This is a genomic window from Enterococcus sp. DIV0240d, from assembly GCF_051711245.1.
Lineage (GTDB): Bacteria > Bacillota > Bacilli > Lactobacillales > Enterococcaceae > Enterococcus_D > Enterococcus_D casseliflavus.
The window spans coordinates 2,165,172-2,395,857 of sequence record NZ_JBIOMG010000001.1 but is presented as its reverse complement, the minus strand read 5'-3'; the positions used below and the strand labels follow the sequence as shown (position 1 = coordinate 2,395,857).

The 230,686-nt window shown below is 42.2% G+C and carries 226 protein-coding genes, 1 tRNA gene, 2 pseudogenes, 3 riboswitches and 3 other annotated features (2 of these 235 only partly in view); of the genes and pseudogenes, 183 read left to right on the top strand and 46 right to left on the bottom strand.

Going from position 1 to position 230,686, the window contains the following annotated elements; genetic code table 11:
- A protein-coding gene (pepF, locus tag IGJ25_RS11330) for an oligoendopeptidase F (protein ID WP_225001030.1) crosses the window boundary here: on the top strand, window positions 1-1,321 show its 3' portion. The gene continues 497 nt to the left of window position 1, outside the view; only the last 1,321 of its 1,818 coding nucleotides appear in the window; the start codon falls outside the window, past its left edge; the stop codon is at window positions 1,319-1,321.
- 130 nt (window positions 1,322-1,451) lie between these two features.
- Here the strand turns inward: pepF and IGJ25_RS11325 are convergent, their stop codons facing one another.
- Complete coding sequence (locus tag IGJ25_RS11325) at window positions 1,452-2,108, bottom strand: ClpXP adapter SpxH family protein (protein WP_074932949.1); 657 nt, start codon at window positions 2,106-2,108, stop codon at window positions 1,452-1,454.
- 108 nt (window positions 2,109-2,216) lie between these two features.
- The gene (locus IGJ25_RS11320; protein WP_156235818.1) at window positions 2,217-2,792 is read right to left on the bottom strand and encodes a CYTH domain-containing protein; all 576 of its coding nucleotides are present in this window, start codon (window positions 2,790-2,792) and stop codon (window positions 2,217-2,219) included.
- Window positions 2,793-2,988: 196 nt separating this feature from the next.
- Between IGJ25_RS11320 and IGJ25_RS11315 the strand changes: the two genes are divergently transcribed.
- From IGJ25_RS11315 to mgtE, 4 genes are read left to right on the top strand one after another with little or no spacing between them, the layout of a single operon-like run.
- Entirely contained in the window at window positions 2,989-3,657 is a 669-nt protein-coding gene (locus IGJ25_RS11315; RefSeq protein WP_225001029.1) for a GTP pyrophosphokinase, read from the top strand.
- A 5-nt stretch (window positions 3,658-3,662) separates the two neighbouring features.
- Entirely contained in the window at window positions 3,663-4,460 is a 798-nt protein-coding gene (locus IGJ25_RS11310; protein WP_026008090.1) for an NAD kinase, read from the top strand.
- Window positions 4,461-4,464: 4 nt separating this feature from the next.
- Window positions 4,465-5,364, top strand: a complete 900-nt coding sequence (locus IGJ25_RS11305; RefSeq protein ID WP_225001028.1) for an RluA family pseudouridine synthase — start codon at window positions 4,465-4,467, stop codon at window positions 5,362-5,364.
- A gap of 17 nt (window positions 5,365-5,381) precedes the next feature.
- Window positions 5,382-6,746, top strand: a complete 1,365-nt coding sequence (gene mgtE / locus IGJ25_RS11300) for a magnesium transporter (RefSeq protein WP_225001027.1) — start codon at window positions 5,382-5,384, stop codon at window positions 6,744-6,746.
- Window positions 6,747-6,802: 56 nt separating this feature from the next.
- Here mgtE and IGJ25_RS11295 read toward each other — a convergent pair whose 3' ends face one another.
- A complete protein-coding gene (locus IGJ25_RS11295) occupies window positions 6,803-7,639 on the bottom strand; it encodes an AraC family transcriptional regulator (protein WP_128489306.1) in 837 nt (278 codons plus the stop codon).
- Window positions 7,640-7,783: 144 nt separating this feature from the next.
- Here IGJ25_RS11295 and IGJ25_RS11290 point away from each other — a divergent pair, with 144 nt between their 5' ends.
- Both IGJ25_RS11290 and IGJ25_RS11285 read left to right on the top strand, forming a co-directional pair.
- Complete coding sequence (locus tag IGJ25_RS11290) at window positions 7,784-9,535, top strand: ABC transporter ATP-binding protein (protein ID WP_010749432.1); 1,752 nt, start codon at window positions 7,784-7,786, stop codon at window positions 9,533-9,535.
- Window positions 9,522-11,303, top strand: coding sequence for an ABC transporter ATP-binding protein (locus IGJ25_RS11285; RefSeq protein WP_225001026.1), 1,782 nt, complete (start codon window positions 9,522-9,524; stop codon window positions 11,301-11,303). The genes IGJ25_RS11290 and IGJ25_RS11285 overlap by 14 nt, the downstream gene beginning before the upstream one ends.
- Before the next feature lie 61 nt (window positions 11,304-11,364).
- Here IGJ25_RS11285 and IGJ25_RS11280 read toward each other — a convergent pair whose 3' ends face one another.
- Window positions 11,365-12,006, bottom strand: a complete 642-nt coding sequence (locus IGJ25_RS11280) for a copper homeostasis protein CutC (protein WP_225001025.1) — start codon at window positions 12,004-12,006, stop codon at window positions 11,365-11,367.
- A gap of 102 nt (window positions 12,007-12,108) precedes the next feature.
- On the opposite strand from IGJ25_RS11280, the gene IGJ25_RS11275 reads away from it, so the two are divergent.
- The 5 genes from IGJ25_RS11275 to IGJ25_RS11255 all read left to right on the top strand — a co-directional run bounded on the left by IGJ25_RS11275 (window position 12,109) and on the right by IGJ25_RS11255 (window position 17,484).
- Window positions 12,109-12,951: a methyltransferase domain-containing protein gene (locus IGJ25_RS11275; RefSeq protein ID WP_438779320.1), complete on the top strand. Its 843-nt coding sequence runs from the start codon at window positions 12,109-12,111 to the stop codon at window positions 12,949-12,951.
- Between the two features lie 354 nt (window positions 12,952-13,305).
- On the top strand, window positions 13,306-13,809 hold the full coding sequence (gene trmL, locus IGJ25_RS11270) for a tRNA (uridine(34)/cytosine(34)/5-carboxymethylaminomethyluridine(34)-2'-O)-methyltransferase TrmL (protein WP_225001023.1): 504 nt from the start codon (window positions 13,306-13,308) through the stop codon (window positions 13,807-13,809).
- Between the two features lie 17 nt (window positions 13,810-13,826).
- Window positions 13,827-14,480, top strand: coding sequence for a histidine phosphatase family protein (locus IGJ25_RS11265; RefSeq protein WP_005229730.1), 654 nt, complete (start codon window positions 13,827-13,829; stop codon window positions 14,478-14,480).
- A gap of 20 nt (window positions 14,481-14,500) precedes the next feature.
- Window positions 14,501-17,155, top strand: a complete 2,655-nt coding sequence (recD2, locus tag IGJ25_RS11260; protein ID WP_225001022.1) for an SF1B family DNA helicase RecD2 — start codon at window positions 14,501-14,503, stop codon at window positions 17,153-17,155.
- A gap of 101 nt (window positions 17,156-17,256) precedes the next feature.
- Window positions 17,257-17,484: a cold-shock protein gene (locus IGJ25_RS11255; RefSeq protein WP_225001021.1), complete on the top strand. Its 228-nt coding sequence runs from the start codon at window positions 17,257-17,259 to the stop codon at window positions 17,482-17,484.
- A gap of 103 nt (window positions 17,485-17,587) precedes the next feature.
- Here the strand turns inward: IGJ25_RS11255 and IGJ25_RS11250 are convergent, their stop codons facing one another.
- Both IGJ25_RS11250 and IGJ25_RS11245 read right to left on the bottom strand, forming a co-directional pair.
- The gene (locus IGJ25_RS11250) at window positions 17,588-18,211 is read right to left on the bottom strand and encodes a response regulator transcription factor (RefSeq protein ID WP_010749438.1); all 624 of its coding nucleotides are present in this window, start codon (window positions 18,209-18,211) and stop codon (window positions 17,588-17,590) included.
- Window positions 18,208-19,317: a sensor histidine kinase gene (locus tag IGJ25_RS11245; RefSeq protein ID WP_375360087.1), complete on the bottom strand. Its 1,110-nt coding sequence runs from the start codon at window positions 19,315-19,317 to the stop codon at window positions 18,208-18,210. The genes IGJ25_RS11250 and IGJ25_RS11245 overlap by 4 nt, the downstream gene beginning before the upstream one ends.
- 86 nt (window positions 19,318-19,403) lie before the next feature.
- Between IGJ25_RS11245 and IGJ25_RS11240 the strand changes: the two genes are divergently transcribed.
- From IGJ25_RS11240 to IGJ25_RS11230, 3 genes are read left to right on the top strand one after another with little or no spacing between them, the layout of a single operon-like run.
- Entirely contained in the window at window positions 19,404-20,336 is a 933-nt protein-coding gene (locus IGJ25_RS11240) for an ABC transporter ATP-binding protein (protein ID WP_015509966.1), read from the top strand.
- Between the two features lie 14 nt (window positions 20,337-20,350).
- On the top strand, window positions 20,351-21,496 hold the full coding sequence (locus tag IGJ25_RS11235) for an ABC transporter permease (RefSeq protein ID WP_225001019.1): 1,146 nt from the start codon (window positions 20,351-20,353) through the stop codon (window positions 21,494-21,496).
- A complete protein-coding gene (locus IGJ25_RS11230; RefSeq protein ID WP_225001018.1) occupies window positions 21,483-22,655 on the top strand; it encodes an ABC transporter permease in 1,173 nt (390 codons plus the stop codon). Before IGJ25_RS11235 ends, IGJ25_RS11230 begins: the two co-directional genes overlap by 14 nt.
- Window positions 22,656-22,708: 53 nt before the next feature.
- Here IGJ25_RS11230 and IGJ25_RS11225 read toward each other — a convergent pair whose 3' ends face one another.
- Entirely contained in the window at window positions 22,709-23,680 is a 972-nt protein-coding gene (locus IGJ25_RS11225; RefSeq protein ID WP_225001017.1) for a diacylglycerol/lipid kinase family protein, read from the bottom strand.
- A 644-nt stretch (window positions 23,681-24,324) separates the two neighbouring features.
- Here IGJ25_RS11225 and bsh point away from each other — a divergent pair.
- Entirely contained in the window at window positions 24,325-25,299 is a 975-nt protein-coding gene (bsh, locus tag IGJ25_RS11220) for a choloylglycine hydrolase (RefSeq protein WP_225001016.1), read from the top strand.
- 60 nt (window positions 25,300-25,359) lie between these two features.
- Here the strand turns inward: bsh and IGJ25_RS11215 are convergent, their stop codons facing one another.
- Window positions 25,360-25,887 carry an FUSC family protein gene (locus IGJ25_RS11215; RefSeq protein ID WP_225001015.1) on the bottom strand — a complete coding sequence of 176 codons (528 nt, stop codon included), beginning with the start codon at window positions 25,885-25,887 and terminating at the stop codon, window positions 25,360-25,362.
- A gap of 118 nt (window positions 25,888-26,005) precedes the next feature.
- Here IGJ25_RS11215 and IGJ25_RS11210 point away from each other — a divergent pair, with 118 nt between their 5' ends.
- Window positions 26,006-26,356 carry a sunset domain-containing protein gene (locus IGJ25_RS11210; protein ID WP_375360086.1) on the top strand — a complete coding sequence of 117 codons (351 nt, stop codon included), beginning with the start codon at window positions 26,006-26,008 and terminating at the stop codon, window positions 26,354-26,356.
- A gap of 174 nt (window positions 26,357-26,530) precedes the next feature.
- Here the strand turns inward: IGJ25_RS11210 and IGJ25_RS11205 are convergent, their stop codons facing one another.
- Window positions 26,531-26,986 carry a hypothetical protein gene (locus tag IGJ25_RS11205; protein ID WP_231472600.1) on the bottom strand — a complete coding sequence of 152 codons (456 nt, stop codon included), beginning with the start codon at window positions 26,984-26,986 and terminating at the stop codon, window positions 26,531-26,533.
- Window positions 26,987-27,491: 505 nt separating this feature from the next.
- On the opposite strand from IGJ25_RS11205, the gene IGJ25_RS11200 reads away from it, so the two are divergent.
- Window positions 27,492-28,001 (top strand): QueT transporter family protein, encoded by a 510-nt coding sequence (locus IGJ25_RS11200; protein WP_005229760.1) that lies wholly within the window; start codon window positions 27,492-27,494, stop codon window positions 27,999-28,001.
- Between the two features lie 85 nt (window positions 28,002-28,086).
- Here IGJ25_RS11200 and cbpA read toward each other — a convergent pair whose 3' ends face one another.
- Window positions 28,087-28,725 carry a cyclic di-AMP binding protein CbpA gene (cbpA, locus tag IGJ25_RS11195; protein WP_005229762.1) on the bottom strand — a complete coding sequence of 213 codons (639 nt, stop codon included), beginning with the start codon at window positions 28,723-28,725 and terminating at the stop codon, window positions 28,087-28,089.
- Between the two features lie 155 nt (window positions 28,726-28,880).
- Here cbpA and rpmG point away from each other — a divergent pair, with 155 nt between their 5' ends.
- The 4 genes from rpmG (at window position 28,881) to IGJ25_RS11175 (ending at window position 31,496) form a co-directional block, all read left to right on the top strand.
- Entirely contained in the window at window positions 28,881-29,033 is a 153-nt protein-coding gene (rpmG, locus tag IGJ25_RS11190) for a 50S ribosomal protein L33 (RefSeq protein WP_005229764.1), read from the top strand.
- Between the two features lie 12 nt (window positions 29,034-29,045).
- Entirely contained in the window at window positions 29,046-29,216 is a 171-nt protein-coding gene (gene secE, locus IGJ25_RS11185) for a preprotein translocase subunit SecE (protein WP_005229766.1), read from the top strand.
- Between the two features lie 118 nt (window positions 29,217-29,334).
- Window positions 29,335-29,877, top strand: a complete 543-nt coding sequence (gene nusG / locus IGJ25_RS11180; protein WP_005229769.1) for a transcription termination/antitermination protein NusG — start codon at window positions 29,335-29,337, stop codon at window positions 29,875-29,877.
- Window positions 29,878-30,005: 128 nt separating this feature from the next.
- The gene (locus IGJ25_RS11175) at window positions 30,006-31,496 is read left to right on the top strand and encodes a DUF1576 domain-containing protein (RefSeq protein WP_005229777.1); all 1,491 of its coding nucleotides are present in this window, start codon (window positions 30,006-30,008) and stop codon (window positions 31,494-31,496) included.
- Between the two features lie 163 nt (window positions 31,497-31,659).
- Here IGJ25_RS11175 and sdaAA read toward each other — a convergent pair whose 3' ends face one another.
- Both sdaAA and sdaAB read right to left on the bottom strand, forming a co-directional pair.
- Entirely contained in the window at window positions 31,660-32,520 is an 861-nt protein-coding gene (sdaAA, locus tag IGJ25_RS11170) for an L-serine ammonia-lyase, iron-sulfur-dependent, subunit alpha (protein WP_225001013.1), read from the bottom strand.
- Window positions 32,521-32,534: 14 nt separating this feature from the next.
- Window positions 32,535-33,200 carry an L-serine ammonia-lyase, iron-sulfur-dependent subunit beta gene (sdaAB, locus tag IGJ25_RS11165; protein ID WP_005229781.1) on the bottom strand — a complete coding sequence of 222 codons (666 nt, stop codon included), beginning with the start codon at window positions 33,198-33,200 and terminating at the stop codon, window positions 32,535-32,537.
- A 318-nt stretch (window positions 33,201-33,518) separates the two neighbouring features.
- On the opposite strand from sdaAB, the gene rplK reads away from it, so the two are divergent.
- From rplK to rplL, 4 genes are all read left to right on the top strand, one after another.
- Window positions 33,519-33,941 (top strand): 50S ribosomal protein L11, encoded by a 423-nt coding sequence (rplK, locus tag IGJ25_RS11160; RefSeq protein ID WP_005229787.1) that lies wholly within the window; start codon window positions 33,519-33,521, stop codon window positions 33,939-33,941.
- 100 nt (window positions 33,942-34,041) lie between these two features.
- The gene (rplA, locus tag IGJ25_RS11155; RefSeq protein ID WP_005229790.1) at window positions 34,042-34,731 is read left to right on the top strand and encodes a 50S ribosomal protein L1; all 690 of its coding nucleotides are present in this window, start codon (window positions 34,042-34,044) and stop codon (window positions 34,729-34,731) included.
- Between the two features lie 63 nt (window positions 34,732-34,794).
- Window positions 34,795-34,921: a sequence feature (ribosomal protein L10 leader region), on the top strand.
- Window positions 34,922-34,968: 47 nt separating this feature from the next.
- Entirely contained in the window at window positions 34,969-35,469 is a 501-nt protein-coding gene (gene rplJ, locus IGJ25_RS11150; protein WP_005236672.1) for a 50S ribosomal protein L10, read from the top strand.
- A 61-nt stretch (window positions 35,470-35,530) separates the two neighbouring features.
- On the top strand, window positions 35,531-35,902 hold the full coding sequence (gene rplL / locus IGJ25_RS11145) for a 50S ribosomal protein L7/L12 (protein WP_003127081.1): 372 nt from the start codon (window positions 35,531-35,533) through the stop codon (window positions 35,900-35,902).
- 117 nt (window positions 35,903-36,019) lie between these two features.
- Here rplL and IGJ25_RS11140 read toward each other — a convergent pair whose 3' ends face one another.
- Window positions 36,020-36,193, bottom strand: coding sequence for a hypothetical protein (locus IGJ25_RS11140; RefSeq protein WP_005231922.1), 174 nt, complete (start codon window positions 36,191-36,193; stop codon window positions 36,020-36,022).
- A gap of 148 nt (window positions 36,194-36,341) precedes the next feature.
- Complete coding sequence (locus tag IGJ25_RS11135; RefSeq protein ID WP_005229799.1) at window positions 36,342-37,361, bottom strand: branched-chain amino acid aminotransferase; 1,020 nt, start codon at window positions 37,359-37,361, stop codon at window positions 36,342-36,344.
- A gap of 210 nt (window positions 37,362-37,571) precedes the next feature.
- Between IGJ25_RS11135 and IGJ25_RS11130 the strand changes: the two genes are divergently transcribed.
- The gene (locus tag IGJ25_RS11130) at window positions 37,572-38,540 is read left to right on the top strand and encodes a pyridoxal-phosphate dependent enzyme (protein WP_225001012.1); all 969 of its coding nucleotides are present in this window, start codon (window positions 37,572-37,574) and stop codon (window positions 38,538-38,540) included.
- Window positions 38,541-38,739: 199 nt separating this feature from the next.
- On the opposite strand, the gene IGJ25_RS11125 is transcribed toward IGJ25_RS11130, so the two are convergent.
- Genes IGJ25_RS11125 through IGJ25_RS11115 form a run of 3 tightly spaced genes read right to left on the bottom strand, consistent with a single transcriptional unit; the run spans window position 38,740 to window position 41,925 of the window.
- Window positions 38,740-39,561, bottom strand: a complete 822-nt coding sequence (locus IGJ25_RS11125; protein ID WP_225001011.1) for a TPM domain-containing protein — start codon at window positions 39,559-39,561, stop codon at window positions 38,740-38,742.
- Window positions 39,558-40,679 (bottom strand): TFIIB-type zinc ribbon-containing protein, encoded by a 1,122-nt coding sequence (locus IGJ25_RS11120; protein WP_225001010.1) that lies wholly within the window; start codon window positions 40,677-40,679, stop codon window positions 39,558-39,560. The genes IGJ25_RS11125 and IGJ25_RS11120 overlap by 4 nt, the downstream gene beginning before the upstream one ends.
- Before the next feature lie 16 nt (window positions 40,680-40,695).
- Complete coding sequence (locus IGJ25_RS11115) at window positions 40,696-41,925, bottom strand: SPFH domain-containing protein (RefSeq protein WP_074535172.1); 1,230 nt, start codon at window positions 41,923-41,925, stop codon at window positions 40,696-40,698.
- 283 nt (window positions 41,926-42,208) lie between these two features.
- Here IGJ25_RS11115 and dnaX point away from each other — a divergent pair, with 283 nt between their 5' ends.
- The 13 genes from dnaX (at window position 42,209) to IGJ25_RS11050 (ending at window position 52,679) form a co-directional block, all read left to right on the top strand.
- Window positions 42,209-43,930: a DNA polymerase III subunit gamma/tau gene (gene dnaX, locus IGJ25_RS11110; RefSeq protein WP_231472596.1), complete on the top strand. Its 1,722-nt coding sequence runs from the start codon at window positions 42,209-42,211 to the stop codon at window positions 43,928-43,930.
- Between the two features lie 20 nt (window positions 43,931-43,950).
- Complete coding sequence (locus IGJ25_RS11105) at window positions 43,951-44,265, top strand: YbaB/EbfC family nucleoid-associated protein (protein WP_005229811.1); 315 nt, start codon at window positions 43,951-43,953, stop codon at window positions 44,263-44,265.
- A gap of 14 nt (window positions 44,266-44,279) precedes the next feature.
- The gene (gene recR / locus IGJ25_RS11100; protein ID WP_005229813.1) at window positions 44,280-44,876 is read left to right on the top strand and encodes a recombination mediator RecR; all 597 of its coding nucleotides are present in this window, start codon (window positions 44,280-44,282) and stop codon (window positions 44,874-44,876) included.
- Window positions 44,877-44,896: 20 nt separating this feature from the next.
- Complete coding sequence (gene tmk, locus IGJ25_RS11095) at window positions 44,897-45,544, top strand: dTMP kinase (RefSeq protein WP_005229815.1); 648 nt, start codon at window positions 44,897-44,899, stop codon at window positions 45,542-45,544.
- 32 nt (window positions 45,545-45,576) lie between these two features.
- Entirely contained in the window at window positions 45,577-45,906 is a 330-nt protein-coding gene (locus IGJ25_RS11090) for a cyclic-di-AMP receptor (protein ID WP_005229817.1), read from the top strand.
- A gap of 14 nt (window positions 45,907-45,920) precedes the next feature.
- Window positions 45,921-46,853 (top strand): DNA polymerase III subunit delta', encoded by a 933-nt coding sequence (holB, locus tag IGJ25_RS11085; protein WP_015509950.1) that lies wholly within the window; start codon window positions 45,921-45,923, stop codon window positions 46,851-46,853.
- A gap of 29 nt (window positions 46,854-46,882) precedes the next feature.
- Complete coding sequence (locus IGJ25_RS11080; RefSeq protein ID WP_005229821.1) at window positions 46,883-47,683, top strand: PSP1 domain-containing protein; 801 nt, start codon at window positions 46,883-46,885, stop codon at window positions 47,681-47,683.
- Between the two features lie 19 nt (window positions 47,684-47,702).
- Entirely contained in the window at window positions 47,703-48,050 is a 348-nt protein-coding gene (locus IGJ25_RS11075; protein ID WP_026008088.1) for a DNA replication initiation control protein YabA, read from the top strand.
- A 70-nt stretch (window positions 48,051-48,120) separates the two neighbouring features.
- Window positions 48,121-48,981 carry a 16S rRNA (cytidine(1402)-2'-O)-methyltransferase gene (rsmI, locus tag IGJ25_RS11070; RefSeq protein ID WP_231472595.1) on the top strand — a complete coding sequence of 287 codons (861 nt, stop codon included), beginning with the start codon at window positions 48,121-48,123 and terminating at the stop codon, window positions 48,979-48,981.
- Between the two features lie 171 nt (window positions 48,982-49,152).
- A complete protein-coding gene (locus IGJ25_RS11065; RefSeq protein WP_005229828.1) occupies window positions 49,153-50,370 on the top strand; it encodes an ammonium transporter in 1,218 nt (405 codons plus the stop codon).
- Window positions 50,371-50,386: 16 nt separating this feature from the next.
- Window positions 50,387-50,728, top strand: a complete 342-nt coding sequence (locus IGJ25_RS11060; RefSeq protein ID WP_005229830.1) for a P-II family nitrogen regulator — start codon at window positions 50,387-50,389, stop codon at window positions 50,726-50,728.
- Window positions 50,729-50,878: 150 nt separating this feature from the next.
- On the top strand, window positions 50,879-52,003 hold the full coding sequence (dinB, locus tag IGJ25_RS11055) for a DNA polymerase IV (RefSeq protein WP_005229832.1): 1,125 nt from the start codon (window positions 50,879-50,881) through the stop codon (window positions 52,001-52,003).
- 19 nt (window positions 52,004-52,022) lie between these two features.
- Window positions 52,023-52,679: a DNA alkylation repair protein gene (locus IGJ25_RS11050; protein WP_225001007.1), complete on the top strand. Its 657-nt coding sequence runs from the start codon at window positions 52,023-52,025 to the stop codon at window positions 52,677-52,679.
- Between the two features lie 137 nt (window positions 52,680-52,816).
- Here IGJ25_RS11050 and nrdG read toward each other — a convergent pair whose 3' ends face one another.
- Both nrdG and nrdD read right to left on the bottom strand, forming a co-directional pair.
- Window positions 52,817-53,413, bottom strand: coding sequence for an anaerobic ribonucleoside-triphosphate reductase activating protein (nrdG, locus tag IGJ25_RS11045; protein WP_005229836.1), 597 nt, complete (start codon window positions 53,411-53,413; stop codon window positions 52,817-52,819).
- Window positions 53,414-53,496: 83 nt separating this feature from the next.
- Window positions 53,497-55,692, bottom strand: a complete 2,196-nt coding sequence (gene nrdD / locus IGJ25_RS11040; RefSeq protein ID WP_034869343.1) for an anaerobic ribonucleoside-triphosphate reductase — start codon at window positions 55,690-55,692, stop codon at window positions 53,497-53,499.
- Between the two features lie 287 nt (window positions 55,693-55,979).
- Here nrdD and IGJ25_RS11035 point away from each other — a divergent pair, with 287 nt between their 5' ends.
- The 6 genes from IGJ25_RS11035 (at window position 55,980) to IGJ25_RS11010 (ending at window position 62,824) form a co-directional block, all read left to right on the top strand.
- Entirely contained in the window at window positions 55,980-56,744 is a 765-nt protein-coding gene (locus tag IGJ25_RS11035) for an ABC transporter ATP-binding protein (RefSeq protein ID WP_005229848.1), read from the top strand.
- Entirely contained in the window at window positions 56,734-58,788 is a 2,055-nt protein-coding gene (locus IGJ25_RS11030; RefSeq protein ID WP_225001006.1) for an FtsX-like permease family protein, read from the top strand. The genes IGJ25_RS11035 and IGJ25_RS11030 overlap by 11 nt, the downstream gene beginning before the upstream one ends.
- Before the next feature lie 188 nt (window positions 58,789-58,976).
- On the top strand, window positions 58,977-60,059 hold the full coding sequence (locus tag IGJ25_RS11025) for a M42 family metallopeptidase (protein WP_010749523.1): 1,083 nt from the start codon (window positions 58,977-58,979) through the stop codon (window positions 60,057-60,059).
- A 9-nt stretch (window positions 60,060-60,068) separates the two neighbouring features.
- Entirely contained in the window at window positions 60,069-60,854 is a 786-nt protein-coding gene (locus IGJ25_RS11020) for a DUF975 family protein (protein WP_225001005.1), read from the top strand.
- A gap of 206 nt (window positions 60,855-61,060) precedes the next feature.
- A complete protein-coding gene (locus IGJ25_RS11015) occupies window positions 61,061-61,801 on the top strand; it encodes an MBL fold metallo-hydrolase (protein WP_005229857.1) in 741 nt (246 codons plus the stop codon).
- 18 nt (window positions 61,802-61,819) lie between these two features.
- Window positions 61,820-62,824, top strand: a complete 1,005-nt coding sequence (locus IGJ25_RS11010; protein WP_015509943.1) for a lipoate--protein ligase — start codon at window positions 61,820-61,822, stop codon at window positions 62,822-62,824.
- Window positions 62,825-62,869: 45 nt separating this feature from the next.
- Here IGJ25_RS11010 and proS read toward each other — a convergent pair whose 3' ends face one another.
- Together proS and IGJ25_RS11000 are read right to left on the bottom strand one after the other, a co-directional pair.
- Complete coding sequence (gene proS, locus IGJ25_RS11005) at window positions 62,870-64,303, bottom strand: proline--tRNA ligase (protein ID WP_225001004.1); 1,434 nt, start codon at window positions 64,301-64,303, stop codon at window positions 62,870-62,872.
- Window positions 64,304-64,344: 41 nt separating this feature from the next.
- Window positions 64,345-64,549 (bottom strand) — a binding site (T-box leader).
- 96 nt (window positions 64,550-64,645) lie between these two features.
- Window positions 64,646-66,247 carry an SNG1 family protein gene (locus tag IGJ25_RS11000; protein ID WP_225001003.1) on the bottom strand — a complete coding sequence of 534 codons (1,602 nt, stop codon included), beginning with the start codon at window positions 66,245-66,247 and terminating at the stop codon, window positions 64,646-64,648.
- Between the two features lie 419 nt (window positions 66,248-66,666).
- Between IGJ25_RS11000 and IGJ25_RS10995 the strand changes: the two genes are divergently transcribed.
- Entirely contained in the window at window positions 66,667-67,185 is a 519-nt protein-coding gene (locus IGJ25_RS10995) for a S24/S26 family peptidase (RefSeq protein ID WP_225001002.1), read from the top strand.
- 62 nt (window positions 67,186-67,247) lie between these two features.
- On the opposite strand, the gene IGJ25_RS10990 is transcribed toward IGJ25_RS10995, so the two are convergent.
- From IGJ25_RS10990 to IGJ25_RS10975, 4 genes are read right to left on the bottom strand one after another with little or no spacing between them, the layout of a single operon-like run.
- On the bottom strand, window positions 67,248-67,928 hold the full coding sequence (locus IGJ25_RS10990; protein ID WP_051095383.1) for an energy-coupling factor transporter transmembrane component T: 681 nt from the start codon (window positions 67,926-67,928) through the stop codon (window positions 67,248-67,250).
- Window positions 67,855-69,267: an ABC transporter ATP-binding protein gene (locus tag IGJ25_RS10985; protein ID WP_249850246.1), complete on the bottom strand. Its 1,413-nt coding sequence runs from the start codon at window positions 69,265-69,267 to the stop codon at window positions 67,855-67,857. The genes IGJ25_RS10990 and IGJ25_RS10985 overlap by 74 nt, the downstream gene beginning before the upstream one ends.
- A complete protein-coding gene (locus IGJ25_RS10980) occupies window positions 69,264-69,866 on the bottom strand; it encodes an ECF transporter S component (RefSeq protein WP_010749530.1) in 603 nt (200 codons plus the stop codon). The genes IGJ25_RS10985 and IGJ25_RS10980 overlap by 4 nt, the downstream gene beginning before the upstream one ends.
- The gene (locus IGJ25_RS10975) at window positions 69,859-70,482 is read right to left on the bottom strand and encodes a Ykof family thiamine-binding protein (protein WP_225050518.1); all 624 of its coding nucleotides are present in this window, start codon (window positions 70,480-70,482) and stop codon (window positions 69,859-69,861) included. Before IGJ25_RS10975 ends, IGJ25_RS10980 begins: the two co-directional genes overlap by 8 nt.
- A 93-nt stretch (window positions 70,483-70,575) precedes the next feature.
- Window positions 70,576-70,675, bottom strand: a riboswitch (TPP riboswitch).
- Window positions 70,676-70,996: 321 nt separating this feature from the next.
- On the opposite strand from IGJ25_RS10975, the gene IGJ25_RS10970 reads away from it, so the two are divergent.
- Complete coding sequence (locus IGJ25_RS10970; RefSeq protein ID WP_231472591.1) at window positions 70,997-72,535, top strand: zinc ABC transporter substrate-binding protein AdcA; 1,539 nt, start codon at window positions 70,997-70,999, stop codon at window positions 72,533-72,535.
- 66 nt (window positions 72,536-72,601) lie between these two features.
- The gene (locus IGJ25_RS10965) at window positions 72,602-73,612 is read left to right on the top strand and encodes a plasmid pRiA4b ORF-3 family protein (protein WP_015509935.1); all 1,011 of its coding nucleotides are present in this window, start codon (window positions 72,602-72,604) and stop codon (window positions 73,610-73,612) included.
- Between the two features lie 90 nt (window positions 73,613-73,702).
- Here the strand turns inward: IGJ25_RS10965 and IGJ25_RS10960 are convergent, their stop codons facing one another.
- Window positions 73,703-74,818, bottom strand: a complete 1,116-nt coding sequence (locus IGJ25_RS10960; RefSeq protein WP_225000998.1) for an NAD(P)/FAD-dependent oxidoreductase — start codon at window positions 74,816-74,818, stop codon at window positions 73,703-73,705.
- A 118-nt stretch (window positions 74,819-74,936) separates the two neighbouring features.
- Between IGJ25_RS10960 and recQ the strand changes: the two genes are divergently transcribed.
- The 15 genes from recQ to IGJ25_RS10885 all read left to right on the top strand — a co-directional run bounded on the left by recQ (window position 74,937) and on the right by IGJ25_RS10885 (window position 94,756).
- The gene (gene recQ, locus IGJ25_RS10955) at window positions 74,937-76,703 is read left to right on the top strand and encodes a DNA helicase RecQ (RefSeq protein WP_010749536.1); all 1,767 of its coding nucleotides are present in this window, start codon (window positions 74,937-74,939) and stop codon (window positions 76,701-76,703) included.
- Between the two features lie 57 nt (window positions 76,704-76,760).
- The gene (locus IGJ25_RS10950) at window positions 76,761-77,180 is read left to right on the top strand and encodes a GNAT family N-acetyltransferase (protein WP_081116619.1); all 420 of its coding nucleotides are present in this window, start codon (window positions 76,761-76,763) and stop codon (window positions 77,178-77,180) included.
- 57 nt (window positions 77,181-77,237) lie between these two features.
- Window positions 77,238-77,981 (top strand): MurR/RpiR family transcriptional regulator, encoded by a 744-nt coding sequence (locus tag IGJ25_RS10945; protein WP_015509932.1) that lies wholly within the window; start codon window positions 77,238-77,240, stop codon window positions 77,979-77,981.
- Window positions 77,982-78,532: 551 nt separating this feature from the next.
- The gene (locus tag IGJ25_RS10940) at window positions 78,533-78,898 is read left to right on the top strand and encodes a hypothetical protein (protein ID WP_225001066.1); all 366 of its coding nucleotides are present in this window, start codon (window positions 78,533-78,535) and stop codon (window positions 78,896-78,898) included.
- A gap of 44 nt (window positions 78,899-78,942) precedes the next feature.
- Complete coding sequence (locus IGJ25_RS10935) at window positions 78,943-81,291, top strand: lectin-like domain-containing protein (RefSeq protein ID WP_249850244.1); 2,349 nt, start codon at window positions 78,943-78,945, stop codon at window positions 81,289-81,291.
- A gap of 302 nt (window positions 81,292-81,593) precedes the next feature.
- On the top strand, window positions 81,594-83,738 hold the full coding sequence (locus IGJ25_RS10930) for a glycoside hydrolase family 3 N-terminal domain-containing protein (RefSeq protein ID WP_438779319.1): 2,145 nt from the start codon (window positions 81,594-81,596) through the stop codon (window positions 83,736-83,738).
- Between the two features lie 222 nt (window positions 83,739-83,960).
- Window positions 83,961-84,962 carry a LacI family DNA-binding transcriptional regulator gene (locus IGJ25_RS10925; RefSeq protein WP_225001069.1) on the top strand — a complete coding sequence of 334 codons (1,002 nt, stop codon included), beginning with the start codon at window positions 83,961-83,963 and terminating at the stop codon, window positions 84,960-84,962.
- A gap of 13 nt (window positions 84,963-84,975) precedes the next feature.
- Window positions 84,976-85,902 carry an ROK family protein gene (locus IGJ25_RS10920; protein ID WP_181409206.1) on the top strand — a complete coding sequence of 309 codons (927 nt, stop codon included), beginning with the start codon at window positions 84,976-84,978 and terminating at the stop codon, window positions 85,900-85,902.
- A 48-nt stretch (window positions 85,903-85,950) separates the two neighbouring features.
- Entirely contained in the window at window positions 85,951-86,898 is a 948-nt protein-coding gene (locus IGJ25_RS10915; RefSeq protein WP_016610970.1) for an ABC transporter permease, read from the top strand.
- A gap of 12 nt (window positions 86,899-86,910) precedes the next feature.
- Window positions 86,911-87,786 (top strand): carbohydrate ABC transporter permease, encoded by an 876-nt coding sequence (locus IGJ25_RS10910; RefSeq protein WP_005236529.1) that lies wholly within the window; start codon window positions 86,911-86,913, stop codon window positions 87,784-87,786.
- 18 nt (window positions 87,787-87,804) lie between these two features.
- On the top strand, window positions 87,805-89,448 hold the full coding sequence (locus IGJ25_RS10905) for a hypothetical protein (protein WP_016610972.1): 1,644 nt from the start codon (window positions 87,805-87,807) through the stop codon (window positions 89,446-89,448).
- 13 nt (window positions 89,449-89,461) lie between these two features.
- Window positions 89,462-90,040 carry a hypothetical protein gene (locus IGJ25_RS10900; RefSeq protein ID WP_225001070.1) on the top strand — a complete coding sequence of 193 codons (579 nt, stop codon included), beginning with the start codon at window positions 89,462-89,464 and terminating at the stop codon, window positions 90,038-90,040.
- A gap of 162 nt (window positions 90,041-90,202) precedes the next feature.
- Complete coding sequence (locus IGJ25_RS10895) at window positions 90,203-91,831, top strand: PTS transporter subunit EIIC (RefSeq protein ID WP_115232480.1); 1,629 nt, start codon at window positions 90,203-90,205, stop codon at window positions 91,829-91,831.
- Window positions 91,831-93,162: a 6-phospho-alpha-glucosidase gene (locus tag IGJ25_RS10890; protein ID WP_060792192.1), complete on the top strand. Its 1,332-nt coding sequence runs from the start codon at window positions 91,831-91,833 to the stop codon at window positions 93,160-93,162. The genes IGJ25_RS10895 and IGJ25_RS10890 overlap by 1 nt, the downstream gene beginning before the upstream one ends.
- A 220-nt stretch (window positions 93,163-93,382) precedes the next feature.
- Window positions 93,383-94,756 (top strand): gluconokinase, encoded by a 1,374-nt coding sequence (locus IGJ25_RS10885; protein WP_225001071.1) that lies wholly within the window; start codon window positions 93,383-93,385, stop codon window positions 94,754-94,756.
- Window positions 94,757-94,774: 18 nt separating this feature from the next.
- Here the strand turns inward: IGJ25_RS10885 and IGJ25_RS10880 are convergent, their stop codons facing one another.
- A complete protein-coding gene (locus IGJ25_RS10880; protein ID WP_074932736.1) occupies window positions 94,775-95,515 on the bottom strand; it encodes a MurR/RpiR family transcriptional regulator in 741 nt (246 codons plus the stop codon).
- 151 nt (window positions 95,516-95,666) lie between these two features.
- Between IGJ25_RS10880 and IGJ25_RS10875 the strand changes: the two genes are divergently transcribed.
- The 5 genes from IGJ25_RS10875 (at window position 95,667) to IGJ25_RS10855 (ending at window position 99,861) form a co-directional block, all read left to right on the top strand.
- Window positions 95,667-96,419 (top strand): IclR family transcriptional regulator, encoded by a 753-nt coding sequence (locus IGJ25_RS10875; RefSeq protein WP_026008086.1) that lies wholly within the window; start codon window positions 95,667-95,669, stop codon window positions 96,417-96,419.
- Between the two features lie 110 nt (window positions 96,420-96,529).
- On the top strand, window positions 96,530-97,177 hold the full coding sequence (locus tag IGJ25_RS10870) for a bifunctional 4-hydroxy-2-oxoglutarate aldolase/2-dehydro-3-deoxy-phosphogluconate aldolase (RefSeq protein ID WP_005229908.1): 648 nt from the start codon (window positions 96,530-96,532) through the stop codon (window positions 97,175-97,177).
- Window position 97,178: 1 nt separating this feature from the next.
- Entirely contained in the window at window positions 97,179-98,177 is a 999-nt protein-coding gene (locus IGJ25_RS10865; RefSeq protein WP_225001072.1) for a sugar kinase, read from the top strand.
- A gap of 12 nt (window positions 98,178-98,189) precedes the next feature.
- Complete coding sequence (gene kduI, locus IGJ25_RS10860) at window positions 98,190-99,032, top strand: 5-dehydro-4-deoxy-D-glucuronate isomerase (protein ID WP_005229915.1); 843 nt, start codon at window positions 98,190-98,192, stop codon at window positions 99,030-99,032.
- A gap of 22 nt (window positions 99,033-99,054) precedes the next feature.
- The gene (locus IGJ25_RS10855; protein WP_005229917.1) at window positions 99,055-99,861 is read left to right on the top strand and encodes a gluconate 5-dehydrogenase; all 807 of its coding nucleotides are present in this window, start codon (window positions 99,055-99,057) and stop codon (window positions 99,859-99,861) included.
- 245 nt (window positions 99,862-100,106) lie between these two features.
- On the opposite strand, the gene IGJ25_RS10850 is transcribed toward IGJ25_RS10855, so the two are convergent.
- From IGJ25_RS10850 to IGJ25_RS10830, 5 genes are all read right to left on the bottom strand, one after another.
- Window positions 100,107-100,778 (bottom strand): rhamnogalacturonan acetylesterase, encoded by a 672-nt coding sequence (locus IGJ25_RS10850; RefSeq protein WP_060792117.1) that lies wholly within the window; start codon window positions 100,776-100,778, stop codon window positions 100,107-100,109.
- A gap of 10 nt (window positions 100,779-100,788) precedes the next feature.
- Window positions 100,789-102,177 (bottom strand): glucuronate isomerase, encoded by a 1,389-nt coding sequence (uxaC, locus tag IGJ25_RS10845; protein ID WP_086295511.1) that lies wholly within the window; start codon window positions 102,175-102,177, stop codon window positions 100,789-100,791.
- Window positions 102,178-102,197: 20 nt separating this feature from the next.
- A complete protein-coding gene (locus tag IGJ25_RS10840) occupies window positions 102,198-103,709 on the bottom strand; it encodes a UxaA family hydrolase (protein WP_016610984.1) in 1,512 nt (503 codons plus the stop codon).
- A gap of 12 nt (window positions 103,710-103,721) precedes the next feature.
- Window positions 103,722-105,125 (bottom strand): tagaturonate reductase, encoded by a 1,404-nt coding sequence (locus tag IGJ25_RS10835; RefSeq protein WP_225001073.1) that lies wholly within the window; start codon window positions 105,123-105,125, stop codon window positions 103,722-103,724.
- Window positions 105,126-105,196: 71 nt separating this feature from the next.
- Window positions 105,197-106,177, bottom strand: coding sequence for a LacI family DNA-binding transcriptional regulator (locus IGJ25_RS10830; protein ID WP_225001074.1), 981 nt, complete (start codon window positions 106,175-106,177; stop codon window positions 105,197-105,199).
- Between the two features lie 162 nt (window positions 106,178-106,339).
- On the opposite strand from IGJ25_RS10830, the gene IGJ25_RS10825 reads away from it, so the two are divergent.
- The gene (locus IGJ25_RS10825; protein ID WP_438779318.1) at window positions 106,340-108,553 is read left to right on the top strand and encodes an AraC family transcriptional regulator; all 2,214 of its coding nucleotides are present in this window, start codon (window positions 106,340-106,342) and stop codon (window positions 108,551-108,553) included.
- Between the two features lie 60 nt (window positions 108,554-108,613).
- Here IGJ25_RS10825 and IGJ25_RS10820 read toward each other — a convergent pair whose 3' ends face one another.
- A complete protein-coding gene (locus IGJ25_RS10820; protein ID WP_015509917.1) occupies window positions 108,614-109,501 on the bottom strand; it encodes a carbohydrate ABC transporter permease in 888 nt (295 codons plus the stop codon).
- Window positions 109,502-109,760: 259 nt separating this feature from the next.
- Here IGJ25_RS10820 and IGJ25_RS10815 point away from each other — a divergent pair, with 259 nt between their 5' ends.
- The 12 genes from IGJ25_RS10815 (at window position 109,761) to IGJ25_RS10760 (ending at window position 121,629) form a co-directional block, all read left to right on the top strand.
- Window positions 109,761-110,729 (top strand): ABC transporter permease, encoded by a 969-nt coding sequence (locus tag IGJ25_RS10815; RefSeq protein ID WP_005229934.1) that lies wholly within the window; start codon window positions 109,761-109,763, stop codon window positions 110,727-110,729.
- A 15-nt stretch (window positions 110,730-110,744) separates the two neighbouring features.
- Window positions 110,745-111,422: a YesL family protein gene (locus tag IGJ25_RS10810; RefSeq protein ID WP_118215161.1), complete on the top strand. Its 678-nt coding sequence runs from the start codon at window positions 110,745-110,747 to the stop codon at window positions 111,420-111,422.
- Window positions 111,423-111,587: 165 nt separating this feature from the next.
- Window positions 111,588-112,709, top strand: coding sequence for a glycoside hydrolase family 88/105 protein (locus IGJ25_RS10805; protein ID WP_225001076.1), 1,122 nt, complete (start codon window positions 111,588-111,590; stop codon window positions 112,707-112,709).
- The gene (locus tag IGJ25_RS10800) at window positions 112,706-114,022 is read left to right on the top strand and encodes a glycoside hydrolase family 28 protein (RefSeq protein WP_249850238.1); all 1,317 of its coding nucleotides are present in this window, start codon (window positions 112,706-112,708) and stop codon (window positions 114,020-114,022) included. The genes IGJ25_RS10805 and IGJ25_RS10800 overlap by 4 nt, the downstream gene beginning before the upstream one ends.
- Entirely contained in the window at window positions 114,019-114,909 is an 891-nt protein-coding gene (locus IGJ25_RS10795) for a dienelactone hydrolase family protein (RefSeq protein WP_438779317.1), read from the top strand. Before IGJ25_RS10800 ends, IGJ25_RS10795 begins: the two co-directional genes overlap by 4 nt.
- On the top strand, window positions 114,870-115,787 hold the full coding sequence (locus IGJ25_RS10790; protein ID WP_225001078.1) for a pectinesterase family protein: 918 nt from the start codon (window positions 114,870-114,872) through the stop codon (window positions 115,785-115,787). Before IGJ25_RS10795 ends, IGJ25_RS10790 begins: the two co-directional genes overlap by 40 nt.
- The gene (locus IGJ25_RS10785) at window positions 115,784-116,230 is read left to right on the top strand and encodes a DUF4064 domain-containing protein (protein WP_225001079.1); all 447 of its coding nucleotides are present in this window, start codon (window positions 115,784-115,786) and stop codon (window positions 116,228-116,230) included. The genes IGJ25_RS10790 and IGJ25_RS10785 overlap by 4 nt, the downstream gene beginning before the upstream one ends.
- On the top strand, window positions 116,227-117,819 hold the full coding sequence (locus IGJ25_RS10780; RefSeq protein WP_142973245.1) for a glycoside hydrolase family 43 protein: 1,593 nt from the start codon (window positions 116,227-116,229) through the stop codon (window positions 117,817-117,819). The genes IGJ25_RS10785 and IGJ25_RS10780 overlap by 4 nt, the downstream gene beginning before the upstream one ends.
- Window positions 117,820-117,822: 3 nt before the next feature.
- Window positions 117,823-119,316: an extracellular solute-binding protein gene (locus tag IGJ25_RS10775; protein WP_438779316.1), complete on the top strand. Its 1,494-nt coding sequence runs from the start codon at window positions 117,823-117,825 to the stop codon at window positions 119,314-119,316.
- Between the two features lie 149 nt (window positions 119,317-119,465).
- Entirely contained in the window at window positions 119,466-120,299 is an 834-nt protein-coding gene (locus IGJ25_RS10770; RefSeq protein WP_225001080.1) for a sugar phosphate isomerase/epimerase family protein, read from the top strand.
- Between the two features lie 165 nt (window positions 120,300-120,464).
- Window positions 120,465-121,337 carry a VOC family protein gene (locus IGJ25_RS10765; RefSeq protein ID WP_225001081.1) on the top strand — a complete coding sequence of 291 codons (873 nt, stop codon included), beginning with the start codon at window positions 120,465-120,467 and terminating at the stop codon, window positions 121,335-121,337.
- Window positions 121,338-121,401: 64 nt separating this feature from the next.
- Window positions 121,402-121,629, top strand: coding sequence for a hypothetical protein (locus tag IGJ25_RS10760; RefSeq protein ID WP_005229963.1), 228 nt, complete (start codon window positions 121,402-121,404; stop codon window positions 121,627-121,629).
- An 88-nt stretch (window positions 121,630-121,717) separates the two neighbouring features.
- Here the strand turns inward: IGJ25_RS10760 and IGJ25_RS10755 are convergent, their stop codons facing one another.
- From IGJ25_RS10755 to IGJ25_RS10745, 3 genes are all read right to left on the bottom strand, one after another.
- On the bottom strand, window positions 121,718-122,989 hold the full coding sequence (locus IGJ25_RS10755) for a hypothetical protein (RefSeq protein WP_225001082.1): 1,272 nt from the start codon (window positions 122,987-122,989) through the stop codon (window positions 121,718-121,720).
- Between the two features lie 196 nt (window positions 122,990-123,185).
- Window positions 123,186-124,412: an Ltp family lipoprotein gene (locus IGJ25_RS10750; protein ID WP_225001083.1), complete on the bottom strand. Its 1,227-nt coding sequence runs from the start codon at window positions 124,410-124,412 to the stop codon at window positions 123,186-123,188.
- A gap of 406 nt (window positions 124,413-124,818) precedes the next feature.
- Window positions 124,819-124,901 (bottom strand) — tRNA-Leu (locus IGJ25_RS10745).
- A gap of 194 nt (window positions 124,902-125,095) precedes the next feature.
- Here IGJ25_RS10745 and IGJ25_RS10740 point away from each other — a divergent pair.
- From IGJ25_RS10740 to IGJ25_RS10725, 4 genes are all read left to right on the top strand, one after another.
- Window positions 125,096-126,208, top strand: a complete 1,113-nt coding sequence (locus IGJ25_RS10740) for a hypothetical protein (RefSeq protein ID WP_225001084.1) — start codon at window positions 125,096-125,098, stop codon at window positions 126,206-126,208.
- The gene (locus IGJ25_RS10735; RefSeq protein WP_115232460.1) at window positions 126,205-127,419 is read left to right on the top strand and encodes an ABC transporter permease subunit; all 1,215 of its coding nucleotides are present in this window, start codon (window positions 126,205-126,207) and stop codon (window positions 127,417-127,419) included. Before IGJ25_RS10740 ends, IGJ25_RS10735 begins: the two co-directional genes overlap by 4 nt.
- 10 nt (window positions 127,420-127,429) lie before the next feature.
- Window positions 127,430-128,305, top strand: coding sequence for an ABC transporter ATP-binding protein (locus IGJ25_RS10730; RefSeq protein ID WP_225001085.1), 876 nt, complete (start codon window positions 127,430-127,432; stop codon window positions 128,303-128,305).
- Between the two features lie 167 nt (window positions 128,306-128,472).
- The gene (locus tag IGJ25_RS10725; RefSeq protein WP_438779315.1) at window positions 128,473-129,690 is read left to right on the top strand and encodes a pyridoxal phosphate-dependent aminotransferase; all 1,218 of its coding nucleotides are present in this window, start codon (window positions 128,473-128,475) and stop codon (window positions 129,688-129,690) included.
- Window positions 129,691-129,745: 55 nt separating this feature from the next.
- On the opposite strand, the gene IGJ25_RS10720 is transcribed toward IGJ25_RS10725, so the two are convergent.
- On the bottom strand, window positions 129,746-129,925 hold the full coding sequence (locus IGJ25_RS10720; protein WP_005229977.1) for a hypothetical protein: 180 nt from the start codon (window positions 129,923-129,925) through the stop codon (window positions 129,746-129,748).
- A gap of 159 nt (window positions 129,926-130,084) precedes the next feature.
- Between IGJ25_RS10720 and IGJ25_RS10715 the strand changes: the two genes are divergently transcribed.
- The 5 genes from IGJ25_RS10715 to IGJ25_RS10695 all read left to right on the top strand — a co-directional run bounded on the left by IGJ25_RS10715 (window position 130,085) and on the right by IGJ25_RS10695 (window position 137,426).
- Complete coding sequence (locus tag IGJ25_RS10715; protein ID WP_015509901.1) at window positions 130,085-130,930, top strand: helix-turn-helix domain-containing protein; 846 nt, start codon at window positions 130,085-130,087, stop codon at window positions 130,928-130,930.
- A gap of 68 nt (window positions 130,931-130,998) precedes the next feature.
- Window positions 130,999-132,144: an N-acetylglucosamine-6-phosphate deacetylase gene (nagA, locus tag IGJ25_RS10710; protein ID WP_225001086.1), complete on the top strand. Its 1,146-nt coding sequence runs from the start codon at window positions 130,999-131,001 to the stop codon at window positions 132,142-132,144.
- 122 nt (window positions 132,145-132,266) lie between these two features.
- Complete coding sequence (locus tag IGJ25_RS10705; RefSeq protein WP_225001087.1) at window positions 132,267-133,106, top strand: SDR family oxidoreductase; 840 nt, start codon at window positions 132,267-132,269, stop codon at window positions 133,104-133,106.
- Between the two features lie 195 nt (window positions 133,107-133,301).
- A complete protein-coding gene (locus IGJ25_RS10700) occupies window positions 133,302-134,003 on the top strand; it encodes an ABC transporter ATP-binding protein (protein WP_015509898.1) in 702 nt (233 codons plus the stop codon).
- Entirely contained in the window at window positions 134,004-137,426 is a 3,423-nt protein-coding gene (locus IGJ25_RS10695) for an FtsX-like permease family protein (protein ID WP_318248579.1), read from the top strand.
- 44 nt (window positions 137,427-137,470) lie between these two features.
- On the opposite strand, the gene IGJ25_RS10690 is transcribed toward IGJ25_RS10695, so the two are convergent.
- Window positions 137,471-138,070 carry an FUSC family protein gene (locus IGJ25_RS10690; RefSeq protein WP_005231932.1) on the bottom strand — a complete coding sequence of 200 codons (600 nt, stop codon included), beginning with the start codon at window positions 138,068-138,070 and terminating at the stop codon, window positions 137,471-137,473.
- Window positions 138,071-138,168: 98 nt separating this feature from the next.
- Here IGJ25_RS10690 and IGJ25_RS10685 point away from each other — a divergent pair, with 98 nt between their 5' ends.
- The 3 genes from IGJ25_RS10685 to IGJ25_RS10675 all read left to right on the top strand — a co-directional run bounded on the left by IGJ25_RS10685 (window position 138,169) and on the right by IGJ25_RS10675 (window position 141,530).
- Window positions 138,169-139,131 (top strand): aromatic acid exporter family protein, encoded by a 963-nt coding sequence (locus IGJ25_RS10685; protein ID WP_225001089.1) that lies wholly within the window; start codon window positions 138,169-138,171, stop codon window positions 139,129-139,131.
- Window positions 139,132-140,075: 944 nt separating this feature from the next.
- On the top strand, window positions 140,076-140,708 hold the full coding sequence (locus IGJ25_RS10680) for a TetR/AcrR family transcriptional regulator (protein ID WP_074932683.1): 633 nt from the start codon (window positions 140,076-140,078) through the stop codon (window positions 140,706-140,708).
- Window positions 140,709-140,723: 15 nt separating this feature from the next.
- Window positions 140,724-141,530: an alpha/beta fold hydrolase gene (locus tag IGJ25_RS10675; protein WP_225001090.1), complete on the top strand. Its 807-nt coding sequence runs from the start codon at window positions 140,724-140,726 to the stop codon at window positions 141,528-141,530.
- A 686-nt stretch (window positions 141,531-142,216) separates the two neighbouring features.
- Here the strand turns inward: IGJ25_RS10675 and IGJ25_RS10670 are convergent.
- On the bottom strand, window positions 142,217-143,173 hold the full coding sequence (locus IGJ25_RS10670; RefSeq protein WP_005229991.1) for a Gfo/Idh/MocA family protein: 957 nt from the start codon (window positions 143,171-143,173) through the stop codon (window positions 142,217-142,219).
- A 123-nt stretch (window positions 143,174-143,296) separates the two neighbouring features.
- Here IGJ25_RS10670 and IGJ25_RS10665 point away from each other — a divergent pair, with 123 nt between their 5' ends.
- The 9 genes from IGJ25_RS10665 (at window position 143,297) to purB (ending at window position 151,527) form a co-directional block, all read left to right on the top strand.
- Window positions 143,297-143,800 (top strand): hypothetical protein, encoded by a 504-nt coding sequence (locus IGJ25_RS10665; protein WP_225001091.1) that lies wholly within the window; start codon window positions 143,297-143,299, stop codon window positions 143,798-143,800.
- 32 nt (window positions 143,801-143,832) lie between these two features.
- Window positions 143,833-144,843, top strand: coding sequence for a M15 family metallopeptidase (locus IGJ25_RS10660; protein WP_311947541.1), 1,011 nt, complete (start codon window positions 143,833-143,835; stop codon window positions 144,841-144,843).
- Window positions 144,840-145,445, top strand: a complete 606-nt coding sequence (locus tag IGJ25_RS10655) for a glycoside hydrolase family 73 protein (protein WP_005229997.1) — start codon at window positions 144,840-144,842, stop codon at window positions 145,443-145,445. Before IGJ25_RS10660 ends, IGJ25_RS10655 begins: the two co-directional genes overlap by 4 nt.
- A 20-nt stretch (window positions 145,446-145,465) precedes the next feature.
- Window positions 145,466-146,143, top strand: coding sequence for a hypothetical protein (locus IGJ25_RS10650; RefSeq protein ID WP_010749577.1), 678 nt, complete (start codon window positions 145,466-145,468; stop codon window positions 146,141-146,143).
- Between the two features lie 82 nt (window positions 146,144-146,225).
- A riboswitch (purine riboswitch) is annotated at window positions 146,226-146,323 on the top strand.
- 76 nt (window positions 146,324-146,399) lie between these two features.
- Window positions 146,400-146,981, top strand: coding sequence for a xanthine phosphoribosyltransferase (locus IGJ25_RS10645; RefSeq protein ID WP_010749578.1), 582 nt, complete (start codon window positions 146,400-146,402; stop codon window positions 146,979-146,981).
- On the top strand, window positions 146,981-148,285 hold the full coding sequence (locus IGJ25_RS10640; protein ID WP_225001094.1) for a nucleobase:cation symporter-2 family protein: 1,305 nt from the start codon (window positions 146,981-146,983) through the stop codon (window positions 148,283-148,285). The genes IGJ25_RS10645 and IGJ25_RS10640 overlap by 1 nt, the downstream gene beginning before the upstream one ends.
- A gap of 330 nt (window positions 148,286-148,615) precedes the next feature.
- A complete protein-coding gene (purE, locus tag IGJ25_RS10635; protein ID WP_010749580.1) occupies window positions 148,616-149,104 on the top strand; it encodes a 5-(carboxyamino)imidazole ribonucleotide mutase in 489 nt (162 codons plus the stop codon).
- Window positions 149,088-150,215: a 5-(carboxyamino)imidazole ribonucleotide synthase gene (purK, locus tag IGJ25_RS10630; RefSeq protein ID WP_438779314.1), complete on the top strand. Its 1,128-nt coding sequence runs from the start codon at window positions 149,088-149,090 to the stop codon at window positions 150,213-150,215. Before purE ends, purK begins: the two co-directional genes overlap by 17 nt.
- 13 nt (window positions 150,216-150,228) lie before the next feature.
- The gene (gene purB, locus IGJ25_RS10625; protein ID WP_005231933.1) at window positions 150,229-151,527 is read left to right on the top strand and encodes an adenylosuccinate lyase; all 1,299 of its coding nucleotides are present in this window, start codon (window positions 150,229-150,231) and stop codon (window positions 151,525-151,527) included.
- Window positions 151,528-151,577: 50 nt separating this feature from the next.
- On the opposite strand, the gene pbp4 is transcribed toward purB, so the two are convergent.
- The 3 genes from pbp4 to IGJ25_RS10610 all read right to left on the bottom strand — a co-directional run bounded on the left by pbp4 (window position 151,578) and on the right by IGJ25_RS10610 (window position 154,768).
- Window positions 151,578-153,626 carry a penicillin-binding protein PBP4(5) gene (pbp4, locus tag IGJ25_RS10620; protein ID WP_225001095.1) on the bottom strand — a complete coding sequence of 683 codons (2,049 nt, stop codon included), beginning with the start codon at window positions 153,624-153,626 and terminating at the stop codon, window positions 151,578-151,580.
- Between the two features lies 1 nt (window position 153,627).
- Window positions 153,628-154,233, bottom strand: coding sequence for a DUF1054 domain-containing protein (locus tag IGJ25_RS10615; protein ID WP_015509891.1), 606 nt, complete (start codon window positions 154,231-154,233; stop codon window positions 153,628-153,630).
- 100 nt (window positions 154,234-154,333) lie between these two features.
- The gene (locus tag IGJ25_RS10610; RefSeq protein WP_016611022.1) at window positions 154,334-154,768 is read right to left on the bottom strand and encodes a hypothetical protein; all 435 of its coding nucleotides are present in this window, start codon (window positions 154,766-154,768) and stop codon (window positions 154,334-154,336) included.
- Between the two features lie 214 nt (window positions 154,769-154,982).
- Between IGJ25_RS10610 and purC the strand changes: the two genes are divergently transcribed.
- The 10 genes and pseudogenes from purC to IGJ25_RS10560 all read left to right on the top strand — a co-directional run.
- Entirely contained in the window at window positions 154,983-155,708 is a 726-nt protein-coding gene (purC, locus tag IGJ25_RS10605) for a phosphoribosylaminoimidazolesuccinocarboxamide synthase (RefSeq protein ID WP_225001096.1), read from the top strand.
- On the top strand, window positions 155,699-155,971 hold the full coding sequence (purS, locus tag IGJ25_RS10600) for a phosphoribosylformylglycinamidine synthase subunit PurS (RefSeq protein WP_010749587.1): 273 nt from the start codon (window positions 155,699-155,701) through the stop codon (window positions 155,969-155,971). The genes purC and purS overlap by 10 nt, the downstream gene beginning before the upstream one ends.
- Entirely contained in the window at window positions 155,968-156,645 is a 678-nt protein-coding gene (gene purQ, locus IGJ25_RS10595; RefSeq protein WP_010749588.1) for a phosphoribosylformylglycinamidine synthase subunit PurQ, read from the top strand. Before purS ends, purQ begins: the two co-directional genes overlap by 4 nt.
- Entirely contained in the window at window positions 156,638-158,866 is a 2,229-nt protein-coding gene (gene purL / locus IGJ25_RS10590) for a phosphoribosylformylglycinamidine synthase subunit PurL (protein WP_225001097.1), read from the top strand. Before purQ ends, purL begins: the two co-directional genes overlap by 8 nt.
- Window positions 158,851-160,275 (top strand): amidophosphoribosyltransferase, encoded by a 1,425-nt coding sequence (gene purF, locus IGJ25_RS10585; RefSeq protein ID WP_010749590.1) that lies wholly within the window; start codon window positions 158,851-158,853, stop codon window positions 160,273-160,275. The genes purL and purF overlap by 16 nt, the downstream gene beginning before the upstream one ends.
- Before the next feature lie 115 nt (window positions 160,276-160,390).
- Complete coding sequence (gene purM / locus IGJ25_RS10580) at window positions 160,391-161,437, top strand: phosphoribosylformylglycinamidine cyclo-ligase (protein WP_015509886.1); 1,047 nt, start codon at window positions 160,391-160,393, stop codon at window positions 161,435-161,437.
- The gene (purN, locus tag IGJ25_RS10575; protein ID WP_010749592.1) at window positions 161,434-162,018 is read left to right on the top strand and encodes a phosphoribosylglycinamide formyltransferase; all 585 of its coding nucleotides are present in this window, start codon (window positions 161,434-161,436) and stop codon (window positions 162,016-162,018) included. Before purM ends, purN begins: the two co-directional genes overlap by 4 nt.
- A complete protein-coding gene (gene purH / locus IGJ25_RS10570) occupies window positions 162,011-163,546 on the top strand; it encodes a bifunctional phosphoribosylaminoimidazolecarboxamide formyltransferase/IMP cyclohydrolase (RefSeq protein WP_015509884.1) in 1,536 nt (511 codons plus the stop codon). The genes purN and purH overlap by 8 nt, the downstream gene beginning before the upstream one ends.
- 16 nt (window positions 163,547-163,562) lie before the next feature.
- Window positions 163,563-164,849, top strand: a complete 1,287-nt coding sequence (purD, locus tag IGJ25_RS10565; RefSeq protein WP_225001098.1) for a phosphoribosylamine--glycine ligase — start codon at window positions 163,563-163,565, stop codon at window positions 164,847-164,849.
- A 169-nt stretch (window positions 164,850-165,018) separates the two neighbouring features.
- A pseudogene (locus IGJ25_RS10560) lies at window positions 165,019-165,822 on the top strand (aldo/keto reductase); the annotation flags it as partial.
- Here IGJ25_RS10560 and IGJ25_RS10555 read toward each other — a convergent pair.
- The 3 genes from IGJ25_RS10555 to IGJ25_RS10545 all read right to left on the bottom strand — a co-directional run bounded on the left by IGJ25_RS10555 (window position 165,822) and on the right by IGJ25_RS10545 (window position 168,561).
- On the bottom strand, window positions 165,822-167,222 hold the full coding sequence (locus IGJ25_RS10555; RefSeq protein ID WP_438779313.1) for a recombinase family protein: 1,401 nt from the start codon (window positions 167,220-167,222) through the stop codon (window positions 165,822-165,824). The pseudogene IGJ25_RS10560 and the gene IGJ25_RS10555 overlap by 1 nt on opposite strands.
- Window positions 167,223-167,319: 97 nt before the next feature.
- Window positions 167,320-167,826 carry a PH domain-containing protein gene (locus tag IGJ25_RS10550; RefSeq protein ID WP_113849830.1) on the bottom strand — a complete coding sequence of 169 codons (507 nt, stop codon included), beginning with the start codon at window positions 167,824-167,826 and terminating at the stop codon, window positions 167,320-167,322.
- 84 nt (window positions 167,827-167,910) lie between these two features.
- The gene (locus tag IGJ25_RS10545) at window positions 167,911-168,561 is read right to left on the bottom strand and encodes a helix-turn-helix domain-containing protein (RefSeq protein ID WP_438779312.1); all 651 of its coding nucleotides are present in this window, start codon (window positions 168,559-168,561) and stop codon (window positions 167,911-167,913) included.
- A 157-nt stretch (window positions 168,562-168,718) separates the two neighbouring features.
- Here IGJ25_RS10545 and IGJ25_RS10540 point away from each other — a divergent pair, with 157 nt between their 5' ends.
- The 60 genes and pseudogenes from IGJ25_RS10540 (at window position 168,719) to IGJ25_RS10245 (ending at window position 219,468) form a co-directional block, all read left to right on the top strand.
- The gene (locus IGJ25_RS10540; protein WP_067625986.1) at window positions 168,719-168,961 is read left to right on the top strand and encodes a phage repressor protein; all 243 of its coding nucleotides are present in this window, start codon (window positions 168,719-168,721) and stop codon (window positions 168,959-168,961) included.
- 18 nt (window positions 168,962-168,979) lie between these two features.
- Entirely contained in the window at window positions 168,980-169,126 is a 147-nt protein-coding gene (locus tag IGJ25_RS10535) for a hypothetical protein (RefSeq protein WP_162787479.1), read from the top strand.
- 300 nt (window positions 169,127-169,426) lie between these two features.
- Window positions 169,427-169,858: a hypothetical protein gene (locus IGJ25_RS10530; RefSeq protein WP_428217540.1), complete on the top strand. Its 432-nt coding sequence runs from the start codon at window positions 169,427-169,429 to the stop codon at window positions 169,856-169,858.
- Window positions 169,858-170,079 carry a hypothetical protein gene (locus IGJ25_RS10525; RefSeq protein WP_429960406.1) on the top strand — a complete coding sequence of 74 codons (222 nt, stop codon included), beginning with the start codon at window positions 169,858-169,860 and terminating at the stop codon, window positions 170,077-170,079. Before IGJ25_RS10530 ends, IGJ25_RS10525 begins: the two co-directional genes overlap by 1 nt.
- A 125-nt stretch (window positions 170,080-170,204) precedes the next feature.
- Complete coding sequence (locus IGJ25_RS10520) at window positions 170,205-170,387, top strand: hypothetical protein (RefSeq protein ID WP_195493374.1); 183 nt, start codon at window positions 170,205-170,207, stop codon at window positions 170,385-170,387.
- Between the two features lie 144 nt (window positions 170,388-170,531).
- Window positions 170,532-170,768, top strand: coding sequence for a hypothetical protein (locus IGJ25_RS10515; RefSeq protein WP_438779311.1), 237 nt, complete (start codon window positions 170,532-170,534; stop codon window positions 170,766-170,768).
- Window positions 170,769-171,239: a siphovirus Gp157 family protein gene (locus IGJ25_RS10510; RefSeq protein ID WP_438779310.1), complete on the top strand. Its 471-nt coding sequence runs from the start codon at window positions 170,769-170,771 to the stop codon at window positions 171,237-171,239.
- On the top strand, window positions 171,239-171,919 hold the full coding sequence (locus tag IGJ25_RS10505) for an AAA family ATPase (RefSeq protein WP_438779309.1): 681 nt from the start codon (window positions 171,239-171,241) through the stop codon (window positions 171,917-171,919). The genes IGJ25_RS10510 and IGJ25_RS10505 overlap by 1 nt, the downstream gene beginning before the upstream one ends.
- Complete coding sequence (locus IGJ25_RS10500; protein WP_438779308.1) at window positions 171,916-173,256, top strand: DEAD/DEAH box helicase; 1,341 nt, start codon at window positions 171,916-171,918, stop codon at window positions 173,254-173,256. Before IGJ25_RS10505 ends, IGJ25_RS10500 begins: the two co-directional genes overlap by 4 nt.
- On the top strand, window positions 173,257-173,925 hold the full coding sequence (locus tag IGJ25_RS10495; protein WP_438779307.1) for a hypothetical protein: 669 nt from the start codon (window positions 173,257-173,259) through the stop codon (window positions 173,923-173,925).
- A gap of 2 nt (window positions 173,926-173,927) precedes the next feature.
- Window positions 173,928-174,431: a DUF669 domain-containing protein gene (locus IGJ25_RS10490; RefSeq protein WP_438779306.1), complete on the top strand. Its 504-nt coding sequence runs from the start codon at window positions 173,928-173,930 to the stop codon at window positions 174,429-174,431.
- A 20-nt stretch (window positions 174,432-174,451) separates the two neighbouring features.
- Window positions 174,452-176,779, top strand: a complete 2,328-nt coding sequence (locus IGJ25_RS10485; RefSeq protein ID WP_438779305.1) for a phage/plasmid primase, P4 family — start codon at window positions 174,452-174,454, stop codon at window positions 176,777-176,779.
- 313 nt (window positions 176,780-177,092) lie between these two features.
- Window positions 177,093-177,425 carry a VRR-NUC domain-containing protein gene (locus IGJ25_RS10480; protein ID WP_438779304.1) on the top strand — a complete coding sequence of 111 codons (333 nt, stop codon included), beginning with the start codon at window positions 177,093-177,095 and terminating at the stop codon, window positions 177,423-177,425.
- On the top strand, window positions 177,425-177,586 hold the full coding sequence (locus IGJ25_RS10475; RefSeq protein WP_438779303.1) for a hypothetical protein: 162 nt from the start codon (window positions 177,425-177,427) through the stop codon (window positions 177,584-177,586). Before IGJ25_RS10480 ends, IGJ25_RS10475 begins: the two co-directional genes overlap by 1 nt.
- Window positions 177,564-178,136, top strand: a complete 573-nt coding sequence (locus tag IGJ25_RS10470; protein ID WP_438779302.1) for a DUF1642 domain-containing protein — start codon at window positions 177,564-177,566, stop codon at window positions 178,134-178,136. The genes IGJ25_RS10475 and IGJ25_RS10470 overlap by 23 nt, the downstream gene beginning before the upstream one ends.
- Complete coding sequence (locus IGJ25_RS10465; protein ID WP_438779301.1) at window positions 178,133-178,366, top strand: hypothetical protein; 234 nt, start codon at window positions 178,133-178,135, stop codon at window positions 178,364-178,366. Before IGJ25_RS10470 ends, IGJ25_RS10465 begins: the two co-directional genes overlap by 4 nt.
- Window positions 178,366-178,677 carry a hypothetical protein gene (locus tag IGJ25_RS10460; protein WP_228074069.1) on the top strand — a complete coding sequence of 104 codons (312 nt, stop codon included), beginning with the start codon at window positions 178,366-178,368 and terminating at the stop codon, window positions 178,675-178,677. The genes IGJ25_RS10465 and IGJ25_RS10460 overlap by 1 nt, the downstream gene beginning before the upstream one ends.
- Window positions 178,678-178,710: 33 nt before the next feature.
- Window positions 178,711-179,139 (top strand): hypothetical protein, encoded by a 429-nt coding sequence (locus IGJ25_RS10455; RefSeq protein WP_121261453.1) that lies wholly within the window; start codon window positions 178,711-178,713, stop codon window positions 179,137-179,139.
- A gap of 42 nt (window positions 179,140-179,181) precedes the next feature.
- Window positions 179,182-179,943 (top strand): DNA methyltransferase, encoded by a 762-nt coding sequence (locus IGJ25_RS10450; RefSeq protein WP_438779300.1) that lies wholly within the window; start codon window positions 179,182-179,184, stop codon window positions 179,941-179,943.
- A 19-nt stretch (window positions 179,944-179,962) separates the two neighbouring features.
- The gene (locus IGJ25_RS10445; RefSeq protein WP_438779299.1) at window positions 179,963-180,379 is read left to right on the top strand and encodes a hypothetical protein; all 417 of its coding nucleotides are present in this window, start codon (window positions 179,963-179,965) and stop codon (window positions 180,377-180,379) included.
- Window positions 180,379-180,570, top strand: a complete 192-nt coding sequence (locus IGJ25_RS10440; protein WP_438779298.1) for a hypothetical protein — start codon at window positions 180,379-180,381, stop codon at window positions 180,568-180,570. Before IGJ25_RS10445 ends, IGJ25_RS10440 begins: the two co-directional genes overlap by 1 nt.
- Before the next feature lie 42 nt (window positions 180,571-180,612).
- Window positions 180,613-180,936 carry a hypothetical protein gene (locus IGJ25_RS10435; protein ID WP_438779297.1) on the top strand — a complete coding sequence of 108 codons (324 nt, stop codon included), beginning with the start codon at window positions 180,613-180,615 and terminating at the stop codon, window positions 180,934-180,936.
- Complete coding sequence (locus IGJ25_RS10430) at window positions 180,926-181,114, top strand: hypothetical protein (RefSeq protein ID WP_438779296.1); 189 nt, start codon at window positions 180,926-180,928, stop codon at window positions 181,112-181,114. The genes IGJ25_RS10435 and IGJ25_RS10430 overlap by 11 nt, the downstream gene beginning before the upstream one ends.
- A 2-nt stretch (window positions 181,115-181,116) precedes the next feature.
- Window positions 181,117-181,311 (top strand): hypothetical protein, encoded by a 195-nt coding sequence (locus tag IGJ25_RS10425; RefSeq protein ID WP_438779295.1) that lies wholly within the window; start codon window positions 181,117-181,119, stop codon window positions 181,309-181,311.
- Between the two features lie 89 nt (window positions 181,312-181,400).
- Window positions 181,401-181,814 carry an integrase gene (locus IGJ25_RS10420; RefSeq protein WP_438779294.1) on the top strand — a complete coding sequence of 138 codons (414 nt, stop codon included), beginning with the start codon at window positions 181,401-181,403 and terminating at the stop codon, window positions 181,812-181,814.
- A 660-nt stretch (window positions 181,815-182,474) separates the two neighbouring features.
- Window positions 182,475-183,671: a helix-turn-helix domain-containing protein gene (locus IGJ25_RS10415; protein WP_438779293.1), complete on the top strand. Its 1,197-nt coding sequence runs from the start codon at window positions 182,475-182,477 to the stop codon at window positions 183,669-183,671.
- Window positions 183,661-183,885 (top strand): hypothetical protein, encoded by a 225-nt coding sequence (locus IGJ25_RS10410; RefSeq protein ID WP_413132704.1) that lies wholly within the window; start codon window positions 183,661-183,663, stop codon window positions 183,883-183,885. The genes IGJ25_RS10415 and IGJ25_RS10410 overlap by 11 nt, the downstream gene beginning before the upstream one ends.
- A 208-nt stretch (window positions 183,886-184,093) precedes the next feature.
- Window positions 184,094-184,693 (top strand): hypothetical protein, encoded by a 600-nt coding sequence (locus IGJ25_RS10405; protein WP_438779292.1) that lies wholly within the window; start codon window positions 184,094-184,096, stop codon window positions 184,691-184,693.
- A gap of 1 nt (window position 184,694) precedes the next feature.
- Entirely contained in the window at window positions 184,695-185,021 is a 327-nt protein-coding gene (locus tag IGJ25_RS10400) for an HNH endonuclease (RefSeq protein ID WP_438779291.1), read from the top strand.
- An 85-nt stretch (window positions 185,022-185,106) separates the two neighbouring features.
- A complete protein-coding gene (locus tag IGJ25_RS10395) occupies window positions 185,107-185,469 on the top strand; it encodes a hypothetical protein (protein ID WP_257601796.1) in 363 nt (120 codons plus the stop codon).
- Window position 185,470: 1 nt separating this feature from the next.
- Window positions 185,471-187,162, top strand: a complete 1,692-nt coding sequence (locus tag IGJ25_RS10390) for a terminase large subunit (protein WP_438779290.1) — start codon at window positions 185,471-185,473, stop codon at window positions 187,160-187,162.
- Window positions 187,163-187,177: 15 nt separating this feature from the next.
- Window positions 187,178-187,366, top strand: coding sequence for a hypothetical protein (locus IGJ25_RS10385; RefSeq protein WP_272017498.1), 189 nt, complete (start codon window positions 187,178-187,180; stop codon window positions 187,364-187,366).
- A 35-nt stretch (window positions 187,367-187,401) separates the two neighbouring features.
- Complete coding sequence (locus IGJ25_RS10380) at window positions 187,402-187,575, top strand: hypothetical protein (RefSeq protein ID WP_272017499.1); 174 nt, start codon at window positions 187,402-187,404, stop codon at window positions 187,573-187,575.
- A 30-nt stretch (window positions 187,576-187,605) separates the two neighbouring features.
- Complete coding sequence (locus IGJ25_RS10375) at window positions 187,606-188,787, top strand: phage portal protein (protein WP_438779289.1); 1,182 nt, start codon at window positions 187,606-187,608, stop codon at window positions 188,785-188,787.
- Window positions 188,768-189,442, top strand: coding sequence for a head maturation protease, ClpP-related (locus IGJ25_RS10370; protein ID WP_438779288.1), 675 nt, complete (start codon window positions 188,768-188,770; stop codon window positions 189,440-189,442). The genes IGJ25_RS10375 and IGJ25_RS10370 overlap by 20 nt, the downstream gene beginning before the upstream one ends.
- Window positions 189,439-190,599: a phage major capsid protein gene (locus IGJ25_RS10365; protein ID WP_438779287.1), complete on the top strand. Its 1,161-nt coding sequence runs from the start codon at window positions 189,439-189,441 to the stop codon at window positions 190,597-190,599. Before IGJ25_RS10370 ends, IGJ25_RS10365 begins: the two co-directional genes overlap by 4 nt.
- Window positions 190,600-190,740: 141 nt before the next feature.
- The gene (locus IGJ25_RS10360; RefSeq protein WP_438779286.1) at window positions 190,741-191,007 is read left to right on the top strand and encodes a head-tail connector protein; all 267 of its coding nucleotides are present in this window, start codon (window positions 190,741-190,743) and stop codon (window positions 191,005-191,007) included.
- Window positions 190,994-191,314, top strand: a complete 321-nt coding sequence (locus tag IGJ25_RS10355) for a phage head closure protein (RefSeq protein WP_438779285.1) — start codon at window positions 190,994-190,996, stop codon at window positions 191,312-191,314. The genes IGJ25_RS10360 and IGJ25_RS10355 overlap by 14 nt, the downstream gene beginning before the upstream one ends.
- Window positions 191,304-191,639 (top strand): hypothetical protein, encoded by a 336-nt coding sequence (locus IGJ25_RS10350; RefSeq protein WP_428244995.1) that lies wholly within the window; start codon window positions 191,304-191,306, stop codon window positions 191,637-191,639. The genes IGJ25_RS10355 and IGJ25_RS10350 overlap by 11 nt, the downstream gene beginning before the upstream one ends.
- On the top strand, window positions 191,632-191,994 hold the full coding sequence (locus tag IGJ25_RS10345) for an HK97-gp10 family putative phage morphogenesis protein (protein WP_438779284.1): 363 nt from the start codon (window positions 191,632-191,634) through the stop codon (window positions 191,992-191,994). The genes IGJ25_RS10350 and IGJ25_RS10345 overlap by 8 nt, the downstream gene beginning before the upstream one ends.
- Window positions 191,991-192,632: a major tail protein gene (locus IGJ25_RS10340; RefSeq protein ID WP_438779283.1), complete on the top strand. Its 642-nt coding sequence runs from the start codon at window positions 191,991-191,993 to the stop codon at window positions 192,630-192,632. The genes IGJ25_RS10345 and IGJ25_RS10340 overlap by 4 nt, the downstream gene beginning before the upstream one ends.
- On the top strand, window positions 192,632-193,096 hold the full coding sequence (locus tag IGJ25_RS10335; RefSeq protein WP_218212543.1) for a hypothetical protein: 465 nt from the start codon (window positions 192,632-192,634) through the stop codon (window positions 193,094-193,096). The genes IGJ25_RS10340 and IGJ25_RS10335 overlap by 1 nt, the downstream gene beginning before the upstream one ends.
- A 192-nt stretch (window positions 193,097-193,288) precedes the next feature.
- On the top strand, window positions 193,289-195,661 hold the full coding sequence (locus tag IGJ25_RS10330) for a phage tail tape measure protein (protein WP_438779282.1): 2,373 nt from the start codon (window positions 193,289-193,291) through the stop codon (window positions 195,659-195,661).
- A gap of 11 nt (window positions 195,662-195,672) precedes the next feature.
- Window positions 195,673-196,371, top strand: coding sequence for a phage tail protein (locus IGJ25_RS10325; RefSeq protein WP_438779446.1), 699 nt, complete (start codon window positions 195,673-195,675; stop codon window positions 196,369-196,371).
- A complete protein-coding gene (locus IGJ25_RS10320) occupies window positions 196,368-199,109 on the top strand; it encodes a phage tail tip lysozyme (RefSeq protein WP_438779281.1) in 2,742 nt (913 codons plus the stop codon). Before IGJ25_RS10325 ends, IGJ25_RS10320 begins: the two co-directional genes overlap by 4 nt.
- 12 nt (window positions 199,110-199,121) lie before the next feature.
- Complete coding sequence (locus IGJ25_RS10315) at window positions 199,122-201,503, top strand: metallophosphoesterase family protein (protein WP_438779280.1); 2,382 nt, start codon at window positions 199,122-199,124, stop codon at window positions 201,501-201,503.
- A 451-nt stretch (window positions 201,504-201,954) separates the two neighbouring features.
- Complete coding sequence (locus IGJ25_RS10310; RefSeq protein ID WP_438779279.1) at window positions 201,955-202,371, top strand: hypothetical protein; 417 nt, start codon at window positions 201,955-201,957, stop codon at window positions 202,369-202,371.
- Window positions 202,372-202,707, top strand: a complete 336-nt coding sequence (locus IGJ25_RS10305; RefSeq protein WP_438779278.1) for a phage holin, LLH family — start codon at window positions 202,372-202,374, stop codon at window positions 202,705-202,707. It begins immediately after the preceding gene.
- Window positions 202,708-202,742: 35 nt separating this feature from the next.
- The gene (locus IGJ25_RS10300; RefSeq protein WP_438779277.1) at window positions 202,743-203,687 is read left to right on the top strand and encodes a peptidoglycan recognition protein family protein; all 945 of its coding nucleotides are present in this window, start codon (window positions 202,743-202,745) and stop codon (window positions 203,685-203,687) included.
- 53 nt (window positions 203,688-203,740) lie between these two features.
- Window positions 203,741-203,872, top strand: a pseudogene (locus IGJ25_RS10295) (aldo/keto reductase); the annotation flags it as partial.
- A 210-nt stretch (window positions 203,873-204,082) separates the two neighbouring features.
- On the top strand, window positions 204,083-205,060 hold the full coding sequence (gene guaC / locus IGJ25_RS10290; protein ID WP_005230038.1) for a GMP reductase: 978 nt from the start codon (window positions 204,083-204,085) through the stop codon (window positions 205,058-205,060).
- 121 nt (window positions 205,061-205,181) lie between these two features.
- Window positions 205,182-206,282 carry a non-hydrolyzing UDP-N-acetylglucosamine 2-epimerase gene (gene wecB / locus IGJ25_RS10285; protein ID WP_225001100.1) on the top strand — a complete coding sequence of 367 codons (1,101 nt, stop codon included), beginning with the start codon at window positions 205,182-205,184 and terminating at the stop codon, window positions 206,280-206,282.
- A 605-nt stretch (window positions 206,283-206,887) separates the two neighbouring features.
- Window positions 206,888-207,448 (top strand): hypothetical protein, encoded by a 561-nt coding sequence (locus tag IGJ25_RS10280; RefSeq protein WP_225001101.1) that lies wholly within the window; start codon window positions 206,888-206,890, stop codon window positions 207,446-207,448.
- Between the two features lie 412 nt (window positions 207,449-207,860).
- Window positions 207,861-208,032, top strand: a riboswitch (M-box (ykoK) riboswitch).
- Window positions 208,033-208,219: 187 nt separating this feature from the next.
- On the top strand, window positions 208,220-210,811 hold the full coding sequence (gene mgtA / locus IGJ25_RS10275; protein WP_142973262.1) for a magnesium-translocating P-type ATPase: 2,592 nt from the start codon (window positions 208,220-208,222) through the stop codon (window positions 210,809-210,811).
- Window positions 210,812-211,244: 433 nt separating this feature from the next.
- Window positions 211,245-212,354 carry a pyruvate dehydrogenase (acetyl-transferring) E1 component subunit alpha gene (gene pdhA, locus IGJ25_RS10270; protein ID WP_005231936.1) on the top strand — a complete coding sequence of 370 codons (1,110 nt, stop codon included), beginning with the start codon at window positions 211,245-211,247 and terminating at the stop codon, window positions 212,352-212,354.
- A 2-nt stretch (window positions 212,355-212,356) separates the two neighbouring features.
- Entirely contained in the window at window positions 212,357-213,334 is a 978-nt protein-coding gene (locus tag IGJ25_RS10265) for an alpha-ketoacid dehydrogenase subunit beta (RefSeq protein WP_225001102.1), read from the top strand.
- Window positions 213,335-213,359: 25 nt separating this feature from the next.
- Window positions 213,360-215,006 carry a dihydrolipoyllysine-residue acetyltransferase gene (locus IGJ25_RS10260; RefSeq protein WP_005230050.1) on the top strand — a complete coding sequence of 549 codons (1,647 nt, stop codon included), beginning with the start codon at window positions 213,360-213,362 and terminating at the stop codon, window positions 215,004-215,006.
- A 7-nt stretch (window positions 215,007-215,013) separates the two neighbouring features.
- Complete coding sequence (gene lpdA / locus IGJ25_RS10255; protein ID WP_005230052.1) at window positions 215,014-216,420, top strand: dihydrolipoyl dehydrogenase; 1,407 nt, start codon at window positions 215,014-215,016, stop codon at window positions 216,418-216,420.
- Between the two features lie 110 nt (window positions 216,421-216,530).
- Window positions 216,531-216,784 (top strand) — a binding site (T-box leader).
- Between the two features lie 50 nt (window positions 216,785-216,834).
- Window positions 216,835-218,106, top strand: a complete 1,272-nt coding sequence (locus tag IGJ25_RS10250; protein WP_225001103.1) for an O-acetylhomoserine aminocarboxypropyltransferase/cysteine synthase family protein — start codon at window positions 216,835-216,837, stop codon at window positions 218,104-218,106.
- A 162-nt stretch (window positions 218,107-218,268) separates the two neighbouring features.
- Window positions 218,269-219,468 (top strand): MFS transporter, encoded by a 1,200-nt coding sequence (locus IGJ25_RS10245; RefSeq protein WP_438779276.1) that lies wholly within the window; start codon window positions 218,269-218,271, stop codon window positions 219,466-219,468.
- A 72-nt stretch (window positions 219,469-219,540) separates the two neighbouring features.
- On the opposite strand, the gene IGJ25_RS10240 is transcribed toward IGJ25_RS10245, so the two are convergent.
- Window positions 219,541-220,065 (bottom strand): type 1 glutamine amidotransferase domain-containing protein, encoded by a 525-nt coding sequence (locus tag IGJ25_RS10240; protein WP_087627613.1) that lies wholly within the window; start codon window positions 220,063-220,065, stop codon window positions 219,541-219,543.
- Window positions 220,066-220,283: 218 nt separating this feature from the next.
- Between IGJ25_RS10240 and IGJ25_RS10235 the strand changes: the two genes are divergently transcribed.
- From IGJ25_RS10235 to IGJ25_RS10190, 10 genes are all read left to right on the top strand, one after another.
- A complete protein-coding gene (locus IGJ25_RS10235; protein WP_008381425.1) occupies window positions 220,284-220,556 on the top strand; it encodes a UPF0223 family protein in 273 nt (90 codons plus the stop codon).
- A gap of 8 nt (window positions 220,557-220,564) precedes the next feature.
- On the top strand, window positions 220,565-221,332 hold the full coding sequence (locus IGJ25_RS10230) for an inositol monophosphatase family protein (protein WP_225001105.1): 768 nt from the start codon (window positions 220,565-220,567) through the stop codon (window positions 221,330-221,332).
- Window positions 221,333-221,461: 129 nt separating this feature from the next.
- Window positions 221,462-223,300, top strand: a complete 1,839-nt coding sequence (typA, locus tag IGJ25_RS10225) for a translational GTPase TypA (RefSeq protein WP_005230064.1) — start codon at window positions 221,462-221,464, stop codon at window positions 223,298-223,300.
- Between the two features lie 240 nt (window positions 223,301-223,540).
- A complete protein-coding gene (gene rlmD / locus IGJ25_RS10220) occupies window positions 223,541-224,908 on the top strand; it encodes a 23S rRNA (uracil(1939)-C(5))-methyltransferase RlmD (RefSeq protein WP_225001106.1) in 1,368 nt (455 codons plus the stop codon).
- A gap of 424 nt (window positions 224,909-225,332) precedes the next feature.
- Window positions 225,333-226,994, top strand: coding sequence for a phosphoenolpyruvate carboxykinase (ATP) (locus IGJ25_RS10215; protein ID WP_438779275.1), 1,662 nt, complete (start codon window positions 225,333-225,335; stop codon window positions 226,992-226,994).
- 177 nt (window positions 226,995-227,171) lie between these two features.
- Complete coding sequence (locus IGJ25_RS10210; protein ID WP_438779274.1) at window positions 227,172-227,858, top strand: hypothetical protein; 687 nt, start codon at window positions 227,172-227,174, stop codon at window positions 227,856-227,858.
- Between the two features lie 146 nt (window positions 227,859-228,004).
- Entirely contained in the window at window positions 228,005-228,433 is a 429-nt protein-coding gene (locus tag IGJ25_RS10205; protein WP_225001109.1) for a VOC family protein, read from the top strand.
- A 335-nt stretch (window positions 228,434-228,768) separates the two neighbouring features.
- Window positions 228,769-229,599 carry a prenyltransferase gene (locus tag IGJ25_RS10200; RefSeq protein WP_225001110.1) on the top strand — a complete coding sequence of 277 codons (831 nt, stop codon included), beginning with the start codon at window positions 228,769-228,771 and terminating at the stop codon, window positions 229,597-229,599.
- A gap of 109 nt (window positions 229,600-229,708) precedes the next feature.
- Window positions 229,709-230,401 carry a response regulator transcription factor gene (locus tag IGJ25_RS10195; RefSeq protein WP_225001111.1) on the top strand — a complete coding sequence of 231 codons (693 nt, stop codon included), beginning with the start codon at window positions 229,709-229,711 and terminating at the stop codon, window positions 230,399-230,401.
- A protein-coding gene (locus IGJ25_RS10190; protein WP_225001112.1) for a sensor histidine kinase crosses the window boundary here: on the top strand, window positions 230,394-230,686 show its 5' portion. The gene runs 691 nt beyond the window's last position; 293 of the gene's 984 nt are visible here — the first part of the coding sequence; its start codon is at window positions 230,394-230,396; its stop codon lies off the right edge, out of view. Before IGJ25_RS10195 ends, IGJ25_RS10190 begins: the two co-directional genes overlap by 8 nt.

Sequence of the window (230,686 nt, the reverse complement as noted above, 5' to 3'; positions counted from 1 at the left end):
CGAAATTTTTGGGGCACCCGGCAACATTTTTTCTGTTTTAAACAATGCTGATTTGGATTTTCCAGTAGTTGAAGACGAAAACGGGGAAAAAGTACAGTTATCTCATGGTGTATACGGTGAGTTGATGGAAAGCACGGATCGATCTGTCCGTGAAGCAGCCTTTAAAGGTCTTTATGGTGTCTATGAGCAATTCCGCAATACCTTTGCCCAAACCTTAAGCACCAATATCAAAGCTCATAACTTTAAAGCAAAAGCCCGCAAATTTGATTCGGCACGGCAAGCCGCTTTGAGTGCCAACCATATTCCTGAAAGTGTCTATGATACCTTAGTGGACGTCGTCAATCAGCACCTGCCATTGTTGCATCGTTATATGGCATTAAGAAAACGCCTGTTGGCTGTCGATACGTTGCATATGTATGATGTTTATACGCCAATTTTAGGGGAAGCGCCTATTCGTTATACTTATGAAGAAGCGGTCGAAAAAGCGAAAGAAGCGTTAAAACCATTAGGTGAAGAATACCTTGCAGTGGTTGAAGAAGCCTTCAGCAATCGGTGGATCGATGTCGTTGAAAACAAAGGCAAACGCAGTGGCGCGTATTCTTCTGGTGCCTATGACACGCTGCCATATATCCTGATGAACTGGAATGATCGATTGGATCAACTCTTTACTCTTGTTCATGAAATGGGACACAGTGTGCATAGTTACTTTACACGTAATAACCAGCCTTATGCCTATGGGGATTATTCGATTTTCTTAGCAGAAATCGCTTCGACGACGAACGAAAATATATTAACGGAATACATGCTTCAGACTGAAACAGATCCACGGGTCAAAGCCTATGTCTTGAATCATTTTCTCGATGGCTTCAAAGGAACGATTTTCCGTCAAACGCAATTTGCTGAGTTTGAACACTTCATGCACGTGGAAGATGCGAAAGGAACGCCGTTGACCAGTGAGTTCTTAAGCGAGAACTATGCCGAGTTAAATGCAAAATATTACGGACCTTCTGTTGAAAAAGATCCTGAGATTCGTCTTGAGTGGTCACGCATTCCGCATTTCTATTACAATTACTATGTTTACCAGTATTCAACTGGATTTTCGGCAGCTTCTGCTTTAGCGAAGAAAATCTTAGCAGGTGAACCAGATGCCTTAACAAACTATTTGAACTATTTGAAAGCTGGACGCAGTGATTATCCAATCGAAGTCATGAAAAAAGCGGGCGTCGATATGACAAAAGCAGATTATATTGAAGACGCGATGAAAGTATTTGAGCAACGCTTGAATGAATTGGAAGAACTCGTCAAAGAAATTGAAGCATAATTGAAAAGCGAACCAATCCGTAAAGGATTGGTTTGTTTTTTTGTTTGTCCACAATAAAAAACGCTGCGCAGCGAGCCAAACACAAGATCATCGTTTGGCTCGCTGCGCAGCGTCGCTATTGAATAGGGTTTCATAAAAGAATCAACCCGCGATCAATTTCATGAATAGTGGAAAGTTTTGGTGCTTTCAAAGACTGAGCTTTTTGCAAAAATGTATCGAGTTCTGTTGCTGTACCACAGACGAGCGGAAGACTTCTCAGTTCCTCTGAACCTTCTAAAAGGACCCCATATTCTTCTTCACTTGAAAAATCATACACCACAGCAGAGGGTGTGATCGTGATACCCATATCTTTGGCTACACGCTGATCGGTGGCAAAGTTCTTTTTCACTAGCTCAGAGGATCGATCTTCTAGGAACATCTCTAAATCACCATTCGTTTCAGAAAATAATTCTTTCACTAAGGCATCGCTATATTCTTGTCTTTCGATCCCTATCCGTTGTTGCAGTTTCAACAAGAAATCCCGAGCAATTTTTTTTCCTTGCAACTGAGCTGCCTTATAGTCCAGTGATGCAGCATAGATTTGGTTGGTCTGTTCATTTCGCAAGACCAAATCCGCCTTATTCATGGACAAATAGTCCATTGAGACACCTACGGAAAACAAGTTAACGAAAGGTAGAATCTGCAAATGGATTTTTTTGCGGCTGGTGTTTAATTTATTGAGAATCTCTTTTTCGATATCATAACAAATAGGCCCAATCGGATTAATAAATAAAAACAGTTCGATCATTTGAATCTCTCCCCAATTAAGATTCTTTTGTACCTTGAAAAACAAAATAAGTATGTTTTATTAAATATAGCAAAAAAACGCGAAAAAAGTAAGCAAAAGGACAGCTTACTATGATTTTTCTTCAACGGCTCGGATGATCTTGTTTTTCGCTGGTCGGTAAGGAACGTCAAAGAAACGTAACAAGGAGTGAAAGGCATCTTTCCCTTTAATCGGCTCGTTGACTTCTAACTCCAACTCATAATCATGCTGTTGACCATACCAGCTTTCATCTAACGCGAGCAATCCTTCTTCAATCGGAAATTCCGCCCGTTTCGTTTTTAATGCTGCGATCATACGTAACGTGTCAGGCTCGATACCTGCCGCTCTTAGGCGCTGAGCAACGATACCCGTAGGTAGAATTTTTTCTGAAGCAATCAATGAAGCTGCGGACGTTTTCGTTAAAGGATCAGTCGTCTCTAATAACCCGTGCTCAATGGGGGTTTTTAGCGTTAATTCCGCATTGGTAGCAGTCGTGCGAATACGCAAGCCAAAGTGCTTTTCCCGCAGCTTATGATCTACCGTATCAAAATAGTAATTGGTTTGTATCTTAAATGCTTCTTCTGACAAATTGTAATAAGCAAGCAGCTGGTGGTATTCTTTTTCCGTCAACATCGTCTTGTATTCGATCTCTACTTGTTCGCCCATCGTTTCTCACTCTCTTTCTATTGCAACCATAGTGTACGCTGTTTCAGCTATTCCGTCAAAGAAACCAAACAAAGAAAAGCAGAGATGTTGGGGGAGAGACAAAAAATCTTTTGTTTCTGCTCTTCTGTTCATTCAGTTTTATTCCAAGAGTATGGTAGAATAAGAGGTATGTTATGAACAGAATCGAGGGAGAAGAATGATTCGAGATTGGGAAGAATTCTTAGCGCCTTATGAACAGGCGGTTTCAGAATTAAAAGTAAAATTAAGAGACATACGAAAACAATATCGGGAACAAAACAAGCATGTTCCCATTGAATTTGTCACTGGGCGGGTCAAGCCAGTGGATAGCATTTTAACGAAAAGTAAATTACGTGGGATTGCTTTGGATCGGCTTGAAGAAGAGATGTCTGATATCGCTGGCTTGCGAATCATGTGTCAATTTGTGGAAGACATTCACCAAGTCGTTGAACTCTTACGAACACGCAAAGACATGAAAGTGATCATTGAACGGGACTATATCACCAATAAAAAAGCCAGTGGCTACCGTTCGTATCATCTAGTGATCGAATATCCCGTTCAACTGATCGACGGGGAAAAAATTATTTTAGCTGAGATTCAAATCCGGACACTAGCGATGAATTTTTGGGCAACGATCGAACATTCACTAAACTACAAATACCAAGGGGAATTTCCCGCTGAAATCAGTGAACGACTGCGTCGGTCGGCAGAAGCCGCCTATCAGCTAGATGAAGAAATGTCCAATATCCGTGAAGAGATCCAAGAGGCACAACGGTTATTTTCACATGGGAAAGGCAAGCGAGGCGGACATGATCAGAACCCGTTGCCAAAGGGGGAAACGGAATGAAAGGTATCCGCGTGGCAATCGTCCATAATCAAGAAAGCAAGTCGGTAGAAGTGACAAAGCGTTTAACTACGCTTTTAGAACAATCTGAAAATAAGATCGATCAAGACAATCCTGAATTAGTGATTTCTGTTGGGGGAGATGGCACGCTCCTTTCTGCTTTTCACTTGTACAATCATAAGTTGGACCAAGTACAGTTTTTAGGCGTCCATACGGGTCATCTCGGCTTTTACACGGACTGGCGAGATTATGAATTGGAAGAACTAGTCGAGTCATTATGCAATGACCATCAAAAAAGCGTCAGCTATCCGTTATTAGATGTCCGTATCACGTATGCGAATGGAAAATCAGACAAGCATTTCCTAGCATTAAATGAATCAACGATCAAGCGCGGCAATCGAACGATGGTTGCCGATATTTCTATTAAAGAAGACCTCTTTGAAAAGTTTCGCGGCGATGGCTTATCGATCTCAACGCCCACCGGCTCCACTGCTTATAACAAGAGTGTTGGTGGGGCAGTCTTGCACCCAAGTATCAATGCCTTTCAATTGGCAGAGATTGCTTCGTTGAACAATCGTGTCTTTCGGACCCTTGGTTCGCCGATCGTCGTGGGTCACCATGAATGGGTCAAAGTACAACTGCAGCAAAGTACCGACTATTTAGTGACGATCGATCAGTTTACCATCGAACAAGAAGAAATCGATGCTATCTATTACCGGATTGCCGATGAACGGATTCATTTTGCGTCTTATCGGCATATGCATTTTTGGAATCGGGTCAAAGATTCCTTTATTGGAGAAGAATAAACCCATGGAATTTACGTATCACTATACTGGACAAGGACAGCAAGTCAAATACTTTTTGAAGGAACAAGGGGTGTCCAAAGGACTGTTAGCAAAAATCAAATTTCAAGGCGGAAAGATATTTGTCAACGATCACGAGCAAAACGTCTTGTTTTCTTTGGCGCAAAATGATAGGGTAACTATTGTAATTCCTCCTGAAGGGGAACATGAGACGATGCTGGCTGATCCGACACCGATTGAGATCGTGTATGAAGATGCCCATCTGTTAGTCGTGAATAAGCCAGCTGGCATCTCATCGATCCCTGCGCAATATCATCCGACTGGCACGATGGCCAATCGCGTCAAGGCCTACTATCAAGCGCAGCAATATGAAGACCAAGTGATTCATGTAGTCACGCGGTTAGACCGTGACACATCAGGATTGATGCTTTTTGCAAAACATGGGTTTGCCCATGCGAAGCTGGATAGCCAGTTGAGAAAGAAGCAGGTCGTAAAAAAATATCAAGCCCTCATTGCGGGAGATCTTTCCGCATTATCCGCCCATAGCGAGATCGATTTGCCTATAGCTCGGGACTTGACCTCGCTTTTGAAACGCAAGGTCAGTGTAGAAGGAAAAGAGGCACGTACAGAGTATTGGCTAAAACAGCGCAATTCAGATTGCGCATTAGTCGACATTCAACTACACACAGGCCGGACACATCAAATAAGGGTCCATTTTTCTGCGATCGGTTGTCCCTTATTAGGAGACGAGATGTATGGGGGATCAATGGCTTTTGGGATCAAACGACAGGCATTACACTGCTGTCAGCTGCAATTTCAGCATCCCTTTACGAATGAACCGTTGGCTTTTAAGCTGCCCTTACCAGCAGACATGGCCGCTGTTTGCTCAGCCATGGATAGGCAATAACAAATGAGGTGAAAAGATTGGATGAAAATCAAGAATTAACCGAACGGTTTGATCAACTGAATCAAGCATTAAAAGTCAATGATATCCAGGGATTTCGCGAGGCATTCTTGGATCTGCATATCTACGAGCAGGGTCAGTTCTACCAATCTCTAGAAGCAGCCGATCGACAAATCGTCTATACGTATCTATCGCCGAAAGAATTAGCAGACATGTTTGACGTCATTGAAGAAGATGATGAACACATGGTGGACTATCTTTCAGAGATGCGCCCCGCCTATGCGGCTGATATGTTGGCGCAAATGTATACCGATAATGCCGTCGACCTGCTGAATACTCTGGATAAAAAACAAACAGCAAAATATTTGAGTTTGATGACCGCTGAAGCTGCTAGCGAAATCAAAGAGCTGTTGCACTATGAAGATGAAACTGCTGGATCGCTGATGACTACCGAGTTTGTTTCCATTGTTGCCAATCAAACGGTTCGTTCAGCGATGTATGTCTTAAAAAATGCCGCAGATGTTGCCGAGACGATTTACTATATTTACGTCGTGGATACTGATAATAAGCTTGTGGGCGTTATTTCTTTAAGAGACTTGATCATCAATGATGAAGATACCATGATCGCTGATATTTTGAACGAGCGGGTGATGTCGGTCCATGTTGGAGATGACCAAGAGGATGTCGCTCAGACCTTCCGAGATTATGACTTTCTCGCATTGCCAGTCACCGATTATGACGATCACCTATTAGGGATCGTGACCGTCGATGATATCATCGACGTTATCGATGATGAAGCAGCCAGTGACTACTCTGGTTTGGCAGGGGTCAATGTGGAAGAAGTCAGTGAGAACCCGATCAAAGCGTCTTCGAGACGCTTGCCTTGGCTTATCACCTTACTCTTTCTCGGAATGGCCACCGCCAGTCTGATCAGTCATTATGAAGAGTTGGTCAGCGAAGCAAGTATTCTCGCTGTTTTTATCTCACTGATCACTGGGACCGCCGGTAATGCTGGTACCCAATCCTTAGCCGTAGCCGTTCGTCGTCTGGCGATCAATGACGACAAAGAAAACAGCTTTATGAAGACGGTGGTCGGTGAAGTGCTGACGGGACTGTTCACAGGTGCCATCACGGGATTGACGATTTTTGCTATCGTAGCTGTCTGGAAACAAAATCCGATTCTAGGGTTTGTGATTGGGATGGCGATGATGTGTGCCATCACAGTAGCCAACTTAGCGGGAAGTTTGATCCCGATGCTGATGGACAAGCTGGGTTTTGATCCAGCAGTGGCAAGTGGTCCGTTTATCACGACCCTTAGCGATTTGACCAGTGTTTTGATCTACTTCAACATTGCCAGTCTTTTTATGAACTATTTTATTCAATGAACAAAAAAGAGCAAGCCGATGATTCTTCATTCGAAGGAAGGTCATCGGCTTGCTCTTTAATTTTTTGGTTTTGGCAATACCCCAGAAGGAGAGACACCATAAAGTTTTTTAAAAGACTTGCTAAAGTGATAAGCATCCTGATAGCCCACAGCAGAGGCGACTTCTTTGATCGTGAGGTTTTCATTTTTTAACATGTCTTTGGCACGCTTTAAGCGAATCTCAATCAAGTAGTTGATGGGACTGACACCTGTCGCCTCTTTAAAAATCTTTGAAAGGTACGTCGGACTGAGAAATTGATCTTGTGCGAGCTTCTCTAACGTGATTTCTTCTTTATAATGATTTTCCAAGTAATAGACCGTATAGTTGACGATTTGTTGTTGTCGTCGTTGGCTTTTGGAAAGGTAAGGCACGACATTGATGTGGTCTTCATTTAGCCCGCGTAAAATGTAGACGAGCATCTCCATCAAAACAGCTTTTTGCATCAATTGAAACTCATCCCGCTCTTCACTGCTTTCTCTCACCAACTGCCAGGCTTTTTCCAAAACTTGATGATGGTATTTGCCTAGCTCCAACAAGGGGTGTTTGTTCGGGAAAAAATTCCGTTTAAAGCCTTCCAAAGAAATATTTTTCAAACCAATATGCAGCTGATGGGAGCGAGTGCCCTTAGGCTGCAATTCGCAGTGATCGATGCCAGGATTGAAAAGCATGACGCTGCCAGCACGGATTTTTTTCGCTGGTTCTTTTTCAAAATAATAGGTACTTTCTCCTTCTAACAAGACGCTGATTTCTAAAAAGTCATGATGGTGCATTTCGCCATGACTTTCTGATTGTGTCCATGGGTCAAAGAGATAGATGATTTCTGGATTAAACGTGCGAGGGTTAACTAAATTCATGGCTGATTCACTCCAATTGGGTGCTTATTTCCTGTAAAAAAAGGGAATGGTACTTCTTACTAATATTTTACATCAAAATGAGTAAGAAAAACCATTCAAATCGCTTTTCAAAACGCTAAGCTTAACAACGAGAGGGGGAATTAGATGAGTAATACACAATGGATCTGGCGCTATGCCAAAAAGAACCGGGGAAAAATCATATTGGCAGTCCTGTTTTTAGTGATCAATGCAGCGCTGATCATTGTTAATCCGTACTTGGGAGGAATGGTGATCGATGATGTCATCAATCAGCAAAAAACGCACTTATTGATTCCATTATTGTTGATCATGATCGCAACGACCGTCATTCGTACCATTGTCCGCTACAGTTATCAAATTTTATTTGAACGGGTCGGGCAAAATACGCTATACGATTTACGGGAAGATTTGTATCAGAAGCTGCAAGAATTGGATTTCGACTTTTTCAATCACACTCGTGTGGGAGATATTATGGCACGGATGACTGGTGATACCGATGCCATTCGCCACTTTGTTTCTTGGGTGACCTACAATATCGCTGAATGTATCTTGTGGTTCTTTTCAGCGGTGGTGGTTATGAGCTTTATTGATTGGAAATTGATGTTGGCGCTGGTGGCTGTCACACCGATCATATTTCTGTTGACCAATCGCATGTCTAAGAAAGCACACCCGTTGTTTTTTGACATTCGTGAGAGCTTTTCGCGCTTGAATTCAATGGTGGAAGAAAATATCGGCGGCAATCGAGTGGTGAAAGCTTTTGCTCGTGAAAATTTTGAGATTGAAAAATTTCGCTCTTACAACGAAGATTTTAAGACCCGCAATATGGCATCTGCCAAAGTATCCCGTACCTATCTGCCATGGCTTGATGGCTTAGCAGGAAGTTTGTCAGTCATTGCCTTGATTTTGGGTGGGATCTTCGTTATCAACGGCGAGATGACATTAGGGGATCTTGTTGCGTTTAATGGCTATCTTTGGATGTTGAATAATCCTATGCGCATGAGTGGTTGGTTGATCAACGATGTTCAGCGATTTTCTGCAGCCTGTATCAAAATTCGGCAAATGTTGGCGCAAGAATCGAAAATTCCTGTTCATCAACAAGAAAAATTAGAGCCAATCAAAGGATTTGTAGAGTTTAAAGATGTTTCCTTCCACTTTTCGGATGATCCGAATCAAAATGTGTTGGAAAACATCAACTTCAAAATTGGCCCTGGCCAAACGTTAGGGATCTTAGGGGAAACCGGTTCAGGGAAAACGACGTTAGTGAATTTAGTTGGACGCTTTTATGATCCGACTGAAGGGGAAGTATTGATTGATGGAAAAAACGCCAAAGAGTATCCCGTGCGTCAAATGCGGGAAAACATTTCAATGGTGATGCAAGATGTCTTCTTGTTTTCCAATACTATCTCCGACAACATTGCTTTTGGAAATCCTTTAGCGGATGAAGGCTTTATTCGGCAAATGGCGGTAGTCGCTGATGCAGACACCTTTATTTCTCGGATGCCTCAAGGCTATGAAACGATCGTGGGCGAGCGAGGTGTAGGGCTTTCTGGCGGACAAAAACAACGGATCTCCCTAGCACGGGCCTTAGCCAAAGATCCATCGATCTTGATTTTGGATGATACGACGTCTGCCGTCGATATGGAGACAGAATCGAAGATCCAACAGGAGCTGACAAAATTAACAGGAGAGAAAACGACGTTTATCATTGCGCATCGGATCTCCTCTGTTCGAGAAGCCGATCAGATTCTGATGATGGAAAAAGGACGAGTCGTTGAACAAGGGACCCATGAAGAACTTGTCAGTCTGCGGGGCAAATACTACGAAGTGTATCAAAAACAATTAGGCTTGTCAGGAGGTGAAGACGATGGCGAGAAATAAATTTGATGTGGATGAGGAATTAGACCAGGAGTTTAGCTGGAAGGATTTCAAACGCTTGTCACAATATGTCGTTCCTTATAAAAGAAGTATTGCGAAAGTCCTATTTACGATCATTCTGGCAAACTTAGCAGGAATGTTGGCGCCCGTGTTTACAAAGATCGCGATCGATTCATCGATTCCTGAGAAAAATGTCAACCAATTGCTGCTTCTGGGAGCTGCCTTTCTAGCGACCTTGATCGTTATCGGCGTCTGCATGCGTTACCGTATCTACCATATCACGAATATTGGTCAAGACGTATTGAAGGATATGCGCTTTGATATTTTTGAACATCTGCAGCGACTGCCTTTTTCTTATTTTGATACAAGGCCCCACGGCAAGATCTTGATTCGCATCGTAAACTATATCAATACACTGAGTGACCTATTGAGCAACGGCCTGATCAATTTGATCTCGGATGTTTTCAACGTCATCATCACCTTGATCTTTATGTTTGCGATCGACTTCAAATTGACCTTGTATTCCCTTGCGCTGCTGCCAATTTTGTTCATCATGGTGATGGTGATCAAGAATAACCAGCGCAAAGCCTATCAGGTGTTGAGTAATAAACAATCCAATCTAAATGCTTACATTCATGAAAGTATTGCTGGTATCAAGATTACCCAATCCTTTGCGCGAGAAGAAGAAAATGCTGAGATCTTCCAAGAAGTCAGCAATGATTACCGGACTTCATGGATGAAAGCTGTCAAAATTCAGTTTCTGATGTGGCCAGGGGTGCAAAACATTTCAGTCATTACGACTTGTTTGATTTATTTTGTCGGCATTCGTCAGATCGGTGTCGATGTCAGCACAGGTACTCTGATCGCTTTTATCAGTTATATCAATAATTTCTGGAATCCAGTCATCAATATCGGGAATTTTTATAATTCTTTGATTACAGCAACAGCCTATCTTGAACGGATTTTTGAAACGATGGATGAAGTCCCAGATATCGAAGACAAACCTGATGCAAAAGTATTGCCGACGATGAAAGGGACCGTTGATTTTGAACACGTGACCTTCCGATACGAAGAAGGCAAAAACATTCTTTCTGATGTTAACTTCCACATTGAACCTGGGGAAAGTATTGCTTTGGTTGGTCCTACTGGTGCAGGGAAAACCACGATCATCAACTTGCTGAGCCGCTTTTATGATGTCAATGAAGGCAGTGTTAAAGTGGATGGGATGGACGTTCGTGACGTGACGCTGGAATCGCTGCGCTCACAAATGGGTGTCATGCTGCAAGATACCTTTATTTTCTCAGGAACGATCATAGAGAATATTCGCTATGGAAAATTAGATGCGACAGAAGAAGAGATCATCGAAGCAGCGAAGATCGTCCGTGCCCACGACTTTATCACGGAGTTGAAAGACGGCTATCAAACCGTCGTCGAAGAACGAGGAAGTACTTTATCTGCAGGGCAACGGCAACTGATTTCCTTTGCCCGAGCGTTGTTGGCTGATCCAAAAATTTTGATCTTAGATGAAGCGACCTCAAGTATCGATACGAAGACAGAAGAATTGCTGCAAGAAGGATTGTTGAAGCTGTTAGAAGGCAGAACCTCATTTATCATCGCTCACCGACTGTCCACGATCAAAAATTCTGATCGAATCTTTTACGTGGCAGGGGGGACAATCGCTGAATCGGGTAACCATGATCAGCTAATGGCACAAAAAGGCTTGTATCACCATTTGTATCAATCACAATACGACTTATTGCAAGCGATCTAAAAGAATCCCCACAAACGATAGAAACACATCGTTTGTGGGGATTTCTTTGTGTCCTTCAAGCTCAATCGTTAAGGTCAACGATTCTGGTTCCATGAACTTCTTTTACACCTAGTGTGTCGGCAACTTCTTGGGCATTTTCAAAGGAAATGCCACCGCCAGGTAAAATCGTTAAACGCTCACCAGCATAGGCGATCAATTCTTTCAGACGATCGAAATTTGCTTCGATTGGAGTGCCTGCAGCACCACCATGGGTCAAAATCCGCTGTACCCCATGCTCAGCTAACCAATCGATCGCCTTGAATTGGCGCGCTGCAGGAATCGCGTCGAACGCCATGTGAAAAGTAACCTGCAAGCCTTCTGCGGTTTCTAACAGTAGCTCCAATGCTTCTTCGTCCAACCAGCCGCTAGGTGTTAAGCAACCTAGAACAACGCCGTCTGTTCCTATTTTTTTTGCTTCGATCAAGTCGGTATGCATGATTTTCAATTCTGTATCATTGTAAACAAAATCACCGCCCCGAGGTCGAATGATCGTCATAACGGGTATTCCTTTTTCGCCAGCATATTGCAGAACTTCTTCTTGCACGCCGGTACTTGGTGTTGTTCCGCCGACTGCTAAATTATCACAGAGTTCGATGCGCTTTGCACCTCGGGCGATTGCTAAGGGAATATTGGTATAGTTTTCTGCACAAAATTCTTTTAACATGATTTACCTCCATTTGATGGGTGTTCAATTGATTTGTTATTCTATCCACTAGCATTCTACCACAAGAATATGCTAAAGTAGAGCAGAGATGAGGGAAGTTGAATGTTAAAAAAAATCGATCGCGGGCGCCTATTTTTAAACGCCCATTATCACTTGTTTGAATGTCCATTGTGCCGCCAAGCATTTTTCCCGACCGAAAATGGCTTGGTTTGTCCAAATCGTCATCGATTTGACTTATCAAAGAAAGGCACACTTTTCTTTTTGGATCATCAAGTCAAAGCAGATTATGATCAAGCACTGTTTTTGCCGCGTCAACGTATGATCGCTAGCGGCATGTATGCACCAGTCGTTGAATGCATCAAAGCAGCTTTGGGGGATGCTAAGCATCTTTTAGATGTTGGCTGCGGGGAAGGCAGTTTTCTGGCTCAGCTGGTCAATGAAAAGACTCAGGCGGCTGTCGGCTTTGATATTGCCAAGGACGGAGTCTATCTAGCAACCAATCAAAACGTACCAGCTTTTTGGTGTGTGGCGGATCTGACCAACCTGCCGTTTGCTGAAGCGAACTTTGATACGATTTTCAATCTATTTTCGCCGTCAAATTATGGGGAGTTTAACCGCATTTTAAGAAAAGGCGGACAGCTGATCAAAGTGGTCCCTGCGGCGGATTATTTAAAAGAACTACGAGCCGCTTTTTATCCTGATGATGAAACAAAACAACAGTATTCGAATGAACGGGTCGTTAGCAAATTTTTTGAACACTATCCCAACGCATCCCGTCAAAGAGTGACGCATGTTTTTGCGATCCCTGAAGAAAATCGTCAAGATTTACTTGCCATGTCCCCGTTAGAGTGGGGGGCTTCGGAGGAACGCAAAGAAAAGCTGCGGCAAACCCCTTTGACACAGATTACGGTTGATGTTGAGGTGTTGATTGCGAAAATTTCCTGAAAATATTTTGAACTTTTTTGTTATTTACTCTTGCAATCATGCCATGGGAGTGATATATTGTTCTCAAGTCATTTTTCATTGGTTTTTATCAGGTTCCTGTTCTGATAAAAGTTAGTGAAAAGAGCTTCACTAACGTAACGACTCGCAGTGATCGACACCGAGTTGGTACGTTTTTTTTATGCCCAAAAAAGCGCCCAAAAAAATGTTGTTTCTAGAAAAACAAGCGTGCCAAAATATGGTACTATAGAAGTTATTGAAGTAGTTACTGAGCATGCAATGGAAAACGTAACGTTTAACGACACAAATCAATGCGAGAACCGATCGGCAGTAACCGATCGAAAGGAGTTTTTATCTATGAATCACATCGTTCTTTTTGAACCTCAGATCCCAGCCAATACGGGGAATATTGCACGGACGTGTGCAGCAACAAATACTCATTTACACTTAATCGAGCCTTTAGGCTTTTCAACGGATGACAAGCAATTGAAGCGTGCTGGGCTTGATTATTGGCACGATGTCAATATTACCTATCATAAAGATTTAGCTGCTTTTATGGACTTTTTAGGAACGCGTCCGTTGTACCTGATCTCGAAATTTGCCAATCGCGTGTATTCTGATGTCGATTACACCGCAGATGACGATCAGTTCTTCATTTTTGGGAAAGAAACGACGGGGCTTCCAGAAAGTTTTATGCGTGAGCATGCCGAAAAATGCTTGCGGATCCCTATGAATGATGAGCACGTTCGTTCCCTAAATCTATCAAATACGGCTGCGTTGATCATTTATGAAGTTTTGCGGCAGCAAGGCTTCCCAGAGTTGGAATTGACGCATCATTACGAGAACGACAAATTAGACTAAGAAGCGAGGCTTTTTCGATGCAATTATACTTTACCCGTCACGGAAAAACAGAGTGGAACCAAGCACGCCGCTTTCAAGGAATGCTGGGGGATTCGCCGCTATTGCCAGAAAGTTATGACGAGATCAAATTACTCGGTGATTATCTGGCAGCTATTCCTTTTGAGAAGATTTACTCAAGTACATCTTTGCGAGCAAAAGTGACTGCCCAAGAGATCCAAGCCAGACTCCAACACCCTGTTGAAATCATTTATAATGAGAACCTGCGAGAAATCGGACTCGGTGAATTGGAAGGTCGGTCCATCGATGAAATGCATGAGAAGTATCCCCAACAACTGACTGATCTGCGTAATCACCTGGATCGTTACGATCCCAGTGCCTTTAAAGGTGAGCCGATCCAAGAAACATTGAGCCGAATCGAGACCGTCGTCATGGATGCGGTGATGCAGCATGAAGGCCCATTATTGTTCGTCGGTCATGGCGCATCCTTTACGGCTGCTATACAGTGGCTTGCAGGCAAACCATTAGCCGAATTAAGAGAGCAAGGTGGATTAGTCAATAACAGCGTTAGCTTATTAGAGACGAATGAACAAAAAGTATTGCCTTTTGAACTAAAACTTTGGAATGAAGCAAGCTTTTTAAGCAATCAGGCAGGATTAGACGCTTTATTGTAAACCATGAAAGGAGCGGCACCATGATTCCAGAAAGAACGTTTTTTGTCGGCCATGTTGCCGCCATCTTTTTCCAGAATCCCAGCAATTTTTATAAAGTACTATTAGTTAAAGTCACTGAGAATAATGCCGACTACAAAGACTCGGAGATCGTCGTTACTGGTAGTTTCGGCGAAATCCAAGAAGAGGAAAAGTATCGGTTTTTTGGTGAGCTGGTCAATCATCCCAAGTATGGCGTCCAGTTGAAGGCTGAAAGCTACCAACAAGAACAACCAACCTCTGAACAAGGGTTGATCGCCTATCTTTCTGGAGAAAAATTTCCTGGGATCGGCAAGAAGACCGCTGAAAAAATCGTTGATCTTTTAGGAGAAGAAGCGATCGACCGGATGCTGGAAGAACCAACATTGTTGGAGCAGATTCCAGGATTGAATGAAAGTAAGCAAAAAATGATTTTAGATACCGTTCGACAAAATCATGGGATGGATCAAGTGATCGTTGGCTTGAGCCGTTATGGTTTTGGTAGTCAGCTTTCTTTTGCAATCTATCAAGCCTACAAAAATGAAGCATTAGCAATTATCGAAGAAAATCCTTACCAGCTGGTGGAAGACATTGAAGGCATTGGCTTTAAACGCGCAGATGGCATCGCTGAGCAGCTAGGGATCGTAGCTTCGTCACCGCAACGGTTTCGAGCCGCAGTCTTGCATCAGATCTTTGCCCAATCCTTGCAGACGGGTAATACCTTTATCCACGCCCAGGACTTGTTAGAGCAGACACTGCGTTTATTAGAGACGAGTCGTCCTATTGAGATCGCGCCAGACGACCTGGCATCAACGATCATTCAATTAGTGGAGGAAGGAAAAATCCAGCAAGAAGAAACTCGTTTATATGAAAACAGTTTGTACTTTTCTGAGTGGGGAATCGCTAGTTCCATCGAACGCTTGCTTTCCCGCAAAAAAGAGATCGTGTATCCTGAGAAAAAAATCAGCAAAACGCTGCGAAAAATTGAGAAGCATTTAGGCATCACCTATGGGTCTTCGCAAGAAGAAGCAATCAAAGAAGCCATTCGTTCGCCATTGTTTATTTTGACAGGAGGACCTGGTACTGGGAAAACGACGGTGATCAATGGGATCGTACAATTGTTTGCTGAATTGAACGATTTGGACTTAGAACCATCAAAATACAGCGACGAAACCTTTCCGATTCTCTTGGCAGCACCGACTGGTCGAGCCGCCAAACGAATGAACGAAACGACTGGCTTGCCAAGTGGTACGATCCATCGTTTGTTAGGCTTGAACGGACGTGAAAAAGCGCCATCGATCAGTCCAAAAGAATTAGAAGGCGGTTTACTGATCGTCGATGAGATGTCTATGGTAGATACTTGGCTGGCGAATACCCTCTTTAAGTCGATTCCTACGAACATGCAAGTGATTTTTGTGGGGGATAAAGATCAGCTTCCTTCTGTGGGGCCAGGACAAGTCCTTCATGACTTGCTAGCGATCGATGCGATCCCGAAACAAGAATTGACGGAGATCTACCGCCAAGGCGATGGGTCAAGTATTATTCCACTCGCCCATGCCATAAAAAACGGGCAGCTGCCTGCTGATTTTACACAAAACCAAAAAGATCGTTCTTTCTTTGCGTGTGATGCTTACAAAATCGAACCGTTGATCGCTCAAATCGTGAAACGGGCAAAAGACAAAGGCTATACGCCGCAAGATATTCAAGTGTTGGCACCAATGTATCGTGGGGCAGCGGGTATCGATGCCCTTAATAAAATGATGCAAGAGATTTTTAACCCCAATGATGGGACCAAAAAAGAGGTGACCTTCAATGATACGGTGTATCGTATCGGCGATAAGGTCTTGCAGTTGGTAAACTCTCCTGAAGATAATGTGTTTAATGGCGATATGGGGCAAATCGTTGGGATCACTCTAGCCAAACAGTCGGAAGACAAGATCGACGAGCTGGTCATTCAATTTGATGCCAACGAAGTAACCTATAAGCGGAATGAATGGAACAAGATCACGTTATCCTACTGTTGTTCGATCCATAAATCTCAAGGCAGTGAATTTCAAATGGTTATTTTGCCGATGGTTCATCAATACCAACGTATGCTGCAGCGCAATTTGCTATATACTGCTGTGACCCGTAGCAAAGAGATGCTGATTTTACTTGGTGAACCACAAGCGTACCAAACTTGTGTCAACCACGAATCTGCGACTCGTTTAACGACGCTGAAAGAACGCATCAATGGCACAGAAAAAATGACGCCGTTACAACGAGCAAAATTGGCCCAATTTGAAGAAGCGGATGATCCATTTTATGAGGATTCCTCTGTTGACACGAAAGTAAAAACGTCATCGACGAAGATAAAGGAGCAATCCAGCACTAAAGTTACTGCTAACAAGCAAGCGGCAGAAAAGCCTTCAGATAGTGGGCTTGATTTGTTTGTTTTTGCCGAGACGGAGCCGTCAGCATCAAATCAGACACAAATGGCAAAGCCTCTTTCAGGGGATAAGGTTCTAAGTGAAGGGACTACGGGGGAAGAAGCACTCATCGAAGAAACGCCAAACGATGGTGTATTGACCTTAACGATGGTCAAAAAGCATTTAGTGGATCCAATGATTGGCATGAAGGATTGTTCTCCATACGACTTTATGCCCGCAAAAAATGGTTGATTCAAAGATGAGAAAATACTAAAAAAGGGTCGTTAGTGAGCGCTTTCTTTTGGTTTTTTGGCTTCTTATGCTAAGCTAAAATCAAAAGGAGGCGTTACGTTATGGCGAAAGAAACCGAAGATAAATTAGCAGAATTAGCAAAAGAATCTGGCAACGACTTTAAAAAATTAGATGAGATGGAAAAAGAATTTAAATTGGATGAAAGTCCTGAGTCAGAACGAGGCGATCGGGAAGAATCTGGGTTAGAAAAAACGTTAGATAAGGCGCCGATTTTTCCGCCTAACACACCGAATAACCCAACGAATCCTGGCAGTCCTGGAAATCCATAGCTTGTCCACAAAAATACTATGACAGTCGGATAATCGAGTAGAAAACAAAAAGCCTGAAGAATGCAGCTTCGCATTCTTCAGGCTTTTTTGCAATCGATGAGGTTTACTTTAAATGCTGATAATAATAGATCGCTAATTGCGTGCGATCCCGCAACTCCAGCTTTTCTAGTAATTGACTGATGTAATTACGAATGGTTCCATCACTCAAATACAAGGCATCAGCGATTTCTTTATTATTTTTACCCGCTGCTACTTCTTTGATGATCGCAAGTTCACGTTCGCTAAAAGATGCTTGATTATCTATCGCTGGTTGGTTCTTCATCATTTGCGTGAAGGTCTCGACGATCTCATTCCCAAACACGACTTGCCCATTGTATGCGGCTTTGACAGAAGGGATGATCGCTTGCAGGTTCTGTTTGATCAAATATCCTTTGACACCGATAGAAAAGGCTTCACGAATGTATTCTTGATCTTTGAAGGTGGTCAAAAGCAAGAGGATCGCTTGCGGAAATTTAGCCAGTATTTCTTTGGCAGCAGCGATCCCAGTTTGTTCCGGCATACGGATGTCGGTCAACAAAACATCTGGACGATGCGCTTCGTAAAGAGCAATGGCGTCTTTGGCACAATGACCGATACCCAACACCTGAATCTCTTCTGTGCTTTCAAGTATGGTTTGCAACGAGGTCGTCACAAACGGGTCATCATCAATAATGACTACAGTAATCATTGGTGTTCCTCCTTTGGTAAAATGATCGTCAACTGAAAGCGTTGGTTTTCTTGCAAAATATGAACTTGACCTTGTAGCTCCTGGACCCGTTGACGCATCGTTTTCAGACCGATTCCGCTGTTTGCAGTTTGGGTTGAATTGACGTCCTCGTTGGTGATTTGCAAACGGTAAAAGGCGGGCAGCGTGCGAAAATGCACGACAACGGTTTTGGCATGACTGTGTTTGATGCTGTTGGTCAAGGCTTCTTTGATGACCATTAAGAAACAGTTTTGCTGTGCTTCGCTCAATCCTTCAAACAAGTTTCCTTCAATCGTTATGGAAGAGGGGAAATCAGCAATCAGAAACTCTATGGCTTGCGGAAAAGAAATCGATGTTTCATGGAGATCATGAACGCTTTGCCGAATGCGATCCATCCCAGTGTGAACCGTTGCACTCAAATTTGCTAACGGCACATTTAATTTCGGCTCTTGATTGATCATTTCAAGCGCACCAATTTGTAAAATGGCACTCGAAAGTAGATGGCCGACATTGTCATGGATATCTCGCGCGATTCGATTTCGTTCTTCCGCGATTTGTAAGGCTAATTTTGTCTCTTGTGACAGGGCTAATGCTTTGTTTTGTTCCGATAACTGCTGCTGCTTTTCCCAATGGGTATCTTTTGAAGCAATATATTTTTTCTCAAGATCGATCATTCGCTGCTCTTTTTTTCGTAAATAAAAAGCGAAAAGCAGTAGCAGGATGATAAAGGCGAGCTCAGTGGGTGAATGGTTGCCAACCGTCGAAATCAACAAAAAACCTAATAGGAATAAACCATCATCTTGTCTTTCTTTTGGAGCGATCACCCGCATCATTGCGGGCAAAAAGAGGGCAAGCGCTGGCCAAAAGGCACATAGCAGCAACAGAATAACTTGAAAAAACCAGCTTGGTTTCTTAGGCAGCAAATAACTGACGCCAGTAAATAAAACAGCGATCAGCAGATAGATGACTTGCACAGCAACAAATCCTTGGTTTACCAATAAGAACAATGAGATAGCGAGGAAAAAGCCCGCTTCGGTGAGTGGTCGATAGTTCGTCATAGGAGACTCCTTCATTGTGACAAATGTCATGGTTGGTTTAGCCAATCGTCACTAGTTTCTTTCCTTGAACTTTATTATAGTCAGATTAACAAGAAATTTGGAAGGAGTTTTTCATCATGATTATCGAAATTGATAAATTAGTAAAACGCTATGGTGATTTTGTGGCATTGAACCATTTTGATCTGCAAGTTCAAGAAGGAGAAGTTTTAGGTTTATTGGGACCAAACGGGAGCGGAAAATCCACCGCCATCAACTGTATGCTCTCTTTGTTAAATTATGATAAAGGGACCATTAAACTGTTTGGATCAATCATGACGCCGGAAAATTATGCCGTCAAGGCAATGATTGGCGTCGTTCCTCAAGATGTTGCCGTCTTTGAAGAACTTAGTGTGCAAGAAAATATCGATTACTTTTGCGGTTTATATGTTGCTGACAAACAGAAACGCCAAGCCTTGATCGAAGAAGTGATTCAATTAGTGGGATTGGAAAATTTTGTGACGTTTCACCCAGGCGAGCTCAGCGGTGGGTTGAAGCGACGATTAAATATCGCCTGCGGGATCGCTCATAAGCCGCGCTTGATCTTTTTAGATGAACCCACGGTAGCGGTCGATCCTCAAAGTCGGAACAAAATTTTAGAAAGTATCAAAGAACTGAATCGTCAAGGAGCGACGATTGTTTATACGACCCATTACATGGAAGAGGTGGAGATTCTTTGTGACCAGATCGTGATTATGGATCAAGGACAGGTGATTGCTAAAGGAACCAAGGAATCTCTAAAAGATATGGTACGGACAGCGGATCGTTTGACCATCGATATCCCCTTACTGCCTGAGCCTGTATTGACAACAATTCAGCAAACCATTGCTTCTGATGGGATCGCCTATAAAAACGGTCAGCTTGAAGTAACAACGACGGAGCTGAATACAGTTTTATTACCGATTCTGACGCTCTTACAAGCAGAGCATATTACTTATGGAAAAATCGCAACCAAAGAAGCCACCTTGAATGATGTCTTTTTAGAGATCACGGGCAAGGAATTGAGAGATTAAAGGAGGGAATCACAATGTTTTGGCATTTTTATAAATACCGCACAAAAGTGTTGCTGCGAAATAAATCCATGCTGTTTTGGACGTTGGCGTTTCCTATCCTCTTAGGTCTAATGTTTATGGCTGCCTTCGGGGAGATCGATCAAGCGGGCAATCTAGAAACGATCACAACGGGGATCGTAAAGACTGGAGATCAAACAGCGCTTTCGGAAAACTTTTGCACCGTCCTTGAACAAGTAAAAATCAATGAAAAACCATTATTTGAACTCGAGGAATTACAAGAGGCAGAGGCAGCTGAGAAGCTGACTGCCGGTGATTTAGCTGGGTATTATCTGATTGATGATGAAACCATTTCTCTGCATGTGGGCCAAGCGGGCATGAGCCAGTCGTTGATGAAAAATGTAATGGATCAATTTTTACAACGCACAGCAATCATTGCTAGTAAAGCGGCAGAACTTGAGAGCCTTGATCTGGCACCAATTCTATCGGCTTTTGAGCAGGAAGCGACTTTTCAAGAAGTGAATGCTGATCGTGACATGAGTTTCAAAAGTTTCTATTTCTTTACGTTGATCGGGATGGCGATCCTCTACGGGACGATGTGGGGTGTCCGCAATGTCCAGGATCAGCAAGCCAATCAATCCGCGAATGGTATTCGGCTTTCCTTGATACCAAGGAAACGGACATTGGTTTCAAGTGCGAATTTAGCGGCAAGTTTTACGATTGTGTTAGTCGAAATCTATCTTATCTTAGCCGTCTTTCGTTTTTTCTATCAAGTAGACTTCGGACAACGTTGGCAGTGGTTACTGCTGGTTGCCGCATTAGGATCATTGTGTGCGATTTTGCTAGGGACATTGATTGGGAATCTGACACCAAAAATGAATTTGGTACAAAAGGATGGTATTTTGGTCTCCGTGACAATGGCAATGAGCTTTTTTGCCGGGATGATGGGCTCGGAACAAATCAAGTATTGGCTTGATCTGCATGTGCCACTGTTGGGGCAAGTGAATCTCGTCAATTTGATCAGTGAAAGCCTGTATCAATTGTACTACTATACAGATTTGACTAGCTTTTATACCAATCTTCTATGGCTGACTGGCTTTATCGTCCTATTTGCCATCGGGAATGCTTGGATCGAAAGTGGGGTGCGCTATGACGCTTTATAAAACGATTTGGACTTTGCTTAAAGCAAATAAGTCGAACTTACTGATTGGGGTATTGATCACTGTTGTTGTCACATTCTTTTATGCACAAAGCATCGATGTCGAAAACACTTCTTTGCAAGAGGCAAAAATTGCTTTGATCAGTGAGGAGGAGTCGCCTGTCGTGGATGGTCTCCGAGCCTACTTAAAAGAAAAGCAAACCTTGGTCACTTTGGATGGCACCTCGCAAAAAGAAATTGATGATGCGCTTTATTTTAATCGTGTAAACATCGTCTTGCATGTGCCAGCAGATTTCACTCAACAAGTTGAGGCAGGCAAGATGCCGACGATCGAGATTCAAAGTCGACCAGATGCCTTTTCTAAAACAGTCGTCACTCAGCAAGTGAACACTTTTTTACAAACAGTCCTTTTGTTTCAGGAGGAAGGCAAAACCGTCGGATCGGCGATAGAACAAGCGCAATCTGCACTGGCGGTTACAGGGGATGTGAAGCTGAGTGCAGAGTATGGGCAGCGAATGAAAAAACTGTTGACTGGCATGACCTTTAATTTATTGTCTTATGGGCTCTTTCTCTCGGTATTTAGCGGGTTTGGTGTGATCAACTTGGCATTCAATCGCAAAGAAATCAGCAAGCGAAACCAGAGTGCACCACTTCCGAAGCGTGTATTGCAGCGGAAAATCCTTCTAAGTTTGATCAGCTACTCGCTACTTTTGACCTTCGGCTTTCTACTACTGATGGTGCTATTAGTGATTCGCACCTCGTGGGATACAGCAGCCTGGTACCACATTTTGAATACGTTCTTATTTTTATTGCCAGTTATCAGCTTTTCAGCTTGTGTCACTTCCCTGGTGAAAAACTCAGAAGCGATCGGTGGGATCAGCAATATCTTCATAACAGGAAGTTGTTTTGTCGGTGGCGTCTTTGTATCCGCGAATTTCCTGCCAGATATCGTCAATAAAATTGCAGCGTTTACGCCAACCTATTGGTTTGTACAAAACAATACATTGATCAGTGAAACCCTCACTTATAATCAAGCGTTCACAGAATCCTTTTGGTTCAATGGCTTCGTACTAGTTGCTTTTGCTGCCGTGTTTTCAATGCTCCAATTTATTTTGGGAAGAGAAGGAAGCCGTCGTTGGCAATACCACTCGGCGAAAAATTAATGATCGAACGTATAGAAAAACGATACAAATCAGCAGCGATTTGTATCGTTTTTTTATGGGCACCAGAATAGTTGTGAAGCCGTGGTAAAGGTAATATCAAAGGGGCGTTGCCCCATTTCCTCGCCATCTTCTTGTCCATGTTGAGGAACGGTGGAGATGATTCGCAGCTTCGAAGTGGAAAGATGGTGAAAGTAACGTGAATTCATGTGTTTCTTTTGCATCAGTAAGCCGATCAGCCAAAAAATCTTAAAAATCGCCACACGTTCGACAAGAACGAAATCAAACTTTTTCTCTTTGACTGAAGCAGTTGGGGCAATCGCCACACCGCCGCCAAAGTAAGGATGATTGGTCGTGGTACATAAAAAAGCTTTTTTGTAACTGAACTGCTGCCCATTGCACTCAACTAAGATCGGGAAGCCTTTTTGGCGAAACAAAACCCGAATAATCGCAGCGATATAGGAAAAGGAGCCAAGATTAAACTTATTTAGATTGCTTTTTGCCACAGAGTGATTGGTGGTATAGACGATTGCCGCATCAAGACCAATTCCGACATTATTCAGAGCAATGCCATTTTCTTCTTGGATCTGCTCCTCATAACGGATAATGGTCAATTCTTGAGGCTTAGTAGTACCAGCAATTTTCCAAAATGCTTTTTCTGGTTCCCGCGGCAACTCGATACTCCGAGCAAAATCATTTCCTGAACCAGCAGGGATATAGGCAACGGGGATTTGTTGTTGTTCAAGTTGTAACTCTGATACTACTTGGTGCAACGTTCCATCACCGCCGATAACCACCAATAATGGATAAAGCATCTCGCCATTTTCTAAATAGACCTCATCCCAAGGAATGAGGCGTTCTTTTAAGAGTTTTCGTGTGATCGTTCGTTCATCACCTGGAGACTTTGTTAAATAGACTTGATGGGGGAAACGATGTTTTTTTACAATTTTTTGCACACGTTCCACCGCTTTTTTTCCTCGTCCACTGCCTGAGGCAGGGTTCACGAGGAAGTGATAATAATAGTTCATTTTATGAATAGCTCCATATCGTTTTTTCGTTCAATGCGATTAATTATAGCATGTTTCGACAGAAGGAGGGGGGACGATGCCTGAAAAAAAGAGCAAAAAAATAGATTCGACGATTGTGCTTTCTAGGTTCTCAAAGGTTCTTATGTCCACTTTGATCCTCAGGTAACGATGCCCATCGCCGAATCCTATTCAATTAGTAAGGAGTAACTCAAATTCCCACATCCTTTGTCTTTTATTCTAAGTTGACAACAATTCTTTTCTTGCAGAACCTGCTTCGTCTGCTTTACTGGGAATCTTTGCTCCTTACACTTACAGTATAGCAGGTTTTCCTATTTCAGCAATCGCTTACAATGTTTGCTTCGTGCTTTTTAGAAAATTTTAAACTTTCTAAAGGAAAGGTAAAAATAATAGCAACTTCCTCTTTTCGCACCAAACTCGGAAGCTGTCGTCCAAGTGTTCCCGAAGTGAGCAAGCTGTGAGAAGGCAGGCATTTAAGCTGAAATTTTTTTAAAATTTTAGTTCATATTAAAATAATTATAAGCTGTCTAATTATCTTTTTATTAATATTTCTTCCGTTTTACTTGTTAAAAAAATGCGATAGGAGTAAATTAAAGGTGTAAAAACTTATTTTAGGAGGAATTAGGATGTGTACTGCGCTAACGTATGTAACGAAGGATCATTATTTTGGCAGAAATTTTGATTACGATGTTTCTTATAAAGAAGTGGTGACCATTACTCCGAGAAATTACCAATTGAAATTTCTTAAAGTAAGTGAAATAGATCACCATTATGCGATGATCGGGATTGCTGCTGGAGTCGCTGAATACCCACTCTATTATGATGCGGTCAACGAAAAAGGCTTAGGTATCGCTGGTTTGAATTTTCCAGAAAATGCTGTATACAATGAGTTTCAAGAAGGGAAAGAAAACGTCACACCTTTTGAATTCATCCCATGGTTACTAGGACAATGCGCTACCGTGGAAGAGGCAAAAGCCCTGTTGGCAAAGGTTAATCTGGTAAAGATCAATTTTAGTGAAGAACTACCATTATCGCCATTGCATTGGATGATTGCTGATAAAAAGAGTGCCATCGTTGTTGAGAGTATGAGTGATGGTCTTCATATTCATGAAAATCCGGTAGGGGTCTTAACGAATAATCCGCCATTTGACTACCAGTTATTCAATTTGAATAACTACCGTGTGTTATCATCGAAAACACCAGAAACGCATTTTTCTGACAAGCTGGATTTTGATGAGTATAGTCGTGGAATGGGGGGCTTAGGTCTGCCAGGAGATCTTTCTTCGATGTCTCGTTTTGTCAAAGCGGCATTTACCCGAATGAATTCCGTTTCTGGAGAATCTGAATCCGAAAGCATTAGTCAGTTTTTCCATATTCTAGGTTCTGTCGAACAGCAAAAGGGACTATGTGATACTGGAAACGAAAACTATGAATACACGATTTATACTTCTTGCTGCAATACAGACAAAGGGATCTATTACTATCGTACGTATGAAAATAGTCAAATCGTTGCAGTCGATATGAATAAAGAAGATTTGGAAGGGGATGTACCGATCTCTTATCCATTAGTTGAAGACCAACAAGTATTTTTCAGTAACTGATCCATTTTTAAAACCCCATCTCAATGCCGTTTTGAGATGGGGTTCTTTTTCTGCTTTGTTTCAAACCGAATCGCTCTGACTCGGTGTTGCCTTCTTTTGTGCAGTGCGTTTATTTGGGAATGGGAAAAAGCGATTCACCAGTATGGCGATCGTCATGCCTATGAAGCTGTCAATAATACGATTAAAGGCATACAAGTATGATTCAGTTTGAGGAATCATAAACAAAATCGTCAATAGCGTGGCACAGGCGCCAACCGTTCCCTCAGAATAATCAAATTTGACCAATAAAGCGATCATCAACATGATCACTAAAGGGATCGCAATGATTTGTATAACGGACGAATATCCGAAAAAGTTAAATATCGCAATACAAAACACGGAAGCGATCGCGCCAAAGCTGTTGCCAGCAATCCGATGTTTCCCGTATTTGATGGTGTTTTCATGGTCTTCTCGTAGTGTGAAAACAGCTGTGATCGTCGATACAACATACGTTTCACGATTCAAAAGAAAACTAATCAAAATACACAGAAATACACTAATGCCGGTTTTTACATTTCTTAAACCAAAGGTCAATCCAAATAATTTCAATCATGCCATCCTCTCAAAACAAATTTCAACGAAATAGATTATACCATATCGCAAGCACTCATATTTTAGATTTTCAGAAAAATGAACAACGATTCTTTCATCGTGCGTTGAGAGGTAAATTCTACCAGTAGTCGAAAAGCTAGTTTTATCCTATGCACAGCAATTTGGCTTGATGGGTTGGGCAAAAAACGGGCAGTCCTCAGGAACTTCTGGCTTTGGCTTTCAATTGGAAGCAATTCAGATTAAGCTGGTAAAAAAAGGTGGGAAAGCACCTGGAACGACGAATAATGGCTTTCGAGATGGACTGAAAAAATATGTAGATAAACGGGGCAAAGGGTTGATCAAAGGGTCAAAACAAAAGATTTATCACCTGCCGGGTAGTCAATACTATAAGAAAACGACCAGTCCGATTCGTATGTTCAAGACAGAGGTGGAAGCTTACAAAGCGGGCTTTCGACCAACTAAATAGAGAAGGACTCAGTCAATGTGTACACAATCGGGCACTTGAAACTGGTTCGATCACTATAAACAATTCCTTCCCCTCAGCGGGAAAGGAGTTTTTTATTCCATAGTATTTTTTGCTAGATATGAGGATTCACAAAGTAAGTTTACTGGCTGCCCGCTTTATAGGCTGATCCTTTTTTTAGCGAGGTTTCAGCACAAAGCTACCATCTTCATCGTTCATTCCTTCAATAAATGTAAAAATAATATTTTTACCATCTCTTTCAAGGAAGAAGTAGGACATCTCAGTTTCATATTCTGGATCTTGCATCACTAGCTGATTGTCTTCAAGGGTATAGTTGTAGGTATACTCGAATTCTTCCCAGATTACCCCATCAAAAGCTACTCCAAGCTCTTCCAGTTCATCATCTTCTTCTGATTGTAGCGAGCTATTATCGGTACCAATAGTAAGATTCGTTTCACTAAATGTGGCTGTCATCACTGCATACTCACCATCATCATCATCATCTATCTCAATAAGCCAGTCATTTTTTTGTAAGTCTTCTTTTGTGATATTTTCATTACCATTACCATTTCCACAACCAACAGCTATGACCATCAGAAGGAGAGTTATTAATTTTATCGCTATTTTTTTCATTATTACACCTTTTCATCCTTTTGTTTTTGTTTATATGATTATATTGTAACATATTTATTGCGTACCTCGTTAAAGTAAAAAAATATGATTATCCATCACGTGATTTGCGACATCGATTACAAGTGCTTCTCTCCCTTCTTTTTTTAGTTTTGCTATTTGAAAGATCAGCATGATTAGCGGTACTTTTTTATTAGTAAGCGTAGGCTTTGCAAGAGTATTTCTCATTGAGTTTGCTTTCCAAAAGTATGCTTTTATTGGAAGCCAAAAAGAAAAGCTACCCCATGAGCCGTGACTAGCTTGTTTAAGTAGAATAAAGAAGCACTGAATGAATGGCAATCGGTGAGAAACTTGACTTAGAAAAAGCTTTTAAGGTGATTTCGAAAAGGATTTGGCTGGTTTAACATTGATATATGGCTATTAATGTGTATAATAAGTACTTGTGCGAAGCGCACCGCGGTTCATCAACCATCCCGCGTAATCAAAACTCGGAGAAAGTAGGGATCAAATGGAAAAATCAACAAATCTAACCAATCAACGTTTGCGTGTCGTCGCAGCCAATGGGATCATTATGGCACTTTATGTTGCTGTAACGGTTCTGGTCGCACCAGTCGCCTCAGGAGCGATTCAATTCAGAATATCTGAAGGGTTGAATCACTTAGTCGTTTTCAACAGAAAATTGATGTGGGGTGTCGTCGGTGGGGTCGTTGTGTATAACTTGTTCTTTGGAATGGGGATCTTGGATGTCGTATTCGGCGGTTTCGGAAGCTTTTTAGCCTTAGGAGCAACTGCCTTGGTACATAAGAAGATTCCAAATGTTTTCTTAAGACTCGCATTTAATACAATTGTTTTTTCATTAAGCATGTTCCTGATTGCGATTATGCTAAACATCACCTTAGCATTACCTTTCTGGCCAACCTTTGCAACAACGGCATTGAGTGAATTTATCGTGATGACGATCACTGCACCTGTGATGTATATCATCAATCGTGCCGTTCGTTTCGATAAGCGCGTTTAAAAAAAAATCTTGTTTTTTGCTTTGATGGTTCTCAAAAAACAAGAAAAAAGATCATTCCTTTCTTTTTTAGGAATGATCTTTTGTTTTATTCTGCTTTTAGGTCTTCGATCTCCACAACTTTGAAATTTTTTGCTTCCAGTTGAGAAACGATCTTGTCGCATAATTCTTTTGATGTGTTCGCTGGTAAAGTGATCATCGTACGACGGATAAATTCATCTTTACCGATATCCAGTGTGATACAGCTGGCAATACTGCTGTATTTTGCGATTATTTTTGCGATGACTGCTAAGTCGCCTTGTTGACCAGTTGATGCGATCGTCAACACATAGCTTCCTTGCTCAACACTCCATGACTGTGACAACATGTTCAACAAAGAACTGTGTGTCAAGATGCCATAAAATTGATTGTTTTCATCTAATACAGCAATATAAGGCAATTCTTTGATCGTGAAGAAAACGTTAAAGAAAGAAGAATTGACATAAATAAATTTGGTCGCATTTTTTAGTAGATAAGTGACTGGCAAAGTCATGTCGCCGCCGTTTGCTTTGTGGCGATAAATGTGCATTTTATAAATATTTCCTCTGAAAATCTTGCCTGATTCATCTAGGATAGGCACACAACGATAACCAGATTCTTCCAAAATTGCCAGCGCTTCTTCTAAAGTAGCTGTTTCTTTTACCGTTGTTAAATCGCGTTTTTTGTAAACCATTGTTTTTAATAACATAATTTTCCCTCCCAAATACCCATTTAACACCATTATCATACCACAAAATTAGAAGAAACTATATTTTTACGACAGAAAATCAAAAATTGACACATTCTTAAATAAATGGTATTTTTAGTGTTGGAAAACTTTATAAAAAGGGGGAGGACACTAAGATGGCAACAAAAAAAGCTGCTTTGGCTTGTTCTGTCTGCGGATCCCGCAACTATTCAAAATCAGTCAGTGAAGGTAAAAAAGGCGAACGCCTTGAAATCAACAAATTTTGCAAGTATTGTAATCAATATACGTTGCATCGTGAAACGAAGTAAGGAGGGAATCAAATGAAATTTTTGAAAAATGTTGTTGAAGAAATGAAAAACGTTTCTTGGCCATCAAAAAAGCAATTACGTAAAGATACCTTTGTGGTGATTCAAACAACCATTATTTTTGCATTGATGTTCTTTGTGATGGACACACTGATTCAAACAGTCTTCAATTGGATCCTAAAGTAAGACTTCTTACTGATAGCGCTAGTCATTTATCGCAAATCATGCTATAATCGCTTTGAGGAAAAACTTCGGTGCAGCTGAGGTTTTTTTATTTTACAAAAAGATGGGGAGTCCGAAAAAAATGGAATCTTTTGAAAAAAATTGGTATGTACTGCATACGTATTCTGGTTATGAAAACAAAGTAAAAGCGAACCTAGAGTCACGTGCACAAAGCATGGGTATGGGTGATTATATTTTCCGTGTCGTCGTTCCCGAAGAAGTAGAAACAGAAGAAAAAAACGGCAAAACCAAAGAAATCGTTCATAAAACATTTCCTGGCTATGTATTAGTTGAAATGGTCATGACGGATGAATCTTGGTACGTTGTACGTAATACTCCTGGGGTAACAGGTTTCGTTGGTTCCCATGGTGCAGGAAGCAAGCCAGCGCCTTTATTACAAGAAGAAATCAATTCAATTTTACGTTCGATCGGTATGAGCACTCGGACAGTTGAACTGGAAGTAGAAATTGGCGAAACCGTCAAAATCATCGAAGGTGCGTTTTCTGGTCTAGAAGGACAAGTAGCAGAAATCGATGAAGAAAAACAAAAACTAAAAGTGAACATCGATATGTTCGGTCGTGAAACGAGTACAGAACTTGATTTTGAGCAAGTAGATAAGATTTAACTACTGGATTCACTAGCAAGAATGACTCTTTTACGGTAAAATAACAGTAATGAGAATAAAGTGGACCAATTCGTTGGCCCACTTTTTTTCTCAAAATCAGTAAGCGCTTTATAAGAGGAAGGGGTCCTATGTCAAAACTAGTCACTTTTTTTAGAGTAAAGTTTCACAATGATTTTCATCCCCATGGTAAAGGGATGATCTCTGTACATAATGGATATAGCTTGTTATTTCTTTTCAATTTGCTGCTATTTTTCTTTGCTATGTTGTTTTTTGATCCAATGGTGGCAATCGAAGAGCTCAAGTTGATTTTGTTTTCGGAAAGTCATTTAGTCACCGATTATATTGCCATGACCTCGGTAGGGACGGCTTTGTTAAATAGCAGTCTGATGACCTTTGTAGCGATCTCGATTTGCTATCACTATCGGGTACCGATCACGGGCGGTGCCGTCTCTGCGATCTTCATGGTGACTGGCTATGGCTTTTTTGGGAAAAATCTCCTGAATTTTATCCCAATATTTTTAGGCGTTCGACTGTATTCGTATTTTATGAACGAACCATTGAAAAAATTTTTGTTGATCGCCCTCTATGGGTCATCGGTTTCCCCAATCGTCAGCTATTTTGCTTTCAATGATTCCTTGCCACCATATTTTAGTCTTGTGATGGGGTATGGCATTGGGATCTTCACCGGTTTTTTGATGGTTCCTATGGCTTTATACTTTCAAGCGCTGTTTCAAAGTGTCAGTCTATACAGTGCGGGATTTACTTCAGGGATGCTATGCACACTGGTCGCTGCCATCTGCCGAATGTTTGGCTTAACGATCGAGCTAAGAACATTAGTATCTCAAGAACAGCAACCTCGATTGATTTTTATGATGCTGGTTTTAGGAGGGGTATTCGTCGGCTATGGTTTGTTGATGGCGATTAAGAAAAAACGATTGAATATGCGAGCGATTTGGTCGCATAGTGGCAAAATCGAGCGCGATATTTTAAGGGATACCGGCGTTTACAATACCATGATCAATATGGGGTTAATGACATTCTTGTTAGTGGCTTACGTAGTCAGTATTGGTGCGGTTTTAAATGGACCAGTTATCGGTGCGATCTTTTGCGTCATCGGCTTTTCTGCTTGTGGCTCTCATGTGTTTAACTCGCTGCCTTTATTGGCAGGGGTGACGATCGCCAATCTATTGAGCGTATACACCATCAATGAGACGGTTACAGTCACGTCAGCGATTTTTGCGATGATGCTCTGTGCAGTAACGAATGCCTATGGCTGGAAAGGCGGCTTGGTGGTTGGTTTTGTCCACGCCTCAATGGTACTGAATATTGATTTCTTACATGGCGGGTTGAATCTGTATAACAATGGTTTTTCTGGCGGGCTAGTCGCCATGATGATCATTCCCTTATTGGATCTCAGCAAACAGCTCTGGCAAAAATCAGCCGATCAGGCACAAGCTACCGAGGAAGAAAAACCACAAATGGACTTGAAGGCACAAGAAAGCGAGCAGCCATTGGTCCCATTGGATCAAACAGAAGGAAAAACTAAATTTTCCGAGCCTGTAAAGGTATTAAAACCCGTTGCCCAAAAGAAACACTATGGAGTAGGTGATTGGGAGTAGAGACATTGTCAGTGCTGTTTGTTACTTGTTTAACAAGCATAGGTTGCATGTCTTTCGTCGCTGGAAATCATGGGAAAATGAAAACCAACCAAGAACAAGCAACGATTGGTTGTTCTTGGTTGGTTTTTATTCGTGTTCGTTTCTAAAAAAATCAACGATTGGCTTATAAGATTTCTGCCTGCAAGCGTTGGGCAGTCGGTGTCATGGCTAGACCGCCTTCAGCCGTTTCCTTGAAAATGCTAGGCATTTGGCGACCGACTTGATACATCGCTAAGACCACTTCATCAGGTGGGATAACACTTTCGATTCCTGCCAGTGCCATGTCGGCAGAGATAAAGGCTTGGGAAGATCCCAGGGCATTGCGCTTCACGCAGGGGACTTCGACTAAGCCCGCGACAGGGTCACAAATCAAGCCCATCATATTTTTGAGGGTGATCGCCACCGCTTGAGCCGCTTGGTGAGGGGTGCCACCTTTTGCACAAACCAAAGCTGCTGCTGCCATTGCGCTAGCAGAACCGATCTCCGCTTGACAACCGCCTTCGGCTCCAGAAATCGAGGCATTGTTAGCAATCACCAGACCAAAGGCGCCGGCTGTAAACAAAAAGTCGACTTGTTGCGCTCGAGTCAGTGCTAAACGTTCACGTACGGCCATCAAGACACCAGAAACAACACCCGCACTACCGGCAGTCGGTGTTGCACAGATCAAGCCCATTTTCGCATTGACTTCGTTGACTGCAATGGCATTTTGGACCGCTTGTAGAATGGTTTCTCCGCTTAAAAAATCACCGGCAGCAAGGTAGTCGTTCATGCGTGTCGCATCGCCGCCGGTCAATCCCGTCACCGATTTTACACCAGCGACACCTTCAGCGACTGATTGTTCCATAACAACTAAATTCTTTTCCATGATTGCAAGGATCTGTTCGCGACTACGGCCAGTATTTTCAGCTTCGATCGCAATCATCATCTCTGCAACGGAAGGATAATTTTTACTCTCTGTTACTAATTCTTCTATTGTATAGAACATGTGCCTTTTCTCCTTTAATCAAAATACGCAGCGCTGTAAACGTGTGGCAAAACTTTGATTTGTTGCGCCAGCTGATCATTGCGCTGATCGACTTCGATGATCATGATTGCTTTATCACCGACAGCTTCTCTTGTTACGGTCATCGTACCGATATTGATTTGAGCCTCTGATAGTAAATTGGTTACTTTTGCAATCATTCCTGGAACATCTTGATGAACGATCACATAAGTTGGCGTACCCAGCGTCAGAGAAATTTTGAAGCCGTTAAGCTCTGAAATTTGAATATTACCACCACCGATCGAGATACCAGTGACAGAAAGTTTGTGGCTACCTTTTGTCAAAATCATCTTGACCATATTTGGATGTTCCGCTTTTTCTTTTTTAGGAACGAATAGGACTTCGATCCCTTTCTCATAAGCGATTTTTAAAGAGTCTGCTAGGCGAGCATCATCTGGCTCCATGCCTAAAAGACCGCCAACTAACGCAATATCGGTTCCATGACCGCGATAGGTTTTGGCAAACGATTCATACAAAAGGATATCAACACTGTCTGGCTGTTCACCAAAAATACTGCGAACGATTTTTCCGATCCGAGCCGCACCGGCTGTATGAGAACTGCTGGGACCCACCATGATGGGACCGATTATATCAAATACACTGCGGTATTTTAATTGTTCCATTTTTTTCACCTCGATAGTAGTAAACGAATAGGGAAGAATTCCAGTAGTAGTGTAGCATAAAAAAATGAGAGAATGAAAAAAGCAGACCAAAAGCAAGGGATTTTTATTTATTTTTTTATCAAAGGAATGACGAAAAGCGATGGTGAGTATTTTTTCAAAAAAATCAGCTGAAAAACCTTGAATTATTCCTTAAAGATGCTATAATATTCCAGTGTGCTTTCGTCACACGTTTTTTGTGTGTGCACATGAATCACCAAAGTGGGAGGAGAAATTTGGATCTCCAATTAACCACATCACGGACTCAAGGAGGTATGTCTCGTGGCAAAAAAAGTAGAAAAAATCGTTAAATTGCAAATTCCTGCAGGTAAAGCAACACCAGCTCCACCGGTAGGTCCTGCGCTAGGTCAAGCGGGTATCAACATCATGGGATTCACTAAAGAATTCAATGCTCGTACAGCTGATCAAGCAGGTTTGATCATTCCAGTAGTGATCTCTGTATACGAAGACCGCTCATTTACTTTCGTTACAAAAACACCACCAGCAGCAGTATTGTTGAAAAAAGCAGCAAACGTTGAAAAAGGTTCAGGCGAACCAAACAAAACAAAAGTTGCAAAAGTTTCACGTGATCAAGTAAAAGAAATCGCTGAATTGAAAATGGAAGACCTAAACGCAGCTGACGTTGAAGCAGCAATGCGCATGGTTGAAGGAACTGCACGAAGCATGGGGATCACTGTAGAATAATTACAGCCCTAAGGAAGTAGCTTCTCAGTCGGCTTCATATTGAAAAATATGGGACACGTGGGAGGTTCTACCGTTATAACCACATCAAGGAGGAAACAAAATGGCTAAAAAAAGCAAAAAAATGCAAGAAGCATTGAAAAAAGTTGATGCTACAAAAGCTTATTCAGTTGAAGAAGCAGTAGCTTTGGCAAAAGAAACAAATATTGCAAAATTCGACGCAACGGTTGAAGTTGCTTACAAATTAAACGTAGACCCTAAAAAAGCGGATCAACAAATCCGTGGCGCGGTTGTATTACCAAACGGTACTGGTAAAACACAAACAGTTTTAGTTTTTGCTAAAGGCGATAAAGCCAAAGAAGCAGAAGCAGCTGGTGCTGATTTCGTTGGTGACGACGATATGGTTCAAAAAATCCAAGGTGGCTGGTTCGATTTTGACGTTGTTGTTGCAACGCCTGACATGATGGCTACTGTTGGTAAATTAGGTCGTGTGTTAGGCCCTAAAGGTTTGATGCCTAACCCTAAAACTGGTACAGTAACAATGGACGTAACAAAAGCAGTTAACGAAGTAAAAGCTGGTAAAGTTACTTACCGTGTTGACAAAGCTGGAAACATCCACGTACCAATCGGAAAAGTTTCATTTGAAGATGACAAATTAATCGAAAACTTCAAAACGATCCATGAAACATTGTTGAAAGCTAAACCTTCAGCAGCAAAAGGTCAATACATGAAAAATATCTCAGTTACAACAACATTTGGGCCTGGGATCCATGTAGAACAAGCTTCTTTCTAATTTAATACAAAAATTCAAAACTTTTATTGACTTGACTACCTTATCTATGGTAAGGTAGTCAAGGTTAAAAGTTTAACTGTACCGAAGACAGTAGGTGGCGTTTGCCTTAATTTCCTACCGAGGACGTTTATTGAGAATCTTCAATAGTCCCTCTATGTCTACGGTGGCATAGAGTTTTTTTATTGTCCTTTATAGGACGAAGAAATTCTTCCATCAAAATCAGGAGGTGAAATATAAATGAGTGAAGCAGCTATCGCTAAAAAATCCGCGATCGTTGATGAAGTGAGTGCAAAATTCTCTGCAGCCGCATCTGTAGTCGTTGTTGACTACCGTGGTCTAACTGTTGATGAAGTAACTCGCTTACGTAAACAATTGCGTGATGCAAACGTTGAGATGAAAGTTATCAAAAACTCAATTCTTTCTCGTGCTGCTGAAAAAGCTGGTCTAGAAGGTTTAGGTGAAGTATTCACTGGCCCTACTGCCGTAGCATTCAGTAACGAAGACGTTGTTGCACCTGCAAAAATCATTAACGATTTCGCAAAAGACGCAAAAGCTTTAGAAATCAAAGGCGGTATCATCGAAGGCAAAGTTTCTTCATTGGAAGAAATTACTGCATTGGCGAAATTGCCAAACCGCGAAGGACTTCTTTCTATGTTGCTATCTGTGCTACAAGCACCTATCCGCAACGTGGCTTACGCTGTCAAAGCAGTGGCAGAAAAAGAAGAAGATGCAGCATAATTGCCGCATGATTTTTCAGTATTAAAAAACTAAACTACTTACTTAAATGGAGGAAAACAAAATGGCATTGAACATTGAAAACATTGTCGAAGAGCTAAAAGGCGCGACAATCTTAGAATTAAACGATTTAATTAAAGCTATCGAAGAAGAATTTGGCGTATCTGCTGCAGCTCCTGTAGCTGTAGCTGGTGGAGCTGGCGATGCTGGTGCTGCTGAAGAACAAACTGAATTCACTGTAGAATTGACTGCAGCTGGCGATCAAAAAGTTAAAGTTATCAAAGCAGTTCGTGAAGCAACTGGCTTAGGCTTGAAAGAAGCGAAAGCAGTCGTTGACGGAGCTCCTTCAGCAGTTAAAGAAGGCATCTCTAAAGACGAAGCTGAAGCATTGAAAGCAGCTTTAGAAGAAGTTGGCGCTTCAGTAACTGTAAAATAATTTTTCTTAGTGTCAAATCCTTTTGTATGAAGGGATTTGGCGCTTTTTTTTAGTAAATGAAATTCCTGAAAAAGGAATAAGCAGCGATCCTCGTTTCTTACTAGCGAGGATCACTGCTTATTTTTTTCGAAATTGTTGGAATAAGAACACAAAAATAAAAAAGAAAAATGCTTCCCACAATGTTGTGGTCCAGCTAAAGCTGCGGTTGATACCAAAAACGAGATTACCGATATTGGAAACCACCAAATACAATGCTGTTGCTAGCAAAGAATAGCCGAGTCGTTTGCCCATCATTACGCCTCCCTTTGCTATGATTGTAACAAGTCAAAAGAGTTGTGGCAATCAATTCTCTCCTGATGGAAAGGAATTGGTTGGCGGAAAGAGAATAAAACGAACGATCACAGTGGACCGTTCGTTTTATGATGGTCTATGGGTGTGGCTATTTCAATGGGACATCAAAGATCCAACCTGTTGGGGCCGCAATATCTCCAAATTGAATGCCGGTCAATTGATCATACAATGCTTTTGTTTGTGGACCAACTTCCGTTTCACTATAGAACACATGAAAATCCTCACCGTTTTGGATCCCGCCGATTGGGGAGATAACAGCAGCTGTTCCGCAGGCACCCGCTTCGACAAACCGATCCAGCTCATTGAGATAAACATCGCCTTCAACAGGGGTCAATCCTAATGAGTGCTGCGCTAGATGCAGCAATGAATATTTTGTGATACTTGGCAAAATAGAAGGAGATTTTGGTGTCACAAATTCATTGTCAGCCGTGATTCCAAAAAAGTTAGCAGAACCGACTTCTTCGATTTTGGTATGCGTTTCTGGATCCAGATAGATGCAGTCGGAAAATTTCCGCTGATGGGCTTCGTATCCAGGCAACAAACTCGCAGCATAATTTCCACCAACTTTGGCTGCGCCAGTACCATTTGGTGCCGCGCGATCATAATCAGAAACAATGAAATTGGTCGGTGTCAATCCGCCCTTAAAGTAAGGACCGACAGGCATACAAAAAACCGTAAAAATATACTCTGGTGCTGGACTGACACCGATGTTTTCTCCGACCCCAATCAATAGAGGACGAATATACAAGGTGGCGCCGCTGCCATAAGGTGGAACATATTCCTGATTTGCTTTTACTACTTGTTTTACCGCATCTAAGAAAAAGTCCTCAGGAACCTCTGGCATGCGCAGGCGATAGGCACTGCGATTCATCCGTTTGCTATTTTCGTCTGGACGGAACAAATTGATGCCGCCATCTTTTCTTCGGTAGGCTTTTAGTCCTTCAAAACATTGCTGTCCATAATGAAGAGCGGTTGATCCCTCGTGGATATGCAGATAATTATCCTCGGTAAGTTCGCCTTCATTCCAAGAACCGTCTTTCCATGTTGCCAAAAAACGCCATGGCGTCTTGATATAAGAAAACCCTAAATTTGACCAATCGATTGTCATTCGTTCACACCCTTTTTTAATTTTTCTAAGTATAGCACTTCAGAAAAGAAATGTCATTATTTTCTGAAAATTCTTCTGTAAGAATATTTGGTGACATTGACGTGTAAAGGATAGGGAAGTGCTCTTCGCTTGTACGAGTTCCCCAGTTTGTTTTTCTACAAGTTCTATGCTTCAATGAGAGTATAAAAAAACAAAAAAGGGGGAACGTTTGTGATTGAGGAAGTGTTGACGGACAGTCTGGGGATCGCTGCTGCGTATCGACGATTGAAACCAATCATGATCCATACACCACTTGCACCAAGTAATATTTTAGGCAAAGAAAAAGAGGGCACGATATTTTTGAAATTAGAAAATCTACAGCGTACCGGCTCCTTTAAAGCGCGGGGGGCGTATAACAAGCTCGCTTCATTGACTGATGCAGAAAAACTTCGCGGTGTCATCGCCTGTTCTGCAGGAAATCATGCGCAAGGTGTTGCTCTCGCAGGATCGTTACTGGGGATCAATGTCCGAATCTTTATGCCATTAACGGCTGCTAAAACAAAAATAGAGGCGACAAGAAGCTATGGCGCACAAGTCATTTTAGCAGGAGAGACGTTTGATGAAACCAAACAACTGACAGTAGACGCCATGAAAGACAGTGGCGAAGTTTTTGTCTCTCCCTTTGATGATCGTGCAGTAATGGAGGGGCAAGGAACGATTGCGATCGAACTGTTGGAGGATCTTCCAGATGTTGATAATGTCATTATTCCCATCGGCGGTGGTGGGTTGATCGCTGGGATGGCTTTAGCCTTAAAAGAACTTCGTCCAGAAGTCAAAATCATCGGCGTTCAATCCTATGGCGTTTATGGTATGATCGCATCGATCTGGCAGCAAAAGCTGGTAGCCAATCGCCGCAGTAGAACGATCGCCGATGGCTGTGATGTTGCTTTAGCAGGAGAGCTGACCTATGATGTTTTAAAGACCCGTATCGATGAAACGGTCTTAGTTGAAGAATCCGACATCGAACAAGCGATCCATTACTTGGCTTTGAAGGAAAAAGTCATTGCAGAAGGTGCTGGTGCATTAAGTACAGCGGCGATTTTAAGCGGACAGATCGATCATTTACTTCGAGGAAAGAAAACTGTGGCTTTGGTCTCCGGCGGCAATATTGATTTCTCTGTGTTTAAGGAAATGATTTGAATAAAAAGCATACTCAAGTAAAATCGATGAGGTGCATTTGAAATTATCAAAAGGATCTCTATATCTTTACCTGCGATAGGGTCAAAATCATTGTGACGATAGCTAAAGGATCTTCTAGATTCATGGTATGAATAGCAGCAAAAAAAAGAGTTCCCGTTTGAAGGAACTCTTTTTTACATTCAAAACAACTATTTAACGATTAGAAACTGCGTCCGCCGCCGCCGAAAGTACCGCCGCCAGAAGAGTGAGTCGTACTGCCGCCGCCACCGCCAGAAAAACCACCACCGCCGCCTCCGCCATTATTCGAAGGACGGGGGATGCGTCTGGTTGTGACAAAGGAGTTGACTAAGCGATCTTCTTTTTGGGTCAGATCAATACTTGATTTTTCTAGATAGTTAAATTTGTAGCCGCCCATTTTTAATTGGTAACGGGATTTAACAATGATGAAAAAGGCGATACTGATCACTGCTGCGATTGCTAAGCAAATAGCAATTTCTAGTGGCGTCATCACTTTGTAATAAGTAATTTTTCCAGTATCACGATCGATACGATAGTGATCGGCAGGAACACCTGCTTCCACAAAACCAGCCGCTTTTTGCAGATAGACCAATGCCGCTTGGTAATAATTTCCCTCTGCCATCTGGTCAAATACCGCATCAAGTAGCTTGTCTAGACGTGAGTCAGTGAGGTAATCAATCATATTTCCAGAAGTCGAAACGTGAAATTTACGTTGCGACATATCGATCACCAAAGCGGATCCGTTGTTGTCGTTGCCGATCCGTCTTGAAAGATATCGATTAGTATACAACTCGATATCTCCCGTGTTGCTGTTCGTTGTTTGAATAAACACTTCGCCTTTGATTTTCGCATTCAGCGCTTCTGCTTCTTCATTCAACTTCTGGATTTCTTGTTCGGTAAAAAGTCCAGCGTGGTCTGCGACTGTCTCTTCGGCTGCGAAGGCGGGCAGGGTGGTGAAGAAAAAGCCAACCAGCAGAAGCAACAAATAAGATAGTTTTTTCATAAGAAATACGCTCCAATCAATGCGAGGATGGTCGTTGCCGCGAAAATTGCACCACTGACGATTCCCAAGCGTTTGTAACTGATTGGTAAAACACCGCTGACTTTTCCTGTTTGCCCATTCATCGCATAATAAAAGGCACTCTTGTTTTCATCATCGGCTCGATAGGTCACTAGCCATACAGGAAGCAAAACGTAATTGTTTTCTTCTTTTGTTAGATTGATGGATCGATTGTTGCGTTTAAAACTAGTATAGCCATTGACGGTACCTGCTAGCAGGTTTTCAGCATAACCCGATAATTCGTTTTTGACTTCGTCGGAAAGATCAATGTATTCAATGTCTCTTTTTTCTGCTTGGAAGCCGGCTAAATACTGACTGCGAAACGCAACAGCTTTTTCAAGGGGAAACGGCTGAACGCCAGTTACCATTTTTTGTTGGACGTTTTTTGACAGCGCATGCTTGAGCAATTCATTCACCTTGATTTTGCCTCGTCGCAAGACATCGTATTGTTTGTGTTCAGTATATTCAATATCACCAACGCGCCAAATACGCAAGGAGGTACCCATTCCTGAGAGGGAGCCGTTCATCTCGGCATCGACGACCCAATAAGGGAAGTATACGCCAGTCAATTTCTCTACTTGTGCTTGGTCGAAGAAATCCCGTGGGACGAATTTTTTCTTTTGCGCCCATTCTAAAAACTTTTGCGTTGCTTCTTCTTTTTCGATCGCAAAGGGAAGGACTTTGTTTGGCAAAAATTCTCCCGAAAGCCGTCCAGATAAAACGACCGGGTTATGGCAAAAGTAGCAATAGGTTGCAGCTGTAGTCGCATCCGTCACGATTTCAGCACCGCAGCTGGGGCAGGTGAAAAGGTCCATCTGTCCCGCTTGTGCATTGGCTTGTTGCTGCACTTCTTCTTCAAGGCTCGGCTCCGTCACTGAGGTAGCCGTGGCATCTACAGAAGAATCAGCGGCCATTTGCGCTTCTTTTTGCTTTTCTTCAAAGGCAGTGACTTCGTCTTCAGTAAAAATACTCAGACAAAATGGACAATGAAATTTTTGATCGCCAGGTTCAAAGGTTAAAGCGCCCCCACAATTGGGGCACTTATGTGTGATAACATCCATCAGCAATCCTCCTCAATTAGTCTACTGGGACACCTTTGAAAGGTTTGCCGCAATTCGGACAGAATTTTGGAATGCCGTTGGCTAAATCGATCACTTCACCACAATCGCTACATTTCATTTTCAGGCTTGGTCCATCGCTCGTTGGTTTAGGCGTGCCGCAATTGCTGCAGAATTTACCAGTATTGGAGGTGCCGCATTGTGGGCAGTCCCAATGATCTGCGTTGTTTTGTGCAGGTGCTTGTTGCTGCTGCATCTGCTGTTGGTTGTTTTGTGACGCTTGGTTCAAATAACCGCCACCAGCGTTCATCCCCATGCCCATGCCAACAAACCCAGTCGTAGCGCCAGCGGCATTGCTACCGGCAGATTCCATACCACGAGCAACCGAACCTTGAACATAGCCTTCACGAATCGAAGGGTCGCCTAACATTGCCCCTTGGTTCCGCATGTTGATCAATTTTACGGAATCATCCGTATAAGAGATGCTTGCGACGGCAACCGAAACGATTTCCATTCCTCGGAGTTCTCGCCAGCTGTCATCAAGAACTGTTCCCATATATTTGCTTAATTCCATGCTCTTAGATGGAACGTAAGAAATTCGTTCGCCATCAGCGGACATTTTGTTGATCGCTGTTTGTAGGGCGGTCAAAAATTCAGCTAAGTACTGCTCGTTGATGTCGTTGATATCGACTTGACTTTTGTTTTTTGGGATCGCATTCGTATAGAACAAAATTGGATCGGTAATTCGTAAGGAATAGTTTCCGTGCGCCCGCAAGAAAAGTTCTGCGTTGTAAAAGTTGTCAAAATAATTCAAAGGCGATGAAGTACCGAAGCGAATCCCTTTGATTTCTTGTAGATTGATATAAAAAACTTGTTGTTTTTGCGGTGTAACGCCACCAAACTTAAAGCGGTCAAACGTTTCTGAAATCGCATCTTTCAATGAACCGTTTAACATTGAAGGCGCTAATTCGTTTTTCACTGTATAGTAGCCTTCTTCGGCGGTATAATCGATGATTCGCCCGCCATCAACCAATAACATCATCATATTCGGATAGACATGGATCACTGAGCCATCAGTGATGACATCTTCCGTGCCTTTTCTGTTGGAACCGCGTTTGTCATTACGCCGCACTTTGACACCTTTTGTCATTACTGTCGAATCGCTCATATTGTCAGGCTCGATCACCTCTAGCCATTGATCTGCTAATCCGCCGCCAATTGCGCTTGTTGCCGCTTTGATAATACCCATTTTCAGTCCTCCTTTAAATTGTTTTCATCACAATAGATGAACATAGATTCATTATACCATAGGAGGTGAGATTTACGTTATCAGTCTAAAGTTGGAGAGGAGTTTTTCGCAAAATCCATCAATAAACGGTTCGTTCGCAGGTGGATTTGAATAAAAGAGACAAATTGGAGGTTGCGGATTAAATTTCCATTTCTTTTGAGATTCCCCCACGCAAACGGTGGTTTTTTTGGCTGATATTACGTATAATAGAAGGTAGCGAATTTTGAAATGAGTGTGGAAAACTATGGCTTATCAAGCATTATATCGTGTTTGGCGTTCTCAGCGTTTTGATGATGTTGTCGGACAAAAAGCAATTACCCAAACCTTAAAAAATGCAATCGATCAAAACCAGATCTCGCATGCCTATTTATTTACGGGTCCTCGAGGAACCGGGAAAACAAGTGCAGCGAAAATTTTTGCCAAAGCCATCAATTGTCCGAACCAGGTCAACGGTGAGCCTTGCAATGAGTGCGACATGTGTCGCTCAATCACAGCAGGGACGCAAGAAGACGTGATCGAAATCGATGCGGCAAGCAACAACGGTGTAGAAGAAATTCGCTTTATTCGTGATCGTGCGAACTATGCACCGACCCAAGCTGAATACAAAGTTTATATCATTGATGAAGTGCACATGCTGTCAACAGGCGCATTCAACGCTTTACTAAAAACATTGGAAGAACCGCGGAAAAATGTTGTCTTTATTTTGGCAACAACAGAGCCCCATAAGATTCCAGCAACGATCATTTCCCGAACCCAACGCTTTGATTTCAAACGGATCAATACGCAAGATATCGTGGGTCATTTAGAAACGGTCCTTACTACTAGTGAGATCAATTACGAAGCAGAAGCTTTACAGATCATTGCGCGAGCCGCAGAAGGCGGTATGCGGGATGCCTTGAGTATCACCGACCAGGCGATCGCTTTTAGTGATGGAACCGTAACGACCCAAGATGCTCTTGAAGTGACGGGCAGCTTGTCCTATGAAATGATGGACCGTCTGATGCAAGCTTGCGGGGAAAAAGAAGTTGCCGATGCGTTAGCGACCTTGCGGGAGTTATTAGCCTCTGGTAAAGAAGCCCGACGTTTATTGGAAAACTTGTTGGTTTATTGTCGAGACTTGCTGATGTATCAACAAGCGCCGCAGCTGCTATCTGAAAAGTCGCTGCAGTTGACTGAAGCGTTTCAAACGCTGGCAAAAAATACCCCGCCAGCAAAAATCTATCACTGGATCACGGTCTTAAACGATACGCAAAATGAAGTACGATTTACGAACAATCCTACGATTTATTTGGAAGTGGCTGTGGTCAAATTAGCCAATGATCCAGAAAGTGCTGCTGTTGCTAGCAATTCAGCTGATAATAGTCAAGAAGTGGCGCAGTTACGTCAAGCATTGCAAAAACTTCAGGCAGAGGTGCAACGACTGCAGGAGAATCGACCGGCAGGTGCCGTTGCGGAAACCACTGCGCCAGTGAAGAAAGCCAAGACGACCACTACGTTCCGTTTACCAAAGGAACGCGTGTTCCAAGTACTGAAAAGTGCAACGAAGAAAGACTTGGCAAACGTTCGCAATGTTTGGGACGATCTTTTGATGTCTGTTTCCGTGACGCAAAGAGCGATGCTGCATTCCAGTGAAGCAAAAGCTGCCAGCGAATCTGGCGTCGTGATCGCTTTTGACTATGAGATCTTATGCCAGCGAGCAAGTAACGACCAAGAGTTTCAATTGATGATCCATAATCAATTGTCTCGCATGATCAAAGACTACGCCCCACAGGCTGTCTTTATCACAAAAGAAAGTTGGCCGGCACTACGGCAAGAGTTTTTGGCCGGCGGTCAAGCAGCGGCAGATTCGGAAATTGAAGTAGACCAAGAAGAGACCGAAGCCGCTCCTGTCGAACCAGAAAATGACGACTTAGTGACAAAAGCGCAAGAGTTATTTGGTGAATTAACCAGCATTGAAGAAAATTAATGAAAATGGAGTGATTGATAATGATGCGAGGCATGGGAAATATGCAAGGCATGATGAAACAAATGCAAAAAATGCAAAAAGAAATGATGAAAGAACAAGAAGCGCTGAACAGCAAACAATTTATCGGCGAATCGACAAATGGCTATGTCAAAGCGACCTTTACTGGCGATAAGACGTTACAAGACATTACTATCAATGAAGCGATCGTTGATGCTGACGATGTGGAAATGCTGCAAGATATGATCATTTTAGCTGTCAATGACGGATTGAAGAAAATTGAAAAAGAATCGGAACAAACGATGGGCAAATACACAAGAAACATTCCGGGTCTATAAAAGGAGAAATGACGGTGCAATATCCTGAACCGATCGCCCGATTGATCGACAGTTACATGAAACTGCCGGGAATCGGACAAAAAACCGCGACACGTTTGGCATTTTATACGATCGATATGAAAGAAGAAGTCGTCAATGAGTTTGCCAAATCGTTGCTTAGTGTCAAACGAGATTTGCACTTTTGCAGTATTTGCGGAAATATAACTGAAGAAGATCCTTGTGAGATCTGTAGTGATCCAACAAGAGACAAAGAAACGATTTTAGTGGTTGAAGAGCCTAAAGATGTCATGGCACTAGAAAAAGTCCGGGAGTATCATGGACTTTATCATGTGCTGCATGGCGTGTTATCCCCGATGGAAGGGACAGGTCCAGAAGATATCAACATTGCATCGCTGATACAGCGGCTGCATGATGATCAGGTCAAAGAAGTGATTATTGCGACCAATGCGACCACGGAAGGTGAAGCAACGGCGATGTATATGTCACGTTTGATCAAGCCTGCTGGTATTAAAGTCACGCGTTTGGCTCATGGCTTATCTGTGGGCAGCGATATTGAATACGCGGATGAAGTGACCTTGCTAAAAGCAGTAGAAGGTCGCCGAGAATTATAAAGATATTGGAGGCAATTAGGGTGAATGGATTGTTTATAACCATCGAAGGACCGGATGGTGCTGGAAAAACCAGTGTGATCGAAGAGTTGTATCCTCGGTTACAGCTTGAAGCAACAAGAAAAATCGTGAAAACAAGAGAACCTGGCGGAGTTAAAATCGCTGAAAAGATTCGTAAAATTATTTTAGATCCGCGAAATGAAGAAATGGATGAGCGGACGGAAGCCTTACTTTATGCAGCGGCCCGCCGCCAACACTTGATTGAGGTTGTCCTGCCGGCATTAAACGCTGGACACATTGTGATCTGTGACCGCTTTGTTGACAGTTCGCTTGCCTATCAAGGAGCTGGACGCCGCATCGGGATTCCTGAGATCGCACGGATCAACGAGTTTGCGACGGAAGGAACGACGCCTGATTTTACCTTGTATCTAGATGTTGACTCTGATACTGGCTTGCGTCGCATCCAAGAAAACCGCGCACATCAATATGACCGCTTAGATTCGGAAGGATTGGAGTTTCATCAACGGGTTCGTCATGCGTATCTTAAGCTGGCGGAAGAAAATCCTGTACGCATTCATAAGATTGATGCTAGAATGGGGTTACAAGAAGTTGTTGAATCCAGCTATTCAGCAATCGTTGAATCGTATCCTGCTTACTTCAAGTCAATCTAGAGTAGGTTGGATAACACAAAGGAGATGGTCCCATGAAATTAATTATGGCAATCGTACAAGACAAAGACAGTAATCGTTTGGCAAATGAGTTTATTGATGCCAATATCCGTGCTACAAAATTGTCCTCAACGGGTGGGTTTTTAAAGGCTGGCAACAGTACGTTTATCATTGGTATTGAAGACGATCGGGTACAAGATGCATTAGAATTGATCAAAAAAACCTGTCAATCAAGAAAACAATATGTCTCGACACCGATGTCTTTAGACATTTCCTTAGACGGTCAAGTTCCTTATCCAGTCGAAGTCGAAGTCGGCGGAGCAACTGTGTTCGTGCTACCGGTTGACGGATTCCATCAATATTAAAAAAGGAGCTTTTCATGGAGGAGTTATTTCTACAAGAATATCAGCCTCTTGTTTTTGCCCAACTAAAAAAAAGTATCAAGCATGGGCGCATTGCTCATGCTTATCTTTTTGAAGGGGACAAGGGGACTGGCAAGCACGAATTAAGTCTGTGGCTCGCAAAACGCCTTTTTTGTACCAATGTGCAAGAAGAAGCCCCGTGCGGCACATGCAGCAATTGTCTGCGGATCGCCCAAGGAGAGCATCCTGACGTCATCCAAATCGAGCCGGATGGGCAGATGATCAAAGTCGACCAGATTCGGCAGCTGCAAGAGGAGTTCTCAAAAAGCGGCTTTGAAAGTCGTCTGAAAATCTTTATTTTGTCTCAAGCTGACAAAATGAACAACAGCGCTGCCAACAGCCTATTAAAGTTTTTGGAAGAACCGGTGGGAAACTTTTTGGCGATTTTAGAAACTGAGAGTTTAGGACGTATTTTGCCGACGATTCAGTCTCGCTGTCAGATCATTCATTTTTCGCAGCTGTCAAAAGAAAAACTACAGGAGAAGCTCCAAGAAGAAGGACTTTCCAAAGAGACGAGTCGACTTCTGAGCCACTTGACGAATAGTTATCATAAAGCAGTTGAAATCTCGCAGAATGAATGGTTTAATGAAACTAAGGATGCTGTTAAGCGTTGGGTGAATTACCTTTTGAAGAAAGACCCGCAAGCATTTATTTTTGTTCAGAAAAAATTATTGGGTCTAGCAAAAGAAAAAAATCAGCAATCAGAAATCTTTTTGCTCTTGTTATTTTACTTTCAAGAGGAACGAGATCGATTGTTGGCACAAGGTTTATGGGGAAAAGAGATCAATCGTGCCATTGAAGCCGCATTGCAAGCACAAAAAAAATTGCAAGCCAATGTGTCTTTCCAAGGAGTGGCAGAACAATTTTCCGTGAAAATCATCTATGGATAAAACGCAGCAGCCGGAAAAGGAGACCAGAGATGATCGAAGTTGTCGGAGTGCGTTATCATGACGTGGGCCAGATTTATTTTTACACACCAAAAAAACAGACCTATACCATAAATGAACAAGTCATCGTGGAATCACAAGATGCCAAATGTCTTGCCACGGTGGTTACAAAAAGCAGAAAAATGAATGAGAGCGATTTGCCTCAAGCAGTCAAACCGATCCTGCGTCGAGCGACGAAAAAAGATTTAGAGCAAGCTGCCGCCAATCAAAAAGCAGCAGACGAAGCGTTGAAAATCGGGAAAGAAAAAATTCGAGCACACCAGCTGCCAATGAAGCTGATTCGGGTGGCATATACCTTTGAGCGCACAAAACTGATTTTTTCGTTCACGGCAGAAAGCCGCGTTGATTTTCGTGAGTTGGTCAAAGACTTGGCAAGTGAATTTCATACACGGATCGAACTGCGCCAAATTGGTGTCAGGGATGAAGCAAAGGCGCTAGGCGGAGTTGGACCCTGCGGTCGCAAACTATGCTGTGCGACGTTTTTAGGCGATTTTATCCCAGTGTCCATCAAGATGGCTAAGGATCAAGGACTCTCCTTAAATCCTGCAAAAATTTCAGGGTTATGTGGTCGTTTGATGTGTTGTCTTAAGTACGAAAGTGAAGAGTATGAGCGTGCAAAAAAAGAATTGCCGGATCGCGGCAAGGAAGTTGAAACGCCAGATGGCAAAGGACGTGTGGTCGGGCTGGATCTGTTGAGCCGAGTGATCAAAGTCCGTTTGCATGATCGGCAAACACCAATCGAGTATGATTATGAAGAACTAGTGACAAAATAAGTAGGTGACCATAATGAGCATGGACAAACGATCAATATATGACGGATTGAATCAGTTAGAAGTGGAGTTGCAAAATTCCTTGAATAATCTAGCGGAAATGAAGCAGTCTTTGCAAGAAATCGTCGAAAAAAATACGACATTAGAATTGGAAAATCAACGCTTACGTGAACACATTCGTGAGTTGAACCAAGTGGCAGATGCACCCGCTGAATCGGTCAAACAAGAGCTTTCTAAATCACGGATGAATTTAGAAAAGATTTACGAAGAAGGATTTCATGTTTGTTATGACTTATACGGTTCTCGCAGAGAACATGACGAACCTTGTGCGTTTTGTCTAGAAGTGATCTATCGTGAAAGCGGCAAATAGCTGACAGACGAAGCGGTTCGTTAGAAAAAAGATCAGTTACTGCTGGTCTTTTTTTCGAAAGGAGCAGTACATGCAAAAGCAGCAAAGTTATAAACAAGACACTGGAAAACTGTATCTTGTTCCAACACCGATCGGTAACTTGGAAGATATGACGTTCCGATGTGTCAAAATTTTAAAAGAAGCGGACCTGATCGCAAGTGAAGATACTCGAAATACCCAGAAATTGTTGAATCATTTTGAGATTGCGACACCGCAAAAAAGCTTACATGAACACAATTATAAAGAACGGGTGCCACAGCTGATAGAACAGCTGCAAATGGGCAAGACTATTGCCCAATGCAGTGATGCTGGTATGCCCTCCATTAGTGATCCAGGTCATGAATTAGTCAAGGCGTGCTTGGTCGAAGGAATCGCAGTGATTGCGCTCCCAGGACCTACGGCTGGTTTGACCGCGCTGATCGCTTCTGGCTTATCACCGCAGCCGAATCTTTTTTATGGCTTTTTACCTCGTAAGAAAAAAGAACAAAAGCAAGCGTTAAGTGAATTGGCAAGCCAAAAAGCTACGATGATTTTTTATGAGTCACCGTATCGAATCGCAGCGACGATCGAAACGATGAAAGAGATATTGGGAGAACGTCAAGCAGTTATCTGCCGTGAATTGACAAAAATCCACGAAGAATATTTGCGAGGGACCTTTTCAGAATTGATTGAATACCTCGACCAACAACCAATCAAAGGGGAATGCTGTCTATTAGTGGAAGGCGCTTCTGAAATCCCTGAAGTCGTTTATGAAGGAAGCTATGCTGAACAGGTGGCAGCCTTGATGGAAGAGGCTGGCTTGTCTTCGAAAGAAGCCATCAAAGAAGTGGCTAAACGCAATCAAGTGAAGAAACAGCTTGTTTATCAAGCCTACCATCAATTAGAAACGTAATCATACCGAGAATTCTCTCGGTATTTTTTTGTCTTTTTTCGGACTTGTGTTAAATTATCTGACATCAATAGTTAGCTATTTTCAGAAAATTCACGGTTTTCTCAGAAAAATCTAGATTATTTGAAAATATGATGTTAGGATAGCTGACATAAAGAAAAGGAGGCGTCAAAAATGAACACAGGGAATATTGCATTTATTTTAATTTGTAGCGGCATGGTTTTTCTTATGACTCCAGCATTGGCATTTTTTTACGGAGGATTGGAACGTCGCAAAAACATCCTCAATACCATGATGATGGTGATTTGTACGATGGGCTTGGCGTCTGTGCTATGGGTCGCTTTAGGGTATACCTTATCTTTTAGCGGCACAGGCTCATTTATTGGGAATTTAGATAAAGTCTTTTTCAATCATGTCTCGATGACAGAAGGAGAAGGGATTCCTGAAGGGTTATTTGCGGCCTTTCAAATGATGTTTGCCTTGATCACAACAGCGATCATTACTGGATCTGTCGTGGGCAGAATGCGTTTCTCAGCTATTTTCCTATTTATCGGCTTCTGGCTAGTTCTCGTGTATTTTCCAATGGCACATATGGTATGGGGCGGCGGTTTCTTAGATGCGATCGGCTCGATCGATTTTGCAGGAGGCAATGTCGTTCATATCAGTTCGGGTATCAGTGGGTTAGTCTTAGCGATCGTTGTCGGTAAGCGGCGAGAATTTCATCAAACCGAATATCGTCCTCATAATATTCCATTTGTTGTACTAGGTGCTGGCCTTTTATGGTTTGGCTGGTTTGGCTTTAATGCTGGCTCTGCGTTAGCAGCTGATGGTCTAGCGATCCACGCCCTAATGACCACGAATACGGCTGCAGCCAGTGCGATGCTTTCTTGGATGCTGATCGAAAAAATCGTGTTGGGCAAACCGACGATCGTTGGTGCGTGTACTGGAGCCGTCGTGGGCTTAGTTGCCATCACACCAGGTGCGGGATTTGTCTCGCTTTGGTCTTCCTTTATCATTGGCGCTTTAGTCAGTCCGTTTTGCTACTTCTTTATTTCTGTCATCAAACATCGTCTAGGATTAGATGATGCGCTGGATGCCTTTGGCTGCCATGGCGTAGGCGGGATCTTTGGCGGTTTGATGACGGGGATCTTTGCGGATCCAGCAGTGGGTGGACGGTCAGGATTGCTCTATGGCGGCGTTGATCTTTTTCTCGCACAAGCCGAAAGTATCGTATTTACGATTCTATTTGCAGGTATCTTATCCTTTGTCATTATCACTTTGATCAAATGGGTAATGCCGATTCGCGTATCGCAACAAGAAGAAGCAGTGGGGATGGATCGGATCGAACATGACGAAACGGCCTATCCTACCTTTATGGGGTTAGATTCTTAAGAGTGGAGGAGCAGTCATGAAAAAAGTTGAAGCGATTATTCGCCAAGAAAAATTAGAAGAACTAAAGGCCGCTTTGGATCAGTCTGATTTGATCAGCGGCATGACAGTCAGTCAAGTGCTGGGCTGTGGCAATCAAAAAGGCCTCAAAGAGTTTATTCGTGGCCAAGAAGTGATCACAACTCTTTTACCAAAAGTAAATGTCCGTTTTGTTTTAGCAGATGAAAAAGTCGATGCGGTGATTGAGCTGATTGTATCGATCTGTCGGACAGATGAAGTCGGTGACGGCAAAATATTCGTCTACCCGTTGGAAGAAGCGATTCGGATTCGCACTAATGAACGAGGGGAAGCTGCCTTATAGTAGAAATTCTTGAACCATGAAGAGGGCCGCAAAAGCAGTGAATGTAGAAGAAAGGACCAATGAAGATTGGTCCTTTTTGCGTGCTTCCCTCGATTCCTTGCTTGATAGGGAACCTCTGTTCGTTTATAATAAGAAGTGAGGTGAACAACGATGTCGGAACTGCAATTTCCCTTAAAAAATGATACGAGCCGCAAAATTATTCATATTGATATGGATGCTTTTTTTGCTTCGGTGGAAGAACGGGATGATCCAGAGCTTGCCAAGCATCCCCTCGTCATTGCCCGTCACCCAAGTGATACTGGCGGACGAGGAGTGGTAACGACCGCCAATTATCTGGCACGACAATATGGCATCCACTCGGCAATGAGTGCGCAAAAAGCCTATGAGCTTTGTCCGCAAGCGATTTTTAAACCGGGAAATCATCAAAAGTATCGTGAAGTGTCCCAGCAAGTCAGAGAAATTTTTCATCGGTACACCGACATCATCGAACCAGTTTCTATTGATGAAGCGTATCTAGATGTCACAGTCAACAAGATCAATTGTCCTTCAGCAATTAAGATCGCTCGTTTGATTCAACGAGACATCTGGCAAGAGACTCATCTGACCTGTTCGGCAGGAGTCAGTTACAACAAATTCTTGGCAAAACTGTCTTCGGATTATCATAAACCACGAGGATTGACGGTGGTGATGCCAGATGAGGCAGTGGCATTTTTGCAACAATTACCCATTGATAAATTTCACGGGATCGGGAAGAAAACTGTTCCGCGGATGCATGAGTTAGGTATTTTTACAGGAGCTGATCTGTATGGCTGGAGTGAGATGGCACTGATTCGTGAATTTGGCAAAATGGGGTATTCCTTGTATCGGAAAGTTAGAGGGATCCATGATTCCCCAGTTAGTGTGACGAGAGAACGGAAATCAGTTGGAAAAGAGCATACATACGGCAATCCATTAACCAGTGAAGAACAAGTATTGAGCCAGTTACGGGCTATCGCAGAAGAAGTCGAAAGATCACTGAAGCGCACACAAAAACATGGCAAGACGGTCGTGTTGAAAGTTCGTTACAGTGATTACTCTACGATCACCAAGCGAGTGACCTTGCCAACCTATGTTCATAAAAAAGAACAGCTATTTTCCGAAGCAAGTCTGATTTGGGAAGAAATTTTAGGTCTGGAAAAAGGCATCCGTCTTTTGGGGATCACCGTCACAAATCTTGATCCACTGACCTATGAAAATATCGTACTGCCCTTATGGCAACTATCTGACGAGCAGTAGTCAGAAGAGGAGGAGCAAAATGACACTCTATCAAGTATATGACACGATGGTGGGGTTGGCTGATCAGGAGCGAAGTGAAAAAATGGCCGCCTACATGCGGCATCAGTTTGATTTTTTAGGCATTCCTACGCCGTTGCGCCGCCAGCAGGAGAAAGCGACCTTCAAAGCAGCAAAACAAACGAAAACGGTTGATTGGGACTTTATCGATCATTGTTGGCAAAGCAGCTATCGGGAACACCAATACCTTGCGATTGATTATTTAGTGGTGATGGAGCCGTTTCTAGCGGCCATCGATCTGGCAAAAATTGAACAGCTAGTCATAACAAAAGCTTGGTGGGATAGCGTGGATGCCCTAAGTGAGGTTGTCAGAAAACTAGTTCGCCGACTGCCAGCGTTAAAAGCTGAAATGCTTCGCTGGAGTCTTGAGGAAAATCTTTGGCTGCGGCGAGTGGCAATACTCCATCAACTGCTGCAAAAAGAACAGATGGATCGACCACTGCTTGAAGAGGTCATCGTCAATAATTTGGGGAGTTCTGAATTCTTTATCAACAAAGCCATTGGTTGGAGCTTACGAGATTATGCCAAGACGAATCCTCAGTGGGTCCAAGACTTTCTGCTTCGCTATCAAACAAGTCTGGCGCCTTTGACGATTCGTGAAGCAAGTAAGTACCTGTAAAAAGCTTGGTCACTGAGTTGATATAACATAAAAAAACACCGTGCATCATCTTTGAAGGAAGAGGAGGTGACCGTCAAAAGTTCGATTTTTTGGTCTAACTTTTGGGGTCACCTCAAGATGCACGGTGTTTTTAGTTTTTAAATTTGTTTTTTGATTTGTTCGTAGCTTGCTTCAGCATCTTTGCACTTTGCCCAGATAACCGCTTTTCCTTGTTCCCGAGATGCAGCAAGATCAATGATTCGTTGATTGCTGCTGCCGCGAAACTGCAAGTTTAAATTTCGTTTGCTCAGTTCAAAACGACCGTCGACTAAAATATCGATTTTGGATAAAAGTTCCAATTTATCGGGTGTTTCCAAAAGCAATTCTTCATAGGTGTAGCCTGACCAGCTCCAAATATCTTTGCTGTGCCCAAATTCAGCACGAACCCGATCAACGACTTTCAGACAGACTGTTGTGTTCAAGAAAGGTTCGCCGCCCAGGAGGGTCAGCCCTTGGACATAATCATGCCGCAGATCTTCGATGATTCGATCCTCTAGTTCTTGCGTAAAAGGTGTACCATAGCGAAAGTTTTGGACCGCTTTGTTGAAACAGCCTTCACAAGCAAAGAGACAGCCGCTCACGTATAAACTATTTCGAATGCCTTCACCATCAACAAAGTTGAAGGCTTTGTAATCAGCAATATAATTTTGGCTATATTCTTTGGCTTGCCATTCTTTAGGTTTCGGATTTCTCATAAGAAAACTTCTTTCTATCATGAATTACAGGGATTGGTCTTCAAGAAAAGGAGTGTAGAAGAATTCTAGCACTCCTTTTTCGTTTATTCTTGCAAATGTTTGACCCGGGCAGAAATTTCTTTGTGCCGTCCATTGACCATTGGACGAGCTTGAGGATTTCCAAGATACCCACAGGTTCTTTTGACGACGTCACAACTTTTGGGGTCATGATTGCCGCATTGCGGGCATTCGAAGCCCCGTTCGGTTGGATTGAAATCTCCTTCATACCCACACTCATAACAGTGATCGATAGGGGTATTTGTTCCAAGATAGGCGACCCGATCATAAGCGTAATCCCAAACCGCTTCTAACGCTTTTGGATTTTGCTGCAAGACTGGGTATTCACAGTAATGAATAAACCCGCCAGAACAGTATTTTGGATATTCTTTTTCAAAATCAAGTTTTTCAAATGGTGTCGGATTTTTCCGCACATCATAGTGGAAGCTGTTGGTGTAGTATTCTTTGTCGGTAATGTTTTCAACTTCACCGAATTTTTCGGTATCCAAGCGGCAGAAACGATCAGTCAGGCTTTCACTAGGCGTCGAATACACGCTGAAATGATAGCCGTATTCATCGCCCCAAGCATCTGCATGAGCTTTCAATTCTTTCACGATCGCTAGGGTAAAGGCTTTTGCTTCTGGATCTTGTTCCCATGTTCCACCATAAAAAGCCGAAGCAGCTTCATACAAACCGATATATCCAAGAGAAACAGTAGCACGTTTGTTTTTGAATAGTTCATTCACATTGTCTTTGCGATCCAAACGTTCACCGAAAGCCCCATACATATAAAGGATCGGCGCATTCGCAGGGCTGGCTTCTTTACAGCGCTCCACCCGATAGACAAGAGCATCCTTGACGATTTGCAGACGGTCTTCCAGCAGCGTCCAGAATTTTTCTTGATCACCATTTGCTTCTAAGGCGATCCGAGGAATATTCAATGTTACGACGCCTAGATTCATCCGACCGACATTGACTTCTTCGCCACGTTCGTTTTTCCAGCCTTGCAAGAAAGAACGACAGCCCATCGGCACTTTAAAGCTGCCGGTCAATTCAACCAATTTATCATAATTCAAAATATCAGGATACATCCGTTTGGTGGCACACTCTAAAGCCAGTTCTTTAATATCATAGTTCGGATCGGTAGGGGCCAAGTTGACGCCACGGCGAATACTAAAGATCAATTTTGGAAAAATAGCGGTACGCTTTTCACTGCCTAACCCGTTGATGCGAATTTGGAGAATCGCTCGTTGGATTTCCCGTTCGAACCAGTTGGTTCCTAAACCAAAGCCAAGGGAAGTAAACGGCGTTTGTCCGTTTGAGGTGAATAACGTATTGATTTCGTATTCTAGACTTTGCATTGCATCGTAGATATCTTTGCGCGTTTTGCTCTTCGCATAAGCTTCCCGACGTTCAGGCGACTCGATCCATTCTTCGGCATCTTTTAGATGCTTTTGATAATTCAACTCAGCAAAAGGAGCCAATAATTCATCTGTTCGATCAGCAGAACAGCCGCCATATTGACTCGATGCTACGTTTGCAATGATTTGTGAGATTTGAGCGGTGGCCGTTTGGATCGATTTTGGCGATTCCACTTCGGCGTTCCCAATTTTAAACCCATTATTCAGCATGCCTTTAAAATCGATCAAGCAGCAGTTGGTCATTGGGGTGTAAGGATGATAATCCAAGTCATGGTAATGAATGTCGCCTTTTTGGTGAGCATTTGCCACGTGAGGAGGGAGCATTTTCAAACCGATCGATTTTCCTACGATCCCAGCGGTCAAATCACGTTGTGTATTGAACACATTGCTATCTTTATTGGCATTCTCATTGACGACCGATTGATCTTTATTCATCAATTTGTTGATCGTAAAGTTGATGTCTGTGGCTTTGCTGCGCTCGAAATCACGATGGGTCCGATAGTTGATATATTCTTCAGCCAAGGCATACTCGTTTTTTGCTAATAAGATATGCTCGACGATATTTTGGATCTCATAGATTTTTACATTCGTACGAAAACGTTCCGCGATCTCGTGATCGACACTGTCAACGATCTCGGTGATTTTTTCGTGGTCGATGGGAGAAAGCTCGCCGTTGATTTTTCTTAGGGCTTTCACTAACGCATCGTAAATTTTTTGATCATCAAAATCGACAAGCCGTCCATCACGTTTTACGATTTTTAACTGACGCAAAGCGGACTGTCTTTCCAACCCTTGCTCAGGATTTCTCTTAATGTTCATCATTTCTACCACTCCTTATCTTCCTCAATATAATAAAACAAATTGTAGAAATGAGCAACTATATATAGTGGTGAATAAGGGTTGATAAATTGGATATACACAATATATGGTGTATATTCATTGGGGTGTTTTCTGAGAAAACTGATAAGATTAAGGATTTGGTTGTTCCATGTTTCACATAATGAATAAAAAACTTTTTTAAATTTATTTTTTCTCTGTTTTGAAGCAGAAGTATTCAATGAAAAAGTATGCTACCATAAGGAGAGAATTTTATTAAAGGAGGGTTCTATGTGAAAAATATGATTGATGTGAAGCATCTGACCAAAAGTTACGGCACTCGTTTCAATCAAACCAAAGTATTAGATAACCTTTCTTTTGCAGTGGATCAAGGAGAATTTGTCGGGGTCATGGGGCCCAGCGGCGCTGGGAAAACGACCTTGATGAATCTGTTGTCTTCAATCATGCGACCTAGCTTAGGCTCGATCTATATCGATGGCAAAGACATTACCCGAATGTCGGAAAAAGCCCTCAGTGATTTTCGTCGTCAGCAGATCGGTTTTATCTTTCAAGACTTTAATCTTTTAGAGACGTTGACTGCCAGAGACAATATCTTGCTTCCCCTTGCCATTGATCGTTTGCCCGTGAGTGAAACCCAAGAGCGCATTGAACAAACGGCCAATTTGTTAGGAATCGAGCACTTGTTAGATCGCTACCCAGAAGAATTGTCTGTAGGGCAAAAACAGCGGGTCGCTGCTGCTCGAGCAATCATTAGTCGTCCGGCGGTCCTTTTTGCTGATGAACCCACTGGCGCCCTTGATTCAAAAGCGGCGACAGAATTGTTACGGTATTTAGCACAAATCAATCAACAAGAGAAAACAACGATCTTGATGGTCACCCATGATCCTTTCACCGCCAGCTACTGCAACCGAATTTTATTCATCCGAGACGGTGTCTTCTTTGCAGAAGTCGTCAAAAAAGGCGGGCGTCAGGAATTTTTTGAAAAAATCATCGATATGCAGGCAACGATTGGAGGCGGTCCGCGCCATGTTGTTTAAAATCGGCTGGCGGAGTTTTTTACGGCAGTTTCGCAACTATATGGTGTACTTTATTTGTATGATGACCGCTGTGATGATTTTTTATTCCTTTAACGCCTTGATGAATGATCGTCTGCTGAATCAACGGGTCCAGCAAGATATCCGCATTGAAGGGGTTTTAGGATTCGGCAGCAGTGTGGTTGCCTTTGTCGTCTTGTTTTTTATGCTGAGTGCCAATCATTTTTTTCTTAGTCAGCGGCAAAAAGAAATCAGTGTTTACCAGCTTTTGGGGCTGCGGCAAGGTCGTCTGGCTTGGCTGTTGCTGCGGGAAACGTTTCTATTGAACTTTTTCTCTTTAGTGACCGGCATCTTTATGGGGATTATTTTTTCGAAATTTTTTTCTATGATTTTGATTCGAGCGATGGGCTTGAATTTAACGAGTCATTTCTTTAATTCGCCCCAATCGATTTTTTCAACGGTTTTTGTCTTTATCGCGGCGATGATTATTTTGAGTATTCAAGTGATCCTTTTTGTATGGCGTACCCCAATGAGTGAGCTGATCAAGACTGAATACCGCTTACCGATCAAGAAAATGAAAATGACCCCGTTTCGTTCATTAATGGGGGTTCTAGGTCTGATTCTACTGGGGGTAGGCTACTATTTGTCTTTGACCCTGCGGGAAACGTGGACCAACTATATCACGTACACACAAGATTTTTCAGCAATTTTATGGATTCCTTTATTGATTCTGTTTTGTTGTGTGACGGCAACCTATCTTTTTTTTGATTGCTCGTTGCCGGCATTGTTATATTTTTTGAGTAAGCCGAAAAAACGTCTTATCAAAGGGGCGAAACTGATTGCTTACAATAACGTGCGGGCTTACTTGCAAAGAACGTGGAAAAGCTATGCGCTTTTGACGATCATCACAGCGATCGCAATCTCCCTGATCGGGGGAACGATGGGGGTCATCTCATTAAACTATCAAGCAACGAACCGCATTTATCCAACGTCCTTTCAAGTGTCAGAAGAGCAGGCAGATACCTTGCGGGACCTTTTAGAAAAAGCCGATACACCGATTATTGCCGAACAATCGATTCCCTATAAAATGACCAATATGACGGTTCAAACCCGTTACCTTGGAGAGTTGCAAGACGAAAATATTGAAAATATCATGGTGAATCTGGTCGCTTTTTCTGATTATCAGCGTCTGCGAAAACTGGTTCCCGATGCCCCGGAGATTCAACTGAGTACCGATAAACAAGCGGTGCTTTTTGACAGTCAATACGATGTGACTCGTTCGTTTATCACCTATCGCGATGAGGTCAAAATCGGCAGTCAACATACGTTCAAACTCATTCAAGCAGAACAGGATTATTTTGGGGATTCTGCCTTGCGCTATTCCTTGCCGAATGTCCTTGTCATCCAAGATGATGCGTACCAACAAGTTGAGGGCTTCACCTATAGCGTTGCTTATTTACAAACAGACAAGGTGCAAACGGAGAGCTTGACTCAGCTGCTAGATGAAGAGCTGCCGATTGAGTGGACGCATCCTTTGACCTATGAGTTTAGCGATGACCAAAAAAGCGTGCGTTTTTATCCAGAGACTGCCCGAGATTCCACCAGTGAGAATAACCAGATGACCGCATATCGACTGACCTTAGCGAATCGTTTTACAACGATGCGCGGCGTGCGGCGGCAAGTAGGAATCGTTTTGTTTGTGTCATTATTTGTAGGTGTGATCGTTTTGATCACGACATCCAGCAGTTTGATCGTTCGGCAATTTTCAAATACCGAGCGGGAGAAACACAATTACCGATTATTGACCAAACTAGGTTACACCCGAAAAGAAGTACGCAAACTCGTTTACTGGCAAAACATCTGGATTTTTATGCCAGGTACGCTACTGGCGATCTTGCATGCCGTCTTTGCCATCAATACTTTCACCCAAATCATCGACAGTCCTGGGTATTGGGTGGCTCATTTGTTTGCGGCAGTTGCAGCAGTCGTCTATCTATTTGCCTATTTGATTACCGTCAAGCTGTGTCTGCGAATAATTGAAACTTGATTGAATTCTTGATAAAACGATCCTTAGAATTGAAGCGAACCTTACAAGTTAGACCAAAAAATCTAACCTTGAGGATCACTACAAAACGAGGATCGTTTTTTCATTTAACCAATCTTTTTGTATTTCCCTCTGGCACCAGATTAAGAGAATGGTATAATCATAATCAATGAGACAAAGGAGGAAGCAAGATGGAGAAAAAAGAAGAACAGCTTTTAATAGACCTAACGACTGCACGTGGGGTTCCTGGGAATGAGGAGGAAGTGCGTGAAGTCTTTAAAGAATATGCCAAAGACTTTGCTGAAGATATCTTTTTTGATGGTTTAGGAAGTGTCATTGCCAAACATGTTGGTGATGGCGGTGGACCGAAAATTTTTATATCGGGACATATGGATGAAGTCGGCTTTATGGTAACTAAAATCACAGAAAAAGGCTTTATTGAATTCCAGACCCTTGGTGGTTGGTGGGGGCAAGTGATGCTGGCACAGCAAGTCGAGATCAAAACCAATGAAGGCAAATTGATCCACGGTGTCGTCGGTTCAAAACCACCCCATGTCTTGAGTCCAGAGACTCGAAATAAACCGTATGATATCAAAGATATGTTCATTGATATCGGCGCTTCAAGTGAAGAAGAAGCCAAAGGCTGGGGGATCCGTCCGGGAGATATGATCACCCCTTATATCCAATACAAACGGATGAACGACAGCAAATTTTTATTAGCCAAAGCATGGGACAATCGAATCGGTACGGCGGTATCACTGCGGGTATTAGAAACCTTGGCAGCAGAAGGACATCCCAACTGCTTGTTTGCTGGCAGTGACGTGATGGAAGAAGTTGGCCTAAGAGGGGCGCGAACAAGCACTCACTTAGTGAATCCCGATATCGCGATCGCACTAGATACTGGTACCGCTGGGGACACGCCTGGAATGACACCAAAAGAAGCGGATTCTGTGTTAGGCAAAGGCCCACAAGTCCTGATTTTTGATGCTTCCATGATTCCTCACAAGAAATTATTGAATTTTGTGATCGATGTCGCAGAAGAAATGGAAATTCCTTTCCAATATACCGTGATCACTGGTGGAGGAACCGATGCTGGTCAAATGCATTTGACTCGTGATGGGGTCCCTTCGATCGCTATTACCGTGCCAGTTCGTTACCTGCATTCTCATACTTCTGTCATTCATGAGGATGACTACTTCAATACAGTCAAGCTTGTAACGGAAGTGGTTCGCCGCTTAGACGATAAGACCGTTAAAGCATTGCGCAGTTATTAAGGTGAGTCTATGAGATCAAATACAATGATTCGAGAGACCGCCAAAAACTCCTTGCGCGGATTCTGGGGAACGTTCGTCTTAAGTATTTTAGCGACGGTTGCGGTACAAGCGGTGGTCAGCTCGCTTTTTAGTAGTATTGGGACTTCTTTTGGTGCAAACAATGCAGGGAGCTGGATCGATCTGATCTTGGACAATTTTGTCTTCTTTGCGTTTTCGGTAGCGTTGAGTATCATGGCACTCTATCTGGTTCGTGGCAGAGGAATCAAGGTGGGGGATATTTTTCTAGTCTTTGATAAACGTCTGTATGTACCGTTTTTGCTACTAAATTTAGTGAGCGCGCTTTTAAATTATCTTTTGAGTTTTGCGATTTTCTTGCCGCAGTTTGTCTTATCAGGGCTCAATCAATATTTGGACTTGGTATTCAATTTTAATCGGGGAATCTCTATTGATTTGGCGATGTTTAATGGCTCCCTGGCTTTTGTACTCGGGACTTTTCTCGCCATCATTTTGTTCTTCTTTTTGTCACAAGTCGTTACTGGTGTGATCCAATTAGCGATCTATCTGCGCTATGATCAACCGGAATTAGGGGTTCTTCAGTCAATTAAAGTGGCCTTTGCGCTCTTGCGTCCACATCTGGGTCAATACATTTGGCTACAGTTATCATTGATTGGTTGGTTTATTCTCGGCTTTTTGGCACTGATGATCGGGATGCTATGGGCAAACGCCTACGCTTATGCGGTTAATGCAGTATTTTATGAGGAATTGATCAATGAACAACGAGCGATGATCAGATAAACAAAAAAGACGATGGCCCATTGGTCTGGCTCCCTGCAGATAGAGTAAAAAACTCATTCATAGGGTTCTACCAATAGACGTCGTTTTTTTCTCGTTTTCTCGATCTTTTTTTGCAAAAAAATGGTCGGATTTTAGTCAAATCAGCTGAGATGTGATAGCATAAAAGAAGTAGAAAATCAGCTTGAGCCAAAGAGGAGGAAACACAAGTGAAAATAACTGTCTTAGGTTGTTTAGGTGCCTATCCGTATAATGGTGAAGGGACTACTGGCTATTTAATTGAGTCGGAAGGCTTTCATTTGCTGCTTGATGCGGGAAGCACCACCTTGGTCCAACTAGAAAAAATCCTTGATCCCTTAGACTTAGATGCAGTGATTCTGACGCATTACCATCACGATCATATTGCGGATCTAGGGGTATTGCAATACTATTGGCAATTATATCCAGGAAACGAAGAACGCCAGGTTTTGCCGATCTACGGACATGGGGAGGACACTGTTCATTTTGAAAGCCTGACGATGCCTGGAGTGACTCAAGGAATTGATTACCTCCAAACGGAGTCATTGGAATTGGGCCCGTTTACCATTACCTTTATGAAAACGATCCATCCAGTCACTTGCTATGCCATGCGATTTGTTGAGAAAAGCACAGGCAAGGTTTTTGTTTTTACAGGCGATTCTGGCTACTTAGAATCTTTTGTTCCGTTTGCACAAGGAGCTGACCTGTTTTTGGCAGATACCTATCTTTTTGCAGGCAATGAGCGGCACAAGGCTCATTTTACGTCAAAAGAAGCAGGCGAGATCGCCCATGCGGCGCAGGTAAAAAAATTAATGTTGACGCATTTGCCGCAACACGGTGATTTAGAACAGTTACGAGAAGAGGCTGCACTAGCTGCCAACGGGATCCCCGTTGAATTGGCGGCTGTTCAAAAAATAATTGAAATCATCTAATTAGGAGGAACGAATAGTATGCTTTTTGTACCGAACGAACTGAATGACCCACGCATCAATTTAGCCATCGAGATTTTTCTTCTTCAAGAAATGAAAGTGGATGAACCCATCTTACTTTTTTACATTAATGAACCATCGATTATCATTGGACGCAATCAAAATACGATCGAAGAGATCAATAAGGAATATGTGGATGAACATGGGATCCATGTCGTTCGTCGTTTCAGCGGCGGCGGTGCAGTCTATCATGATTTCGGAAACTTGAATTTCAGCTTTATTATGCCTGACGATGGGAATTCTTTCAGAGATTTTGAAAAACTGACCAAACCAATCGTCCAAGCTTTACATGAGATGGGGGTTGAAGGGGCGCAACTAAAAGGCCGCAACGACCTTGTGATCAATGACATGAAGTTTTCTGGGAATGCGATGTACGCAACAAATGGCCGGATGTTTGCTCATGGCACGATCATGTTTGACAGTGATATCAATGAAGTAGTTAACGCCTTGAAAGTCCGTAAAGACAAAATCGAATCAAAAGGCATCAAATCGATCCGTTCAAGAGTGACCAACATCAAACCATTCTTGCCAAAAGAGAAGCAAGACATGACGACTGAAGAGTTCCGTCAAGAAATCTTATTGAAGATTTTTGGTGTCGATTCCGTGGAAGACGTCAAAACCTATGAACTAACAGAAGAGGATTGGGTCAAGATCAATGAGATTTCCGATAAGTATTATCGTAACTGGGATTGGAATTACGGCAAATCACCAGCCTTTGATATAGAACGTCGTCATCGATTCCCGATCGGTTCCATCGAAGTTCGTTTAAATGTGGCAGAAGGAAAAATCACAGATGCCAAAATCTTTGGCGACTTTTTCGGCCTAGGGGACATTGCAGATGTAGAACAAGCACTGATCGGTACTCGTTATGCCAAAGAAGATTTGGCACAAGTCATTGCCAACATTGATGTCAAAAAATATTTTGGCAACATCACGCCTGAAGATTTTCTTTCATTGATTTATTAATCAAAAAACGAAGCAGCCTTTTCCATCTGGCTGCTTCGTTTTTTATTAGTATGCGCGGGCGATCCAAACGGTGTGTTTGGCAGGTTTCCCGCTGACGATATCGACCGTTTTTTCCATTGGCGCTTCAAACGGAATGTTCCGAGTAGTAAAGCCAGTTTCTTCTTTGATTTTGGCTTCGGTTTCTTCCGAGCCGTCCCAACCGATCAAAACAAAACCAGTCACTTTGTCTTCTTGTTTGCACGTTTCGATATGGGCTTTTAGTTCATCCAATGTATCGATGTCGGTGTACTCATTATCTTTGTTACGTTCCTTCGCAGCTGCTAATAAACGTGGAGTCATTGCTTGTAATTCTTGGTCAACAAACGCTTCTAATTCCTCAAGCACCACCGTTTGCTTGTCAGGTAGGTCACGGACTTTGACCATGACCTTGCCAGCTTCTAAATCTCTTGGGCCACATTCGATTCGCAAGCAAGCGCCTTTTAGTTCCCATTCATTGAATTTATAGCCAGGTGAGTTATCAGAATCATCCAAACGAACACGAATGCCCTTGGCTTTAAAGTTGGCATACAGTTCTTCTAATTTTTCTAAGATGGCTGGATTCTTTTTCCAAGGACCGACTGGTAACAACACAACTTGGGTTGGTGCAATGGTTGGTGGGAAAACTAAACCATTTTCATCGCCATGGGTCATGATCAAGGCACCTAACAAGCGGGTAGAGACACCCCAAGAGGTTGTGTGGGCATGGGTATGCTTGTTTTCTTTCGTTAAATACGTAATATCAAATGCTTCAGCAAATTTTGTCCCCATGTAGTGGCTGGTTCCTGCTTGGACTGCTTTGCCGTCTTTCATCATCGCTTCGATCGAATACGTATCTACTGCCCCGGCAAAGCGCTCAGATGGGGTTTTTTGTCCACGATAAACAGGGATCGCTAGAAATTCTTCGCAAAGGCGGGCATATTCATCTAAGACTTTCATGGTGCGTTGACGAGCATCTTCTTCATTTTCATGAGCGGTATGACCTTCTTGCCATAAAAACTCTGAGGTACGCAAGAAAGGCAATGTTTTCTTTTCCCAACGAAAGACGTTTGCCCATTGATTGATTTCATAAGGCAGGTCACGGTAGGAGTTGATCCAATCAGAAAAGGCAGAGCCGATCATGGTTTCTGAGGTTGGACGCAAGGCCAAAGGTTCTTCCAGTTTTTCGTTGCCGACTTCTGTGACCCAAGGTAATTCAGGGGCAAAGCCTTCGATATGATCCGCTTCCTTCATAAAGAAATTTTGCGGAATCAGCATTGGGAAGTATGCATTGCGAATGCCTTCTTTTTTCAAGAAACGATTGAACTCCTCTTGAATATGTTCCCAAAGTTCGAAGCCGTCAGGACGGAAAATAATGGAACCTTTCACTGGGGAGTAAGCCATCAATTCGGCTTTTTGGATCGTTTGTATATACCATTCTGTAAAATCATTTTTTTGTGTCATTGTTTTTCCTCCTTAAAAAAATAAAAAAGCATCTCGTCCTAAAAAAGGACGAAATGCTTGGATTTCGCGGTACCACCTTTGTTGATTATCGATAGGGATAATCCAACTCGTAAAGGATAAGGCCTTTCCACCGACCGTTTTGCGGTCATTGCCATTGGGTAGGTTCATTTTATCAGCGGGTGTCGATTTTTCAGCTGCCATCGACTCTCTAAGACCATCATAAAATTACTATTCCAATGCTTGTTGCTGTTCTTTATCATGCTAAAGCGAAAAAGCGAAAAAAGCAAGAGTTTTTTCGCTTTTTCTTAAAATAGACCGTTTAACGTATCGGAGAAAAGGCAGTCAGTCAAAAGACAGCAGATCCGCTTTAGCGGCAAGTGTCAAACGCAAAAAATGAAAACCATCTGAATCCTCGATACGCATACTTCCTTGATAGACAAGACAAATTTGTTCCAGCATTTGCACATCGGTATGGATCGCCTGTCGTTTTGCTTCGTCAGTTTGCAGTTTTTCTGCCTCATCCTCTGTCAAAAGCGGCATTTGACAGTCGATATGTAGCTGTTCTTTTGTGTCAGTCACTTTCAACGAAAGCCTGCGATTTTGAGGATCTGTGACCGAACAGGTGTAGCGGATGGCGTACTCTAAGCAATGGGCGATCAAGGACAGACGATCATTTTCTTCCAATCGTTCCAGTGGTTCCGTGAGGTCATCGCAGGTAAGCGTGATTCTTTTTTGAGCGGCAGTGTGTTGATAATCAGCAAGCAGCATCGTCGTGATCGATTCTTTTTCAACCGCAGGGATCGTTAGCTGCTGCTTGATTTCTTCTTCAATCTCGCAAAGACCTTCATACGCAGCCGCTAGTTGTTCGTCTTCTAACATGTCTTTAATGGTATGGGTTCTCTTTTTGATGGTTTGTAGAACTTGCTGCCATTGTGCCGTTTGATCTGGACCGATCGCCTGCTGATTTTCATACAATCGCACTTTGATGTCTGCTGTGTCGATCTGCTTATTTTTGCCTTCACTGGCAAAAAAGAGTTCGAGGAACCCATAACAAGTAAAAATAAGTATCAGTAAGAAAAAGATGATCGAGCGCCAATTGATGTCAGATTGCGGGAGGACTAAAATATCTTGGATATACAAGAACCCATGACCGATTGCCGCGACAACGATCCAAGGTGCACAAAGGACATAAAATTGATTCTTTTTTAACGCCTCATAAATCGCCGCAAATGAAGTCACAAAGGTGCTGGTGATATTTAATAAAAACAGATAGTTCATGACGACTGGCAAACTTTGTTTTTGAAAAAGTGCCAAAAACATGGCAAAGATCCCAAAGGAGTAGTGAACAAACAACCATTTCTGATAATACTTACGTACGAAGTGCATGTTTGTGTAGTAAAACCCAATCAAAAACATGGGCGTAATAATCGAAAGAAAATTTAACATAAATGAATTCACGATGGGAGAAAAAAGCAGTCCACCCAGCAGATCCCCGAAGCCTGCTTCTAAACCTGCACTTAAGGCAAAGCCACTGAATAAAATGGAAGATACTTTCAGCTTTCTTTGGTTGATAAAAGAAACGAAGAGATAAAATAAATTAAGGATACAAATAAATCCGGTAAATAGGAGGATATAGATATTCAAAATTGATAGACTAAAAACATAACCGATCAATGCATTGGCAGGACCGAAAAAGACTTCGGCTGGAAAGCCAGAATAGGTGTCGAAAGGACTAGTCACGTAGATCTTCAACGTCTTTCCAACGTAATCCTCTGGCAATGTGATAAAAGATAAGGTTTTGCCAGGATGGTTGAAGGTCAATGAATGTTCGGCAGCTTCATTGGTATAAATTTCTTGATCATCCAAATAGACGGTCATGTGTTGATGATCGCCAATCAGCAGCATCGTTGGATATTTGTATTCATTGGTCATTTTTCGCTGCATGACAAATCGCTCATTGGCTTTTACGCTAGGTAAATATTTCACATAACGGCTAATAAAAGTAGAATCAGGATTGTCTTCCGCATAAAAAAATCCAATCTTCCTTCTTCTCCACGGTATGGTTATCAGAAGTAGGAGATAGGAAGAGTATAAGAAAAAAACCGATGCTTCCTAGCAAAAATAGAACGAGTAGGATAAAGGGAATCCAACGTTTAAAAAAGAACTTGTTATTTAAAAAAAGCATACTTTTTCTCCTATGTTTTTTAATCGCCTTTAGCATAATATAAATAGTAAAATAAAGTCAAATAATAATGAGAAAAAATACGCATAAAAATTCAATGAATCGTTTTTAAATATTTGAAAAAAATTTAAATATGTTATAGAATCGAAAAAGAAACTGAGCCTTAGAAGGAGAAAAGAAAATGAAACTTTTGCCAAAACAAAGTATCATGCTCTCACTTTTTGTATTGTTGTTTATGCTGATTTCTGTTTTATCGGTCGTGATTCCTCATGCGTTTGGTTTCACAATGGCCATCGTTAACAGCGATGCAATGGAACCTACATATTCCGAAGGGACATTACTTTTTGTTAAAAAGGCTTCAGAAGACAATTTGGTCGTTGGTAATGAAGTGACCTATTATGTCGATCACGGCAGACAGATGCGCACACGGCGAATCGTTGCAGTGGGAGAAAACCAATCGGTGCTTTATACGATCGGTGATAACCAAAGCCAGATGGAACCAAAAGAAATCCAAAAAAGCCAATTGATTGGGCAACCCATTTTTTATATCCCTAAAGTAGGGGCTTGGCTCAATCAAACGACGATCCAGCTTTTTAAAAACATGTATTTCCTTTTCGCAATGTATATTTTAGTGACCACCTTGTTTGTAACGCTCTATCAAATCAAATCTGGATCCATAAAAAAATCAATCATCTCTTAGCCATAAGAAGGAAAAAGCCAAAGAAACGGCAGTGTTTCTTTGGCTTTTTCTCTTTTTCCCCTTTATAAGAGCAGTGTTCCAGCGAGGCCGATTATCAGACAAAAAGATAGAAAGAGCATATCGGCGAAAGTGATGCGAAATGACTTGGCGTAGGTTCGCTTTGCCTCGCTGTCAAATCCTCTTGAAAGCATCGCAGTCGCCAAGAGCTCAGACCAACGAATCGATTTGACCAGTAAAGGGATCAGCATCTTGAATGAAAATAGATTGACGGGGATTCCTCTAGAACGCATGCTATTACGGATATTCTGATACTCGGCTGGAATGATGGGCGCAATTTGAAACGCAGCGAGCAGACCATAGGCAAAAACGGCGGGGAGTCGCAGCTGTTGCTGCAGCGAATAAATCAGCTCATTGATCGTGGTCGATACACTGAAAGAACTACCCAACATACCAAAGCAATAGATACGGCTTGCCATGTCAAGTCCATAGCGCATAGCTGCTGCTGAGGAGGAGCCACCTTGGTTGTCCTGGTAGTAAAGGAGTCCGGTGAAAAAGACCCCCACAGCTGCCAAGGTCAATGCAGAAACAAGCAAAAGGCTTTTTTTCAAAGAGCGTTCGTTTACAGAAACAGCAAAGAACAGGACACAGAGTAGCAGATTCAATCTGAAATTATTTTGAAAAGAAACCAGTAAGGCGAGTCCTAAAATGGCGAATAACTTGACTGTCGGGTTGAGGGTGCGCATCTATGTCCTCCTTTTCATAATGATTAAAATCAATGATTTGTGAACAAAATGCTTCCAATAATAAGACATCGTGACTAACGATCAAAACCAAGGTGCCGCTTGCGGCTTTTTCGGCTAACAGCTGCATGACCTGCCAAGCTTGCTTGACATCTTGGCCATAGGTCGGTTCATCCACCAACAGTAATTTGACTGGTCGCTGCAATAAAGCTGCTACTGCCAAGCGTCTTTGCTGGCCTTGGCTGAGTAGAAAAGGGGACTGAGTGCTCTTGTTTTGTAGTCGCAATTTTTCCAGCAGTTTGTCACTCTCGGTCGCTGCACGTCCTTGACTAAGCTCCTGTGCCACTGTAGCAGCCAAAAACTGGTCCTGCGGATTTTGCATGATCCAGCTGATGGACCGAAAAGGGGAGGGATGCTTCTTGATTGGATCCCCGCACAGGCGAATGGTTCCTGAGTACGCCTGCTGCTGCAAGATCGCTTTTAAAAACGAAGATTTGCCGCTGCCGCTACGTCCGGTAAGCCCAATCATTGTCCCACTATCAAAGGTAAGATTCGGAAAAACAATCGCTTGGTTACGGATCGGCAGGCGAAAATCTTGAAAAGATAGCCGCCCTTTTGCAGAAAGTTTCTTAATCTCAACAGGCGGTAGTGACCTGCGCAGCTCCTGATCGAGTGTGCGCATCTTTTCTTGATCGACGGATCTGAATCCTTCTTCAATCAGCAGCCACTCAGCAACCCAGTCAGCAGTTTCTTTGATTTGATGGTCGATCAGTAAGATGCCAATGGCATGTTGCTTTTGGAGCTGTCTCAGTTTTCGAATGATTTTTTGACTTGTGTCGGCGTCCAAATTGGCAAATGGTTCATCCAAAAGCAAGTAGCGACTCTTTAAAATCAGACAACAAGCCAATGCTACTAACTGTTTCTCACCGCCAGACAAGGTCGTAAAGGGCTGATCGGCAAGATGGCTGATCTCGCAAAACGTCAAGGCTTCCGCTACTTTTTTTGGCATGTCGGCTTGGGGAATACATTGATTTTCAAGACAAAACAGTAGTTCTTCTCGAGGCGTGGCCATACAAAATTGCATATCTGGATTTTGAAACAGTAAGCTGATCGACGTGCTTCTTTCTCGAATGGAAAGCTGATTTAGCGTTCGGTCATCAATCGTATAGGTTCCTTCTTCAAACCCTTTCTCGTTAAGCCCCGCTAAGAGGTGGAAAAGAGTGCTTTTTCCTGTTCCTGAAGCACCATAGATTCCTTTTGTTTCTCCGGGGGCTAAAGACAGTGTCAGATCAAGCCGTTTTTGATCCACGAAAAAGCAGCCGTTTTTCACGAGCAGGCTCATGCCGCTTCTCGTTTGGCGCTAATGGTTTGGTCTTCAGCAATCGGGTAACTGTTGAGAACGCCCATGCGTGTCAGATGGTCACAGACGATCTTGACCAAAAAGGCGGAAAAGAATAAAGAAGAAAGCAAGCGAATAATAAAAATCACCACCAACAACTGCCATTGCAAGTCAACGAAATTTGACCGAATGATCCCCCAAAGAAAACTCGTGATCGTGGCGCCAATGGCACCAGTGATCAAAGGGAACCAGCCATAGCGACGGTAGCCACCTAATGCAAAGCCAGCTTCTGTTCCAATCCCTTGTACAAACCCGCTGATAAAAATAATCGGTCCATAAAAATTCCCCATAAACACTTCTAAAAGTGCGGCGATCATCTCAGTGATCGTCGCTGCGCCCGGTTTGCGCAGCACATAGCCAGCAAAAGCCGCTGCCATGAACCAAACCCCGAAAATAAACTCATTCGCTAAAACAGACAAACCAAAGGGTGTTAAAAGCGTACCTAACAACAGCCCAAAATGAACAGCGCCCAAATAGATCACGCCAAAAATCAACGAAGCGATCCCCACCATAATGACATCTTTTAAGACCCATTTAGTCATGCGACACCGCCTTCTTTTTGGAAGGACTGTTGACTGAGACCGTTGCTTCTAACACATAATGGGGAAGATGGTCATGGGCATACGCTAATGCCGCTTCAAAATACCCAAAGAGTTGGCTGGCCGTTCCCGTCAGCATCGTGACATAATGGGCGGAGCGAGGCGCCAAACCATAGGTTTCTGCCAGTTGGACGATGGAGGCGATCTCTTCCATATAATTGTTTTCCCCAAATACATAAAACGAGTATTTACAATCCACGTCAAACGTACCATTCACAAGATTGCTTACTTTATTGGGTTGTGCCTGTTCTCCATTCAAAAACGCGTCACCTGCAGAATCGCCAGGACAGCCCTTAGAAAAAGTAAACTCACCCACGAGGTGTGTCTTGGATTCGTAAGCGTTGATAAATAGCCCAGCTGCCGCATCGACAACACTTGGGGCTTCCCCTCGGAAAAGGGTGCTGAACAGATCGGTTTGCTGCCAAACAGCTGTTGTATCCGTCCGCTCAATGCTCGTTACGATTTGTTGCGCAAAGTGGTCTTTCATGGGGTACAAACTTACTCGGCACCCAGTGATATCGATCCCGCCTGCGGCACAGGCGATTGGTTCATTTGTCATTTTCTCTTCTCCTCTCGATGGTTTTTCTGTCTACAAAAAAAGCGTTCCTCCTTTTTCTATCCACACGTAGACAGAAAAAATGGGAACGCGAAAAATCATGCGCTGCCACTTCCCTACGTTGGTACTAACCAAATCAGGTTCTAAGGGACCAGACTTACGTCTATCTCAGCATAAAGCGCCCCTAGTGGATAATCTTCTATTCAATTACCCCTCGAGTGTAGCACAGGACCCAGTAAAGGACAATAAAAAGAGATGTTCGACGATTGAAAAAAATCAGCAGAGCAAGTCTTTCAAGGAAATTTCTTCACTGATATCTGTGGTGGTACATATGAAGGTTTTTACATATAAAAAAACAAGTGAAAAAGCGGTTGACAGGTTACAAATAGTTGTGTAAAGTATAAAACCGATGGTAAAACGTAAACGTTACGTTTTGTTTTTGTAAATCGTAATTGATTTATCAGTATTTTACCAAGGGAAAGAAAAAGAGGAAAAATAAAAGGAGTGTAGTTAGAAAATGAAGAAGTTTTTTAAAATAACGATGTTATCAGCAGTAGCCCTCGCATTGACTGCCTGTGGTCAAGGTGGATCTGACGCTACGGAGCAGTCAGGAAACGCCTCTTCTGAGAATGAACAAATTCAGGTCATGGCCACGTTTTATCCGATGTATGATTTTACACGCCAAGTCGTAGGGGAGGAAGGGCAGGTCGAATTATTGATGCCCGCAGGCACTGATTCCCACGACTACGAACCTTCTGCAAAGGACATGGCAAAGATCCAAGATGCGGATGTCTTTGTCTACAACAATGAAAACATGGAAATGTGGGTTCCTTCGATTGAAGCTACGTTAAATGATGGCGATGTGACAGTGGTCAAAGCCACAGAAGGAATGGTCTTACTTCCAGGAGACGAGGATCATGATCATGACCACGATCATGGCGACGATGGTCATTCCCATGAATTGGATCCCCATGTTTGGTTAGCACCAAGCTTAGCCATGAAACAAGTAGAGGCGATCCGTGACCAACTAAGTGAGGCTTATCCAGCGAAAGCAACAGCCTTTGCAGAAAATGCTGCGAATTATTTAGCGAAGTTACAAGAGCTTCATGCGTCTTATGAAGAAGCGTTTAGCAATCCAGCGCAAAATCACTTCGTGACCCAGCACGCAGCTTTTGGTTATTTGGCATTGGAATACGGGTTGACCCAAGTACCGATCTCTGGTCTTTCACCAAGCGAGGAACCTTCCGCTTCACGAATCGCAGAACTAAAAGAGTTCGTTCAAGAAACAGGTATCCAAACGATTTACTTTGAAGAAAATGCCAAAGACAGCATTGCACGAACGTTAGCTTCAGAAGCAGGTGTCGAACTGGCTGTCTTGAATCCATTAGAAGGGTTGACCCAAGAACAAATGGATAACGGGGAAGACTATATTTCGATCATGGAACAAAACCGTGATGCCTTGAGAAAAACGACCGATGTAGCAAATGACAAAGAAATAGCGGAAGCCGAAAAAGAAAAAACGGTTTATAACGGCTATTTCGAAGATGCAGATGTTCAAGATCGTCCCTTATCTGATTGGGCAGGAGAATGGCAATCCGTGTATCCATTTTTACAAGACGGAACATTAGACCAAGTGTTTGATTATAAAGCAAAAATGGACAAGAAAATGACGGCTGACGAATACAAAGAGTATTATACGACCGGTTATCAAACAGATGTTGCTCAGATCAAGATCACAGACAATACAATGACGTTTATCTTCGATGATGGTACGAAGAAAGAAGCAAATTATGTGTATACTGGCAAAGAGATTTTGAACTATTCCGCTGGTAATCGGGGCGTACGTTTCTTGTTTGAAAGCACTGACGAAGATGCGGCATTCAAATACATCCAATTCAGCGACCATATGATCGCACCAAGTGCGTCCCATCATTTCCATATCTACTTCGGCAATGATAGTCATGAAGCCTTATTAGAAGAAATGGATCATTGGCCAACCTATTATCCAACTGGGATGAGCGGATTAGAAATTGCACAGGAAATGCTTTCCCATTAAAAAAAAGATTGACAATCCTCGCTCTTTTCGTCAAAGTAAACTTGATAGGAAGGAGCGAGAATTTTTTTGGAAAAAACATTGAAGAAATTAGCGAAAGTGATTGACCGTATGATGGATCACGTTGATTTGTATGGCGGACCAAGTGTGGTTAGTGACGACGATCTTGAACACTACTTAGATCCTGTTTTTTACTTGATCTTTTGCGCGGAAACAGATGGTGGCATGACTAAATTAAAAGACAAAGTCTTTGTCGAATCGGTGTATACCGAAATGCTGCCTCAAGAAGTACCGTACAGTTTAAATTTTCTTCCGTTTGCCAAAACAGCCATTGAAGACTTTTATTACTGCATGTATAAAGAAAAGCATATCACCAAATCACAATACCAAGAAATCGCCTTTGTATTGGCTGAAAAACAACCTATCTTTTTCGCACGGATGTCCAAACCCCAGTTTTGGTCAGCTGAAAAGAAAGAAGCGATGTTAGCGATGATTCAAGACACCGATCCTGAAGAACATGAACTATTGCCCGTTGATGACCCGCGTATTGCTGCAATCTCGCCAAAAATCGTCCCATTTCCAACGAAACATACGGCCTTTGATGAAGCGGCGAATAGACCAGTCGCCTATCAGATCCGTATTGATTTAGAAGGATACCGTCCGCCAATTTGGCGTCGTTTGATCATTCCTGCAGGGCTGACTTATGAGCAGCTGCATATTTTGATCCAGATTGCCTTTGAGTGGATGAATCAACATTTGTACTTGTTTATTGCCGGTTCGAAATCGATCGGCTTAGGCAATTCCGTACCAACGGATGCTTCCGGTATTGACCAAGATTTTCAGTATTGCAAGTCCATGACCTACATTTATGATATGGGGGCAGATTGGACACATAAGATCAAAATTGAAAAAGTGTTGACGACAGAAGATCACCCAGATCCCGTCGTTCCAGTTTGTATCAAAGCTGTTGGCGATGTTCCAATTGAAGATGCCTTTGATGACGATTTCCGAGAACCACTGGATCGCGAGATCATCAATGAAATGTTACTCGATTATTGGGAAACAGGAGAATATGTTTAGCGATCAGCTAGAAGACTGTATCGTAACTCTGCAAGACTATCAATGACAACCACCAGACCCTAGCGGTTCTGGTGGTTTTTTAGTCTTCTGTCAAAGACGCTTCTTGATATATTCTGTCATCGGTTTTGTGTAGCTCAAGAAATTTTCTGGTTGAGATCGTCCATCATTGATCCGATTGGCTAGGAGATAACCGATATAAGGCCCGGTCGTTAACCCAGAAGAACCAAGTCCACTGGCGGCGAACAAATTCGTTTCATCAGGCACTTCCCCAAAGAACGGCGCAAAATCAGAAGTATAGGCACGTGTGCCAACGCGCATGTTCACAGGCGTGGCAAAGAGTGCTTCGGGATCTTCAAGAAAAGCACCGATTCCTGTCATCAATTGCTGCTTGGCAGCTTCCGTAGGCGTCAGATCCCTACCAGCATCATTTTCATGCGTAGCGCCTAATAAAATTTGACCATTTGAGAAGGGGATCAAGTCGCCTTCACCCTCTAGCATGGCGACTGGCCAATTACCTGTCGGCAAGTTGGCAGCAAAGGAAAGCAATTGGCCTTTTTGCGGACGAATATCAACGTGATACCCCAAAGGTGATAACAAGTCTAACAATCCAGGTCCAGCTGTCAGACAAAGAACCTCTGCCTCAAGGAGTTGATCCTTTGCTTTGATTTGCCAATGGCTGTCCTTTCTTAAAATCTCGGCTTTTTCTTCGATAAAAGTCACTTGCTGCTGTAAGGCAACTCCTTTTACGTGCGCAAGATAAGCACGACCATCTAAACGACCACCCCCTGAGATCCGTAATGAGGGCATTTCCTTCAATAATGGCAGTGCCTCTTTGGTTTGTGGTCCTGTCAGTAACTCGATCTCGCCGATTTCTGGCGCTTCTTTGCGGCGACTTACAGCCAGATCTGCCAGCTCCTGAAGCGCGTTTTCGGGACGCACCACCAACGTGCCACAGGGGGCATAGATGGATTCATCTAATGCAAAATCCCGCACCAATTGTGGGAAAAACGCGGCACCGTCTTGTGCAAGCTGGTACCATTTTTTATTGCGGCGTTTGGAGAGCCAAGGGGAGATGATGCCAGCACTAGCAGACGTTGCTTGTCCGATAAGGGAATCAACGACAGTCACGTCAAATTTGGTTTTATCAAGATAATTGGCGAGGGTCAATCCAACGATCCCACCGCCGATAATCACAACTTTTTTCATAGTAGAAGACTCCTTTGGTTGATTTCAATGAAAAGCGAATAAAAAGCGAAAGTTCTCTTAATGCCGTTTTCTTTGCGTACTTAATTGCGTATAATAAGGAAATGGAAAAGAGGGTATTATGCAAACTATTCAAACAGTCTTAAAAGAACATTTTGGCTATTCACAGTTTCGTGAAGGTCAAGAGACGATTATTCAATCTATTTTAACACAACAAAATGTTTTGGGAATCATGCCTACTGGTGGCGGGAAATCGATTTGTTATCAGTTGCCAGCGCTCTTGCTGGATGGGGTCACCTTGGTGATTTCCCCTTTGATTTCTTTAATGAAAGATCAAGTAGACAGCCTCGTTGATATGGGGATCCCTGCTGCTTACATCAATTCTTCCTTGACCGGAGCACAGATCAATCAACGCTTGCAAGAAGCTCGCCAAGGACGAATCAAGCTGCTGTACGTTTCTCCAGAACGTCTGGACTCAGAAGCTTTTCGCTATTCGCTGCGGCAGATGCCGATCGCTTTGTTAGCCGTCGATGAGGCCCACTGTATTTCCCAATGGGGGCACGATTTTCGCCCGAGCTATCTGCGGCTCGCCGAAACGATCGACAATTGGGAACAAAAGCCAACGATCGTAGCCCTTACCGCAACAGCTACGCCCAAAGTTGCCGAAGATATCGAAAATTTACTTTCGATTCCAGCTGAAAATCAAGTCAAGACCGGCTTTGCGCGGGAAAATTTGGCTTTTCAAGTCGTCAAGGATCAAAAAGATACCTACATAACGACGTATTTGAAAATGAACCAAGGACAATCAGGTATTATTTACGCCAGCACCCGTAAAGAAGTGGAACGAATCTATCACCTGTTGAAGCATGAACACGTGTCAGTCGGATATTACCATGGCGGGCTTTCAGAAGAAGAGCGCTCCTTTTTCCAAGAAGAATTTCTCTATGACCGCCTACAAGTGATGGTAGCCACCAATGCATTCGGAATGGGAATCAACAAAAGCAACGTCCGCTTCGTGATCCATGCCCAGATACCAGGTAATTTGGAGTCTTATTATCAAGAAGCAGGACGTGCTGGACGAGATGGGGAACCTAGTGATGCGATCTTGCTTTATGCGCCGCAAGACATGCAGATCCAGCAATTCTTTATCGATCAATCCGAATCAGACATTCTTTATCGCCAAAACGAATACTTGAAGTTGCGGGAGATGAGCCAATACGGACATACCCAACTGTGTTTGCAGCGCTATATTTTGCGTTATTTCGGAGAAGATGGTCCCGATTGCGGTCGTTGCAGCAATTGTCTTGATGAAAGAGAACAAGTGGATATCACAGTGGATACACAAAAAGTGTTGTCATGTGTGAAACGAATGGGCGAACGCTTTGGGAAAGCCCTGGTGGGGAAAGTGCTAACTGGCTCAGGCGATCAAAAAGTCAAACAGTGGGGCTTTGAAAAGTTACCAACTTATGGATTAATGAAAGATTGGTCCCAAAAGGAAGTCAATCAGCTGATCGATTATTTAACAGCATCAGGGTATCTTTTGCCGTCTGAAGGGCAATACCCGTTGTTAAGTGTGACCAATGCGGGGATTGATGTGTTGCTTGGAAAAGCAAAAGTTTATAGAAAACAAACCAAAGTCAAACAGTTAGTGGTGGACGATGAGCTATTCGATCAACTGCGCACCTTACGATTGAATCTCGCACAAGAACAAAATTTGCCGCCGTATGTGGTTTTTTCTGATAAAACACTACGAGAATTGGCGGAAGTTCAGCCAAAAACGCCGATCGAGTTTTTACAGATCAAAGGAGTTGGCCAAAACAAGTTGGATAAGTATGGCGACGCCTTTTTAGCATTGCTTTCTGAATACGAAAAGACGGAAAGTGACTAAAATAGACCATTTTTCAAAGATAAGACAAAAAAGACAGCAGGAAGGGACGAAACATCAGTGATTACGATTCGACCGGCAGTAGCTGCAGATCAAGCATTTTGGTTTTCTTTGGATACTCACTTACCAACGGAAGTCTTCGCCAAAAAGATAATGGAAAAAACTGCTTATGTTGTAGTTGCAGACGACCAGCCAGTAGGGTTGCTACGCTACAATTTTTTCTGGGACACGATTCCTTTTTGTACCATGTTAGTGATCGCAGAAGCGCATCAAGGCAAGGGACTCGGTAAACGGTTGGTTACTTATTGGGAACAACAGCAAAAAGCAGCTGGCCACGCTCTTTGCTTGACTTCTACACAAGTCGACGAGCAGGCACAGCATTTCTATCGCAAACTCGGTTACCAAGATGCCGGTGGGTTACTTTTGACAAGTCCTGGATTTGAACAGCCGATGGAATTGTTCCTTGTCAAACAGTTGTGATGTTTCTGCCTGCTTATGGTACATTGATAGGAGAACAAAAAAATAGGAGCGTTTAACATGTCTTTTTTTGGAAAAATCGATTTCAATGAGTTATCAGAGACCGATCGTGCAATCTATCATTACATGTCCAGCCAAAGTGATAAAATTCCTTACATGCGTGTCCGGGAGATCGCGCTTGAATCCCACACTTCAGCTTCTTCGGTCATGCGCTTTATCCGTAAATTAGGGTACGAAAGCTTTACGGAGTTTCGTACCCAGTTTAAAGTCCCTGAATTAGATGCCGTTAGTTTTTATAGCAGCATGAATGTCCTGAATGCTGAACATTTTCCGCGAGATATTGAAGGAAAGATTCGTCGGATCGCAGAAAGAATGTTGGAATGCGACAACATCATTTTTTATGGCATCGGTGCCTCTGGTTCCATGTGTGAATACGCTGCCCGCCGTTTTGCTACGATTGGGTTTAATAGCTATGCATTAGTGGATAATACGTACCCCATTTTTGCTAAGCTGAAGCATACTTCGGATAATATGATCGTCGTCCTTTCCATCACGGGAACGACTACCGAGATCATTGAAGTCGTCAATGGGTTTCGTAACAATCCAGACTTCACCACGGTAGCGATCACCAGTGACGCCAATAGCACTCTGGGACGAATGTCCGATTATGTCTTGGACTATTCAGTTGATGTAAAACGCATCAACAAGTATGAAGATTTGACGACGCAAATTCCTTGTCTTTTCTTAGTGGAAGCTTTATCAGAGACGGTTCGTCAGTTTTCGTTAACAGCAGAAGAATTGTAAACGGATTTTTCTCTTTATTCACATGTAAATCAACAAACAGCTTCATTCCATCAAAAGGGATTCCTTTGATGGAATGATTCGGCTGTTTGTTTTTTTTATTAGGAAAAAGAGAAAAAAATAGGTTTAGGTATCGTTAAAAGTCGACTTGAAAAGTTTGCTGTATGAAAAAAAGTAAAGTGACAAGCAAGGGGAAATGAGGGTTGAGATAAAGTGTGCAGTAAAAAATGACTTGGATTCGTGTCATTTTCACTAGATTTTTATAGAATGACGAGTATTTTGGAAGGAATGAGCCACGAAAGATAACGAAGATTCACAATATTCACCATTCGATGAAGAATGTGAATTTTATCAAAAGTCAAACAACGATATAATAAATAGAACATGTTTGAAAACCATCGTTTTTGGGATTATAAAAGGATTTGCAAGAAATACAGGAGAAAACCATTTTAAAGCATGGTTTACCAGCCTTATTAAAAATATCGCTCAAAATAAAATAACACGTCTCAAAAACGATGGTTTTTGAAGTGAATTCTATAAAAGGAGGAGGGAGAATGAACATCAAAGGTGCGCCTTTTCGAGCAAAACTTCTAAAAGGCTTTCTCGTCTTATGGGTCGCATGCAGCTTTCCAATAACAAGCTTCAGCAATGAGCTGCGATCAACCGAAACAGATGGGACCGTACAGTTTACAGGAGTATATGAACCGCTAGATCCCCCAGTACCGTCACCGCCAACAGGACCAGTCCCACGTCCGCCGCAAGACACGGTGAAGCCGGGGGGACAACTGCCTCAGACCAACACCGTTCAGCGATTGGATTGGGTGATCCTAGGCGGTCTTTTGCTAATTATCGCGCTTGACTTATATATGTTAAAACAAATCATTCGAAAAGGAAAAGTTGCATCCCCTGACTGGGGATAGCGTCCATTAAACAAACAAGAGAATGACATTTAGGAGTGAATGGGATGAACTCATTTTTTCGTAAAAAACATAAAGGATTGCTGGTTTTGCTTGTCTTACTCCCACTGATTACGACGTTCACGATCATGAATGCCGAGACGATTTTTTCGTGGACCCCAGAGAATGAGCAAGAGGAAAAATCAGCTGAAGACGTAATCGGAGAAATTTCTTTTCCAGAAGAAATGATCCAAGGAGAAGTCGATCATGTACTAGATTTTATCTTCTACTCAGAAGATGCCCTTGAAACGGTGGACCTCGCTTTGCCTGAACAAGTAATCATCGATCAGGAATCATTGATTGAGGGGCTAACTGCTGTAGAAACAGAAAACGAAGGTGTGTGGCAGCTGACCAGCGAGACCCCACAAACCACCTTTGTCTTACCGATTATTGTGGATACGATCGGAGAATATGAGATCATCGTTGCCGATTCTGCGTCACAACGGCTTCTGATAGTTGAAAACACGGTGATTGAAGATATTGATCAAGACGAAGATGAAAATGATTCTGCGGAAGCTGCACCAGAGGAAGAAGTAGACGAGGCTTCGGATGAGGCAGCGAAAGAGGCGGAAGTGGATGATAGAAGTGATCCTACAGCTAAAATCCGAATTGAGCGAGCAGATTTCTTAGATCATTTTGATTTGCAAGGAGAACCTATCAAAGCTACTTATAACGAGCAAACAGGAGTAGTGCTGTTAACGCCCGATCTACCAAATCACGTTGGTAATGTTACTTTAAAAGAAAGGCTCAGTTTGGATCATCCATTTATGCTAAAAGGCAAAGCAAATATCGGAACGAGATTAGACGGAGCCGATGGCATTGCTTTTGGCTTTCACAATTCGGCTACAGATGAAGTCGGGTATCCAGGAAATGCGTTTGGTATTGGCGGTTTGATCGATGGCTTTGGGTTTAAATTGGACAATAACTATAACACGACACCTAGTGTTTTTGATGAATTCACGAATCGATTTGAGGTGATTAGGGATCCAATATCTGTTGGCGGTGCGCCATTCGCTGGATTTATCTATCATACAGGTCCGCGAACGATGGCGACTTATACGGGCAATGATGCATTACCGCAAAGAGCTGGAAATCGCTTGGGACATGATTTGGATGTACTTATTCAATATCAGCCGGATGAAAATGGGAGATGGTTTCAAGTCGATTATGACAATCGGACATGGCGTAGAGATATTAGTGATTGGCAACCTGAGGATGTTTCTGCGATGGCTTTTCTTATTACTGGAAGTACAGGTGCCAGAAGTGATCGCCATACCTTTACTTTTGATTGGATGGAATATCACATTGGTACTGGAACCGTCCATGTAAACTATCTGGATCGAGAGACAGGGGAGCATATTCTTCCTGCTGAAACACTGGATCTGCCTTTACGCACTCTTCATACACTGGACCCCAAGAACCGAGAGAGCGATGAACCCTATCAGTTAGGGTATGACTATTATGGTGTTGAATATGAAGCAGAATACTTTGACCCAGATACATTTGACATTATGCCGCAGCCTTTCCATCAGGATGTGACTTTTTTATTTGAGCGCGTGCCATCGAACATCAAGATCAATCACATAGATGAAGAAGGGGTAGCACTGTGGGAACCCACCTATCAAGGAGAATTTGTAAATGAATCGGTTGATATCCTGCCTTTGCCAATTCCTTATTATCAATATCTTTACGAGCGGGACGGTCAGCCGCTGGAAACAAGAGTCACCCGAGATGAACAAGAATACTGGCTGGTGTATGGTTTAGAAAGTACTCCGCAACCAGTAGATCCTCTTGACCCGGATACGCAAGTAAACCCTGAGAATCCGCCTGAGATTGATGAAGAACAAGGGTTTGTCAGCTTGGATTTTGTTTCCCAATTCCAGTTTGGGACAGTTGGCATTCGGTCAGAAACGACGACCTATGATGCCTTACCGCAAAAACTGCTTCATCCGGCTGATCCAAATGATAATCTACGCCCTAATTATGTGCAAGTTTCGGATCGGAGGCGGGAAAATTCTGGTTGGACCCTCCGTGCAACCTTACGAACCCCTTTTGAAAGTGATGAAGGGCATCAACTGAATGGTGCTAGAATTTTGTTAAACAATATCGATGTAGCAACGACTCGAGAAAATGCGTCTGATCCCCCTACGTATAAACCGCAAGCAACCCTGACTGTTGGACAGGCTGAAGTGATTGCGCAAGCAAATGCCAACGAAGGTAGAGGCACTTGGGTCCAGCGCTTTGGCGATCGAGAAACAATGGATCAAAGTGTGAAACTTGAGGTGCCAGTGAGTGCAGCACCTCAAGCCACGCGATATACAGCAACGATCCTCTGGGAACTTTCATTTGTTCCTTAACAATAAAGTAAAAAGAAGCTGCAACTAGCTGCAGCTTCTTTTTATTAGAATCATGGAAGAGAAAATGTCGGATGTATCAGGGGATTCGGTGCGATCGATTTTTTGTGGTACACCTTGTACCATGATGAAGATTTTTCCTTTTTCCCATGAGTTGCACCAAAGTAGGAACACTATCTTTTTTTGAAAACGTTTTTAATTATACTGGATGAAAGGAATAGATACTTTTTTGCTTCTGCTAAGAAGGCGCAAATAGGGCTTTTTTTAAGCAAAAGAAGAGAACCGAATGATTGGAGAGAATAATAGTGGAGACCGTAAAACTAAAAGAACTGATTGACCAAATGACCGTAGCTGAAAAAGTGGGCCAGTTAGTCCAACTGACGCCAGATTTTTTTGCACAAGGAGGAGAAATCACGGGTCCGATGCAGCAATGGCAAATGAGTGAAGACCAATTATTTACGATTGGTTCTGTGTTGGGCACTCATACTGCTGAACAAGTATATGCCATCCAAACGTCTTATCTTGAGAAAAGTCGTTTAAAAATTCCCCTTGTTTTTATGGCAGATGTTATCCATGGGTATGAAACGATTTTCCCAATTCCGCTTGCCTTAGCCTCTTCCTTTGATGCACAGTTAGTGGAAGAGGTTGCTAAAGCTTCAGCGAAAGAAGCGGCAGAAGCTGGTGTCCATGTCACGTTTTCACCGATGGCGGATCATGTCAAAGACGCGCGCTGGGGAAGGGTCTTGGAAAGTAATGGGGAAGATCCCACCTTATCTTCTGTATTGACGGCTGCTTATGTACGAGGGTATCAAGGAACTGCTTCCCTTGCAGAAAATAAACAGCGAATTGCCGCTTGTGTCAAACACTTTATCGGCTATGGCGCTGCAGAAGGTGGACGGGACTACCATACCGTTGATTTGTCCGATCTGGAGCTCTATCAGAATTATTTGCCCGCGTTTCAGGCTGCGATTGAAGCAGGGGCACAATTAGTAATGACCTCCTTTAATACGATCCACGGTGTTCCTGCCACCGCAAATCAACCCTTATTGCAGGAAGTATTACGACAAAAGCTGGGATTCGACGGCTTGATCATCTCAGATTGGGCAGCGGTAGCGGAATTGATGGCGCATCGTGTCGCTGCTGATCGAAAGGAAGCCGTAAAGAAAGCTTTTACTGCTGGCGTGGAAATGGATATGATGAGTGATTGCTATCTGAATGCATTGGAACAAATCATTCATGCAGAACCTGAAATGAACGAGCAGCTAAATAAGGCTGTCTTTCATGTGTTAAGCTTAAAAAATAAGTTGGGTCTTTTTGAAGACCCTTTTAGAGGATTAGTGCAGGGCAACTTAGCACCAAAATTAGCGCAGGAAACACGCCACCTTTCACGAGAAGCAGCAAAGAAAACAACGGTTCTTCTGAAAAACCAAGCACTGTTACCGTTGCAGAAAAAGCAAAAGGTCGCGTTGATCGGCCCCAAAGCAGCTTCGAAGGATCTTTTGGGGGCTTGGTCGTGGATCGGCAAACCGGAGGCTGCGGTCTCCTTAGCGGAGGGTCTTTCTCAAAAAGAAATTGACTTAACTGTCTTATCGTATCCTGATGGGGAAATGCTGACGAGTACCTTTATTGATGAGGCGTGTAAAGTTGCTAAAGAAGCTGAGGTTGTTTTATTGGCTCTGGGGGAAACTAGCGAGGAAGCGGGAGAAGCGGCAAGTCTGACCAAACTTTCTTTATCAAGAGAGCAAGAAGCATTGATTGAAGCAGTAAGTCAGGTCAATCCTAGGATCGCAACGATTCTTTTCTGTGGCAGACCACTGGTTTTGACCGCCATCGAGCCTCTTTGCCAAGCCATCATGATTGCTTGGTTCCCTGGATCAGAAGGAGGCAATGCGTTGGCAGATTTATTGATGGGCGAGTCTGAACCGCAAGGACGTTTAGCTATGAGTTTTCCTCGAGCAGAAGGCCAATTACCGATGACCTATGCGCAACTCTCTACAGGGCGTCCACTGACTGAAGAGAATAGTGATCAAAAATATATTTCGCGTTATATGGATGAAAAAAATGAGCCATTGTTTTCTTTTGGCTCGGGAATGGGCTATGGTCGATGCACGATCACCCACACCCAAATCATTAATCCTCAGGAAAAGGATGCACCATTTGAGATCAGCTGCACGCTGAAAAATAAGGGAGATGTGCCGCATACGACGACACTGCAACTCTATAGCAGAGACGATGTTACAGAAGTAGCGCGACCGATGCGGGAATTAAAACAATGGCAAAAAATCCATCTTGCTGCAGCCGAAGAAAGGCAGCATTCATTCTATGTTATACCAGAGGATTTTGCTTATGTTCATTCCGATTTCTCGACAAAAAGTGATCCTGGTACGATTTCTTTATACCTTGGCTTTGCTGCTGCCTCAGCGAAGTTGATTGGTACGCTCACGATTTAAAAGCCTTTCGAGGCTTTTTTTTGTAGGTACAACTTGTACCATGATGGCACAGGTTTCAAGTTGCTGGTACAAACGCCAATCAGCCCTAGAATCATTGTGGATGAAAACGTTTTTATATATAGTTGGATTATCAGATGACCAGTGAGGAAGCGGTCGTTCATTTTTCCGATAAAATAAAAACGTTTTTATTTTTGTGGGATCAGTTTAGGAGGTGAGGGTCATTTGGCAAATCGAATCACGATCCGAGAAGTGGCGAAAGAAGCAAATGTGTCGATTGCGACGGTTTCTAAAGCACTCAACGGTGTCGATGTTGTTCGTCCAGCTACGAAAGAACGCGTGATGGCGGCAGCACAACGTTTGCATTATGTTCCCAATTTAATGGGCAAACAATTGAAAAACACGAAAACGAAAATGCTCGGTTTCTACACTACCAGCATGAAAGGGCCTTACTTTAGCGTATTAGTTGAAGCGATTGCCAGAGAGGCAGAAAAACATGGTTATGCGGTCAATGTCTTCTTATCCACGGATAAACGAGTGGTTCTCAATAGTATATTAGGCGGTGTTGTTGATGGCATTATTGGCTTTGAAGATTTTTTAACGAAGCAGGATTTGGCTGCAATGGAACGAGAACAAATCAAAGCCGTCTTTATCGATCGAAACATCCAAGAGAAGAACTTCGGCAGTGTAGTCTTTGATTCTTTCGAAAAAGGAAAAGCAGCCACCGAGTATCTTTTGTCACTTGGCCACAAAAAAATTGCCTTTATCAGTGGTATCACTGGTGTTTATGATAGTGATGAGCGCTTAAGAGGGTATTTAGAAGCATTAAACGAGGCAGGGGTTTCTAAACGGTCGGACTATCAATTACAGGGGTTCTTTGAAGAAGAACGAACGAGAGTCCGTGTGCAACAGTTTTTGTTAGAGCAGAAAGATTTACCCACAGCGTTTCTGGCGGGAAATGATCTTAGTGCGATCGGAACGGTCAAGGCGATCCATGAGACCAAGTGGCGGGTGCCAGATGATTTCAGCGTAATTGGTTTTGATGGCATCGATCTTTTGGACTATTTCATGCCTCGGTTGACGACTGTGAAAAATCCAATCCAATTGCAAGGGGTCACGGCAGTCAAACACTTGATCGAAATGATTGAGGAAAATGCCATTGGGATCTCCTACGTTTTATCAGGGGAATTGTGCATCAATCAATCGACAAAACAAGTAAATGAATAATGAGGGTGAAGCAATGTTTATTGGAATCGATGTTGGAGGAACCACCATCAAATATGGTGTGATCTTGAAAAACGGTGAAATTGTCAAAAAAGGACAGATGCCGACGATCCATGAAAAGGAGGGATTTTTGCAATCCATCACAGCATTGATCAAATCATTGCAGCAAGAAGCAATAGTCGATGGTGTCGGGATTAGCGCACCGGGCATCATCCAAAAAGATGGCACGATGATTACAGCAGGATCAATCAAATCCCTTTATGGAATCAATTTAAAGCAAGAAATAGAAGAACGTGTCAAGCTACCGGTCATGGTTGAAAATGATGCCAATGCAGCGGCGATCGCTGAAAAATGGCTTGGGCACGCACAGAACTGTGAGAACTATCTATGCCTTGTCGTCGGTACAGGCATTGGCGGTGGGATCATTGTTAATGATCAGCTCTATCGCGGCAGCCATGGCATGGCAGGTGAATTCGGATGGATGCTGATCGATAGCTTACCTGACCAAGGAAATTTAGAAACTGTTTCCTTGAACCAAAGAGCTGCTGTCGTGGGTGGTCTTTTCCATCAGTACCAGTTGGCACTTCAACAGCTTGGTCGGAGTGATTTCCCTCAAGATGCGGTGGAGATCTTTCAGCGAGGAGCGCAAGGAGAAGTGGTAGCGAACCAAGTGCTTGCACAGTTTTTTCAAGATTTATCGGTGGGCTTGCTCAATTTGATCAGTACATTTGATCCCGAGCTGATTTTGATTGGTGGTGGGATCAGTGAAAATGATGGGTTTATGGCAAGGCTTGAAGAGAACCTCTGTCAGCTAAAAGCTCGCCATGAAAGTATTGGTTACTTAGAAGGACGCACGATTGCACCGATTCGACGTGCAAAATTAAAAAACGATGCAGGTATGATTGGTGCGGTCTATCAGTTGATGAACCAACGAAGGAAGTAACTCATTTCCTTCAGATGAAAAAGTAAGCGTTTTAGAAAGGGTGGAACAATGGAATCTAAAGGAGTCGTACTTAAAGCAACCCCAAAGAAAAGAACCTTTTTGCAGAAACTAAAAGGCCAAAGTTTTTATCAAGCAATGGTTTGGCCAGGGATTATCCTGATGATTATTTTTAATTTTATCCCACTATACGGGATCGTCATCGCATTTAAAGATTACTCAGTACTTGATTCGATCGCGAATGCAGAGTGGGTCGGTACCCAATATTTCCAAGAATTTTTTAGTGATTCAATGTTTTGGACAGTGATGAGTAATACGTTAGGCATCAGCTTTTTTAAACTACTGATTGGTTTTCCAGCAGCGATTGGCTTAGCGGTATTGATCAATGAAATCGTTCATGTGCGCTTGAAGAAGGTCGTTCAAACGGTGTCTTATTTGCCGCATTTTCTTTCTTGGGTCATCTTAGGAGGCATGTTTATTACGTGGTTGTCTGATACCGGTTTGGTCAATAATTTACTGTTAGGTGTTGGGTTGATCGATGAACCGATTCGCTTCTTGACTGATCCCGAAAAATATTGGGCGATTGCAGTCATTTCCGATATTTGGAAAGAAGTTGGATGGAATACGATTTTATACATTGCTGCTATGACAGGGATCAATCCAGCTCTTTATGAAGCAGCGAGAATGGATGGCGCCACGAAGTTTCAACAGATCACTCGGATCACGATCCCTTCGATCCGTCATATTATCGCCTTGACATTTGTTTTGTCAGTCGGTGGGTTATTGGGTTCAAACCTCGATCAAACACTCGTCTTACAAAACCCTGTCAATTATCAGTCCAGTGAAGTCATTAATTCATTCGTCTATAAAATGGGGATTCAACAAGGAGACTTCTCCTATGCGACCGCCGTTGGTCTATTTGTGTCGGTTGTTTCATTGATCCTTGTGGTCGGTAGTCATCTTTTGACAAAAAAAATCAGTGATGAATCAGTCTTTTAGAGGAGGGAAAGTATGAAACAAACATTTTCAAAAGATGAGAAGATCTTCAATACTGCCAATGTGATTTTCATGGTGTTCTTCTTAGCCATCATTGCGTTGCCACTATGGAATATCGTCGCCTTGTCTTTCAATGATGCAACCGATGCCGCAAGAGGGGGGATCTATTTCTGGCCACGGGAATTTTCACTAGAAAGTTACTACACCGTTTTTGAAGATTCTGCGATCTATAAAGCCTTTGTCATCTCAGTTGCAAAAACAGTGATTGGTGTTGTTTTGCATACGGCACTGACGGCGATGGTTGCTTACGGGATGAGTCGTAGAAACTTAATGGGGCGGAAAATCTATATGAACATGGGGATTTTAACGATGTTCGTTTCTGGAGGGATGATTCCTACCTTTCTCTTATTTAAAGAACTCGGCTTGTTAAATAATTTTTGGGTTTACATCATACCTGTTTTATTTTCTTTTTACGACATGGTGATTTTGATGAATTTTTTCCGGAGCATTCCATTTTCGCTGGAAGAATCTGCCATGATGGATGGCGCCAATCCTTTTATTATTTTCGTAAAAATCATTTTGCCATTGTCCCTTCCAGTTTTGGCAACCATCGCATTATTCCACGGCGTCTTTCAGTGGAACGACTACATGACCGCCAATATCTATGTTGATGATCGTAGTTTATATCCTTTACAAATGCTACTATTTCGGATCGTTTCGGAAAATCTATCGCCTGCAGTAGCAACAGGCACCAATGTGGTCAGAAATACGACTTCTCAGTCACTGCAATTAGCAACTATGGTGGTAACGACGGTTCCTGTCGTCGTGATCTATCCATTTTTACAAAAGTACTTTATTCAAGGGATGACTCTTGGATCAGTAAAAGAATAGACAAAAGGAGAGAAAAAAATGAAAGCAAGCAAATTATTCTTAGGAATCGGTCTCGTATGTACATCAGTCGTGGTATTAGGCGCCTGTGGTAATTCCAACAGCGAGTCAAAAGGGGCTGCTGTAGTAGAAGATCTGCCAGAAGCTCGCTTTGAAGCAGACAAAGATACCCCAAGCTGGCAAAAAGACACTGACCATGAAGCGACCTTGAAGTGGTATGTCAACTTTGATTGGTATGCTCAGCCAGGTTGGGGAAAAGATACTGTGACGCGAAAAATCAAAGAAGATATGAATATCAATGTCGAATTTATTTCAGGGAATGATGAGAACCTTAACACGATGTTAGCTGGAGGCGATCTGCCAGATATCATGACCTTCGATAAAAATCTATCTGCTGCAAACGAAGCGACGAAATTTGCTTTACCACTGAATCTTTTGGCAGAAAAATACGATCCTTATTTCCTAGAACATGCAGCGAAGCCTGAATCTGTTCAATGGTTTACTTTAGAAGATGGCAATATCTATGGATACCCAAGCTTTTCAACGACTGCGCAAGATTATGAGGACGGCAATGTAGTGGGAGATCAAGTCTTCATTGTCCGCAAAGATATTTACGAAGCATTGGGTGAACCTGATATGTCGACGCCCGAAGGATTTTTAGATGCGTTAAAACGGGCAAAAGAAGCATTTCCGACAGCAGATGATGGTGCTGCATTAGTCCCATTTGCTTCGACTGCATTAGATATTTCCAATGGCGGGGATGGCGCTTATGGTGGTACTTTGCAAGATTTTCTAAGCATTGCACCAAGTGTTGATGGGCAATTCAATGATCGAGACGCTGATGAGGAGTATATCACGTGGATCGAGACTTTTAGAAAAGCTTACAATGAAGGATACATCACCAACGACCAATTTTCAGACAATGACAACACGATGAAAGAAAAACTAGGGCAGGGCCGTTACTTTGCTTACTTGCATACAAACACGAAAGGACTCAATGAGTTCATGTCAGACAATAATGCCCGTAATCCTGAACAAACCTATATTGCCGTCGATGGGCCGAAGAATTCGAATGGCGATGATTCCACTTTTACTGGCGGAAATATTGGTGGATGGACACAAACCTTTATCACGACGTCGACAAAAGAACCCCAAAAAGCCATGGAGCTTTTGACCTATTTGGCAAGTGAATATGGCACGATGGTCACGACCTTTGGGATTGAAGGGGAAACATACAACCTCGTAGATGGCGTGGTTGAATACTCAGAGGAAACAGAGGCCTTACGAAATTCGGACATAGCTCGTTTTGACAAGGAAGTTGGGCTAGGTTCTTATTGGTTTGTTGGGAATGACAATTATGCTATCCAAATGGGACAAAAACCAGCTACATCGATTCGTCAGATGGTGGAATGGTCTCAAGATAAGTTAGCACCACGTTTTGAGATCGAAGACATTGATCCTCGCACCGGTTCTGAAGCAAGAAACCTCACTTCCATCAACACAGCAAGAGTGCAAGCGTTGGTCAACTTTATTCAAGCAGACTCTGAAGAAGCGGGACGTCAGATTTGGGAAGACTACTTACAAGAACGAGAAAACAATGGGTGGTCAGCAATCGTTGATTACCGAAATGAGAAAATCGCTGAAAATATTGAAAAACTAAACTAAAGGTGTGTGTGTGATGTTTGCTTTAGAGAGTCGTTTTTATCGTCTTTGCGAAGTTATTTTTCGTATGCTGGTTTTGAATCTCTTGTTTTTGGTGGTGTCGTTTCCGATCATCACGTTTCCTGCAGCTATGCGAGCGGTCGTAGATGCTTATGAACATCCTGAAGCAAAACTGCTACGCCCCTTCTTGAAAAACAGCAAAAACGCATTGTTGAAGACCCTACCATTAGGGGTCTTCAATCTCTTCTCATTTTTATGCGGACTCAGCTTGTGGCGTTCTGCTGCTTTGACGAATTCATTGTTTTTCTCTTTTTTGACCATCATTTTTCTTACATTTTTGTTGTCCTACAACATTAACCTGTATGTGATGCAATCAAAATTGCAAGATCGGCAAAACCTGTTTGACCTTTTTCGTAGTAGTTTTTTCTTTACGATGATGCACTACCATAAAGGGATCGGAATTTTAGTCCTAGCAGAGATCGGCTATTTCTTCACATGGCAATCAGCACCAAGTATCTTCTATCTGTTTTGTCTGTCTGGGCCCTTGTATTTTTATCAAAAAGTGTTGCATCTAAACAGAGTGGATCAATCTTGATTCACTCTGTTTTTTGCTTGTATTCGCCACTAGCAAGGAAGTAGACAGGATGAAACATGTTCCAATCTTTGAAACGCATTGAATTGAAAACGTTTGCTATTCTATTAGTAACAAATGTTTCCTATAATGAACCTACAAATCAACTACAAAGGAGTTTTCTCAATGAAAGAAAAAGTGATGGATGCGATGCAGAAATTCTCCAAGGCAATGTTTGTGCCCGTTTTGATTTTGCCGATCGCAGGGATATTGATTGCCGTTGGGAATGTGTTTACAAATGTCCGCTTGCTTGAGCAGTTTCCTTTTTTGGATAATCCGATAACCACCGGTTTTGGTAGTATCTTATCCGCTTCCTTATTACCGATTTTAACCAATTTAGGCATTATTTTTTGTGTTGGGATCGCTCTAGGGCTAGCCAATAAGAAAAAGGCTGAAGCGGGATTTACCGCGTTGTTGGGATATTTCGTCTTCTTAAATGCCATGAACAAATTCATGGAGCTTCGGGGGATGTTGGTTCCAGCCGATGCACTTCAAGGTTCAGGGCAAGCGATCGTTTTAGGGATCCAAGTGCTGGATATGGGGGTCTTTCTTGGCATCATTTTAGGAATCGTCGTGGCATTGGTCCACAATCGTTTCATCGATACGAGCTTTAACAATGCCTTTCAAGTTTATGGTGGCGCGCGCTTCGTCTTTATTGTCTTGATTCCGGTCGTCGTGTTGCTAGCCATCGTTTCCACGTTTGTATGGCCAGTAATACAAACTGGCATTGACGGTTTAGGCGGCATCATTCAACAAACGGGCAACTTTGGTATCTTCTTGTATGGTACGCTAGAACGCTTATTGATTCCAACTGGCTTGCATCACTTGATCTACACGCCGTTTTTGTATACTTCATTAGGCGGTGTCGCAGAAGTTGGCGGTCAAGTCTTTGAAGGGGCACGGAATATTTATTTTGCGGAAATTGCTGACCCAGCAGTCCGCGTATTATCGCAAAGTGTCATTTGGGACGCTCGTGGGATCTCAAAAATGTTTGGACTGATCGGTGCCTGTTTGGCGATGTATCAAACGGCAAAACCAGAAAATAAAGTCAAAGTCAAAGCCATTTTGATTCCCGCAGTTGTGACTTCCTTTATTGCAGGTGTGACTGAACCGATCGAATTTTCTTTTATGTTCGTGGCACCTGTTTTGTTCGTCATTCATTCTGCCCTTAGCGGCTTGAGCATGGTGGCGTTAAATCTCTTTGGTTCTCGCGCCATCGGACCGAATGGCTTCATTGACTTTCTTTTGTACAACTTGCCATTAGGGATCGAGAAAACTCGCTGGCCAGTGTACTTGATCGTCGGGGTCGTCTTCTTCTTTCTTTATTACTTCTTGTTCCGCTTTTTGATCACGAAACTGAATTTGAAAACGGTCGGTCGTGAAGAAGAAGGGGCAGAGACCAAACTGTATTCGAAGAAAGAGTACAAAGAAAAACAACTTGCTGGAGCAGGTGTCGGGGTCATGGCGAGTGACCAAGCCGCCCCTAGTCCAACTAGTGAAACAAGTATCTCAGCAATCATCACCAAAGCGCTAGGTGGCGATGACAATATCAAAACCATCGACAACTGCTATACCCGCTTACGTTTAAAACTAAAGGATCCTGAACTCGTGGATGAAGCACTGCTAAAAGACGAAACACAAGCCAAAGGCGTGATCAAAAACGGTGAAAATGTCCATGTCGTCTATGGGTTGACCGTGCCGAAAGTGCGGGAAGAGTTAGAAAATTATCTTGGAAGAGAAGGAGAGATTGAATGATGAAAAATTTTTCAGTAGTGATCGCAGGGGGCGGCAGTACTTTTACCCCGGGAATCGTTATGATGCTGCTTGACAATCAAGAACGCTTTCCTTTAAGAAAGCTGAAACTATACGACAATGATGAAGCACGCCAAGCGATCCTTGGTGAAGCCCTAGCGATTTTATTAAAAGAACAAGCACCGCAAATCGAATTTTCGTTTACGACGGATCCTGAAGAAGCCTTCAGCGATGTCGATTTCTGTATGGCGCATATCCGAGTAGGAAAGTATGACATGCGGGAAAAAGATGAAAAAGTCCCCTTGCGTCATGGCGTATTTGGCCAAGAAACCTGTGGACCAGGAGGGATCGCTTATGGGATGCGCAGCATCACTGGTATGCTGGAGATCATTGATTACATGGAAAAATATTCCCCCGATTGTTGGATGCTGAATTATTCCAATCCAGCTGCAATCGTAGCTGAAGCGTGTCGGGTCTTGCGTCCGAAATCAAAGGTTCTGAATATCTGTGACATGCCCGTGGGCACGTTGCGTCGCATGTCGCAAATCATTGGCAAACAGCCAGAGGAACTAGAAGTTCGCTACTTTGGCTTGAATCATTTTGGCTGGTGGACCAGCGTCAAAGACAAAGAAGGCACGGAGTACATTCAAACCATTCGTGACTACGTTGCAAAACACGGCTATTTGACGCAGATCGAAGTGGATACCCAACATACTGACCCAAGTTGGCAAGACACCCACAAAAAAGCCAAAGACCTCTTGGCGCTCACACCAGAATATCTGCCAAATACGTACTTGAAGTATTATTTATACCCAGATTACGTCTACGAACACATGAAAGAACATCCAGAGTATACGCGTTCCAATGAAGTGATGGAAGGACGGGAAAAACGAGTGTTCGATCATGCCAAAAAGATCACTGCCCAAGGATCTGCTGAAGGGATCGCCTTTGAGATTGATGCCCATGCAACCTTTATCGTTGATTTGGCACGCGCCATCGCTTTTAATACGCATGAGCGAATGGTCATGATTGTGGAAAACAACGGCGCGATTGCGAACTTCCCAGATGATGCCATGGTGGAAGTGCCATGTATCGTTGGTTCTGATGGACCAGAAGCCCTCGCTCAAGGAAAAATTCCTGCCTTCCAACAAGCGCTGATGTTCCAACAGGTGACTGTGGAAAAATTAGTGGTCGAAGCATATGTGGAAAAGAGCTATCAAAAAATGTGGCAAGCGTTAAGCCTTTCCAAAACGATTCCTAGCGCAAAAGTAGCCAAAGAGTTACTCGATGATTTGGTCTCGGAAAATGGTGATTACTGGCCAGGATTGTCTTGATTTGTTTCACATTTGCGAAACATTCGCTGGTTGGATAACTGAAAGAGGAAGATTCTCCAAGAATCTTTCTCTTTTTTGATTTTTGTTGTGGAAGGATAATTCTCTGAAGAAAATCACCACGAAACGTCTTATCAACAAAACGATCAGACAGGTATACTAGAATATGCCACTAACTATGGTAGAATAAAGCTAATTGAATCAGATGAGAGGGAGCAATGCGATGTTTTTAGGGATTGATATCGGCACGACAGCCATAAAATTTGGGGTCATTGAAGATCGGAAAATCATTTACTCACAGTCATTACCAATCAAAACCCATAGCCACGGGTTAAAACAGACCCAATCAGCGACCCAGATCAGTAGCCAATTGATCAGTGGTGTCACAACGATTCCCGATCAATTAAAAGCGGCAATCACAGTGATCGGGTTCAGTACCGCCATGCACAGTTTGATGCCAGTGAATGGTGAGACAGCAGAAGAGATTTACATTTGGTCAGACAATCAAGCGAGTCAAACGATGACGGCCTTTCGTCAAACGGATCTGGCGGCAACGTTTTATGAAGAGACAGGGACACCGATCCATGCGATGTCTCCCTTTGCGAAACTGGCTTATTTTCAAACAAATGGTTCATATTCCAAAGAGACGAAATGGTTTGGCTTAAAAGAACTAGCAATGGCGTTGTTTACCGGACAAGCACGGATCGATTATAGTACCGCATCAGCGACCGGTCTTTTTTCTTTGAAAGAAAAGCAATGGAGTCAAAAGATTCTCAACTATTTATCCCTTTCAAAAGCCCAGTTAGCGCCTTTATGTGCACCGACTGATCGTTTTTTGATTACCGAGGAGATGGCGCAGCGGTGTGGCTTGAAACCTGAGGTAGAAGTGATGTGTGGGGCTAGCGATGGGTGTTTAGCAGCATATGCTGGCTATATTTCTACAGGGATCCGCAACAGCTTGACGATCGGAACCAGTGCGGCGGTTCGTAAAGTAAGTGAGACCACCGTCTTTGATCGCCAAAAACAAAATTTTTGCTACTATCTGCAAGATGACCTCTATGTCGTAGGGGCACCTTCAAACAATGGTGGCTGTGTCCTTGCTTGGGCAAAAGAGACCTTATCAGAAGATCCTGATGCGTTTTATCGTTTTCTGCCTCAAGTCATGGAGGAGTCGCCGATCGGCAGTAACGGCTTACGTTTTTTCCCCTATTTAAACGGGGAGCGGGCACCTTTTTGGACAAATGAGATCACAGGCGGCTTTTCTGGCTTGACCCTGAAACACAATCGCTCAGACATGTTGCGGGCAGTCATCGAAGGCATGCTGATGAACATCGATTTATTAAAGCAAATGGCGCAGTTGGAAGGGGCAGTCACTGTAAGTGGTGGTTTCTTTCAAACAAAACTTTTAGGTCAAATGACCGCGGATGTGTTGGGGCTGACCTGTTATCTTTCCGATGAAAACGAACCGATATTCGGCTTGTATGATTTATACAAAAGCTCTGTTGTGCGGCAAGATCAGCCAGATGAAAAATTTGTTCCTGATCCGCAGAACCAAGCGCTCTATCAAGACCTGGCAAAAACCTATTTTCAAGCATAAGCAAAAACCAGCAATCCACTAGGGTTGCTGGTTTTCTTTTTCAACATGGGTAAAAGCGTCGACGATATATTCCATCAATAAGAGCAGCTTACCAAAGAAGCTAGTGTACTGGATGTTTTGGGTGTCGTAGGGACGTTCATCGGTCACTTCAAAGGAAAAGGTCGCTAGTTGATTAGCGCGATGATCACCGTTCCCGCAAAACAAAACAGTTGGTATGTGATGTTCATTGGCTAATGTCATCTTCTCCAGTACTTTTTGTGTTTCGCCAGATTTAGAGATGGTGATCAGCATACTGATGTTCTCGATGTTGTTACTAATGATCCCACCTGAGTCAGAAGCACTGACTAATAAGGTTTTGATGCCGTTGACAAGCATTTTTTTGTGGAGGTATTCTGCCACGATCCCAGAAAAACCTGTTGCATAAATCGTAATAAACTTGTCCTTGTTTCGTTCATAGATTTCTTTGATCGCGTCGATCGTATCTGCAATACTGGCAGCGTCAATTTGGTAATCGATGGCGGCTTCAGTGATCGTCTGATTTTTCAAGCGATTCTTTAAGAAGTAAAGTAGCTCTAGATAGCCAGAAAAACCTAATTTTTGCGCAAGCCGCACGATGGTTGCGGGAGAAGTGTAGATCGCTTTAGCGATTTCTCTTAAGGGCAATCCATCGATCGCAGCGGTATTTGCCAGCAAATAATCAAGGATTTGCAGCTCATTGTCAGTCAATTTTTTTCCTTTGATCAATACATTTAAGTCCATTGTTCGGCACTCCTTTGTCTTGTCTTCATCATACAATGAATAACGATAGAAAGTAAAATGGGAATCGCGTCATGCTGATATATAGGAAAAAAGATTGTGCATTTCCTAAAAAGATATTATAATTTCTTATATAGAAAATAAAGGTGGAGAAATGATGACGCAAAAACCATATGGAACCGTACTACTAAAAGCAGCAACCATTTTAGATTATCTCGCAGAAGCGCCAAGTAAACCATTGCAAGAAATTTCAGAAGCAACGAAACTGACCCCATCCACAGCTTTGAAAATATTAGAAACGCTGCAAATGATCGGCTATGTCAAACGCGACAAAGAGAAGAATTATCGCTTAGGGTCTAAGCTGATCAAGTATGCCAATCAAAACATTCAAGAGCTTGATTTAGTGGAAATCAGCTTGCCTTACTTGGAAGCATTGCAGAAAACGGCGGATGAAACGATCCACTTAGGGGTCTTGACTGCCAATGAGATTCTTTATGTCAATAAATTGGAGCCCCACAATCAAACGATCCGCATGTCTTCAAAAGTAGGGATCACAAGACCGTTGTATAGCTCTGCCATGGGGAAAGCCGTTTTAGCGGAGTTTGATGCCCCTCAAGTGGAAGAATATTTGGCAGCAACGCCTTTAACCGCTTATACAGAAAACACCATTACGAATCAGTTGAAGTTGAAGAAAGAATTGGAACAGGCAAAAGAAAACCAAGTAGCGTTTGATGATGAAGAAATGGAACAAGAAATCTATTGCATCGGCGCCTCACTGATAAAGGATCAGGAGATCGTTGGGGCGTTTTCTATCAGCCTACCGAAATACCGCTTGACCCCAGAATACAAATCGACATTGATCGATGCGATTATTGCGACAAAACAACAAATTGAACAAGCATTATAAACTTTTTAGTGGAAAGCCCTTGTAAATAAAAACGAGAACGGTATAATAAACGTGTAAGTTTCTTTATAATAAATACCATTTTCCGAATAGGAAATAAATGGAGGGTCTCAATGAAAAAAGTAGCGAATTTAATGAAACTAAAAGAAAGCGGCGTGATCGCTGTTGTACGTGGCGCTTCTAAAGAAGAAGCACTACAAGCAAGTAAAGCGATCGTTGCAGGGGGGATCACTGGCATTGAGTTGACTTTTACAGTGCCTCAAGCGGCGGATGTAATCGCTGAATTAGTAGCAACCTTCAAAGATAATCCAGAGGTAGTCGTTGGTGCGGGGACCGTTCTTGATGCAGTGACCGCTCGCTTAGCGATCATGGCAGGAGCACAATATGTGGTAAGCCCAACCTTTGATCAAGAAACAGCTGAATTATGTAATTTATATCAAATCCCGTATCTGCCTGGTTGCATGACCATTTCAGAAATGAAGGACGCCTTAAAAGCAGGCGCAGATATCATTAAACTATTCCCGGGTAGTGCGTATGGACCAAGTATCATCTCGGCCTTCAAAGCGCCATTGCCACAATTAAACATTATGCCGACCGGTGGTGTCAGCTTAGACAACATGCAAGAATGGTTTGCGGCGGGTGTCGTAGCCGTTGGTGTAGGGGGCAATTTGTTAGCGCCAGCAGCAAGTGGGGATTTTGACAAAGTAACAGAAGTAGCGAAACAATATGCGGCAAAATTAAAAGAGATTCGAGGAAAGTAAGATGGCAAACATTCTGACACTAGGAGAAATCATGTTGCGTCTATCGACAACGTTAGGCGACCGAATCGCCCATAGTTCGATGTTTGCTGCCCATTATGGCGGTGGAGAAGCCAATGTTGCGATCTCCTTAGCGAATTTTGGTCATCGCGTTTCTTTTGCTAGTAAAGTGCCTGAGAATGCTTTAGGAGATGCCGTTTTTCATCATTTACGAAGCTATGGCGTCGATTGTCGCCACGTGCTTCGTGGCGGTTCCCGACTAGGTACTTACTATATTGAAACCGGTATCGGGGAACGAGCAGCGCGAGTGGTTTATGATCGCGCAGGCTCTAGCTTTGCTCAAATGAAAGAAAATGAGTGGCAATCTGACCTTTTTGATGGGGTTGATATTGTTCACCTTTCAGGGATCACGCCCGCTCTTTCAACGACTTGGCAGACACTTTTGCTGACGTTGATCAAAGAAGCGAAAGCAGCTGGTTGTAAAATCAGTTTCGATATCAATTATCGTGGAAAGCTGTGGACGACCGCTGAAGCACGCGTCTTTTTGCAAGAAGTGCTCCCCTATGTCGATTATTGCTCGGCAGGACAGTTAGATGCCCAAGTCTTTATGGATGTATCAGCTCCAACAGAGGAAGTCGAAGATGACTACTATTATCAAGAAATGCATCGGAAATACCCAAATATCCAGCTCTTTTATTCAACTAGTCGTCAGGTGCTCTCAGCAAGTCACAATCAATTGACAGGAAGCCTATGGCACAACGGCAATTATGTCGTTTCTGCTACCCATGAGATCAATCCAATCGTTGATCGCGTCGGCGGCGGCGATGCCTTTTCAGCTGGTATCCTACATGGTCTTGTCACGAAGAAACAAGACCAAGAAATCATTGATTTTGCCACTGAAGCATCTGCTTTGAAACATACGATCCATGGCGACTGTAATCAGTTTAGCGCCAATGAGATACAAGAATTTATTGCAACAGGTTCAGGAAAAATTATCCGATAGGAGGAATAAAGCATGCAACACATGGAAACACGCTATACCCATAGTCCACTTGATATTCGTCACTATAGTACCGAGGAATTACGCAGAGAATTTTTGGTAGAGAAAATTTTCACACCAGGACAAATCATGCTGACCTATACCCACAATGATCGGATGATCTTTGGCGGAGTGACACCGACAGAAGAAGCGTTAGAAGTGCAATTAAGCAGCGAATTAGGGGTGGAATACTTCTTAGAACGTCGCGAATTAGGTGTCATCAATATTGGAGGACCTGGTGCGATCACGATCGATGGCCAAAAAGAACCAATGAAAAAACAAGACGGTTACTATATCGGCAAGGAAACCAAACAAGTCTTGTTCCACTCAGATGATCCAGCAAATCCAGCGAAATTCTATCTATCTTGCGTGCCAGCACATAAGAAATACCCAAATGTAAAAATCAGTATCGATCAAGTCACACCAATGGAGACAGGCGAGGGCTTGACATTAAATGAACGGAAAATTTATCAATACATTCACCCAAATGTTTGTGAAAGCTGTCAATTACAAATGGGGTACACGATCTTAGAACCAGGCAGTGCTTGGAATACGATGCCGAGTCATACCCATGAACGTCGGATGGAAGCATATGTGTATTTTGATTTTGCCAACGAAGACACAAAAGTGTTCCATATGATGGGCAAACCAGATGAAACGAAGCATTTAGTCGTTAGTGAAGAACAGGCAGTTATTTCTCCAAGCTGGTCGATCCATTCGGGTGTTGGAACCAGTAATTACTCCTTTATCTGGGCAATGTGTGGCGAAAATATCACCTATACCGACATGGATATGGTGGCAATGGACGACTTAAAATAAAAAGAAAGAGGGTTTATCAATTATGGATTTTTCAATGGATCAATTTCGTTTAGATGGTAAGATCGCATTAGTGACAGGCGCTGTCTATGGGATCGGTTTTACGATCGCTCGTTCACTAGCAGCAGCAGGAGCAACGATCGTTTTTAACAACTTGGATCAAGAATCAGTGGATAAAGGATTAGCAAACTATCGTGAAGCAGGGATCGAAGCCCACGGCTATGTCTGTGATGTAACGGATGAAAAAGCAGTCAACGAAATGGTCAAGCAGATCGAAGAAGAAGTTGGCGTGATCGATATCTTAGTCAATAATGCTGGGATCATCAAACGAATCCCGATGTTGGAGATGTCTGCTGAAGACTTCCGCCAAGTCGTTGACGTGGACTTGAACGCTCCATTTATCGTTTCAAAAGCAGTCTTACCGTCAATGATCAAAAAAGGACATGGAAAAATCATCAACATTTGCTCAATGATGAGTGAATTGGGAAGAGAAACGGTGGCTGGTTACGCAGCGGCTAAAGGCGGCTTGAAAATGTTGACGAAAAACATTTGTGCTGAATTTGGTTCAGCTAACATTCAATGTAATGGGATCGGACCTGGTTATATTGCAACACCGCAAACCGCACCATTACGAGAGATCCAACCAGACGGTTCTCGTCACCCATTTGATCAATTTATCGTAGCGAAAACACCTGCTGCCCGTTGGGGTGAGCCAGAAGATTTAGCAGGACCAACTGTTTTCTTAGCTTCTGAGGCATCCAACTTTGTCAATGGCCATGTCTTATATGTAGACGGCGGTATCTTGGCGTATATCGGGAAACAACCTGAATAAAACAATCAGTAGTAAGGATGGGGACGATTGCAATCGTTCCCATTTTTATGGTCCAACACCCAAGAAATGCAGGGCTTTAAAAATAAATGGGTTGAAGCAAAGGAATGGCAAACAAATCTTTTAAAAAGAATCAAAAGCAAAACGCTGTGAAGGAAAATGTTCTTCGCAGCGTTTTGCTTGAGTAGCTCTTTTTCAAATCAGGTAGCGTATTTATGTTAGGGGAAGTTCAACACGAACAATGAGTTTCAATCTAACAAAACTTGTTGTGCAAGCGGTAATGGAGCATTTGTCAAACATTTGGCAACTAATTTGGCGACGGCTGTAGCACCTTGGTCATTCAAATGCGTGTTATCCGTAATGCCGGCTGGATAATTGGGGTGCTGGTTTTTTTCTAAATGAAGAAAATAGGTTTTCGCCTGTTGTGGTTCCAGTGCTGAAAAGAACCGTTGTGTTGCGACAAAAAGATCCAGACAGACCACATCCAAGGAGGTAGCCAAAGCACGCATTGCTTCTGGGTAAGGACCGACTGCCAAAGGATCAAGTTGCTGTTGGTCCACGTAATGCAAACGAGTGATCGAGGTCAATAGGATCGGTGTCGCTTGCTGCTGGCGTGCCGTTTGCACGAAGGTTGCTAAATTATGCTGATATTCTACAGGTGTCGTACCACGACTATCTGTTTTTTGATCGTTGTGTCCAAATTGAATCAAGAGATAATCACCAGCATATAGTTCTTTTTTTGCCTGCAACAAGCGTCCTTCTTCAATGAAGCTTTTGGAGGAACGCCCATTTTTTGCTAAGTTGACGATTTGATGCTGGGGGAGATAGCGTGAGATCTTTTCACCCCAGCCCGTTTCTGGACGAGCGCTAGGCTCTTTGATCGATGCGGTGGAATCACCGACGATGACGATTTTTTCCATTGTCTTTCTCCTAAAATTTGAAGTAGTTGTTGGCGTTTTGATAACAGACATTTTCTACTAATGGTTTTAGCTGACGAAGATCAGCAGGTGCTTCACCACGTACAACGATCTCAGCAAGCCATTCACAAAAGACGCGTCGGAAATATTCATGACGGGTGTAAGACAAAAAGCTTCTTGAATCCGTCAGCATGCCGACAAAGTTAAAGATCACACTGCCGTCTGCGAATTTCGTCAATTGGTGACGCATGCCTGCGCGGGTGTCGTTATACCACCAGCCAGATCCTAACTGCAATTTATTATTGCCTTCTTGCTGGAAGCACCCCATCAAAGCGACGAGTGCATCATAGTCATTGGGATTTAAGGAGTAGAGAATCGTTTGAGGCAAATGGTCCTGCGCATCAGCAGCGTTCAATAATTTCTGCAAGCTTTGAGTCAGTGGTTGATCATTGATGCCATCGTAGCCCGTATCTGGTCCCAAGCGCTCAAACATTCGTTGATTGCAGTTACGGTACGCATGGACATGCAGTTGCATCGTCCAACCATGTTCGTGATACAGCTTCATCAGTTCAACTAGAACATTGGTTTTGAAGAACGAGACTTCGTTTTCCTCCAAAGATTCTCCAGCTAATGCTTTGGCAAAAATTGCTTCAAGGGATAACTGTTCGTCTGCAGCATACACTAAAGTATCCAGTGCATGGTCAGACAAGCGGCAGTGATGCTGGTGAAAGTAGGTTACACGGTCCCGCAAGGCTCTCAAGAAAGCATCGTAGGTAGTGATCGCGTTTTCGACACTCTTTTCGAGTTTGGTAACATAGGTAAGAAAATTCGGATGGTCGATTTGTAACGCTTTGTCAGGTCGAAAGGTCGGCAAGACCCGAAAACGTTGTTCTGTTTGGCTTAATTGGTGATGATAGTGAAGATCATCGACTGGATCATCTGTGGTGCAAACGATCTCGACGTTACTGCGAGCAATCAAAGCTCTTCGGGTAAAGTCTTTTTGCTGCAATTTTTCGTTGCATAGCCTCCACAAAGTTTCGGCGTTTTCTTCAGTAACGGGAAGATCAATCTCAAAAAATCGCTTTAATTCTAAATGGGTCCAACTGTAAAGGGGATTTCCCACCAATTTTGGCACTGTTTGACACCATGCCAAAAATTTTTCATAATCACTGGCATTGCCCGTAATCGCTTCTTCGGGTACGCCACAAGCGCGCATCAATCGCCATTTGTAATGATCACCACTTAGCCATGCCTCGGTGATAGTTTTAAACGGCCGATCCTCATAGATTTCTTTCGGGTCTAGGTGGCAGTGGTAATCAATAATCGGCAGCTCTTTGGCATAGTCATGGTATAGTGTTTGAGCAATTTCATTTGGCAATAAATAGTTTTCATTTAAAAACATGTCGGACCTCTTTTCTTTGATTATAGTGTCACGCCATTTTTAAAGATGGCGATCTCACGAACGTTGTTGGCTTCATTACGCGTCGGTTTTCCACTGGCAGTATCGATGATCGCTTGAATAAAATCTTCCAGCACGACCTCCATCGGCTCTTCCAACAAGCGACCAGCGTTGAAATCCATCCAGTGGGGTTTCTTATGATAAATCTCTTGATTTGTGGCAACTTTCATGGTCGGCACATAGGCACCAAATGGCGTGCCGCGACCAGTGGTAAATAAGACGAGTTGGCAATCGGCAGAAGCCAGTGCAGAAGCGGCAACAAGGTCGTTTCCTGGACCTTCCAGCAGGCTCAAGCCTGGCTTACGGAGTTTTTCCCCATATTTTAAGACATCGACGACAGCGGAAGTCCCAGATTTTTGGGTACAGCCTAATGACTTATCTTCTAGCGTAGTGATGCCGCCTGCCTTATTGCCAGGAGAAGGATTTTCATAGACCGGTTCACCGTATGCAAGGAAATAATCTTTAAAGTCGTTGATTAGATGGAGAATTTTTTCAAAGGTTGCTTCATCTTGTGCACGCGCCATCAAGACTTGTTCAGCGCCAAACATTTCGGGTACTTCCGTCAAGACTGTACTGCCACCTTGAGAAACTAAAAAGTCAGAAAATGCCCCCAACAAAGGGTTGGCGGTGATCCCAGAAAACCCGTCGGAACCCCCACATTTCAACCCGATCTTTAGCTCACTCAAGGGAACGGCTTCTCGTTGATCCTCTTTTGCTGCTTCCAGTAATTCTTCTAATAAGCTTTCGCCGACCGCAATTTCATCGTCGCTTTCCTGTGCCACCATAAATTTGACGCGCTTTGGATCGTAGTCACCCAGGTTTTTCTTAAACTCGGGAACGGTGTTGTTCTCACAACCTAAGCCAAAGACCAAGACGCCACCGGCATTTGGATGATGCACCGCATCAATTAAAATTTGACGGGTATTTTGATGATCTTGGCCTAACTGAGAGCAGCCGTAGGGATGTTTAAGGATCGTAATATGATCAAAAGTGCCAAGATCCGGATGATTCTTCTTGAAGTTTTCAACAATAATCTCTGCGATGCCATTGATACAACCAACTGTTGGCACGATCAGTAAATCATTACGAATTCCAACTTTGCCGTTTGCCCTACGGTACCCTTGGAACGTCGCAGCCCTTTTTGGATAACGGACGGGATGCAAATCGGGAGCATAGGTGTATGTTAAGGTACCAGAAAGGTTGGTTTTGACATTGTGGGTATGCAACCATTGGCCAGTTTTCACGTCAGCTAAGAGATGTCCAATGGGATAGCCATATTTGATCACGTCTTGTGATTGTGCTAGGTCTTTGAGGGCGATTTTGTGTCCTTGTGGAATATCCTCAAAAAGGGTGATCGTTTTGCCTTCAAATGCAAGGGTCGTTTTAGCAGCTAGTGGTTTTAATGCGACTGCGACATTGTCTTTAGGGTGCAATTTCAATAGTTGCGCGGGTGTTTCTGTTAATGTGCTGGACATAAAGATTCTCCTTTATTTCAAACTTGGCTCAGGGGTGTCAATCGACGCAAGTAACTGGCGGGGTCCGTCTTGTTTTAGACATGCGCACATTTCATTGATTGTCTCTGTAATAAAGCTCAGGTCTGCATGCCAAAGTTGCTCATTTTTTAATAGAGCTGCGATCTGTTCTTCTGCTGGTAATTGTTTCACTTGCTGAAATATGGTTGTCACTAGCTCATCATCTTGAAAGGGTCGTGTGAGATAGAAAGTCAGCAATCCTGCCAGTGCGGCAGTGATTCGTTTTGGTACCTGCTGGTTTTGTTGGACATAACGACTTAAGACTGGTTGAAGACGCGCACGGAATTTTGAGACGCTGTTTAAAGCGATCGATTGCAGCTGATGCTTCACATAAGGATTTCTGAAGCGCTCTTTGATTTGGTCCGCATAATCTGCAAGCTGTGCTTTAGGCAAATCAAGCATTGGAATCAACTCTTCCTGAAAAAGACCATCCAAAAAGGCTGCAAATTCACGGTCGTTCATTACTTCTTCAACGGTTTTTAAACCCGCTAAAAGAGCGAGGGGAACCATCGCCGTATGAGGACCATTTAATAAATGTACTTTTTGTTCACGGTAAGGAGTCATATCTTCTGTCACGATCACATTCAACCCAGCTTCTTGCAAAGGGAGCTTTTCGGCTACGCCGTTTCCTTCGATCACCCATAGCATAAAGGGTTCCGCAGTGACCATTACGGCATCCTCATAGCCAAGAACCTCTTGGTATTGTGCCACTTTGTCGCGAGGATATCCTGGAACGATCCGATCGACTAAGCTGCAGCAGAAGGTGTTTTCTTTTTCTAACCAGTTGACGAAGTCTGATTCCAAAGACCATAATGCGGCATATTGTAAGACGATCTCTTTTAGTTTTTCCCCATTCCGATCGATCAATTCACAAGGAATGATCAAAAATCCCTTTTTTCGTAATTGAAAACGACGATACAAAAGAGCGGTCAGTTTTGCGGGAAAACTTTGGGGAGGGGTATCGTGTAAGGTATCCTCTGGGTGAAACGCAATACCTGCTTCCGTCGTATTAGAAACGATAATCTCAAGTTGCTCGTCTTCGGCTAAAGCAAGATAGTCTTCCCATTGCTGATAAGGATTCAGCACTTGATCAATGGTGGAGACGACTTCAAATGTTTGAGATAAAGCGCCATCGACAAGTCCTTCTAAGATAACGGTGTAGAGATTTTCTTGTTGTACCAACAGCTCTTTCAAGCCGTGATCAATCGGCTGTACCACAACGGCACTGCCGTTAAAAAGACCGTTCTTGTTCATTTGCTGCAGCTGCCAGTTAAAAAAGCCCCGCATAAAATTGCCTTCCCCGAATTGAATCACTCGGGCTGGATAGGTTTGATGGGGTTGTTCGGTAATTTTTTTCATAGAATCCTCCTTAAAAAATAGTTATGCACACGTTAACATTTTTTGCGTAAGCGCTCTTGAAAACAAGAGGCTTACAACGATTGACGAATGATTAACGAGGTATCAAAGAAATGTTGTTTCTCAACTACTTGATTGGCAAATGCTTGCAACAGCAGGGTTGCTGCCAATTGACTCATTTCATAGACTGGTTTGCGGATCGTTGTTAATGGGGGATACGTATAGGGAGAAAAAGAACTATCATCAAAACCGATGATACCGATCTCCTCAGGGATCTTTCGTCCTGCTTGAAGACAGGCATTGATCGCACCGATCGCCATGTCATCATTGGCGCAAAAAATCACTTCAGGTGGTTCAGGTAAAGCGAGTAGTTGCTGGGCACCCAGCTGACCGCTTTCCAACGAGTAGTCGCCAGCTACGAAGTATTCTTTCGGGCAGACAAGCTGCTTTTCTTGAATCGCTTTCATAAATCCTTTGCGGCGCTCTCTAGCGGAACCAAAGGAAGCGATCCCTTCGATCATGGCGATCTTTCGAAAGCCTTGTTCAAGCACATAGGTGATCATTTGATAGACCCCTTGGGCATCATTACTAGTGACATTCATCAAGGTTGCATCCTGTAATTGACGATTCAAAACGACGATGGGAATGTTTTTCTTTGAAAGAGCAGCGATAAAGCCGTCATCACGATCGCTTTGACTCATCACGATCGCTCCATCTAGGCGATTCGGCTCTTCATCAAATGTATCGGATTGCAATAATTCATGAACCGCCAAAGTATATTCGGATGGTAGGGTATCACTGATTCCTTTGATCACTTCGACTAAAAAGCTATCGGAAGTACCAATGGATAGATGAGAAAAATAAAGACCAATGATATAGGATTTTTGATTCACCAGACTTTTGGCATTGACATTGGGCACATAGTGTAAAGATTCAGCGATGGCTGCGATCTTCTTTTTTGTTTCTGGCTTAATTAATGGGCTATCGTTTAGCGCACGAGAAACAGTTGTATGTGAAACACCAGCGACTTTGGCGATATCTTTGATCGTGACCATAGAAAACCTTCTTCCTTTTTGCTTGATTCAAGCATAGCTTGTTCCCACGAGAATGTCAATACACCAAGGATGCACACGTGAAACATTTTTCAAAATAACATAGGAACTTTTTCTGGGATGTGCTAGTATAAAAGAAGATAGTTAGGTAATGGGAGGGAGTCTATGAAATTCTTTTTAAGCTATCATCAAACGTCCAACTTGTTTTATAAAATATTTATTTTGATTTTTCTAATTGGTAGCGCTTTAATCATTGGGTTTAGTGGGGTCATTTATCATCGAACGTATCAAAACATTCAAGAAACATTTTTGCAAAGTCAACATAATTTGGTCAACCAAGTCAAAGAAAATCTGGATCAAAAAATTCAGATGGTGGAGTATGCCTTTTCTACATACAGTAGCACACAAAGCTTTTCCGATACGATGGAACAGCCGTTTTCTGTGACGAATTATCGACAAGTACGAGAGATCAATTCACAACTGGCTTACATTGGTGTGATGGGGATCGAAAACGCCAGTTACCAATTGGTGAATTTGAACCAGCATTGGAAAATCGAAGAAGGCTCCTTAAAACAGATCGATGATACTGAATTCGCTGCTTTTCAAGCGTTGATCGACAACCAACGCTACTTGTATTGGTTGCCAGAAGATGGCTATTTAAAAATGGTGATGACGCTGCCTGTGTTTCGACAGGAAACCACTGCTTTGGGGATCGCTGAAATCCAAGACCATACCATTGCGCAGTTGGTGGCAGATCATGACGATTCCTTTTTGAATATTTTTCATGCAGACGGACAACTGCTTTTCGATAATGGTGAAGTGATCGATTCTGCCTTACAAGAAACAATGATTGCAGCTGCCCACGGCGATGGCATCTTCACTGACAAAGAAAACAATAAGTATGTGGTCACACAATCGGATTACAATCAGTGGTATCATGTGATCCGCCTGGCGCCTGCTAGCGTTTCACAAGCAATCCGTGAATTAAGAAGCGGTTTGATCGTGATTGGCAGTCTTTTGATCATCCTCTTTTTATTAGTATCCTATCGCATTGCGATCGTGGCTACCTCACCCATCAATCGGATCGGTGAGCTTTTAAAGCCCAAAAAACAAGGTCAGAAATTAGAAGTCAATCAGTTGATTTCCGATATCGACCAGGTCTTACATCAAAACCACGATCTCGCCGTCAAAGTCGAGCATCAAAAGCCCGAATTAGAATCCTTGTTTCTATTAAACTTGTTTCGCGGCTGTATCTCAGAAGAAGATATTCACTTAAAACTGTCACAATTTGGGTATGAAGTATCCAAAACAGAACACTTTGCCGTATTACTGATTCAAATCGATGATTTGTGTGGACGAGAAACAGCGACTATTGATATTTTCTTGCTTGCCATCGAGAATCTCGTTTCTGAGATCATTCCAGAAAATTTGCGTTTTCAACCAATCATCTCCAGTCAAGAAACCCAAGGAACGATTTTAAAGCTTCCTGAATCAGTTGACCAAAAACAAGTATTGACCTATTGTCAAAAGATCCATCAAGCGGCAAAAGATTACTTGAAAATCAAAATAAGTTGTGGGGTCTCACAATCCTACGACCGCCTCGTAGAAACCAAATTAGCGGTTGATAACGCCAAAGAAGCCTTGCACTATCGAATGAATTTAGGGGAAGAAGTCATTATCTTTTTTGACGACATTGCAGCACAATTAGACAATAATGCGATCGTTCAATACCCTAGAGAAGCAGAAAGCACCTTTTTGGATGCGATGCGTAGTGGGGAACTAGCGACCATCAAAGCGAGTTACACGGAAGTCGTACGGGAAATCATTCATGAAAACAAAAATCCGTTGACGATTGAAAGTGCCTTGTTTAAGTTGATCAACAGTATCGTTCAGCTAGGGCAACTCTTAGGAGCGGATCATACCAGCTTGCAGAATAGTCGTAAAGTTTATCAATCCGTGCTCAACCAAACCAGTTTGTTCAAAGTTGAGCAAATCATCTATCATGAGTTAGTTTTACCTATCGTTGAAACGACACAAGCCAAAACAGATCTAGAAATTCGCTCCTTGTCTGAAAAGATGGTCTTGATCGTACACCAACAATACAATCAAGATCTCTCTTTAGATAGCATTGCTGAACAGCTGCATTATAATGCCAATTACTTAAGTAATGTGTTTAAAAAGGAATTATCCATCAATTTTGCCGATTACTTACAAAACTATCGGTTACAAATCGCCAAAAAATGGTTGCGGGAAACGGATATGACGATCAAGGAAATCGCAGCCAACCTTCAATATACCAACTCTCAAAACTTCATCCGCTTTTTCAAAAAGAAAGAACAGATGACCCCTGGAGAGTATCGCAAACGATCCAGAGACTAAAAGAAAAAAAGCGCTTTTTGATCGTTGATCAAAAGCGCTTTTTTCTTTGCTGCCTGTTGGTTACCCTTTGACGGAACCAACCATTGCACCTTTCACGAAATACTTCTGGACAAATGGATAGGCGATCAACATTGGCAGAGTCGCAACGACGATCACGGCCATTTTTACGGATTGTGCTGGGGGGACAACATCGACACTAGCGGCATCAGCGTTCATCCCGCTGGAGACGATCACGATTTGTCGAAGGAGCACTTGGATCGGCCATTTCGCTGAATCATTGATGTACAAGATCGCTGATTGATAAGTATTCCAATAACTAACAGCGTAGAACAAAGAGATCGTCGCAATCGATGGTAAGGAAAGGGGTAAGATGATACGGAAAAAGACGCCCCAATCAGAGCAACCATCCATTTTTGCGGATTCCTCTAAACTATCAGGAATCCCTTGGAAAAAGTTTCTCATAATGATCATATTATATGCACTGATGGCGCTCGGTAAGATCAATGCCCAGAGAGAATCGATCAAGCCGAGGCTTTGTACCAAAATAAAACTTGGGATCATCCCACCGCTAAACAACATGGTAAATACGACAATAAAGTTGAAGATGCCGCGTCCATGCAAATATTTTCTCGAAAGAGCATAGGCCATAAAAGAGGTCAAGATCATTGAAAGAACCGTTCCGACGATGGTCACGAAAAGGGAAACACCAATACTCGTAAAGATCGTGGGTGTCGAGAGAATATACCGGTAAGCATTTAAGCTAAATTCACGTGGGATAATGATAAATGTTCGTGTCGCGATCTCAGAAGAAGAAGCAAAGGAGCTTCCGAGAATGTTTAGAAAAGGTAAGAGACACGTTAAGGTGAAGAGTAGTAGAAAGCCAATAATAAATCCTTGAACGACCCGTTCACTTTTCGGGCGGTTCGTTTTTTTCAGGGTTTGTTGCATAGAAAAAACCTCCATCTTTTTTTACTTAAATAGGTACTTCCAACGTATCATGAGGCGGGGACAACGTATATAATCACTTTTACATGTTAAAAAATTCACAATAGTGATAAACGTTGATAAATCAAGGGTTTTCCAATTCGATTGAGAAATAATCCTAAAAAATGTATGCCTTTTCAAAGCTGAGAAAATGATTATATACGTTATCTTTTTTTCACGCTACCATGGGACTATCAAATCAAAAAAATTCGGAGGAACAAGTATGGAAACAAAAGTTGATAATTACTTCTCACCACTTAATGAAGAAGAACAGCGGCTGCGGCTGAAAAAGAAAAAATGGGCGCAAATCAGAAAAAATCGTGCCCTCTATATTATGGTATTGCCGGGGATTTTATATTTTCTTATTTTCCGTTACATACCGATGGGCGGTTTGGTCATCGCTTTTCAAGACTACCAACCATTCTTGGGGATCCTAGGAAGCCCCTTTGTTGGCTTCACTCATTTTATTCGGCTCTTTACTGAAGATACCTTCGTGATGTTGATGCGCAATACACTGATCATGTTTTTCTTAAATATCACGATTTCTTTCCCTTTTCCTATATTATTGGCACTTATGCTAAATGAAGTAAACAATCGCCGTTTGAAAAAAGGGATTCAAACCATCATTTATTTGCCTCATTTTATGTCGTGGGTCATCGTTGTTTCCATCTTCTATGTTTTATTAACGACAGAAGGTGGTGTAATCAATAACATGATCGAAAGTCTTGGTGGCGAACGTATCCCGTTTCTAACAAGCCGCACGTGGTTGCGTCCAATGTACATTTTCCAAGATCTTTGGAAAGGTGCCGGTTGGGGGACGATCGTCTATCTAGCCGCTATTACCAATGTTGATGAACAGCTTTATGAAGCTGCGGATATGGATGGGGCTGGCAAGCTACGAAAAATGTGGCATATCACATTGCCTTGTATTCGTCCAACGATCGTAACCTTATTGATTTTAAAGATCGGTTCGATCTTAGATATGGGCTTTGAGCATATGTTCTTGTTGATGAACTCAATGAACCGTGAAGTTGCCCAAATCTTTGATACCTTTGTCTATACCGCCGGGATTCAAAATGGTCAATTGAGTTACTCGACAGCTGTTGGGCTGTTTAAAGGACTTGTTGGCTTGATCCTCGTTATCTTTGCGAATCGTTTGGCGAAAAAAATTGGCGAAGACGGGATTTATTAAGAAAGAAGGGATCACATGACGATCGAAAAGATCACGAAAATCAACGAAGGATTACTCGCATTTTTGACGCTGATCGCACTTCACTTTCTTTGGCTCAGTGTGACTCTCCTGGGAGGGGTCCTCTTTGGCATTGGCCCTGCGTCGTATGCCATGATGAAATATTATGATCGCTGGCTTCGTCTTCATGAACGACCACCTTTGATCAAAAGTTTTTTCTACTATAGTAAAGAACGGTTCCGACAATCGGTGCTGATCAGTTGGTTGTTTCTGATCATTGCAGCGATCGTGATCACCAACATATTTGCGCCATTTCCATGGTTTATCCAAGTAGCGAATGTCCTCTTTTTGATTGCGTTTCTCTTTTTATTCATGCACGTGTATACCGTCATGGCAGCCACCAACTTTGTGACCGTGTTTGAGATCCTGCGGGGGAGTGCGTTGTTAGGTTTAGGCTATCTGCATTATTCGATCATAAGTTGGACGATTTTGATCGTTGGCTATTTAGTCCTGGGCAGTTATTTCTTGATCGGCCTCTTTTTGATGGGTAGCAGCTTAGTTGGTGGTGTTTTTGCCATTGCTGGTAAAAAAATTCTTCAAGATATCCACCCAATTGAAACAGATCAGGTGGTTTCAAAAACGGCATCGACTACGGAGCAAACCGTTGCCAGCAAAGGAGATGAGGTCATTATCTAAAGAAAACGGCTCAAAGACTTTTACTGGTCCGCAAACAAAAAGGTCACTAGAGAACACCTGAAAATAGCAAGACAAGCTGAACCCTCATGAAATACAGCCGGTAAAACGGATTCATTCAAATAGCTCTATGAATTGAGGAGACTACAATAAAAGGAAGTATCGTACATGAAGAACTATTCGGAAATTGCTTTGAACACATTATTTGAGCGCTATGACTACTTATGCAAAGAAAAAATTTATCACGGAAAATGGTCCTATGACATCGGGGTCGTTTTACAAGGCGTGAAAGAAGCCTATGAGCAAACTGGTGACAAACGCTATTTCGACTATATCCAAAACACGATGGATTTTTATATTGACGAAGACGGTTGTATCAAAAACTATCAGATGGATGCGATGAATATCGATTACATCAATAATGGCAAATGTTTATTCTTACTATACAAAGAAACAGGTGCTTCAAAATACAAGATCGCCTTGGACACGTTGTATCAACAATTACAGCAGATGCCAAGAACAAGCGAAGGCGGGTTCTGGCATAAAAAAATCTATCCTTATCAAATGTGGTTAGATGGCTTATATATGGGGGCCCCATTTCTAACAGAATACGCACTGACATTTGAGAAAGAAGAAGTATTGGAAGATGTAATCAAGCAATTCACCTTAAGCTTTACTCATACCCTAGATCCAAAAACGGGTCTTTTGTATCACGCGTGGGATGAACAAAAAGTCCAGCCGTGGGCAGATCCTGAGACCGGTTGTTCAAAAAATTTCTGGGGACGATCAATGGGATGGTTCATGATGGCTCTCGCAGATACGATGGTGCTATTAGGGGAATCAGAGCAGAAGAATCCATTAGAAAAAATGTTTGTCTCCTGTCTAGAAGCTCTTGCTAAAGTAAGAGATCCCCAGAAAAAAGTGTGGTATCAAGTCTTAGATAAAGGCAGTGAGCGTGGGAATTATTTAGAAGCATCCGCTTCTTCAATGATTTGTTACGCAACAGCGAAAGCAGTCAAAGCAGGGATCATCGATCAAAAATGGCAAGTGTTTGCCCAAGAGACCTATCAAGGATTGCTTGATGAGTTTGTCTTTTTAACAAAAGAAGGCTGGTTGAATCTGATCAGAAACTGTGAAGTTGCTGGTCTTGGTGGCCCAGATGATCGGGATGGTACGTTTGTTTACTATATCAGTGAACCCGTTATCACAAATGATTTCAAAGGATACGGTGCCTTTTTACAAGCGAGTTTACTGCTGCAACCACTAATGGAGGAAGGAAGCAAGAAATGAATATCCAATTGACTACAGCTGATTTACAAGAAAAAGAAGGTCTGTTGACAGAAGCGATTCAAGAAAAAATTGATGAATTGCATCAACAAGGAGGAGGCAGAATCACTTTTTCCGCAGGACGCTATCCGACAGGAGCGCTCTTTTTAAAAAGTAATGTTGAACTGCACCTACTATTGGGGGCGACCCTAGTATTTTCTGATGATCCCAAAGACTATCCCGTCGTTGTGTCTCGCTGGGAAGGGGTCAAACGGGAAGTTTATGCCTCTTGTTTATATGCCGAGAATGCGGAAAATATCGCTGTCACAGGACTAGGAATGCTTGATGGACAAGGGCAAAGATGGTGGAAGACCTTTCGGGAAAACCGTGAACAGCTTGCTTATCCACGACCAAAATTAATCAGTTTTGACTCTTGCCAGCAAATTACGTTGAAAGATATCCGTCTTGTCGATTCACCAAGTTGGACCGTCAATCCGATTCTTTGCCAAGATCTAACGATCGATAATCTTCGCATCAAAAATCCAGCGGATTCGCCAAATACGGATGGGATCGATCCTGAATCTTGTAAAAATGTCCGCATCAGTAACTGTCATATCGATGTTGGCGATGATTGTATCGCCATCAAATCAGGAACGGAGGACACCAAAGAACGGGTCGCTTGTGAGAATATCACGATCGTAAATTGCCATATGCTTCATGGGCATGGGGCAGTCGTTCTAGGTAGTGAGATGAGCGGCGATATTCGTAATGTCACCATCAGTAACTGTATTTTTCAAGATACTGATCGTGGGATTCGGTTGAAATCCCGTCGGGGACGTGGCGGAACGATCGAAGATATTCGAGTGAATAACATTGTGATGGATAATGTTATCTGTCCATTCACTTTAAATCTTTACTATTTCTGTGGACCGAAAGGCAAAGAAAAGTATGTTTGGGATAAAAATCCGTACCCGATCACCGAGGAAACCCCTCATTTTCGGAGAATACATTTTGCAAATATCTCGGCTCGGAATGTTCATGCGGCCGCTGGGTTTGTTTATGGCTTGGCTGAACAATTTATTTCAGATATCACTTTCCAAGATATTGCTGTCTCTATGGCTGAACACCCAATTCCAGGAAAGCCTGCAATGATGACAGGTATCGAAGAGATGACAAAACAAGGCTTTTATATTGGCTGTGGACGGAATATTCAGTTTGATCGTATCAATTTGGAAGGCGTAACTGAAGCGTTCCATATCGAGAATAGTCGGGAAATCACCGTCACACAATCATTTGAGAATCGTCAGCCTCTGGCATTTCAAGGAGATTTTTTGTGAGGGATCCTCAGTTACTACAGCTGCTAGGTCCTGATATGAAAGTTGCACCACAAGTGGTTCAGCAAACAAAAGAGCAAGTGCAAAATTATACCTTGGAACATTTACTTCTACGATTAAATCAAGAAGAGGATGTCCCTGCATACTTTGCTTATCCTAGCTCTCAGCAACCTGTTCCACTCGTTTTGTTCAATCATTCTCATGGCGGCGACTTCACGATGGGGAAAGAAGAACTACGACAAAGTCCGTGTTATATGCAAAAAGAAAGCCTATTCGCGACATTTATGAAGTTGGGCGTCGCCGTTGGGGTGATCGACATGTGGGGCTTTGGCGAACGAAAAAACGGTGAGAATGATAGCTACAAGCGGTTTCTGTTGCAAGGCAAAACATTATGGGGACAACGAATCTATGACAATCAACAGTTTTTGACCTATCTTGCTTCCCGCAAAGAAGTGAAACATTCCGCTATCGCCACATTGGGACTTTCTATGGGCGGCTTGATGAGCTGGTGGTTGGCAGCGCTAGATGAACGGATATCAGTGGTGGTGGACATGGCAGCACAAGTGGACTATCAATCATTGATCGAAGAGGACCGTCTAAGCAAACATGGGTTTTACTATTATGTTCCTAATGTGTTGAAAGACTTTACGACTGTGGCGATCCAAAAACAGATCGCACCACGCCCGCGTTTGAGTTTGGTTGGCAAAGAGGATCGTGGCTGCCCCTCAAGCGGCGTCGCTCGTTTGGATCAGCAGCTCGGACAGCATTATGAAGCAATAGGCTATAAGGAGCATTGGCAGGCGTGTTGCTTGCCAGGCGGTCATGAAGAAACCAAGGAGATGAGAGCGCAGTGGATCGAATTTTTAAAACAGCACCTCCTATCAAGCTAAAGGTTAGTAAAGAGCCGCAAAAGGGTGATTTTACGAGTATCCAAGCAGCCGTGCTGGCTGCTGAAGCCTTAAAAGCACCTTGTGAAATCACGATCGCCTCTGGCGTGTATCAAGAACAGGTGAAAATTTATAAAAACCAGCTTACGTTGATCGCGGAACCTAACACGTTCTTATGCTACCACTTGGCTGCCGAGCAAACCGATGAAAAAGGGCAAAAAAGAGGAACGTTTCAAACAGCGACGCTCTTTATCAATAGCCGAGAAGTCTTTGTAAAAAACCTGACCATCATCAATGACGCAGGGTATGGGCAAGCAGTCGGGCAAGCAGTTGCCGTCTATATCGAAGGGGATGACATTCGCTTCGAACGCTGTCATCTCGATGCTTTTCAAGATACCTTGTGCCTGGGTCCATTGCCAAAATATACCAAAGAAGGCGAACCAATGATCAGTCCTTGGCGAAAGACAATCTTTGACCAACAACAGAGTTTGTTTTTGCATTGCAGGATCAGTGGAACAGTCGATTTTATTTTTGGCGGTGGTTCCGCCACCTTTGAAGAGTGTCGCTTGCATTGTAAAAATACACCACAAACGAACTACGTTACTGCTGTCTCAACTAGCAAACAAGCAAGCGGGTTAACCTTCGATCGGTGCCGAGTGACAGGGGACAAAGCCTATTATTTAGGCCGTCCTTGGCGTAATGACGCCAAAGTCACCTTTTTATCCTGCTGCTTTGATCAACAGCTCGCCCCTTGCGGATGGTCTGATTGGGGAAAAACAGCAAGCCACCAAACGGTCACATTCACGGAGCGAATGTGTTGTTACCAAAGAAGTCCCCAACGTCCTGAATGGGTGACTCTTGAAGGAGTGATAGAAAAATGAGCAAGGCAAAATGGTCTGGCTGGATCGGGATGGTTCTCGCTCTGGTGTTTATGGGCGGCTTTTCCTTGGCGATCAATCAAATGACTGTCCAGCAGTTCGAAGAGGTCTTTCAACGTGCGTTTCCCACTATACTGAATCAAATGACGGAAGAAGCAGCATTGGCGCAATTTCAAACACTCGGCGCTTGGTTTGGCTTCACGCTGTTGGCACTCCTGATATTGGTTTCAGTGGCGACGATGCTTGTTCGCTATCGTAATTATCGAAAGCAATCTTGTGCTATTTATTTTTTGACTGGTGTCGTGACATTGATTGGTAGTCAAATGATCGCTTTTCCGATTGCCTTTTGTTTCTTTTTAGCGGCGGGTTTTTGTTTTCTCCATCGCGATGACGGACACAAGAAAAAAACAGCGGACGCAGTCAGCAAACAAGGAGGGGTTGCATGAAGGCAATAATCAATAATCCGATTTTAAGAGGGTTTCATCCTGATCCGAGTATTTTAAAAGTCGAGGATACTTATTATTTAGCGGTTTCTTCCTTTGAGTGGTTGCCAGGAATTCGGGTCTACTGTTCTCAAGATCTAGTCAATTGGTCCCATGAAACAGATATTCTGACCAATCAAGTGGATTTATTAGGCAACGCAGCAAATTGCAGCATTTGGGCACCGCAAATCAGCTACGCAAACGGACAATACTATTGTGTCTATACAAATGTTCGCAACACGACACGCCCCTTCAAAGACTGTCGAAACTATCTCATCACGGCTCCTACGATTCATGGGCCATGGTGTGAGCCCATTTACTTAAATGGTAGTGGCTTTGATCCGTCCTTGTTTCATGATCAAGAGGGGCGTATCTGGTTATTGAATGCGCTTTGGGATTATCGTAAGGATACACCAAATAAATCGGTGGGGATCGTGCTCCAAGAATACTCTGAAGCACAAGGGTGCTTGATCGGTGACAGAGTGCCAATTTTTTCTGGAACCCAGCTGGCGAAGACTGAAGCACCGCATCTTTATTACCACAATGAGTGTTATTACTTACTGACGGCAGAAGGAGGAACGGGTGCAGGTCATGCGGTAACAGTTTGTCGTAGTAAAACCATCACTGGACCTTATGAAGTAGATCCGCATTTTCCCATGATGCGTGCCTATCAGCGCGAAGATTCCCCTTTTCAATGTACAGGTCATGGCAGTTTGACGATTGCGCCATCAGGAGAATGGGTCATGAGCTATTTGATGACTCGGCCAGTAGAAGGGGCAGCGATCCTTGGACGAGAGACAGCACTCCAAACTGTCTATTGGGATCACGAAGGATGGCTGCGTCTTAGCAATAACGATACGATCCCAGATCAAACCATCAGGCTCGCTAGCGACGCTCAGAAGCAAAGGGCATCACCTGCTGTTTTTATTGATGACTTTAAAGGATCGTTGCAAAAAGCATGGAACGGTAGACGATTGCTGCCCAATGAAGAGTGGTGCAATCTGAGTGAGCGACCAGGGTATTTGCGATTGATCGGCGGAGAATCGATGCAATCGAACTTTCATAAGCACTTATTGGCGATTCGTCAACAAGACTTTTGTTTTGAAGCTGAAACAGTGATGGAATACCACCCCCAATCGTTCAATCAGATGGCTGGATTGTCGCTTTTCTTAAATGAAGAAAACTATTTGTTTTTCTACGTAACCTATGATGAAAAAGAAGACAAGGTCCTTCGGTTGCTGCGGTGTTGTGAAGGAGAATTTCACTTGTTCCCAGATAAATTGCCCCTCGCTGCTGCAAGTGAGCCGATTGGATTGAAAGTAGTCGGTTCTTATCTAGAAGCCCAATGGTTCTATCGGCAATCACAAACGTGGCATCCCTTTAAAAAGCAAAACATCCAGTTCTTGTCTGGTGGTTTTACGGGGAATTTCATTGGAATCAGTGCCCATGATTTAGATCACTTTGGCAAAAGCTATGCCGATTTTGAATATTTTACGTATCAAGGGAAAGATCCGCTCGATGATGGCTCCCTAAAAATAGAGAAAGAAGGTTAACAAATGAAAAAGTTGAAAGTTGCAAGTTTATTATTATGTGCTGGACTGTTTTTAGCAGGCTGCGGCGATGGTGGAGGTTCACCTGAAGGACCAGAAAGCGAAGGGAAATCAAGTATTTCGTGGATGGCGATGCTACATACTGCTTCCCCACCATCTGGAGATGTCACGCAAAAGTTAGAAGAATACACAGGGGTCGAGATCGACTTTACGTGGGTGCCAGATGCTTCAAAAACAGAACGCTTGAATGCAGCATTGGCGTCGAATTCTTTAGCAGATATCGTTAGTCTGACAGAAATCAATAACACAACCGTCCGCAGCTCACTCGCATCTGGAATGTTCTGGGATGTGGAACCCTATTTAGAAGAGTTCCCGAATTTGGCAGAAATTTCCGAAGATCGGTTAGAGTCTTCTCGAATTGATGGTCGAATCTATGGTGTTCCGTTTTTAAAACCGATCGCTCGTTATGGCGTCCTTGTCAGAAAAGATTGGTTGGATAATTTAGGCTTGGACGTGCCATCGACATTAGAAGAATTAGCTGCTGTCGCCCAAGCCTTTACGGAAGATGATCCAGATGGAAACGGTGCGGATGATACGGTTGGTTTCGTAGAGCGTGATGAGTCCTTTAACGTTGGGTTCCGTTCGCTTTCAGGTTACTTTGGTGCAGACAATTGGTTTACGATCACGGATGATGATGAAGTGATGCCATCCTTTATGCAACCAGAATACAAAGAAGCAATGGAATGGTTCCGTAATATCTATGATAACGGCTGGATGAATTCTGATTTTGCGGTAATGGCGAAAAATGATCAGAAGAACTATATCGTTCAAGGTCGTGGTGGGATCGTGTTGAGTGGTTTGCAAGAAGTACGTAACTACATTGATGATGCAGCTGGTACTGATGAAGAGCATATGGAATGGGTCTTGATCAATGATATCGTCCATGAAAACGTGGAACGTCGTATCCTTTCTGATACCAATGGTGGAATGGGCGGCTGGTTAGCCATTCCGAAAAACAATGTTGAAACCGAAGAAGACTTACGTGTTGTTTTGAAATTTATCAATGATTTGATGGACGAAGAGCCGTTTACGTTGATGACGCAAGGGATCGAAGGGGTCCATTATGAAATTGATGATGAGGGTGTCTATGTCCGTTTAGATGATACGAAGTGGCAACAAGAAGTACAACCATTTTCTTCGTCTCGTCCATCCGAATTAGTAACAGTTTTCCCTTCAAGCAACCCATATGTCAACTTAGCCAATGAAAAGATTCGCGAAAATGAAGAGTTTGCGGTGATCAATCCTGCACAATCGCTGACCTCTGAAACCTATGATCGTTCATGGTCAAGCTTGATTGAAGGAATCTCAGACGCTTACTACCAATATATGACTGGGGAAATCGAGATCGATGGGTTTGATACAGCGATCAAAACCTTCTTAAGAAATGGTGGACAGCAAATCATTGACGAGTTCACGGAAGACTATCGTTCACAACAATAAAGGTCACAAAAGGTTCTGATCATCTATTGAGAAGAAATGGATGAAGTGAGGAGCCGCTACTGCTGAAAGATTTGAAGACCAAGACCAGTTGAAGTGATTGGCTGCTTGGTCTTCTTTTTGCTTCAAAAGCAGTGAAGAAAGGAGAAGCTATGTTTCAACTAACTGTTCGGGGGCATGATTTAAAGAATTATGGGTCCCCAGAAGAATTAGCGCAAAAAATTGCCGCCCAATACATTCATAACATTCAATTTGCATTAAATAAATCCTTCCCACAATGGGCAGAGCCAGAGCAATTAAGCCCTGGTTTAGGCCGCTTTTTCAAACGAGTTTTTGGTCAATCTCACGTTCAGGTCGCTTTATTAAGTTGTTATTGTAATCTGATCCATCCTGATCTGGAAAAACGGGAAGCGATTTTATCCAGATTCGAGACCTATCTCGCACATGCCAAATATTTTGATGCAGCTATGGTCGCAAGTGAAACTGGTTCGGTTTTGCCAAATATGGGGTATACCGAGGAAAATTTTAGTGACGTCGTTTTCGATGATTTGGTTCAGGTGATCAAGCGTTTGGTCCAAGTGGCTAAGAGACATCAAGTGATGCTAGGAATTGAAGCGGGCTTGAATCATCCACTATCATCGATCGACCGAATCGAAGAATTGCTGGAACGGGTACCCTCTGACTATTTAGGGATCATCTTTGATCCAACCAATCTGATTACTGCGAAGAACTATCAAGAGCAAGTCGCTTTGACAAGGGAAGCTTTTTCTCGCTTTGGCGATGCCATCGTTTGCTTGCACTTGAAAGACTATCAAGTAATCGATGGGAAAATCAAGGTAGTCCCATTGGGAGAAGGAATGATTGATTATCAACAACTATTGGCCATCACCGCTGAATACAAGCCTTATTGTTATGTTGTGTTAGAAGGGACGACCGAAGAAGCGATGCAGCCAGCCATTTCACTGATTGAAGCATTGAAAAAGTGAGGCAGATGTCTTTGATTGTGACTGATGTGGAAATGCTTTATTTCAAGGAATCACGGGAGATCACGGAATCCTTTCCTCAACAAGCAGATTTATTTACTTACTAAAAGTTAGTGCTATACTTAAAGGTACAAGTGAATTTAACTGTTTAGAAAAGAGGAAATAGCGATGAAAATGATTCAATCCACCTATCAAATCGATGCAGCAGCCGCAATTGGCAAAGTCGTTTTAAAAGTAGCAAACATAGAAAAAATGAGCCAGTTTTATTCGGACGTGATCGGCCTGACTTTATTGGAGCAAAGTGTAGATCACGCGCGATTAGGCGTGGGAGCGCAAGCGCTTTTAGTTCTAGAGAAGGTGAGTGATCCGTTGCCTTTGACACGGAAAACAGGCCTTTTCCATACGGCGTTTCTTTTGCCTAGCCGTAAAGACCTAGGAAATATGCTGATTCATTATTTGGAAGCCAAAGCTCCCCTGGATGGTGCCAGCGATCATGGATATAGTGAAGCGTTATACCTGAGCGATCCAGAAGGAAATGGGATCGAAGTGTATCGTGACAAACCGATGAGTGAATGGGATATTCGAGCAGATGGTGAGATCGTAGGCGTTACTATCGAAATGGACGCGCAAGGCGTGCTGGGAGCCGCTGACCGATCTCAAACGACCTTTCCAGTTGGCACCACGGTGGGGCATGTCCATTTGAAAGTGGCGGACTTGGCAAAAACAGAAGAATTCTACACAGAAGTTTTAGGCATGCGTTTGACCTCAGATTTTGGTAGCCAAGCAAAGTTTTTTGCTGCTGGTGCGTATCATCACCATATCGGATCGAATATTTGGATGGGAAGAAATGTTCCAGCTATGGAAGAACAGGATCTAGGCTTAGCGTACTTTACGATCGTTTTGCCAGCTTTGGCTTTTTCTACGTTACGAAGTCATCTCAAGGCAAGAGGCGTTTCGTATGAGTTAGAAACAGACAGCCGCTTGCATTTGACTGATCCGAATGGGATCAATCTGATCATCGAAAGAAAGAATCAGCCTTAAGATGGAGGTTTTTTCATTCATTAAATGAGAGAATAACCTATAATCAAGTAAAAGGAGAGCAAGCATGAAAAAAAACGGGGCGGGACAATCACTATTTCTAGCATTATTGATCAGCATGGGCTTATTTTTCTTTGTCCAAGGGAAACAATTAATAGAAAGTGGGGCGTCTCCTGTGATTTTTATTGCTTTTTCGGCTTTTGCAGGAATTATCGGAGTTGGTGTCTATGGTCTTCAAGCAATAATGAAGCAGCATCGGCGCAAAGCCATGGTACCAATCAAAACCAAAAAATAAAGAAACCGACCAATCTTAAACAGGAAGATTGGTCGTTTTTTTGTTTAAGCTAAGACAAAATGGGAAATGGGGTCTCGTCCCCTACATATTAATTTTCCATGTTTTCAATCGCAAATTCGATCTCATCAGGTGAGAAGCCGTTCCCTTCAAGATGAGCAGCCATATTTCTTTGACGGATCCCTAACACCCGACGGGATTGATTGGCGCGTCCTAAAGCATGGCGATACCAATCTACATCTAGGGTTTCTAGTGCCCATTGTGTTTCCTCCGCAGTAAAACCTTCTGTTTCTAACAGTTCTGCCATCTCTTGTTTTGAATAAAAGCGACGATTTCCTTGCGCTCTAACGAGGAAAAAGGCTTCAAGTTCTCGTTCTGTCGCATTGTTTTCGCGCTCATAGCGTGCTGCTACAGTCGGGGCGAGATGAAACCCTGCTAAAATCGTTTCCTCGGTCACTTCGTTATCAAACACGTAGGTTCTGAACTGAAAACGATTGTCGTTTTCCAGTTCAAGCCATAGTGATTCAACCAGAAATCGATAACCGTATGGAATCGTTTCATAAACAGCATCGGCAATTTCGTAAAAATAAGCGGAAACGGCTTCGTAAGGAGTCATTATCTCGGGAACGATTTCCGTCGTTTGTCCATTAAACAAAGTGATTGCGGAAGGGGAGGTCTCACCAGCATTCGTAAATGTGAGAATCCCCACTGGCTCATGTTTTGTTGAAAAGACATTCATGGTCACACCGTTCGCCAAATCAATCGCACTCTGCCACTCGATTTCTTGGTCTTCGCTTTGTTGGTGTAAGTGCTCAAGTGTATCAGGTGTCAAACCAAGCTTTTCTCGTGTATCTTCATTGATTCCTTCTTCATCGGCAAGAGGATTGTTTGCTCCAGCGGTCACTAGTGCCAAATCCTCTTCGTATTCGTTGAATAATTCTTGCAATTTTGCTCGTCTACTGACGATGATCGGGCTCTCTTCATGGATGGCAAGTAAGGCTTCGATACGGCCATTGCGAGCGGCAACCCAACTGGGCATATCCAGATAGCGAGCTTCGATCGCTTCTTGAGCGAGTGCGATCATTGTTTCCGTGTTTTCAATGAATGCCGCCTTGTGTTTTGAGTTGCTATTGACCTGGTCTAGAAAGGCCAATTCTGCTTCTTTGCCTCGAATCATCAGTTCGAGATTTTCAATACTTAAATCATAAGTAAGATTTTCTGCATGATAGGTATGTTCCCAACCAGCATCTAAAGCTGCACCGATGCGTTCAGAAAGTTCCTCAGGGCTTGCTGAATTTATCGTCCCACATCCTGAAATCAGGGACAGTATTAGTAATAAAGGCAACAAAACTTGTTTTTTCATTTTTCTCCTCCTCGTGAGACTCTAGTAAACCTCGCCAATTTGTACGAATGAACGCATCAGAGCACTTTCTTGGGTATAAACATAGCCACAATATAAGGGACATCAACTGACCCCCAAAGTTAGACCAAAAAACCTAACTTTTTGGGGTCACTACAACAGCATATGGGCATCGCGATGCCCTTTTCTTCGCTAGCTTTTAGTTACCTATGTTTGTCATCGCGTAGTCGATTTGTTCTTCTGAAAAGTCTTCAAAAGTCAATAACCGGCGAATGTTGTCAGGAGGAAGACTCATCAAGGAATGGTAACTATTTGCTTTCTTCAACGCCTGCTCGTTCCAATCAATCGTGAGCTGATCAACTGCCCATTGTGCATCATTATGGGTAAACCCTTCAAATTCTAATTGTTGTATCAATCGTGCACGTGAGAAAGCCATGAGGTTCGTATAGGATTCGGCACGAGCGATCGCTCGTCTTTGTTCTGAAGATCCTTCATTCTCGGTCTGAGTTTGTTCGTCATTGTTTTGCTCTTGCTGCAAAGCCGAAGCTGCGTCTTGTTTGGCGTTTGCTTCTTGAAGCTGTTGATACACGGTAGTGACCATGTCTTGATCAATGTCATGATCAAAGCCATAGGTCATCACCGCCAGCTGATGTTCATCAGAAGATTGATCGAATCGATTCATAAACATCAACGATTCACGAGGAATATTTACGGCGAGCGCTCGTAAAATCGTTTCATAGAAAGCAGCTTTTTGCTCGTCGGCAGTTTCCCGATTCAGAACAGTAAACCCAGATGCGTACTCCTCATCGGGCATCGCAAAAACGAAGACGTCAACATTTGTTTCGCTTGTGTGGTAAACGGTGGCAGTGAGTCCATCGTCAAGTTCGATTGTGCGATGAAGAGTAAGCGCATCTTCTGTGAGCTGCTGAAGCTGCTCGATATCGTCTGCCAAAAGCCCCAGCTTTTCCCGCGGATCGGCTTCAGGAATCGTTTCGTTTGCTACCTCTAGTAGACTGTTGAGGTTGTCTTGATTACTGAGGATGATCGGACTTTTTTCATGGATTGCAGCAAGGGCTTGGCTGCGACCAATGCGAGCGGCAAACCAAGCAGGGACATCGATCCGACGCTCCACTAACGCTCGTTCAGCGGTTGCCATCAAATCAATCGTGTGGCTGATCAATTGCTGAAGGTTTTCGTCGGAAGAATCAAGTTCTTCCAAAATAGCCAGTTCGGCTTGGCTGCCGGCAATCAGCAATTCTAAGGTTGCTGGTTGATAATAGGCCCAACCCGTTCCAGACTGGTTTGTATATTCCAGTCGTGCGTCGATGCCAAGCGCAACGGTCTCTGACAGTTCTTCATCTGCCTTCGTGCAGCCGATAAGCAAAATAACGAATGACAATAGGGTGATCAGTATTCTTTTTTTCATTAGACTCCTTCTTTCTATCGAAAGTAACTGAGAAAACGGTCGGCAGAGGTTGGTTCATCTGGGGGAAGGAGGAGGGCAGGTGAATGGAAAAAATGTTGAAAAGATTTCCATCACAAGTTCATTCAAGCAATTGTTTCTGATACGCTAATAAGAAAAGACGGAACATTGAACTAAATTTTATGAATAATCGTTATATTATTCATTTTATATGAAAAATATCACTAAATGAAACGATAAAAGGATTTTTATTGGATTGTTTATCTTTGGGGAAAGGAAGGTTACTCTCAACTTTTGAGGAGTAGGTACTCAAGATCAAAGCGATCGAGGGAATTCATTGAAGGATCACCAAGGGGGGATCTTTTGTGCAAACAAAAAAAAGCTTCCCACAATGGGGAAGCTGTAAGGATGCGGAAAATGGGATTTGAACCCACACGAGCGATTGCTCACAAGACCCTCAATCTTGCACGTCTGCCATTCCGTCATTTCCGCAAATACTATAGAAGGAAACGCAGGCTGAGGTAGTTCTGTCACGCCGCGTCTAGAAAATATCTTACCTGATTTTCAGCAGGTTTGTCAATAACTTTTCCAAATGCTATTTGAAAGAATTTTCAGACTTTAGATTGCATTTTTTTCCATAAAAGGTATGCTAAAAGAATGAATAATTTTTTTTGAGAGGAGAGCAAATGAACTATTTTAAAAACCAACTGGCAAAAGCTGTTAAGCAGAAAACATTCATCTTCCTACTCATTGGAGCCTTTAGTTTAGGCTGTTGTTTTTCCATTTATTTGAAACTAATGGAACCTGTCAACTTGCCTGCTACCATTACCGCAGAAAAAGCGGAGGCTTCACGGCTTGTTGATCGCTACCAAGCCAATCAATCTGGTTCACCGGATGAGCAAGAGGTATATCAGCTATTACTTGATAACAATACTCTGACCTCACGGCAGCTGTCCAACTTGATTATGGAGGAATATGAACGATTTAATCAAACGAGTATTCAAATGGCGGAGCTAAAAAAGCAGATTTGGGCGTCTTCAGTTGATGACAAAGCCTTTTTACCGCCGATGTGGTCGATCGAACAAGAGCAAACGGTCTATCAAGCCTTAGTCGAGCAACAAAAAGATCCGGTTCTCACGGCTGCCAATACCCAGACGGCTGTCGCTTTGGCAATAACGTTTTTACTGAATTTTGGGTTCTTCTTCTGGGCTTTTTTTGCTAGTGACAATTTATTAGAAGAAAGAGAACACTTCTCCTTGATCCGCTCATACCCACAGATTTTCCCGATTCGGATGGTCAGTAAGGTTTTTGTCAAAACGATCACCAGTTTAGGAATCTTGCTCGTGTTTTTCTTAGGCGTCTTTCTTTCAATGAGCCTTCTGGGGGAGTTCGGGGATTGGCAGTATCCAGTAGCCGTCTATCTCAGTGGGGATTGGGTAGCCTTACCTTTTTGGCAGAGTGTTTTATCTAGTATGGTTTCTTTTGCCTTGCTGATTGGTTTGATCGAATGCTTAGGTTTTGTCATGAACATGGTCGCAGCCAATCGATACGTCTCTTTCTTTTTACTGGTGCTTTTTTATGGATTCGGCTTGATTCCGATGCTGCAAAAGATCCCTATATTACCAGTTCATCTAGCTGCTATGGATAAATTTTATTCGGGTGCCTTTGCTTTGGGCTCTGGCACTTCTTGGGGCGTCTATGCCAGTTGGCTGCTGACGCTAGTGTGGATCTTCCTTTGTTTAAGCATCATGCTTGTTGCGGATAAACAGAATCGCTTGTTGAGAGGAGGTAAAGAATGAAAGACTATTTTTTCTTTGAATTACGCCAGCTGTTAAAAAGCAAGAAAACCATTGGCCTTTTTTGCTTGCTGCTGATCTACAGCGGCGTTTACAGTTTTTGGCAAAGAGACTTTCGCCCGATTGAACGAGTAGATAAAACAGAAATGCAACAACGCTATACCGTGCGACAAGATTTTCTTGATCAACAAGCAGCCAATCCCTCTGACCATTGGTCGGCATTCATGGCAGTCGAAATGTTTACCCCATGGAATGAAGCAGAAAAACAACGGCTCGACGCGCTAGCCGAGAAAGACTGGCAAGCATACGCACAAAGCACAAGTACTTGGTACCATCTCGCTTTGCAATTTACCGATGAACGAAATATATTTTATACCCCTGATTATTACACGTTTCGAAATTACTATGCTGGGTATGACGGGCGCTTCGGCTATGCATCAACCGCAAAACTGATGGAGGCTTTTAGCCAGCTGCCCAATAGCAAACTCTCTCAAGCAGTCATGGAGCAAAAAACGGGGGTGCAAGCATTACAGCGAAGCTTTACTGAATATTTACCGATTCTATTAATTGCTGTTTCTTTATTTTTGGCGATCGATTGTCTACCAAAAGAACGAAGACATAAATCTCTGTTTCTTTCACTGCCATTATCGACAGAAGAGATCCTTTGGAGCAAAACGGCAGCGTTGATGGTTGGTTCTGCAATCGCAACGCTAGGAACCATGTTCTTTATCTGGTTTGGCTCTGGTATTCAATTCGGCTTTGGCTCCTTGGAACTGCCAGTCACGATTTTATCATCGTCCTTTGATGCCCGCTACCCGATCACCGATTTCAATGCTTTTGAAACACAAGCCATCGGTCTTTTTTTAAGTCAATGTTTTCTTGCAACGCTTTTCTTGCAGTTTCTTTATTGTCGCGGCATCTTGCTGTTCAGTGCCCTGTTTCGCTCAGAGCTGATTAATCTGCTTGTGGCTGGTTTTTGTTTGCTTTCGCCCTTTCTTTTCCAACGGCGCTGGTTTAGTGCCTACCTTGATAAAACGCTGTATGTCTATCTGTATCAAAATGTGGGACAAGTCCTTTCAGGCTGGACACGCTTTTACTTTGGTTCTGCAGGATTTACGATGGAAAAAGGCTTACTTTTATTAGGCGGGGTTTGGCTTCTGATCGAATTGTGTTTCTTTTTGACGATCCAACGCAAAAAATTTCATTTGGCATAGGAGGAACGATATGTTAGAACTGAAAAATGTGACTGTCACGTATACGAGAAAAGTATTGGATCAACTTTCCGTTGCTTTTTCTCCCGGGGAGATCGTCGGGTTAGTCGCCCCTAACGGCACTGGGAAATCCACGCTACTGAATGTGGCGATGAATTTCATCCAGCCGAATGAAGGCGCAGTATTTTTAAACGGCAGTCAAGTATATGTGACCAAAAAATCAGAAGTGGCAGCGCATCAACAAATTTCATTTTTTCCTGACCAAAATGATTTGTACAATGATTTAAGCGGACTCGAGCATCTGAAACTGTATCAGCGAATGTGGCGTTCAGAGGAACGCTTGGTGGAAGAAACGATTGCTCGTTTGCGAATGAGCGATTATATCAAACGCCCAGTGAGAACCTATTCGCTGGGGATGCGGCAACGTCTGTGTTTTGCGATGCAGATCGTGACAGATACGCCATACATGCTGATGGATGAGGTGATGAATGGCTTAGATCCGACAAATGTCGAATTGATCTCTAACGTGTTGAAAGCCTTGCGGGAGCAAAAGAAAGCGATCGTGATCGCTTCGCATATTCTGACGAATTTAGATTCTTACGCGGATCGGGTCTTGTTTTTAAAAGACGGTAAGATCATTCACGAATACCTTGGCCGCAAGTCATTGGTCAATGAACCCTTGTATGTAAAGACGGACTCGGCGGATTTCTTGGTGGCTTTTCCAGAGTTAACGACAGTGACTATCGATCTGCAAGGGCGGATCTATCTAGTAGAAATCAACGATCCGCAGTTGCCGCAACGTTTTATCGCAGCAGGAATCACTGATTTTTCGGTGGGGCATTTGGCGTTAAATGAATTGTACTTGAAGTATTTTCCTGAAAATTTCTGAATGAACCAAATTCAGTGGATGAACGCAGGGCAAGCCCTCTCGACCGAGAGGTGAAAAATTTTCGCCACAGTTAAAATTTTTTTGCTATAATAGGTTCAATCTGAAAAGAGATCAACGACGAGAACCAATAACCTGACGTTGACCTATGGTTAAAGGAGAAATGGAATATGAAGAAATTTTCAAAGTCGTCAAAACTTGAAGGGGTCAGTTATGATGTACGCGGCCCTGTTTTAGAAGAAGCTGATCGGATGCAAGAAGAAGGCATCAGTATCTTAAAATTAAATACTGGGAATCCCGCGCCCTTTGGCTTTGAAGCCCCAAATGAAATCGTTAGAGATTTAATCATGAATGTGCGAGAGTCGGAAGGCTATTCTGATTCAAAAGGGATTTTCTCGGCCCGTAAAGCGATCGAGCAATATTATCAATTACAAAAATTTCCTGATGTGACCATCAATGATATTTACACAGGTAATGGTGTTTCCGAGCTGATCACGATGTGTATGCAAGGGTTATGTAACAATGGGGACGAAGTGCTCGTGCCGATGCCAGACTATCCTTTGTGGACTGCTTCGATCTCATTAGCTGGCGGAAAACCCGTCCATTATATTTGTGATGAACAAGCAGATTGGAATCCTGATATAGAGGATATCAAAGCCAAAGTAACCAGCAAGACGAAGGCCATCGTCATTATTAATCCAAATAATCCCACTGGCGCCGTTTATCCGAAAGAAGTTTTGCAACAAATCGTCGAGGTTGCTCGTGAGCATGACTTGATCATTTTCTCCGATGAGATCTATGACCGTTTAGTCATGGATGATTATGTCCATGTACCGATTGCTAAACTAGCACCAGATCGCTTCGTTGTGACGCTAGGCGGTTTGTCTAAGTCTCACCGAGTGGCAGGCTTCCGCGTTGGCTGGATGGTTCTCAGCGGGGATAAGTCCAATGTCAAAGACTATATCGAAGGCTTGAATATGTTGTCATCGATGCGGCTGTGTTCCAATGTTTTATCGCAACAAATCGTCCAGACTGCATTAGGCGGCTATCAAAGCTCCGATGAGCTGCTGCTGCCAGGTGGTCGAATCTATGAACAAAGAGAGTTTATCTACAAGGCAATCAATGATATTCCTGGATTGTCAGCAGTGAAACCGAAAGCAGCCTTTTATATTTTTCCTAAAATTGATATTCAGCGCTTTAACATTACCAATGATGAACAATTTGTTCTCGACTTTTTACATGAACACCATATTTTGTTGGTGCACGGCGGTGGGTTCAATTGGCAACAGCCCGATCATTTCCGTATCGTCTACCTTCCTAATATGGAAGATTTAAAAACGACTGCTGAAAAAATGACAGAATTCTTGGCAGCGTATCGCCAGAAGTAAGTACATGAAAAAGCACCGCTCCTTCAGCGATCGTGAGGGAGCGGTGCTTATGTTTTTATTCGGTAACTGGTTGACAAATTTTTTTGCTGACAATCATCCGATTGGTAAACTTATCCAGCATTTCAGCACTAGGATCGGTCACTTGAACGAGGACCGAATTTTCATATTCCCGTTCGATGATCCCTTGGTATTTTTTGCCTTCCCATGTAAAAAAGATCGTACTGTCGATCGTCATCTTAACACCTCATTTGAAATTGTGGAAAAATAACAAGACATTCTTGAAATTGCTTTCCTTTTTGTCATTATGTGCTAAAATAAAGAAAATTAAAAATGCGAATTCGCATTTTTGACAAGAAACGTTCGATTTTTTTAGAATTCCCCCTGGAGGACGATTATGAAAAAAAGAGATGAATCTTTTGGTCAAAATATCCGTTCAATTCGGTTGAAACGAAAGATGACCCAGAAGATGTTAGCGGAAGATATTTGTTCGCAAAGTGTGTTAAGTCGTATCGAAAACAACGAAGAGCTGCCCAATGTCTGGGTGATGTATCAAATTTGCCAACGCTTAGGCGTCACCTTAGATCAAGTAATGATGCTTCATTCGGAAGAGATCAACAAAACCAATCAAATCTTTGCCGAAATCGAATCACATTTTGTCCATAAACAATTTCAAGAAATGCGGGAAAAAATGGAAGACAAGGCGATCAAGGATTATCTGTATCTGGATTCAGATATGCAAATGTATTACTACTATCTAGGCAGCTGTGATTATTTCCTCGATCAAAACTATGATGCCGCCCTTGAGGCGCTGAAAAAAGGACTGGCCTATTCCTATCAACAGGATAAGACCAATGTTTCGGTGATGGAAATTCGTATCCTGAGCTGCATGGGTCGTGTCTATAGTGATTTGCTGCAACTGGGTGAGGCGCGTTTTTACTTAGAAAAAGCCTACGATGCCATGCATGCCTTGCCGCCAGAGCGACTGTCCACAGCGCTGACCAAAATTTATTACAACTATGCGGTCTTTTTAAAAGAGCAACAAGAAGACTGTCGCGCGCTAAAAGTAACCAACGAAGGCATTGCTCTAGCGAGAGAGAAAAATAGCTTATATTTTCTAGAAGAATTGTTTGAACTAAAAGGACAATTGCTTCAAAGACTAAAAGAAGAAAAAGCAGCTGAAAAAAGTTTTCAACTGTATCGTGCCGTCATGGATATTCGCCAATCTGACAAAGTGGTGTAGACCTTTCTTGACTTCTGCTGCAAATAAGAGTACTTTTAAGGAAGAAAAGAAATAGAGGAGCGATCAAGATGAATAAATATATTTACGCAGACAAATTCTTTCTGAAATCAGCGGTTCATGGCCCTGGTTACTTGGAGGTCAAGGAGGGAAAATTCGGCGCGATCGTCGATGAAGTCCCTGCTGGTGCAGACGTAGAAGATTATTCAGGCAAATGGGTAGCACCGGGTCTTGTGGATACTCATATCCACGGGTTTATGAACCATGATGTGATGGATAACGATGCAGAAGGCATCAAAGCCATGTCAGAAGGTCTTTTGTCTTGTGGTGTGACATCGTTCTTACCGACAACCTTAACATCTAGCAAAGAACGATTGCGGGATGTTGCTGAAACCGTTGGGAAAGTCAAAGACGAAGTTACAGGAGCGAAGATCCAAGGGATCTACTTTGAAGGACCGTTCTTTACTGAAGAACATAAAGGGGCACAAAATCCGATCTATTTTGGTGATCCTGATATTGATACCTTCCATGAATGGCAAGAAGCTTCTGGTGGAATTATCAAGAAAATCGCCTTGGCTCCTGAGCGCGAAGGTGTGAAGGAATTTGTTTCGCAAGTGACGGAAGAAGGCGTAGTGGTTGCACTAGGGCATAGTAACGGAACGTTACAAGAAGCGCAAACAGCAGTAGAAGCTGGTGCCAGTGTCTTTGTTCATGCCTTCAACGGAATGCGCGGATTAAACCATCGTGAACCTGGAATGGTTGGTGCCTTACTTTCATTAAAAGAAGTTTTTTCTGAGTTGATTTGTGATGGCCACCATGTACATCCTCAAGCAGCTGAGATTTTGATGGAAAAAGCTGGTCACGACCATGTGGCCTTGATCACCGACTGTATGATGGCTGGCGGTATGCCAGACGGTGATTACATTTTAGGTGAATTTCCAGTAGTTGTAAAAGATGGCACGGCTCGAATGGAAACAGGCAATCTTGCTGGCAGCATCTTGAAACTAAAAGAAGCCGTGAAAAATGTTGTAGAGTGGGGAATTGCTACTCCTCAAGAAGCGGTCATGATGGCCAGCTTGATCCCAGCGATCAGCTGCAAGATCGACCACGCTTGCGGTATGATCAAGCAAGGTCGTCCAGCTGACTTCATTGTTTTGGATCAAGAAATGAATTTAGCAGCCACTTATTTAGATGGTCTTTGCCGTTACCAAGCATAAAATGAAACAATCTGCTTCAAGAAACAAGAAGAGAGCTTCTCTTGATCTGTTTTTTGAGCAGATTTTTTTGTTTTCAGTTATGATGATAGAAAACGGTATTCTTAGAAGGGGAAGGTGGCAAATTGAAGACGATTTTAGTTACGGGTGCCAACGCTGGCATGGGCTTTGCAACAGCCAAACAATTGGCAGAATTGGGGATGCATGTGATTTTGTATTGCCGTTCTGCCGAACGAGGGCAAGCAGCACAGCAACGTTTGAAGGAAGAGACAGGCAATCCAAGCATCGATCTAGTGATCGGTGATTTGGGGTCGTTGGCTAGCGTATGCAAGTCAGCCGCTGAAATCAACGCCCGCTTTGAGAAATTGGATGTACTGATCAATAATGCGGGCATCGTCAATTTAAAAAAAGAGCGAACAGCCGATGGATTTGAACAAATGCTGGGCGTAAACTACGTGGGGCATTTTGAACTGACCCGTCAGTTATTGCCGTTAATAAAACGTGCGGATGCTGGTAGGATCGTTAATGTTGCTTCTGGTGCTTACAAATTTGTAAAGAAAAAGGATCAGCGCTTTTTCGATGTGGCGAATTTTTTGCCTTGGCGGGAATATGGCCGCTCAAAAAAAGCCCTGATTTTATTTACAGATGCGCTTGCGTTTCAACTGCGCAATACGACCGTTACTGCCAATGCATTGCATCCAGGAGCTGTGGCGACGAGCTTAGGGGTCAGCCGACAGACAGGATTTGGTCAATCTGTCTACAAAATGCTCACGCCTTTTTTCAAAACACCTGAGGAAGGGTCTGATACAGCGATATATTTGGCACTAAGCCCCGAGGTGGCTGGCATTAGCGGGCGCTACTTTGTCGATCGTCAGGCAGTGCCGACGGAGATCCTTGATGAGCGGCAGCAAGCGCAAAAACTTTGGGAAGAAACCCAGCGAAGAATTGCCGACCAAGCACAATGATTGGTTTTTGTTCTTTGTCAATCAAATTAGATGGAAGTGTAAAATCGATTCTGGGACAGAATGAGCATCATTTTGTCTCAGATTTTTTAATTTGATAAAATAAGCTGCTTTTTTGCTGTTTCTTTCGCAGGAATAAGTATGATACACTATTAAGCGAGAAAGCGCATGCGGCGCTGGAATTCTTGGAGGAACATAATGAGTTATATCGAAGTTGTGAAAGAAGTGAAGAAATACACAATGGGCGACACGGTTATTGCTGCTAATGATGGTGTTTCGTTTTCCGTAGAAAAAGGAGAGATCGCACTTATCCTTGGTCCAAGTGGCGCTGGTAAGTCCACCGTTTTGAACATATTAGGCGGAATGGATCAATGTGATAGTGGCAAAGTGATCGTTGATGGAACAGATATTGCTGGCTTTGATGCCAAACAATTGACGACCTATCGCCGCAAAGATGTCGGTTTTGTCTTTCAGTTTTATAATTTGGTCCCTAATTTGACAGCCAGAGAAAACGTTGAACTCTCAGCACAAATCGTGCCAGAGGCACTTGATGCAGCTGAGATCTTGACCCAAGTTGGGCTTGGTGATCGCTTGGATCACTTTCCAGCGCAATTGTCTGGTGGCGAGCAGCAGCGAGTCACGATCGCTCGTGCTATTGCGAAGAAGCCCAAATTGCTGCTTTGTGATGAACCAACTGGGGCACTTGACTATGAAACGGGGAAACAGATTCTAGCAATTCTAGAAAAAACGGCTCGCGAGACTGGGACGACCGTTTTGATCATTACACATAACAGCGCATTGGCTCCCATGGCTGATCGTGTGATCCATATCAATGATGCAAAGGTCCGCAAGATGGAAAAAAATACTCATCCGATTCCAATTGCCTCTATTTCTTGGTAAATGCCTATGAAAAAAACATTATTACGTTCCAGTTTACGTGAAATCAGGCAAGCACCCGGGCGGTTTTTGTCCATATTAGGCATTATCTTTTTAGGGGTCGCTTTTTTTGTGGGGATCAGTGCAACTGGTCCGAATATGGAACAAGCAGCTGAAGATTATTTTGCTCGCCAGAAATTAGCTGACTTTACGATTGCGTCAACTTTAGGGTTGTCGACTGCCGATCGGGAAATCATTGAAGAAATGCCTGGTGTCACGTCTGTTGAAGCAGAGCAGATCGCCGATATCAATGCCGAAAATCACCGTGCCGTGATCCGTGTCTTTTCCCTTTCGAAGGAGCGGCAAGTCAATCAATATCAGGTGACTTCTGGTCGATTGCCGCAAAAGTCAGGGGAAATTGCTTTGGATCAAGCGGCACAAAGCAGCGGTGGGTTTGCACTAGATGAAACTTTTGAACTGCCAGAAAGCGGTGAAAACCAGCTAGAAACGCACACTTACACGATCGTTGGCTTTGTCAATAGTCCCGAATTTATTGAGAATTTTCATCGAGGCAATAGTACCGTTGGGAATGGGACGGTCGATTACTTTGCAGTAATTCCAGAAGAAGATTTTAAAGAAACTGCGTATGCTAGATTGTTAGTTCGTTTTGATGAGCTATCGCAAGTGGCTAGCTATTCAGAAGCATATCAGACAAAAAGGGATCAAGTAAGTGATGAAGTAGAAGAACGGTTGGCTCCGCGGGCACAAGGACGGCGGCAAGAGTTGATCGATGAAGCGCAACCAGCCATTGATGAGGCCAAAGAACAGATCCGTGATGGCGAAGAAGCATTGCAGCAAGCGCAAGCGGAACTTGACGACGCAACAGAGAAATTGGCGCAGGCGCATCAGGAGTTGACGGAACAAGAAGCAGCTTTTCAGACAGAGATTCAAACTGCCCAAGAGCAATTGAATGGAGAAGCGCAAAAATTAGCTGAGGGGAAACAGGCATTGATCGAAAATCAACGCCTGCTAGATCAAAATGAACAAGCATTGATTCAGCAAGAAGCCCAAGTACAGTCAGCCCAAGCTCAGTTGGCACCCGTTTTGGCACAAAGACCTGAACTACAAAAGGGCATCCAGCAGGTAGAGGAGCAACTGGCGCTGGCATACCAAGGCATGGATCAAATCAGAAGTGTGGGTCAACTTTCTGCAGAGGAGCAAATGGCCCAGCTGCCTACCGTCTATGCACAAGTAACCGCCGCTCTGGCACAGTTGAACCTGCCGACAGATATCCTTGGTCCGATTCCTGATCTGGAGGAAATCGATGAAACGATGATTGCTACTATGCTGACGGCAGCTGAAGATACATTGCGTCCACTCATTGCCGAAGGTGAGCAACAACGTGCGCAATTACTTGGGCAAATGGCTGCGATCAATGACCAAGAAGCGCAACTTCAGCAGGCACAACAGCAAGTCAATGCTGGCTGGAGCCAAATCAGAGCTGGGCGCCAAGAATTGGCACAAGCGCAGACCCAGATCACCCAAGGAGAGACGCAGCTGAGCGACGCTCGTGAGACCTTAGCTTCTGAAAAAGCCAAGGGTCAGTCTTTATTAGCTGCTGGTTGGCAAGAATATCGAGAAAACGAAGCAACCCTTCAAGAAAAGCTTGACGAATTTAAAGAAAAAGCACCAAAAGAACGCGAAAAACTTGAAGATGCCAAAAAAGAAGTTGCTGAAAAAGAGCAGGAATTGTTGGATCTAAAACCGGCAGTTTATCGTGTCGCAAACCGCGATGCGAATCCTGGTTATTCAGAGTACCAAGACAATGCGGAACGGGTTTCTTCGTTAGCGACGATTTTCCCAGTTATCTTCTTTTTGATTGCAGCGTTAGTCAGTCTAACCACCATGACGCGGATGATCGATGAAAAACGCAGTGAGATTGGTACATTGAAAGCATTAGGCTATCGTAACTGGGAGATTGGACAGAAATTTTTGCTTTATTCCTCTGCAGCAGGCATCACAGGTGCTGTATTGGGTCTAGCAGTCGGCTTTTCCTTTTTTCCAGCAATCATCATTCAAGCTTATGGACCGCTTTACAATCTCACGGAGTATGACACCCCATGGTATTTGCGGCTTTCATTGATTGCTGTGGGAGTCAGCTTGCTTTGCACCATCGGTATCGCGCTGCTGGTTTTACGTTTTGATTTAAGACAGTCATCGGCTTCATTGTTACGACCAAAAGCACCTAAAACAGGAAAACGAATTCTCTTAGAAAGAATCACCGTTATATGGCGGCACTTAAGTTTTATTCAAAAAGTTACAATGCGAAACCTGTTTCGCTACAAGTCCAGAATGCTCATGACCATCTTAGGGATCGCGGGATGTACCTCCATGATCTTGACTGGATTTGGCCTAAGAGATTCCATCAGCAATATCATTCCTTTACAGTTTGAGAAAATCTGGCAGTATCAGGCGGTGATCACCTTTGATGATGAGGATTCTGAAGCAATGAGTGAAACAAAAGCCGCCTCAGAAGATATTGAAGGCTTTGAAGCAGGGTTATTCTTGCATACGGAAAGTCTGACGTTGGCTCAATCGGGGGTCACGCAGCAAGAAGTAACCGTCACCGTGCCAGAAGATCCTGCGGCTTTATCGAGATTTGTCCACTTGAATGATCGGGTTTCAGGAGAAGCTTACGAGCTAGAAGGAGAGGGCGCCATCATCAATGAAAAGCTTGCTAAGTTGTTTGGATTATCGGTGGGTGATACGATAACGTTGACGAATGAAAGCGGCGAAGCATTTGAACTGAATGTGGCTGCAATCGCAGAAAACTACACAGGGCATTTTGCTTATTTGACCCCAGAAGCGTATCAAAAGATCTTTGAGGCCGCCCCTTCTTACAACAGTGAGTTATTGAAATTCAGTCAGCGTTTGACGAAATCGGAGGAAGAAGCGATCGCGGCTGATTTGATGGCACAAGACAATGTCATCAATGTTTCCTTCCTCTCAGCTTCAGCGGATGCCTTAGATGACACGACCGCAACCTTGAACATCGTCATCTGGATCTTGATCTCGTCTGCGGGGGCATTAGCCTTTATCGTGTTGTACAACTTGAACAACATCAATATAGCGGAACGCATTCGCGAGTTGTCGACCATCAAAGTATTGGGCTTTTATGATCGAGAAGTGACCATGTACGTCTTTCGTGAAAATATCTTTCTGACGATCTTCGGCATTGCATTTGGTTTATTATTAGGGGTGCTTCAGCATCAATTTGTCTTACAGACCATCGAAGTCGATATCGCCATGTTTTCACCGACAGTCGAACCAATGAGCTATGTGTATGCCGCTGGATTGACCTGCTTATTTTCAAGCGTGGTAGGGATCGCAATGTATTTCAAACTGAAACATGTCAATATGATCGATGCACTGAAAGCCAATGAGTAACAAAAACAGCCTTTTCTCAGAATGATTCTGGAAAAAGGCTGTTTTTATTTTTCTTGTTTTTCTTGTTCGGAAATCTCGCCTTGGACTTCTTCTAGCATGGCTTTTAGTTCAAGCTCTTTTTGCCTCAGCACCACCAGATCTTCTTGGATTTCATCCTTTTTCTCTTCCTCAGGTGGTCGAATGACGAAATTGATCGATAGGGCAACTAACGTGCCGATAAAGGTGTCCAATACACGGTCTAAGGCGAAGATGATCGATTCCCCTTGAGGGACACTGGAAGTGATCAAAAGCATCGTCGCAATAGCAGAGATAATGCCAGAATTGTTATTGATGCCATCTGAAAAAACGATGACAAAAATGACTAGCGCTGGCAAGACAAACAATTCGATCAGAAAGTCATTTTGAAAATATTGCTTCGTCAAAAAGTAAAAAATGGCTGTACCACCACCGATCGTATTTCCTAATACCCGTGACTTACCAAAAGAGATCGTTGTGGTCAGGTCTTGTCGCAAAGAAAAGACAGCCGACAAGGCAGCAATCAATGGTTGGCCACGATCAAGAAAATGAAAGAGCAGAATACAAAGCATGACAGCGATGGCTGTTTTTATCGTTCGCATACCTAAGCGAAAACGCCCCAGTTTCATGGTCAAATGCCCCCTTTACTTAATCATACCCAAAGCAGTTGAGAAATTCTAGTCTTATTCCTCACAATTTAGTATACTTTTCACAGGAGGTGACAAAAATGAAAATCGGAATGAGGACCGTGAAAACGGCGATTGCTGCTGGTTTATCAATGTTTCTGGCACAACAGATCGGTCTTTTGTATGCGCCAGCCGCAGGGATCATCGCCATTTTAAGCGTCGGTAATACAAAGAAAACGTCACTTTTTACGGGAATCGGGCGTTTGATCTCTTTGGCGATCGCAACGCTCTTAGCTTTTGTCAGCTTCCATTTATTAGGCTTTGGGTCGATAGGATTTGTTCTTTTTCTCTTTCTCTTTATCCCAACCGCTGTCTATTTCAATTTGACCGATGGGATCGTCGTCAATTCTGTCTTGGTGACCCATTATATGATGGAACGTTCGTTTGCTTGGCCACTGATTGGGAATGCTTTTTTATTGATGAGTATTGGCATTGGCTTTGCACTTTTGTTCAATTTATATATGCCAGATGACGAACGAGCATTGAAAGAAAGACAGCAATTAGTGGAAGAAACGTTTAAAAGTCTTTTAAAAGACATGTCGATTGCGTTAACTGAAAAAGAAAAGGCGACGCTTCCCCAGGTCTGCCAAACGCTTTTGGGGGATATCAAGCAAGGCAAACAACAAGCAATGGTGCATAGTGAAAATCAATGGCGAGGAGAAGCCTCCTATTATGAAGAGTACTTTACCATGCGCCAAAGTCAAGCACGCTTACTCTTAGAAATGGTTGACTTATTGCAGTTGTTTTGGGTAGAAGAAGCCTATACAAATGCGTTTCAAGAGTTGCTATCCTTTACTGCCGAGTCCTTTCACGAAAATAACGATGGGAAAGAGATCTTGGCAAAAATTGCTGCGCTTTATGAAGATTATCGACAAAAGCCATTGCCCCAAACAAGAGCAGAGTTTGAAAATCGCGCTCAGCTGTTTCAGTTTCTGCAAACCTTTAAAAGTTTTATTGAAATCAAAGCCGACTTTTCTGATCAAATGCAAACAATGGCACGCTAAAAAAGACTCCCAAAAAGGCAGCTGTAATATACCAATATAGGAAGCAGAACTTGAGCGCTTCATTGGCGGTAATATCCCGACAAGAGCATAGCAATGCGAAGAATCTACCTGCTCTTTTCGGTGCTTCTACAACCATCTTGCTAACAACATGGTTGAGAAGAGCAGGCATCAATTCGCCCCGTTCAGAATACTGCTTATACTTAGAGATAAATTCCTTCACCTGTATAGTCTGTTATTCCTGTTGATCTATTTCTTTTTCCAGCCTTGTAATCAGTTTTAGACATTCTTTTTGTTGAGTATCATACCCATTCGATAGCTGTAGGAAAAGTTTCTCAGTCAGCGAGCTAGTCACATGGTTTTCATACACCCATTGGAAAAGTAGCTACAATTTTTCGTTCAGCTTTATCGTGTGGTCACCCCAAAAGTTTGACTTTTATGGATTGAAGAAATTTGGAGTTGTCAATAAAAACTTGACACTTAGTTAAGAGAGTAAGTGGAATTTTTTTCAAAGACATTAGGAAATTGATAGCTCGGAGCAGAGTGGTTGAATTTTGTGTTTAGTAAGTTTCAAACTATTTAGATATCTCCATTTGAGCCTGATCAAATCCTCTAAATTGAGCGTCATTGATCAGCTCTCTTTTTTTCTTATAGACATCAATAAAAACAGATACATAAAGCGTTTCTTCCTTCAGAGGGATTTAGGTAATGTCCCCTAGCCAAATTTTATTTTTTACTGTTGACTTGATGCTGTTGGATAGCCACTTCCATTGCATGTTCTTCTTCCAATTCCATGTAATTAGATAGGATAACTCCCGAAGATCGGTTCCTCTTACAGATAAACATATTGATGGCGGGAGTTTCGTATGGTATAATTTTTTTAGTGACCACGTGGTCACTAAAATTTCGAAAACAAATGACCATGTGGTCACTGAACGGAGGACCTTATGCCTAAAAAGTTGTTTCATGAACTGCATGAAGATAAAAAGAAAAGAATCATTTCTGTTAGTATTTCAGAATTTGCAAAATACGGGTATGCAGATAGTTCCACCAACCGTATTGTAAAGGCCTCTGAAATTAGTAAAGGAAGTTTGTTTAAATACTTTGAAAACAAAGAAGATTTGTATTTTTATTTGCTTGATTTTGTCACAGGTGAGCTGAACGCAAACCTATATCAAAAATTAGGCACCCTTTCAACTAACTTGTTTGAGCGTATAATTCAATACTCGGAATTGGAATTTTTATGGTATATCCAAAACCCAGAAAAATATAAGCTTATTATCAAAGCATTTAGCAAAAATGATACAGAAATTTATCGAAAGGTTGAAGCAAGATTTAATTATGCTGGTCAGAATGTTTATTATAGCGTATTAGAAAACGTTGATACGAAATCGTTGAATTGGGATAAAAGAAAAGTTCTTGATGTGCTTAAATGGTTTTTACAAGGTTTTAATGCCGACTTTATCGAAAGAATAGAAGTGCAAAACGGAAATAAATCCGAAATTAACCAAATTAGGAATGAGTATGTAACCCACCTTACCGACTATATAGATATACTTAAAAAGGGGATTATAGACTAGAAGGAGTTGAAGATCTTGTTTTATGGTGCCAAAGGAAGTTCAGTAACTATCAATGGATCAAAAATGGATTATGTAGAATTTGGACTGGGGAAATCTCCATTGATAATTTTGCCTGGGTTATCAGATGGATTAAAAACTGTAGAGGGGCAAGCAATCAAATTGGCGTATTACTTTAGGGCTTTTTTGAACGATTTTAAGGTGTATGTGTTTAGTAGAAAAACAAATATTGAAAATGGGTACACCACCAGGGAGATGGCAAAAGACCTTAAAGCAGCACTTGACCAACTTGGAATAAAAAGTGCTTGCCTAATGGGTATATCACAGGGTGGTATGATAGCCCAGCACTTTGCTATCGACTATCCTATGATGGTAAAAAAGCTTATTCTTGCTGTCACCACTTCCCGTGCAAACGAAACTCTTCATCAAGCTGTCAATGAATGGTTGAATTACGCGGAAAATAATGATTATAAATCACTGATGATTGATACAATGGAGAAAACATACTCATCCCAAAAACTGAAAACATATCGGCTGATGTATCCACTTCTATGTAGAGTTGGAAAGCCGAAAAGCTTTGAGAGGTTCATACTTCAGGCAAAAGCTGTATTGGCACACGATACTTTCAGTAAACTTGAAAACATAATTTGTCCTACCTTCATAATTGGCGGTGATAGCGATAAAATAGTTGGATCAAATTCTTCAGCGGAGATGGCTGATAAAATCCCAAACGGTCGTTTGCTTCTCTATAAAGGGCTGGGACACGCGAGCTATGAAGAAGGCAAAGATTTCAATAAACATGTTAAAGATTTTCTTTTAAGTTAGTTCGAAGCCTCACATATGCAGATTAGTAAAAGCAGGAATTGTCTTTATGCTAAATTCAAACAATAGCCGCGAACGCACTGTAAAATAGCTATATATATGCAATTCGAACGCTACATTTTACCGCGTTAGCTGCCTACAGTGAACGGTTCCGATTTTGGAAAAGAAATACCTTTTTCCCAACTGCCTAGATCAGATGACGTAGGCACAAAGGTCCACATCAGCATACACCTGCTAAAAATCTTTACTGTCTTTGATTTCAAAATTGGCGTGCAAAATAAAGAACTAGCTGACACGCAAAGCCAGCTAACTGAACACCATCGGAATAGTTAACCTTCTCAAATCTTACTTAAAATGGACAGGAAAATTGCCGAAGTCACTTTAAGATCGTACACACGGTAATCTTCCACAGATACGGTGTAAAGTAATGGGCAGTTACGATTTAAAGAATTGGTGCTATTATCAGCTTTTTTACAGCCTATAGGTAGTGTTAAATCTTCTTCTGACCGTATTTTCTTCTGCGTGAATTTTCGCCAAAACTGTGGTGGTTTGGAACAGAAAAAAGGTAGCAACGGAATTTCGCTTCCGTTGCTACCTTTTCTTTTGACAATCCTATTGGTGAATGATTAGGTATTATGTGTTTTGATTCCTGTTATATCTGGCATCAGCGTAAAGGAGTCTTTTTCATTTTACTGCTGTTCCCAAAAAGCTTGCATTTGATCAAGAACGTCAATGACATCGGTGGTCAAATGGATCGATCCCTCGATCTCGCCATCGATGGCTTTGATCATATTGGCAATTTCATAATTAAGGGCTTGACTGCTGTCGCCAGCTTCAATCACTTCATTTGTTCCATCTCGGAAATGGATCACGGCTTTGTCCGCACGAGGGTATTCGTCTACGGTAATGTATCCTTCTTCGAAAGCGACGATACCGGTTTTAGGCATTTTCGCTTGAAAAGTCAGCGTGACACTAGCCATTTCATCGGCTGGATTTTGTAGGATCGTGACTGATTGTTCATCCACACCTGTAGAGAAGGGCTTCATGCTGCTAAACGTCACTTCTGGTGTATCCGTCATGAAAAAGCGGGCAAATGAAACAGCATACGTACCGATATCCAATAAAGCACCGCCGCCTAAATCTGGATTGAAGAAACGATTGCTTGGGTCTGGATCTTTGTAGCTGCCAAATGGTGCTTGGATCATTTTTAATTTTCCTAAGCGTCCGGCATCGATCTCTTCTTTCAACCGAGCATAAACCGGCATATTGAAAATCGTCATTGCTTCTTCTAAGATTAGATTTTTTTCTTTGGCTAAGGCTAGTTCTTCCGCTAGCTCATCGGCACTGGTGGTGATGGCTTTTTCGCAGAGGACATGTTTTCCTGCCATCAGAGCTTTCATAATAAATTCATGATGAAGATCATTAGGTACTGCAATATAAACAATATCGATTTGCGGATCTTCTAACATGGCATCTGTGCTTTCATAGGCATGGGGAATAGAGTGTTTCTCAGCAAATGCTTGGACTTTAGGGAAACTCCGGGCACTGACCCCATATAGTTCACTTGCTTCATTAGAAAAGCCAGCAGCAAATTGCGTTGCGATATCTCCGAGGCCAATCATTCCCCAACGGTATTTTTTCATCATTGATCATCTCCTTCGTATTTAGTATAACAAAAGAAATCAATTCTTTAAAATAATCAAAAACAATCGCAAAAAGTTTCCATTACGGCTGACTTTCAGTAAAATATAGAAGAGGAGGGATAATATATGCATAATGTATCAATTGCAATTATTTTAAATACCATCATCGAGCAATACGCATCAGAAAAACAGTTTTATGAAACACAATTAGGCATCACCGAGGAGCAATGGAAGGCATGGAAAAATGGCACAATGAGTCTGTCACCTGCTGAAAATCAGAAAGTGAAGCTGCTGTTTTCAGATTATGAATGGATGTTGATCCAAAAAATCATTCGGCAAACCGTCATTTATCCAGAAAAACGCAATCAAGCGGTCGTCGAGTTCAAAAAAATGAAGACTCAAATCGCCAGAACGTGGTTAGCAAGCGATTTAGCGAAAGTCGAATTGTTAACAGAATCTGAAGAAACAGCCCAATACCTTGATTTGAGAGTCAGTATTACGTATGATGAGTGGGGTTATGATGATATACTAAACTTCCGATTGCCCGCTTTTGTTCAGCAGCAAATTCGCAATGAAAAAATCGAACTGTTGGAGTGGGTCAAAGAAAATCTGGAAGAAACTTACAACTAAAGGTAGGATATTTTTTGAAAAAGTATTATGGAATGGCTGCGGCGGCGGGCTTCTTGTTTCTGGTTCTTTTAACCATTCAAGTGAACCGAGTGACCGCAGTCACCCCAACAAAGAGTGCAAGTATCGCTCGTTCAACAGATCAAGCAACAACGGGTGAAACAACAGAAACAAATGAAAAAGAGCCAAATGGGAACACGCAAGAGTCACAAGAACAAGCAAGTGCTAGTGATGAAGTGAACGAAGAGGATTTTCCAACTGTTTCATTGGATGATTGGTCATTGGTTTTGGTAGGCCCAAACAATAAAATCAAAAGCGAAATTGCCCAAAAAGATTTAGGGAAATTGTCGAATGGCTATCTCGTCGATCAACGCATCGTTTCAGCTTATGAAAAGCTGGCAGATGCCGCAAAAGCTGCAGGACATCCTTTGGTGATGGTCTCTGCCTACCGTTCAGTCGCGTATCAAGAGGAGATATTCAATGCCAATGTCAACACCCTAATGAGTCAAGGTCATACAAAAGAAGAAGCAATTCGGATCACGAAACTGACCTTTACTGAGCCTGGCTATAGCGAACATCATACTGGGCTTGCTGTTGATGTTGTGGATCAGGATTGGTATCAAAATCATACAGGAGAACTGCTCAATGAGGGGTTCGGTGATACTGAGGGTGGAAAATGGCTACAAGCTCATGCAAGGGAGTATGGGTTTATCATCCGTTACCCGAAAGGAAAACATGCTATTACGCAAATCGATTATGAGCCTTGGCATCTACGATATGTAGGGGTCGAAGTGGCAACCTACATTGAGGAGCAGGAGTTGACCTTTGAAGAGTTTCTGGAAGAAGCAAAAGAACACATCGCTCGAAAAGAAGCAGAACTGTCCTCTCACGAATGGGAAGATCCTTTGGCAGAGGACTGGATCTATGAGGGGTCTCTTGCTAAAAGTCAGGAAAGCAGTGAGCTTACACAAGATGAGTTGTTGCTGAATGGAGGCAATTTGTTTTCTGAAAATGTGTTTAGTCAGACAAAGGAAGTGAAAAAATGAGCGCAAGACGAAAAAAACAGAAGACTCGTTTCCCATTAGTCTTTCTAGGGTTATTCTTGATTGGGATTGCTTTTATTTTTTCCTTGAATAGTTTGGCAGACCCCCTTCCAAAAGAGGAAGAAACAAACACGGAAGCCATCTCCCATGAAGAATTTATTGATCGCATCGCTCCTTACGCACAAGAACTGCAAAAGGGCTACGGGATTTTACCAAGTATCATTATTGGACAGGCAATCCTTGAATCAGATTGGGGTCAAAGTTCTCTAGCCAGTGAATACAATAATTTATTTGGAATTAAGTCGTTTGGCCATTCAAAAAAGGTGACATTAGATACCCAAGAGTTTTATAATGGAGAATGGGTCACGATTCAAGGAGATTTTCGTGTCTATGATACTTGGGAAGAATCAATGGATGATCATACGATGTTGTTTGTAAATGGTGTGGATTGGAATCCTGCACTTTATGTAAATGTCTTGACAGCAAACGACTACCGCAGTGCCGCACAAGCATTACAAGATGCAGGGTATGCAACGGATCCGGATTATGCCAGCAAAATCATTCAAGTAATTGAAACCTACCAATTGAATCGATTTGATCAATAAGAAAAGAGAGTTGGCTGCTTATGGAAGAAAAATATATGCCAAAAATCACCACCGATTTGCGTAAAGATATCGTGAAAGTGCCTAAAGTTATTCGAGAGGCTAGCGGTATTCAAATATTTGGAAAACAAATCCGCTCCATTATTTTCACAACGGATATTGCGATCATCCGTAATACAAATGCGGATGCTGTGATTGCGGTCTATCCCTTTACACCACACCCAGCAATTACGAAAGCAATCATCGAAGCAGCGGACATTCCAGTGTTTTCTGGTGTCGGCGGGGGCTTGACCCAAGGATTTCGCTCGTCTTATATGAGCATGTTTGCTGAAGCCCAAGGGTCGATCGGGGTCGTCTTAAACGGACCAACGCCACTGAAAACTGTGGAGCAGGTCTGTAAAGTTGTAGATATTCCCGTTATCAGTACCGTAACGAGTAAGTATACCGAAATTGATGCCAAGCTTGAAGCTGGTGTGAAAGTCATCAATATCAGTGCGGGCAAGGACACAGCAGATACCGTGGCTTTCTTCCGTAAAAAATATCCGAAGCTGCCGATCATCGCAACCGGTGGACCAACCGATGAAAGCATCTTAGAAACGATTGAAGCAGGCGCTAATGCCATCACCTACACGCCACCGTCCAATGGGGAGCTTTTCAGTAAAAAGATGGAACACTATCGCGATATGGAGAAGCCAGAGTAGGAAATGATCCACAAATGAGAATATTTTTATTTATAAAGGGCATTCCATGCTTGTGTTTTTAATCAAAGACAGGCATAATCGAATCTATCATTTAAAAATTACTTGTATATCGTCGAAATATGGTCGACAGTCTCTACCCGATACCGTAAATATCGGACTATAAGTAAAAATCGTGCCTGTTAGACACTTTTTTTGCTTTGGCAAAAAGAGTGTCTTTTTTTTCAGGATGGAATAGAAAGGAACGAGGAGAGCTAGGATGGAAAAATTAGTTGAGCGTATCAAAACACACGGAAATGTGCTGGGCGAAGGGGTTCTTAAAGTGGACCAATTTTTGACCCACCAAGTGGATTATGAGTTGATGAAAGAAATCGGTGCAGTCTTCGCGGAACGGTTTCAAGGAAGCGGCATCACAAAAGTAGTGACCATCGAAGCTTCAGGGATCGCACCAGCCCTTTATACTGCAGAACAGTTACAAGTACCAATGATCTTTGCCCGTAAAGCAAAGAGTTTGACAATGGATGAAGAGCTGCTGACTGCATCTGTCTATTCCTTTACCAAGCAAGTGACCAGCCAAGTATCGATTTCCAAGAAATTTTTGTCTTCAGAGGATACGGTCTTGATTATTGATGATTTTTTAGCAAACGGACAAGCAGCAAAAGGCTTGATCGAACTGTGCCAACAAGCAGGAGCCAACGTTGTCGGTATCGGTATCGTGATTGAAAAATCATTCCAAAGTGGTCGACAATTACTTGAAGAAATGGGGATTCCTGTTGTTTCACTAGCACGGATCGCCTCATTGTCTGAGGGACAAGTCAGCTTTTTAGAAGGAGATGCCTAATGAAAGAAACGAATAGCCGTTCAGCAGTTTTAGGCTTGCAACATTTACTAGCGATGTATGCAGGAGCTGTTGCCGTTCCTTTGTTGATTGGAACAGGTCTGGGCTTCAATGAAGCTCAGATGACGTATTTGATCTCGATCGATATTTTCATGTGCGGAATCGCTACGCTTTTGCAATTAGTTGTTACCCGCTTTTTCGGGATCGGCCTACCAGTCGTTTTAGGCTGTGCCATTCAAGCTGTCTCCCCATTGATTTTGATTGGCACCAAATCAGGGATCAGTGCGATTTACGGAGCGATCATTGCCGCTGGGATTTTCATTGTTCTGATCGCTGGCATTTTTTCGAAAATCAAAGTCTTGTTTCCCCCATTGGTGACGGGAACCGTGATTACCGTCATCGGCTTGACCTTGATTCCAGTCGCCATCACTAAAATCGGTGGCGGCGATGCTGCAGCTGCTAACTTTGGTGATCCAACGAATTTATTGTTAGGCTTTGTGACGATTGCCTTGATCATTGGGGTGCAGGTCTTTGGGAAAGGCTTTATTCGCTCGATTGCCGTTTTGATCGGTTTGATCGGTGGGACCATTTTAGCAGCGCTCTTAGGATTGGTGGATCTTTCTGCCATCGCCCATGCGCCTGTGTTTCATTTGCCTCAGCCTTTTTATTTCGGCTTACCAACCTTTGATCTGTGGTCGATCGTTTTGATGATCATTATTTCCATCGTGAGTCTGGTAGAGTCCACAGGTGTTTATTTTGCGCTGGGAGATATTACTGAAAAACCGATTACAGGCAATGACTTAAAGCGCGGCTATCGTGCGGAAGGCTTGGCGGTGATCCTTGGGGGGAGCTTCAATACATTTCCTTATACTGGATTTTCACAAAATGTAGGTTTAGTTCAACTTTCAGGTATTAAGACGCGACGCCCGATTTTCTTTTCAGCTATCTTTTTGATCGTATTAGGGCTGTTTCCAAAAGTCGGTGCCATTGCGCAAATCATTCCAGAAGCAGTACTGGGAGGCGGCATGTTAGTGATGTTTGGCATGGTCGCTGTTCAAGGGATGCGAATGCTAAGCAAAGTTGATTTTATGAATGACAAGAACTTGTTAGTGATTGCGGTATCGATCGGTTTTGGTTTAGGGTTCAATATGATGCCAACCTTATTCAGTCAGATGCCTGAAACCGTCCAAATGTTTACAGGCAATGGGATCGTCATGAGTAGTTTGACAGCCATTGTTTTGAATCTGTTCTTCAACGGATTGCCGAAAGAAACAGACGAAGTGACGGAATTGAGCTTGCAACAGTAAGTTGATTTGATCCAGACGAGGATTCGTCTGGATTTTTTTGTATTGTTCCTTTATTTGTCTTTTTCCTGCCAAACAGAAAGACTGAATGGTTTTATTAGCCATAAAAACGAACGATACAAAGTTAAACTAGCAAATAGTTCGAAAATATTTTGACATTGCTCCGGCAACTCGTTACTATTTAAAGGGGAAAGTGATTGTTAGTCATAACGTGCTATGCAAGGGGCGTTGGGTCGCAGTGACAAACTGCTGCTAACAAACTAATTTCGTGAGAAAATACTTCTGAGCTTGTTTCAGAAGAAACTAGTAAAAAATCGTTGGAGGGAAAATCAAATGAAACCAGCAGTTGCAGTGATTATGGGGAGCAAGTCAGATTGGGAAACAATGAAGGAGTGCTGCTTGATTTTAGATGAGTTAGCGATACCTTATCAGAAAAAAGTCGTTTCGGCACATCGTACACCAGATTTGATGTTCGAATTTGCCGAAACTGCTCGTGCAGAAGGAATCAAAGTCATTGTCGCAGGAGCAGGAGGAGCAGCTCATTTGCCAGGAATGGTCGCAGCGAAAACAACGTTGCCCGTCATTGGTGTGCCTGTACAATCTCGCGCATTAAACGGGTTGGATTCCCTACTATCGATCGTGCAGATGCCAGCTGGGGTACCAGTAGCAACAACAGCGATCGGAAAAGCTGGCGCAACTAACGCAGGACTACTTGCAGCGCAGATGCTTTCCATGTATGATTTAGAGATAGCGGAGAAATTAAACGCGCGAAGAAATACATTAAAAGAAATTGTATTGGAAAGTAGTGATCAACTTGATTAAACCTTTAATGCCCACCGCAACGATCGGAATCGTTGGCGGAGGACAGCTAGGTCGTATGATGGCAATGAGTGCCAAAGAAATGGGCTTTCGGGTTGGCGTCTTAGACCCTACTGCCAATTGTCCAACAGCCCAAGTCGCTGATTGGCATATTGTTGCTGCCTACGATGATGTGTTTGCTTTAGAAGAAATGGCTCGACGTGCCGACGTGATTACCTATGAATTCGAAAATGTCAGTGTCGAGGCATTGAATTCCATTTTGCCTTATTCCCATATCCCTCAAGGGACTGACCTGTTAGCAATCACTCAAGACCGTTTATTAGAAAAGTCATTTCTAGAGGCTAACAATATCGTGATTGCACCTTATGCCACGATCATCAGTCCAACGGATATCCAAGATGCCATCGACAGTATCGGTTATCCCTGTGTGTTAAAAACGACTAGAGGCGGTTATGACGGAAAAGGGCAGCACGTGTTATACAGTACCGCGGACTTAGCGCCTTCGATGAACTTACTGCGTGAAGGGACGTGCGAATTAGAAGCGTGGATTCCTTTTGAAAAAGAATTGTCGATTTTAGTTGCTGGTAATGGAGAAACCTTTACCACTTTCCCAGTGGTAGAAAACATCCACCGCAACAATATTTTGCATCAAACGATCGCTCCTGCGCGCATTGATCCAGAAGTTGCCGAAGAAGCCAAACGGATCGCTCATATTATTGCGAAGGCCTTGGATCTGCAAGGCGTTTTAGCCATCGAAATGTTCTTGACTAAAAGTGGCGGCTTGTATGTCAATGAGTTGGCACCGCGACCACATAATTCTGGTCACTATTCGATCGAAGCTTGTTCCATGAGTCAGTTTGATGCCCATATCCGGGGGATCTGTGGCTGGCCATTACCAGAAGTGTCATTGCTTTCACCAGCAGTCATGGTCAATGTCTTAGGCGATGAATTGACAGAAACGTATGAGTTGATTGCCACAAAACCTGCTTGGCAATTCCATTACTATGGCAAAGAAGAAGCGAAAACCGGGCGTAAAATGGGTCATATCACTGTTTTGACAGAAGATATCGCAGAGACCACTGAAGAAATCTATCAAACCAATATTTGGGATTAAAGGAGATAATAACATGTTAGAGCGTTACACAAGACCAGAAATGGGTGCTATTTGGACCGATCAAAACCGTTACCAAGCGTGGTTAGAAGTAGAAATATTGGCGGATGAAGCTTGGGCGGAACTAGGGGAGATACCGAAAGAGGATGTTGCTTTGATTCGTGAAAAAGCAACCTTCGATATCGACCGTATCTTAGAGATCGAAGCGCAAACGCGACATGATGTGGTTGCTTTTACCCGAGCAGTCTCTGAATCTTTAGGTGATGAAAGTAAATGGGTCCACTACGGCTTGACGTCGACGGATGTTGTTGATACTGCGTATGGCTACTTGATGAAACAAGCCAACGACTTGATTCGGGAAGATTTAAATCGTTTTGTGACGATCATTGGTGAAAAAGCCAAAGAATACAAACATACCGTAATGATGGGACGTACCCATGGTGTACATGCGGAACCAACGACCTTTGGCTTGAAATTAGCCTTATGGTATGCGGAAATGAAACGCAATGTCGAGCGTTTTGAGCGAGCAGCAAAAGGGGTCGAAGCAGGAAAGATCAGCGGAGCAGTTGGAACCTTTGCAAATATTCCACCGTTTGTCGAAGAGTATGTCTGTGAAAAATTAGGGATTCGTGCGCAAGATATTTCCACACAAGTACTACCTCGTGACTTGCATGCAGAGTATTTCTCTGCAATGGCGTTGATCGCAACTAGCATTGAGAAATTTGCAACCGAAATCCGGGGCTTACAAAAATCAGAAACCCGAGAAGTTGAAGAATTCTTCGCAAAAGGTCAAAAAGGTTCTTCTGCCATGCCCCATAAGCGTAACCCAATCGGTTCTGAAAATATGGCGGGACTTGCACGAGTCGTTCGCGGCCATATGGTGACAGCTTATGAAAATGTCTCACTGTGGCATGAACGGGATATCTCACATTCATCGGCAGAACGGATCATTATTCCGGATACGACGATTTTGATCGATTATATGCTGAATCGCTTTGGCAATATCGTCAAAAATCTGACTGTTTTCCCAGAGAATATGAAGCGCAATATGAATGCGACCTTTGGATTGATCTACAGCCAACGAGTGATGTTGAAATTGATCGATCACGGTATGACAAGAGAGCAAGCCTATGACTTGGTTCAGCCAAAAACAGCGCAAGCTTGGGATGAGCAAACGGATTTCCGTCCACTATTAGAAGCTGATCCAGCCATTACGGATGTGTTGTCCAAAGCAGACTTAGACGATGCGTTTGATTACAACCATCACTTAAAACAAGTCGACACGATCTTTGAACGTGTCGGTTTAGCCGAATAAGAAAAAAGCCGCAACCTTCAGATCCTTGTCTGAAGGTTGCGGCTTTTTTTTTAATAATGTTCAGCTAAGTAGGTCAATAGTTCAGGTGCTAAACCAGTTGCTGATTGGTTTTCCTGGCGATCTTCTAGCATGGAGACCATCAGAAATCCTTGGTCTTGCGAATCAAAGGCAAATAAGAAGCTGTTTTCCTGGCCTTTTTCATCTTGCTTTTCTTTGATTTCAGCTGTTCCTGTCTTAGCAGCTAATGGAATGTTTAATGCTGCCAAGGAATGTGCAGTTCCGTTTGGATCGGAAACAACGGCGGTCAAATCTTGATTGATTTGATCGATCGTTTCTGCTTTAAAGACTTCTTTGTCTTTTTGCTCTGCCTCTTTCACTAAACGGGGATAGACCAGCTTCCCTTGATTGGCAAAGACGGAGTAAATAGCCGCTTGCTGGATTGGATTCATTAACAATTCTCCTTGGCCATAGCCGGTATCTGCCAGTAAAATGTCCGAATTGAAGGAGTCTTCATTTGAAATTTGAGCAGGATTCATCGCGATCGGTAAATCCAATGTTTCACCAAAAATCAACTTCGACAAGCCGTCACGAAAGGCATCTTCGCCCATAGATAGGGTTTGTTGCGCCATATAAATATTATCAGAGTATACCAGTGCATCCTTGAGATTCACAGAAGCTACATCAGTAACTCTCGTCACAAAGTAGTCGCCCCACGAGCTATCTTTTTGCCATTTCAATCCATCGATCGCGATACTCTGCGTAGGATCGATCGTGCCATTTTCCAAGCCGATCGCACCAGTGATGGCCTTAAAGGTCGAACCAGGTGCATAGGCCGTAGCAAAGCGGCTGATGAAAGGCAGGTCTTCATTTTGTTCATACGCATCATAATCTTCTTGTGAGATCCCTTGGGTCATTTTATTGGGATCATAACTTGGCGAGCTGGCAAGTACCAACAGATCGCCAGTTTTGGGTTCGGTAACGACCGTTGCTCCTGCTTGGTTTTGTAAGGAGTCAAACGCCGTCTTTTGGGCTTGGGCATCAATAGTCAATTGGATATCCTTGCCATCTGCGCGCTCTTTTTCTAACAGGACGGCTTTCTCAGCACCATCTTCATCTGTGATGGCGATTTTTCCGCCGTTTTCTCCTCGCAACTCTTTATCGAAGGCAGCTTCCAGACCACTACGACCAATTTGTCCGTTGCTTGCTAGTGTTTCATCTTTTTCGATATCTTCCGCTGTTACATTTCCTAAGTAACCAATCAGTTGAGCGGCAGCTTCCCCAAGTGGGTAAGTGCGTCCAGTCGTTTCTTTTAAACTTGTTCCAGTTGGCATCTCATCCGTTGGTTCGATGATCTTCAAGGGGACGAACAACTCATCTTGAACCCAAGATTGCCCCAACGCTTGCTCGATGGCTTCTTCTGTCAGGTCGAAACGTTCCGCGATCGCTTTGATATTGGCGTTTTTTTCGTCTCCCGTGCCCAGTTGCCCCGGAACGACGCCTAACTGATAAAGCGTGCCATTTTCTGCTAGTGGTTCGTTGTTTCGGTCGAGAATCTCACCGCGAGTGGCATTATCTACGGAAATATTGACTTTGTCTTGTCCCTCCATTCCTGGAAAGATCAACTGAGGGGACCAATCGATCTTGGCTTCGTTATCAGCTACAGTGATCGTGCCACTATAAGAAAGCTCGGTTAATTCACCTAACGAGGTGGTCAAGGAACCGTTGTATTGGAAATTGAATTGATCGGAATCCTTGTCATTAGGAGTTACCTCAATCCCAGAGGCTTTAAATGATTCGGCACCGATACCAGTGAAGATCGCTTCGTATTTTGCAGAGACTTCGTCTGCGGTAAAGCCGGTTGATGCTAAACTGTCTTCAGACACGAAGGCAGGCAAGTCACTGTACTTCTGATCGGCCAAAGCGTCGATAAAGGAAGTGAGGGCTTTTTTAGCAGCGGCTTCTTCTTGCCGATCCTGATAGACGGTATAACCATAATAGCCGCCGCCTAGTACCAATAAGGCGGCAGGAAGTGCCAACCAGACGAAGCGCTTGGGCTTTTTCGCTGGCTTTTCGTTGCGAGAGCGCCGATTTTCTGACATATTATTGTTCCTCCTTCAAAGCCGTCATACGGGCATGATAAAGCGGCAACAGTGTTTGATAAACTGCTAAAATATCCGCCATCTCAACGTCTTCGATCATTTCTTTCGGAAAAATCTTTCCAATTTGAAGCTCACTTTTTTTGACTTTCTTCAGTCGTTCCAGATAGGTTGGCCACATGGCGATAGGGTAGTGGTCGTATTTTGTGTGATCAGGAGAAAGTGTAAAGTCAGCTGGTAATTGATCGAATAATTCTTTTTGGGCCAACCAGGATTCAGCGATCGTTGCCTGATTTTTCGGTTGATCGATCACGCTGAGCCAAACAAAGACATACGCTTGATTGATCCCAATTTGAAAGTGGGCATCCATTTTATAGCCTCGTTTGTTCGGACCGATCCCTGCCCAGGTTTCGGCAGGAGGGTAGACGGTTCTGCGTCGGTGCTGAGCAATATGCAAATAAAAAGGCTCTTGGCAGCTTTCTTCAATTAATGGGATCGCTGCCTCACCGATCGTTTGAAAAATCGGCTGAATCTCGGCACGGATTTTTTCCATTCGTTCGTCTAACGTTTCTAAAGAAAAAGCATCAAATGATTGTTTCGTAAATAGCATAATCGTATCCTTTCTGTTGTCTGAAAATAGTATAACAAAAAAAGCCCGATAAATTACGGGCTTTTGTTTATTTTACCTTTTTTTATTGAAGGATACTCAGTCAATTTGCCGCTGGACTCAATTTAAACGTTGGTGTCTGGCTTTGTTCCTTCAAAAGATGCAAAAGATCATCCAAGAAAGAAAAGTCCATTTCTTCTAAATTAAAATAAATCCGAAAAGAATACGTATGTTTAAATAAGCTTTGGCGATGGATTTGATGAATGATCAATTCGTCATTGCGCTCATTTTGAAATTGTAGAACACGCTTTTGTTCTTCGGCATAATGAGGGCGCGCCCCTTTTTTGAAGGGACTGAATAAATAGAAACTTGTTTGTTGGTTGATGGAAAGGATTTGCTGCACGGCCAATAATTCGTTATGGAGCTGTTGTTTTTCTTTGTCTGATAAATGAGCTAAAAAAAGTTCAGCACGATTCTTTAGCGACCACATATAGTACTCCTCCTTGAATGTAGCTACAATACGACCTAAATATAGCATGAAAAAAGAATATTGTAAACGCTTTATAAATCCTTCGCTGCTTCTAAAGAGGAATCTGCTTTCAACCAACTGGGTAAAAAGCGAACATTCGTGTTTATTAATATGTAAATGTACAGATAATCGTTGACCCGCTTTTTCTGCGTTGTTAGAATAATAAGCAAATAAAGATGTGTGTCATCGCTATGTGAAAAATATTACTTAACTGAGGTGGATTATGGAATCAGAAGTGCTTCTTTATGAAGGAAAAGCCAAGAAATTGTTTAAAACCAACGAAGAGGATGTATTGAGAGTCGTTTATTTGGATCAAGCTACTGCATTGAATGGTCAAAAGAAAGATGCCGTTGTAGGAAAGGGTGCCTTGAACAATCAGATCACTGCGCATCTTTTTCAGCGCTTAGCCGACAAAAACGTCCCAAGTCACTTTCTTCAATTAGTGTCTAAACACGAACAATTAATTCGAGCTGTTGCTATGATTCCTTTAGAAGTCGTTGTTCGCAACACGGCTGCTGGTAGTTTTTCAAAGCGCTTGGGCATCGAAGAAGGAACCAAACTGCCAAAGCCGATCGTAGAGTTTTACTACAAAGAAGATCGCTTGGATGATCCGTTTATCAATGATGATCATGTGTTTTATCTAGGGCTTGCCTCAGAAGAGGAGCTGGACCAGATCAAAACATTGGCGCTGCAAGTCAACGCTGCGTTACTGGAAATCTTTGCGAACATCAACATTCGCTTGATCGATTTTAAAATCGAGATCGGCAAAACCAAAAAGGGCAAGTTGCTTCTGGCTGATGAGATTTCACCAGATACTTGTCGTTTATGGGATATGGGGACAAATGAGCATCTTGATAAAGATGTTTATCGACGTGATTTAGGGGACATCGTTCCTGTTTATGAAGAAGTCTTAAATCGTTTAGAAAAGGAGAATTCAGCATGTATTTAGTCAAAGTTTATGTAACCTATAAGGAATCTGTTTTAGACCCTCAAGGGGAAGCTGTGAAAGGAGCGGTTCATCGCTTGGGGTATCAAGATGTCAGTGATATTCGGATCGGGAAATACTTTGAAATCAAAGTGACACCTTCAAACAATCAAACACAAGCAGCTGTAGCAGAAGAAATCGAAGCGATCTGCGACAAGCTTTTGGCAAATGTCAATATGGAAACCTACCGTTATGAAATGGTTCAAATGGAGGAAGCGGCCCTATGAAATTTGCAGTGATCGTTTTTCCTGGATCAAATTGTGATGTTGATTTGATGTGGGCAATCAAAGATATCATGGGGGCAGAAGCAGAATATGTGCGCCATGATGCAGACAGTTTAGCCGGTTTTGACGGTGTTTTGCTTCCAGGAGGATTTTCTTATGGTGATTACTTAAGATGCGGAGCGATTGCCCGTTTTTCTACGATCATGTCAGAGGTCATTCGTTTGGCAAATGAAGGCAAACCTGTCTTTGGTACCTGTAATGGGTTTCAAATTTTAACGGAAGCGGGCTTGTTACCAGGGGTTTTACAAAGAAATGAATCACTCCATTTTATTTGCAAACCGGTCCGTCTGCAAGTGAATAATCAAACAGCTTTTACTTCTGAGTATGAAACGGATCAAGTCATTACGCTTCCTGTCGCTCATGGTGAGGGCAATTATTATTGTGATGAAACGACTTATCAGGAATTGGTTGCCAACAATCAAATCGTTTTCCGTTATGAAGATAACGTCAACGGCAGCCTACACAACATCGCTGGTATCTGTAATAAAGCTGGCAATGTTCTAGGCATGATGCCTCATCCAGAACGAGCGATGGAAAGCTTATTGGGCTCAGAAGATGGCAAGAAGTTTTTTGCTTCATTATTGAAAAATTTTGGGAAGGTGCCGGTAAATGGATAAAATGATCGTAAAAGAACCCACACCACAAGAAATCAAAGACACGAAATTATATGAGCAATGGGGATTGACCCAAGAAGAATATCGGATGATCTCAGAAGATATTTTGGGACGTTTACCGAACTATACCGAAACTGGACTCTTTTCAGTGATGTGGAGTGAACATTGTTCTTACAAAAATTCAAAACCTGTTTTGCGGAAATTCCCGACAGAAGGGCCGCAAGTACTGCAAGGGCCTGGAGAAGGTGCGGGTATCGTGGATATCGGCGATGATCTAGCCGTCGTTTTTAAAGCGGAAAGCCATAATCATCCTTCTGCGGTGGAACCTTATGAAGGAGCAGCAACTGGTGTTGGTGGGATCATCCGCGACATCTTCAGTATGGGTGCAAGACCGATTGCTGTTTTAGACTCCTTACGATTTGGTGAGTTAGATAATCCAAGAACGAAATATCTTTTGGAAGAAGTCGTTGCTGGGATCAGTGGCTATGGCAACTGTATTGGGATTCCGACCGTCGGTGGTGAAGTGGCATTTGATCCTTGTTATGAAGGCAATCCATTAGTCAATGCGATGTGTGTAGGGATTATTGCCCACAAGGATATTCAAAAAGGGCAGGCTAAAGGTGTTGGAAACACCATCATGTATGTCGGCGCAAAAACAGGACGCGACGGGATACATGGGGCGACTTTTGCATCGGAAGAATTTGTCGAAGGGGAAGAACAACAACGTTCCGCCGTACAAGTCGGTGATCCTTTTATGGAAAAACTTTTGTTGGAAGCTTGTTTGGAATTGATCGTGGATCATTCGGACATTTTAGTCGGAATTCAAGATATGGGTGCTGCTGGATTGGTTTCTTCTAGTGCCGAGATGGCATCAAAAGCCGGATCAGGGTTGCGCTTAACGTTAGATGATGTTCCACAACGAGAAACCAATATGACGCCTTATGAAATGATGTTGTCAGAATCCCAAGAGCGGATGCTGATCTGTGTCAAAAAAGGGCATGAAGCTGAAGTGGAAGCACTCTTTAAGAAATACGATCTAGAAGCCGTCGTGATCGGTGAAGTAACAGATGATGGCAACTATCGTTTGTTCCATCATGGACAGGAAGTCGCTAATTTACCAGTAGATGCTTTAGCTGAAGATGCGCCGACTTACTACAAAGAAATGGCAGAACCGAAACGGATCAAAGTGTTTAAGGAAACACCAGACTTTGTTCCAGTGATTCATTCAGCAACGTCTGTATTTGCCGATCTACTGCAGCAGCCAACGATCGCTTCAAAACGCTCGATTTTTGAAACCTACGACTCGCAAGTTCGTACTAATACCGTGGTAGGACCCGGCAGTGATGCCGCTGTTTTACGAATCAAGGGAACCAATAAAGCCTTGGCGATGACGACTGACTGTAATGCTCGTTACCTGTACTTAGATCCAGAAGTCGGCGGACAGATCGCAGTTGCAGAAGCTGCTCGAAATATCGTCGCTTCCGGTGGGCGTCCATTGGCGATCACTGACTGCCTTAACTTCGGCTCGCCAGATAAACCAGAAGGATTCTGGGAGTTATCCACGGCTGCTGACGGGATCTCAGAAGCTTGTCGTGTGCTAGAGACACCAGTCATTTCTGGGAACGTCTCCTTATACAATGAAACGGACGGACAATCGGTCTATCCAACGCCGGTAATTGGGATGGTCGGATTGATCGAAGAGCTGGCGCATATCACGACGCAGCATTTCCAAGCAGCGGGGGATGCGATCTATGTCCTAGGGGAAACCCATGCTGACTTCAATGGGTCTGAATTGCAAAAACTGCAGACAGGAAAGATCGCTGGGCGTTTAATGTCCTTTGACCTTGAAACAGAAAAAATGAACCAACAATTGGTTACCGCAGCGATCCAAGCAGGTCTTGTTCAAAGTGCCCACGATTGTGCCGAAGGTGGTTTAGCGATCGCTTTAGCCGAATCCGCTTTTGACAAGGGCTTTGGTCTAAATGTGACCGTGTCATTGCCAGCAGCACAATTGTTTTCAGAAACCCAATCCCGATTTGTGCTTTCAGTCGCACCTGATAAGCAAGCAGCTTTTGAAGCGCTGGTAGGCGCTGCTGCAACAGCGATCGGGGAAGTGACTGCTGATGGCCAGATTCGCATGCAAGCACAAGATGATACGATCGAGATGCCCCTTACTGAGGCGAAATTGAAATGGGAGGAAGCCATTCCATGTTTAATGAAGTAAAGAGCCTCAACGAGGAATGTGGGGTTTTTGGTGTTTGGGGTCATCCAGATGCCGCTCGTGTCACCTACTTCGGACTACACAGTTTGCAACATCGCGGCCAAGAAGGTGCAGGGATTGTCACGAATGATGCGGGGAAACTCAATGGCCACCGTGATTTAGGGTTGCTAGCGGAAGTCTTTTCGGATGAACGTGTCCTCCAGCGTCTGACAGGAGATGCTGCTATTGGTCACGTTCGCTACGCAACTGCTGGTAATGGTAGCGTTGATAATATTCAACCATTTTTATTCAAATTTTTTGATCAGCAGATTGGCTTAGCTCATAACGGCAACTTGACGAATGCGAAAAGTCTACGGAAATCCTTAGAAAAGGCTGGTGCGATTTTCCACTCGAATTCCGATACAGAGATTCTCATGCACTTGATCCGTCGCAGCGAAGAACCGCTTTTTATGGATCGGGTCAAGGAGGCATTAAATCAAGTTAAAGGTGGATTTGCGTACCTTTTACTGACCGAAAATGCCATGATCGCAGCACTAGACCCCAATGGCTTTCGGCCATTGTCAATCGGGAAAATGGTCAATGGTGCTTATGTGGTGGCTTCAGAAACCTGTGCGTTGGAAGTCATCGGTGCGGAATTTATTCGTGATGTCCGACCAGGCGAAGTCGTGATCATTGATGATGCAGGCATTCAAATTGAACAGTATACCCAAGAAGTACAACCTGCGATATGTTCGATGGAGTTTATCTATTTTGCCCGTCCTGATTCCAACATCGCTGGCGTCAACGTCCATCGTGCCCGTAAAAATATGGGCCGTCGCTTAGCACAAGAGGCGCCGATCGAAGCGGATATGGTCATTGGTGTACCGAATTCATCCTTATCTGCTGCCAGCGGGTACGCAGAAGCATCAGGTATTCCCTATGAATTAGGCTTAGTAAAAAATCAATACATCGCACGAACGTTTATTCAACCGACGCAGGAGTTAAGGGAACAAGGTGTACGGATGAAGCTCTCAGCTGTTCGTGGCGTAGTCGAAGGCAAACGAGTGATTCTAGTCGACGATTCGATCGTCCGAGGAACCACCAGCCGCCGTATCGTGCAACTGCTAAAAGAAGCAGGTGCCAAAGAAGTTCATGTACGTATCGGTTCGCCGCCTTTGCGCTATCCGTGTTTTTACGGGATCGACATTCAAACGAGAAAAGAATTGATCGCAGCCAAATATACGGAAGCTGAGATTTGTGAAAAAATCGAAGCAGATTCTTTGGCCTTTTTAAGTGAAGACGGGTTGATCGAAGCGATCGGTTTAGATTTTGACGCACCTTACTCAGGATTGTGTATGGCCTATTTCAATGGCGATTATCCAACCCCTTTGTATGATTATGAAGAAAACTATCTCGCGTCTTTAGCTGAATAAATTGTAGGCAAAAATGGTTTTTCAAACGAAGCAGTGAAGGACCGCTGGTTTACTTGCGTTAACGACGAATGAGCTGAATGAAGAAAAGCGGATGAATGATTGAGGAGGAACAAACGTGGCAAATGCATATGCAAAAGCCGGTGTCGATGTCGAAGCCGGTTATGAAGTAGTCGAACGGATCAAAAAGCATGTGAAACGAACAGAACGTCTAGGCGTGATGGGGGCAATCGGGGGTTTTGGTGGCTGTTTTGACTTATCATCGTACCAATTGAAAGAACCAGTACTCGTTTCTGGGACAGATGGTGTAGGAACTAAGCTTTTATTGGCGATCCAGCAAGAACAGCACACAACGATCGGCATTGATTGTGTCGCAATGTGCGTGAATGATATCGTCGCTCAAGGGGCAGAACCTATCTACTTCCTTGACTATGTTGCAGTCGGTAAAAACGATCCTGCAAAGATCGAACAAATCATTGCTGGTGTCGCAGAGGGCTGTGTGCAAGCGGGTGCTGCCCTGATTGGTGGGGAAACCGCTGAAATGCCGGGAATGTACCAACCAGAAGAATATGATCTTGCTGGCTTTGCCGTAGGAATCGTCGAAAAAAGTCGCTTGATCACTGGAGAAACCATCAAAGAAGGCGATGAGCTGATTGGTTTGCCTTCATCAGGCATTCACTCGAATGGGTACTCTTTAGTCAGAAAAGTCTTTTTTGAACAGCATGGCTATACAGGAGCAGAAACATTTGCAGAACTTGGCAACCAAACACTTGCAGAAAGTTTATTGACGCCAACGAGAATTTACGTGGATGCATTGAAGCCTTTATTGACAGAAGGATTGCTAGCTGGAATTTCTCATATCACTGGTGGCGGCTTTGTTGAAAATATCCCGCGGATGCTGCCTGAAGGTCTGGCGGCAGAAATCTCCTTAGACACTTGGCCGCAGTTGCCGATATTTGATCTGATTGCTGCTCATGGCGCGATTCCTCACCAAGAAATGTTCGAGATTTTCAACATGGGGATCGGTATGGTCTTAGCCGTTGCGCCAGAAAATGTTGCGGCAGTAATGGCGCTTCTATCCGCCAATGAAGAACCAGCGTATCGGATCGGTAAAGTGACGAAACGTGACAACGAAGCTGTCTGCTTTAAAGAGGCAGTCCGATGAGGATCGCCGTCTTTGCTTCTGGAACGGGCAGCAATTTTACAGCGATCGCCGATGCGATCCAGGCTAATGAAATCAAAGGGGCGCAGATCGGATTGGTCTTTTCCGATAAACCTGCAGCGCCAGTGATAGAAAAAGCCCGCGCAAGAGACTATGAAACGCTTGTCTTGGAGCCAGCGGCTTTTGCGTCAAAAGCAGCCTTTGAAAGGAAATTGATCGAAGAATTGCAGTATCATGCCATCGATTTTATTGTTTTAGCTGGGTATATGCGGATCATCGGGAACACCCTATTATCCGCTTATGAAGGCAGAGTCATCAATATCCATCCCTCGTTGTTGCCGAGCTTCCCAGGCAAATCTGGGATTGCCGATGCCTTCGCTTATGGCGTGAAAGTGACGGGGGTTACGGTTCATTATGTCGATGCTGGCATTGATACAGGGCCAATCATTGCCCAAGAAATCGTTCGGATTGACACCGACGATACGTTAACAAGTGTGACAGAGAAAATTCATCAAGTGGAACACCAAATCTATCCAGCTGTTTTAGCTGAAATTGTGGAAAAGGGGCTATCAAATCGTGAATAAACGTGCATTAATCAGTGTGTCTGACAAAGAAGGACTGGTACCATTTGTCCAAGAATTGACCAATTTAGGATTTGAGATCATTTCAACTGGCGGGACCAAAACCGTCTTGGAGGAAGCAGGGCTTCAACCGATCGGCATCGAAGCGATCACAGAATTTCCTGAAATGATGGACGGTAGGGTAAAAACGCTACATCCGCGGGTGCATGGTGGTCTGTTAGGGCGACGTGATCTGCCTTCTCATATGGAGGCAATGGCTGAGCACGGTATTTTACCGATCGACCTCGTTGTCGTCAATCTTTATCCATTTAAAGAAACGATCAGCAAGCCTGATGTCACAGAAGCCGACGCAATCGAAAATATCGACATCGGCGGACCAAGCATGCTGCGTTCTGCGGCGAAAAACCATGCCTCAGTAACTGTTGTCGTTGATCCCAAGGATTACGACTGGGTTTTAACTGAGCTGAAGGAAGGCAATACGACGTTGGCATCAAGAAAGAAATTAGCTGCCAAAGTCTTCCGTCATACCGCAGCCTACGATGCCTTGATTGGTGAATACTTGACCAAAGCGGTGGCCGAAACAGAAACGGAGAACTTGACGAAAACCTATGTTTTGAAACAAACATTGCGTTATGGTGAAAATAGTCATCAGAAAGCTTCCTTCTATCAAGACGCATTACCCGTGCCCTATTCGATTGCCAGCGCAAAACAAATCCACGGCAAAGAATTGTCTTACAACAACATTAAAGATGCTGACGCTGCCTTACGGATCGCAGAAGAATTTACAGAGCCAACTGCAGTAGCCCTAAAGCACATGAATCCATGTGGAATCGGAAGTGGAGAAACGATTGCTGAAGCTTTCCAAGAAGCTTACGAAGCAGACCCAGTGTCGATTTTTGGCGGGATTATCGTCTTAAATCGTCCAGTTGATGTGGCAACTGCGCAGCAGCTGCAGCGGATTTTTCTTGAGATCATTATTGCACCTGCATTTGAAGAAGGAGCACTTGAAATCCTAACGAAGAAAAAAAATCTGCGCTTGCTGGTTGTTGATTTCGAAAAAGCAGCCAAACAGCCAGAAGTTGTCTCTGTCCTTGGGGGCTTATTGGTGCAAGAACCAGACGATCAAATGGAGTCACCAGCAGATTGGACCGTGGTGACCAAAAGACAGCCGACACCAGAAGAAATCGCAGCCTTGGCATTTGCTTGGAAAGCGGTGAAACACGTGAAGTCCAATGCGATCGTTTTAGCCAATCAACAGCAAACCGTCGGGATCGGTGCTGGTCAGATGAACCGCGTTGGTTCAGTGAAAATCGCTGTGGAACAAGCCCGTGAAAACAATAAATTGGCTGGTTCAGTGCTGGCAAGCGATGCCTTTTTCCCGATGGATGACAGTGTCGAATATGCAGCACAACAAGGAATCAAAGCGATTATTCAACCTGGTGGTAGTATCAAAGATCAAGAATCGATCGACATGGCAGATAAGTACGGTGTGGCGATGGTCTTTACTGGTGTTCGTCATTTTAAACACTAAGAAATAGGAGAAGACGATGAAAATACTTGTTATTGGTAGTGGTGGCAGAGAACATGCCGTCGCAAAAAAGTTTCTGCAAGACCCTCAAGTTGAAACAGTCTTTTGTGCAAAGGGCAATCCTGGAATGCGAAAAGACGGGATCGTGACAGTCGCAATTGAAGAGTCCGATCATGAAGGTTTGATTGCTTTTGCTCAAGAGCAGGAGGTTGATTGGACCTTCGTTGGTCCAGAAGTTCCATTACTAAATGGCATCGTAGATGATTTTCAGGCGGCGGGCTTGGAAATTTTTGGTCCCAATCGACAAGCAGCGATGATCGAAGGATCAAAAGAGTTTGCCAAAGAATTGATGCGTGCCAATCACATTCCAACAGCTGACTATCAAAGCTTTACAGATAGTGCGCAAGCAAAAGCATATATCCAACTTAAAGGTGCACCGATCGTTATCAAAGCGGATGGCTTAGCGGCAGGCAAAGGCGTAGTTGTTGCTGAAACCGTTGATGAGGCGAATGCAGCTGTCGAAGCGATGCTGGAGCAAAATGCTTTTGGTGAAAGTGGTGCAAAAGTGGTGATCGAAGAGTTTTTGGCTGGCGAAGAGTTTTCGCTCTTGGCGTTTGTTAAGGACGAAGCCGTCTATCCAATGGTCATTGCCCAAGACCATAAACGTGCGTTTGATGGCGATTTAGGGCCGAATACAGGAGGTATGGGGGCGTACACACCAGTACCGCAGATTCCGCAAGAAATGGTCGATCAAGCGGTCAAAGAAGTTTTACTTCCTGCAGCAAAAGGGATGATTCTTAATAAGACACCATTTACTGGTATTCTTTATGCAGGTCTGATTGCTACTAATGATGGACCGAAAGTCATTGAATTTAATGCTCGTTTTGGTGATCCAGAAACGCAAGTCGTGTTAAGTCGTTTAGATAGTAGCCTAGCACAGATCATTGATGATCTCTTGCAGGATCGAGAGCCCGCGATCCGCTGGAATCAAGCGGCTTCGATCGGTGTCGTGATTGCATCGCAAGGATATCCTGGCAAGTATCAGCAAGGAATGCCTGTTCCATCTCCTCAAGGAGAAGGAACACAATTCTTTTATGCAGGAGTGGAGGAGACTGCTGATCAAGGCGATTTGACGGCAGCTGGTGGTCGTGTTTTTCTTGTGGAAGCTTCAGCTGAGGATTTAGCTACTGCCCAAAAGAACGTCTATGAAGCAATCAATAAATTGCCTTTGTCGGGTTTGTTTTATCGAAATGACATTGGTGACAAAGCCTTACACTATAGCAACTCATCAAAGGCGATGAAGTAAAGAACGTTTCAATGCGTAATGCAAATTGAAAGTAAAGGATGACTGCCAGTAGAACCAATCGGTTGTGCTGGTGGTTTTCATTTTATAGGAGGTTTTTTTGACGTTGGTGTAGCGTTTTCATCTTGTTGTGCTAAAATAAGAATGTAGTTTAAATAAGGAGGAACTTTACGTGAAAAAAATTAAATTCGGTCCCACTGATTTAGAAGTATCTAGCGTGATTTTAGGTTTGATGCGAATCAACAATGTCAAAGACCCAGTGAAAGTATTGACGACAGCGATTGAAAATGACATTACCTTTTTTGACCATGCCGATATCTATGGGCGCGGGGAGTGTGAAACGATTTTTGCGGAAGCGTTAGCAAAAACGGATGCCAAAAGAGAAGAGTTGTTCATTCAATCAAAATGTGGCATCGTTCCAGGTGAAATGTTTGATTTTTCGAAAGAGCATATCATTTCTTCCGTGGAAGGTAGTTTACAGCGTTTGAAAACCGATCATTTGGATGCGCTACTATTGCATCGCCCTGATACTTTGTTTGAACCAGAAGAAGTGGCAGCTGCCTTTGATCAATTAGAAAAAGACGGCAAAGTGAAATACTTCGGTGTCAGCAATCAAAAACCTGGTCAAATCGAATTGTTGAAAAAATATGTTTCCCAACCTTTAGTAGCGAATCAGCTGCAATTCGGGATCATGCATACGGGAATGATCGATCAAGGAATTCATGTCAACATGACGGATGCTGGTAGTGTCGATCATGATGGAGAAATTCTTGAATATTCTCGCTTGCATGAGATGACGATCCAAGCTTGGTCTCCGTATCAATATGGTTTCTTCGAAGGTGTCTTTATCGGTAACGAGAAATTCCCAGAGTTGAACGAAAAATTGACCGAACTAGCGGACAAGTATCAAACGGCACCAACAGGTATTGCTTCTGCGTGGATCTTACGTCACCCTGCAAACATGCAAGTGATTGCTTAAATGGTCACATAAAAGTATATAGTAATTTCATCGTCAACTACCTCGATCTTTTCAATAATATTTTCTATCAAGCTCCGTCTGGTAGAAAAATCCAATTCTTCAAATTTATCAACTAACTCTTCTAATGATTTTTCAAACTCTTCTTTATCTTTTTCACTCACCGTCTGATTCAACTGTAATTCTAATTTTTCTATTTTCTCTTTGAGTTCATCGGTTTTATTATCTAAGATATTTGTGGATATTTTATCTGATAGATACAAATCTAATAACTTTGATTGTTGAGCGTTAAGTCGGGCGATTTCTCTAATGATAGGTTTATTATCTATTTCGTTACTATTTTCTTTTAAAGCAAACTTAGAATTTTCTGCTCTTTTTTTTATTTCACTCAAAATTGCTGCGTCCAAAAAATCGCATCGATAAGATTTGCCTGAGCAAGTCCAACCGTATTTTTGCTTATGCTTGTAAGTCCTGCACGAGCAACGATAATACTTATGTTTATATTTTTTTCCATTGGCGGTTCTAACGCTCTCATATCCATTGTAAGGCTTTCCGCACTTGTGGCATATAATGAGTCCCGAAAATAAATAACTGTGGTTAAACGCATTGCTGTGAGGTCTATTGCTGATTAAACGCTGAACTTTGTTGAAATCTTTTGTAGAAACGATTGGTTCGTGTTTAGCATCATATACTTTGTTTTGATATTTCTGTTTTCCGCAATAGTAATGAGATTGAAGTCTTCTTCTGACAGTAGAGTCCATGAAGCTATCTTCAAAAACGGGGAATTCTTTTTTCAATGCAGAAACAATCTTATTTATCGCTTGTCCGTTTAAAAAAAGTTCGAACATTCGCTTAACAGCTAATGCTTGTGTTTCTTGAATTTCTAATTCGCCTGTAATTTGATTGTACTCGTATCCAAATGGAACATTACCGCCACCCATATAATAGCCACGTTTCACACGTTCAAGTTTCCCCATTGACATGCGTTCTGTAATGTTATCACGCTCCAATTGGGCGAAAACTGAAAGAATTCCGATCATTGCACGGCCAAAAGAGGTGGTAGTGTCAAAACTTTCTTGCATACTAATGAAATCAACATTATTTTTGAGAAACACATCCTCAATCAAATACATAGTGTTCTTTTGGCTACGTGATAGACGGTCAAGCTTGTAAACGATGACGACATCTATTTTATTGCTTTCGATATCTTCGATCATTTCATTAAGTGCCGGTCGTTCAAGTTTAGCGCCAGAAAAAGCTGCATCTGTATAGGTATTGAACACTTTATAATCTTTTGCTATTGCGTAAGCGTTGAGTTTTTCCGTTTGCGCTTCGATCGAGTATCCTTCTTTTTCTTGTTGAGGAGTGGAAACTCGAATATATAAGCCTGCTTTTTTCATTGTATCAACTCCTATTTATTGTTAAAATAGGCATAGGTAATAAGCCTATCGTTTATTGCTTGGCACGCCATTCTGTGAGGGGAGGGCGTGTTTTGTGTTATAGACCTAATAACTCTTTTTTCTTCACTTCGAATTCATCTAAAGAGATTATTCCCATATCTAAAAGCTCTTTCATTTCTTTGACTTGTTCGACTGCAGAAGTTTTAGCTGGCGCATTAGTTTTATGACTATTTTTTTCGTCCATTCTATTTTTCACATAATCAACGAAAGCGGCGACGTCTCCATCACTAATCCATTTCATATTAACTTTGTTGCCCGACGCATAAAACGATAAAGTATAGCCCATTGCTTTTTTCCCGAATTCTATCGAGGATATGTTTGAGTACGGAAAAGATTCGCTATCAAAACCAAAAGTACGTTTACCGTAGAAAAATAAACGCTTGTCAGTAGCTAAGAAAACTCCATTTTTGATTGTATCGTTTCCTAGCGATTTAGTTTCATATACTCCGAAAACACCCTCTACAACTTTTTCCCCTGGTTCCAAATGTTCTTGCGCAAATTTTAACTGTTTAGATATTTTCTTATTATTCACATCTAAAGCCATTTTAAACCCCTCATTTCTTTGATATAATAATTTTGAGTTAAAATACTAACCCTAGCCGCAGCGCCAACTACGACTGGGGTATTTTTATAGCACCACTACACCAAAAATTTTGAAGTCATCTGTCTCACTGATAAGTATATCTTTATAATCCTTGTTAAGACTCACTAATTTGTTGCCTGACAGCTTTTTAACATAAGCGTCACTGTTTACACGACAAATCACTATTTGACCGTCACGAGCTTCTGAGGTGCCTTTTACAAAGATTATTTGTTTATCGTCAAAAAGTGGGGTCATGCTATTACCGTTTACCCTTACAGCGAAGTCGTGTTCCGGAACTTCGCCATTAAACTCAACTTCTTCTTCATTCGATTCTAACCACTCGCCTGAACCTGCTGAAACATAGCCCTTTATCATGATTGATATTTTTGACTTGCGTTGTTGTTCTTTAAGCTGATATTCAGCGAAGTTGTAGACTTTTGTTTGTCTTGGTTTTTCTAATTGATTGTAGATTGATTCAATGGAAGGAACATTATCGTATTCCCAACCCATTAAAAAAGCTGGTGTTGTTTTCAAAATTTCTGCAATATCACCAAGAATATTAGTAGGCAATTTTTCGATATCGCCTTTTTCATATCTAAAGATAGTAGATCTAGAAACTCCGAGCTTTTCCGCAACGGCATCAGCGCTTAATTTCAATTCCTTTCGTCTTAATTTTATTCTCTCACCTATATCCATTTCTTTCACCTCTTGAATATATTATAAATCACATGTTGCAAAAACGCAACAAATTAGAATCGCAATAATGCAACTTTCGTATTGACTAATATATTTCTGGGTGGTATATTTAGTTCAACAAGTCGCGATAATGCGACAAAAGAAAGGAGTGAGGTTCATGATCAACACAAACAAGTTAAAAGGTCTTATCGTAGAACGGGGCACTACTCAACAAGCAGTAGCAGATTCAATCGGAATCGATCGAAGTACTTTTTATCGAAAAATGAAAAAAGGTGGAGATTTCTCGATTGAAGAAGCAAAAAAAATGAAGCAAGAAATCCCGCTAACTGATCAAGAAGCAATCGAAATTTTTTTTGGTGGAAAAGTCGCATTTACGCTACAAAACAAACAAACAACATAAGAAGGAGGAGGCTTCCTAGTGACAACAACAATACACCCCAACGGAATCAAAGTTCACTGTGTTTGGCAAGATGGCACTCACATGAAAGAAGGGGAAAAGATTCCTTTGGAAGTTCAGAAAAAAGCGGTTCAATCGGTTTTGAAGATGATGAAGGAGGAGAAATAACTCCACACGAAAGGAGTGGCTAGGGTGGTTACATTACAAGTAATAGTTTGCGTAACATTCATTTGGTCGTGCATACCGGTTTGTATATATATCATGAAGAAGCTTCGTCCTGAGTCTTACAAATTATACGCAATTTACAGCATAACAGTAGCTCTTGCATTTACATTGTTTGCAATTTCTAGGCTTCCGTAGGAGGAGATCATTTGGTGACAATAGTTTCTTTAATTTCAATCACTCTAAGCTTAGGTTCAATTATTTTAAATATTAACACTAATAAAAAGATGAAAAGGAGAAATCACATTGAAAAACAAACTAGCAAAAACAACAGCAATCATCGGGCTAGCACTAGGTAGCGGCGTTATCGGCTACGCAGCAAGCAACGCATTTCAGGATTTGGACACGATCAAGGCGAATTTCAACACAGTCCTACAATATGGACAAACGAAATCGCAACGTGTGTCAGAACTCGAATCACAGCTATCCGACAACACTCGCACACAGGAGCAGTTGAAAGCCGAAATTGAGCAAATCAAATCAGACAAGCAAAAGGAAATCGAAGCGAAGCAACGAGAAATCGAACAGAAGCAACAAGAGATCGCTACAAAGCAACAGGAAGCCGATAGCTTGCGTCAACAACTGAACACGGTGCAGAACGACAAGGAACAGCTAGAACAGCGTGTGAGTGAGTTACGGCAGTATACGGATCAAAAAGTAGGGGAGTTGGGGAAATAATGGCAAGAAAACCTAAAAACAGATATCGATTAACCGTTGGTGGTTTAAAGGTTGAGCTTTCCCTTTGGACTAGATTCACTGATACGGCTAGTGACCTAGAAATTGCAAAAGCTATCTTACGTCACATGAGGTTCTATTCGGTTTATGAGTCGGTATCCGAAGGAGCGCCTTTTGATTTAAAAATGATTCGAGCATCTAAAGCGAATGTTGAGAAAGGGTGACTAAAAATGATTAAAAGAATCACTATATCAGTTGAAGAGGATAGCGGATCGAAAATGCAACATACCGTCTCGACAAGAGAAGAAGCGATTGCTTTAATCGATCGATATTTCAAGGAGGAGTCAGCATGAAGAAAATCTACTGGATCAGACGCACAACATTTATTCTTGTGATCTTCGCATTGGGAGCATTGCTTTCATCAGAACCACCAACGTGGCTAGTCATCGGATTCCCTTGTGTCGCAATGTTGCTACTAATGATTTATGACGAAGCAGTATTTGAATTACGATCAAGGACGGTGAAGAAATGACTAGAGCGGAAGTACTTGATCTATACTATCGCACACTTGACTGGAAAGAAATCTACTACGAAGCGCAAGCAAAAATGGACGAAAAAAAAGACTCCGGCCGCCAAGCATAGAGTCTTAAAAAAATTCATCTAAGGAGATTATACCATGAGAATAGCTATTGACACAATCGGGCGTATTCATCTAATTGACGGATACAAACCTTATGGATCAATCGTTTTCGATATTGATAAGAAAAACGATCGGGTAGGTGTGTATCAGGACAGCGACGACGAGGATGTCCGTACACAATTTGAAATTATTGAAGAATCAGCGGAGTTCGATCGAGAAGAACTGATTCAAGGGTTAGAGCAAGTGATTGAGAAATTGAAGGAGGTCCTTTGAGTGAAACTATATGAATTAACTGGTGCATTTAACCAGGTCGCAGATATGTTGGAATTTGATTCTGAAAACGCAGCGATTATTGACACATTAGAATCACTTGATTTAGCCATTGAGGAAAAAGCAGACGGATACGCAAAATTGATTCGTAATCAGGAAGCTTCAAGCAAAGCATTTGATGAAGAGATCAAACGGATGAGAGAACGCAAACAAGCAATCGACAATAACGTCAAGCGAATGAAATTAAGCTTACAAAATGCAATGGTGGAAATTGGCAAAACGAAATTTAAAACAGATTTATTTAGTTTTAACATTCAAAAAAATCAACCTAGCATCGAGATTATTGACGAATCATTGATACCAGATAAATTCAAAAAAATAACTATCGATTTTGATAAAACAGCAATCAAGAAAGCAGAAGAAGATGTTCCTGGTGTCGAGATCAAGCAATCAGAAAGTTTGAGGATACGCTGATGAAAATCCAAAAAGCAAGTGAAATGAAGAAAAGTGATCGTTTCAAAATAATGATTTACGCAGAGCCAGGGGCAGGAAAAACGACAACACTTAAATATTTAGAAGGTAAAACGCTCGTTTTAGATATCGATGGTACATCAAGAGTTTTGGCTGGCATTGAGAATATTGATGTCGTAGAGATTGATCCAACAAATGTAGCAAAAGAAATGATTGAGTTTTATGGATATGCAAAAGCTCACTTAGACGACTATGACAATATTGTTTTGGATAACCTAAGCCACTATCAAAAACTCTGGTTTATGGAAAAAGGAAAGCACACAAAGTCAGGCCAGCCAGAGCTTCAACATTATGGAGTTTTTGATACACACTTGATTGAATTGATTTCCACATTCAATTCATTGCATGCAAACGTAGTTTACACAGCTTGGGAATCAACTAGACAGATACAGTTAGAAAGTGGTCAACTTTACAATCAATTCCTTCCAGATATAAGAGAAAAAGTAGTCAATCATATTATGGGAATCATTCCAATGGTTGCTAGGCTAGTTAGAAATCCAGAAACGAAGCAACGTGGGTTTATTCTCCAAAAATCAAACGGAACATTTGCGAAAAATCAATTGGACCACAGAGAAGGTTGTCTTCAAGAAAATATCTTCAAAATCGGAAGTGATGATGATTGACCTTTGAATTATACGACTATCAGGAAGACTTGATAAAGAGGGCTAGAGAGTCTTTTATCAATGGATATCGCGCTCCTTGTATCGTTTCGCCATGTGGCTCTGGTAAATCAGTGGTGATTGCAGAAATCGCTCGTAAGACGACTTTAAAGGGCAATCATGTATTGTTCTTGGTCCATAGAAAAGAATTGATTGATCAAATAAAGAATACATTTGAAACGCATGGTGTGGATATGAGATTTGTAGTTTTCGGAATGGTCCAAACGATCGTTAGAAAGTTAGGGAAAATAAGAAAACCTAAATTAATCATAACGGATGAAAACCATCACAGTTTGGCTAGTAGCTATAAAAAAATTTACGAATACTATTCAGATGTCCAACGAATAGGCTTTACCGCAACACCAGTCAGATTAAACGGTAGCGGTTTGGGAGATGTCAATGATTTGTTGATAGAGGGTGTATCAGTTAAGTGGTTAATCGAAAATAAACGGCTAACTCCATTTAAATACTATGCACCAGCGTTGATCGATACTTCAGTTTTAAAAATGAATTCTATGTCTGAATTCTCAAAAGGCAGCATAGATAAAGCTTTGGAACAAAAAGCAATATACGGTGACGTTATCAAGCATTACAAGAAACTAGCGGAAGGTGAGCAGGCAATAGTATATTGCCACAGTATTGAATCAAGTGAAAAGACAAGAGATTTATTTATTGAAGCTGGATACCAAGCAGCACATATTGACGGAAAAACGAATAAACAGGAACGTGATTCAATTATTGAAAAATTTCGTAATCACGATATTAAAATTCTGACAAATGTTGATTTAATCGGTGAGGGATTTGATGTTCCAGATTGCTCGACAGTCATAATGCTAAGGCCCACTAAATCGCTCTCGCTCTTCATCCAGCAAGCCATGAGAGGGATGCGATACAAGCCAGATAAAATATCTACAATCATTGACCACGTAGGTAACGTGAATGAACACGGATTACCAGATATGCCTAGGCAATGGAGCCTATCAAGTAAAAAAAGCAGAAAGAAAGAGGATGTCATACCTATTAAGGAATGTCCTAACTGTTTTGGAACTTATGCAAGTGAAGTTGGAAATATTTGTCCTTATTGTGGGCATGAGATACCGAAAGAAGAGCGTTCTGCAAACCTTGAAACAATTGAGGGGGCGGAATTACAAGAAGTTACTTTAGATTTATCAGCCGGAAAATACGCAAGTATGCAACCAGAAGAGGCTGAAACGATAGAGGAGCTTTACAAAATAGCCAGAGCTAAGGGATATAAACCAGGTTGGGCGTATATTCAAGCGAAACAAAAGGGGTTTTTGTAAGTGAAATATATTGAAAGTCAATACACAGGAGTTCATTGGGACACCACCAAGAAAAAGTGGGTAGCTCAAAAAGGAATCGACTACAAAAAATTCTTTTTGGGGTATTTCGATACTGAAAAAGAAGCTTATGAAGCGAGAGTAAAATTTGATGAAGAAACAAAGGGGAATAAAGCTGATAGAAAAATAGTGATGGGTGATATTTTTGGAAAATATGAAGTAATCGGTGATACAGGAAAAAGAAACAAATCAAAAAATAAAATCTACCTTGTAAGGCATATCGAGACTAACGAAGTTAAAGAAACACTATTAATTAGTTTGAAAAGGGGAGATTCAACAGGATATAGAAGTAGTTCAGAAAATAAAGAGTTTGTGAAAAACGCGATTAATCCACTAGCTATGAAGTATATGACCGAAAAAGATTTGAAAGAAGGAACCAGATTATCGGCTTTGAAAGATTATCTTCCATCGGACAATACGTCTGGGTTTAGGGGGGTGAATTATCGGAAAGACACAAAAAAATGGAGAGCTTATATAAATTTCAAAGGAAAGAACATTAGCTTGGGTTCATTCAACAACAAACAAGACGCAATCAACGCACGACTCGATGCAGAAGAAAAATATTTTAAACCAATCTTAGAAAAATATAAAAAAACAGAAAGAGGTAATTAACTATGACAGGATTTAACTTAGACTTTAACGACAAATTTGAAGGCGGCGGAATTACAGACGGAGTTTATGAAGTGATCGTAAATATCGCAACTGAAGATGCAACAAAAAGCGGAACAGAATACGCACAATTAGATTTGATCATCCGTAACGATGTACAACAAAAGCACCAAAATCAACATATCTTTCATAAAATTTGGAAGAAAAAGGACACAGGCAAATACAATTTCCAAATGTTTAACACTTTAGGTTGGGCTTTTCGCTTAGACGAAGGGAAATCATATGGAAGTATTGACGACTTATTACAAGATTTCTTTATGAAAACCGCTAAGGTGACCGTTAAAAACGAGCAATCAGAATTTAACGGAAAAACTTATGACAACTTGAATGTAAAACGGTGGGAACAGTCGGCTTTCCCAAATATTCAACATCAATTCAAAGATAGCAGTAAACCGAATGATTTTGCAGGCGGAAGCATCGATATTACCGATGATGATCTTCCATTCTAATTAAAGGGAGTTGAAAGTGTGTGGCGTATGAACACATTCCAGAAGAACTAAAACAGCAAAAACAATGGTGTGTATATCGATTGGTATGGAACGAAGAGAGAAAAAAACACACCAAAATACCAGTCGATCCACACACTGGAAACAATGGTAAATCTAATGATGAGAGTACGTGGTCTGATTATCAGACCGCACTCTCTGCAATAGAAAAATATAACTGTAATGGATTAGGTTTTTATTTTAAGAAGCCATACTTCGGAATTGACATCGATAATATCGAAGGAGAAATTCAGCGTTATCTACAAGGCGATATTGAAACAAACATGATGTATGAATTTGTAACATCTATAAAATCTTATGCTGAATACTCTCAATCAGGTAACGGTATCCACATTATCTGTAAAGGGAAGTTGCCAGGACATAGGCGTAGAAAAGGCAATGTTGAAATGTATGATTCAGGTAGATTTTTCGTTATGACAGGCAACACTGTCGATCGCAAATATAACCAAGTTATCGAGCCTTCAGAAACCACTTTAAAACTGCTTTACAACCGTTATATCGGTGACGATAAGATTATCCGATTTAATAATCAAAACGTCTCAGAATCGAAAATAGACCTCTCAGAAAGCGAGATAGTACAAAAAGCATACGAAAGCAAGCAGGGCGCCAAATTCAAGGTTTTTATGGAAGGCGGCTGGGAAGCTTTTTATGATTCTCAATCCGAAGCCGATATTGCTTTCGCGAACATGTTGGCGTTTTGGACCGGTAGAGATTATGAGAAGATGGACAGCATTTTCAGAGATTCGTCTTTATTTAGACAAAAGTATGACGAACGCAGGCCACCAAATTCAACATACGGCGGAAACTTATTAAACAAAGCAATCCATGAATGTGAAAATACCTATACGCCTAGCCAGTCGCATGGTTTCAGAATTTTCATTAAAGAGTTTGAAGAAAAGAAAGAAGACAAATTCTACTCCTATGATGACACCGGGAATGCAGAAAGATTTATGGATGTGTATGGAACCTTAGTCAGATACTCATACATTAATAAAGAGTTTTATTTCTACGATGGTAAGAGTTGGAAGATTGATGATACAGGTGAAATATCAAAAATGATCGATACCACAGTTGACATGATGAAAAATGAGAAAGTTTATATCCCTGCCGACTGTGAAGATCCAGAAAAAATTGAAGAAGCCTTTAGGAAACACATCAAGCGTTCACGGGGGAATTCTGCAAAGAAAGCTATGAGAGAACAAATCATGCACCGTGTATCGGTTTTACCAGATGAATTTGATAGCGACACAACACTTCTAAATACACAAAATGGATATTTAGATTTGATTAGCGGAGTATTGCACGAACACAACATAGACAAAAAGTTTACACGAATAGCAAACATTGAATATACAGATAAAATCGATGCGCCGCAATGGACAGAATTTTTAAATCAAATATTTGATAACGATCAAGAATTGATTAGATATGTTCAAAAGGCCGTTGGTTATTCACTAACTGGGTCCACAAGAGAGCAGAGTATGTTCGTGCTGTTCGGCGCTGGTAGCAATGGTAAATCTGTGTTTCTAGATACTATCTCATATATCATGGGCAGCTATGCGACAAACATGCAAGCAGACACGATTATGGTTAGAAAAGCAAATGGTGGAGCTAATACAGATATAGCGCGTTTAAAAGGCGCTAGGTTGGTGACATCATCTGAGCCTAATGAAGGCGTGCGTATGGATGAAGGGTTGGTTAAGCAGCTAACAGGCGGGGATAAAGTAACTGCTCGCTTTTTATACGGAAAAGAATTTGAATTTACACCAGAATTCAAGCTTTGGTTAGCAACGAACCACAAACCAATCATTCGAGGTACGGATGACGGAATATGGCGAAGAATGAATTTAATCCCTTTTACCATACAGATTCCTGATCACAAGAAAGACAAGAACCTTAAATACAAACTTAAACGTGAATCAGTCGGGATTTTGAATTGGATAGTAGAAGGTTGTCTGATGTGGCAGAGAGAAGGTTTGAAACGACCAAAAATCGTTGAGGATGCTTCAAAAGAATATCGAGAAGAAATGGACGTAACTGCAGCATTTATCAATGATTGTTGTGAGAGAGGGATAAATAAGCGAGTAAAAGCTAAAGATTTTTATCAAGCGTACAAAACTTGGGCCAATGAAAATGGTCAGTACGAAATGAATAGCACGAAATTCGGTAAAGAAATGAGTAACAAATTTAACAAAAAGAAAACTAACCAAGGAATTATGTACGAAGGTATAGATTTAATTAAGGAAAGTCAGCCTTACGAAAATAGTGGAATTCGAAATTTGTTTAATTAGTCTATACCAATTGTCGGAAAAGTGCATAGTAGTGAAGGGTAAGTGCATAGTTTAGAACTCAACTATTCACTCCTTCAAACCCTTGCTATTACTATATTTATATTACTTTTTTTATATAAAGTGAATAGTAGTGAATAGTTAATATAAAAGAGTAAATAAAAAAAGTAATAAAGGAAAAATATATAAAAGAATAGGAATTTGGGTCAAACTATGCACTACTGTTCACCTTATCAAGCTGTATCCATTGGGGGAGTAAGCCCGAAGGCAGGTGAATAGTTTAGGCTGACTATTCACTTTATTAGGAGGTCCAAACATGCAATCTGAACAATCAATCCAAAACGAAATACTAATCGAATTATCGAAAAAAGGTTATAAAGCTTTTCGCACGAATGCCGGCAAAGTTAGAACAGAATCTGGCGGAGTGATTAAACTGCTGCCAAAAGGACATTTTGATATTTATGGCTACAACCCGAACGATCAAACAGTTTTCTATATCGAAGTAAAGAACGCAAAAGGCAAAGTAAGACCCGAACAAATTACCTTTCATAAAGTATTGCAAAAAGACGGTATTGTTCATGGCATTGCTAGAAGTGCGATGGACGCATTGATGATCGTGGAAGAAAAAATAGTAGGGTGGGGTTTTTAATGACACCAACACAAGAAAGCATACGCAAACTGTCGGATGTAGATTTAATAGCTCAACTAAAAATCGTGCGCAGCGCACAAAGGCGATTTGATTTCCGTGAAAAATGGATTTGTGAAGAAATGGAACGGAGGAGTAAGGATGAACAAACAAGAATTTTTTAATAGTGTAATAGATTGGGGTGTGTGGTGTACCGACCATAACACTGGTGAAAAAGATCGATACGTAAAAATTTATAAGGTTAGAGAGTTGATTGAGCAACTTGACGAACAACCAAAAGTAACTGTACCTAAGTTTGTAGCTGATTGGATCAAGCAATGCAAAGAAAATGCTACATTAGCTGATTGCTTAAATGGATATTATCAAATCTCAAACGGCGAAGTTGTTGGATCGACAGATTTTCAAAATTGGGTTGCAGACAACGAAAACGATGAACTGACTGCTAAAGCGTGGATATTTGGTTATGAAGTGGAGAAACTTCCTGTTTTCCCTTTATCTCAAGGCGATTTGGTTATTAGAAAAGGCAAACACGAAGCGAAAATTTATATTGTTGAATCAGTTAGCGAGAGCGGTGTGCTTCTTGTGAATGGGATAAAAGACGAGTTTTATTCAGTGGATGATGAAGGCGGTCCCGACAATGACCTCGACTATTTTTATTCTAATTTTAGATTATTAGCCAAAAAAGAGTCGCTAGAAGTGGAGGAAGTCAAATGAAACTAGCAGACACAGTAACAGGCGTGCAAGACGGTAAGTATAGCCCACCGCCACGAGTAGTCAGAAAGCAACGTAGAGTAAAAGCAGGCATAGAGTATTGGTGCGTGACCGAACGTTTTACAAAACCTTTCAAAGCAGTGTGTGTCAAAGTGTTTGAGAACTCGGCCATCGTGACGTTTGGCAGCGATCGGACAGTAGTTAGATTGCGAGATATGAAGAGGGTGGAATGATGGCTAACAAAGAAGATTTATATCGGTTGGAAAGGTTAGTTAATACGCCAGGTGCTGACGAAGACGAAATCAGAGTTTTGAGAAAGGCTTTGTGGGGAAAGAGTTACGATCGACCAAAGCAAAATAGATACAACTCAACGCCAGTCAGATTTACTTTTCCAGATGGAGAAGTCAAAGAATTCAGCACACAGCGTGAAGCCGCAGAGATGTCAGGGTTGAACAAATGGACTTTGGATCGAGCATGCAGATTGCAGATACCTTTGAAGAAAGGCAATTTCGCAGGTGCAACGGTTGAGATATTGAGTCAGTAATCGGAAGATATTACCAACTAGGAGGAGAAGAAAATGAGTAAAGAAATGCACGAAAAGTGGATGTGTTCTGTTGACGAAGACCAATGGCAAGCCGCTGAATATTTTGACACTAAAGAAGAAGCTGTGAAATTTGGTATTGAGTCAATTCAAACCTTTAACAAGAATCCAGAAGACGGGTGTTTGGATGATGAAATGGGAAGTACACCAGAAGAAGTTGTAACTAGCTTTTATGTGGGACAAGCATTCTGTCCGGGAATACCTTTCAGTGTTGATGATTTACTAGAACGTATACAGGAAGCTGCTTATGAAGACGGAGGAGAATTTGCCGAAGATTATTTAGATGATGTAACAGAAGAACACAGGGAAGAACTAGATGACTTAATTCAAAACTGGTTCATAAAGCACAAATATTTACCCAGCTGGTACAACATTTATGAAATTGATGAAATTAGTGTGAGTTGATTCCACTATCCACCAAAATAACCAACTGAAGGGAGGACACTAATGATCGTTTGGGCGCTATTCGACAGCGGAAATGGTTGCTATTCAAAAGCTGCAAAAAAGTTTGAAGATATTGAGATTTATTCGATTGGAATTGACCGCAAGAACAAGGGTAATCATTTTATCAATCTGAACTTAGCAGATTATTCTAGGTTGTTTGGAGATAATACTTTATTCGATCACTTAGATAGCTTGCCAAATCCAGATCTTATCATTGCAAGTCCGCCGTGTGAATCCTGGTCTGTGGCAAGTGCTATGGATAATGGGAATGCCTGTTGGAAACAAGAAAAGGGAGATGGACTCTTTGAGCCGCAAGTACCTTTATCTCGCTTTACTATCAGATACAGGAGTGACTACGATCGGTATCAATTCAAGCCAGAAAAATCATTATTGACGCGAATAAATGGCGAGCTTTGTGCATTTAATACGATTGAAATCATCAAACGATATCAACCAAAAGTTTACATCATAGAGAATCCGGCTCATGGCCGTTTATGGGAATATATTGAAAAGATTCTAGGCTTTGAGATTCCCTATGAGAATCTTACTTATTACAACAATTATGATTATCCAATTAAAAAACCTACTAAATTCAAAAGCAATATAGATTTAGACCTAAAAAAAGAAATTATCCCGAATGAAGTTGAGTTTAAGTCAGGCTTTAGTAGAGACTACAACGAGCGATCAAATATACCTGCTGCATTAGTTGAGGATATATTTCGTAAAGTTCTGGAGATGGATTTAGTCCACTATCCGACGAAATAGCAGAAAGCGAGGAATGAATGTGAGTAAAGTTTTGAAATGGTTAGAAGATGAAGCGGATAGGTTGCTTGAAGAATGTGACAGTAACCATGATCCTTACAAATCTATAAACAATAGTTTCTTAGAAGGATTTAATTATGCGGTGGCTAATGTGGAAGCTCTAGAACAACCGCAACTCAATCCGAATCAGCAGATTGTGTTGGATTGGTTGAAATCAACTTGGATAGATCGAAAGAAAAATTGTTGGTTTCCTTTTGAAGTCATTAACTCACTATACTATCAATTTGATGTCGCTTGGGGAAAGGGTTCTTATGAAGAATTTAAACGAATTGAAAAAGATAAACCCTTTATCAAATCATACGGTGAGCTGACAGCCTTTGAGCAATTTGAAGTCCTAGAAGTATTTTCAAGATGGGCTTTGGAACAGGAGGCAGAGTGATGGCATGGATTGTGATTGATTCTAAAAATAATGATTTGTTTTTGACTTATTACAAATTCGAAGCGTGTGCGAAACCACAAGTTGAATTTGAGCATCGGATGTTTTGTAGATCAGCGGTAAAATTTGAAGATAAAAGTGTAGCACAAGCGGTTGCCAATTTATCAGGTGGGAATATTAAGAGAGTTGAATAATTCCGCAATCGTCAGCGATAGCAAACAGGAGGAGGCAAATCAATGCCAATAAAAGGTAAAAGTAAATTCGAATATAGTGAGTTTTACGGTGATTGGCGTGGTTGGGGTGGATTCAACAAACAAAAATACACCAAAGAAGAAGCGCTTAAAGCATGGCGGGAAGATTTGTTTGGATTTGATGAAGATATTCCTTTCGTAATCGAAGATGCTTTTGTCCGTTATAGATTTGGACGAAACGATGATAATGAGCCGATGTCTTGTTGGTGGATTGAATGGCAGGATTATGGTGATAAATCAGTACCAGTTTGGTCAATTAGGCGGCAGGAACCTTGGGAAGAGGAACAGGAGCAAGCTAATGAAAACTAGCCAAGCAATCATCATAACGATCCTAACTGTCCTGGCACTGAGTTGTTTAACCTATACAATTGTGGATCAACAGAAGCAGATTGAACAACTTCAACAGCAGCTGCAGTATGAGCAACTAAAATACAAAATGCTTTATCGTGATCCAGTGGTTAGGGATGCGATTGAGAGTGGAGGGTGACCATGAAAATACCTAAAAAATCAAATCATGTTCGACAAGTTGAAATGATGGAAGTTATTCATGTAGTTTCGTATGAAGGCGAGGGAACTAAAGAAAATCCAGCAAGATTAATAGACGAATACTGTTCCAAAGATGGCGCTTTACTAGCTGTCAAAGACCAGTGGTTAGAGCAAGAGATTGAGAAGGCACAAAAATGACAGAAGCGGTTTTGATATTTGTAGCTGTAATAGCTTCTGTATTCGCAAGCGTGATTTTTGGTAAGGAAGACAAAGAGGAGGGCAAGTGATTGGAGAAATGGCGTGTTGAACGAGTCAAGGCAGTGTTGAAAGATTACCGAGATACGGATAAGTACGTCAGGAAGCTTGAAGAAGAGATTCGGGTTCCGTATCGAGAAGAGGATGTTAACGGGGACATCAAGGGAACAAGAAGCGACAGCGATTTGATGTTCGGCACATTGTGGACCATCGAGACGGATAAGCAGATTCGGCGATTGAAACGCAATAAGCAGATTGTACAAGATCTTCTCGATGAGTGCGGCAGTGACACTGAGACGATCATTCGAGAGTTGTATATCAAACGATTTCCGCAATACACTATGCAAGGGTTGGTGGAACAGAGAATCATCCTTGCTAGTGTGAGCACGGCGAAGAGATTGCGTAATAAGTTTTTTGAAGAAGTCGATAAACAGCTTGATTTATGAACCTTTTTTGAACTTTTTGAGGTATGAAAATGTTATAAAATAGTATTATCAGATATCGCCCACAAGCACAACGGCATTCAACCTCCTTTTGATACGTAAAAATTATTCTGTGGGCGATAGTCACTGTGGCGGAAGTAGAAGACGCACGGCGAGATAGAACTGGCATAATCAGATTAGCTACCTGTGTTGAAACTCTCGCTCCTAATGTTTTAGGAACCAGTTCGTGAGTGGGGCAGTGCCACTCCAGTGACGTAGACATTAAGTTGGACTTGCTAGGAACACGGCAGGTTGCCTTACGCAGGCTTTGTGAGCGGTCTGTGATGAAGGAAGGGATTCACAGTTAAATGAGTAAGCCAAGGTCAGGGGCGATATTCTGATCCGTTGTTCGGTTTCTCGCTGCCTTAATGCGAATAGACAAAGAAGCAACCGAGGATTGTGGCATAGTGGGATATGGTGGCTCGAGATTGCGAGCGTGTAGGTTGCTTTTTTCAGATGTTAACTGCCTAGTTGCAGTTCTAATTGGTTAGATAGAACTCGGCATTGCTGTTCGGTGAAACTCCGTGATTGGTTCTCGCATAGGATCGGAAACGTCCCTGCCTATGCAACGTACATATCAAAGTCACTCACTCCGAGTGGCTTTTTATTTTGCAGAAAAGCGAGGTGGCAGACATAAACTGGACGGAACAAGAAATTGACAGGCTCAAAGATTTAATCAGTGAAGGTTATACCAATAAAGAAATAGCAATCATATTGTCAAACGAGTACGGAAGAGAGTTTACCAAGATTAGTGTAAAGAGCAAACGTCAACGATTGAACAAAGTAACGCCACCTCGTACCATAGATGGTCAATCAATCAACGAAAACAAACGATATAACATTGATGGCACTATTTCTCAAGCTGAATTCGATGTAAAAATGGCTTTCTACCAGAAGGACAGTAAAACGCCAGAAGATATTCTCAAGTACAAGGGCTATGATCCGCAAGAGTGGGAAATATCTCAAGTAACCACTAACGAATGGACCACAACAACTGCTGAAATTCAGAAGTGGAACCAACAGTTGAAGTTTGTGGTCAAGCCAAAACATAAGGCATTCGATGTATCAGCATTCACCGAATCAATCGAGCCAGTAAAGCTAACCGCGATAAAGACGGGTGACCGAAACTTATTCATTGGTTTGGCTGACTGGCATTTTGGCATCACTAAGCTAGAGGATTTACAAGATAAGCTAGCGAGAATGATTGAAGTTATTTCAAAAGGCTATAAGCAGATTGTTATTGGCCAGCTAGGAGATTTATTCCATAGCAGCCAAATCAAGAAGTCAGTCACGATGGCTGGCACACAATTAGATGATGTAGACATGGAGCAAGCGATTAAAGACGCTCGCTCCTTTTTTGACGTGTTGATTACTGAGTGTGTGAGACATTCGAAGCAAGTAACTGTGGAGCACGCCGAAGGGAATCATAGCGGATCGATCGAGTATATGTTTCTCCTATACCTAGAAGCCAAGTACCCAGATATCCAAGTGCATGCGCACAACAAATATCGACAAGCGTTCATGTTGGATAACGTGGCGATCATGATTACTCATGGGCAGTATGGCAAGCGGAAGGATTTGCCGATGTTGTTCGCTACTGAATTCTCTGATATGTGGAGTAAGGCAACTACACGGGAGATTATAACCGGTCATTTCCACACGCAACAGACGAACGATTATCAAGGTGTGATCCATCGTCAATTAGGGACTATTAAGCCGAATGACAGCTACGAGATAGAGAATGGTTGGACGATGGGCAAGAAGGTGCTGCAGTTGTTTGAGTATGATAGCGAAAGGTTGAGGGTGACGTATGACATCTAAAGGACAAAAAGTTTATGCAGTCATTAAAAAGGGATTCAAGGTTAGCATGGTATGCAACAATCCGTTTCCTCAACCGGAAATTGAACCGTTTGGAGATATGGTGGACATCTATTCGATAATGGCAAATAAAGAAGATGCTGTACGAACGGCTGATGAATTATCGGAACAAAATTATTTTTATCAATATGAAGTTCGTGAATATGAGTTGGGGTGACTGATATGCATTACTATTACATCCAACTATCAGTAGGAATACTAAGGCATAAGAACATCCGGCAAGCGGAGTTGAAATCAAAGCACACGTTGCTTGAATGCTACCAGCAATTTAGTGACGAGTATATCGATCGGCATAGGTTGATATACATTGGGCATGGCTGGAAGAGTGATCCGCATATTGTTGAGAGGTTAAGGAGGTATGGAATATGAAGTTAAAAGATTATATCGAACATGGTTACACTGTTTTAACTACAGGAAGAACAGTGAGAGACATTAAGTCTAAATACCCTAATGCTCAAGTTGTGGATGTGAAACATCCGGTAGATGGTATCTCGTTTACCAAATTGCTAGTAGACTGGTATATCAAAGAAGAATCATATGTTAAGCATTTAGAGCCAGGTGCTAAGTTAGTTACGACTGTAATTTTTAATAAATCTTTCTGTGGCGATTTAGGTGATTGTAAGGCACAAGAGTTGGATTGTCACAAAGATGAATGCAAGACAGACGATACAAATCTATTGGAGATTAAGCTCAAGAATCTTGATTCAGTTCCTGAAGTATACTACAAAGGCGTACGAGTGTTTGACGAAACATTAATCGAGGTAACCTATCGATGGGCAACAGAAGACGAGAAGTCAGATGGCAAGCAGTATATTTGTATTGAGGGGTTGGACGGAGTTGCTAACCGTCATCTGTCCAAAAACGTAATTACACATAGACGTGAGGCGGAAGAGCCAAAAGGTCGATCGATTGATGACATTATGAAACAGTCAGGTAATCAATGGGGAAGGATCTTAGGATACTAGAATGGTACCTAGACATATATCACAACCATTCTATAAGTCTAAGGCATGGCGTAACTGTAGAGCAGGATATATCAAATCAGTTGGTGGATTGTGTGAGAGATGTATAAAGAAGAACAAGATTGTCAAAGGATATATAGTCCATCATAAGCAACACCTAACAGAGGAGACTATACATGATCCAGATGTATCACTGGCATGGAGCAACTTAGAATACTTATGCCTTGAGTGTCATAACAAAGAACATTTCGAAAAAGAAAAAATAATTAATGATGATGTAATGTTCGATGGCAACGGCAACCTTATCCCCCGTTCGAAACGAAAAAAATAAATCGGTTAGGAATCGGGGATGGAACTCCGAAAAACACACAGGGTAATTTCATATAACCCCCACCCCAAAAGAAAGGAGGATTTAGATGGACGATAAGAAGAGGAAGCGCCTAGTAACGAACGAGATAAAGCGACTAACGGATATCTTTAAGGAAGTTGATAGCAAGAAGCAACGAACAATCAAAGGTTTGATTGAAGAATCAGCGTTTATGAAGGCAACATTGCTCGAATTAAAAGAAATTATTCAAAATGAAGGCGTAATTAACGAAATGCCGCAAGGTGAGTATTCAATCATGCGTGAACACCCTGCTTTGAAGTCATACAACACAACTATCCAACGATATACGACAGTTACTGAGAAACTTCTTGGCTTGTTGCCTAAAGATGCTCCTAGAAATGACGATGGTTTATCTGAATTCAGCGCCTTTCTAAGTGAGAGGGCGGATTGATGTGGATTATCAAGAAACGAACATTTTCAAATACTGGAAAAGCTTCAGGCAAAACGGCGGAAGCACAGTAGTCTCTTTAAAGATATTCAAACTATATAAAAAGCTAGTCGCTGATCTGAAAAAAACAGACAGCGACTATTATTTTGATCCAAAACGTGCGAAACATCCGATTGACTTCATAGAAAAGTTTTGTCACCCGTCAAAAGGGAAACAAGCGAACAAGCCATTGAAGCTAATGCTTTGGCAAAAGGCAATGATTGAAGCGATATTTGGCTTTGTGGATATCGAAGGCAATAGAAAGTATCAGCGAGTATTTCTACTCATAGGCCGTAAGAATGGTAAGTCAGCAATCGCTTCAGCAATCGGACTTTACATGATGATTGCTGATCAAGAAAACGGTTCTCAAATATTAGCAACGGCTGCTAAGAAAGATCAAGCGAAAATCATTTGGCAAGAAGCGAAATTGATGGTTAAAAAATCACCAACGCTCAGAAAAATGATTAAAGCTAGAGTGGCCGACATGGTAGCCGAATTTAATGATGCTGAATTCAAACCCTTGGCTAGCGATTCAGATAGTTTGGACGGTTTAAACGCTCATTGCTCATTGATGGATGAAATTCATTCGTGGAAAGGACGTGGCGGACGTCCACTGTATGACGTAATCGTTGATAGTATGTCCGCTCGCGAGCAACCCCTTATTTTAATCACTACAACTTCTGGTACAACTCGTGAAGACATCTTCGATGAACTTCGGGAGGAGATGGGAGATATCATTGATGGCTGGGATAATGCTGAAGGCTATCATGATGATCGCACAATTCCATTCATGTACGAATTAGACGATCCAGAGGAGTGGCGAGACGAAGAAATGTGGGTCAAAGCTAATCCAGGAATCGGCGTTATCAAGAAATTGCAATCATTAAAGGAAAAAGTTGACCTTGCGAAACAAAATCCTCGTATGGTGCGCAATATGCTATGTAAAGAGTTCAATATTAATGAATCCGATACAGATGCATGGTTAAGCTTCAACGATTTCAACAATGAATCAACCTTCAATGTGCTTGAACTTAAGCCAAGATATTTTATTGGCGGTATTGACTTGTCAGCAACCACTGACTTGACTTGTGCGAATGCAATATTTGGCATCAAGGACGAGCCTAATAAGCTTTATGTCATGCAACAGTACTTTATGCCAAGAGACTTGTTTGAAGAGCGTATGAAGGACGATAAGGTGCCATATGACAAATGGAAAGACCAAGGCATTATCACCCTTTCTGGTGACAGCAAAGTGGATTACAAGGATATAACAAAATGGTTCGTAAAATTGCAGATGGAATACGATATTTATCCGTTCAAAATTGGTTATGATGCTTGGAGTTCGGCTTATCTGATCGATGAATTGAAGAATGCATTTGGACCTTCTGTTCCTGAAGCTGTTTACCAAGGGTTCAAATCTCTCTCTGCTCCTATGAAAGCATTGGGTGCTGATTTAATGAGTGACAATATCAATTACAACAATAATGGGTTACTAAAATGGTGTATCTCTAACACGCGTGTAAAAACGGACGAGAATGCCAATATAAAACCTGTTAAGGGCAACAACCCGAGAAAACGTATTGATGGTTTGGCAAGTCTTTTGGACGCTTATGCAATCTATGAGCGCTACATGGAAGAATACCTTGGATTGATTTAGAAAGGAATGGATGTAATGGAAAATAAAAGTTTGATTATTTGGTTTAATAATGGCGGAACGGGCAAATACGAAATGGTTTCAGAATTTAAAGAAGAACTAGGGCTAGGTTACATTATGTTTGAATATTTCGGCATTAGCACACAGGTTCGACGGAAAGCCACTTTCATGCTTAACAATATTGCGGGATATGCATTTGAAAAGTAATTAAATACTTTTGAATTTAGAAAGGGGTGATTTTTGTGGCAGAAGAAAAGAATCACGGAAATGTGACAATCCACTTAAAGATTAAGAAAACAATTTATTTGAAAATCTTACAAATTAAAATTGTTAGTTTCTTTAGCAAGAAAAAAGCAGAAGAAATGTACAACAATTTAAATGGTAACGACTTTGTTAAATTGAAGTCGACCAAATAGGCTACCGCCTTTATAGAAAGGGGTGAGAAATTGAAATTATTTAATCGGAAAGTAAACGAAACTCCGAAAACTGTAACGAAGTTTCAAATGATTGACGAACCTAGTTCTGGATTTGTTGGATTTAGCGGGAATGTTTATGAAGCCGACATTGTGCGAAGCGCTGTACGACCTCTTGCAAATGCAGTTGGGAAGACAGTGCCTAAACATAGGTTTGGCGACAAGATTAATCCTAACATTGCTGTCTCAATGGTGCTTCAGGAACCCAACGTCTTAATGAGCATGCAAATGCTGCTTGAAAAGACGATTTGGCAGTATCGGGTAAACGGGAATGCCTTTATTTATGTGGAAAAAGATGACAACGGAAAGCCTATTGCGCTTTATCCAATCGTTTCTCACTCTCTGGAGTTATTGATTAGCCCTAGTGGCGAGTATTTCATTAAGTTCGTTCTACGTGATGGCAAATCCTATACCTTTAGATATCGGGACCTCATTCACATTAGAAATGACTTTACTTCAAACGAAATATTAGGTGATAGCCTAGCACCGTCTCTTTTACCATTGCTTGAAGTGGTCCAAACAACCGACCAAGGGATCATAGCAGCGATTCGAAACTCAAACGTTGTTAAATGGCTGCTAAAATTCAATCAAACATTGAGACCTGAAGATATCAAAGAAAATACGAAGCAGTTTGTTGAAGATTTCCTTAAAACATCTGAGGAGGGAATGGGAGCCGCTGGTGTCGATTCTAAGGCTGATGCAGTTCAGGTGCAACCTTATTCCTATGTTCCTGAAAAAGAACAGTCAGCCGCAACGAGACAGCGTATTTTAGACCTTTTCAACTCCAATGATTCAATTATTCAATCAAATTTCACTGAAAACCAGTGGATTGCCTATTATGAAACTCAAATCGAGCCAGTGTTGATCCAATTATCAGATGGATTTACAAAGGCTTTTTTTAGTAGGCGAGAAAGAGCATTGGGTAATTCAATTATGTTTGAATCCAACAACCTTCAATTTGCAAGTATGCAAACGAAGTTACAAATGGTTGGCTGGCTCGATCGTGGTGTGATGACTGTGAATGAATACAGAACGATTGCATTAGGGTTGGAACCTGTCGAAGGCGGAGATATGCGTTTACTTCGAAAAGACACTGACAGAATTGGGCAAAACAATATAAGAGAGGGGGATGCAGATGAAGAAGATTCAGCTTAAAGGCGATGTCGTTTCCGATAATGTAGGCAAACTGTTTGATTGGTTTGACCTAGATTCAATTTATCCAGGGAACGTCAAACGAGCATTAGAAGACGCTGGAAGTGAAGATGTAGAAATTACATTGACCACAAACGGCGGTTCTGTATTTGCTGGACAAGAGATTTACGACATTATTAAAAACCACGAAGGCAAAACGACTGTTAAGTTAAGCGGTTTGGTAGCCAGTATCGGTACATTGATTACATGCGCATTTGATGAAGTGCTTGTAAGTCCAGTAGCTACGTTTATGATCCACAATCCAACACTAGCTGATGTTAGTGGTGAGAAAAAGGATATGGAAAAAGCGGCTCAACTATTAACGACCGTTGAAAATTCTTTGCTAGATGCCTATGTAGCAAAAACAGGACTAGACAAAGAAGGATTGGCAGATTTAATGGCCAAAGAAACATTCATGACCGCACAAGAAGTAATTGATTATGGATTTGCTGATGGAATGGTTAAAGATTCGGAAAGCGAGTTACTTTTAGTAGCTGGTTTTGAGAGTTTAGCCAATTCGTCATTTATCAAAAAACTACAAAATATGAAGGACAAAGAAGAACGTGATTTGGCAGAAGCTAAGTTACGTTTTTTGCGTTTCAAGGAGGATAAAAAATGAATTTCGAAGAAATCCAAAAATTATTAGAAGAAGGCAAGACGGCAGAAGCGAATGCAGCATTGGATCAACTTATGAAAGACAATCCAGAAGCTAAAGCAGTCTTTGAAGAACCAAAAACAGCGAAAGTCGAAGACAAAGCGCTGGAAAATAAAAAACCAGAAGAGGTGGCAAATTTGACAAAAGTTGAAGAAGTAAAAGATGTAGCAGCACCAAAATATGAAGATGTATTTGCAAAAATTATGTTAGATCGTGATTTAAGCGCAGGTGACAAACAAGTCTTTGAGAAAGTAAATAACGCTGCATACACTCACGAAGTAAAAACACAAGGTATTTTAATCCCTGAAACAACTGTAGCTGGCATTATGGAAATGGTGAGTGAACAATATCCATTCTATGGATCTATTCGCAAGTTGAACGTGACGGGTATCTTGAAATTTAAGAAACATACTGGAATTACACAAGGTGATGCTTCATTCGTTGCTGAAGGAACGCCAGCGGAAGATGAAAAGAATACATTTGGAGAAGTTCAATTGAATGGATTCGAACTTGCTAAATTAGTTCGTGTATCATTCAAACTTGATGCTATGAGCATTCAAGAATTCCTTCCGTTTATCCAAAAAGAAATTGCAGATCGTATCGGTGTAGCTTTGGGTACTAAAGTATTTACTGGTACAGGTACTGGCGAACCTAAAGGGTTGTTAACAGAATTGAAAGCAGAAGCCTCCACTCCTCAAGTTGTGGAATATGATGCTGCAACTGTTCCGACATATGCAAACCTTACCCAATTAATGACAAAAGTTCACCCAACATACGTTTCTGGTGCTAAAATTTACGCAAACAACAATACAATCTGGTTGAAACTGGCGAATATTGTTGATGGCGAAAATCGACCAGTATTTATCCCTGATGCAACGTCTGGCGGTGTTGGTCGATTGTTTGGTTATACTGTTGTAATGGACGGCGGATTGGCTGATGGAGAAATCTTGTTTGCGAATGGTGAAGCTGGAATGGTCCAAAACACAAACGAGCCATTGTCTATCCAATCTCAAAAAGATTTGACTAGTCGCGAAACAATTTACCTTGGCTACATGATCACTGACTGGGCTGTGCTTGATACAAAAGCCTTTGGTTTGTTAGAACCTAAAGCGGGGGAGTAATTTCCCCTACTTCGTTAGGGGTAGCCGACTTAGAAAAGCCGACTAGTGACAATACTGTTGTAGAAATCAAAGCCTATTTAGATACGGTTGGTATTTCTTACAAATCCAATGCTACTAAATCAGAATTATTGGAATTGGTAGGTGAGTAGATTGGAAAGTAATTTGTTAGATAACCTAAAAAAACATATCCGATTAGAGGAGGGCATGGATGATTCTATGCTCTCTTTTTATGCTGAAGCAGCAAAGCGATACGTAAAAAAGAAAATTGGCTATGAGCAAGAGTATTTAGAAATTATGGTGACAACCGTCATGTTCGAACACCGACTTTCGTCTGATGATCTCAAAGAAGCGTTGATGGCTTTAGAACCTATTTTCGCTTTGGAGGTGTTGACTGATGAGCCTACTTAATGATTTACAGTGGATCGCTGAGTTACAAAAGATTGAAGAAATCGTAGATGACAACGACAGACCTGTTGAAGTTAGGACGAAAGTTCGTGACTTGTACTATATAGAAATCGGTATAACGGCAGAAGAAAAATACCTATCACAGCAAGCCAAGACGGACGTTGTAAGGCGCATTAAATGTCGTTTGGATAAATCTATCACAGAGAAGACAAACGGCGTTAAAATCGACGGTATTGCGTATAACATAGCACGCATTTACACGCTGCCAAAAAGTAGGGAAATGGAGTTGAGCTTAACGTATGTCAATTAGCTTAGATGAATTGAAAACTTTACTCAAAACCACTCCGTACAAACTATATAGAGACAAAGCACCGAAAAACACTCCATATCCATATATGATTTATACCTATGAAGGCACTATCAATAAATGGTCTGGAAGTAATGTTTTCAGAAAAGTAGATACTTACCAGTTATCATTGTTTACCGCTGGAACTGAAAGTGACCTAACGCCTATTGAACTTGTACTAAATCAGAACAAAATACCGTATGGAGATTTCTATTCAACTATCGGCGATGAAAACAATGACACAATTACAAATTTCTATACTGAAATCACGGTGATTAACGATGGCTAGGAAAAATGGGTTTGAAGCGCAAGCAGATTACTTCGGAAACCTTATGAAAGCAGATCCGACTAAGATTACCATGAAATCACTTGAAGAAGCAGCTGAATTTTATGTTTCTAAACTCTTACCGCAGGTTCCAGAATCTTTGAGAACCAAAGAGCACATGAAAGACCACTTAGAAGTTGTGATAGTCGATCGTGAGGTAAGAGTAGTCTTTAAAGACACAGCTTTTTATTGGAGATTTCCAGAAAACGGCACGTCTGATCAAAAGGCACAAAGATTTGCGAGTAAAACTTATAAGAATAATAGCGAAAAAATCGCTGAAATTATGACAAGAAAAATTATGAACCAATGGAAAGGATGATTTCTTTGGATGCAAAAGATATCAAGTTTTTTGAAGGGTTAGATGATATTCTAATCGGAATGATGTTGACACCTGAATCACCAAATGCAGCACCAACGTATGATGAAATTGTACGTTTACCAATCGCAACCGAGTTAGGCATTAGCGGTAATGGAACGACATTAGAAAAATATGCGTCTAGCAAGTTATTCCGTTCGATCAGTCGAGAAACCAAGCATGAAGTCGCATTGACCCATGTCGGTATCCCCGTCGCATTGATGGATAAACTGAAAGGGTTAGTTGCAGCAAAAGGCGTTACTTTCAACAAAACAGAAGTTACTGAAATGCCTTATTTTGCTTTTGGATTTATCGGCAATATCGAAGGTGGCGGCAAGAAAGCAGTTTGGTATCCAAAAGTACAACTATCGAATGTCATTGATGAAACTTACGTAACCGCAGAATCGGAGATTGATATTGCTGATGTAACTGCCAATTTAAACGCGTACGGTTTGAATTTCAACAACGTGTTGTATTCTACATTTGATTCATATCGTGAGAGTGCAGCAGGAATCACTTTGGATCAATTTATTGCACAACCTGTATACAGCGAAGAACAATGGGCAACCTTATCCGCAACGCCATCAGGTGGTGGCGAGTAATGGCAAAATTATCCGATTACGGCATTACACTAGGTGAGCTAGAAACAGTCACCATTCAAGGTCATAAATTTCCAGTAGATGCCACCATGGAAACGTGGGAGTTTATCGCTGAAATCTACGATCAAGATTACTCTGTTTTTGAAGCAGATATGAATGATATGTTGAAACGAGCAAATGGCCAAATGGATTTAAGAACCGTTACGCCATCTGATTTTAAAATTATGCGGGCATTGATCTACGGTATGCTACGAACTGGCGGACTTGATGAAGATCCTAAGACGATCGAACGTTTCTTAGGAATGGGCGAGGAAGTATTGCAAGTCTACTCAGTCTGTATGCGAATCTATGCGCCAAAACAATTCCAAGAGGTAGACTTAAAAAAATCCAAAAAGCCACAAGACTATCAAGCCTCAAAAACCCAAAAAAGAAAAAATCAAAAGCGAAATCACAAGAAGAACCGTTAGGCACACCTTGGGATTTTTATCTTTATGTAGCCCTCACTCTTCTAAATTGGAGTGAGGATTTCTTTTTAAGAGCAACGCCAAACTTGTGGCTTAAATCCTATATCCAGTGGCTACTAGCAAACAGTTCAGATTTTGAAATACCTGAAACGACTACGCTAGACAATAGCCCGTTCTGGTAGAAAGGAGAGAAGCATGGCGAAAAACACAAAAGAGTCTGATGTAGTCCTCAATTTTAGGATGAATGGTGAAGTCGCTTATTCTAAAACGATCAAAGAGATCAATAATGACATGAAATTGGCGACTCTTGAATACAAAAATCAGATATCAGGTATGGACAAAAATGCAAGTGCGACGGAAAAGCTAGCAGCGGCTAAACAAAAACTTGAAAAGCAATTAGATATAGCAGCCGCCAAAACTGAAGCTTTGCGTGAAGAGTATGCTAAATCAGCTAAAGAAACTGGTGAAAACTCCGAAAAAACACGTAAGCTTTACGAGATGCTGTTAAAGTCTGAAACTAGCGAAAATAATCTTCGAAAAGCTCTTGAAAGCACCAATGATGCATTGGATGCACAAGGAGATAAGGCGTTAACGACTGCCGAGAAACTAGAAAAAATTGAAAAAGCAGCTGAAAAAGTGAAATCTGCGGGCGAAAAGCTTTCAGTTGGTGTCACAGCACCAGTTGTGGCGATGGCTACTGCAGGTGCTAAAGCTTATAGCGACCTTTCTACTGCACAAACTCAGTTGCAAGCTTCCTTTGGTATGACTGAAAGTGAAGCCCAAAACGCTGCAACTGCGATGGAGAATATTTTTGCAGACGGCTTGGTCGAAAACATAGATGAAGCTAAAGAAGCTGTCATAAAAATGATTAACCAGTTTCCTGATTTAAAAAATCAGGGATCCGATGCTATTCAATCGATGACTGAAAAAGCCTTAACGCTCGAAAAACTATTCGATGCGGATATGGATGAAACATTACGTGGCGCAAACGCTCTTGTTACTGCTTATGGGTATGACGGAAGTGAAGCAATGGATTTGATTACAACCGCTACACAAAACGGATTAGACAAAACGCATGAGTTGGGCGATAACCTAGCAGAATACGCAACGCTTTTCCACCAAAGTGGTTATTCCGCTGAAGAAATGTTTTCAATTTTAGAAGCTGGTCTAGACGGCGGTGCGTATAACCTTGACAAGGTGAACGACTTAGTCAAAGAGTTTGGTATTCGTATGAGTGATGGAACTGTAAAAGATGCTGTTGGCGACTTAGGTGGCGATTTTTCTAATCTATATAAACAAATTGAAGATGGTAATCTTTCCTCTAAGGATGCTTTCCAATTACTTTCGACTGAAATATCTAAAATGAGTTCTGAGCAAGACAAAGCGGCTGCTATTTCTGCGATTTTTGGTACACAAGGTGAAGATGCGGGTATTCAGGTAATTGAAGCGATGTCTGGTGCAACTGATGCAATCGAAAAAAACAAACAAGCATATGATGATGCAGCGGGATCAAGTGACAACCTAACTAACAAAGTTAAAGAAACAGTCACATATCAAAGCGCTATGAACAATATGATGCTTGCCGCAGCCGAAGTTGGTGAGCAATTAGCACCTACTATCAACAGTGTTGCTGAAGCAGTTAAAAATGCGGCTCAGTGGTTTAGAGGATTAGATGAAAATACACAAAAAACTATTATGACCATAGCGGGGATAGCAGCAGCCATAGGACCTGTTCTTGTAATATTTGGAACACTCATGGGATCAATCACCAAAATATCCGGCGGCATTTCTACTATGATTGACCTTTGGGGCAAGCTTTCGCTATTTCTAATGCAAAACCCATTCGTATTGGTTATTGCAGGTATTGCCCTGCTTATTGCGGGCTTAGTTCTCGCATATAACAAGGTTGAATGGTTTAGAAATGGTGTGAATGCATTCTTTCAAGGTATATCGGATGTCGCCGTTGAGGTGTTCAACTTTATTGGTGGGTACATTAGTGGCGTATTTGAAGGGATTTGGACAAATGTTTCTAACGTATTCGAAGCTGGGAAACGTATATTCACTGGTTTTATTGATTTTATCACTGGAGTTTTCACAGGGGATTGGGAACGTGCTTGGAATGGTATTGTAAACATTTTTGGTGGTATCTTTGATGGAATTGTTGCGATTGCCAAAATACCGATTAACAACATGATTGGACTGATCAACGGATTTATTCGAGGTCTGAATAATATCAAAGTTCCTAAATGGGTGCCTGGTGTTGGGGGTAAAAGTTTCAGCATTGGAGAATTACCTTATCTAGCGAAAGGCGGTCATGTATTGAATGGCCAAGCGATCGTTGGTGAAGCCGGACCAGAGTTGCTTACGAATAAAAACGGTAAGACCACTGTTACTCCGTTATCAGACGAAGAAAAACGCAAAGGCATAGGCGGCAAAGTACAGCCTTCCAAAGTGGAACAACATATCCACATTGGGAATGTCGATGCGAATAACCCAAGCGAATTAAACAAAATGAACCGTAAATTTTACCGTGCAAGCAAACAAGCACTTGCCGGTGTGGGAGGTTAGTAGGAATGTTCATGGATGCTGATACACCGAATTTTATATTCAAAGGAATCAACGCAGTTATGGATATGGATTGTATTATCGAAACTGAACTTCCTGAGATCTCTCCAAACAAACGCTACGAAGAAATCACTGTGTTAGGACGAAGTGGATCATTGCACGAAACATTTGATGATTACGAACCATATAACCTAGAAGTCGAATCAGTCACAATTCCGTACGATCGCTTGCGTGAAGTAAAACAATGGTTACGAGGTCGTGGGCAATTGATTACTCATAATGATTACAATACTTATCGAGACGTTATTTGTATGATGGATTCCCCCACTGAGTTTGAAAACGAGTGGGGGTTTTTCTATACCTTTGATTTAACTTTTCGATGTCAACCTTTTAAACGGAAAGTAAATGAGCAATCATTGCCATTCGCTACCTCGTTGGTCTTTCATGATCCAGGCGATGAAACAGCAAAACCTTACCTTGAATTGAAACCAACGGGCGGCAACGTCAAACTTACAATCAACAGTACTTCGTTGACGATTACAAACAGCAGTACCGAAATAATCAAAGTCGATTGTGAACACGGAAAAATTATTCAGGGTTCCAAAACACTTTTCAGCAAAGGAGAATGGCCGTTGGTACGTCCGGGAGAAAACAACCTGACTACCACAGGTGTTTCTAGCGGCACAATTTTAAGAAGGAGCGTGTATTTGTGAGTTTAGTTTATGTTTATGAAGAAATGCCAGCGGACTTAGAAACGAACGGTCACGCTTTGATTGATTGGGCTGATTTACCTGAAATCAATCGTATTCTAAATGGTGACTATACTTTCTATGGCAACTATTCATTAGATGGCCAAAACGTGGAGTATCTCAAAGAAGATAACTTCATTCGTGCAGAAGATGAAGACGGTAAGATGAAATACTTTGAGATTAAAAAAGTTACGAAAAATCTCAACTCTTTCTCTATTACTGGACGAGCGATTGGCTATATGTTGAGTCGAAATTTCATTGAGAGTAGTTTCACTCAAAATGGTACTGGATCAATTATCATGAGTAGATTAAAGGCTGCCCTAGCATTTGAGCAGCCTTTTTCATTTGAGTCAGATATTCAAACAGTCCACCAATTCACTGTCAAACAGACTAATCCAGTCGATGCTGTGATTGGATCAAATAATGGCAACGAAAATCTAGCAAGTATCACTGCTGGCGAATTGGATATGGACAACTATCGTTTCAGGTTGCTATCTCGAATCGGGAAAGACAATGGCTATCGGGTTGATTTAGGAGTGAACCTAGAATCGATTGAGGAAGAGATAGACGGCAACTATTATAATAGCTTGTATTTAATCGGCGGAGTGCCAGAAGGCGATTACGATGAAGATAAAGAGCCAATCACGTACAAATATCTCGAATTGACAGGAGTAACCGATAAAAACCGTCGCATTGGTAAATACGAAAATTCAGAACTCACCACGGTTGAAGAATTGAAAAAATGGGGTCAATCAAAATTTGATGTCGATCGAGTACATGAACCTTCAATCACTCATACGGTTTCTATGGTCCAACTTGAAAATACAATGGAGTATGAAGATTTATACGATGATATTGCAAGGTTGCATTTCGGTGATACTTGCTATTGTACGGTTGCAAAATTAGGAATTGAAGTAGCCGAACGAATGATCGAATACACTTGGTACCCCACGCTTGGCAAATACAAAAGCGTGACTTTAGGCAATGATATCGAATTCTACACCAATGCAACGGCAACCGAGACGGCAAAGCTTCGTCAAAAGGTTGAAAGTCGCACTGAATTGATGGTTGAAGCCGTTCGAAATGCTTCGAGCTGGATCACTGGGACAAAAGGCGGCATCATTCGTATGCGACCTGAAAAGGCACCTAGCGAAATCCTAATCATGGACAAGCCATCTGTTGCTGATGCTCAAAAGGTTTGGCGATGGAACTTAGGTGGGCTAGGATACTCTAACAACGGCGTGAACGGTCCGTACGGTTTAGCAATGACTCAAGACGGAGCGATCGTGGCTGACTTTATCACTGCAGGTATTCTATCAGGTATTCTCGTTCAAGGGGTAGCTTTAAAGACATTGGATGACAAATCATTCCAAGTAGTCGTTGAAGGCGGTAAAGTTTCGTTTGAAAAGAAAGTTGTTTCCACAGGGTTGGATGATGTTCATGGAGAATCATTAGGAGCTATCACATCTACCTATGGAGCAGATAAAAATATCAACGGATTTGCTATTTGGAAAGAACCAAATTACATTTTTTCGATTAATACTGGTGATGGCGATGGAAAATCAGTTGCTGTCTTTCAAATTCCAAAAGAAAGTACACCTGACGCACCGTTATATAGACTTAGCGGTGAAGGGACTTTTCGTAATGGTAAAGTGACGTTCCAAGATGCAGTCGCAATGGATGGTCGTTTAGATGTCAAAGAACTGTATGTAAATGGCGTTAAAATTGATCAAAACGGTGGTGGTTCAGGCGGAAATGGTGGCGGATGGAATGGCCAATACCCTCCAGAAGTAACGAGCGACCGTGACAAACGTTACTGGCAGATCTGGGCAATGTTTATTGGTGCTGGTGGTACACAACAAGCCGCAGCCGCTTTACTAGGTAACGCTCAAGGTGAATCAGATGCGAATCCAACCGCAGATGAAGGAAATGGCGCTCCTGGTTTCGGTTATGGTGTATGGCAATGGACAGATGGAACTGGCGCAACAAGTGGTCGTGTTTATATGATTAACCTTATGACTAGAGCTGGAATCTCTGGTGATCCAGATACAATCACAACTCAGTTTAAATTATTGATGTGGCATGCGCCAAACGGCCAGTGGATTGCAACGAGTGCTTATCCATATACTTGGTCACAGTTCATGAATATGACTGATATCGCTGTTGCTACAAGAACGTTTGAGGAAAACTTCGAACGACCGTTGAACGATCATCCAGAACGAATTACGTGGGCTAATGAATGGTACTTAAAATTCAAAGACTTGGATATTCCTCAATCAAATGGCTATATTGTGCCAATTGATGCGCCGGTGACTGTCACGAGTGAATTTGGATGGAGAACTCACCCAATCAGTGGTGAAGCAGATTACCACAATGGCATAGATCTAGTAAACAATAATTCGAATGCACCGATTTATGCGTCTGCAGACGGTGAAGTGATTGTTGCAGGAGATGCAAACTACTTTGATTGGTATGGAAATTGGGTTGTTATCAAGCACAGTGATGGCATGTACACTGGATACGCTCACCTTAGCAGCGTAAACGTTTCTAAAGGAAGTACAGTTACACAAGGGCAACAAATCGGCGTAATTGGAACGACAGGTCCAAGTACTGGAATACATTTACATTTCCAATTTTTTGATGAAATGTATCCTAGTTCAAATGACCACTTTTTCAATCCGCGCGATTATATTGATTTTTAGGAGTGATGACATTTGGAACTAGATCAATTTAGAGATGTCGATTTAGTGATTGATAGAGCGAATGATAGCTTTGTGCAGAAACAATTTGTTTCCCAAGGTGATTATAAAGGCCGCACGCTTACCGTTCAGGTTACGAATAATGGTTCGGTTGGCGAAGTGCCTGGTTTAACCTTAAATTTACGTTGGCACAATGAAGCCAGCGGGCTAGCTGACTTATCAGCGTTTTCTGTAGTTGATAAATCAAAAAGTATTTTTAGAATTGAATATCCGCAAAACATGTTGACTCCGGGCAAAGTGTTCGCTAGTATTCAAATTTTGCAAAACGGGAAAACGACCCAGTTAAAAGAGTTTGAATTGACGGTGCAGCGACTGGCTGGTGAAGCTGTTGGGATTGCACAAAAAGCGGAATTTAGCGCTTTAGTAGCTGTTTTAGCTGATGCGAATCAGTTTAGGACGGATATCGATACATTGGAAACAAAAAAAGCAGATAAGACGGATGTTAATCAACTTGCAACAGATAAAGCGGATAAAACATCGTTGGCACAAACAACGCAACGCGTTGACGGATTGGCAAATGGAAAGGTCGATAAAGGCGGCGCTAGTCAAGTCACGATGGGGATGCTCACCCAAGAAGTGAAAACAGCCATGACTGGTGGGAGTGTGGCGGTTGTTGGGAAAGATGCTGTAAGTACAACAAATATCGTTGATCGCTCAATTACAGATACAAAAATAAAAGCAAATCTGACTGGTGGATTATTTATTCATTCTGATACAAATGAAAGGATTAATTTTGATTTTGTTAATGAGAGGATAGAAATTCCAAATGGTTATTCCTACCGATTAGGATACAAATATTATAGCCCAATAGGTCAAAAAATAATTGATATGACAGCGAATGGCTCACAGGCGCTAGTGCTAGATCTAAGTACATTAGTCTATAGATGCGTAGCGGTTTGGGCAACGACTGAGTTAGGTTCCGAAGATGTAGTTGTGGCTATTTTCAACAAGGTCAGAAGAATCGTTAGTATCAATACGGAGTACAAAATTAATGGAGATTATGTTTATAATCCAAATGATTTAAGCGGAAGTAGTTTTTATTGGTCCAACTCCAAAAATCAACCTATCAATTTTGACTTTGGCAATGAAAAAATAATTATACCTGGAAGAAGCCAGTTTATTGCAAAAGAGAAAGCCTACTATTATACAGATTGGAATCCTAACGGAGAAGATGTTGCTATAGATATTTCGAATCTAAATAACGCAAAATTAATATTCGATTTGCGCTCAAAATCTTTCTCAGCAGTAACTTTTAATGCTGTAATGACTGGGTCTCAGCTAGTTTTATGTTCGTTTAATAAAAGTGAAAAAAGAATTTCTCAAGATGATTTATATGTTATTAACGGCTCAAAAGATACAGTTCCTAAATATGTGATCGAAGAAATTACACGAGTGACGAATAATATACTTGATAATAAAAATCCTGAAATGATGGTAATATCTTGGATTACTGACACGCATGATTGTGACAATCTTGTTGAGCAGTTCGTTGATTTCACCAAACAAGGATTAGCAGATTTGTGTGTACACACTGGAGATATAACATACGAACTAGAGGAACAAAAGATGTTATCCAGATTTGATGAAATCAAACGGCAATACAGTGCTATTTCTCCGCCTTTATTACTAAATAGAGGAAATCATGATTCAGATGGTACAGCAACTACTGATGGAACTGTTGATAATGTTCATTTTACAGAGCGGCTTATTATGAACGATTTTGTGAGAAAAAATTGTATTATGGACGACCAGCATGAAGGGCATTACTACTACGACGATAAAAATCGAAAAATCAGAGTAATCTCTTTAAATATGGCTAGTGCTTCCACAGATACAGTTAAGCGTAATGGCATCACAGCGCATGGACTTAAATGGCTATCGACCGTTGCTCTAAATTTTGAAGAAACTGATTGGGAAGTAATTGTTTTTGGGCACTCTCCTATCTGGACCGGTGTTTTTGAAGGTGCATTGGGTGACCGCGTCGAGGATGTTGCTAGAATACTTGAGGCATTTAATACAGGAGGCACATACATTGATAGTTATGGATTGCAAGAAAATGTAACTTATTCAGATGCTAACAGATTGATCGGTTATTTTTGTGGTCATATCCATATGGATACACTAGTAAAAAGAGAAGAACTTAGTTTCACAATGATTACATCGATGGCAATGCAACCATCGAATGGAGCTGGAGGTATTGAAGGGGTGAATGTCTTTTCTAGGACAGCTGGAACGGTTACAGAAAATGCTTTTGATAATATTCTAATCGATCAAAGAAATAGAAAGGTTTACTTGAAAAGGTTCGGTGCTGGAGTAGATCGCGAATTTTATTATTAATTTAGTTGAAGCAATCGGCTTAGTCGGTTGCTTTTATTTTGGAAAGTAGGTGACGTATGTGGGATAAAACCAGAAGTTTGTGGCTTAGGTTTGCAAGGGTTGTGATTTTGAAGTGGTATAGTATCGGACTAGCTGTGGTAAGTTTCTTCTACGGTTTGATCCTTTTCAAAAACCCTGAAATATTAATCAGTTACGAAATGTATGAGACGTTGAATGAAATATTTGATCAGCGTATCATCAGCAGCTCGTTCATGATTCTTGGTGCAATGAAATTGCTTGGTGTGTTTATAAACAATCGAGTAATTAAAAGAGTCAGTCTATCGCTACTAGTCGGACTATGGCTAGTATTCAGTACTTCTTTCTTTTTCAATGGACCTCCTAATACAGTGGGCATTCTTACTCTTGGGTATGCTTGGATTGCCCTAGGGATCGCTGTTAGGGAGGTTTTGGAATGAAGGATACTTGGTTAGATAATTGGTTGCCGGTCATAACTGGCTTGATAGGCGTCGTAGGGACGACTATTGCGAATAGATTTGACTTTCGGGGCATTGTTCGAAAAGGCGAGCTTGAAAACAAAAAAGCTGAGATTGAAAATAAAGATGATGTCTACGCAGGTTGGAAGACTTTATATGATGCGCAGTTAAAAGAAAACATTACCTTAAAAGAAGAATATGAGAAAACTCGTCAACAAGTATTTGGCCTACAAACTGAATTTAATAAGTTGAAAATCAAGCTTGATACAATTGAGCATACATTTGCAGAAAAAGAGCAAGGCTATTTGTTGCAAATAGAAAAGCTAGAAACTAAGTGTGATGAGTTGGAAGAAGAAAACGAAATGCTGAAGTTACAATTGAAAGGTGGAATTTAGATGGAAGCATTACAAGACGCATTGTTAAACTTATTGATTGTTGTGGTTGGATTGGCAACGGGATTTATTGGCCAAAAGGGATCAGAATACTTGAAGAAGAAAGGTGTCTTAGCTCAGTTGGAAAGCAAAAAGAACTATGTGGATATCGTGGTTGCCGCTGTCCAGCAAGTTTACGCAGAAGCAAACGGAGATGCTAAGTTGCAAGAAGCCAAGGCTCAGTTAGTAGACTTGTTTAACAAGAACGGCATCAAGTTCACTGAAGAAGAGTTGAATCTATTAATCGAATCAGCGGTAAAAGGGATGAAAGATGGCGTTGACCAAGGAGTGGCTGAATAAGCCGCTCTTTTTTTAATTTAGAAAGGATGATATAAATGAGTTTCATCAAATACGAATATATCAGAATCAATAAGTTTTCTCGTCCAGGAATCAAGAACTATGGTATCAAAGGAATTATCATGCATTACACGGCAAACAATGGCGGCACTGCCCGAAATCACAAAGACTACTTCAATAATCTGAATGGCGTTTATGCTTCCGCTCACTTGTTTGTAGATGACAATGAAGCTATTTGTATCATTCCATTAGATGAGGTCGCTTACCACGCAAACGATACGGTTAGATACAATTCTGATGGATCTATCTACAAGCCTTTGTATTCACAAATCGGTAATGCTAATTATGGCGCTATTGGCGTGGAGATGTGCTTGGATAGAAATGGAAATATCACTGAAAAAACATTCCAGAATACTGTTAAAGCTGTCAAAGAACTGATCGCAAAATATCCAAATATCACTCGAAATAAGATTTGGCGACATTATGATGTTACTGGCAAGAACTGCCCAGCTCCGTGGGTAGCTAAACCAAGTGAGCTAGAACGCTTCAAAGATGCGGTGTTTGGAAAAGCTACTAGCAACGACACCACCGCTACTAAGCCCAGTACATCTAGCAATGGATCCACAACAAGCACCACTAAGCCTAGTTATAGCCAGCTAACAGTGGATGGTAAATTCGGCGCTGCTACTGCAAAACGATTGCAACAATACTTTGGCACAACACAAGATGGTGTGATTAGTCATCAGTACAAGCAAAAGTACAATCAAAATGTTTATGCAGCGCAATTTGATTCTACACTAAAAGGATCTAATGTAATTAAAGCGTTGCAAAAATTGTTAGGCGTTACGAAAGATGGACTTCTTGGCCAAGCAACTATCAAAGCATTGCAGAAACGATTGGGTACGACACAAGACGGCATCATCAGTCCAGTATCCAATGCAGTCAAGGCGTTGCAGCAAGCGTTGAACAATAATAAACTGTAATACAAATACCCCTTACTCTTTTGAGTAGGGGCTTTTTTTGTGTGTCCAAATTAGCAAACATGCAAGTGATTGCTGGAACGATGACCCCACATCGGATCGAAGAAATCGCGCAAGCATCTTCGATCGTATTGACCCGCCATGAATGGTATGAGGTGTATAAAGCAGCAGGAAACATCTTGCCGTAATTTATTAGTAAATCCCGTTTTTTTCAGTACTTATAAGGATGAATGTTCGCAAAAGACGAACATTCATCTTTTTTTTTCAAAAAGTATTTCTAAAAAGCTTGTATTTCACTTCTAGGTGGTTTAAATTGTTGTGGGCGTTAAAAATAGGCTGAGGCCATTTGATGCTTGCTTCACTCTTAGTAAGATTTGGAGGATATTTTTATGTTTGACATGAAAGTTTTTGATTACGAAGATATACAACTGATTCCTAACAAGTGTATCGTGAACAGCCGTTCAGAATGTGATACCACGGTGACATTAGGCGGACACTCTTTTAAGATGCCTGTCGTTCCTGCAAATATGCAAACGATTATTGATGATTCGATCGCAGAATTTTTAGCTGAAAATGGCTATTTTTATATTATGCACCGCTTTGATGAAGAAGCGCGGATTCCATTTATCAAAAAAATGAAAAGCCGTGGCTTGATTGCTTCTATCAGCGTAGGTGTCAAAGAAAATGAATATGCCTTTGTGGAAGAACTAGCTGACAAAGAGCTTGTTCCTGATTTTATTACGATCGATATTGCTCATGGCCACTCAAACGCCGTGATCAATATGATCCAACACATCAAGAAGCATTTGCCAGCAACGTTTGTGATCGCTGGAAATGTTGGAACACCAGAAGCAGTTCGTGAATTGGAAAACGCTGGTGCAGATGCAACGAAAGTCGGCATTGGACCTGGGAAAGTGTGTATCACAAAAATCAAAACTGGTTTCGGAACTGGCGGCTGGCAGTTAGCAGCACTACGCTGGTGTGCCAAAGCTGCTCGCAAACCAATCATTGCAGATGGCGGCATTCGGACACACGGCGATATCGCTAAATCTGTCCGTTTCGGTGCAACAATGGTCATGATCGGTTCATTGTTTGCAGGTCATGAAGAATCACCAGGGGAAACCAAGGTAGAAAACGGCGTTGTGATGAAAGAATACTTTGGTTCTGCATCAGAATTTCAAAAAGGTGAAAAGAAAAACGTGGAAGGAAAGAAAATTTGGATTCAATACAAAGGTTCTTTGAAAGACACGTTAGTTGAAATGCAGCAAGACTTGCAGTCATCGATCTCTTATGCAGGTGGAAAAGATTTAGAATCGATTCGTAAAGTGGATTACGTAATCGTGAAAAATTCGATTTTTAATGGAGATACGATCTAAACAGGATACTAAAGAAGCGACCTTCTATTGGTCGTTTCTTTTTTTGTAAGAAGAACCATTTTGTTTTTCTGTTTTCTTCGTTATAATAGAAGCAACGAAGAGTAGAGGAGCGGGTGACCAAATGACAATCAAAGTGATGTCAGTGTTCGGTACCAGACCGGAAGCCATCAAAATGGCGCCACTAGTAAAGGAATTGGAAAACGACCCGCGTTTTGCATCGATCGTTGTGGTGACGGCGCAGCATCGAGAAATGTTGGATCAAGTATTAACAGTTTTTGAGATCACACCAGACTATGATCTGGATATTATGACTTTAGGGCAAACTTTAACAGGGATCACCACCAAAGTTTTACTAGATCTAGAACCGATCCTGCAAAAAGAAACTCCTGATATCGTGCTGGTTCATGGGGATACGACCACCGCTTATGCAGCCGCAACGGCCGCCTTTTATCAGCAAATTCCTGTGGGGCATGTGGAAGCCGGTTTGCGCACATGGAACAAAAAATCTCCTTATCCAGAGGAAGCCAATCGTCAGTTGATCGATGTCTTAGCTGATTTTTACTTTGCGCCAACTTCCCAAAGCAAAAAAAATCTGCTGGCTGAAAACCGCAATGAGGCTGCGATTTATGTAACAGGTAATACCGCCATTGATGCGATGCGTTATACGATCTCGGAGGAATACCAGCATCCAGAACTTTCCGCAGCAGATCAAACCATGATCCTACTAACAATGCATCGTCGAGAAAACTTAGGTGCTCCGATGCAGCAGGTCTTTCGTGCTTTAGCGAAGATCGCAAAAGAGAAGCCAACGATCAAAGTGGTTTTCCCTATGCATAAGAATCCTCAAGTGCGAGGGATTGCTCAGGAGATTCTTGGAGAACTAGCAAATGTTACGTTGATTGAGCCTTTAGATGTCATTGATTTTCATAACGTTGCGAATCAAAGTACCTTGATTTTGACGGATTCCGGTGGTGTCCAAGAAGAAGCGCCGTCATTAGGCGTTCCTGTTTTGGTCTTGCGAGATACAACAGAGCGTCCAGAAGGCATTGCTGCAGGTACGTTAAAACTGATCGGTACGTCTGAAGCTGCGGTTTATCAGGAAACAAAGCGACTGCTAGAAGATCCAGAAGCTTACAATGCCATGGCACATGCAGAGAATCCATACGGCGATGGGAAAGCAAGCCAGCGAATCCTGCAAATTTTAGCCGATCATTTTTCGTGAGAGCTAGAGTGAATAATAATTCTCCCAGTATAGGTGAACATAGAGAAAGAGGCAGCTGTTTGTTAAATGGCTGTCTTTTTTGCTATGCAACAGCTAGAATTGATAGATTTACTATTAAAAATAGACTTAAATCATTTAACCATAACTCTTAGCTCATGATATTTTGCTTGGATGATCAAGATCATTGATAAGTTATGCCTATCATGAATGAAAAGGAGTTAAGGTTTTAAGACTCATGCTCGATTGTATAAAAAATCCATGAATAAGGCGATATCTCATTTATGATAGAGCAGATAGTAAACATTTTTAATATAAGAGGTTATGTTAAAATCAGTACCCCGCTTTACGATATACATATACTACCAGGTAGTTTAGATAGGGTTTAAACATTCGTACGGTATCATAAAATACGAACTATGAAAACATAGCGATAATACAAATATATTTGCGTTTATAGACCGTAAGAATTACATATGCAAGTCTATACAGATAAGCACACTGATGAATCTGTGTTAAATTACAGCAAAATATGTTCCTTTATTGTTATTGTCCCCTAAAAGTAGCTATGTTACGCTTAAATGGACTGAAAATAATGGAGGTTTCCTATGAAGAAATGGCTTATAGTTTTTGGAACTACATTTACTGCGGGAATGCTTTTGATTCTCGCTATAGGTATGCTAGGGCAATCACTTAGGGGTGACGTCCCAGAAGAAGTTGTTGAAGCTGCTGATGTGGAAGAAGTTTCAAAATCAGATGAAACAGATGTAACTGCTGAATCAGAGGTAGAAGAAGATGTACAGGAAGAAGAGCCTGATCCTGTGGATGATCCTAGCTTGGTATGGAAATATGAGGGCATTGAGAATACTGTTGATCCAAGTGAGGTACGTATTAACATTAGTCCCATAAGAGTACATGTTAAAGATACGCTAAGACTATGGGTACTATCAGATGCTTATTTAAATGCTGATGTTACAATATATGCAGATGGACAACAAGTTGGGTTTATATATGCTGTGGATAGATTTTTAGATACCCCAATGGCTATTACAACTAGTCATATTGAAGAGGGATTACATTCTGTAGAGGTTGTGCAATATGAAGACCCTTATGAGCCAAAGCAAGAAGAAATTATCTTCTATGTCCGCACAACTTATGAAATAAAGTAACTACTGTCACACTTTACAGCACTACAGAGCAGTATTAATAGGACAAAATAGTCAGAACTGTCACTGATTATTCCTTTCTAAAAAACAGTTAAGAGACTTTGATTAGTCTCTTAGCTGCCTTTTTTGATTTTAATGGAATATCAGCATAGTGGATAGAACGGTATGGCATTAGTTAACTTGAAGCAGTCTGCACGAACAAAGGAATACAAGCACATAGATACATATGTTTTGAAATATAAAATCACATCAGTTCTTTAACGTTGTTATTTTATTGTAAGACCTTTCATTTGAAAACCTATGGAAAACTTTGAAAAAAGGGTACTTTTTTCCTTAGATGCTGTTGACATTGGTTAGGATAGCAGTTATTATGTGGGTAGTTGGAAGAAAGACTTCCGACGAACTGACATTTTATACAAATAATTGTTAGGTGAGGCTCCTATATGGACACAAGCTGCTGCCGCAAAAGCATCGAGAGATGCTTAGTTGGTAGGACAGGTCTAATCGTGAAGGTTAAACCCAAAGCAGCTGATAGCAAATTTGCTATCTACGCCCTATAGTGCTAAAGCTCTACAATGATCATGAGTTTTTTACGCATGCTTATTGGGAGCGTGCGTTTTTTTGTGTCTTTTGCGCGCGTTCCACAGTGACTTACCTAATAAAAAGAAAGGAAGATTCACATGGAATACCCCAGTCCCCAGATGAAACAGCGGAGTAGTTATCGAATCGCTAGGGGTGGCGTAAGCAACTCCTAAGTGCTAGGAGGAAAAAAAGATGTTAAAAAAACTATCGAAAGATCAAGAACTAAAATTACTTGCAAAATTGACCGAAAGAGAATTATTGATGGAGATGCGGACCTCCTTTCAAGGGTTATCGGAAGAAGATGCTGCAGAACGTTTAGCAGAGTATGGTCCAAACAAAGTCGACGCACAAAAACCAATACCCGCTTGGTTGATGATCTTAGGCGCTTTTAAAGATCCCTTTGTGTTAGTTTTAGCCCTATTAATGATTATTTCTTTTGTAACAGGCGATATTGAAGCAGTGATCGTGATGGGAATCATGATTTTAGCCAGTGTCATGATTACTTTCGTCCAAGAATACCGTTCCCAAAAAGCAAGCTTAGCGTTAAAAGAACTTATTGAAAATACTTGTTCCGTAACCAGAGATGGAATCACGAGAGAAATTCCAATGGATGAAGTCGTTCCTGGAGACATCGTCACCTTAGCAACTGGCGACATGATCCCTGCGGATGCGATCTTGATTTGGACCAAAGATTTATTTATCAATCAATCTTCATTAACAGGCGAATCAATGCCCGTTGAAAAATTTGTCGATGCTGGGATCAAAGAAAGCGATGAACAAATTTCTGCACTAGATATGCAAGATCTTGTTTTCATGGGTACCGATGTCTTAAGTGGTCAAGGAAAAGCCATTATTTTGAAAACCGGTCAAAGTACATTCTTTGGCGATATTGCTAAAAATGCGACCACGAAACGCGGCAAAACAACCTTTGAAGATGGCTTAACGAAAGTCAGCAAACTATTGTTGCGAATGGTCATGGTTCTTTTCCCAATCGTTTTATTGATCAATGGATTAACCAAGGGTGATTGGGGCGAAGCGTTGTTCTTCGCGATTGCAGTAGCAGTTGGTTTGACGCCAGAAATGCTACCAATGATCGTTACCAGTAACTTAGCCAAAGGGGCGATCTCTTTATCAAAAGAAAAAGTGATCGTCAAAGAATTGCCTTCGATTCAAAACTTAGGTGCAATGGATGTCCTATGTACCGATAAAACGGGTACGATCACCGAAGATCGTGTCGTGCTGGTACAACATTTAAACCCGTTTGGCGTAGAAGATAAACAAGTTCTTGATATGACCTATTTAAATTCTTACTATCAAACAGGGTGGAAAAACCTGATGGATATCGCAGTGCTAAACTACTATGAAGAAGAAGGTTTGGCAGCGCCATTTAACGATGTGACAAAAATCGATGAGATTCCTTTTGACTTTTCACGTCGTCGCTTAACGGTTGTTGTCAATGCGGATGGTCATCAACTGATGGTCACAAAAGGTGCGGCTGAAGAAATGGAACAAGTCTGCAAATACGTAGAAGTTGATGGCAAAGTGATGGAATTGACTCCTCAATTGAGAGAGCAATTACGTCAAGTGAACCTGCGCTTGAATAAACAAGGGATGCGTGTGTTGACGGTTGCCGTAAAACGCGATGCCCACGCAGATGCCGTTTATTCTGTAGCAGACGAACAAGACATGATCATGATTGGCTTTATGGGCTTCTTAGATCCAGCAAAAGAAACAGCCAAAACAGCGATTGCTTCTTTACACGGTCATGGCATCAATGTCAAAGTGTTGACTGGAGATAATGCGATCGTTGCGCAAAAAGTTTGCCGAGATGTTGGTATCGATGCAGATGAATACTTATTGGGAACCGATATTGATCATCTATCAGATGAAGAGTTAGCAGCGAAAGCTGCAAAAACCAATCTGTTTGCAAAATTAAACCCAATGCAAAAATCACGAATCATTGAAACTATTCAAGCAGCAGGCCATACAGTCGGCTTTATGGGAGATGGCATCAACGATGCGCCTGCTTTACGCACGGCAGATGTTGGCATCTCGGTTGATACAGCAGCGGATATCACCAAAGATGCCAGCTCGATCATTTTATTAGAAAAAAGTTTAAATGTCCTTGATAAAGGGGTCATCGAAGGGCGCAAAGTATTTACCAATATGATGAAGTACATCAAAATGACGTTGAGTTCGAACTTCGGGAATGTCTTCTCGATCTTAGTTGCTAGTGCCTTTTTACCTTTCTTACCAATGTTGTCCATTCAATTGTTGGTTCAAAACTTGGTGTACGATATGGCACAATTGACGATTCCATGGGACAACGTAGACAAAGCAGAGTTAGAAAAACCAGTCAAATGGCAAGTGGGCGGACTATTGAAGTTTACGGTCGGCATTGGACCGGTCAGCAGCATCTTTGATATTTTGACCTTCTTTGTGATGTGGCATGTCTTCAGTGCAAATACGATCCAAGAGCAAGCCTTGTTCCAAGCAGGATGGTTTATGATCGGCTTAACGACACAAACCTTAGTCGTTCACATGATCCGAACAAGAAAATTACCATTTATCAATAGTATTGCTTCACCGGCAGTCTTGATCTCCAGCGTCCTAGCAATTGCAGTTGGCTTCTTAGTTATCTTGACGCCATTGCACACCGTCTTCGATTTTGCGGCGCTGCCATCAAGCTACTGGCCATGGTTTATTGGTATCAATTTCGCTTATTTAGTAACAGTTGAATTTGCCAAACGCATTTACATTCATGTAACGAAAGAATGGATTTAAAAAACAGGTCGGCGTTCTTCCTATGGAGGGGAGAATTGCCGATCTGTTTCTTTTTATCCGATCTCTGTATTATTTTTTTCTCATCTTAAGAAAATTCTTTTTGATTCAAGTCGAATCCTTCACAAGTAATAAAAGGAGGTTAATGGTAAATCTGTTTAGCTAAATGATGATTGCTGTACTATTCTTAAATAAAAAAAAGAATCTGAAAAGAAAAAATTGAAGAAAGCGATTGCTTTAATGTGATTAATTTCACTAATGTTTTCTTAAGAGTTGCTACAGTGGGAATTGTTTTATTAAAAAAAATACCCTTTTCACTTGTCATTTTCGAAGTTAAATGATAATTTATAAGAGTAAATGAAATTTCGATAGTACAGATTTAAACCCTGTTACATACGAAAGTGAATTTTTATATCAGAGAGGAAAGTGTGTCAAGATGGCAAAAAAACAAAAAGCACTTGATTTCCAAGCGATTTTGGAGCAAGTCAATGCAGATTTTCCAACTTACCAAGCTTTGGACAAAGACGGGAAAATTGTAAATCAAGAGTTAGTACCAGATTTAAGTGACGACGAATTAGTTGAATTGATGACTCGTATGGTATGGTCTCGTGTATTAGACCAACGCTCAACTGCGTTAAACCGTCAGGGTCGTCTAGGTTTCTTCGCGCCAACTGCTGGACAAGAAGCAAGCCAATTAGCAAGTCAATTTGCTTTTGAAAAAGAAGACGTTCTATTACCAGGTTACCGTGATGTACCACAATTGATCCAACACGGTCTGCCATTGAAAGAAGCGTTCTTATGGTCACGTGGTCACGTTGCTGGGAACCTTTACCCAGAAGATTTAAAAGCATTGCCACCACAAATCATCATCGGTGCACAATACGTCCAAGCAGCCGGCGTTGCTTTAGGATTGAAAAAACGCAATAAGAAAAATGTTGTATTCACTTATACAGGTGATGGCGGTTCTTCACAAGGGGACTTCTATGAAGCAATCAACTTTGCAGGGGCATACCATGCAAACGCTGTATTCTACATCCAAAACAATGGTTTTGCGATCTCTACACCTCGTGAAGTACAAAGTGCGGCACCAACATTGGCACAAAAAGCAGCAGCAGCTGGGATCCCTGGTATCCAAGTTGACGGTATGGATCCATTGGCAGTGTACTATGTTTCTAAAGCAGCTCGTGAATGGGCAGCAAACGGCAACGGTCCTGTATTGATCGAAACCTTGACTTACCGTTACGGTCCACATACATTGTCTGGTGATGATCCAACCCGTTACCGTTCAAAAGACATGGACAGCGAATGGCAACAAAAAGATCCATTGGTACGTTTCCGTACTTACTTAACTGAAAAAGGACTTTGGTCTGAAGAAAAAGAAGAACAAGTCATTGAACAAACAAAAGAAGAAATCAAAGCAGCGATCGCTGAAGCTGACCGCGTGCCAAAACAAAAAGTTTCAGATTTCTTGAAAAACATGTTTGAAGTTCAACCACAAAACATTAAAGAACAAATTGCAACTTACGAAGCGAAGGAGTCGAAATAGTCATGGCACAAAAAACAATGATTCAAGCAATTACAGATGCCTTAGCTGTTGAAATGGAAAATGACAAAGAGATTTTAGTCTTTGGTGAAGATGTCGGTAAAAACGGCGGGGTTTTCCGTGCAACAGAAGGTTTACAAGAAAAATTCGGCGAAGATCGTGTCTTCGATACCCCTCTTGCTGAATCTGGTATCGGCGGCTTGGCTTTCGGTTTAGCATTAGAAGGTTTCCGTCCAGTTCCAGAAATCCAATTCTTTGGTTTCGTATTTGAAACCTTTGACGAAATCGTTGGTCAAATGGCGCGTACTCGTTACCGTATGGGTGGTACACGTAATTTACCAATCACTATTCGTTCACCATTTGGTGGCGGTGTGCACACACCAGAATTGCACTCAGATAACTTGGAAGGATTGATCGCTCAATCACCTGGTGTCCGTGTCGTTATTCCATCAAACCCATATGATGCAAAAGGATTATTGATTGCTTCTATCCGCAGCAATGACCCAGTTGTTTTCTTAGAGCACATGAAACTTTACCGTTCATTCCGTGAAGAAGTGCCAGAAGAAGCATACGAAGTTCCTTTAGACAAAGCAGCAGTAACTCGTGAAGGTTCTGATGTTTCCATCATCACTTATGGTGCGATGGTTCGTGAAGCAATCAAAGCTGCTGACAACTTAGCGAAAGAAAACATCAACGCTGAAATCATCGACTTGCGTACAGTTGCTCCTCTTGATGTTGAAACGATCATCAAATCAGTTGAAAAAACTGGTCGTGTGGTTGTCGTTCAAGAAGCACAAAAACAAGCAGGTGTTGGCGCTCAAGTTGTTTCTGAAATTTCTGAACGTGCGGTTCTATCACTAGAAGCTCCAATCGGACGCGTGTCTGCACCAGATACGATCTTCCCATTCGGTCAAGCTGAAAACATTTGGTTGCCAAATGCAAAAGACATCGAAGACAAAGTGAAAGAAATCGTGAACTTTTAATAGTTGAAGAAGGGAAGAATAGAAAATGGCATTTCAATTTAAATTACCGGATATCGGTGAAGGAATTGCAGAAGGCGAAATCGTAAAATGGTTCGTCAAAGCAGGGGATACCATCAATGAAGATGATACCTTACTAGAAGTTCAAAATGATAAATCAGTGGAAGAAATTCCATCTCCAGTAACAGGAACAGTGAAAAACATCGTTGTCCCTGAAGGTACAGTCGCAAACGTTGGGGATGTCCTTGTTGAGATCGATGCACCAGGACATGAAGACAACGAAGGCGATGAAGGTGTAGCAGCAGAGTCTCAAACACCAGCAAAACCAGCGGCAGAACCTACAACGGAAACGGCTGAAGCATCAGCTGGTTCTTCTGAAGGCGCAGGCGTTTTCCAATTCAAATTACCAGATATCGGTGAAGGTATTGCAGAAGGCGAAATCGTAAAATGGTTCGTTAAAGCAGGAGATACCATCAATGAAGATGATACGTTGCTTGAAGTTCAAAACGACAAATCAGTGGAAGAAATTCCATCTCCAGTAACAGGAACAGTGAAAAACATCGTTGTTGCTGAAGGAACAGTCGCAAATGTTGGGGATGTTTTAGTTGAAATCGACGCACCTGGTCACAACAGTGCGCCTGCTTCATCAAGCACATCTGCAGAAGCACCAAAAGAAAAAGTGGAAACTTCTGGTTCAGCAAGTGTTGTTGAAGCAGCAGATCCTAACAAACGTGTCTTGGCTATGCCTTCTGTACGTCAATTCGCTCGCGAAAAAGATGTTGATATTTCTCAAGTATCAGCAACAGGTAAAGGCGGCCGTGTAACAAAAGAAGACATCGAAAACTTCCTATCAGGTGGCGGACAAGCTGCAAAAGCTGAAACTCAAGCTCCTGCGAAAGAAGAAACAAAAGCTGCAGCAACTGAAAGCAAACCAGCAGCTCCAGCAAAAGCCTTCAAATCAAACTTAGGTGATTTAGAAGAACGTGTGGCCTTAACACCTACACGTAAAGCAATCGCTAAAGCGATGGTAAACAGCAAACAAACAGCACCTCATGTAACCTTGCATGATGAAGTTGAAGTAACAAACCTATGGGATAACCGTAAGAAATTCAAAGAAGTTGCTGCTGCAAACGGCACAAAACTTACTTTCTTACCATATGTTGTGAAAGCATTGACTGCAACAGTGAAAAAATTCCCTATCTTGAATGCGTCGATCGATGATGCAAAACAAGAGATCGTATACAAAAACTATTACAACATCGGTATCGCAACAGATACTGACCATGGTTTGTATGTACCAAACGTAAAAGATGCAGATCGTAAAGGCATGTTTGCTATCGCCGATGAAATCAACGAAAAAGCAAAACTTGCTCATGACGGCAAATTAGCTGCAGATGATATGCGTAACGGTACCATCACGATCAGTAACATTGGTTCAGTTGGTGGCGGCTGGTTCACACCAGTAATCAACTACCCTGAAGTAGCTATTTTGGGTGTAGGTACGATCGCGCAACAACCAATCGTAAACGCTGAAGGCGAAATCGTTGTCGGACGTGTGATGAAACTTTCATTAAGCTTCGACCACCGTATCGTTGATGGCGCAACAGCGCAACAAGCAATGAATAATATCAAACGTCTATTAGCTGATCCAGAGCTATTAATGATGGAAGGATGATTAACAAATGGTAGTTGGAGATTTTGCTGTTGAATTAGATACAGTTGTAATCGGTGCGGGACCTGGCGGCTATGTAGCTGCCATCCGCGCTGCTGAAATGGGACAAAAAGTAGCAATCATTGAAAGAGAATACATCGGCGGCGTTTGTTTAAACGTTGGTTGTATCCCTTCAAAAGCTTTGATCGCTGCAGGTCATCATTACCAAGAATCTTTGGATTCAACAATGTTTGGTGTAACAAGTGAAAATGTTTCCCTTGATTTTACCAAAACACAAGAATGGAAAGACAACAAAGTCGTTAAAACGTTAACTTCTGGTGTTGGTTTCCTATTGAAAAAACATAAAGTTGAAACAATTGAAGGAGAAGCTTTCTTCGTTGATGATCACACATTGCGTGTCATCCACCCAGATTCAGCACAAACTTACTCTTTCAACAATGCAATCATCGCAACAGGTTCTCGTCCAATTGAAATCCCTGGTTTCAAATTCGGCGGACGTGTCCTTGATTCAACTGGCGGATTGGCATTAAAAGAAGTTCCTAAAAAATTCGTTGTTATCGGTGGCGGTGTCATCGGTTCTGAACTAGGTGCAGCGTATGCAAACCTAGGTGCAGAAGTAACAATCCTTGAAGGTTCTCCTCAAATCTTGCCAACCTATGAAAAAGACATGGTCAAATTGGTTGAAGAAGACTTTGCGAAAAAAGGTGTAACAGTTGTTACCAACGCAATGGCGAAAGAAGCAATTGACAATGGCGATAGCGTAACTGTGAAATATGCCGTAGATGGTAAAGAAGAATCAGTTACTGCTGATTACGTGATGGTTACTGTTGGCCGTCGTCCAAATACTGATGACATGGGCTTGGAACAAGCAGGTGTTGAAGTAGGCGAACGCGGATTGATCACGGTTGACAAACAAGGCCGTACCAACGTATCAAACATCTACGCAATTGGTGATATCGTTCCTGGTGCTGCATTAGCACATAAAGCCAGCTACGAAGCAAAAATCGCTGCTGAAGCAATCTCTGGCAAAAAAGTTGCCGTTGATTACAAAGCGATGCCTGCAGTTGCCTTTACTGACCCAGAATTGGCTTCTGTCGGTATGACCATCAAAGATGCCAAGGATGCTGGAATTGAAGCAAAAGCATTCAAATTCCCATTCTCAGGTAACGGTCGTGCGTTATCTCTAGGAAAAACCGAAGGATTCATTCGCTTAGTAACAACGGTTGAAGACAATGTGATCATCGGTGCGCAAATTGCTGGTTTAGGAGCAAGCGATATGGTTTCAGAACTTGCTCTTGCTATTGAATCTGGCATGAACGCAGAAGATATCGCGTTAACCATCCATCCACATCCATCTCTAGGTGAGATCACAATGGATGCTGCTGAGTTAGCTCTAGGTTTACCAATCCACATTTAAGCTTTTTGAAACTCGTTCATCATTTGGTGAACGAGTTTTTTTATCACCAAAAATAAAGCGATCCTAAACTATTGACAGAATCTTCTGTAAATGATACGATGCTCTTAATATTTCAACCGTTGATGAGGAAAGTACATTGATTTGGCAAGCCTAGAGAGTCTTCGTAGGGTGCAAGAAGAACTTGTAGAATCAATCGAAAATGGCCTCAGAGGTGATCTTCTGAACTTGTACGAAAGATAAGAAGATCCGGGTGCGCCCGCTATCGCGTCAGAGTATAACTACGTTAATTTGTCGCGTACTTGCTGAGAAGCATGCTGGAAAGTCTGCTTGAATAAAGGTGGTAACACGTAAACACGTCCTTTGATATCTCGATATCAGAGGGCTTTTTTATTTGTATTATTAAGGAGGAATAGTATGACAGAAAGATTTGAGACGATTCAATTACACGGAGGACAAACACCAGATCCTACTACAGGGAGTCGCGCCGTACCCATTTATCAAACCACATCGTATGTGTTTGAGGACGCAGATCAAGCGGCAGCGAGATTTAGTCTTAGTGAGAATGGCAATATCTATACCCGTATTACCAATCCGACAACGGCTGTTCTAGAAGAACGACTAGCCCTCTTAGAAGGCGGTGTCGGTGCGTTAGCAACGGCTTCTGGCTCAGCAGCGATCACCTATGCGATTTTAAATCTTGGACAAGCAGGAGATCATATCGTTTCTGCTGCTTCAATTTATGGGGGTACCTATAATTTATTCGCTCATACGTTGCCAGATTTTGGCATCACTACAAGCTTTGTTGATAGTGAAGATCTGGCAGCACTAAAAGCAGCCATCCAAGAAAATACTAAAGCAGTTTTTCTAGAGTCTTTAGGCAATCCAGATATTGATATTGCCGACTTTAAAAAGATTGCAGCGATCGCTCATGAAGCAGGGATTCCCCTCATCATTGACAATACCTTTGCGACTCCCTATCTGTTTCGAGGATTTGAGCATGGGGCGGACATCGTCGTTTATTCCACGACAAAATACCTCGGTGGTCACGGTGCTGCTTTGGGAGGGGCCATTATCGACAGCGGCAACTTTGATTGGACAAATGGCAAATTTCCCAAGCTGGTCGATCCCGATCATAGCTACCATGGAATCTCATGGGTAGAAGCCGCTGGTAACGCTGCCTATATCACTCGAGCACGAACGATTCTTTTACGGGATACAGGCGCTGCGATTTCTCCCTTCAATTCATGGGTGTTGCTGTTAGGCATCGAGACGCTTTCGTTGCGGATGGAACGTCATGTAGAAAATGCGCAACAAGTTGCTGAATTTTTAGCCAAGCACTCGGAAGTCTCTTGGGTTCATTTCCCAACACTGCCGGACAGCCCCTATTTTGAACGGGCGCAGGAGTATTTCCCCAAAGGGACCAGTTCCGTCTTTTCCTTTGGATTAAAGGGTGGAGCAGAAGCAAGCAAAACCTTTTGTGGCGCAACCAAGCTCTTCTCTTTGCTGGCAAATGTCGGGGATGCAAAGTCCTTGATCATCCATCCAGCTTCGACGACCCATTCCCAGCTTAGCGTAGAAGAACTTGCAGCAGCCAAAATTCGTCCAGAGACGATTCGCCTATCCATTGGATTGGAAAACATCAACGATCTATTGGAAGATCTCACGCAAGCCTTCCAACAGCTCTAAATAGTTGAAGCAGTAGGAAAAGCGCAGGATACTATGCTGCGCTTTTTTGTTGTCGGTTAGTGTTTCAAATAAAACTGCGGTTTCTGTTGTTAGAAGGATAGTAAATCCATCGGTTCTATGCTATATTTAGTTGCTAAGGAATATGGATAAGGTGGGGGATGTATGCGTAATCATGCAAGTGACAAGAGGATTCGGTTTTACTACACAAGTTTGCAATTTCTTTATTGGATGATGTTTTGCTCAATCTATGGCTTTGCGACCCTTTTTTTGATTTATTTCAAGGTCGATCCAGCAAAAATTGGCGGTATTTTAGCCTTAGTCAATATTGCGTCTACGATTTTGCAGCCCTTCATCAGTCAAGTCATTATCAAAAAAAGTAAAGTACCGCTGATCGTTGTCTTGAAAACGATGACAAGCGGCGTGGTCGCGGTGCTCTTAGCAGGTGTGATTTTCCCTGCATTATCAATACTGACCTATGTCTTAGGAGGGGTTTTGCTCGTTTCCATGCAGTCCTTTCTCAACGCCTTGGCGTTTGAATACACGAATAGCGGCAACAAAATCAATTTTGGCTTTTCGCGTGCGGGTGGGTCACTAGGATTTGCGGGGACCTCCTTTTTACTGGGGCAGCTCTTGGAGGAGTTTTCGGCAGCCCTTTTGCCAATGATCGCTATCGGGCAGGCCGTTTTGTTTCTCATTATTTTGCTTTTGCTGCCAGCGATCAAGAAGCCAGAAATGCCCGTGATGCTGACAGAACAAAGTCATTCAGGTGCCTTTTTGAAGAAATATCCTTTTCTACTCTTTCTCTTTGTCGGGTTTAGCTTTCTTTTCAGCTTCCACACGATGATCAACAGCTTTTTGGCACAAATTTTTGCCGATATTGGCGGTGGCAGTAAGGAAGTTGGCATCGCCCTGATGGTTGCGGCGTTATGCGAATTGCCAGGCATGATTTTCTTTGAACAGTTAGTGAGGATACGGTCTAGCCGTTTTTGGCTGTTGTTTTCCAGTGTTGCCTTTGCCATTCGTGGGGTGCTGATGCTGTTGATCAGCTCCATTATCTTGATGGAATTGAGCCATTTGATGCAAGGGGTTAGTTTTGCTTTGTTTATTCCAGCTTCGGCTTATTTGTTCAACCATAGTTTGGCAGATGAAGATCGGGTTTTTGGACAAACGATTATTATCATTGCTACCACGATCGGTGGCGTGATTGGCAATCTTTTGGGCGGGATGCTGATCCAAAGCTTCGGTGTTTGGGAAATGCTTTTGATTGGGACTGGGTTTGCCGTTCTAGGTGCTGCATTGACCTTTATCGGTGTGAAAAAAATCCCTAAAAGTAACAAGAAACTAGCGATCCTAAGCGAATGATCGATAGGTAGAAAAAAGAGTTGCGGCCGTATTTGCTTCGGTCGCAACTCTTTTGAATCTGATCAACGGGTACTATTTCTTTTCTAATACAGCGATAAATTCCCGCATATAGTCTGGTAGATCTGGAGGACGGCGGCTGGAAACGATATGTCCATCCGTAACCACAGGTGTATCCACCCATGTGGCTCCAGCATTTGTCATATCATCTTTGATGCCTGGTGTACTGGTGACCGTCTTGTCTTTCAAGATATTCGCAGAAATCAAGACCCAGCCTGCATGACAGATTTGACCAATGACTTTTTCGTCTTTGTCCATCGTTTGCACGAAAGAGATGACCTCTGGGAAACGTCGTAATTTATCAGGCGCCCAACCACCTGGAACTAAGATGGCATCGTAGTCATCGGCATGAATATCAGAAAAAGCATAGGCTGATTCTGCGGGTACACCGTATTTGCCAATATACGTTTTATGCGCTTCTTCACCGACTAAATCGACTTGCGCGCCTTCTTCCCGTAACCGATGGACCGGGTACCACAGTTCTAAATCTTCGAAATCATTGTCGACTAAGGCAATGATTTTTTTGTTTTCTAAACGCAAGAGAATTCCTCCTTTAGGTTGCTAACTCAAGTGTAACAAATGCCTAGAAAAACAACAAAATATCCGCTTTGCTGTCGGTGACTAAACGAGCAGAGTGATTCTTTGTTAGTTTTTTTAAGAGAATTACCTATAAAAAAATGCTTGTACCAAAGAACCTCTTTTCGACAATAAGAGGTTTTATGGTACACTGGAAGAGAAAGAAACTAGAGGTGAAAACTATGCGGGATTATCAATATCCTCTTGACTTAGATTGGTCGACAGATGAAATGGTCGTCGTCATGAAGATGTGGGAACGATTAGAACAAGCCTATGAAAAAGGCCTTCCTAGTAGCACGTTTCTTGAGGCGTATCAAGCCTTTAAGAAAGTCGTTCCTAGCATTGGCGAGGAACGCCGTTTAGGCAGAGAATTTGAAGAACTATCAGGCTATTCGCTGTACCATGCTGTGCAGGCAGCGAAAAAGACTGAGGGAAAACTAAAAATGAAAGGGTAGATCAACGAATGCATGAAATCGTTAATGAAGTTCGCCAGTGGATGATCGCTGCAGGTGAAACGATCAAAGACAATTTAAATAAAGAAGACTTAGTGGTCGAGACAAAATCAGGACGGAAAGACTTAGTGACAGAATTGGATAAAGCCACGCAAGATTTTCTGATTGGTAAGATCCAATCCTATGATCCGGATGCCAAAATTTTAGGTGAAGAAAACGGACTGGACACACTTGCCGACATGAGTGGGCGGGTCTTCATCATTGATCCGATCGATGGAACGATGAATTTCGTGTTAGAAAAAGAAAACTTTTGTATCATGATCGCGATTTACGAAGAGGGCAAAGGGCGCTTTGGCTTTGTCTATAATGTTATGAAAGATGAATTCTTATGGGGTGGTCCAGAGATTGGTGTCTATAACAATGGCGAGAAGATCGAACCGCCGAAAGATATTGCCTTATCCGAAGGTCTCGTTGGCTTGAATTCGCCCATGTTGATCCATAACCGCCACCACGAAATCGAGGTCAGTGACAAAGCATTAGGCATTCGTATGACTGGCTGTGCTGGGGTAGAGCTGATTGCCCTCGCTAAAGGACAAAGAGCAGGCTATCTTTCTCATCTTGCGCCATGGGATTATGCGCCAGGGGGCGTTTTGTTAGAAACCCTTGGATTAAAAATGGCAAACATCAAAGGAGAGCCGCTATCCTTGAATGGACGGGAATTGTTCGTAGGCGGTACACCGAAAGCTTTTGAAGAATTATTGGCGATCGTCAATCAATAAGAAAAAACCAGATATTTAATAAATATCTGGTTTTTTCTGTAAAAATGAAAACTTTGCACTATATTTCAGAAAGAAATTCTGGTATAATGGCTTGTCGAGTGCAATGTCACCAAAAAAGGAGTTTATAAATTGAATATTAGAAATGATATCCGCAACGTCGCTATTATTGCCCACGTTGACCACGGAAAAACTACATTAGTTGATGAATTATTGAAACAATCCCAAACGTTAGATAGCCATACCCAATTACAAGAACGGGCGATGGATTCAAATGCGATCGAAAAAGAACGTGGTATCACGATCTTAGCGAAAAATACAGCGGTTGAATACAACGGAACCAAAATCAATATCATGGATACCCCAGGACACGCGGACTTCGGTGGTGAAGTAGAGCGGATCATGAAAATGGTCGATGGTGTTGTTTTAGTTGTTGATGCTTATGAAGGAACGATGCCTCAAACACGTTTCGTATTGAAAAAAGCGTTGGAACAACATTTAGTCCCAATCGTTGTTGTTAACAAAATCGACAAACCATCTGCTCGTCCTGAGCACGTGGTAGATGAAGTATTAGAACTATTTATCGAATTAGGTGCAGACGATGACCAATTGGACTTCCCAGTGATCTACGCTTCAGCGATCAACGGAACCTCAAGTGAATCAGATGATCCTGCCGATCAACAAAAAACGATGGCACCATTGTTTGATACGATCGTAAAACACATTCCAGCGCCAATCGACAACAGCGATGAGCCATTGCAATTCCAAGTATCTTTACTTGATTACAATGACTACGTTGGACGTATCGGAATCGGACGTGTCTTCCGTGGAACGATCAAAGTTGGTGACCAAGTTGCTTTGATGAAACTTGATGGCCAAGTGAAGAAATTCCGTGTCACAAAATTATTCGGTTTCTTCGGTTTGAAACGTTTAGAGATCCAAGAAGCGAAAGCTGGCGATTTGATCGCTGTTTCTGGGATGGAAGACATCTTCGTTGGTGAAACAGTCACACCGATCGATCACCAAGATTCATTGCCTGTTTTACACATTGATGAGCCAACGTTACAAATGACCTTTGTCGTGAACAACTCACCATTTGCAGGTCGTGAAGGGAAATTCGTAACCGCTCGTAAAATTGAAGAACGCTTGATGGCGCAACTACAAACAGACGTGTCTCTACGTGTTGAACCAATCGGACCAGATTCTTGGACTGTTTCAGGACGTGGCGAACTTCATTTGTCGATCTTGATCGAAAACATGCGTCGTGAAGGCTTTGAATTGCAAGTTTCTCGTCCAGAAGTTATCGAACGCGAAATTGATGGCGTGAAATGCGAACCATTTGAACGAGTGCAAATCGACACACCAGAAGAATACATGGGTTCAGTGATTGAATCACTAGGGATTCGTAAAGCAGAAATGCAAGATATGATCAATACAGGAAATGGACAAGTACGGATCATTTTCTTAGCACCAGCTCGTGGCTTGATCGGCTATACGACAGAATTCTTATCAATGACTCGCGGCTACGGTATCATGCACCACACCTTCGACCAATACTTGCCAATGATTCAAGGGCAAATCGGCGGACGCCACCACGGCGCACTTGTATCGATCGATACAGGAAAAGCAACGACTTACTCAATCATGAGTATTGAAGAACGTGGAACGGTCTTCGTTGAACCAGGTACTGAAGTATATGAAGGAATGATCGTCGGCGAAAACTCTCGTGACAATGACTTAACGGTCAATATCACGAAAGCAAAACAAATGACCAACGTTCGTTCAGCGACGAAAGACCAAACATCTGTCATCAAGAAACCAAGAATCCTTTCACTAGAAGAATCATTGGAGTTCTTGAACGATGACGAATACTGTGAAGTAACACCAGAAAGCATTCGTTTGAGAAAACAAATCTTGAACAAGAGCGAACGGGAAAAATCACAGAAAAAGAAAAAAACAGCTGACAAATAAACAATGATCAAGGTTTTTACCAACTTCTGATCTGTTCGATTTTCCGAAGGATGGAAAAGGGATTGCTCCTGTGGTGCAGCGGCTCTTCGCCGCAACCCCTAGAAAAGCAATCAGCCGATTTCCCTCCTTCGGTTCTTTTTTGCACGTCTACCCGATCTGTTGAACCGTTAAAATAAGCACCGCTTGCAATTTCGACCATTCCTTTTTAAAATGGAGAAAGTAAGCACAAAGGAGAAATCTATGAAAAATTATCCTGTTAAAAAGAATCAGGAACTTGAAGTCGATATTTTGGACCTTTCCCATGAAGGAAATGGGATCGCTAAAGTCAATGGGTACTTATTATTTATTGAAAACACCCTGCCAAATGAACGTGCCTTAGTCAAAGTATTGAAAGTCGGCAACAAATTTGGTTTTGCCAAAGTGATGAAACTGTTGCAAGCAAGTCCTGATCGGCAAGAATTACCGAATGAAGCATTGTTGCGCACCGGGATCGCCCCATTGAGTCATTTGAGCTATGACAAACAATTAGCCTTCAAACAGCAGCAAGTAGAGAATGTTTTGGCTAAAATCGCCAAACTGCCTGAAATCAAGGTCAATGCACCAATCGGAATGGAAAAACCATTTGGTTACCGCAACAAAGCGCAAATCCCTGTGCAAAAGATTCATGGAGAATTAACGACTGGATTTTACCGCAAAAACAGCCATACTCTGGTACCGATCGAAGACTTTTATATTCAAGATCCAAACATCGATCAAGCAATCATCAAAGTCAGAGATATTTTGCAGCGCTTCAATGTCAAAGCCTACAATGAAGAAGCCCATGAAGGGTTCTTACGCCACATTGTCGTTCGTCGTGGGCATCACTCAGGTGAAATGATGGTCGTATTAGTGACACGTAAACCGAAATTCTTCAAAGGAGAAGAAATCGCGGAAGTGATCCACGAAGAGATTCCAGAGGTTGTTTCTGTCATTCAAAACATCAATGAAGAAAAAACCAATGTGATCATGGGCGAGTTCGAGCGTGTGTTGTATGGCAAGTCATCGATCGATGATCAATTATTAGGCAAAACCTTCCAAATCTCAGCGAAATCTTTCTACCAAGTCAACACAGCGCAAACAGAAGTCTTGTATCAAACCGCCTTCGAGATGGCGCAACTGTCTGAAAATGATGTCGTTGTGGATGCTTATGCAGGAATCGGAACGATCGGGATCAGTTTGGCTGATCGCGTGAAAGAAGTGTTAGGGATGGAAGTCATTCCTGAAGCAGTGAACGATGCCAAAGCCAATGCCAAAAGAAATGGTGTCGAAAACGTGCATTACTTTATCGGTAAAGCCGAAAAAATCATGCCGCAATGGCTACGCGAAGGCATTCAACCGACAGTCGTCTTCGTTGATCCACCTCGCAAAGGTTTAGATGCCAGCTTTATTGAAACGACCGCTGCAGTTAAACCAGAGCGCATCGTTTACATTTCCTGCAATCCAGCAACCTTGGCTCGTGACCTCGCGTTGTTTGCAGAAGAAGGGTATGTGACAAAAGAAGTCCAACCTGTTGATTTGTTCCCACAAACGACCCATGTGGAGTGTGTCGTGTTGTTAGAACGTCGTTAAGAAAAACGAGTTCTTTTTAGCAATTTTGACCGTGAATTCTTTTTATGGTAATTGTCATAAAATCTTACGATAACAAAGTTACTAGAGAAGGCGAATCAATTGAGAAATAAGCAACTATAACCCATCTGTCTATCTAATTACGTCGATTGTGACGTTTGGAATGGATGAAATATAAAACCAGAAACTGGAACAGAAAGACATTCTTTTTTGTTCCAGTTTTTTTTGTTCTTTCTCACTAATGATGAGCGGGGACAAAATCAATGCAAAAAGCAGGGAAGCTACAAATATGCAGACAGCCAAATCCTTTAACAAAATGGTTTGTCGGCAATTTATAGTTAATGTGTATAAAAATATGGCATAGCGTGATTAGAAAGTATTATAATAAACGTAGTGAATAGAAAATTTTTGTTAGGAGGGATTGCACATGGCAACGATTCGTGCATTTTCACACAAAGAGATTACACCGCAAAATACGCATTTGTCTAGTTTTAAAGTGTTGATAGAGTCAGCTTTTTATGGGAACAATGTCACTTGGATTCATGATCTAGCCACTGCCTATCACTTAGCAAAAGAATCTTCTGGCGCTATTCTTACGGATATGCCGGTCACACACACCAAGGAGTTAGGACTACCAGAGGATGCAAAAGTCATCGTGTTTAATGACGGAAAAGTGGTTGGACGGACAGCGGCAGCTCGACGCATCATCGGGCATCCTGGAATCCAGCGAGAATTATATGAAGACATTTTGCGAGATGCCTTATACCAAGGAACCCGCAAGCAATTTTATGGTGGTGAAGTTGTTGTAGGATTAGATGAAGCGTTTATGGTCAAAGCTCACCTGTTGATACCAGAGCACTATGAAACCAACGTTTACTCTTATTTGTTGAATTTTCAATTGATGACGAAATCATGGGAAGAAAGGTACCAACGTTCCAAAGAATATCCAGAGACGGACATTTTTTTGTACGCTGATCCAGATTGGTCTCATCCTGATTTTCCTTATGGACTGTCTCTTTTTGATCCTGAACACAATGTTGCGGCAGTCTTAGGTTTAAACTATTTTGGTGAATTGAAAAAAGCGACATTAACTTTGGCTTGGGCTACCGCGCATCGCCATGGCTTTGTGGCGTGTCATGGGGGAATGAAGCAGTATCAGTTACCGAATCGAACATTTACGATGGCTGCTTTTGGTCTTTCAGGATCAGGAAAATCGACTATCACATTGGCAGAACATGGTGGCAAATATGAGATCAAGGTTCTGCATGACGATGCGTTTGTGATTAATCAAACAAATGGTGCATCTACTGCTCTGGAGCCTTCTTATTTTGATAAAACGCAAGACTATCCATTAACCAACCCAAATGTCCGCTACTTTATCACCTGTCAAAATGTTGGGGTTACTTTAGACGAGGAAGGAAAAAAGGTCCTCGTGACCCAAGATATTCGTAACGGGAATGGCCGAACCGTCAAATCTCGTTATGTCACACCTAATCGGGTGGACCATTTAGATTCGCCGATCGATGCCGTATTTTGGATCATGAAAGATGACATGCTGCCTCCGGTAGTAAAAATTGACGATCCGATTTTAGCCGCTGTTTTTGGTTTGACCTTAGCTACGAAGCGCACGACAGCTGAACATATTGTCGAGACCACGGATATAGATAAACTGGTCATCGAACCTTATGCCAATCCATTTAGAGTCTATCCTTTAGGGGAAGATTTTGCCCATTTCATGCACTTGTTTAAAGAAAACCAAACGGCTTGTTATATTCTAAATACAGGCTTTTACAAAGGCAAGAAAGTCACGCCTGAAGTCACACTAACATCGATTGAAAAAATTGTGGAAGGCGAGGCTGAATTTAAAAATTTCGGCGGGATCACAGAAATGAGTTTCCTGCCAGTAACAGGCTTTAAAGTCGATTTTCAAGATGCCTCCTATGTTACTCATTTAAGAGAGCGGATGCAAGGACGGCTGGACTTTATTTTGGCTCAAGAGACAGAAAATGATGGCTATAATAAGCTCCCTAAAGAAGTAGCAAAGACAATGGAAAAGGTGATTTCTATATTAAGTGAGTTTCCTAGCTAATTTAGTTGAATCAAACTTCCGCAAGCGGCTTTTCTTCTCGCTTTTTCGCTTGTGTTAAACGTTTCGCTATGTTTTCGTATGGTCCTCATGACGTGGAACCATACGCAAATCATAAATAGTATCTCTTAACCAAGACACACCATGTGTATTTGCAGCTAAAATCAAGGAGGAAATCAGATGTGCACAAGTTTTATCTGGAGAAAAGATCAGGTATATATTGCGATGAATTTTGATCTTGCCGCTAAGTTTACTTTATCAACCAAAGATCTTAAGAAGTTTATGATTCTTGTAGATGGTGCACCGTCCTTCGGGATCAACAATAATGGCATGTTCATCAATCATTTAATGGTTGACGCTTGCGAGCAAGTTGGCTATAGAAGAGGGAAAAATGTCGTGCACACGGTTCGGTTGATCACGGATGTATTGAATGGGCGATTTGTGAAAGAAGACCTAAATGAGTTTCTTTCTGAAAAAGAAATCGTGAATGTCCCAAACCATAGCTGTCACTGCATGATTTCTGATAGTAAGGGTAATTGTTGGATCGTAGAACCGGGTAGAGGAACACTATATAGTCAGGATACAGCCTCGCCTTATTGCTTGATGACCAATTTTTCTTTAATTGACCAAAGAACAAACGGCAATCTAGTAGGTAGTGGTCGTGACAGATACCTGATTGTCGAAGAATTGCTGCAAAAAGTGTCTGATTTTGATTATGCAACTGCTTTTGAAGTGTTGGCGGCGGTGAAACAAAGTGAAGGGAATTGGAAAACGAGATTTTCAATGGTATATGCTCAAAAGGAGAAGACAGTCTACTATTGTTTCGATGGAGACTTTCAGAAAATTCAACAGTATGTTTTTGGGTAGTCGAGAAAAGAACCTTTCATCGTTAGAAAAAATGGTGCTGGAAAAGGATACACCCAATTCCCGAAGTAATGAAAGGAAATATCTCGTCGAATACGTTCTGTTTTACTGATTGAAACACTTATTTTGTTAGCCAGAAAGGAGCGATTATGAACATTCATTTTCACCATATCCAAATCACAGTCAATGATGTAAAAAAAGCAGAAGGCTTTTATGATCAATTATTTGCACTATTAGGGTTCGACCTTCAGAAGAAATATTCTGGGTATTTAGAACATGCCGATATGGAAGTAGTAGAATATATAGGGGATTCATTTGATTTCGGTATTTGTTCCCCACGAAAAGAATGGAAGAACGAGAAAATCGATTCAAGAAAACCTGGCTCTGTTCAGCACATAGCATTTAAAGCGGAAAGCCGCGAAGTCGTAGATGCGATTTTTCCCAAAATAAAAGCTTTAGGGGTAAAGATCCTTCACGATCGACCAATGGAGTACAAAGAGCGCATCGCCCCTAATTACTATGCCTTATTCTTTGAAAGCCCAGAAGGCATTCGTTTTGAACTATTTCATTATGCCTGATTCCTTAAACTAAAAGAGCGTGGCATGAACTTGTTGCGTGAGCGTGTTCCTATTCAGGTGATCTTTCATTGTGGGGTTCGTATAACCATGCGATTTCAGAGACAAACTTTTTTCGAACCTGTCATCAGGAATACTAGAACATTCTTTTTAAAAGTACGTCCGTCGGGAAAAAACTATTTGATTTCTAAAATTCATTTGGACAATTCAAAAAAAAAAACTTAACTCATATGTTAAAAAACGTTCGAATTTTTATCATTCTAGAAGCGAGTGCACCGTGGGTCAATGAGGATTATTGGGGTGATTGCACGACACTTAAGAGATGGAGGAAGATCAATATGGATCAGAGGGTTCAGCAAGACATCGAAGCAATCATTTCCCATCAATATGATCATGGCGCCGATTTATGGTCGACGCCAGACCATAAATTACTAAAAGGAGCACCCTTTACGACCTTAGAAAGTCCTCTTTATTTACTTGAACTTGGCATGTCACGTGAGGAGAACTTATTAAAAGAGACAGCCGCATTGATCTTTCAAGGATGGAGAGAAGACGGCAGATTTAAAATTTCTCCGTCAGGGGGGATCTATCCATGTCATACAGCGTTGGCTTTGCGAACGCTGTGCTCTCTAGGCTATCAAAGGAACCAGCGGCTGCAACAGACCTTTCACTATTTTCTTGCTACTCAGGAAGCAGATGGCGGCTGGAAGTGCAATAAGTACAGTTTTGGTCGCGGTCCGGAGACCAGCTATTCAACCCCGATGACGACGTTAACGGTCCTTGATGCCTTTCGATATACTCATGATCGTGAGCAGATGGAAATGCTTCATCAAGCAATCGAATTTTTGCTTGCTCATTGGGAGATCCGGCAGCCAATCAGTCCTTGTCATTATGGGATGGGCACATTATTTATGCAGACAGAATATCCCTTTAGAGGGTACAATCTTTTTTATTATCTGTATGTTTTGTCTTTTTATCCTGCTGCCAGAAAAGACGCACGGTTTTTGGAGGCTTTGCAGCAGTTTGAATCGAAAGTTCAAAATGGCAATGTCATCGTAGAACGGGTCGTACCAAAACTGGGGAAACTGAATTTTTGTAAAAAAGGACAAATCAGTCCCTTTGCTACACAGCGTTACCAAGAAATCCTTGCTCGATTGGCAGAGGATTGAGGAAAAAACAGCCCTTTGAAAGTTTTCCCCCCATCTAGACGATTCTTTTTCTTTTCTGGTACACTGTCTGTAAAGAAGCAGTTGATTAAACAACAGAGGGGAGAAAGACATGCAAAAAATATATCTTGTTGAAGATGATGCAACGATCGTCTCTGTTTTAGCAGAATATTTGCAGCAATGGGGGTACGAATGTGTTTCGGCGAAGAATTTTGCTAGTATCTTGCAAGAGTTTCATGAGATCAAACCGGATCTCGTTCTTTTAGATATTTCGCTGCCTTATTACAACGGGTATCATTGGTGCCAAGAAATTCGCAAGACGTCAGAAGTGCCGATCATTTTCCTTTCGTCTATGGATCAACAGATGAATCAGATCATGGCGATGAACATGGGGGCGGATGATTATTTAACAAAACCCTTTGATTTAGCCTTCGTTTTGGCAAAAATCCAAGCGTTGCTGCGGCGCAGCTATCAGTATAGCCACCAACAAGCGCTGACCTTTGACATAGGGCAAGTAACCTTTTATCCCACAGAAAATGTATTAAAAAAACAGGGGGAACAGTTGCCGCTTTCACCAAATGAAGCTCGGATTCTCTCCTTGCTTTTGCAGCATCGAGGAAAGATCGTAGCCAAAGAGACCATCATTGAAATGCTCTGGAATAGTGAAGAATTCATCGATAATAACACATTAGCGGTCAATATGACCCGCTTGCGAAAAAAATTAAGCCAGATCGAACTATCCGATTTGATCCAGACGGTAAAGAATAAAGGGTATTTGATAGAAAAGGAACACGCCTATGACTAACGTGAAAGAATATTTCGTCCTTTATGGAAAGTTTTATCTCGTTTATCTGCTGTTTAGTGCGGGCCTATTTGGGCTATTCTTTCTCCACAGCCTTTCGTTGGAGCCCTTTCTTGACTATGTGGTCTTTTCAGGGGTGATTTTAGGGGGACTTTCCCTTTTTCATTATTTTCGTTACGCACAAAAAAGAAAGCAGCTGCAGCATTTATTAAGAAAAGAACGTATGACGGAAGCGGCGTTGGCGTTCTTGCCTGCCACTCGAAATCGTTTAGAAGACGAATACCAAGC

What these genes read in the sequence shown, in the direction of transcription:
- IGJ25_RS11325 (WP_074932949.1), bottom strand. Translation starts at nt 2,108, where the DNA reads ATGATCGAACTGTTTTTATTTATTAATCCGATTGGGCCTATTTGTTAT.
- IGJ25_RS11320 (WP_156235818.1), bottom strand. Translation starts at nt 2,792, where the DNA reads ATGGGCGAACAAGTAGAGATCGAATACAAGACGATGTTGACGGAAAAA.
- IGJ25_RS11315 (WP_225001029.1), top strand. Translation starts at nt 2,989, where the DNA reads ATGATTCGAGATTGGGAAGAATTCTTAGCGCCTTATGAACAGGCGGTT.
- IGJ25_RS11305 (WP_225001028.1), top strand. Translation starts at nt 4,465, where the DNA reads ATGGAATTTACGTATCACTATACTGGACAAGGACAGCAAGTCAAATAC.
- IGJ25_RS11295 (WP_128489306.1), bottom strand. Translation starts at nt 7,639, where the DNA reads ATGAATTTAGTTAACCCTCGCACGTTTAATCCAGAAATCATCTATCTC.
- IGJ25_RS11290 (WP_010749432.1), top strand. Translation starts at nt 7,784, where the DNA reads ATGAGTAATACACAATGGATCTGGCGCTATGCCAAAAAGAACCGGGGA.
- IGJ25_RS11285 (WP_225001026.1), top strand. Translation starts at nt 9,522, where the DNA reads ATGGCGAGAAATAAATTTGATGTGGATGAGGAATTAGACCAGGAGTTT.
- IGJ25_RS11280 (WP_225001025.1), bottom strand. Translation starts at nt 12,006, where the DNA reads ATGTTAAAAGAATTTTGTGCAGAAAACTATACCAATATTCCCTTAGCA.
- IGJ25_RS11275 (WP_438779320.1), top strand. Translation starts at nt 12,109, where the DNA reads ATGTTAAAAAAAATCGATCGCGGGCGCCTATTTTTAAACGCCCATTAT.
- trmL (WP_225001023.1), top strand. Translation starts at nt 13,306, where the DNA reads ATGAATCACATCGTTCTTTTTGAACCTCAGATCCCAGCCAATACGGGG.
- IGJ25_RS11265 (WP_005229730.1), top strand. Translation starts at nt 13,827, where the DNA reads ATGCAATTATACTTTACCCGTCACGGAAAAACAGAGTGGAACCAAGCA.
- recD2 (WP_225001022.1), top strand. Translation starts at nt 14,501, where the DNA reads ATGATTCCAGAAAGAACGTTTTTTGTCGGCCATGTTGCCGCCATCTTT.
- IGJ25_RS11255 (WP_225001021.1), top strand. Translation starts at nt 17,257, where the DNA reads ATGGCGAAAGAAACCGAAGATAAATTAGCAGAATTAGCAAAAGAATCT.
- IGJ25_RS11250 (WP_010749438.1), bottom strand. Translation starts at nt 18,211, where the DNA reads ATGATTACTGTAGTCATTATTGATGATGACCCGTTTGTGACGACCTCG.
- IGJ25_RS11245 (WP_375360087.1), bottom strand. Translation starts at nt 19,317, where the DNA reads ATGACATTTGTCACAATGAAGGAGTCTCCTATGACGAACTATCGACCA.
- IGJ25_RS11240 (WP_015509966.1), top strand. Translation starts at nt 19,404, where the DNA reads ATGATTATCGAAATTGATAAATTAGTAAAACGCTATGGTGATTTTGTG.
- IGJ25_RS11235 (WP_225001019.1), top strand. Translation starts at nt 20,351, where the DNA reads ATGTTTTGGCATTTTTATAAATACCGCACAAAAGTGTTGCTGCGAAAT.
- IGJ25_RS11230 (WP_225001018.1), top strand. Translation starts at nt 21,483, where the DNA reads ATGACGCTTTATAAAACGATTTGGACTTTGCTTAAAGCAAATAAGTCG.
- IGJ25_RS11225 (WP_225001017.1), bottom strand. Translation starts at nt 23,680, where the DNA reads ATGAACTATTATTATCACTTCCTCGTGAACCCTGCCTCAGGCAGTGGA.
- bsh (WP_225001016.1), top strand. Translation starts at nt 24,325, where the DNA reads ATGTGTACTGCGCTAACGTATGTAACGAAGGATCATTATTTTGGCAGA.
- IGJ25_RS11205 (WP_231472600.1), bottom strand. Translation starts at nt 26,986, where the DNA reads ATGAAAAAAATAGCGATAAAATTAATAACTCTCCTTCTGATGGTCATA.
- IGJ25_RS11200 (WP_005229760.1), top strand. Translation starts at nt 27,492, where the DNA reads ATGGAAAAATCAACAAATCTAACCAATCAACGTTTGCGTGTCGTCGCA.
- cbpA (WP_005229762.1), bottom strand. Translation starts at nt 28,725, where the DNA reads ATGTTATTAAAAACAATGGTTTACAAAAAACGCGATTTAACAACGGTA.
- rpmG (WP_005229764.1), top strand. Translation starts at nt 28,881, where the DNA reads ATGGCAACAAAAAAAGCTGCTTTGGCTTGTTCTGTCTGCGGATCCCGC.
- secE (WP_005229766.1), top strand. Translation starts at nt 29,046, where the DNA reads ATGAAATTTTTGAAAAATGTTGTTGAAGAAATGAAAAACGTTTCTTGG.
- nusG (WP_005229769.1), top strand. Translation starts at nt 29,335, where the DNA reads ATGGAATCTTTTGAAAAAAATTGGTATGTACTGCATACGTATTCTGGT.
- IGJ25_RS11175 (WP_005229777.1), top strand. Translation starts at nt 30,006, where the DNA reads ATGTCAAAACTAGTCACTTTTTTTAGAGTAAAGTTTCACAATGATTTT.
- sdaAA (WP_225001013.1), bottom strand. Translation starts at nt 32,520, where the DNA reads ATGTTCTATACAATAGAAGAATTAGTAACAGAGAGTAAAAATTATCCT.
- sdaAB (WP_005229781.1), bottom strand. Translation starts at nt 33,200, where the DNA reads ATGGAACAATTAAAATACCGCAGTGTATTTGATATAATCGGTCCCATC.
- rplA (WP_005229790.1), top strand. Translation starts at nt 34,042, where the DNA reads ATGGCTAAAAAAAGCAAAAAAATGCAAGAAGCATTGAAAAAAGTTGAT.
- rplJ (WP_005236672.1), top strand. Translation starts at nt 34,969, where the DNA reads ATGAGTGAAGCAGCTATCGCTAAAAAATCCGCGATCGTTGATGAAGTG.
- rplL (WP_003127081.1), top strand. Translation starts at nt 35,531, where the DNA reads ATGGCATTGAACATTGAAAACATTGTCGAAGAGCTAAAAGGCGCGACA.
- IGJ25_RS11140 (WP_005231922.1), bottom strand. Translation starts at nt 36,193, where the DNA reads ATGGGCAAACGACTCGGCTATTCTTTGCTAGCAACAGCATTGTATTTG.
- IGJ25_RS11135 (WP_005229799.1), bottom strand. Translation starts at nt 37,361, where the DNA reads ATGACAATCGATTGGTCAAATTTAGGGTTTTCTTATATCAAGACGCCA.
- IGJ25_RS11125 (WP_225001011.1), bottom strand. Translation starts at nt 39,561, where the DNA reads ATGAAAAAACTATCTTATTTGTTGCTTCTGCTGGTTGGCTTTTTCTTC.
- IGJ25_RS11120 (WP_225001010.1), bottom strand. Translation starts at nt 40,679, where the DNA reads ATGGATGTTATCACACATAAGTGCCCCAATTGTGGGGGCGCTTTAACC.
- IGJ25_RS11115 (WP_074535172.1), bottom strand. Translation starts at nt 41,925, where the DNA reads ATGGGTATTATCAAAGCGGCAACAAGCGCAATTGGCGGCGGATTAGCA.
- dnaX (WP_231472596.1), top strand. Translation starts at nt 42,209, where the DNA reads ATGGCTTATCAAGCATTATATCGTGTTTGGCGTTCTCAGCGTTTTGAT.
- IGJ25_RS11105 (WP_005229811.1), top strand. Translation starts at nt 43,951, where the DNA reads ATGATGCGAGGCATGGGAAATATGCAAGGCATGATGAAACAAATGCAA.
- IGJ25_RS11090 (WP_005229817.1), top strand. Translation starts at nt 45,577, where the DNA reads ATGAAATTAATTATGGCAATCGTACAAGACAAAGACAGTAATCGTTTG.
- holB (WP_015509950.1), top strand. Translation starts at nt 45,921, where the DNA reads ATGGAGGAGTTATTTCTACAAGAATATCAGCCTCTTGTTTTTGCCCAA.
- IGJ25_RS11080 (WP_005229821.1), top strand. Translation starts at nt 46,883, where the DNA reads ATGATCGAAGTTGTCGGAGTGCGTTATCATGACGTGGGCCAGATTTAT.
- IGJ25_RS11075 (WP_026008088.1), top strand. Translation starts at nt 47,703, where the DNA reads ATGGACAAACGATCAATATATGACGGATTGAATCAGTTAGAAGTGGAG.
- rsmI (WP_231472595.1), top strand. Translation starts at nt 48,121, where the DNA reads ATGCAAAAGCAGCAAAGTTATAAACAAGACACTGGAAAACTGTATCTT.
- IGJ25_RS11065 (WP_005229828.1), top strand. Translation starts at nt 49,153, where the DNA reads ATGAACACAGGGAATATTGCATTTATTTTAATTTGTAGCGGCATGGTT.
- IGJ25_RS11060 (WP_005229830.1), top strand. Translation starts at nt 50,387, where the DNA reads ATGAAAAAAGTTGAAGCGATTATTCGCCAAGAAAAATTAGAAGAACTA.
- dinB (WP_005229832.1), top strand. Translation starts at nt 50,879, where the DNA reads ATGTCGGAACTGCAATTTCCCTTAAAAAATGATACGAGCCGCAAAATT.
- IGJ25_RS11050 (WP_225001007.1), top strand. Translation starts at nt 52,023, where the DNA reads ATGACACTCTATCAAGTATATGACACGATGGTGGGGTTGGCTGATCAG.
- nrdG (WP_005229836.1), bottom strand. Translation starts at nt 53,413, where the DNA reads ATGAGAAATCCGAAACCTAAAGAATGGCAAGCCAAAGAATATAGCCAA.
- nrdD (WP_034869343.1), bottom strand. Translation starts at nt 55,692, where the DNA reads ATGATGAACATTAAGAGAAATCCTGAGCAAGGGTTGGAAAGACAGTCC.
- IGJ25_RS11030 (WP_225001006.1), top strand. Translation starts at nt 56,734, where the DNA reads ATGTTGTTTAAAATCGGCTGGCGGAGTTTTTTACGGCAGTTTCGCAAC.
- IGJ25_RS11025 (WP_010749523.1), top strand. Translation starts at nt 58,977, where the DNA reads ATGGAGAAAAAAGAAGAACAGCTTTTAATAGACCTAACGACTGCACGT.
- IGJ25_RS11020 (WP_225001005.1), top strand. Translation starts at nt 60,069, where the DNA reads ATGAGATCAAATACAATGATTCGAGAGACCGCCAAAAACTCCTTGCGC.
- IGJ25_RS11010 (WP_015509943.1), top strand. Translation starts at nt 61,820, where the DNA reads ATGCTTTTTGTACCGAACGAACTGAATGACCCACGCATCAATTTAGCC.
- proS (WP_225001004.1), bottom strand. Translation starts at nt 64,303, where the DNA reads ATGACACAAAAAAATGATTTTACAGAATGGTATATACAAACGATCCAA.
- IGJ25_RS11000 (WP_225001003.1), bottom strand. Translation starts at nt 66,247, where the DNA reads ATGCAGCGAAAAATGACCAATGAATACAAATATCCAACGATGCTGCTG.
- IGJ25_RS10995 (WP_225001002.1), top strand. Translation starts at nt 66,667, where the DNA reads ATGAAACTTTTGCCAAAACAAAGTATCATGCTCTCACTTTTTGTATTG.
- IGJ25_RS10990 (WP_051095383.1), bottom strand. Translation starts at nt 67,928, where the DNA reads ATGCGCACCCTCAACCCGACAGTCAAGTTATTCGCCATTTTAGGACTC.
- IGJ25_RS10985 (WP_249850246.1), bottom strand. Translation starts at nt 69,267, where the DNA reads ATGAGCCTGCTCGTGAAAAACGGCTGCTTTTTCGTGGATCAAAAACGG.
- IGJ25_RS10980 (WP_010749530.1), bottom strand. Translation starts at nt 69,866, where the DNA reads ATGACTAAATGGGTCTTAAAAGATGTCATTATGGTGGGGATCGCTTCG.
- IGJ25_RS10975 (WP_225050518.1), bottom strand. Translation starts at nt 70,482, where the DNA reads ATGACAAATGAACCAATCGCCTGTGCCGCAGGCGGGATCGATATCACT.
- IGJ25_RS10970 (WP_231472591.1), top strand. Translation starts at nt 70,997, where the DNA reads ATGAAGAAGTTTTTTAAAATAACGATGTTATCAGCAGTAGCCCTCGCA.
- IGJ25_RS10960 (WP_225000998.1), bottom strand. Translation starts at nt 74,818, where the DNA reads ATGAAAAAAGTTGTGATTATCGGCGGTGGGATCGTTGGATTGACCCTC.
- recQ (WP_010749536.1), top strand. Translation starts at nt 74,937, where the DNA reads ATGCAAACTATTCAAACAGTCTTAAAAGAACATTTTGGCTATTCACAG.
- IGJ25_RS10945 (WP_015509932.1), top strand. Translation starts at nt 77,238, where the DNA reads ATGTCTTTTTTTGGAAAAATCGATTTCAATGAGTTATCAGAGACCGAT.
- IGJ25_RS10940 (WP_225001066.1), top strand. Translation starts at nt 78,533, where the DNA reads ATGAACATCAAAGGTGCGCCTTTTCGAGCAAAACTTCTAAAAGGCTTT.
- IGJ25_RS10935 (WP_249850244.1), top strand. Translation starts at nt 78,943, where the DNA reads ATGAACTCATTTTTTCGTAAAAAACATAAAGGATTGCTGGTTTTGCTT.
- IGJ25_RS10920 (WP_181409206.1), top strand. Translation starts at nt 84,976, where the DNA reads ATGTTTATTGGAATCGATGTTGGAGGAACCACCATCAAATATGGTGTG.
- IGJ25_RS10915 (WP_016610970.1), top strand. Translation starts at nt 85,951, where the DNA reads ATGGAATCTAAAGGAGTCGTACTTAAAGCAACCCCAAAGAAAAGAACC.
- IGJ25_RS10910 (WP_005236529.1), top strand. Translation starts at nt 86,911, where the DNA reads ATGAAACAAACATTTTCAAAAGATGAGAAGATCTTCAATACTGCCAAT.
- IGJ25_RS10905 (WP_016610972.1), top strand. Translation starts at nt 87,805, where the DNA reads ATGAAAGCAAGCAAATTATTCTTAGGAATCGGTCTCGTATGTACATCA.
- IGJ25_RS10900 (WP_225001070.1), top strand. Translation starts at nt 89,462, where the DNA reads ATGTTTGCTTTAGAGAGTCGTTTTTATCGTCTTTGCGAAGTTATTTTT.
- IGJ25_RS10895 (WP_115232480.1), top strand. Translation starts at nt 90,203, where the DNA reads ATGAAAGAAAAAGTGATGGATGCGATGCAGAAATTCTCCAAGGCAATG.
- IGJ25_RS10890 (WP_060792192.1), top strand. Translation starts at nt 91,831, where the DNA reads ATGAAAAATTTTTCAGTAGTGATCGCAGGGGGCGGCAGTACTTTTACC.
- IGJ25_RS10885 (WP_225001071.1), top strand. Translation starts at nt 93,383, where the DNA reads ATGTTTTTAGGGATTGATATCGGCACGACAGCCATAAAATTTGGGGTC.
- IGJ25_RS10880 (WP_074932736.1), bottom strand. Translation starts at nt 95,515, where the DNA reads ATGGACTTAAATGTATTGATCAAAGGAAAAAAATTGACTGACAATGAG.
- IGJ25_RS10875 (WP_026008086.1), top strand. Translation starts at nt 95,667, where the DNA reads ATGATGACGCAAAAACCATATGGAACCGTACTACTAAAAGCAGCAACC.
- IGJ25_RS10870 (WP_005229908.1), top strand. Translation starts at nt 96,530, where the DNA reads ATGAAAAAAGTAGCGAATTTAATGAAACTAAAAGAAAGCGGCGTGATC.
- IGJ25_RS10865 (WP_225001072.1), top strand. Translation starts at nt 97,179, where the DNA reads ATGGCAAACATTCTGACACTAGGAGAAATCATGTTGCGTCTATCGACA.
- kduI (WP_005229915.1), top strand. Translation starts at nt 98,190, where the DNA reads ATGCAACACATGGAAACACGCTATACCCATAGTCCACTTGATATTCGT.
- IGJ25_RS10855 (WP_005229917.1), top strand. Translation starts at nt 99,055, where the DNA reads ATGGATTTTTCAATGGATCAATTTCGTTTAGATGGTAAGATCGCATTA.
- IGJ25_RS10850 (WP_060792117.1), bottom strand. Translation starts at nt 100,778, where the DNA reads ATGGAAAAAATCGTCATCGTCGGTGATTCCACCGCATCGATCAAAGAG.
- uxaC (WP_086295511.1), bottom strand. Translation starts at nt 102,177, where the DNA reads ATGTTTTTAAATGAAAACTATTTATTGCCAAATGAAATTGCTCAAACA.
- IGJ25_RS10840 (WP_016610984.1), bottom strand. Translation starts at nt 103,709, where the DNA reads ATGTCCAGCACATTAACAGAAACACCCGCGCAACTATTGAAATTGCAC.
- IGJ25_RS10835 (WP_225001073.1), bottom strand. Translation starts at nt 105,125, where the DNA reads ATGAAAAAAATTACCGAACAACCCCATCAAACCTATCCAGCCCGAGTG.
- IGJ25_RS10830 (WP_225001074.1), bottom strand. Translation starts at nt 106,177, where the DNA reads ATGGTCACGATCAAAGATATCGCCAAAGTCGCTGGTGTTTCACATACA.
- IGJ25_RS10825 (WP_438779318.1), top strand. Translation starts at nt 106,340, where the DNA reads ATGAAATTCTTTTTAAGCTATCATCAAACGTCCAACTTGTTTTATAAA.
- IGJ25_RS10820 (WP_015509917.1), bottom strand. Translation starts at nt 109,501, where the DNA reads ATGCAACAAACCCTGAAAAAAACGAACCGCCCGAAAAGTGAACGGGTC.
- IGJ25_RS10815 (WP_005229934.1), top strand. Translation starts at nt 109,761, where the DNA reads ATGGAAACAAAAGTTGATAATTACTTCTCACCACTTAATGAAGAAGAA.
- IGJ25_RS10810 (WP_118215161.1), top strand. Translation starts at nt 110,745, where the DNA reads ATGACGATCGAAAAGATCACGAAAATCAACGAAGGATTACTCGCATTT.
- IGJ25_RS10805 (WP_225001076.1), top strand. Translation starts at nt 111,588, where the DNA reads ATGAAGAACTATTCGGAAATTGCTTTGAACACATTATTTGAGCGCTAT.
- IGJ25_RS10800 (WP_249850238.1), top strand. Translation starts at nt 112,706, where the DNA reads ATGAATATCCAATTGACTACAGCTGATTTACAAGAAAAAGAAGGTCTG.
- IGJ25_RS10785 (WP_225001079.1), top strand. Translation starts at nt 115,784, where the DNA reads ATGAGCAAGGCAAAATGGTCTGGCTGGATCGGGATGGTTCTCGCTCTG.
- IGJ25_RS10780 (WP_142973245.1), top strand. Translation starts at nt 116,227, where the DNA reads ATGAAGGCAATAATCAATAATCCGATTTTAAGAGGGTTTCATCCTGAT.
- IGJ25_RS10775 (WP_438779316.1), top strand. Translation starts at nt 117,823, where the DNA reads ATGAAAAAGTTGAAAGTTGCAAGTTTATTATTATGTGCTGGACTGTTT.
- IGJ25_RS10770 (WP_225001080.1), top strand. Translation starts at nt 119,466, where the DNA reads ATGTTTCAACTAACTGTTCGGGGGCATGATTTAAAGAATTATGGGTCC.
- IGJ25_RS10765 (WP_225001081.1), top strand. Translation starts at nt 120,465, where the DNA reads ATGAAAATGATTCAATCCACCTATCAAATCGATGCAGCAGCCGCAATT.
- IGJ25_RS10760 (WP_005229963.1), top strand. Translation starts at nt 121,402, where the DNA reads ATGAAAAAAAACGGGGCGGGACAATCACTATTTCTAGCATTATTGATC.
- IGJ25_RS10755 (WP_225001082.1), bottom strand. Translation starts at nt 122,989, where the DNA reads ATGAAAAAACAAGTTTTGTTGCCTTTATTACTAATACTGTCCCTGATT.
- IGJ25_RS10750 (WP_225001083.1), bottom strand. Translation starts at nt 124,412, where the DNA reads ATGAAAAAAAGAATACTGATCACCCTATTGTCATTCGTTATTTTGCTT.
- IGJ25_RS10740 (WP_225001084.1), top strand. Translation starts at nt 125,096, where the DNA reads ATGAACTATTTTAAAAACCAACTGGCAAAAGCTGTTAAGCAGAAAACA.
- IGJ25_RS10735 (WP_115232460.1), top strand. Translation starts at nt 126,205, where the DNA reads ATGAAAGACTATTTTTTCTTTGAATTACGCCAGCTGTTAAAAAGCAAG.
- IGJ25_RS10730 (WP_225001085.1), top strand. Translation starts at nt 127,430, where the DNA reads ATGTTAGAACTGAAAAATGTGACTGTCACGTATACGAGAAAAGTATTG.
- IGJ25_RS10725 (WP_438779315.1), top strand. Translation starts at nt 128,473, where the DNA reads ATGAAGAAATTTTCAAAGTCGTCAAAACTTGAAGGGGTCAGTTATGAT.
- IGJ25_RS10720 (WP_005229977.1), bottom strand. Translation starts at nt 129,925, where the DNA reads ATGACGATCGACAGTACGATCTTTTTTACATGGGAAGGCAAAAAATAC.
- IGJ25_RS10715 (WP_015509901.1), top strand. Translation starts at nt 130,085, where the DNA reads ATGAAAAAAAGAGATGAATCTTTTGGTCAAAATATCCGTTCAATTCGG.
- nagA (WP_225001086.1), top strand. Translation starts at nt 130,999, where the DNA reads ATGAATAAATATATTTACGCAGACAAATTCTTTCTGAAATCAGCGGTT.
- IGJ25_RS10700 (WP_015509898.1), top strand. Translation starts at nt 133,302, where the DNA reads ATGAGTTATATCGAAGTTGTGAAAGAAGTGAAGAAATACACAATGGGC.
- IGJ25_RS10695 (WP_318248579.1), top strand. Translation starts at nt 134,004, where the DNA reads ATGCCTATGAAAAAAACATTATTACGTTCCAGTTTACGTGAAATCAGG.
- IGJ25_RS10690 (WP_005231932.1), bottom strand. Translation starts at nt 138,070, where the DNA reads ATGAAACTGGGGCGTTTTCGCTTAGGTATGCGAACGATAAAAACAGCC.
- IGJ25_RS10685 (WP_225001089.1), top strand. Translation starts at nt 138,169, where the DNA reads ATGAAAATCGGAATGAGGACCGTGAAAACGGCGATTGCTGCTGGTTTA.
- IGJ25_RS10680 (WP_074932683.1), top strand. Translation starts at nt 140,076, where the DNA reads ATGCCTAAAAAGTTGTTTCATGAACTGCATGAAGATAAAAAGAAAAGA.
- IGJ25_RS10670 (WP_005229991.1), bottom strand. Translation starts at nt 143,173, where the DNA reads ATGATGAAAAAATACCGTTGGGGAATGATTGGCCTCGGAGATATCGCA.
- IGJ25_RS10665 (WP_225001091.1), top strand. Translation starts at nt 143,297, where the DNA reads ATGCATAATGTATCAATTGCAATTATTTTAAATACCATCATCGAGCAA.
- IGJ25_RS10660 (WP_311947541.1), top strand. Translation starts at nt 143,833, where the DNA reads ATGGCTGCGGCGGCGGGCTTCTTGTTTCTGGTTCTTTTAACCATTCAA.
- IGJ25_RS10655 (WP_005229997.1), top strand. Translation starts at nt 144,840, where the DNA reads ATGAGCGCAAGACGAAAAAAACAGAAGACTCGTTTCCCATTAGTCTTT.
- IGJ25_RS10650 (WP_010749577.1), top strand. Translation starts at nt 145,466, where the DNA reads ATGGAAGAAAAATATATGCCAAAAATCACCACCGATTTGCGTAAAGAT.
- IGJ25_RS10645 (WP_010749578.1), top strand. Translation starts at nt 146,400, where the DNA reads ATGGAAAAATTAGTTGAGCGTATCAAAACACACGGAAATGTGCTGGGC.
- IGJ25_RS10640 (WP_225001094.1), top strand. Translation starts at nt 146,981, where the DNA reads ATGAAAGAAACGAATAGCCGTTCAGCAGTTTTAGGCTTGCAACATTTA.
- purE (WP_010749580.1), top strand. Translation starts at nt 148,616, where the DNA reads ATGAAACCAGCAGTTGCAGTGATTATGGGGAGCAAGTCAGATTGGGAA.
- purB (WP_005231933.1), top strand. Translation starts at nt 150,229, where the DNA reads ATGTTAGAGCGTTACACAAGACCAGAAATGGGTGCTATTTGGACCGAT.
- pbp4 (WP_225001095.1), bottom strand. Translation starts at nt 153,626, where the DNA reads ATGTCAGAAAATCGGCGCTCTCGCAACGAAAAGCCAGCGAAAAAGCCC.
- IGJ25_RS10615 (WP_015509891.1), bottom strand. Translation starts at nt 154,233, where the DNA reads ATGCTATTTACGAAACAATCATTTGATGCTTTTTCTTTAGAAACGTTA.
- IGJ25_RS10610 (WP_016611022.1), bottom strand. Translation starts at nt 154,768, where the DNA reads ATGCTATATTTAGGTCGTATTGTAGCTACATTCAAGGAGGAGTACTAT.
- purC (WP_225001096.1), top strand. Translation starts at nt 154,983, where the DNA reads ATGGAATCAGAAGTGCTTCTTTATGAAGGAAAAGCCAAGAAATTGTTT.
- purS (WP_010749587.1), top strand. Translation starts at nt 155,699, where the DNA reads ATGTATTTAGTCAAAGTTTATGTAACCTATAAGGAATCTGTTTTAGAC.
- purQ (WP_010749588.1), top strand. Translation starts at nt 155,968, where the DNA reads ATGAAATTTGCAGTGATCGTTTTTCCTGGATCAAATTGTGATGTTGAT.
- purL (WP_225001097.1), top strand. Translation starts at nt 156,638, where the DNA reads ATGGATAAAATGATCGTAAAAGAACCCACACCACAAGAAATCAAAGAC.
- purF (WP_010749590.1), top strand. Translation starts at nt 158,851, where the DNA reads ATGTTTAATGAAGTAAAGAGCCTCAACGAGGAATGTGGGGTTTTTGGT.
- purN (WP_010749592.1), top strand. Translation starts at nt 161,434, where the DNA reads ATGAGGATCGCCGTCTTTGCTTCTGGAACGGGCAGCAATTTTACAGCG.
- purD (WP_225001098.1), top strand. Translation starts at nt 163,563, where the DNA reads ATGAAAATACTTGTTATTGGTAGTGGTGGCAGAGAACATGCCGTCGCA.
- IGJ25_RS10555 (WP_438779313.1), bottom strand. Translation starts at nt 167,222, where the DNA reads ATGAAAAAAGCAGGCTTATATATTCGAGTTTCCACTCCTCAACAAGAA.
- IGJ25_RS10550 (WP_113849830.1), bottom strand. Translation starts at nt 167,826, where the DNA reads ATGGCTTTAGATGTGAATAATAAGAAAATATCTAAACAGTTAAAATTT.
- IGJ25_RS10545 (WP_438779312.1), bottom strand. Translation starts at nt 168,561, where the DNA reads ATGGATATAGGTGAGAGAATAAAATTAAGACGAAAGGAATTGAAATTA.
- IGJ25_RS10540 (WP_067625986.1), top strand. Translation starts at nt 168,719, where the DNA reads ATGATCAACACAAACAAGTTAAAAGGTCTTATCGTAGAACGGGGCACT.
- IGJ25_RS10525 (WP_429960406.1), top strand. Translation starts at nt 169,858, where the DNA reads ATGGCAAGAAAACCTAAAAACAGATATCGATTAACCGTTGGTGGTTTA.
- IGJ25_RS10520 (WP_195493374.1), top strand. Translation starts at nt 170,205, where the DNA reads ATGAAGAAAATCTACTGGATCAGACGCACAACATTTATTCTTGTGATC.
- IGJ25_RS10515 (WP_438779311.1), top strand. Translation starts at nt 170,532, where the DNA reads ATGAGAATAGCTATTGACACAATCGGGCGTATTCATCTAATTGACGGA.
- IGJ25_RS10505 (WP_438779309.1), top strand. Translation starts at nt 171,239, where the DNA reads ATGAAAATCCAAAAAGCAAGTGAAATGAAGAAAAGTGATCGTTTCAAA.
- IGJ25_RS10490 (WP_438779306.1), top strand. Translation starts at nt 173,928, where the DNA reads ATGACAGGATTTAACTTAGACTTTAACGACAAATTTGAAGGCGGCGGA.
- IGJ25_RS10480 (WP_438779304.1), top strand. Translation starts at nt 177,093, where the DNA reads ATGCAATCTGAACAATCAATCCAAAACGAAATACTAATCGAATTATCG.
- IGJ25_RS10475 (WP_438779303.1), top strand. Translation starts at nt 177,425, where the DNA reads ATGACACCAACACAAGAAAGCATACGCAAACTGTCGGATGTAGATTTA.
- IGJ25_RS10470 (WP_438779302.1), top strand. Translation starts at nt 177,564, where the DNA reads ATGAACAAACAAGAATTTTTTAATAGTGTAATAGATTGGGGTGTGTGG.
- IGJ25_RS10465 (WP_438779301.1), top strand. Translation starts at nt 178,133, where the DNA reads ATGAAACTAGCAGACACAGTAACAGGCGTGCAAGACGGTAAGTATAGC.
- IGJ25_RS10460 (WP_228074069.1), top strand. Translation starts at nt 178,366, where the DNA reads ATGGCTAACAAAGAAGATTTATATCGGTTGGAAAGGTTAGTTAATACG.
- IGJ25_RS10455 (WP_121261453.1), top strand. Translation starts at nt 178,711, where the DNA reads ATGAGTAAAGAAATGCACGAAAAGTGGATGTGTTCTGTTGACGAAGAC.
- IGJ25_RS10450 (WP_438779300.1), top strand. Translation starts at nt 179,182, where the DNA reads ATGATCGTTTGGGCGCTATTCGACAGCGGAAATGGTTGCTATTCAAAA.
- IGJ25_RS10440 (WP_438779298.1), top strand. Translation starts at nt 180,379, where the DNA reads ATGGCATGGATTGTGATTGATTCTAAAAATAATGATTTGTTTTTGACT.
- IGJ25_RS10435 (WP_438779297.1), top strand. Translation starts at nt 180,613, where the DNA reads ATGCCAATAAAAGGTAAAAGTAAATTCGAATATAGTGAGTTTTACGGT.
- IGJ25_RS10430 (WP_438779296.1), top strand. Translation starts at nt 180,926, where the DNA reads ATGAAAACTAGCCAAGCAATCATCATAACGATCCTAACTGTCCTGGCA.
- IGJ25_RS10425 (WP_438779295.1), top strand. Translation starts at nt 181,117, where the DNA reads ATGAAAATACCTAAAAAATCAAATCATGTTCGACAAGTTGAAATGATG.
- IGJ25_RS10410 (WP_413132704.1), top strand. Translation starts at nt 183,661, where the DNA reads ATGACATCTAAAGGACAAAAAGTTTATGCAGTCATTAAAAAGGGATTC.
- IGJ25_RS10405 (WP_438779292.1), top strand. Translation starts at nt 184,094, where the DNA reads ATGAAGTTAAAAGATTATATCGAACATGGTTACACTGTTTTAACTACA.
- IGJ25_RS10400 (WP_438779291.1), top strand. Translation starts at nt 184,695, where the DNA reads ATGGTACCTAGACATATATCACAACCATTCTATAAGTCTAAGGCATGG.
- IGJ25_RS10395 (WP_257601796.1), top strand. Translation starts at nt 185,107, where the DNA reads ATGGACGATAAGAAGAGGAAGCGCCTAGTAACGAACGAGATAAAGCGA.
- IGJ25_RS10385 (WP_272017498.1), top strand. Translation starts at nt 187,178, where the DNA reads ATGGAAAATAAAAGTTTGATTATTTGGTTTAATAATGGCGGAACGGGC.
- IGJ25_RS10370 (WP_438779288.1), top strand. Translation starts at nt 188,768, where the DNA reads ATGAAGAAGATTCAGCTTAAAGGCGATGTCGTTTCCGATAATGTAGGC.
- IGJ25_RS10365 (WP_438779287.1), top strand. Translation starts at nt 189,439, where the DNA reads ATGAATTTCGAAGAAATCCAAAAATTATTAGAAGAAGGCAAGACGGCA.
- IGJ25_RS10355 (WP_438779285.1), top strand. Translation starts at nt 190,994, where the DNA reads ATGAGCCTACTTAATGATTTACAGTGGATCGCTGAGTTACAAAAGATT.
- IGJ25_RS10350 (WP_428244995.1), top strand. Translation starts at nt 191,304, where the DNA reads ATGTCAATTAGCTTAGATGAATTGAAAACTTTACTCAAAACCACTCCG.
- IGJ25_RS10345 (WP_438779284.1), top strand. Translation starts at nt 191,632, where the DNA reads ATGGCTAGGAAAAATGGGTTTGAAGCGCAAGCAGATTACTTCGGAAAC.
- IGJ25_RS10340 (WP_438779283.1), top strand. Translation starts at nt 191,991, where the DNA reads ATGATTTCTTTGGATGCAAAAGATATCAAGTTTTTTGAAGGGTTAGAT.
- IGJ25_RS10335 (WP_218212543.1), top strand. Translation starts at nt 192,632, where the DNA reads ATGGCAAAATTATCCGATTACGGCATTACACTAGGTGAGCTAGAAACA.
- IGJ25_RS10330 (WP_438779282.1), top strand. Translation starts at nt 193,289, where the DNA reads ATGGCGAAAAACACAAAAGAGTCTGATGTAGTCCTCAATTTTAGGATG.
- IGJ25_RS10325 (WP_438779446.1), top strand. Translation starts at nt 195,673, where the DNA reads ATGGATGCTGATACACCGAATTTTATATTCAAAGGAATCAACGCAGTT.
- IGJ25_RS10310 (WP_438779279.1), top strand. Translation starts at nt 201,955, where the DNA reads ATGAAGGATACTTGGTTAGATAATTGGTTGCCGGTCATAACTGGCTTG.
- IGJ25_RS10305 (WP_438779278.1), top strand. Translation starts at nt 202,372, where the DNA reads ATGGAAGCATTACAAGACGCATTGTTAAACTTATTGATTGTTGTGGTT.
- IGJ25_RS10300 (WP_438779277.1), top strand. Translation starts at nt 202,743, where the DNA reads ATGAGTTTCATCAAATACGAATATATCAGAATCAATAAGTTTTCTCGT.
- guaC (WP_005230038.1), top strand. Translation starts at nt 204,083, where the DNA reads ATGAAAGTTTTTGATTACGAAGATATACAACTGATTCCTAACAAGTGT.
- wecB (WP_225001100.1), top strand. Translation starts at nt 205,182, where the DNA reads ATGACAATCAAAGTGATGTCAGTGTTCGGTACCAGACCGGAAGCCATC.
- IGJ25_RS10280 (WP_225001101.1), top strand. Translation starts at nt 206,888, where the DNA reads ATGAAGAAATGGCTTATAGTTTTTGGAACTACATTTACTGCGGGAATG.
- mgtA (WP_142973262.1), top strand. Translation starts at nt 208,220, where the DNA reads ATGTTAAAAAAACTATCGAAAGATCAAGAACTAAAATTACTTGCAAAA.
- pdhA (WP_005231936.1), top strand. Translation starts at nt 211,245, where the DNA reads ATGGCAAAAAAACAAAAAGCACTTGATTTCCAAGCGATTTTGGAGCAA.
- IGJ25_RS10265 (WP_225001102.1), top strand. Translation starts at nt 212,357, where the DNA reads ATGGCACAAAAAACAATGATTCAAGCAATTACAGATGCCTTAGCTGTT.
- IGJ25_RS10260 (WP_005230050.1), top strand. Translation starts at nt 213,360, where the DNA reads ATGGCATTTCAATTTAAATTACCGGATATCGGTGAAGGAATTGCAGAA.
- lpdA (WP_005230052.1), top strand. Translation starts at nt 215,014, where the DNA reads ATGGTAGTTGGAGATTTTGCTGTTGAATTAGATACAGTTGTAATCGGT.
- IGJ25_RS10250 (WP_225001103.1), top strand. Translation starts at nt 216,835, where the DNA reads ATGACAGAAAGATTTGAGACGATTCAATTACACGGAGGACAAACACCA.
- IGJ25_RS10245 (WP_438779276.1), top strand. Translation starts at nt 218,269, where the DNA reads ATGCGTAATCATGCAAGTGACAAGAGGATTCGGTTTTACTACACAAGT.
- IGJ25_RS10235 (WP_008381425.1), top strand. Translation starts at nt 220,284, where the DNA reads ATGCGGGATTATCAATATCCTCTTGACTTAGATTGGTCGACAGATGAA.
- IGJ25_RS10230 (WP_225001105.1), top strand. Translation starts at nt 220,565, where the DNA reads ATGCATGAAATCGTTAATGAAGTTCGCCAGTGGATGATCGCTGCAGGT.
- rlmD (WP_225001106.1), top strand. Translation starts at nt 223,541, where the DNA reads ATGAAAAATTATCCTGTTAAAAAGAATCAGGAACTTGAAGTCGATATT.
- IGJ25_RS10215 (WP_438779275.1), top strand. Translation starts at nt 225,333, where the DNA reads ATGGCAACGATTCGTGCATTTTCACACAAAGAGATTACACCGCAAAAT.
- IGJ25_RS10210 (WP_438779274.1), top strand. Translation starts at nt 227,172, where the DNA reads ATGTGCACAAGTTTTATCTGGAGAAAAGATCAGGTATATATTGCGATG.
- IGJ25_RS10205 (WP_225001109.1), top strand. Translation starts at nt 228,005, where the DNA reads ATGAACATTCATTTTCACCATATCCAAATCACAGTCAATGATGTAAAA.
- IGJ25_RS10200 (WP_225001110.1), top strand. Translation starts at nt 228,769, where the DNA reads ATGGATCAGAGGGTTCAGCAAGACATCGAAGCAATCATTTCCCATCAA.
- IGJ25_RS10195 (WP_225001111.1), top strand. Translation starts at nt 229,709, where the DNA reads ATGCAAAAAATATATCTTGTTGAAGATGATGCAACGATCGTCTCTGTT.